General features: G+C 58.0%; 218 protein-coding genes, 5 tRNA genes, 2 other RNA genes, 3 pseudogenes and 1 other annotated feature (2 of these 229 running past the window's edge). Of the genes and pseudogenes, 99 read left to right on the forward strand and 129 right to left on the reverse strand.

The window, feature by feature from the left end; genetic code table 11:
* The 3 genes from C2U40_RS15885 to C2U40_RS15895 form a co-directional block, all read right to left on the reverse strand.
* Window positions 1–158, reverse strand: partial view of an NADH:ubiquinone reductase (Na(+)-transporting) subunit B gene (locus tag C2U40_RS15885; protein ID WP_011705062.1) — the start only. The gene continues 1,072 nt to the left of window position 1, outside the view; only the first 158 of its 1,230 coding nucleotides appear in the window; it begins with the start codon at window positions 156–158; the stop codon falls past the left edge of the window.
* A gap of 3 nt (window positions 159–161) precedes the next feature.
* Window positions 162–1,505: a Na(+)-translocating NADH-quinone reductase subunit A gene (locus C2U40_RS15890; protein WP_011705061.1), complete on the reverse strand. Its 1,344-nt coding sequence runs from the start codon at window positions 1,503–1,505 to the stop codon at window positions 162–164.
* A gap of 441 nt (window positions 1,506–1,946) precedes the next feature.
* Window positions 1,947–2,255: a BolA family protein gene (locus C2U40_RS15895; RefSeq protein WP_011705060.1), complete on the reverse strand. Its 309-nt coding sequence runs from the start codon at window positions 2,253–2,255 to the stop codon at window positions 1,947–1,949.
* Between the two features lie 206 nt (window positions 2,256–2,461).
* Between C2U40_RS15895 and C2U40_RS15900 the strand changes: the two genes are divergently transcribed.
* The 6 genes from C2U40_RS15900 to C2U40_RS15925 all read left to right on the forward strand — a co-directional run bounded on the left by C2U40_RS15900 (window position 2,462) and on the right by C2U40_RS15925 (window position 7,677).
* Window positions 2,462–3,604, forward strand: a complete 1,143-nt coding sequence (locus C2U40_RS15900; RefSeq protein WP_077095279.1) for a methyltransferase — start codon at window positions 2,462–2,464, stop codon at window positions 3,602–3,604.
* A gap of 24 nt (window positions 3,605–3,628) precedes the next feature.
* Window positions 3,629–4,201 carry a YajG family lipoprotein gene (locus C2U40_RS15905; RefSeq protein ID WP_011705058.1) on the forward strand — a complete coding sequence of 191 codons (573 nt, stop codon included), beginning with the start codon at window positions 3,629–3,631 and terminating at the stop codon, window positions 4,199–4,201.
* A gap of 15 nt (window positions 4,202–4,216) precedes the next feature.
* Window positions 4,217–4,768 (forward strand): peptidylprolyl isomerase, encoded by a 552-nt coding sequence (locus C2U40_RS15910; protein WP_077095280.1) that lies wholly within the window; start codon window positions 4,217–4,219, stop codon window positions 4,766–4,768.
* Between the two features lie 115 nt (window positions 4,769–4,883).
* Window positions 4,884–5,213 (forward strand): hypothetical protein, encoded by a 330-nt coding sequence (locus C2U40_RS15915; RefSeq protein WP_017408628.1) that lies wholly within the window; start codon window positions 4,884–4,886, stop codon window positions 5,211–5,213.
* Window positions 5,214–5,298: 85 nt separating this feature from the next.
* On the forward strand, window positions 5,299–6,678 hold the full coding sequence (locus tag C2U40_RS15920) for an AmpG family muropeptide MFS transporter (RefSeq protein ID WP_017408629.1): 1,380 nt from the start codon (window positions 5,299–5,301) through the stop codon (window positions 6,676–6,678).
* 156 nt (window positions 6,679–6,834) lie between these two features.
* Window positions 6,835–7,677 carry a nucleoside-specific channel-forming Tsx family protein gene (locus tag C2U40_RS15925; RefSeq protein ID WP_011705056.1) on the forward strand — a complete coding sequence of 281 codons (843 nt, stop codon included), beginning with the start codon at window positions 6,835–6,837 and terminating at the stop codon, window positions 7,675–7,677.
* A 102-nt stretch (window positions 7,678–7,779) separates the two neighbouring features.
* Here the strand turns inward: C2U40_RS15925 and C2U40_RS15930 are convergent, their stop codons facing one another.
* Entirely contained in the window at window positions 7,780–8,262 is a 483-nt protein-coding gene (locus C2U40_RS15930) for a YajQ family cyclic di-GMP-binding protein (RefSeq protein ID WP_016349839.1), read from the reverse strand.
* Window positions 8,263–8,619: 357 nt separating this feature from the next.
* Here C2U40_RS15930 and C2U40_RS15935 point away from each other — a divergent pair, with 357 nt between their 5' ends.
* Together C2U40_RS15935 and C2U40_RS15940 are read left to right on the forward strand one after the other, a co-directional pair.
* Window positions 8,620–9,567, forward strand: a complete 948-nt coding sequence (locus tag C2U40_RS15935) for a ketopantoate reductase family protein (protein WP_103827254.1) — start codon at window positions 8,620–8,622, stop codon at window positions 9,565–9,567.
* Between the two features lie 33 nt (window positions 9,568–9,600).
* Complete coding sequence (locus C2U40_RS15940; protein WP_103827255.1) at window positions 9,601–10,176, forward strand: DJ-1 family glyoxalase III; 576 nt, start codon at window positions 9,601–9,603, stop codon at window positions 10,174–10,176.
* Window positions 10,177–10,276: 100 nt separating this feature from the next.
* Here C2U40_RS15940 and alsS read toward each other — a convergent pair whose 3' ends face one another.
* Entirely contained in the window at window positions 10,277–11,947 is a 1,671-nt protein-coding gene (gene alsS / locus C2U40_RS15945) for an acetolactate synthase AlsS (protein ID WP_073349178.1), read from the reverse strand.
* A gap of 27 nt (window positions 11,948–11,974) precedes the next feature.
* Entirely contained in the window at window positions 11,975–12,754 is a 780-nt protein-coding gene (gene budA / locus C2U40_RS15950) for an acetolactate decarboxylase (RefSeq protein WP_103827256.1), read from the reverse strand.
* A 109-nt stretch (window positions 12,755–12,863) separates the two neighbouring features.
* Here budA and C2U40_RS15955 point away from each other — a divergent pair, with 109 nt between their 5' ends.
* The gene (locus tag C2U40_RS15955; protein ID WP_103827257.1) at window positions 12,864–13,745 is read left to right on the forward strand and encodes a LysR family transcriptional regulator; all 882 of its coding nucleotides are present in this window, start codon (window positions 12,864–12,866) and stop codon (window positions 13,743–13,745) included.
* Between the two features lie 281 nt (window positions 13,746–14,026).
* Here C2U40_RS15955 and C2U40_RS15960 read toward each other — a convergent pair whose 3' ends face one another.
* The 25 genes from C2U40_RS15960 to C2U40_RS16060 form a co-directional block, all read right to left on the reverse strand.
* Window positions 14,027–14,773 carry a hypothetical protein gene (locus C2U40_RS15960; RefSeq protein WP_103827258.1) on the reverse strand — a complete coding sequence of 249 codons (747 nt, stop codon included), beginning with the start codon at window positions 14,771–14,773 and terminating at the stop codon, window positions 14,027–14,029.
* Window positions 14,774–14,811: 38 nt separating this feature from the next.
* Window positions 14,812–15,147 carry a hypothetical protein gene (locus C2U40_RS26165; RefSeq protein WP_146054353.1) on the reverse strand — a complete coding sequence of 112 codons (336 nt, stop codon included), beginning with the start codon at window positions 15,145–15,147 and terminating at the stop codon, window positions 14,812–14,814.
* A gap of 211 nt (window positions 15,148–15,358) precedes the next feature.
* On the reverse strand, window positions 15,359–16,153 hold the full coding sequence (locus C2U40_RS15970; protein WP_103827260.1) for a hypothetical protein: 795 nt from the start codon (window positions 16,151–16,153) through the stop codon (window positions 15,359–15,361).
* Complete coding sequence (locus C2U40_RS15975) at window positions 16,153–19,323, reverse strand: T6SS effector BTH_I2691 family protein (protein WP_103827261.1); 3,171 nt, start codon at window positions 19,321–19,323, stop codon at window positions 16,153–16,155. The genes C2U40_RS15970 and C2U40_RS15975 overlap by 1 nt, the downstream gene beginning before the upstream one ends.
* Complete coding sequence (locus tag C2U40_RS15980; protein ID WP_103827262.1) at window positions 19,320–20,189, reverse strand: DUF4123 domain-containing protein; 870 nt, start codon at window positions 20,187–20,189, stop codon at window positions 19,320–19,322. The genes C2U40_RS15975 and C2U40_RS15980 overlap by 4 nt, the downstream gene beginning before the upstream one ends.
* Window positions 20,189–22,234 (reverse strand): type VI secretion system Vgr family protein, encoded by a 2,046-nt coding sequence (locus C2U40_RS15985; RefSeq protein ID WP_103827263.1) that lies wholly within the window; start codon window positions 22,232–22,234, stop codon window positions 20,189–20,191. Before C2U40_RS15985 ends, C2U40_RS15980 begins: the two co-directional genes overlap by 1 nt.
* A 10-nt stretch (window positions 22,235–22,244) precedes the next feature.
* Window positions 22,245–22,532: a hypothetical protein gene (locus tag C2U40_RS26740; protein WP_103827294.1), complete on the reverse strand. Its 288-nt coding sequence runs from the start codon at window positions 22,530–22,532 to the stop codon at window positions 22,245–22,247.
* 187 nt (window positions 22,533–22,719) lie between these two features.
* Window positions 22,720–23,238, reverse strand: coding sequence for a type VI secretion system effector Hcp1 (gene hcp1 / locus C2U40_RS15995; protein WP_005332563.1), 519 nt, complete (start codon window positions 23,236–23,238; stop codon window positions 22,720–22,722).
* Window positions 23,239–23,468: 230 nt separating this feature from the next.
* Window positions 23,469–24,239: a LuxR family transcriptional regulator gene (locus C2U40_RS16000; RefSeq protein ID WP_181014744.1), complete on the reverse strand. Its 771-nt coding sequence runs from the start codon at window positions 24,237–24,239 to the stop codon at window positions 23,469–23,471.
* A gap of 653 nt (window positions 24,240–24,892) precedes the next feature.
* Window positions 24,893–25,060 carry an Imm42 family immunity protein gene (locus C2U40_RS27015; RefSeq protein ID WP_146054354.1) on the reverse strand — a complete coding sequence of 56 codons (168 nt, stop codon included), beginning with the start codon at window positions 25,058–25,060 and terminating at the stop codon, window positions 24,893–24,895.
* Window positions 25,057–25,383 carry an Imm42 family immunity protein gene (locus tag C2U40_RS16010; RefSeq protein ID WP_103827265.1) on the reverse strand — a complete coding sequence of 109 codons (327 nt, stop codon included), beginning with the start codon at window positions 25,381–25,383 and terminating at the stop codon, window positions 25,057–25,059. The genes C2U40_RS27015 and C2U40_RS16010 overlap by 4 nt, the downstream gene beginning before the upstream one ends.
* Window positions 25,380–27,419: a VENN motif pre-toxin domain-containing protein gene (locus tag C2U40_RS16015; RefSeq protein WP_103827266.1), complete on the reverse strand. Its 2,040-nt coding sequence runs from the start codon at window positions 27,417–27,419 to the stop codon at window positions 25,380–25,382. Before C2U40_RS16015 ends, C2U40_RS16010 begins: the two co-directional genes overlap by 4 nt.
* Before the next feature lie 85 nt (window positions 27,420–27,504).
* Window positions 27,505–27,807, reverse strand: coding sequence for a hypothetical protein (locus tag C2U40_RS16020; protein WP_103827267.1), 303 nt, complete (start codon window positions 27,805–27,807; stop codon window positions 27,505–27,507).
* Between the two features lie 79 nt (window positions 27,808–27,886).
* Window positions 27,887–28,171, reverse strand: a complete 285-nt coding sequence (locus C2U40_RS26175; RefSeq protein WP_146054355.1) for a hypothetical protein — start codon at window positions 28,169–28,171, stop codon at window positions 27,887–27,889.
* A 91-nt stretch (window positions 28,172–28,262) separates the two neighbouring features.
* The gene (locus C2U40_RS16025; protein ID WP_181014745.1) at window positions 28,263–28,475 is read right to left on the reverse strand and encodes a hypothetical protein; all 213 of its coding nucleotides are present in this window, start codon (window positions 28,473–28,475) and stop codon (window positions 28,263–28,265) included.
* A 693-nt stretch (window positions 28,476–29,168) separates the two neighbouring features.
* The gene (locus tag C2U40_RS26180) at window positions 29,169–29,738 is read right to left on the reverse strand and encodes a hypothetical protein (protein WP_146054356.1); all 570 of its coding nucleotides are present in this window, start codon (window positions 29,736–29,738) and stop codon (window positions 29,169–29,171) included.
* A gap of 296 nt (window positions 29,739–30,034) precedes the next feature.
* Window positions 30,035–30,262 carry a hypothetical protein gene (locus C2U40_RS16030; RefSeq protein ID WP_103827268.1) on the reverse strand — a complete coding sequence of 76 codons (228 nt, stop codon included), beginning with the start codon at window positions 30,260–30,262 and terminating at the stop codon, window positions 30,035–30,037.
* A gap of 429 nt (window positions 30,263–30,691) precedes the next feature.
* The gene (locus C2U40_RS26185) at window positions 30,692–30,868 is read right to left on the reverse strand and encodes a hypothetical protein (protein WP_158656447.1); all 177 of its coding nucleotides are present in this window, start codon (window positions 30,866–30,868) and stop codon (window positions 30,692–30,694) included.
* Between the two features lie 573 nt (window positions 30,869–31,441).
* Entirely contained in the window at window positions 31,442–32,071 is a 630-nt protein-coding gene (locus C2U40_RS26190) for a hypothetical protein (RefSeq protein WP_158656448.1), read from the reverse strand.
* A 111-nt stretch (window positions 32,072–32,182) separates the two neighbouring features.
* Complete coding sequence (locus tag C2U40_RS16035) at window positions 32,183–32,470, reverse strand: DUF637 domain-containing protein (protein ID WP_103827269.1); 288 nt, start codon at window positions 32,468–32,470, stop codon at window positions 32,183–32,185.
* Window positions 32,380–32,871, reverse strand: coding sequence for a hypothetical protein (locus C2U40_RS27020; RefSeq protein WP_146054358.1), 492 nt, complete (start codon window positions 32,869–32,871; stop codon window positions 32,380–32,382). The genes C2U40_RS16035 and C2U40_RS27020 overlap by 91 nt, the downstream gene beginning before the upstream one ends.
* A 352-nt stretch (window positions 32,872–33,223) precedes the next feature.
* Complete coding sequence (locus C2U40_RS26905; protein WP_103827271.1) at window positions 33,224–33,682, reverse strand: hypothetical protein; 459 nt, start codon at window positions 33,680–33,682, stop codon at window positions 33,224–33,226.
* Entirely contained in the window at window positions 33,683–45,205 is an 11,523-nt protein-coding gene (locus C2U40_RS16050; RefSeq protein ID WP_103827272.1) for a two-partner secretion domain-containing protein, read from the reverse strand.
* Between the two features lie 13 nt (window positions 45,206–45,218).
* Window positions 45,219–46,661 carry a ShlB/FhaC/HecB family hemolysin secretion/activation protein gene (locus tag C2U40_RS16055; protein WP_158656449.1) on the reverse strand — a complete coding sequence of 481 codons (1,443 nt, stop codon included), beginning with the start codon at window positions 46,659–46,661 and terminating at the stop codon, window positions 45,219–45,221.
* 628 nt (window positions 46,662–47,289) lie between these two features.
* A tRNA-Ser gene (locus C2U40_RS16060) sits at window positions 47,290–47,377 on the reverse strand.
* 198 nt (window positions 47,378–47,575) lie between these two features.
* On the opposite strand from C2U40_RS16060, the gene C2U40_RS16070 reads away from it, so the two are divergent.
* Window positions 47,576–48,325, forward strand: a complete 750-nt coding sequence (locus tag C2U40_RS16070) for a DsbA family protein (protein WP_042065195.1) — start codon at window positions 47,576–47,578, stop codon at window positions 48,323–48,325.
* A 173-nt stretch (window positions 48,326–48,498) separates the two neighbouring features.
* On the opposite strand, the gene galE is transcribed toward C2U40_RS16070, so the two are convergent.
* The 18 genes and pseudogenes from galE to C2U40_RS16160 all read right to left on the reverse strand — a co-directional run bounded on the left by galE (window position 48,499) and on the right by C2U40_RS16160 (window position 64,378).
* Complete coding sequence (galE, locus tag C2U40_RS16075; protein ID WP_039216034.1) at window positions 48,499–49,524, reverse strand: UDP-glucose 4-epimerase GalE; 1,026 nt, start codon at window positions 49,522–49,524, stop codon at window positions 48,499–48,501.
* 84 nt (window positions 49,525–49,608) lie between these two features.
* On the reverse strand, window positions 49,609–50,628 hold the full coding sequence (locus tag C2U40_RS16080) for a hybrid-cluster NAD(P)-dependent oxidoreductase (RefSeq protein ID WP_103827274.1): 1,020 nt from the start codon (window positions 50,626–50,628) through the stop codon (window positions 49,609–49,611).
* A 113-nt stretch (window positions 50,629–50,741) separates the two neighbouring features.
* Entirely contained in the window at window positions 50,742–52,391 is a 1,650-nt protein-coding gene (hcp, locus tag C2U40_RS16085; RefSeq protein WP_103827275.1) for a hydroxylamine reductase, read from the reverse strand.
* A 287-nt stretch (window positions 52,392–52,678) separates the two neighbouring features.
* Window positions 52,679–53,146 (reverse strand): Dps family protein, encoded by a 468-nt coding sequence (locus C2U40_RS16090; RefSeq protein ID WP_011705037.1) that lies wholly within the window; start codon window positions 53,144–53,146, stop codon window positions 52,679–52,681.
* A gap of 124 nt (window positions 53,147–53,270) precedes the next feature.
* Entirely contained in the window at window positions 53,271–53,828 is a 558-nt protein-coding gene (locus C2U40_RS16095) for a DUF3833 domain-containing protein (RefSeq protein WP_103827276.1), read from the reverse strand.
* The gene (locus C2U40_RS16100) at window positions 53,828–54,379 is read right to left on the reverse strand and encodes a chalcone isomerase family protein (protein WP_233768779.1); all 552 of its coding nucleotides are present in this window, start codon (window positions 54,377–54,379) and stop codon (window positions 53,828–53,830) included. Before C2U40_RS16100 ends, C2U40_RS16095 begins: the two co-directional genes overlap by 1 nt.
* The gene (locus C2U40_RS16105; RefSeq protein ID WP_011705034.1) at window positions 54,336–54,554 is read right to left on the reverse strand and encodes a TIGR02450 family Trp-rich protein; all 219 of its coding nucleotides are present in this window, start codon (window positions 54,552–54,554) and stop codon (window positions 54,336–54,338) included. Before C2U40_RS16105 ends, C2U40_RS16100 begins: the two co-directional genes overlap by 44 nt.
* Window positions 54,551–55,027 carry a DUF2878 domain-containing protein gene (locus C2U40_RS16110; protein ID WP_103827278.1) on the reverse strand — a complete coding sequence of 159 codons (477 nt, stop codon included), beginning with the start codon at window positions 55,025–55,027 and terminating at the stop codon, window positions 54,551–54,553. Before C2U40_RS16110 ends, C2U40_RS16105 begins: the two co-directional genes overlap by 4 nt.
* 2 nt (window positions 55,028–55,029) lie before the next feature.
* Window positions 55,030–56,286 (reverse strand): SAM-dependent methyltransferase, encoded by a 1,257-nt coding sequence (locus C2U40_RS16115; RefSeq protein WP_103827279.1) that lies wholly within the window; start codon window positions 56,284–56,286, stop codon window positions 55,030–55,032.
* Window positions 56,286–57,068 (reverse strand): DUF1365 domain-containing protein, encoded by a 783-nt coding sequence (locus tag C2U40_RS16120; RefSeq protein ID WP_103827280.1) that lies wholly within the window; start codon window positions 57,066–57,068, stop codon window positions 56,286–56,288. Before C2U40_RS16120 ends, C2U40_RS16115 begins: the two co-directional genes overlap by 1 nt.
* Complete coding sequence (locus tag C2U40_RS16125) at window positions 57,065–58,324, reverse strand: NAD(P)/FAD-dependent oxidoreductase (RefSeq protein WP_103827281.1); 1,260 nt, start codon at window positions 58,322–58,324, stop codon at window positions 57,065–57,067. Before C2U40_RS16125 ends, C2U40_RS16120 begins: the two co-directional genes overlap by 4 nt.
* The gene (locus C2U40_RS16130; protein ID WP_103827282.1) at window positions 58,321–59,058 is read right to left on the reverse strand and encodes an SDR family NAD(P)-dependent oxidoreductase; all 738 of its coding nucleotides are present in this window, start codon (window positions 59,056–59,058) and stop codon (window positions 58,321–58,323) included. The genes C2U40_RS16125 and C2U40_RS16130 overlap by 4 nt, the downstream gene beginning before the upstream one ends.
* Window positions 59,055–59,483: a nuclear transport factor 2 family protein gene (locus C2U40_RS16135; RefSeq protein ID WP_103827283.1), complete on the reverse strand. Its 429-nt coding sequence runs from the start codon at window positions 59,481–59,483 to the stop codon at window positions 59,055–59,057. The genes C2U40_RS16130 and C2U40_RS16135 overlap by 4 nt, the downstream gene beginning before the upstream one ends.
* Window position 59,484: 1 nt before the next feature.
* A complete protein-coding gene (phrB, locus tag C2U40_RS16140; protein ID WP_103827284.1) occupies window positions 59,485–60,906 on the reverse strand; it encodes a deoxyribodipyrimidine photo-lyase in 1,422 nt (473 codons plus the stop codon).
* Window positions 60,903–61,112 (reverse strand): annotated as a pseudogene (locus C2U40_RS16145) (MerR family transcriptional regulator); the annotation flags it as partial. The pseudogene C2U40_RS16145 and the gene phrB, both read right to left, overlap by 4 nt.
* Window positions 61,113–61,209: 97 nt before the next feature.
* A complete protein-coding gene (locus C2U40_RS16150) occupies window positions 61,210–61,638 on the reverse strand; it encodes a tail fiber assembly protein (protein WP_103829339.1) in 429 nt (142 codons plus the stop codon).
* 17 nt (window positions 61,639–61,655) lie between these two features.
* Window positions 61,656–63,836 (reverse strand): phage tail-collar fiber domain-containing protein, encoded by a 2,181-nt coding sequence (locus C2U40_RS16155; RefSeq protein ID WP_104467491.1) that lies wholly within the window; start codon window positions 63,834–63,836, stop codon window positions 61,656–61,658.
* Window positions 63,833–64,378: a phage tail protein I gene (locus tag C2U40_RS16160; RefSeq protein ID WP_233768848.1), complete on the reverse strand. Its 546-nt coding sequence runs from the start codon at window positions 64,376–64,378 to the stop codon at window positions 63,833–63,835. The genes C2U40_RS16155 and C2U40_RS16160 overlap by 4 nt, the downstream gene beginning before the upstream one ends.
* Window positions 64,379–64,502: 124 nt before the next feature.
* Between C2U40_RS16160 and C2U40_RS16165 the strand changes: the two genes are divergently transcribed.
* From C2U40_RS16165 to C2U40_RS16175, 3 genes are all read left to right on the forward strand, one after another.
* The gene (locus C2U40_RS16165; protein ID WP_103828524.1) at window positions 64,503–64,925 is read left to right on the forward strand and encodes a hypothetical protein; all 423 of its coding nucleotides are present in this window, start codon (window positions 64,503–64,505) and stop codon (window positions 64,923–64,925) included.
* Window positions 64,926–65,012: 87 nt separating this feature from the next.
* A complete protein-coding gene (locus C2U40_RS16170; RefSeq protein WP_103828523.1) occupies window positions 65,013–67,328 on the forward strand; it encodes a phage tail tape measure protein in 2,316 nt (771 codons plus the stop codon).
* A 66-nt stretch (window positions 67,329–67,394) separates the two neighbouring features.
* Window positions 67,395–67,874: a hypothetical protein gene (locus tag C2U40_RS16175; protein ID WP_103828522.1), complete on the forward strand. Its 480-nt coding sequence runs from the start codon at window positions 67,395–67,397 to the stop codon at window positions 67,872–67,874.
* Window positions 67,875–67,904: 30 nt separating this feature from the next.
* On the opposite strand, the gene C2U40_RS16180 is transcribed toward C2U40_RS16175, so the two are convergent.
* The 12 genes from C2U40_RS16180 to C2U40_RS16230 all read right to left on the reverse strand — a co-directional run bounded on the left by C2U40_RS16180 (window position 67,905) and on the right by C2U40_RS16230 (window position 78,794).
* Window positions 67,905–69,188, reverse strand: a complete 1,284-nt coding sequence (locus C2U40_RS16180) for a phage head morphogenesis protein (protein ID WP_103828521.1) — start codon at window positions 69,186–69,188, stop codon at window positions 67,905–67,907.
* Window positions 69,179–70,276, reverse strand: coding sequence for a phage portal protein family protein (locus C2U40_RS16185; protein WP_158656450.1), 1,098 nt, complete (start codon window positions 70,274–70,276; stop codon window positions 69,179–69,181). Before C2U40_RS16185 ends, C2U40_RS16180 begins: the two co-directional genes overlap by 10 nt.
* Window positions 70,224–70,700, reverse strand: a complete 477-nt coding sequence (locus C2U40_RS26195) for a hypothetical protein (RefSeq protein ID WP_158656451.1) — start codon at window positions 70,698–70,700, stop codon at window positions 70,224–70,226. The genes C2U40_RS16185 and C2U40_RS26195 overlap by 53 nt, the downstream gene beginning before the upstream one ends.
* Before the next feature lie 9 nt (window positions 70,701–70,709).
* Window positions 70,710–71,702: a major capsid protein gene (locus tag C2U40_RS16190; RefSeq protein ID WP_103828519.1), complete on the reverse strand. Its 993-nt coding sequence runs from the start codon at window positions 71,700–71,702 to the stop codon at window positions 70,710–70,712.
* 54 nt (window positions 71,703–71,756) lie between these two features.
* Entirely contained in the window at window positions 71,757–72,152 is a 396-nt protein-coding gene (locus C2U40_RS16195; protein WP_103828518.1) for a hypothetical protein, read from the reverse strand.
* Between the two features lie 42 nt (window positions 72,153–72,194).
* Window positions 72,195–73,190, reverse strand: coding sequence for a hypothetical protein (locus C2U40_RS16200; protein ID WP_103828517.1), 996 nt, complete (start codon window positions 73,188–73,190; stop codon window positions 72,195–72,197).
* Window positions 73,191–73,199: 9 nt separating this feature from the next.
* Window positions 73,200–73,715: a phage major tail tube protein gene (locus tag C2U40_RS16205; protein WP_103828516.1), complete on the reverse strand. Its 516-nt coding sequence runs from the start codon at window positions 73,713–73,715 to the stop codon at window positions 73,200–73,202.
* Entirely contained in the window at window positions 73,715–75,454 is a 1,740-nt protein-coding gene (locus C2U40_RS16210) for an Ig-like domain-containing protein (RefSeq protein WP_103828515.1), read from the reverse strand. The genes C2U40_RS16205 and C2U40_RS16210 overlap by 1 nt, the downstream gene beginning before the upstream one ends.
* Window positions 75,455–75,553: 99 nt before the next feature.
* Complete coding sequence (locus tag C2U40_RS16215; protein WP_103828514.1) at window positions 75,554–75,907, reverse strand: GPW/gp25 family protein; 354 nt, start codon at window positions 75,905–75,907, stop codon at window positions 75,554–75,556.
* Window positions 75,908–76,018: 111 nt separating this feature from the next.
* Window positions 76,019–76,642 (reverse strand): phage baseplate assembly protein V, encoded by a 624-nt coding sequence (locus C2U40_RS16220; protein ID WP_103828513.1) that lies wholly within the window; start codon window positions 76,640–76,642, stop codon window positions 76,019–76,021.
* The gene (gene terL / locus C2U40_RS16225) at window positions 76,639–78,258 is read right to left on the reverse strand and encodes a phage terminase large subunit (RefSeq protein WP_103828512.1); all 1,620 of its coding nucleotides are present in this window, start codon (window positions 78,256–78,258) and stop codon (window positions 76,639–76,641) included. Before terL ends, C2U40_RS16220 begins: the two co-directional genes overlap by 4 nt.
* Complete coding sequence (locus C2U40_RS16230; RefSeq protein ID WP_103828511.1) at window positions 78,255–78,794, reverse strand: phage protein Gp27 family protein; 540 nt, start codon at window positions 78,792–78,794, stop codon at window positions 78,255–78,257. Before C2U40_RS16230 ends, terL begins: the two co-directional genes overlap by 4 nt.
* A gap of 122 nt (window positions 78,795–78,916) precedes the next feature.
* Between C2U40_RS16230 and C2U40_RS16235 the strand changes: the two genes are divergently transcribed.
* The 12 genes from C2U40_RS16235 (at window position 78,917) to C2U40_RS16285 (ending at window position 85,053) form a co-directional block, all read left to right on the forward strand.
* Window positions 78,917–79,555 (forward strand): hypothetical protein, encoded by a 639-nt coding sequence (locus tag C2U40_RS16235; RefSeq protein ID WP_103828510.1) that lies wholly within the window; start codon window positions 78,917–78,919, stop codon window positions 79,553–79,555.
* Window positions 79,552–80,160, forward strand: coding sequence for a hypothetical protein (locus tag C2U40_RS16240; RefSeq protein WP_103828509.1), 609 nt, complete (start codon window positions 79,552–79,554; stop codon window positions 80,158–80,160). The genes C2U40_RS16235 and C2U40_RS16240 overlap by 4 nt, the downstream gene beginning before the upstream one ends.
* Window positions 80,160–80,627 (forward strand): phage tail protein, encoded by a 468-nt coding sequence (locus C2U40_RS16245; RefSeq protein WP_103828508.1) that lies wholly within the window; start codon window positions 80,160–80,162, stop codon window positions 80,625–80,627. Before C2U40_RS16240 ends, C2U40_RS16245 begins: the two co-directional genes overlap by 1 nt.
* Window positions 80,624–80,848 carry a tail protein X gene (locus C2U40_RS16250; protein ID WP_103828507.1) on the forward strand — a complete coding sequence of 75 codons (225 nt, stop codon included), beginning with the start codon at window positions 80,624–80,626 and terminating at the stop codon, window positions 80,846–80,848. Before C2U40_RS16245 ends, C2U40_RS16250 begins: the two co-directional genes overlap by 4 nt.
* A complete protein-coding gene (locus C2U40_RS16255; RefSeq protein WP_103828506.1) occupies window positions 80,836–81,852 on the forward strand; it encodes a phage late control D family protein in 1,017 nt (338 codons plus the stop codon). Before C2U40_RS16250 ends, C2U40_RS16255 begins: the two co-directional genes overlap by 13 nt.
* Window positions 81,849–82,991: a baseplate J/gp47 family protein gene (locus C2U40_RS16260; RefSeq protein WP_103828505.1), complete on the forward strand. Its 1,143-nt coding sequence runs from the start codon at window positions 81,849–81,851 to the stop codon at window positions 82,989–82,991. The genes C2U40_RS16255 and C2U40_RS16260 overlap by 4 nt, the downstream gene beginning before the upstream one ends.
* On the forward strand, window positions 82,991–83,341 hold the full coding sequence (locus tag C2U40_RS16265; RefSeq protein ID WP_103828504.1) for a hypothetical protein: 351 nt from the start codon (window positions 82,991–82,993) through the stop codon (window positions 83,339–83,341). The genes C2U40_RS16260 and C2U40_RS16265 overlap by 1 nt, the downstream gene beginning before the upstream one ends.
* Entirely contained in the window at window positions 83,338–83,583 is a 246-nt protein-coding gene (locus C2U40_RS16270) for a hypothetical protein (protein ID WP_103828503.1), read from the forward strand. Before C2U40_RS16265 ends, C2U40_RS16270 begins: the two co-directional genes overlap by 4 nt.
* Entirely contained in the window at window positions 83,580–83,945 is a 366-nt protein-coding gene (locus C2U40_RS16275; protein WP_103828502.1) for a DUF2570 family protein, read from the forward strand. Before C2U40_RS16270 ends, C2U40_RS16275 begins: the two co-directional genes overlap by 4 nt.
* Entirely contained in the window at window positions 83,860–84,123 is a 264-nt protein-coding gene (gene lysC / locus C2U40_RS27025) for an Rz1-like lysis system protein LysC (RefSeq protein ID WP_146054457.1), read from the forward strand. Before C2U40_RS16275 ends, lysC begins: the two co-directional genes overlap by 86 nt.
* 3 nt (window positions 84,124–84,126) lie before the next feature.
* Window positions 84,127–84,609, forward strand: coding sequence for a hypothetical protein (locus C2U40_RS16280; protein ID WP_103828501.1), 483 nt, complete (start codon window positions 84,127–84,129; stop codon window positions 84,607–84,609).
* Window positions 84,610–84,747: 138 nt separating this feature from the next.
* Window positions 84,748–85,053 carry a hypothetical protein gene (locus C2U40_RS16285; protein WP_146054398.1) on the forward strand — a complete coding sequence of 102 codons (306 nt, stop codon included), beginning with the start codon at window positions 84,748–84,750 and terminating at the stop codon, window positions 85,051–85,053.
* A 41-nt stretch (window positions 85,054–85,094) separates the two neighbouring features.
* On the opposite strand, the gene C2U40_RS16290 is transcribed toward C2U40_RS16285, so the two are convergent.
* Entirely contained in the window at window positions 85,095–85,334 is a 240-nt protein-coding gene (locus tag C2U40_RS16290) for a DinI-like family protein (protein ID WP_103828499.1), read from the reverse strand.
* Between the two features lie 146 nt (window positions 85,335–85,480).
* Between C2U40_RS16290 and C2U40_RS16295 the strand changes: the two genes are divergently transcribed.
* The gene (locus tag C2U40_RS16295; RefSeq protein ID WP_103828498.1) at window positions 85,481–85,729 is read left to right on the forward strand and encodes a hypothetical protein; all 249 of its coding nucleotides are present in this window, start codon (window positions 85,481–85,483) and stop codon (window positions 85,727–85,729) included.
* 24 nt (window positions 85,730–85,753) lie between these two features.
* On the opposite strand, the gene C2U40_RS16300 is transcribed toward C2U40_RS16295, so the two are convergent.
* The 20 genes from C2U40_RS16300 to C2U40_RS16390 form a co-directional block, all read right to left on the reverse strand.
* Window positions 85,754–86,140 carry a hypothetical protein gene (locus C2U40_RS16300; RefSeq protein WP_103828497.1) on the reverse strand — a complete coding sequence of 129 codons (387 nt, stop codon included), beginning with the start codon at window positions 86,138–86,140 and terminating at the stop codon, window positions 85,754–85,756.
* Window positions 86,141–86,184: 44 nt separating this feature from the next.
* Entirely contained in the window at window positions 86,185–86,376 is a 192-nt protein-coding gene (locus tag C2U40_RS16305) for a hypothetical protein (RefSeq protein ID WP_103828496.1), read from the reverse strand.
* The gene (locus C2U40_RS16310; RefSeq protein WP_103828495.1) at window positions 86,360–86,608 is read right to left on the reverse strand and encodes a hypothetical protein; all 249 of its coding nucleotides are present in this window, start codon (window positions 86,606–86,608) and stop codon (window positions 86,360–86,362) included. Before C2U40_RS16310 ends, C2U40_RS16305 begins: the two co-directional genes overlap by 17 nt.
* Window positions 86,595–86,894 (reverse strand): phage protein GemA/Gp16 family protein, encoded by a 300-nt coding sequence (locus tag C2U40_RS16315; RefSeq protein WP_233768780.1) that lies wholly within the window; start codon window positions 86,892–86,894, stop codon window positions 86,595–86,597. Before C2U40_RS16315 ends, C2U40_RS16310 begins: the two co-directional genes overlap by 14 nt.
* A gap of 134 nt (window positions 86,895–87,028) precedes the next feature.
* Window positions 87,029–87,313, reverse strand: coding sequence for a hypothetical protein (locus C2U40_RS16320; RefSeq protein ID WP_103850996.1), 285 nt, complete (start codon window positions 87,311–87,313; stop codon window positions 87,029–87,031).
* Between the two features lie 108 nt (window positions 87,314–87,421).
* The gene (locus C2U40_RS16325; protein ID WP_103828492.1) at window positions 87,422–87,943 is read right to left on the reverse strand and encodes a hypothetical protein; all 522 of its coding nucleotides are present in this window, start codon (window positions 87,941–87,943) and stop codon (window positions 87,422–87,424) included.
* Window positions 87,940–88,431, reverse strand: coding sequence for a hypothetical protein (locus tag C2U40_RS16330; protein WP_103828491.1), 492 nt, complete (start codon window positions 88,429–88,431; stop codon window positions 87,940–87,942). The genes C2U40_RS16325 and C2U40_RS16330 overlap by 4 nt, the downstream gene beginning before the upstream one ends.
* 13 nt (window positions 88,432–88,444) lie before the next feature.
* On the reverse strand, window positions 88,445–88,699 hold the full coding sequence (locus tag C2U40_RS16335) for a hypothetical protein (RefSeq protein WP_103828490.1): 255 nt from the start codon (window positions 88,697–88,699) through the stop codon (window positions 88,445–88,447).
* The gene (locus tag C2U40_RS16340; protein WP_103828489.1) at window positions 88,696–88,902 is read right to left on the reverse strand and encodes a hypothetical protein; all 207 of its coding nucleotides are present in this window, start codon (window positions 88,900–88,902) and stop codon (window positions 88,696–88,698) included. Before C2U40_RS16340 ends, C2U40_RS16335 begins: the two co-directional genes overlap by 4 nt.
* Before the next feature lie 35 nt (window positions 88,903–88,937).
* Window positions 88,938–89,010: hammerhead ribozyme type II (locus tag C2U40_RS16345), an RNA gene on the reverse strand.
* Window positions 89,009–89,161, reverse strand: coding sequence for a hypothetical protein (locus C2U40_RS26200; protein ID WP_158656452.1), 153 nt, complete (start codon window positions 89,159–89,161; stop codon window positions 89,009–89,011). The genes C2U40_RS16345 and C2U40_RS26200 overlap by 2 nt, the downstream gene beginning before the upstream one ends.
* Before the next feature lie 75 nt (window positions 89,162–89,236).
* Entirely contained in the window at window positions 89,237–89,449 is a 213-nt protein-coding gene (locus C2U40_RS16350) for a hypothetical protein (protein ID WP_103828488.1), read from the reverse strand.
* On the reverse strand, window positions 89,446–89,913 hold the full coding sequence (locus C2U40_RS16355) for a hypothetical protein (protein ID WP_103828487.1): 468 nt from the start codon (window positions 89,911–89,913) through the stop codon (window positions 89,446–89,448). Before C2U40_RS16355 ends, C2U40_RS16350 begins: the two co-directional genes overlap by 4 nt.
* Window positions 89,910–90,134 carry an ANR family transcriptional regulator gene (locus tag C2U40_RS16360; protein WP_103828486.1) on the reverse strand — a complete coding sequence of 75 codons (225 nt, stop codon included), beginning with the start codon at window positions 90,132–90,134 and terminating at the stop codon, window positions 89,910–89,912. Before C2U40_RS16360 ends, C2U40_RS16355 begins: the two co-directional genes overlap by 4 nt.
* A gap of 8 nt (window positions 90,135–90,142) precedes the next feature.
* Window positions 90,143–90,214: hammerhead ribozyme type II (locus C2U40_RS16365), an RNA gene on the reverse strand.
* A 3-nt stretch (window positions 90,215–90,217) separates the two neighbouring features.
* Window positions 90,218–90,841, reverse strand: a complete 624-nt coding sequence (locus tag C2U40_RS16370; RefSeq protein ID WP_103828485.1) for a DUF3164 family protein — start codon at window positions 90,839–90,841, stop codon at window positions 90,218–90,220.
* 23 nt (window positions 90,842–90,864) lie between these two features.
* Window positions 90,865–91,122, reverse strand: coding sequence for a hypothetical protein (locus C2U40_RS16375; RefSeq protein ID WP_103828484.1), 258 nt, complete (start codon window positions 91,120–91,122; stop codon window positions 90,865–90,867).
* On the reverse strand, window positions 91,119–92,048 hold the full coding sequence (locus C2U40_RS16380; protein WP_103828483.1) for an AAA family ATPase: 930 nt from the start codon (window positions 92,046–92,048) through the stop codon (window positions 91,119–91,121). Before C2U40_RS16380 ends, C2U40_RS16375 begins: the two co-directional genes overlap by 4 nt.
* Window positions 92,049–92,052: 4 nt before the next feature.
* Complete coding sequence (locus C2U40_RS16385; protein ID WP_233768781.1) at window positions 92,053–94,038, reverse strand: transposase domain-containing protein; 1,986 nt, start codon at window positions 94,036–94,038, stop codon at window positions 92,053–92,055.
* A 65-nt stretch (window positions 94,039–94,103) separates the two neighbouring features.
* Entirely contained in the window at window positions 94,104–94,409 is a 306-nt protein-coding gene (locus tag C2U40_RS16390; RefSeq protein WP_103828526.1) for a helix-turn-helix domain-containing protein, read from the reverse strand.
* Between the two features lie 191 nt (window positions 94,410–94,600).
* Between C2U40_RS16390 and C2U40_RS16395 the strand changes: the two genes are divergently transcribed.
* Entirely contained in the window at window positions 94,601–95,374 is a 774-nt protein-coding gene (locus C2U40_RS16395) for a LexA family transcriptional regulator (protein WP_103828481.1), read from the forward strand.
* A 251-nt stretch (window positions 95,375–95,625) separates the two neighbouring features.
* Here C2U40_RS16395 and C2U40_RS16400 read toward each other — a convergent pair.
* The 7 genes and pseudogenes from C2U40_RS16400 to C2U40_RS16430 form a co-directional block, all read right to left on the reverse strand.
* Window positions 95,626–96,309, reverse strand: a pseudogene (locus C2U40_RS16400) (MerR family transcriptional regulator); the annotation flags it as partial.
* A 62-nt stretch (window positions 96,310–96,371) separates the two neighbouring features.
* The gene (locus C2U40_RS16405; RefSeq protein ID WP_016349814.1) at window positions 96,372–97,316 is read right to left on the reverse strand and encodes a YbgA family protein; all 945 of its coding nucleotides are present in this window, start codon (window positions 97,314–97,316) and stop codon (window positions 96,372–96,374) included.
* A gap of 172 nt (window positions 97,317–97,488) precedes the next feature.
* Window positions 97,489–98,118 carry an outer membrane beta-barrel protein gene (locus C2U40_RS16410; protein WP_016349813.1) on the reverse strand — a complete coding sequence of 210 codons (630 nt, stop codon included), beginning with the start codon at window positions 98,116–98,118 and terminating at the stop codon, window positions 97,489–97,491.
* Window positions 98,119–98,301: 183 nt separating this feature from the next.
* A complete protein-coding gene (locus tag C2U40_RS16415) occupies window positions 98,302–98,850 on the reverse strand; it encodes a DUF3157 family protein (protein WP_103827286.1) in 549 nt (182 codons plus the stop codon).
* A gap of 95 nt (window positions 98,851–98,945) precedes the next feature.
* Window positions 98,946–99,818, reverse strand: coding sequence for a hypothetical protein (locus C2U40_RS16420; protein ID WP_011705023.1), 873 nt, complete (start codon window positions 99,816–99,818; stop codon window positions 98,946–98,948).
* A 45-nt stretch (window positions 99,819–99,863) separates the two neighbouring features.
* Window positions 99,864–100,142 (reverse strand): DUF6482 family protein, encoded by a 279-nt coding sequence (locus tag C2U40_RS16425; protein ID WP_011705022.1) that lies wholly within the window; start codon window positions 100,140–100,142, stop codon window positions 99,864–99,866.
* Window positions 100,143–100,167: 25 nt separating this feature from the next.
* On the reverse strand, window positions 100,168–100,767 hold the full coding sequence (locus tag C2U40_RS16430; protein WP_077095310.1) for an HAD family hydrolase: 600 nt from the start codon (window positions 100,765–100,767) through the stop codon (window positions 100,168–100,170).
* A 169-nt stretch (window positions 100,768–100,936) separates the two neighbouring features.
* Window positions 100,937–101,071, forward strand: a sequence feature (Phe leader region).
* 38 nt (window positions 101,072–101,109) lie between these two features.
* On the opposite strand from C2U40_RS16430, the gene pheA reads away from it, so the two are divergent.
* On the forward strand, window positions 101,110–102,282 hold the full coding sequence (gene pheA, locus C2U40_RS16435; protein WP_011705019.1) for a prephenate dehydratase: 1,173 nt from the start codon (window positions 101,110–101,112) through the stop codon (window positions 102,280–102,282).
* A 101-nt stretch (window positions 102,283–102,383) separates the two neighbouring features.
* On the opposite strand, the gene C2U40_RS16440 is transcribed toward pheA, so the two are convergent.
* Window positions 102,384–102,815 (reverse strand): LPP20 family lipoprotein, encoded by a 432-nt coding sequence (locus C2U40_RS16440; RefSeq protein ID WP_011705018.1) that lies wholly within the window; start codon window positions 102,813–102,815, stop codon window positions 102,384–102,386.
* A gap of 15 nt (window positions 102,816–102,830) precedes the next feature.
* Window positions 102,831–103,451, reverse strand: coding sequence for a FlgO family outer membrane protein (locus tag C2U40_RS16445; RefSeq protein WP_039215697.1), 621 nt, complete (start codon window positions 103,449–103,451; stop codon window positions 102,831–102,833).
* Between the two features lie 194 nt (window positions 103,452–103,645).
* Here C2U40_RS16445 and C2U40_RS16450 point away from each other — a divergent pair, with 194 nt between their 5' ends.
* From C2U40_RS16450 to C2U40_RS26750, 18 genes are all read left to right on the forward strand, one after another.
* Complete coding sequence (locus tag C2U40_RS16450) at window positions 103,646–104,800, forward strand: flagellar assembly protein FlgT (RefSeq protein ID WP_103827287.1); 1,155 nt, start codon at window positions 103,646–103,648, stop codon at window positions 104,798–104,800.
* A 50-nt stretch (window positions 104,801–104,850) separates the two neighbouring features.
* Window positions 104,851–104,927 (forward strand) — tRNA-Arg (locus C2U40_RS16455).
* A gap of 209 nt (window positions 104,928–105,136) precedes the next feature.
* The gene (locus tag C2U40_RS16460; RefSeq protein ID WP_102989234.1) at window positions 105,137–106,087 is read left to right on the forward strand and encodes a DUF932 domain-containing protein; all 951 of its coding nucleotides are present in this window, start codon (window positions 105,137–105,139) and stop codon (window positions 106,085–106,087) included.
* A 94-nt stretch (window positions 106,088–106,181) separates the two neighbouring features.
* Window positions 106,182–107,171 carry a YqaJ viral recombinase family nuclease gene (locus C2U40_RS16465; RefSeq protein WP_102989235.1) on the forward strand — a complete coding sequence of 330 codons (990 nt, stop codon included), beginning with the start codon at window positions 106,182–106,184 and terminating at the stop codon, window positions 107,169–107,171.
* On the forward strand, window positions 107,168–108,136 hold the full coding sequence (locus C2U40_RS16470) for a recombination directionality factor (protein ID WP_102989236.1): 969 nt from the start codon (window positions 107,168–107,170) through the stop codon (window positions 108,134–108,136). The genes C2U40_RS16465 and C2U40_RS16470 overlap by 4 nt, the downstream gene beginning before the upstream one ends.
* A 262-nt stretch (window positions 108,137–108,398) precedes the next feature.
* Window positions 108,399–108,947 carry a recombinase family protein gene (locus C2U40_RS16475; protein WP_102989237.1) on the forward strand — a complete coding sequence of 183 codons (549 nt, stop codon included), beginning with the start codon at window positions 108,399–108,401 and terminating at the stop codon, window positions 108,945–108,947.
* Between the two features lie 76 nt (window positions 108,948–109,023).
* Entirely contained in the window at window positions 109,024–109,467 is a 444-nt protein-coding gene (locus tag C2U40_RS16480) for a hypothetical protein (protein ID WP_102989238.1), read from the forward strand.
* A gap of 42 nt (window positions 109,468–109,509) precedes the next feature.
* Window positions 109,510–109,953, forward strand: coding sequence for an IrmA family protein (locus tag C2U40_RS16485; protein ID WP_102989239.1), 444 nt, complete (start codon window positions 109,510–109,512; stop codon window positions 109,951–109,953).
* 87 nt (window positions 109,954–110,040) lie between these two features.
* Window positions 110,041–110,358 (forward strand): lecithin retinol acyltransferase family protein, encoded by a 318-nt coding sequence (locus C2U40_RS16490; RefSeq protein ID WP_233768782.1) that lies wholly within the window; start codon window positions 110,041–110,043, stop codon window positions 110,356–110,358.
* 111 nt (window positions 110,359–110,469) lie between these two features.
* Window positions 110,470–112,497, forward strand: a complete 2,028-nt coding sequence (locus tag C2U40_RS16495) for a type I restriction-modification system subunit M (protein WP_103827288.1) — start codon at window positions 110,470–110,472, stop codon at window positions 112,495–112,497.
* The gene (locus C2U40_RS16500; protein ID WP_103827289.1) at window positions 112,494–113,753 is read left to right on the forward strand and encodes a restriction endonuclease subunit S; all 1,260 of its coding nucleotides are present in this window, start codon (window positions 112,494–112,496) and stop codon (window positions 113,751–113,753) included. Before C2U40_RS16495 ends, C2U40_RS16500 begins: the two co-directional genes overlap by 4 nt.
* The gene (locus C2U40_RS16505) at window positions 113,754–117,011 is read left to right on the forward strand and encodes a type I restriction endonuclease subunit R (RefSeq protein ID WP_103827290.1); all 3,258 of its coding nucleotides are present in this window, start codon (window positions 113,754–113,756) and stop codon (window positions 117,009–117,011) included.
* Between the two features lie 4 nt (window positions 117,012–117,015).
* A complete protein-coding gene (locus C2U40_RS16510; protein ID WP_103827291.1) occupies window positions 117,016–118,284 on the forward strand; it encodes an ISL3 family transposase in 1,269 nt (422 codons plus the stop codon).
* Between the two features lie 499 nt (window positions 118,285–118,783).
* Window positions 118,784–119,209, forward strand: a complete 426-nt coding sequence (locus tag C2U40_RS16520) for a DUF2787 domain-containing protein (RefSeq protein ID WP_102989241.1) — start codon at window positions 118,784–118,786, stop codon at window positions 119,207–119,209.
* A gap of 9 nt (window positions 119,210–119,218) precedes the next feature.
* Window positions 119,219–119,629 (forward strand): hypothetical protein, encoded by a 411-nt coding sequence (locus C2U40_RS16525; protein ID WP_102989243.1) that lies wholly within the window; start codon window positions 119,219–119,221, stop codon window positions 119,627–119,629.
* Window positions 119,622–119,879 (forward strand): hypothetical protein, encoded by a 258-nt coding sequence (locus C2U40_RS16530; RefSeq protein ID WP_102989244.1) that lies wholly within the window; start codon window positions 119,622–119,624, stop codon window positions 119,877–119,879. The genes C2U40_RS16525 and C2U40_RS16530 overlap by 8 nt, the downstream gene beginning before the upstream one ends.
* A gap of 111 nt (window positions 119,880–119,990) precedes the next feature.
* Window positions 119,991–120,488 (forward strand): RadC family protein, encoded by a 498-nt coding sequence (gene radC / locus C2U40_RS16535; protein WP_102989245.1) that lies wholly within the window; start codon window positions 119,991–119,993, stop codon window positions 120,486–120,488.
* Between the two features lie 94 nt (window positions 120,489–120,582).
* Window positions 120,583–121,251, forward strand: a complete 669-nt coding sequence (locus C2U40_RS26750) for a hypothetical protein (RefSeq protein WP_233768783.1) — start codon at window positions 120,583–120,585, stop codon at window positions 121,249–121,251.
* A 3-nt stretch (window positions 121,252–121,254) separates the two neighbouring features.
* On the opposite strand, the gene C2U40_RS16545 is transcribed toward C2U40_RS26750, so the two are convergent.
* From C2U40_RS16545 to C2U40_RS16600, 12 genes and pseudogenes are all read right to left on the reverse strand, one after another.
* A protein-coding gene (locus C2U40_RS16545) for an IS3-like element ISKpn10 family transposase (protein ID WP_099368947.1) occupies window positions 121,255–122,342 on the reverse strand; the annotation gives its coding sequence in 2 pieces (ribosomal slippage) (window positions 121,255–122,090 and window positions 122,090–122,342; 1,089 coding nt in all).
* Between the two features lie 433 nt (window positions 122,343–122,775).
* On the reverse strand, window positions 122,776–124,845 hold the full coding sequence (gene brxL, locus C2U40_RS16550; protein WP_102989246.1) for a BREX system Lon protease-like protein BrxL: 2,070 nt from the start codon (window positions 124,843–124,845) through the stop codon (window positions 122,776–122,778).
* 14 nt (window positions 124,846–124,859) lie between these two features.
* Complete coding sequence (gene pglZ, locus C2U40_RS16555; RefSeq protein ID WP_102989247.1) at window positions 124,860–127,373, reverse strand: BREX-1 system phosphatase PglZ type A; 2,514 nt, start codon at window positions 127,371–127,373, stop codon at window positions 124,860–124,862.
* Window positions 127,370–129,253 carry a DUF262 domain-containing protein gene (locus C2U40_RS16560; RefSeq protein ID WP_102989249.1) on the reverse strand — a complete coding sequence of 628 codons (1,884 nt, stop codon included), beginning with the start codon at window positions 129,251–129,253 and terminating at the stop codon, window positions 127,370–127,372. The genes pglZ and C2U40_RS16560 overlap by 4 nt, the downstream gene beginning before the upstream one ends.
* A 2-nt stretch (window positions 129,254–129,255) precedes the next feature.
* A complete protein-coding gene (gene pglX, locus C2U40_RS16565; protein ID WP_102989251.1) occupies window positions 129,256–132,807 on the reverse strand; it encodes a BREX-1 system adenine-specific DNA-methyltransferase PglX in 3,552 nt (1,183 codons plus the stop codon).
* Window positions 132,808–132,811: 4 nt separating this feature from the next.
* Window positions 132,812–133,354: a hypothetical protein gene (locus C2U40_RS16570; RefSeq protein WP_102989253.1), complete on the reverse strand. Its 543-nt coding sequence runs from the start codon at window positions 133,352–133,354 to the stop codon at window positions 132,812–132,814.
* Window positions 133,351–134,412 (reverse strand): AAA family ATPase, encoded by a 1,062-nt coding sequence (locus C2U40_RS16575; RefSeq protein ID WP_102989255.1) that lies wholly within the window; start codon window positions 134,410–134,412, stop codon window positions 133,351–133,353. Before C2U40_RS16575 ends, C2U40_RS16570 begins: the two co-directional genes overlap by 4 nt.
* Window positions 134,409–137,957 (reverse strand): BREX system P-loop protein BrxC, encoded by a 3,549-nt coding sequence (gene brxC / locus C2U40_RS16580; protein ID WP_181014924.1) that lies wholly within the window; start codon window positions 137,955–137,957, stop codon window positions 134,409–134,411. Before brxC ends, C2U40_RS16575 begins: the two co-directional genes overlap by 4 nt.
* Window positions 137,958–137,986: 29 nt before the next feature.
* Window positions 137,987–138,580 (reverse strand): DUF1788 domain-containing protein, encoded by a 594-nt coding sequence (locus C2U40_RS16585; RefSeq protein ID WP_102989257.1) that lies wholly within the window; start codon window positions 138,578–138,580, stop codon window positions 137,987–137,989.
* The gene (locus C2U40_RS16590) at window positions 138,577–139,170 is read right to left on the reverse strand and encodes a DUF1819 family protein (protein ID WP_233768784.1); all 594 of its coding nucleotides are present in this window, start codon (window positions 139,168–139,170) and stop codon (window positions 138,577–138,579) included. Before C2U40_RS16590 ends, C2U40_RS16585 begins: the two co-directional genes overlap by 4 nt.
* Before the next feature lie 27 nt (window positions 139,171–139,197).
* Window positions 139,198–139,401: a helix-turn-helix domain-containing protein gene (locus C2U40_RS16595; RefSeq protein WP_102989261.1), complete on the reverse strand. Its 204-nt coding sequence runs from the start codon at window positions 139,399–139,401 to the stop codon at window positions 139,198–139,200.
* A 254-nt stretch (window positions 139,402–139,655) separates the two neighbouring features.
* A pseudogene (locus C2U40_RS16600) lies at window positions 139,656–139,850 on the reverse strand (IS3 family transposase); the annotation flags it as partial.
* Between the two features lie 94 nt (window positions 139,851–139,944).
* Here C2U40_RS16600 and C2U40_RS16605 point away from each other — a divergent pair.
* The gene (locus C2U40_RS16605; protein ID WP_233768785.1) at window positions 139,945–140,421 is read left to right on the forward strand and encodes a DUF4113 domain-containing protein; all 477 of its coding nucleotides are present in this window, start codon (window positions 139,945–139,947) and stop codon (window positions 140,419–140,421) included.
* 32 nt (window positions 140,422–140,453) lie between these two features.
* Here C2U40_RS16605 and C2U40_RS16610 read toward each other — a convergent pair whose 3' ends face one another.
* The 3 genes from C2U40_RS16610 to C2U40_RS16620 form a co-directional block, all read right to left on the reverse strand.
* Window positions 140,454–141,482 (reverse strand): Fic family protein, encoded by a 1,029-nt coding sequence (locus C2U40_RS16610; RefSeq protein ID WP_103828739.1) that lies wholly within the window; start codon window positions 141,480–141,482, stop codon window positions 140,454–140,456.
* A gap of 123 nt (window positions 141,483–141,605) precedes the next feature.
* Window positions 141,606–142,274, reverse strand: a complete 669-nt coding sequence (locus tag C2U40_RS16615; RefSeq protein WP_102989264.1) for an inovirus Gp2 family protein — start codon at window positions 142,272–142,274, stop codon at window positions 141,606–141,608.
* A gap of 428 nt (window positions 142,275–142,702) precedes the next feature.
* A complete protein-coding gene (locus tag C2U40_RS16620; protein WP_102989266.1) occupies window positions 142,703–142,879 on the reverse strand; it encodes a helix-turn-helix transcriptional regulator in 177 nt (58 codons plus the stop codon).
* 481 nt (window positions 142,880–143,360) lie between these two features.
* Between C2U40_RS16620 and C2U40_RS26205 the strand changes: the two genes are divergently transcribed.
* On the forward strand, window positions 143,361–144,284 hold the full coding sequence (locus C2U40_RS26205) for a hypothetical protein (RefSeq protein ID WP_043852025.1): 924 nt from the start codon (window positions 143,361–143,363) through the stop codon (window positions 144,282–144,284).
* Between the two features lie 9 nt (window positions 144,285–144,293).
* Here the strand turns inward: C2U40_RS26205 and C2U40_RS16625 are convergent, their stop codons facing one another.
* The gene (locus C2U40_RS16625) at window positions 144,294–145,628 is read right to left on the reverse strand and encodes a tyrosine-type recombinase/integrase (RefSeq protein WP_043852024.1); all 1,335 of its coding nucleotides are present in this window, start codon (window positions 145,626–145,628) and stop codon (window positions 144,294–144,296) included.
* 449 nt (window positions 145,629–146,077) lie between these two features.
* Here C2U40_RS16625 and ppk2 point away from each other — a divergent pair, with 449 nt between their 5' ends.
* On the forward strand, window positions 146,078–146,902 hold the full coding sequence (gene ppk2, locus C2U40_RS16630; RefSeq protein WP_016349758.1) for a polyphosphate kinase 2: 825 nt from the start codon (window positions 146,078–146,080) through the stop codon (window positions 146,900–146,902).
* A 24-nt stretch (window positions 146,903–146,926) separates the two neighbouring features.
* Here ppk2 and C2U40_RS16635 read toward each other — a convergent pair whose 3' ends face one another.
* A complete protein-coding gene (locus tag C2U40_RS16635) occupies window positions 146,927–148,567 on the reverse strand; it encodes a SulP family inorganic anion transporter (protein WP_103828738.1) in 1,641 nt (546 codons plus the stop codon).
* Between the two features lie 223 nt (window positions 148,568–148,790).
* Here C2U40_RS16635 and C2U40_RS16640 point away from each other — a divergent pair, with 223 nt between their 5' ends.
* The 5 genes from C2U40_RS16640 to C2U40_RS16660 all read left to right on the forward strand — a co-directional run bounded on the left by C2U40_RS16640 (window position 148,791) and on the right by C2U40_RS16660 (window position 155,856).
* The gene (locus tag C2U40_RS16640) at window positions 148,791–149,852 is read left to right on the forward strand and encodes a PQQ-dependent sugar dehydrogenase (RefSeq protein ID WP_103828737.1); all 1,062 of its coding nucleotides are present in this window, start codon (window positions 148,791–148,793) and stop codon (window positions 149,850–149,852) included.
* Between the two features lie 152 nt (window positions 149,853–150,004).
* The gene (locus C2U40_RS16645; protein ID WP_103828736.1) at window positions 150,005–150,901 is read left to right on the forward strand and encodes a DMT family transporter; all 897 of its coding nucleotides are present in this window, start codon (window positions 150,005–150,007) and stop codon (window positions 150,899–150,901) included.
* Between the two features lie 119 nt (window positions 150,902–151,020).
* Window positions 151,021–152,958, forward strand: a complete 1,938-nt coding sequence (locus C2U40_RS16650; protein ID WP_103828735.1) for a methyl-accepting chemotaxis protein — start codon at window positions 151,021–151,023, stop codon at window positions 152,956–152,958.
* A 506-nt stretch (window positions 152,959–153,464) separates the two neighbouring features.
* On the forward strand, window positions 153,465–154,910 hold the full coding sequence (locus C2U40_RS16655) for an OprD family outer membrane porin (RefSeq protein WP_011704981.1): 1,446 nt from the start codon (window positions 153,465–153,467) through the stop codon (window positions 154,908–154,910).
* 118 nt (window positions 154,911–155,028) lie between these two features.
* Window positions 155,029–155,856, forward strand: coding sequence for an SDR family oxidoreductase (locus C2U40_RS16660; RefSeq protein ID WP_103828734.1), 828 nt, complete (start codon window positions 155,029–155,031; stop codon window positions 155,854–155,856).
* A gap of 144 nt (window positions 155,857–156,000) precedes the next feature.
* On the opposite strand, the gene C2U40_RS16665 is transcribed toward C2U40_RS16660, so the two are convergent.
* Window positions 156,001–156,333, reverse strand: a complete 333-nt coding sequence (locus tag C2U40_RS16665) for a DUF1904 family protein (RefSeq protein ID WP_103828733.1) — start codon at window positions 156,331–156,333, stop codon at window positions 156,001–156,003.
* 87 nt (window positions 156,334–156,420) lie between these two features.
* Between C2U40_RS16665 and C2U40_RS16670 the strand changes: the two genes are divergently transcribed.
* The 4 genes from C2U40_RS16670 (at window position 156,421) to C2U40_RS16685 (ending at window position 159,979) form a co-directional block, all read left to right on the forward strand.
* Window positions 156,421–157,314 carry a TraB/GumN family protein gene (locus tag C2U40_RS16670; protein WP_085734589.1) on the forward strand — a complete coding sequence of 298 codons (894 nt, stop codon included), beginning with the start codon at window positions 156,421–156,423 and terminating at the stop codon, window positions 157,312–157,314.
* Window positions 157,315–157,446: 132 nt separating this feature from the next.
* Window positions 157,447–157,632: a DUF3149 domain-containing protein gene (locus C2U40_RS16675; protein WP_011704978.1), complete on the forward strand. Its 186-nt coding sequence runs from the start codon at window positions 157,447–157,449 to the stop codon at window positions 157,630–157,632.
* A gap of 153 nt (window positions 157,633–157,785) precedes the next feature.
* Window positions 157,786–158,367: a DNA endonuclease SmrA gene (smrA, locus tag C2U40_RS16680; protein WP_029301641.1), complete on the forward strand. Its 582-nt coding sequence runs from the start codon at window positions 157,786–157,788 to the stop codon at window positions 158,365–158,367.
* 133 nt (window positions 158,368–158,500) lie between these two features.
* The gene (locus C2U40_RS16685) at window positions 158,501–159,979 is read left to right on the forward strand and encodes a carboxypeptidase M32 (protein ID WP_180345357.1); all 1,479 of its coding nucleotides are present in this window, start codon (window positions 158,501–158,503) and stop codon (window positions 159,977–159,979) included.
* A 69-nt stretch (window positions 159,980–160,048) separates the two neighbouring features.
* On the opposite strand, the gene C2U40_RS16690 is transcribed toward C2U40_RS16685, so the two are convergent.
* Entirely contained in the window at window positions 160,049–160,450 is a 402-nt protein-coding gene (locus C2U40_RS16690) for a VOC family protein (RefSeq protein WP_103828731.1), read from the reverse strand.
* Window positions 160,451–160,659: 209 nt separating this feature from the next.
* Between C2U40_RS16690 and C2U40_RS16695 the strand changes: the two genes are divergently transcribed.
* From C2U40_RS16695 to C2U40_RS16710, 4 genes are all read left to right on the forward strand, one after another.
* Window positions 160,660–162,243 carry an AlkA N-terminal domain-containing protein gene (locus C2U40_RS16695; protein ID WP_103828730.1) on the forward strand — a complete coding sequence of 528 codons (1,584 nt, stop codon included), beginning with the start codon at window positions 160,660–160,662 and terminating at the stop codon, window positions 162,241–162,243.
* On the forward strand, window positions 162,240–162,713 hold the full coding sequence (locus tag C2U40_RS16700) for a methylated-DNA--[protein]-cysteine S-methyltransferase (protein ID WP_103828729.1): 474 nt from the start codon (window positions 162,240–162,242) through the stop codon (window positions 162,711–162,713). Before C2U40_RS16695 ends, C2U40_RS16700 begins: the two co-directional genes overlap by 4 nt.
* A 1-nt stretch (window position 162,714) precedes the next feature.
* Window positions 162,715–163,119, forward strand: coding sequence for a DUF6678 family protein (locus tag C2U40_RS16705; protein ID WP_199773219.1), 405 nt, complete (start codon window positions 162,715–162,717; stop codon window positions 163,117–163,119).
* Window positions 163,120–163,258: 139 nt separating this feature from the next.
* The gene (locus C2U40_RS16710) at window positions 163,259–163,657 is read left to right on the forward strand and encodes a hypothetical protein (RefSeq protein WP_104467493.1); all 399 of its coding nucleotides are present in this window, start codon (window positions 163,259–163,261) and stop codon (window positions 163,655–163,657) included.
* A gap of 190 nt (window positions 163,658–163,847) precedes the next feature.
* Here C2U40_RS16710 and C2U40_RS16715 read toward each other — a convergent pair whose 3' ends face one another.
* The 4 genes from C2U40_RS16715 to C2U40_RS16730 form a co-directional block, all read right to left on the reverse strand.
* Entirely contained in the window at window positions 163,848–165,116 is a 1,269-nt protein-coding gene (locus C2U40_RS16715) for an IS4-like element ISApu1 family transposase (RefSeq protein WP_011191342.1), read from the reverse strand.
* A gap of 110 nt (window positions 165,117–165,226) precedes the next feature.
* Window positions 165,227–167,086 (reverse strand): peptidase U32 family protein, encoded by a 1,860-nt coding sequence (locus tag C2U40_RS16720; RefSeq protein WP_103828695.1) that lies wholly within the window; start codon window positions 167,084–167,086, stop codon window positions 165,227–165,229.
* Between the two features lie 102 nt (window positions 167,087–167,188).
* Window positions 167,189–167,797 carry a LysE family translocator gene (locus C2U40_RS16725; protein ID WP_181014918.1) on the reverse strand — a complete coding sequence of 203 codons (609 nt, stop codon included), beginning with the start codon at window positions 167,795–167,797 and terminating at the stop codon, window positions 167,189–167,191.
* 128 nt (window positions 167,798–167,925) lie between these two features.
* On the reverse strand, window positions 167,926–168,867 hold the full coding sequence (locus C2U40_RS16730) for a LysR family transcriptional regulator (RefSeq protein ID WP_042049609.1): 942 nt from the start codon (window positions 168,865–168,867) through the stop codon (window positions 167,926–167,928).
* Between the two features lie 202 nt (window positions 168,868–169,069).
* Here C2U40_RS16730 and C2U40_RS16735 point away from each other — a divergent pair, with 202 nt between their 5' ends.
* The 11 genes from C2U40_RS16735 (at window position 169,070) to C2U40_RS16785 (ending at window position 181,815) form a co-directional block, all read left to right on the forward strand.
* Window positions 169,070–170,158 carry a ketoacyl-ACP synthase III gene (locus C2U40_RS16735; protein WP_103828697.1) on the forward strand — a complete coding sequence of 363 codons (1,089 nt, stop codon included), beginning with the start codon at window positions 169,070–169,072 and terminating at the stop codon, window positions 170,156–170,158.
* 807 nt (window positions 170,159–170,965) lie between these two features.
* Window positions 170,966–171,676, forward strand: a complete 711-nt coding sequence (locus C2U40_RS27030) for a methyl-accepting chemotaxis protein (RefSeq protein WP_226033577.1) — start codon at window positions 170,966–170,968, stop codon at window positions 171,674–171,676.
* 9 nt (window positions 171,677–171,685) lie between these two features.
* Window positions 171,686–172,054: a response regulator gene (locus C2U40_RS16745; RefSeq protein WP_011704967.1), complete on the forward strand. Its 369-nt coding sequence runs from the start codon at window positions 171,686–171,688 to the stop codon at window positions 172,052–172,054.
* 14 nt (window positions 172,055–172,068) lie between these two features.
* Window positions 172,069–172,395 (forward strand): STAS domain-containing protein, encoded by a 327-nt coding sequence (locus C2U40_RS16750; RefSeq protein WP_017408761.1) that lies wholly within the window; start codon window positions 172,069–172,071, stop codon window positions 172,393–172,395.
* 26 nt (window positions 172,396–172,421) lie between these two features.
* Entirely contained in the window at window positions 172,422–174,635 is a 2,214-nt protein-coding gene (locus C2U40_RS16755) for a chemotaxis protein CheA (protein WP_103828699.1), read from the forward strand.
* 15 nt (window positions 174,636–174,650) lie between these two features.
* The gene (locus C2U40_RS16760) at window positions 174,651–176,573 is read left to right on the forward strand and encodes a methyl-accepting chemotaxis protein (RefSeq protein ID WP_049048463.1); all 1,923 of its coding nucleotides are present in this window, start codon (window positions 174,651–174,653) and stop codon (window positions 176,571–176,573) included.
* A 12-nt stretch (window positions 176,574–176,585) separates the two neighbouring features.
* On the forward strand, window positions 176,586–177,158 hold the full coding sequence (locus C2U40_RS16765; RefSeq protein WP_016349735.1) for a chemotaxis protein CheW: 573 nt from the start codon (window positions 176,586–176,588) through the stop codon (window positions 177,156–177,158).
* Window positions 177,159–177,233: 75 nt separating this feature from the next.
* Window positions 177,234–179,402, forward strand: coding sequence for a methyl-accepting chemotaxis protein (locus tag C2U40_RS16770; RefSeq protein ID WP_103828700.1), 2,169 nt, complete (start codon window positions 177,234–177,236; stop codon window positions 179,400–179,402).
* 56 nt (window positions 179,403–179,458) lie between these two features.
* A complete protein-coding gene (locus C2U40_RS16775; protein ID WP_043124873.1) occupies window positions 179,459–180,262 on the forward strand; it encodes a CheR family methyltransferase in 804 nt (267 codons plus the stop codon).
* Between the two features lie 10 nt (window positions 180,263–180,272).
* Window positions 180,273–180,743, forward strand: coding sequence for a chemoreceptor glutamine deamidase CheD (cheD, locus tag C2U40_RS16780; RefSeq protein WP_103828701.1), 471 nt, complete (start codon window positions 180,273–180,275; stop codon window positions 180,741–180,743).
* Between the two features lie 10 nt (window positions 180,744–180,753).
* Window positions 180,754–181,815: a protein-glutamate methylesterase/protein-glutamine glutaminase gene (locus C2U40_RS16785; RefSeq protein ID WP_011704959.1), complete on the forward strand. Its 1,062-nt coding sequence runs from the start codon at window positions 180,754–180,756 to the stop codon at window positions 181,813–181,815.
* A 58-nt stretch (window positions 181,816–181,873) separates the two neighbouring features.
* On the opposite strand, the gene C2U40_RS16790 is transcribed toward C2U40_RS16785, so the two are convergent.
* Window positions 181,874–183,106, reverse strand: a complete 1,233-nt coding sequence (locus C2U40_RS16790; protein ID WP_181014919.1) for a cysteine desulfurase-like protein — start codon at window positions 183,104–183,106, stop codon at window positions 181,874–181,876.
* A 335-nt stretch (window positions 183,107–183,441) separates the two neighbouring features.
* Between C2U40_RS16790 and C2U40_RS16795 the strand changes: the two genes are divergently transcribed.
* The 4 genes from C2U40_RS16795 to C2U40_RS16810 all read left to right on the forward strand — a co-directional run bounded on the left by C2U40_RS16795 (window position 183,442) and on the right by C2U40_RS16810 (window position 184,186).
* Window positions 183,442–183,526: transfer RNA gene (locus C2U40_RS16795), tRNA-Tyr, on the forward strand.
* A 31-nt stretch (window positions 183,527–183,557) separates the two neighbouring features.
* A tRNA-Tyr gene (locus tag C2U40_RS16800) sits at window positions 183,558–183,642 on the forward strand.
* Window positions 183,643–183,673: 31 nt separating this feature from the next.
* Window positions 183,674–183,758 (forward strand) — tRNA-Tyr (locus C2U40_RS16805).
* Window positions 183,759–183,892: 134 nt separating this feature from the next.
* On the forward strand, window positions 183,893–184,186 hold the full coding sequence (locus tag C2U40_RS16810) for a hypothetical protein (RefSeq protein WP_233768786.1): 294 nt from the start codon (window positions 183,893–183,895) through the stop codon (window positions 184,184–184,186).
* Here C2U40_RS16810 and C2U40_RS16815 read toward each other — a convergent pair.
* Window positions 184,148–187,576, reverse strand: coding sequence for a transporter substrate-binding domain-containing protein (locus tag C2U40_RS16815; protein WP_103828703.1), 3,429 nt, complete (start codon window positions 187,574–187,576; stop codon window positions 184,148–184,150). The two genes, C2U40_RS16810 and C2U40_RS16815, sit on opposite strands and share 39 nt — an antisense overlap.
* Window positions 187,577–187,699: 123 nt before the next feature.
* On the opposite strand from C2U40_RS16815, the gene C2U40_RS16820 reads away from it, so the two are divergent.
* A complete protein-coding gene (locus tag C2U40_RS16820; RefSeq protein ID WP_029301659.1) occupies window positions 187,700–188,338 on the forward strand; it encodes a response regulator in 639 nt (212 codons plus the stop codon).
* A gap of 28 nt (window positions 188,339–188,366) precedes the next feature.
* Here C2U40_RS16820 and C2U40_RS26210 read toward each other — a convergent pair whose 3' ends face one another.
* From C2U40_RS26210 to C2U40_RS16840, 4 genes are all read right to left on the reverse strand, one after another.
* Window positions 188,367–189,566, reverse strand: coding sequence for a hypothetical protein (locus tag C2U40_RS26210; protein ID WP_146054396.1), 1,200 nt, complete (start codon window positions 189,564–189,566; stop codon window positions 188,367–188,369).
* Between the two features lie 21 nt (window positions 189,567–189,587).
* Window positions 189,588–192,029 (reverse strand): fimbrial biogenesis outer membrane usher protein, encoded by a 2,442-nt coding sequence (locus tag C2U40_RS16830; protein ID WP_103828704.1) that lies wholly within the window; start codon window positions 192,027–192,029, stop codon window positions 189,588–189,590.
* Between the two features lie 68 nt (window positions 192,030–192,097).
* Window positions 192,098–192,589: a CS1 type fimbrial major subunit gene (locus tag C2U40_RS16835; RefSeq protein WP_103828705.1), complete on the reverse strand. Its 492-nt coding sequence runs from the start codon at window positions 192,587–192,589 to the stop codon at window positions 192,098–192,100.
* A 30-nt stretch (window positions 192,590–192,619) separates the two neighbouring features.
* Window positions 192,620–193,342, reverse strand: coding sequence for a hypothetical protein (locus C2U40_RS16840; protein ID WP_103828706.1), 723 nt, complete (start codon window positions 193,340–193,342; stop codon window positions 192,620–192,622).
* A gap of 227 nt (window positions 193,343–193,569) precedes the next feature.
* Between C2U40_RS16840 and C2U40_RS16845 the strand changes: the two genes are divergently transcribed.
* The 3 genes from C2U40_RS16845 (at window position 193,570) to C2U40_RS16855 (ending at window position 196,149) form a co-directional block, all read left to right on the forward strand.
* Window positions 193,570–194,307 (forward strand): EAL domain-containing protein, encoded by a 738-nt coding sequence (locus tag C2U40_RS16845; protein ID WP_103828707.1) that lies wholly within the window; start codon window positions 193,570–193,572, stop codon window positions 194,305–194,307.
* A 230-nt stretch (window positions 194,308–194,537) separates the two neighbouring features.
* Window positions 194,538–195,899, forward strand: coding sequence for a prephenate-dependent tRNA uridine(34) hydroxylase TrhP (trhP, locus tag C2U40_RS16850; protein ID WP_103828708.1), 1,362 nt, complete (start codon window positions 194,538–194,540; stop codon window positions 195,897–195,899).
* 1 nt (window position 195,900) lies between these two features.
* Window positions 195,901–196,149, forward strand: a complete 249-nt coding sequence (locus C2U40_RS16855; protein ID WP_005334896.1) for a YfhL family 4Fe-4S dicluster ferredoxin — start codon at window positions 195,901–195,903, stop codon at window positions 196,147–196,149.
* A 195-nt stretch (window positions 196,150–196,344) separates the two neighbouring features.
* On the opposite strand, the gene alr is transcribed toward C2U40_RS16855, so the two are convergent.
* Both alr and dnaB read right to left on the reverse strand, forming a co-directional pair.
* A complete protein-coding gene (gene alr, locus C2U40_RS16865; protein ID WP_060388693.1) occupies window positions 196,345–197,418 on the reverse strand; it encodes an alanine racemase in 1,074 nt (357 codons plus the stop codon).
* Between the two features lie 151 nt (window positions 197,419–197,569).
* Window positions 197,570–198,964 (reverse strand): replicative DNA helicase, encoded by a 1,395-nt coding sequence (gene dnaB, locus C2U40_RS16870; RefSeq protein ID WP_103828709.1) that lies wholly within the window; start codon window positions 198,962–198,964, stop codon window positions 197,570–197,572.
* 432 nt (window positions 198,965–199,396) lie between these two features.
* Between dnaB and C2U40_RS16880 the strand changes: the two genes are divergently transcribed.
* From C2U40_RS16880 to C2U40_RS16905, 6 genes are all read left to right on the forward strand, one after another.
* Entirely contained in the window at window positions 199,397–200,251 is an 855-nt protein-coding gene (locus C2U40_RS16880) for a Tim44 domain-containing protein (RefSeq protein WP_011704944.1), read from the forward strand.
* A gap of 178 nt (window positions 200,252–200,429) precedes the next feature.
* On the forward strand, window positions 200,430–201,971 hold the full coding sequence (locus tag C2U40_RS16885; protein WP_024944386.1) for an EAL domain-containing protein: 1,542 nt from the start codon (window positions 200,430–200,432) through the stop codon (window positions 201,969–201,971).
* 232 nt (window positions 201,972–202,203) lie between these two features.
* Window positions 202,204–204,042 carry a bifunctional metallophosphatase/5'-nucleotidase gene (locus C2U40_RS16890; RefSeq protein WP_103828710.1) on the forward strand — a complete coding sequence of 613 codons (1,839 nt, stop codon included), beginning with the start codon at window positions 202,204–202,206 and terminating at the stop codon, window positions 204,040–204,042.
* A gap of 86 nt (window positions 204,043–204,128) precedes the next feature.
* Complete coding sequence (locus C2U40_RS16895) at window positions 204,129–204,470, forward strand: DUF2956 domain-containing protein (RefSeq protein WP_041216416.1); 342 nt, start codon at window positions 204,129–204,131, stop codon at window positions 204,468–204,470.
* A gap of 126 nt (window positions 204,471–204,596) precedes the next feature.
* On the forward strand, window positions 204,597–204,932 hold the full coding sequence (locus tag C2U40_RS16900) for a hypothetical protein (protein ID WP_005303968.1): 336 nt from the start codon (window positions 204,597–204,599) through the stop codon (window positions 204,930–204,932).
* Window positions 204,933–205,045: 113 nt separating this feature from the next.
* Window positions 205,046–205,915: a tetratricopeptide repeat protein gene (locus C2U40_RS16905; RefSeq protein ID WP_041216415.1), complete on the forward strand. Its 870-nt coding sequence runs from the start codon at window positions 205,046–205,048 to the stop codon at window positions 205,913–205,915.
* An 88-nt stretch (window positions 205,916–206,003) separates the two neighbouring features.
* Here the strand turns inward: C2U40_RS16905 and C2U40_RS16910 are convergent, their stop codons facing one another.
* The 3 genes from C2U40_RS16910 to fkpA form a co-directional block, all read right to left on the reverse strand.
* Window positions 206,004–207,410 (reverse strand): sigma-54-dependent transcriptional regulator, encoded by a 1,407-nt coding sequence (locus C2U40_RS16910; RefSeq protein WP_043159586.1) that lies wholly within the window; start codon window positions 207,408–207,410, stop codon window positions 206,004–206,006.
* Window positions 207,411–207,553: 143 nt separating this feature from the next.
* Window positions 207,554–208,882: an IS4 family transposase gene (locus C2U40_RS16915; RefSeq protein WP_052816382.1), complete on the reverse strand. Its 1,329-nt coding sequence runs from the start codon at window positions 208,880–208,882 to the stop codon at window positions 207,554–207,556.
* 118 nt (window positions 208,883–209,000) lie between these two features.
* Window positions 209,001–209,807, reverse strand: coding sequence for an FKBP-type peptidyl-prolyl cis-trans isomerase (gene fkpA / locus C2U40_RS16920; RefSeq protein ID WP_011704938.1), 807 nt, complete (start codon window positions 209,805–209,807; stop codon window positions 209,001–209,003).
* 119 nt (window positions 209,808–209,926) lie between these two features.
* Between fkpA and C2U40_RS16925 the strand changes: the two genes are divergently transcribed.
* The 3 genes from C2U40_RS16925 (at window position 209,927) to C2U40_RS16935 (ending at window position 212,573) form a co-directional block, all read left to right on the forward strand.
* Window positions 209,927–210,895: a WD40 repeat domain-containing protein gene (locus C2U40_RS16925; RefSeq protein WP_103829340.1), complete on the forward strand. Its 969-nt coding sequence runs from the start codon at window positions 209,927–209,929 to the stop codon at window positions 210,893–210,895.
* A gap of 14 nt (window positions 210,896–210,909) precedes the next feature.
* Complete coding sequence (locus tag C2U40_RS16930) at window positions 210,910–211,125, forward strand: SlyX family protein (RefSeq protein WP_011704936.1); 216 nt, start codon at window positions 210,910–210,912, stop codon at window positions 211,123–211,125.
* Between the two features lie 119 nt (window positions 211,126–211,244).
* Window positions 211,245–212,573, forward strand: a complete 1,329-nt coding sequence (locus tag C2U40_RS16935) for an IS4 family transposase (protein WP_052816382.1) — start codon at window positions 211,245–211,247, stop codon at window positions 212,571–212,573.
* A gap of 54 nt (window positions 212,574–212,627) precedes the next feature.
* Here the strand turns inward: C2U40_RS16935 and C2U40_RS16940 are convergent, their stop codons facing one another.
* Entirely contained in the window at window positions 212,628–213,266 is a 639-nt protein-coding gene (locus C2U40_RS16940) for an FKBP-type peptidyl-prolyl cis-trans isomerase (protein WP_011704935.1), read from the reverse strand.
* 145 nt (window positions 213,267–213,411) lie between these two features.
* Window positions 213,412–213,618, reverse strand: a complete 207-nt coding sequence (locus tag C2U40_RS16945) for a YheV family putative zinc ribbon protein (RefSeq protein ID WP_011704934.1) — start codon at window positions 213,616–213,618, stop codon at window positions 213,412–213,414.
* A gap of 39 nt (window positions 213,619–213,657) precedes the next feature.
* Between C2U40_RS16945 and C2U40_RS16950 the strand changes: the two genes are divergently transcribed.
* From C2U40_RS16950 to C2U40_RS16960, 3 genes are all read left to right on the forward strand, one after another.
* Window positions 213,658–214,344, forward strand: a complete 687-nt coding sequence (locus tag C2U40_RS16950) for a hypothetical protein (protein WP_103828241.1) — start codon at window positions 213,658–213,660, stop codon at window positions 214,342–214,344.
* Between the two features lie 181 nt (window positions 214,345–214,525).
* Window positions 214,526–215,425 (forward strand): chemotaxis protein, encoded by a 900-nt coding sequence (locus C2U40_RS16955; protein ID WP_011704932.1) that lies wholly within the window; start codon window positions 214,526–214,528, stop codon window positions 215,423–215,425.
* A gap of 67 nt (window positions 215,426–215,492) precedes the next feature.
* On the forward strand, window positions 215,493–216,476 hold the full coding sequence (locus tag C2U40_RS16960; RefSeq protein ID WP_043159594.1) for a hydrolase: 984 nt from the start codon (window positions 215,493–215,495) through the stop codon (window positions 216,474–216,476).
* Here C2U40_RS16960 and C2U40_RS16965 read toward each other — a convergent pair.
* A complete protein-coding gene (locus C2U40_RS16965) occupies window positions 216,458–217,618 on the reverse strand; it encodes a sensor domain-containing diguanylate cyclase (RefSeq protein ID WP_181014852.1) in 1,161 nt (386 codons plus the stop codon). The genes C2U40_RS16960 and C2U40_RS16965 overlap by 19 nt on opposite strands.
* An 83-nt stretch (window positions 217,619–217,701) precedes the next feature.
* Between C2U40_RS16965 and C2U40_RS16970 the strand changes: the two genes are divergently transcribed.
* Complete coding sequence (locus C2U40_RS16970) at window positions 217,702–217,944, forward strand: YheU family protein (RefSeq protein WP_011704929.1); 243 nt, start codon at window positions 217,702–217,704, stop codon at window positions 217,942–217,944.
* A 429-nt stretch (window positions 217,945–218,373) separates the two neighbouring features.
* Here C2U40_RS16970 and C2U40_RS16975 read toward each other — a convergent pair whose 3' ends face one another.
* Complete coding sequence (locus C2U40_RS16975) at window positions 218,374–219,720, reverse strand: UDP-glucose dehydrogenase family protein (protein WP_103828240.1); 1,347 nt, start codon at window positions 219,718–219,720, stop codon at window positions 218,374–218,376.
* A gap of 220 nt (window positions 219,721–219,940) precedes the next feature.
* Here C2U40_RS16975 and arnB point away from each other — a divergent pair, with 220 nt between their 5' ends.
* The 5 genes from arnB to arnT all read left to right on the forward strand — a co-directional run.
* Complete coding sequence (arnB, locus tag C2U40_RS16980; protein WP_016349715.1) at window positions 219,941–221,077, forward strand: UDP-4-amino-4-deoxy-L-arabinose aminotransferase; 1,137 nt, start codon at window positions 219,941–219,943, stop codon at window positions 221,075–221,077.
* A gap of 6 nt (window positions 221,078–221,083) precedes the next feature.
* Entirely contained in the window at window positions 221,084–222,064 is a 981-nt protein-coding gene (gene arnC, locus C2U40_RS16985; protein WP_024944375.1) for an undecaprenyl-phosphate 4-deoxy-4-formamido-L-arabinose transferase, read from the forward strand.
* Window positions 222,061–224,052: a bifunctional UDP-4-amino-4-deoxy-L-arabinose formyltransferase/UDP-glucuronic acid oxidase ArnA gene (gene arnA / locus C2U40_RS16990; protein ID WP_016349713.1), complete on the forward strand. Its 1,992-nt coding sequence runs from the start codon at window positions 222,061–222,063 to the stop codon at window positions 224,050–224,052. The genes arnC and arnA overlap by 4 nt, the downstream gene beginning before the upstream one ends.
* Window positions 224,045–224,944 carry a 4-deoxy-4-formamido-L-arabinose-phosphoundecaprenol deformylase gene (gene arnD / locus C2U40_RS16995; protein ID WP_103828239.1) on the forward strand — a complete coding sequence of 300 codons (900 nt, stop codon included), beginning with the start codon at window positions 224,045–224,047 and terminating at the stop codon, window positions 224,942–224,944. The genes arnA and arnD overlap by 8 nt, the downstream gene beginning before the upstream one ends.
* 69 nt (window positions 224,945–225,013) lie before the next feature.
* Window positions 225,014–226,516, forward strand: the 5' portion of a protein-coding gene (gene arnT / locus C2U40_RS17000) for a lipid IV(A) 4-amino-4-deoxy-L-arabinosyltransferase (protein WP_103828238.1). The gene runs 141 nt beyond the window's last position; the window shows 1,503 of its 1,644 coding nt (coding positions 1–1,503); it begins with the start codon at window positions 225,014–225,016; its stop codon lies off the right edge, out of view.

Below are 226,516 nucleotides of genomic sequence, written 5' to 3' on the forward strand. Positions count from 1 at the left end.
AGATCGATCGCATCACGGACGTGGGCGGCATTGCGGGTCACGGAACCCGGGGTATAAAACAGGGTGTACGCCGCTTCGAACAGGGCATAGTACTTGGCGTACTTGCCACCCGGCTCGAAGTGATGTTCCATATTTTCAAGAAGTTGCTTGAAACTCATCGCTTAACCTTCCAGTTCGATCTTGGTCAGGCACTCACGCAAGACTGGGCCGTACTCGGTCTTGCCGGGGCAGACGAAGGTACAGAGCGCCAGATCTTCCTCATCCAGCTCCAGACAGCCGAGTGCTTGCGCATTGTCGGTGTCGCCGGAGACCAGATCCCGCAGCAGCAGGGTCGGCAGGATGTCGAGCGGCATCACGCGCTCGTAGTTGCCGATAGGCACCATGGAGCGATCACTACCGTTGGTGGTGGTAGTGAAGTTGATGAGTTTGCCCTTCATCAGGTGAGAGAGGGTGGTACGGGTGATGGAGAACTTGCTGGCGCTGGGATTGACCCAACCCAGGAACTCTTTCTCGCGACCTTCACCCAGTACGCTGACCTGATTGTGGTAGCGACCCAGGTAGTCATGTACCCCTTCGGCCTTGGCACCGCTCAGCAGGGAACCGGAGATGATGCGATTCTCGTCCGCACGCAGCTCGTTGTTGGTCAACTGGCTGATGCAGGCGCCCATGCGGGTGCGCAGCAGACGCGGCTTGACCACGTTCGGGCCGGCCAGCGCGATCACCTTGTCGGTAAAGATCTGACCGGTGGTGAACAGCTTGCCGTAGGCGATCACATCCTGATAGTTGATGTGCCACTGCACCTTCTTGGCACCGACCGGGTCCAGGAAGTGGATGTGGGTACCGGGCAGACCGGCAGGGTGCGGGCCGACGAACACCTCTTCCTTGACTTGCGCCAGGGAAGCGTGCGGCAGGCTCGCCTCGCCCTTGCAGACGTAGACGGTGCCATCGGTCAGACGAGTCAGCACGGCCAGACCGTCGAGGAAAGCCTGGGCCTGTTCCTTGATGATCAGCTCCGCACTGGCAGCCAGCGGGTTGGTGTCCATGGCGGTGACGAAGATGGCGCGAGGGGTGGAACCCACGGCCGGCACCTTGCTGAACGGGCGGGTACGCAACGCGGTCCATTGGCCGGACGCGACCAGGATCTCCTGCACCTTGCTGCGCTCGAGCTTGGCCAGCTCGGCAGACGCAAAGTGCTCGAAGGTCACCTGCTCGTCGGACCCATCGATATCGATGACAACGGATTGCAGAATGCGCTTGGCACCCCGGTTGATCTCTGAAACCACACCGGTGGCGGGGGCCGTGAATTTAACGCCGGGATTCTTCTTATCTTCGAAGAGCTCCTGACCTTTAATGACGCGATCACCTACTTTGACAAACATAGTAGGACGCATCCCCACGAACTCTTCGCCGAGTGTAGCAACACGGGTGATGGCCGGGCCATCGTAGATTACTTGCTCCGGAGCACCCAGCACGGGGATGTCCAGTCCTCTTTTAATTGTAATCATACTCACTTGCACTACCGTTAAGGGAAGACAGGTTGGTTAGCGCCGAGAAATACATCACGACGAGTTGTTGAATGAGCCCGTTGATGTTGCGGGATGATGTCGAAGAAATAAACAAATCAGCAACATACAGGGTCATTCAAAAGCGCCTGAGTTTACCACTTATGGCGAGTTGCCTGCCATGCAAAATGGGGAAAATCCCCGCTCTATCACAAAATCATCGAAATTTAATCACGCGGCTTTTTTTCACGAAACCTCAGGCGCGGCTTCGAGTTAGCCATTATTACCCAAAAATGGGTAATGGTTTTTATGTTCAAAAAAGGATTAGAAATCTTGATGTCAGGGCGGGAGGTTGGCGTCCCGTTCCACAGCCAGGGACGCCACCGGAAAACGTTTATGAATTGTTAACTAGTCGCAGATTGAGTAATCAATTCGTCAATAGCCTTAGGAGAGACCGTTTTTGCTGACGCAGCTGGGGGTGGTTGGTGCCTGTTCCCGCTGTTGCCACTCCTGCTCGGTATAGGTATGCAGCGCCAATGCATGAATGGCTCCCGCCAACTCTTCAGCCAGCACTCCGTTGACCTGACGATGACGCCCCAGCAGCCGCTGTCCTTCAAACGCCTGGCTCACCACCACCACCTTGAAGTGGCTCTCGGAGCCCGGTGCCACCCGGTGCATGTAGCTTTCGTTGATCACTTCCAGATGGCTGGGGGACAAGGCGGCGGCCAGCTTGGCCTCGATCTGTTGTTGCATGGTCACGAGCAAAACTCCCAAAATGGATGTCCGGCCATTGTAGCCAGGGTTGGCCGGATGACGAAATCGTCCAGAACGGGAAAATGACACGCTTTTCCCCCGCTGCCGTGGCGGCCGGGACTGGTGAAATTCTCCGCCCCCGCTAGAATAGCGCCACTTTGCGCCCCGTCGGCGCCCGTTACATGAATCAGCTGGACACTTCGCCTATGCAAACCCTTCTCGACACGGCCCATTGTCGCCTGACCCTGTATCGCTATCCACGCCAGCTCCAGGATCCGTTGCAGGCCTGGGACGCCGCAGACGAGTACCTGATCAACACCCTGGCCGAGGAGCCTCTCGAGCGCGACGGCCCGGTCATCATCATGAATGACGGCTTCGGCGCCCTGGCTGCCTACCTGCACGGCCATGCTCCCGTCAGCGTGACCGACTCCCATATCAGCGAACGAGCCACCCTGGCCAATCTGGCCGAGAACGGCCTGGATCCCCATGCCATCCGCCTGCAGGATGCACTGGCCTCCCTGCCCGATACCCCCGCACTGGTAGTGATCAAGGTCTCCAAATATCAGGCGCTGCTGGAGCAACAACTGCTGGCCCTGCGCCAGGTGGCCACCCCCGCCACCCGCGTCATCGCCGCCGGCAAAGCCAAAGACATCCACAGCTCCACTCTGGCGCTGTTTGAAAAATACCTGGGGCCGACCCGCACCTCGCTGGCCTGGAAGAAGGCCCGCCTCATCCACTGCACCCCGGCCGCTACGCCTGCCGAACGGCCCGCGCTGGCCAATCCCTTTCCCACGATCTGGCCGCTGGAGGGCACCGACATGCTCATCCACAACCACGCCAACGTGTTTTCACGCACCAGTCTGGACATCGGTGCCCGCTTCATGCTCGACAACCTGCCGATCCACAGTGCCCGCAAGGTGATCGATCTGGGTTGCGGCAACGGCGTGCTGGGGCTCTCCCTGCTGGCACGGGACGCCGAGGTGGAGGTGACCTTCATCGACGAGTCCCACATGGCGGTCGCCTCGGCCCAGCTCAACGTCGAACACAATCTGCCGGCTGCCCTGCCCCGCGCCCACTTCCTGGTCAACAACTGTCTCGACGGCGTGGCGGTCGGCTCGGTGGACCGGATCCTCTGCAACCCGCCGTTCCACCAGTTGCAGGCGATCACCGACCATATCGCCTGGCAGATGTTCAGCGATGCCCATCGGGTGTTGCCCAAGGGCGGCGAACTCTGGATAGTAGGCAACCGTCACCTGGATTATCACAACAAGCTCAAGCGCCTGTTTGCCAACGCACAAGTCGTTGCGTCGAACAGCAAATTCGTTATTTTGAAAGCCATCAAACGCTAAACAGAAAGCTAAAGGAAACCCATGATGAAAAAGTCACTCTTGCTGCTGGCCGCCCTGATGCTGGGTGGTTGTGCGACTCACTGGCCGGAGACCGCCCTGCTTAACCCGCAGGTGATCCCCTCCAATCAGCAGTACTACTCCGGCAACCGCATCACCCTGGAAGGGGTGGACAAGCGTGAAGCCGCCTACGTTTTCTCCATCAAGAAGAAAGAGAAGGCCGCCGTGCTGGTCAACAGCGAACAGCCGCTCAACAACCTGCTGGCCGAAAAGCTGGCGGAAGGGCTGCGCAGCCAGGGGCTGGAAGTGGGCAACAGCGGTACCACCAACCTGACCCTGGCCATCTCCAGCGCTGCGGTCACGGTGGAAGAGAAGACCTTCACCTATGTCACCAAGTCCCGCGTCAGCCTGCAGGTGATCGCCGATTTCCAGGGCAGCAAGCTGACCAAGCAGTTCAACATGTCCTCCAGCAAGGAAGGCCCGGGTGAGCCGAGCATGGCCGAGCTGGAATCCATCCTGAACCAGCAGCTGGGCAGCCTGCTGCAGCAGATCATGGCGGACAACGCCCTGCGCGGGTATCTCAAGGGTCAGCCGAGCTGAGCGAGGAGCGGATAGATGAAAAAACTCTGGTTACTGGCCATGCTGATCTCCCCGCTGGCATTCGCCGGCCCCAAGGTCAGGATGGAGACCAACCACGGCAATATCGTGGTGGAACTGGCGTCCAAACAGGCGCCGCAGACGGTGAAGAACTTCCTGCGCTACGTGGCGGATGGCAGCTATGACGGCAGCATCTTCCACCGGGTGATCCAGGACTTCGTGGTGCAGGGGGGCGGCTACAACCAGCAGTTCCAGCAACTGCCGACCTTCGATCCCGTGGTCAACGAGTCCAAGGGCGGCCTGCCCAACAAGCGCGGCAGCATCGCCATGGCCCGCACCCAGGCGGTCGACAGTGCCACTCGCCAGTTCTACTTCAACCTGGTTGACAACAACAACCTCAACGCCAATGCCGGCGCCGGTTATACCGTGTTTGGCCAGGTGGTGCAGGGCATGGAGGTGCTGGACAAGCTGGCCCAGGTGCAGACCGGTTACAGCCCGATCCTGCGTGCCAATGACGTGCCCACCAGCCCCATCATCCTCAAGAAAGTGGTGCTGCTGGCAGACAAATAACGCGGAGCAGATCACATTCCGCCACCCCGCGCGCTGGGTCGCCGGCGCCCCTTTCTATACTCTGGCCTTGCCCCGCTGTTCGGGACTAGGCCCACAAGAGGAGAAGGAGGTTCCGGTGACCTGCAATGATTACATCGCCCAGCACGCCATCCCGCTGGCCCAGACGGTTCGTCACTTTCTGGCACGAGAGATCCCCTATCAACAGCTGGAAGATCTGAGCTGGCAGCTGTTGTCCCACTGGCAGGATCTGCCCCAGGTTCCCGCCGACAAGACTCCGGCCTCCGAGCAGGAGGGGGTATTCTGGCACCTGCTGCACAGCCTGCATCAATGGGATGAACAGCAGATCATCGCCGACGTCTGGCTGCGCCTGCAGCTGATGGAGTGCGCCAATTACCTGACCACGGACGGGCCGCTGCCGCGCCACTGCATCGGCCTGCGCCCCTGAATCGCGCAACGCCACCCCCGGCTTGCCTTGGCTATCCCTCTCGAACCTGACAAAATGGCGCAATTTTCCCAGAGGAGTCAGGTATTTGAACACTGTCCGTACACCGAGCTGGCGAGACTCGCTCGCCGTCTACCTTGAGACTCGGGTTCTCATCCTGTTTGCCATGGGATTCTCTTCCGGCCTGCCGCTGCTGCTGGTGTTCGGCACCCTGTCGTTCTGGCTGCGCGAAGCGGATGTCAGCCTGACCGACATCGGCTATATGAGCTGGGTGGCGCTGGCCTACGGCTTCAAGTGGCTGTGGTCACCACTGGTGGATCGGCTGCCGCTCCCGCTGCTCTCTCGCTGGCTGGGCCGGCGCCGCAGCTGGATGCTGTTCTCCCAGCTGCTGATCGCCGCCTCGCTGGTGGGCATGGCCTTCTGCGATCCCAAGACCCAGCTCGCCCAGCTAGCCCTGTTCGCCCTGCTGGTGGCGTTTGCCTCCGCCACCCAGGACATCGTCATCGACGCCTATCGCATCGAGTCGGCCCCCGAGCGGCTGCAGGCGGCCATGGCGGCCTCCTACATGACCGGTTACCGGCTGGCGATGATCATGGCCGGCGCCGGCGCACTGGCGCTGGCCGCCTGGCTCGGCAGCAACAGCGGTTATGACTACAACGGCTGGCGACTCACCTATCTGCTGATGGCGGGATTGATGTCCCTCGGCGTCATCACCACCCTCTGTTGTCATGAACCGGTGATCGACCTTGCCAGCCAGAATGAGCAGCAGGCGGCCCACAAGGCCTTGTTGCTCGCCCGTGGCTGGCCCGCTTCGCTGGCCGGGCTCGGCGCCTGGAGCCACGAAGCCATCTGGTGCCCGTTTGCCGACTTCTTCCGCCGTTACGGCGGCTCGGCCCTGCTGATCCTCGGGCTCATCGCCTGTTATCGCATCTCGGACGTGGTGATGGGGGTGATGTCCAACAGCTTCTACGTGGACATGCAGTTCAGCAAGACCGAGGTAGCCACCATCACCAAGGTGTACGGGGTCATCATGACTCTGGTGGGGGCCGCATTGGGCGGTGTGCTGGTGATGCGCTTTGGCACCCTGCGCATTCTGTTCCTCGGCGCCCTGCTCACCGCCAGCACCAACCTGCTATTCGCCCTGCTCAACGAGGTGGGCCACAACCTGGAGCTGCTGACCCTGATCATCTCGCTGGACAACCTCAGCGCCGGTATTGCCACGGCCGCCTTCGTGACCTATCTGTCGAGCCTGACCAACGTGGCCTTCTCCGCCACCCAGTACGCCCTGTTCAGCTCGGTGATGCTGCTGCTGCCCAAGCTGCTGGCGGGTTTTTCCGGCCGTTTCGTCGAACAGTTCGGCTACAGCAGCTTCTTCATCAGCACCAGCCTGCTCGGTATTCCGGTGCTGATCCTGATCGTGCTGGTTGCCAAACGAGGAAGATCCTTGCTATCTCAATCGGATAAATAGCAAGCGTTTGCGTAAAATTGGGGGTGATTAGATTCACACTTCCGAATAAAGTTCCCCAGTGCTGGTTTCTCCGATGAATTTATTTGGCTAGAATCCCTTCCGCTCCTTGTGGGCAGGCTACGGAAAACCTCAACTAACGCACAAGAGACCAATAAAATGGCCAAATTTACCAAGACTCTGATCGCTGCCGGTCTGCTGGCTGCAGCCGCTACCCCGGCCTTCGCTGCTGACTACAGCGGTGACATCCACAAGAATGACTACAAGTGGATGCAGTTCAACGTTATGCACACCATCGACCAACGTCCTTTCACCACCGGTGCTGAAGATTACAACGACACCTACTTCGAAATGGAATTCGGTGGTCGCTCCGGCCTGTTTGACCTGTACGGTTACGTCGACGTCTTCGATATCTTCGACTCCCGTCACAGCGACAAGCACAAGGGTCAGAACCTGTTCATGAAGTTTGCGCCGCGTATGTCTCTGGATGCGCTGACTGGTAAAGATCTCTCCTTTGGTCCGGTGCAAGAGGTCTACATCGCCTCCCTGAACAACATCGGCGACAACCAGATGGAGAACATGATCGGTCTGGGTGCTGATGTACAAGTGCCTTGGTTCGGCAAAGTGGGCATGAACCTGTATGCTCGTCACGCCACCGAAAACCAGTTCTTCACCGAAGAAGAGGGTGAGTGGAACGGTTACTGGTTCGCCATGAACTGGTTCAAGCCTTTCTACACCTTCAGCAACGGCAGCTTCGTCTCCTACCAGGGCTACCTGGACTACGCCTTCGATCTGGACACCCACAACCGTGCTGACCGTACCAGCGACAACCTGGCTACCTTCCACGGTATCTACTGGCACTCCGATCGCTACGCCGTCGGTTACGGCCTGAAGTACTTCATGGATGCCTACGGCACCAAAGATGGCTCCACTGCCTACGACGGTACCCCGTGGAAGAGCTCTGGCTTCAGCCACTACTTCTCCGTTACCTACAAGTTCTAATAGAACAGGTATCAGGGATACAAAAAACCGGAGCAGCTGCTCCGGTTTTTTTATGGCTTGCTGCCGGCAACAGGGGAGAGCCGCACCCTCCCCCGGCCATCATCAGTCGCGGAAATTCTGGAACTGCATCGGCTGACCCAGCTCGGCGCCGCGCACCAGGGCCATGGTCTCCTGCAGATCGTCACGCTTCTTGCCAGTGACGCGCACTTCGTCACCCTGAATGGCGGCCTGCACCTTGATCTTGGAATCCTTGATCAGCTTCACCAGCTTCTTGGCGATCTCTTTGTCGATCCCCTGCTTGAACTTCACGGTCAGGTGGAAGCGCTTGCCGGAGTGAACGCTGTCACCCACGTCCATGGAGCTGTTCTCGATGTTGCGCTTGAGCAGGGCAGCGCGCAGGATCTCGACCATCTGCTTGAGCTGGAAATCGGCATCGGCCTCCAGCTTGACCTCTTCCTTGTTCAATTCGAAGCTGGCTTCGACACCACGAAAATCGAAACGGGTCGCCAGTTCACGATTGGCGTTGTCGACGGCGTTCAACACCTCGTTCATTTTGACTTCAGAGACAATATCGAATGACGGCATAGTGGGCTCCTCATGTTGCGCTATAAGGGGGCAAATCTACCAGAATTACGGCAAATTTGCTGATTTCGATGGGACTGCTCTGCTAGAATCCCCTGCGCACAGGAATGGCGAGACCCGTTAGAACCTGTTCATGATCTGCCGCAAGAGGTCGTCCGCAAGGTAAGGCGCTGCGCAGGAGCCGGCATGTATATGAATATGTGAGCAACCGGTTCCCTATAAGCAAGTCTCATACAAGCCTTGATCACGACCTCGCAGCAAGATGATGAACTCGTTTCTGGTGTCCGCCAGGCGACATCTTCACTTATCCCCGGCAGGCGGTTGACTGGAATGCAGCCCCTACCTTGATTGAGTCTCTCCATGCCAAGCGGATCACGCGATTACAACCTGACACAAAGTCGACACACCTCCTCCCCCCAATGGACACTGCTGGGCTGCGGCGCCCTGGGCGGCGTCTTCGCCTCCCTGTTGACTCAAAGCGGCCAGGCCACTCGCGTCTTGCTGCGCGAGCGCCACCGTTCCACCCTGCACCCCGGCATCGACTTCACCTCGCTGGAGGGCCACACCCAGCTCATCAACATCGAGCGCGGTTTCATCAGCCAGCCCGGCCAAGTCAAACGGCTGCTGGTGATGACCAAGGCCGGCCAGGTCATCGAGGCGCTGACGCCGCTGGTGGGCCAGCTGGCGACCGACGTGCCCATCGTGCTGCTGCACAACGGCATGGGGATCGCCGAGCAGGTGGTCACCCTGTTCCCGCACAATCCGATCATCGCCGGCGTCACCAGCCACGGCGCCATGCAGAGCGGCCACTTCGTGTTCCGCCACACCGGCAAGGGCGAAACCTGGCTCGGCCCGGTCAACGAGGCGGCCAGAGCCCACGCCGCCCTGGCTGACGATCTGGCGGTGGCCCTAGGCCAAGCCGGCTGGGATGAACAGATCCAGGCGCGCCAGTGGCAGAAGCTGGCGGTCAACTGCGCCATCAACCCGCTCACCGCGCTCTACAAGCTCAAAAATGGCGAGCTGGCCGGTCCGCGTTTTGCCGATGCCCTGCAGCAAATCTGCGTGGAAGTGGCGGACGTGATGCAGGCCGAAGGCCAGCCCACCGGCAGCGACGAACTGCTGCGCCGAGTCATGACGGTGGTGGAGCTCACCGCCGACAATTACTCTTCCATGTATCAGGACATGGAGCAGGGGCGCGAAACCGAGATCGAGGCCATCACCGGCTTCCTGCTGGCCCGGGCTGCCTGCCACGGCATCGCGGTGCCGGTCAATCAGGGTCTCTATCAGGCCATCAAAGAGAAGCAGTGAGCCCGGCGGGCTCGCCAACGCAAGGAGCAACGGATGAGCGTACTGGTACTGGTGGCCCCCGGGTCGGAAGAGATCGAGACGGTCGCCATCGTCGATACCCTGGTGCGCGGGGCCATCGAGGTGGTGCTCGCCTCCTGCTGTCCGGCCGGGCAGCGCCAGATCCACGCCTCCCGCGGCGTACAGCTGGTGGCGGATTGCCACCTCGACGAGCTGGCTGACCAGGTGTTCGAGGCCATCGTCGTGCCGGGCGGCCTGCCCGGCAGCGAGGTTATCCGCGATACGCCGCGCGCCATCGCCCTGCTCAAGGCGCAGGCGGCAGCGCAGCGCTGGCGGGCAGCCATCTGCGCCGCCCCCGCCGTGGTGCTGCAGCACCACAATCTGCTGGGGAATGCCAGCGCCACCTGCCATCCCGCTTTTCAGGCCCGCCTGCCCACGGCGCAGCTCAGTACCGCGCGGTTAGTGACCGATCAGGCCCATCGCCTGATCACCAGCCAGGGGCCGGGCACCGCCATCGAGTTCGCCCTCGAGCTGGTGCGGGTGCTACGCGGTGACGAAGCCGCCCGTGCGGTGGCCGGCCCCATGGTGTTGCCCCCCTCGCTCATGCCCTGAGTGACTCTTCCTTTCGCAATGACAGAGCGCCCCTTGCCGATTGGCAAGGGGCGCTCTGCGTTGGGCGGACCGCTTCGCAGACCGCCGATTCAGACCCGGTTCAACTGAGCATTTCGGGCCTGAGCTGCTCCATCAGCAGGTGGTTGTCGCTGTAATCCACCGGGATGGCCACCACCGCCGGCCCGCTCACCGCCATGGCGGCGCGCAGGGTGGGTCGCAGATCCTCGGCGCAGGTGACGGCAAACCCGGCTGCCCCGAACGACTCGGCATAGGCCTTGAAGTTGATGGGGCCGAAACTCACCCCGGAGCTGCGGCAGTACTTCTTCTCCTCCTGCATCGCCACCATGTTGTAGCCGTTATCGACCCAGATGATGTGCACTATGTTGGACTTGAGCCGCACCGCGGTCTCCAGCTCCATGCTCGACTGCATGAAGCTGCCGTCACCGGACACCGAGATGATCTTCTCCCCCGGCCGCACCATGGCGGCCCCGATGGCCCAGGGCAGCGCCACCCCCATGGTCTGCTGGCCGTTGGAGATGAGCACCTGGCGGGCCCGGAAACTGTACAGATAGCGGGCAATCCAGATGTGGAAGCTGCCCATGTCCACGCACAGGGTCATGTCCTGCCCGATGATGTCCTGCAGCTCCTTGACGATGCGCAGCGGATGGATGGGGGTGCCCCCCAGCCGGCCGGCATGTTCGGCGAGCTGATGGCGCTGGGCACGGATCTCGCCGAGCAGCGCGGTAATGGCCGGATCCCGCGCCAGCGGCTGGTGCAGCATCCGGGTCAGCCGTGCCAGGTTGGCGCTGATGGAACCCACCAGCTCCACCGCCGGGCAGTAGCTGCTGTCGATCTCCGCCGGCAGCGCATCGATGTGCAGCAGCTGGCGCTCGCCGGTGCCATTCCACAGCACGGGGTCGTATTCGATGGGGCTGTAACCGATGCAGACCACCAGATCCGCATCCTGCAACAGCTTGTCCCCCGGCTGGTTGTTGAACAACCCCACCCGCCCGGCAAAGTCGTCGAAATGGTGGGTATCCACCACCCCGGCCGCCTGATAGGTCCCCGTCACCGGTAACCGGCTCTTGTCGAGGAAGGCGCGCACCGCGAGGGAGTTCTCCGGCCGGCTGGCCAGCAGACCGAGCAGCACCACCGGCTTGCGGGCCTGCGCCAGCAGACTCAGCGCCCGATCGATGCCACGCTCGTCGGCCGCTCCCGGCTCCGGGATAGCGCTCGGCACCAGAATGGCGCCGTCGGCCGGCTCATTGATGATGTCCATCGGCAGGCTGACGAAAGCCGCCCCGGGCCGCCCCAGCTCGGCGCTGCGAAAGGCGTTGGCCATCACCTCGGAGAGGGCGGAGCCGGTGCCCACCTGGGCACTGAACTTGGTGACCGGCCGACATAGGCTGACGGTATCCAGGCTCTGGTGGGTCAGCTTGAGGCCGTCAGCCCGCCGCACGGCACCGCCTAGCGCCACCATGGCATCCCCTTCCGAGGTGGCGGTGGCAAGGCCGGTGATGAGGTTGGCACAGCCCGGCCCCGAGGTCACCAGCGCCACCCCGGCCTTGCCGGTCAGCCGGCCGACGGCGGCGGCCATGAAGGCGGCATTCGCCTCGTGACGCACCACTATGGTCTCGATGGGGGAGTCTTCCAGCGCATCGAATACCCTGTCGATCTTGGCCCCGGGAATGCCGAATACCTGTTTGACCCCTTGCGCCTCCAGATGGCGCACCACCAGTTCGGCCCCACAGGCCCAGTGTTGATTTTCCATGATGTCACTCCTTGTTAAGCGAAGGGCTCAGCCTTCTGCGGCGCGGATGGCGCGGTCCAGATCGACGGGATTGAGGTCGGCCTGCTGAAAGGCCGGATTACGGGGCAGCTCGATGTTGAGATGTTGCACCACCGACAGCTGTAGCTGGCCGTGGCCCATGGCGTAGTCAAGGATGTGGCCGCCACCCCGGCGATCCTCGGTGATGAAGTGCTCGTGATAGCCGGCCACGTTGATCCCCTGCACGAAGGGCGGACAACGAAAGCCGACCAGGGTGCCGCGCCGCTGGCTGAACGAGAACAGCGGCTGGGCCTCGATGGCCTCCAGCATGGGCTTGTAGGGGGGACTCTGACAGGGGACGGTGCGCACCTGCGCCTGCTCGAACAGGCCGTCGAGTCGAAAGGCGACGAAGACGTTGTCGGTGCCCACCAACCGATCCACCCACTGGTGGATCTCCTCGCGGCTCAGGGGGTGCTCGAAGCGCCGCTGCAGGCAGGGGCGAAAGTGGGTCATCACCGCAAACGGGGTCTTCTGCTCGGCGCGGGCCGGGCGGGCCGAGCCGTCAGCCTTGAGCTGGTGGATCTGGCGCTCGAAGGCAATCAGCTCGCCGTCGAGCCGGTTGAAGGTCCCGAGGCCGAAGTCACCGTGGCGCAGCAGGTCGGCCATGGTGGTCTCCCCCTCGTAAACCCCCGCCAGCAGGGCACTCATCAGGGAGCTCTGGTAGACCTCGCCGCCCCCCTGGCGAGCCTGCCAGCGGGCAAACTGCTGGCTTATCTCGATGGCGCAGTCACATGATGAATTGGTTTCCATTTGGATTTCACCTCCAATCCTGTTAGGTTGGCAAATCAGGATTCAATAGTGACCAAGATCACAGTTTGATACCAATATCCAAACCCATCAGCTTCGAGACGTACCAGATATGGAATTCCGTTACCTGCGCTACCTGGTGGCCGTGGCAGACAAACAGAGCTTTACCCGCGCCGCCGAGGCGCTGGGCATGGCCCAGCCGCCGCTCAGCCAGCAGATCCGCAAATTCGAACAGGAGGTGGGCACGCCGCTGTTTCACCGGCTGACCCGCAGTGTGGAGCTGACCGAGGCGGGGCTGAGCCTCTATCGGGATGCCAAGGGGATACTGGCGCAGACCGAGCAGGCCATGCAGAAGGCCAAGCGTATCGCTCGTGGCCAGCTGGGTTCGCTGCGCCTCGGCTTTGCCGGCTCCACCGTGCTGCACCCGAGCGTGCTGCAGCTCATCCACGACTTTCGCCAGGCATGGCCGGAGGTCAGCCTGCACCTTATCGAGAACAGCATGCCCAATCTGGTGCGCGATCTGGTGAGCGAGGAGCTGGATGCCGCCATTCTGCGCCTGCCCTGCAGCAGCAGCTCGGCGCTGGCCCACCACCTGATCGACGAGGAGGAGATGCTGATCGCCCTGCCCCCGCACCATCCGCTGGCCGGCAGTGGTGCCATTCCTATCGAGGCGCTGGCGCAGGATCCCTTCATCCTGTTCCCCCGCGAGCTCGGGCCCGGGCTGCATGACGCCATCACCCAGCGCTGCCAGCGGGCCGGCTTCAGCCCCCGTCTCGGCAGCCAGAGCCCGCAGGTGATCTCCACCGTCGGCATGGTGCAGGCCGGCTTCGGGGTCGCCATCATCCCGCGCTCGGTCAGCGAGCTGCATCCCCACGGCGTCAGCTATCACCCCATCGTAGATGAGCCGCTCACCACTCGCATCAGCCTCGCCACCCGCCGCCATCCCCGCCAGAAAAGCCTGCAGCATCTGATTGGGCTGATCCCGCGCCAATAATCACCAGAATAAGACAGAGTGAATCTTGTAGACTTGTAGACTTGTAGACTTGTAGATAAGGGGGATATAGCTAAAAGCAGAAAAGATTGAACTTAGTGGCACGATGAGACGCTGAGTATCCGGCCTGCGCTGAAGGCAGAGCGCACCACAGTCAAGCTGACACCCGATTTATTGATCCGCATCTCAAGGCAAGTACGTTCATCCTCCACTGACAAATTTATAGATAGCTTGTCCCAGATTAATTGCTATAACGATCATATACAAATAGTTAGCGACTTACGTTACGCGGTCGGGTGGCCTTTTATATGTTTTATCTCGACACACCTAATTTGCGCCTTGATTAACTCGATAACTTTATAAAAGTCTGTATTATTGCAATACACATTATCACTATATGATATTTTAAAAGGCGTCAATTCGAATCTCAGTGCATTTTTTTTATTGGAGATAAGCAATATATAATCCCAATCTTTTTTAAACATAGTCTCATGCTCTGACACTTCACGTTTAAAGTCAGTAAAAAATATCGCAAAAAGAGCCATCCCGCCAGCACCGACCAAGGCTAATGGCCCCAACATGGAAACGGCCATCACACATATTGCCATTGCCAACCAAGCAAGACCACGCACTATGGTGTAAGCCATTTCCGGAATAGCCTCCTGATAAGTTACAATCAAGCCTTCTGTCGTTAGTCGGTAATGGTAATCCTTATCCGCCATCACCAAATAACGTAAATAAAATGTCATCACAATAGAAACACCAAGCGCTATATAAAAAAAACTCCAGTCATTACCACCTGTTGAATATACACTCCCGCCCCCAAAGAGAAGCACCATAGAACCGACTACTATTGATATCATTATCCAGGCATACGCCTCTGGCACTCGGATATCCCACTCGTGGAGCGTCGGTGCCTCACGCACCCTTTTTTGATTGGTATCGATAATGCGTTGTTGCTCCTGATGCGGTAGCAGATGGAAGGGGATTTCCTGCTCGCTCACCTCGATTGCCTCATTCACCTTGTCCATCAGTTATTCCCCAACTTACCGACCACCAACGCGGGCATTTAACCCAGATCGCCGCTGCTACTATTCAATATGACAGTACCGCCACTGCTACTACCACCATTGAAAATATACTCCCGCTGAATCATGCCCCCGAGATAGCCCAGTTCCAGCTTGATGGCCGAATTGGTATCCACACCCAGCGACCGGGAATAGACCATGTCATCCCAACGCCCTCGTAGCGTCTCTATCACCTTGGGTTTCATTGCAGCCAGATAACGGCCCAGCTCCTGTTTGGAGCGCGCGGAGATCATTTGGTCAGCACTGGCAAGTGGTTGCAAAGTGACATTTAACCCTATGGGTTGTCCTCGTAAATGGGCAGGGAGTGAGAGTTCCAACTGTCACTAGGAACGACCTGTGTCCATCCAGCCCTAAGGTGCGGTGCGTACCACAGTCAAACTGCCCCCTGGCTTATTGACCAGCATTTCAAAAGGAACCAGATCATCTACGATAGACTGATTGCACCAGAGTTGATTGAAATCACCACTTTTTTGACACCAATAATTTCTCTATAACTGTCACATCTGACAAAAGTATTACTCGAAGGATTTACTTATTGATCTCATCCAGCCTTCTTGGCGTGCCAACATCCAATACACCAACGGGAGCTCTGCGAAGAGATAATTCACTTTTAAACTCTCTATATTCATCACACCCAAGTTCTTTCATTAAACTTGATAAAACCCTATATAGTTCACCTTCATTGCAATATAAATATGAGAACTCGAACCAACTGAATGGAATGATATCAAAGCGAATAAGGCTTCTATTTTTCACAACTTTCACAACATATTTTTTATCTTTATTAAAAACCGTGTATTCAACTGACACTTTCTTTTCGAAGTTAGTAAAAAAAACAGCAAAAAGTGCCATACCACCTGCACCAACCAGTGCTAACGGTCCCAATACAGCCATAGCCATCACGCAAACCACCACCCCAAGCCAAGCCAAGCCACGCACTATGGTGTAGGCCATTTCGGGAATGGCATCTTGATAAGTGGTGATTAAACCTTCTGTCGTTAGCCGATAATGGTAATGCTTATCAGCCATAACCAAATATCGCAAATAGGGAAACATAATCACCCCCACTATAATAAAAACCCAGCCATTGGATGAACTATTCCATAACATTCCCGCACCGATAAGTATAGGTGTACCGATCAACAAAAATATAAAAACAGGAACAAAAGACTCTCTAACCCTTATTTCCCACTCATGTATCGTCGGTGCCTCGCGTACTCTTTTCTGATTGTTAGTGTTGATTTCATGCTGCTCTTCCTGCGATAGTTGATGAAGAGGGGTTTCCTGCTCACTTACCTCAGCCATTGCATTCACCTTATTCATTATTTATTTCCTTGATTGCCAACTACCAAAGCCGGCATTTTTTCCAGTTCACCACTACTTGTATCCAATGTGATGGGGCCGTTGTTATTTCCACTGCCCCTGAAGATAATTTCCCGCTGGACCATACCGCCCATATATCCCAGTTCCAACTTGATGGCACTATTGGTAGCGATACCCAAAGGTAGGGTATAGACCATGTCATCCCAGCAGCCTCGTTGTGTTTCCAGCGTCTTGGGCTGCATCGCAGCCTGATAGCGCGCCAGATCCTCTTTGGAGCGTACCGGCACCATCTGGCCAGCTCTGGCAAGTGGTTGAGAAGTGACATTTAACCCTATTGTGTGTCCTCGCAAATGGGCGGGGAGCGAGAGTTGCAACTGCCACTGGGGGCGACCGGTATCCATCCAGCCCTGAGGCCTGGAGCGCACTACAGTCAGGCTAGCTCCAGGCTTATTGACCAGCATTTCAAAGCGAGCCAGTTCGTCTTCCGAGGACCAATTGGCAGGCTGCTTACCCCAAGTAGATTGTAATAACCACTTCTCCAGATCCGAGCGTTTAAAAATATTGAGCAGCACGGTCAACACCAGATAAGCGGCACCTAGCACAAAGAGTCCAACCAGCATCCAGGGCGCAAAGATCGCTGCGATTGATGAGAAACCCAATCCATTCCCCAGCAGATAGAAGAGCTGTGCGCCAAAGATGATTCCTTGCCCCAGCAATACTCCTGCTTTCATCTGCAAGAGCGTCTTTTCCATATCACTTATCAGGGGATCCTTGCTGGCCTGGAAGGTGTCCCACATCTCTGCCCCGGCAGCCACCATTCCCAATCCAGCAAAAGCTAACATCCGCATAGAGAATGACTTAATCAAAGCTCCACTCTCACTTCCCAGCACATCACTAATAGGCAATGATGTCAGTGTTTTACCGTTAATTACTAGAGGTTTTAGCTTCTCCCATGCAGCCCCCTGATAGAGCGCGGCGATGGCATTGCCCGTCCAGGCGAAGGCAGAGCCCAACTGCATATTTGCCCGCTCCCGACCGATGGACTGGGCGTTTTGCGCCGTCCCTGCGATGACCACTGTCAGATTCCAGAGGTTGAGCAGGGCAACCAGCCCGCCAAAGGTCGCCAGATTGGGAATTCTCTCGTTCATGGCCGTGATGCGTTGATTCACGCCGCTACGCACGCTCGCCAGATAGTCACCAATATATTGTCTGGCTTGTTGCTGGTAGAGATCGCCTTTCAGTTTCACCAGCAGGGGCATTTCGCTGGCAATCAGGGTATCAAGCTGTTGCTGCAAGGTTTTTAGCTGACCGTTGATGGCCTTCACCGTGGTGCTGCGCCCGGGAGGGGGGGAGCTGATGGCCGACATCTCCTTCACAATGATCCAGACCTTCTGCTGGAAGCGGTTGTGGAGCATCCGATAGTCTCGGTTGACCTGCAGCGGCTGGTCGCCGAGCAGGGACTCCAGCAATACGAGCCTGAGGTTGCCCGCCAGGCTGTTCTTCCAGGCATGGGGCAAGATGGCCGCCATGATCTGGGCGTGAGCCCCCTTGGCCATGGATTTTCCAGCCACTTTCATGGCTTCAATGACGGCTTCGATCATCTGGAACCAGGACTTTTGCTTGAATCTCTCATCCCCCAGTAGCATCTCCAGATCAGCCGTTCTGCCAAAGAGGGCTGTCATATCGCCAGAGGAGGTGCTGAGCCAGGCATTGTCTACCGTCAGCTCGCTCAATCCCTTGTGCAACGCGGCATCAAAGCCATAAGGGGCTAGCGCCAGCAAGTTGTCGCGGCTCTTTTCGCCCAGCAGTTTCTCCAGCGCTTTCTTCCTCTCCTCCGTGCGGCAGCTAAGAGAGAGAACCGGCCCGGCCTCGGCAAACAGGGTCTGCAGATAGGCTTGTCCCTTGGGTGTTCTGTTGTCCAGACCAAAGGGCAGCGGATCGGCCTTGAGGCGGGTCACACCGTTGAACAGGTCTTCATGAGCCCGCGTCAGGGCCAGCTCCAGCTCATTGAGTGGCACCTGATACTGCTTGATAAAGGCATTGAGCCCGCTCCAGTTGACCTCATCCTGGAAGGCGGCGCGCTCTTTCCATTGGGAAACCTGTTTTTGGGATGGATTGAAACCATATTGTTCCCGCAAGATTTTCAGCTTCTCATCAGCCCGTTTCTCCATGGGGGAGTTGATCCGCACCATCCCGGGCTCTGCCGTCATGCTCTCCATGTCGGCGAGGTAGCGATCCCCAAGATAATCATCCAGCGCCTCTTCAAAGGCCTGGCTCCTGGCGACATTGCCCCTGACGGAGGCGGGTAACTCCTTCTCGTCGAGCCGCACCCTGGCCAGGTTGCGCGTGACTTCCGCCATCATCAGCTTGTGGCTGTTGACCTTGATGGTGGCATCATCTTTCCCCAGCAGTGCTTCGCGCTTGGCGAGCAGTTGATTGACCTTCATGGAAAGGTCGGCAAGGTCGGCCAGCGGGTCCTCCAGAGCGACCACCATGGCGCTCTTGGGATCCGGTATGCCCGCTTTGTAGGCAGTCGGTGAACTCGCCGGTTTGTGAGCCAGCAACTTGATCCCCTGCTTGTCCTCTTCGGCAGGCTTGGCAAGAGGGGTTGAAGAGAGCACAAATCCCTTGTTGGACATCCCCAGGTCCGCAACCTTGTCGAGCACATCTGGCAGACCGCAATGAGGGGCCTTCATGGTGCTGGCAAAACTGCCCAGTTTCACCTGCCGCATCCAGGTGGTGCGCAAACCGCCGCTTTTTTCCATCTCATGCTTGATGCGCCCCGTCCAGCGCTGGGGAGAATAAGCGAGGGAGAGGGTATGGCTCGCCGGGTAGAGCAGATGCCCCTTGCTTCCCTTGCTCTGGCTGATGAAGGTCGATCCTTTTATCTCGTACTCATCAAATGTCTTGGTCTTTTCGTCATACACATAGAGCCAGCCATCACGCAACTGGCGCAAGGCATAACCGCTCTCTTTCAACTTGAGAGGAACCACAAAGCCTGCTCCGGCGGGGACTGGGTGAGGCTGCTTTTGTGGCGGGGAGAACGGCTCATCCAGGGCATAACGCACCGGGATAATGGCAATCTTCTTGTTCTTGAGCGGACAGACTCCTGCCGGGCTCTTGCTGTCGGTCGTGTTTGCACACTGGGCGGCTTGATTGGGCGTACTCATGCGTCTTGATCCTTGTTGCTCAATGCTGCAGCAAGCTCGGCGGCCTGCTCGATACGTTGCGAAGGGGTCTGGGGCGAACGCTGGGTAATCAACGCCTTGATCCGGGGATGCTCATCTTCATCAAACCAGTCATTGCCGAGATACCCCATCACATTGAAAAACAGCAGCAGATCCCGCTCGCTCTCGAATCCCTGGGCATAGGCGTAATCAGCCCAATGGGCAATCCAGGCAATGGGTTCTGACAGCGTCTGCATGCGAGCCCCAAACCAGGTGTGCATGTGTGCTCTTACCCCATCGAGGGTGTGCAACCAGCTCACCTCTCCCAGACGGCGCCACTGTACGTCGGAAAGTCGCAGGCGATCCCCCGTGGGGGACCCCATTCCAGGCGCGGCAACCTTGTGCTGCCACACCTGCTCCTCCCCCTGCCGGGTCGGGATCCAGACTTGAGCCACCCCCTGCCAAAGCCAGGTTTCATCATCCATAAACAGCCGCCACATGGTCTCCGGCATGGCCAGCTTGAGCAAAATCCTGCTGCCATAGGGACTCTCCACCTCGATAAGCCCACGCAGTCGCTCGGCCAACGGCAACAGAGAAAGAGGGGACGATAACAGGTAACCCCATGATGCATCGCGGTTTTGCATAAACCAATCCAGCAGATTGGGCGTTGCACAGACCAGACAGGGGCTCACTTCTCGCAAGCTGTCCCAGGGGGCGTGAAGGTAAACGGGCTGATAGGAAGGCGATGGATCCTGCTCGAACAACGCGCGCTCCAGCGCGGGAATGCGCGCCCCATCGAGCAACAGATAGAGTTGCTCTCCGCTGTTCAGCTCGATGTCGGGACGCTCTGCGACGAAAGCCATGGCCATCAGCCACCACCCTCCTGTCTGGCCAGTTGCTCACAGATCTCGCACACAGGTTCGGCAGACTTGAGCGTCGCGATCTGACGTGCGGGGTCCATGGGAGGTGGTGGTGCCACCACCTCAACCGCCTCCGGTTGGATCGGCATCTGGCCACCCCAGCCAGAACCAGAACCCGGGCTGCCGCCGGAATTCATCTTGATGGAGCCACCGCTTAGGGTAACGCCACCGGCGTCGAGCTTCACAAAGCTGCCGCCCACCTTGAGGGTCAGCTCGGCACCGGCCTCCATCACGATCTTCATGCCCGCCTTGTGATGTACCTCGCTTCCCGCTTCCACCAGCAGGGATTGCCCCAACTTCTGGTGCAAACTGGCATCCACCGTCAGCGAGTAGTCGGCTTTTATCTGGTCGCGCTTCTCGCCCTCCACTGTCAGGTGGTCATTGGCCTTGATGCGGGTCACCCGCTCATTGTCGATGTCTCTGTGTTCGTCATGCTTGATGTGCCAGGCTGCATCATTTTCGATAAGCACGTTCAGGTCTTTCTGACCGTGGATGTAAATCTCTTCCTGCCCCGCCTGGTCTTCAAAGCGCAGCTCGTTGAAACCCTCCCCCTGATGAGTCTCGGTACGCAGCACGGTGCGGGTCTTGTTGGCTGGCAGCTCATACGGCGGCCGGTTGGTGGCGTGGTAGGTGCGACCGGTGATGATGGGCTGGTCGGGGTCCCCCTCCAGGAAGCTCACGATGACCTCGTGACCGATACGGGGTATCGCCATCATGCCGTACTGACCGCCGGCCCAGCCTTGCGAAACTCGCACCCAGCAGGAGCTCTGGTCGTTGCTCGAGCCGTAGCGGTCCCACGGGAACTGCAGCTTGACCCGGCCGTGCTCGTCGCAGTAAATCTCCTCCCCGTCGGGACCCACCACCATGGCGATTTGCGGGCCATCCACCATGGGCTTATGGGGTGCCTCCGGGCTGCCGATGCGGGCCCGCCAGGTGGTGCTCGCTTTCACTACGCCAAATTCATTGTGATAGACGGTGGGGCCGCTGCCGCCTTCTTCTTCCAAGGCCTGCGGCTGCAAGCCGGTGTGCTGGATACGCACGATTTGCCAGTCGGTGTTGAGGCTGCCGTTGGGGTGTTCGGTGAGCGAGAAGCTCTGCCCCGGCAGCAAGGCGGCGCAGTTGGACTTAGCCAGGCCCGCCACGGCATCGTTGCGCAGCGCATCGAGCCGATGTTGTGCAAAGGCCTTGCCGCTCGGGTCCTGCTTGTAGCGGCCCGGATAGTCGAAGTGCTGGTAGGTATCGCGCTGGTGCTCGAGCTCAGCGCCCTGCTTTTTGTGAGAGAGGCCGTAGGCAGGCGTCTTGAAGCTGTAGTCTTTGAGCTCCACATCCGATGGGCGCACCGCCTCGCGGTAGTGGAACTGGCGCACATAGGGGCCTTGCTCGAGGGAACGGTTGCCGAGGTTGAAGAAGAGCTCGGGGCCTTGAGTCAATGCTGCGGCATCGTCAGCAAACACGATGCGGTGCTTGCCCGCTTCAAACTCGTGGAAGTAGAACATCCCCTCTTCGGCGGCGAGGCGATTTACGAAATCGAGGTCGGTCTCGCGATACTGAACGCAGTATTCCCGCTTGGCATGCTCGTTTTTCAGGGCAAAGGCGTAGTCGGTGATGCCGTGTTCTTGCAAGAGGATACTGAGGATTTCATCGGGCTTCTGCGCCTGGAAGATGCGGGAGTTCTGGCGCAAAGAGAGCCGCCACAGGGCCGGCTGCACCAGCAGCTGATAGCGGGTGCGGCGAAAGCCGCTATCACCCTGCGCAAAGTCACTGACCACCCCGCACACCCGGCGCTGCAGCTCGCCGTTGTACCACACCAGCAGCTCGCAGGGCTGGTCCAGCACGGTGCCAAAGTCGATGTCGGGCTGGGGACTCGCCAACTCCAGGCGCAGGTTGAACGGCCGGTTTAGCCCTTCCTCCAGTGCAAACTCGGCCACCACGAAGGTGCTCTCGGGCAGGGCCCCTACCTTGACGGTAAATTGTAATCCTGTGCTGTCTGCCATGAAGCGCTCCTTAACCTGCCTGTCCGCTGCCTGAACCAATCACCACGCCGCCGCAGCCGACGGCGGTACCGGTCACAGTGATGGGTTGGCCGCCACACCGCAAAGTACGCTGGCGACCAGAGTTGCTGCGCGGGCGGAGGGGTTTGTCGGATTTATCGTAAGGGGCCAGCGGCTCGTCCTGCCGGGACGCCAATTTGCTACCGAGAAAACGCTCAGAGCTGACTGAAATCACGGGAGATGGGAAAAGCCCATCGCGCTCGATGGGCACGTCACCGGACGATGCAATGGTGGAACACATGACGACTGGCCTCTGTTGTGCTTTGCCATAAGGTCGCCTCGCAGCCATATGGCAAAACACAAAAGCTCCGACCGCATCCAGTTGAACAGGTCGGAGAAAACTTGCACGGGCCTGACGACAGCTGACACTGCCATCGTCAGGCCATGGGGTGCACTACAAGGAATAACGGCAAATAAGAGATCGAGAGTTAGGCCTCGATCGGTGCGCGCCAGTCATCTGCACCGGAAGTACCGGCAACGGTGTGCTCCCAATCGATCTTGCGGTAGGCCATGGAGACCTGGATCAGCTGGGTGAAGTCAGACTTCGCCGGATCCTGGCAGTGCGGCATCTGGCAGTCGATGTCAACGATGGTGGCATCGGTCAGCACGGTAGAGAAGAAGTGCTCCTGCTTGCCCTCGACAGAGGTGCGGTACCACTTCAGGGTCACTTTCGGCAGCATTTCGCCGGACGCCAGCGAGTTGTACATCAGCGGCACGGCCTTGTTCAGCGCAACGGTGAACTTGAACGGTTTGTGGACACGCTGACCCGCAGGCTGACCGGATTGCGGGTCAGTCGGCACGGTCACGACGTGCTGAAACTCTTGTACCAGCATCTCATCTTCGTGACCCTGCACGAAAATGTTGCCGACGGAATCGGAAGTGAAGGCACCAGCGGTGATATTGCCCTGGGTTTTACCTTCGATGCTGATATAACATGGAGTTGGCATGAGTTTGCTCCTGATTGGTTGCACGGTAATGACACTCGACCGAACCAGTTAGCAGCGACCATGCCACTCTTTTTTATATTTATTTTTCAAAGACTTAAGAAAAAAATAAGCAGTCCTGCCGGATACATGGCGCAAAAAGTTGCAACCAGCAGACTATTGCACCATTAGTTCTTGCACTCGCAGTGGAACATCTCGCCACCTACGCAACAAGTTGCTTGAAACAAACATAATCACTGCTTTTCATCCACATTGGCGACCAACGCCATCTCCACGTTCAACCTGACCATCCCCTGCTTCAATGCCCATGAAATGGCCTGGCTCTTGCTGCTGGCCCCCAGCTTGCTGACCACATTGTTCAGATGAAACGTCACGGTACGGGGAGTGATCCCCAGGATCTGGGCAATATCGCTCACCTGCTTGCCCTCCGCCGCCCAGCGACACACCTCCAGCTCCCGCAAACTCAACGCATCGTGCGGTGACAGACCCGCCAGACAGACCCGGGCCACCGCCTCGAAAATATGCATGGAGAGCCAGCTGATAAAAGGCACTGCAGAGAGCCATTGCTGGCGGCTACGAGGCGTACTGGTAATAAAAGAGAGCAGGCCGACATGACCGTTGGCACCGTGCCAGGGCAGGGTGATGCCATCACAAATGCCGTACTCGCTGGCCAGCTGCATCACCTCCCGGCCCTGCTCATCACAATGCTCCTCATTCTTCACCACATCGGCCCACAGAATAGGGGTGCTCCTGGTCATGGCGCACTTGACGATGGGGTCGATGGCAAAGAAGCCGCTGCTGGTGTAGGTATCCACCCAGGCCTGCGGACAGCCGTTGAAAATGATGACATCCGGGCGCTGGATGGTACTGGGAAAGATCAAGGCCAAGCGAAAATAGTCGAATCCCATGCGACCGCTAAGCTCGCGCAGCAGGGTCACTATGGTGCGCTCGTCAGCGGCCGTCTCGAACTGGCCGATGAGATCCAGCGCATGCAGAGTATTCATCTCTGGGGTATGAGGATTGTGCACAAGGTAAGCTAGCCAAACATGGAAACATGCTAAATGTTAACAAGCGTCAATAGATGACACACCCCGGCAGGTCTAAAAATCAGAACTCTCCCACACTTTATGCTAGTGAAGAGAAAAATTTGTAATAAAACACTACAAAAAAGTCAGAAGTCTCGTGGCATCCTAGCCTAAGGCACCGGTGGAGAGGCCGTTCTTGCTTCCCCCTCGCTACCGGCCAGTTGGGTGTGCAACCCCGGATATCAAGACCCTGCTGGCTGGCAAGACGCCGGTCTGTTGAACTACACGTTCATAGCCACAGTTGCTCTTCTGACGGCTGGTATTGACGTAGTCAGAAGCATTCATAGTGTCAAAGGTAAAGCTGCCGCCAGCCGAGATACCACTCTGCTGACTCTGGTAGCAATCTTTATTCTGCTACCTTGTCTCCTTTATCCATACTCTCTGCATGGTTCTATCCCGCCCCTCTTTGAGGGTCAGGATATCACCGGGTGTATTATTAGTTTCGATGTAGCACTCAGTGTTACCCAGATTCTTGCCTTTGGCGACATTAAGATTGGCTAACACGCTGAAACTGCCGCCTCTTTACTAACGCCGATTACGCTTCGCTAGTCGAGTCTACAGCCCAACATTGATTATTTGTATAGAAGTTCATCCAACACACGACTCACAGTACCCTTATTTAAAATTGTTTTTTTAGCTGTATTCCCATAATCAGAGCTATATATTAGAAATTCACTTTCATTACTTCCTAAATAATAAAAAAGATAAAATCCTGCATCAGCAACCTCAGGGGGACTCAAAAAACCCCAACCTTATTTGAATCAGGTAAATCCAGATCCTCAGGATCGCAATCAAGTAGGATTCCATGTGAATGAGCTAATAACTTTAATAAAGCATGATCAGTTATTGATATATCTAACCCTTCATCTTGACTATCAATCACTTCTTGATGAGTATCCTTCAAATAATTCACAGCCATAGATAATGTATAATTAGACCCTTTTGATGGATAAATTTCATCTTCGATAAAAAAAATGAAGATTCCAAATTCCCAGTGTCCATTATCTGTCTTTTCCAAAAGCTCATAAAAAACAGCAAACTCAAAAGGTTGACCGAAAATCATTCCTTCCCCTTTAACTCTTTAATTTCTTTATTGAAAGAGCCGAGCTCTCTATTCCCCAGTGCATTTTTTCCATCACCAGAGCTTCCACTCCAGTGGTAAGTGCCGGTACCATCTTTACTTGTATTAAAAAATCTATGTATATTCCCATCGTTATCAATAGACAGTCTTACTTTCGGATCCTTCGTTGCAATAGAATGCTCAAATAAATCCATGTAATTTTTCAGCTCAATACCTGCATTAGGTCTAAAACCTGGAGCTCCAGGTGTATGCTTAGTGTTAGACTCAACCTTGAACCCATTACTAGCAATGATTGGTTCTGGAATCGGCAGTCTATTATCTACTCGCTCAGATAAATATAAAAGATCATCCTTGCTGGTTGCTTCCGAGAGCGGTGTCACAGTCGTACTACTACCAACATCTGGTTTACTATCGGTATTTCCAGTGTTAGTTATACTATCTGCATTCGGTTTATCATTACCAGTGTGGGTCAACACCAAAGTTGAATCTACTTTTGGATCCCGTCCTGTGTGCTGAGGTAATTTAAATTCCCCATCAAGCTGATTACCTCCGGTATGTAAACCGTACTTATCTTGTAGGGAAATGATATATTTTTCTGTGATCTCATCATTTCCCATCATAGACAAAGTAATAAGATGATCCAACTCATCTGACGACATTTTGTCGGCAACATTTTTAATAGCGACACCGGCTAAACCAACAATCCCTGCCTTTATCGAAATCTCGATGATCTGCTCTGCAACCTTTGTACGACATGGTGATGCGATAGCACAACCTTCAACCAATTCTTTAGCCAGCAGATTGTTCTCCACCACCGTCTTGCCGGTCTGGGCACTACCCAAAGCACTGGCGGTGCTATCGCCGGTCAAACCACCCGCCAATCCAGCAGCCAAAGTCGCCAAGGTGGAGACGGTCTCCTTCTCTCCCTCTGTCAGCTGGCTGGCTTCTTTGTGGTAAAGCTCGGTCGCCATCATGCCGGCCAACTCACCAGTCGCGGCGCCGGTGGCACTGACCATGGCATTCTTGTTCTGGGCGGCGGCCAGCGCCCCCTGTACCAACGCGTGTGCCATCACACGGGACGGACCATCATCGGTTTGTTGCTTGACCATCTGGGCCAGGTAGGGGACGGCGGCACCAGCTGCGGCCTGAGTCAGGTCGCCCCCCGCCAAGCCTTGCAGTGCCGCCGTCGCTGCCTGCATACCGCGCTGGAAGTCGCTGCCCACGCCCCATTTCTCCTGCAGCGCCTTGTACTCCTTGCTGTTGGCGTACTCGGGATCATCCTTGGCCTTTTCATTGGCTGCAGCCAGATGGTGGCTGACCACCATCTGGGTCGCCTGCTTCCCGACCTCACCAATCAGCTGGGCCTCCTGCATCCTTGCCAGCTCTTTTTGCTTGTCAAAAATGGGAGAAAGCCTGTTGACCGCCAGGGTGGGATCACGATGCAAACTCACCAGATCCTGTTGCTGGCCAGCTGTATTGCGGATCTCGATATCACCCGCCCCGATTGAGGCGAAGGTAGTCGAGCTAGCGCTGCCGCTGCTGTTGCTGTTGCTGTTGCTGCCACCGAGCGAAGTCATAGCCGCAATGCTGGAGAAACCCTTGGTGCTATCACCACTGCCACTGATCCCCACGCTCTGGCTTTCAACCTTGTATTCGGCACGGTTGACCAGATCGTTCCAGCCCAGCGTACCGGTAGACAGATGGTTCTTGCCGGCATCCTCGCTACCCGCCAGCACGACGCCATTGAGCTGGGTATGTTCGCCCACCCGGACATCAAAACCCTGTTTGCCGGCAAAGACGCCGGTCTGCTCTACCACGCTCTCAAAGTCACTGTTGATCTTCTGACGGCTGGCATTGACGTAACCAGAAGCAGTCATGCTGCCAAAGGTAAAGCTGCCGCCCGCCGAAATGCTGCTCTGCTGGCTCTGGTAGTGATCGTTATCCTGTTGGCTGATCAGGGCCATGTTGTAGCCGATGTCGGAATCAACCTTGTTACCACTGACCTGATCGCCCAACAATTACGTGGCATCCCACACCCTCTTTGAAAACGCCCGATTACGCTTTGCTAGTCGAGCCTATATCCCAGCACTCATAATACATTCGTTATTGATTGAAATTTAATTTCACCTGTTCACCATGCCTATAGGATATGATTAATGTTCTCCAATTATCACCTCTAGAAATAGAGTTCCCTTTAAGCTTCATCATTATGCCAAGCACTTCAGCATTATTAATATCCCTCTTTGCATCAGTAGTTATCACCCCTTCATTCTCCACAGTTAAAACAGCATCTATATATCCATCACCAATATCAATTTTATAAGAGAAAAAATCATACCCATCAACAATCCCTTCATCAACAATTGCAAACAGCTTGTTAGCCAAAGTAAAGTCTTCAGTTATCATTTTGATGTCCCCGGCGATTTTCCGGCCTCATTTAAAAAGGTTCTTTCAGTAACAACACCATCGATTTTAAATGTCACGGTCAAAGCTGTCGGTCTAACTGACTCAGGTTATCTCTCACAAAAACCACCTTAGTCTGGCCCACAGTTTTACTTGGATCATCAAGTGCTCGTTTTATTTCATTTTCATAGAAAACCTTATATTCAGAATTGTTAAAATTCTTATCCTGAGGAAATAAATTATAACTATCGCATGTTCCACCCTGGCTACAGGCTTGAACATGTCCCCCGACATCGCACACAGCGGCCCACCACGTGGTAGTAAGGCGTATCTGCAGGCTGATTTGGCGTGAACGGGCGATGGTCATGGCGAGTTCCCTCTGCGTTGTCGCTTAAGCCAAGCAAACCACTACGCCCCGTCAAAATGGTGGGTGTCCCAGAATCTTAATCGAACCGGCCCTACATCTGTCGAATCTCTGATAGTAAGATCCAAAATTCTTTTTCTATCATTTCGAACTCTGGCCCATCCTCCATCGCGATCAGCGATAACAATACCATATCTAAATTCTCTGTGAGGGAGAGCTCTGGATCCTGATAAATACTAAATGCCTCTTTTGATATTTTAAAAACATCAAATCCACCGACAGCTGTTTTTTCAAGCCTATCGACCACTATGTATCCTAGAGTCATTGTTGTCCCCGACTCTTCAATTCAGCTCCCGTTGGAGGGTAATGCTGAGCGTCAACTGGCTGTCCATTAATACTCTTTGGGTGGACACGAATTACACTTCCTGAATGATGATCACTCTCCATCCATTGCCTCGTATTACCAGTTTTAGGGTTGAACTCCGCAAAAAGATAGGTTCTTCGGATAGCAACCTCTGCTCTGGCAGTAACTTCTAGCATAGAATATCTAACACAACCATTAGTCATTCTTTATTAATGGCTGTGCTTTTTAAGTTCTTATAGAAATCTAGAGCATCCATCAATTTTACTCCCCCCCCTTAAACAACTAACTTTATAAAAAGCATTAACAAAACATGTATAGTTGTAGCGACAACATACTAACAGCATGCTGATTAATTAGCATGAAGGTGCGAGCGACTTTTTCGCACCTTCAGTAAGAAGGGTCTAGGCTCTACTGCCCCTAAATAAAAGAATTATACAACCTGATATCCCAATAATCACACCGAGCGCAACGCCCTTGGATGCAAAAAATAAATACTCATTCAAAACATTAAAAGTGTGACCATATCTAAAATAGATATAAATATCAATAAGGATGCCAGCAAACCCTGCCAATATAGGTGTAAAAAACATCGAAGTGGCAATCACCCCTATACATCTTGCAACAAAAATGAAAATTCTACTTTTTAAATTCATCTTTAATTTTTTCCTCTCCTACCTTAGATGTCCATTCTGAAGGAACAGAGCTTACAACGTTCCCTGTAGTGCTGGGAGTAATATTGCTGGCAGGTTGCTTGGTTATTCCAAGCCCTATATCTATCCACTCGTAATTTTTATAACTTGGGTTCATCTTAATATCCAGCGGTATCTCTATTAACTTTCCTAAACCATATCCTAATCCAGCACCAACCCCACTTGAAACTCCACCATTTAAAGGATCTTCCCCTTTGAGGTAACTCATATAAGCGCCACCGGCTCCGTTCGCACCGACCGTTGACCAGAATCCCCAGCTAACAGTACCCGCGCTCAGGTAAGCAGAAAATACATCTTCTCTTGCATCGACTTTACTGATATCCCAATTATTGTCCCACAACTGGAAACCTGTACTTGCTGAGCCACCGATGCCTGCCGCGAGCAACAGCTCTGATGAAAGTCGTGGTAAGCCTACGAGGCCAAAACCCGCTATTGCTACATTTTTACACTCTGGTGATTCACCACAAGATTTAAACTCCTTTTGTTTCTCATCCATTAACTTGGCATATTCTCTGGATAACGAGCTTTGAGTGCAGCCAATGCATAGGCATGATTATTGTAACGTTCTGCTGTCTCCGCCCTGTCAGCCCCGGTATCAAACTGGTTTTAATCGCCTGTCACCGCCCCCGCCGCAAACTGCCGCCGGTAATCTCGGCGATGGCACAGCTAGTCACCCCATGGGCAGCGATTTTCCCTGCCTCTGCCAACGGGCTGTTGGCCATCTCAAATTTAACAAAAAGGTGGGCATCCCAGATTTCCTTCTGGGATTTCAAAATTCATATATACTTTATCTCACTCTTTTTTTTCACTTTTTTTAAAGAGAGATACAACAAAAACATATATTGATATCGATGTTCCCGCTATAAAACCAAATATAACCGCCCGTTCAACCTCTCCTTTAGGAACAAGAAACTCGCCTTCTTTAAAATAAAAAGAAATGGAGCTTGCCCCTCCAATTAAAAAACATAAAAGGACACAAAAAAAACATGAGTAAAGCCATAACCCAAGATAACACTTCATTTCATGACCTCTTTTTTTCAACTCTCTCTAAAAGCAACTTATTAGAGAGCCCAGTAAAAAACTCACCACCAAGACTGCCTGTTGTTTCAAAAAAAACCTGGTATTTTGTCTCTCTTTAGGATTTTATTAGAAAGCCCAGGCATATACTTTCCATATGCGCCCCCCCAAGGCAGCTCCGACCCCGGAAACACCAGCTTTATCAATACTAAAATCATCTAAAATAAGAGACACCCCAATAGCTACACCTATATTTTCCTTTATACCCCTACCAGGAGCCAACGCTCCTGCAAATACTGCATTAGCACTTCCCAAATAATCCCGAGATTTATTTTCATTGCCAGGCAGACTAAGGTCATACCACTGATATGCTGCATTAGCTATAGTTGATATTGATGATCCTGCGAAAACACTCTCGACTGCTGCTGCAGGTCAAAAATATGCGGCACCGACAATATAGGCACTTGTTTTAAGTGTTTCCTTTAGCGTTTCTTTCTTAGCCTCTTCATCAGCATTTTTAATTATGGTTTCAAGTCCTCTATTCACATCGGCCATCTTCGCTTCAGCAGCTAAGTTAAACATATGCTGAAGACTATTGTAACGATACACAGTCTCCGCCCGGTCTGCGCCGGTATTGACGATCCCCAGTGATGGCTACTGCAGCCAAACCACCCAATACCTTGTTCAAAGCAACCTGGTGCTCGGAATCAGAGAAAACCTGACTGCCCCCGCAGCAAACTTGCCACCGGTACCACTGACCATGGCGTTCTTATTCTAGGTATGGGCCATCACCCAAGATGGGCACCAACTGAGCCAGATAAAGGGTCACGACACTGATAAATGTATATACAACAATCTTCTCCAATAAATATCCACTACTAATAGCTACTATTTATTCCTCTCAACTCATCACCAACGACTTGAAAAAGAGAGCTCTAACGCCGCCATGATAAAAATTTCGACCTAACTATCGAACATATTAAAATCAGAAGAAAGACACCACTAAGCGATACTCCATACATTACACCTTTCTCTGCAAATGAAATTAACAACGACCATGACAGATTCAATTTACGTCCATAGAAGATGAATGTAAAAAAATTTACAGAAATATAAATAATACCGCCAATAATGGAAAATACAATTGGCGGAAATAGAAAAAAAACGCTCCAGAAAAATACCTCACCAGTCAGCCTCTTTTAATTCACTTTCAAAAAACTTGGTTGATAGTTCCGATGAAATGAAACCACCTGCATTTCCAAAAGAACTCGAAATAATACTTTCCGGCTTGTTCTTTTGTATAGTCAAACCTATGTCAATGAACTCATATTTTATACCATTTTGGTTCACGTTAAATAAATTTTTTGCCAATGGCTCAACGAATTTACCGGCCCAATATCCAGTACCAGCTCCCAAAGAACTCGCGAAACCACCGACAAGTGGATCTTCTCCTTTCAAATGGCTCGTATAAGCTCCACCTGCAGCATTGACAGCTACAGTTGGCCAGAAGCTCCAACCTGCTGTACCTGCACTTAAGTAAGTAGAAAATACAACCTCGCCCACATCAACTTTACTTAAGTCACCTTTATTATCCCACAGCTCAAACCCAAATTTGGCCCCTCCCCCTATTCCCCCCGCAGCTAGCAACTCTGATGGAAGCAGGGGCAAGCCCACTAATCCCAAACCAGCAATCATCATTTTTTTACATTCTGCCGATTCACCACAAGTCTTGTATTGATTTCTTTTAGCCTCCATCAACTTGGCAAATTGTTCAGGATCGCGCGCTTTCAGCGCGGCTAACGTATGTGCCATCGCATTGTACCGATGCACCGTCTCAGCCCGGTCTGCGCCAGTGTCGAAGTCGTTTTCATCCCCGGTGACGGCCACTGCCGCAAGTCCACCCAACACCTTGTTGAGGGCAACCTAATACTCCTCGTTGCCGCTAAAGGCCCCCAGGCTCCAGTTACTAGCCAGTTCCGACATGGCACCGCCGGCCGCTCCCGCCGCAAACTTGCCGCCAGTGATCTCGGCAATGGCACCGCTGGTCACCCCATGGGCAGCGATTTTCCCTGCCTCTGCCAACGGGCTGTTGGCGGCATCAAATTGAATGCCTTGATCCCCTATCCAGTTGGCCGTGGCTTTACCCACTTCCCTCTGAATATTGGATAACAGGCTGGCTTTGAAGCTATCAGCAAAGTTGGAACCATTGATGGTGTGCTATCTGTTCCGGCACTAATCCCGGCGTTGCTGGTGACCCGGTTGAAGGTATCCCAGGAGAACACTTTAATCGCCCCCGGCTGGGCATAGGGAGCGGGAGCATTGGGGGCACCGCTTGACAAGCCAGCCCATTCGTTAAAACCAGTCAAGGCCACCGAGGTGGCCAAATGCTTGATATTGGCGCTGCTGCCCAGTTCTTTGAGAACCGCTCCCAGATTTTGCTCTATTTCGGTAGATTTCGACTTCAGGAGGCCTTTGCTCTTGTTCTGCTCGAAGTGATAGACCTCGTTGTCTGCGGTGAGCAGTTGCAGTTCACCACCGGCCTGCAACGCAGCATTGCCCTTGGCATCCAGGGTGCTGGCTTGGGCAATCAGGTGATTGCCGGCCTCAAGCATCAGGTTGTGGCCGCTGAGCTCGACTCCCTGCTGGGTGGTGGTGCGATCAATGGGTGTTTACTGCCACCAACGACAGGTCTAACCCCGCCAGCAGGTTGCTGGCCCAGCGTTTTCTTAAGCCAATAAGCTGCCCCTATACCCAAATTGTGAAAGAACAACTAACTACAAAAAGGTGGGTGTCCCAGACAATTGATTCTTGTCAAAATGGGCCAAAAATTTCTAAACTGATTAGAGAGCGAGAAACGTTGCCAACGAGATTTATACGTGACTTTTTGGCAATCCCCCTGGCTAGGGGGATATCAGGTATTACTCTGAAACTGGTTAAAAACACGTCCACATAGGAGGCACGCTATCAAATCAACATAAGGCTAGCTCTACATAGTTGGTTGCTTTGATCAAATTGCAGATGTAATGCATATACTTCTTTTTCATACTTTATCCACCGATTTATATAACCAAGAAGCATATCTACTTTTCCACCACCACTTGCAGTAGGCTTACCTAACTTTTGGACTACGGCCTCTTCACTCCAACCGGGGCTTACACCAGATAAGAGCTCCCCCTTAAAAGCAGAGTACCCCTCATACCCATCGAAGTAAAAATGGATATGGTTTAATACATTTTTCCTAAAACCAATCTCAAGCCCCGAGTGCAGGTACTTATAGTGCTTAGTATGACCTAGAGGATCGTTATATTCAGCGGGCTCATCCAAGATCGCTGCCTTTTCCCCTATAGACAAACTAAGTTGAGAAAATTCTTTAGACATTTCAGTCATGCCAATAGCATTAGTAAACTCTCTCCAATCAATCATTTACTTAATTACTCCAGTTTGTCGATTTCGTTCAATTATTTTACTTATTGCCTCTTCGACTAATTTAGGATCATAGCCCTGCGCTACCATATTGACTCTTAAAATGTTGGTATCACGACACTCTGCCCCACAAAGATTGGCCGCATCTTGCTGAACCTGAGCAGCCGTATTTTTACCTTTATAGGTTTGGCTAGCTGCGTGAACATCCTTAGGAACCTCAACCACAGTTGCATTTTGATAAAGGCTCTTAGTTTCTGCATCTGTTAGTGGGCGTCCTAACTCATTTTCTTTATTTTTCTTAATTGCAGCAAATGATGGGATATGATCATGCTCCAGTCCATCACCAACCTTTTCCCGTGCTTTTAGCTCCTTATAAGAACCAACATCAAGTGCTTTGACCTTTTCAACCTCTTTTCCAACCGTGCTAATGATCTTGCCGGCGGTATCTACATCCCCTGCCTTTAGTGCTTCCTTGGCAACCTTCAGTGGTCCCTTAAACAGGTCACCACCGGGGATCACCGCTATCGTAGCCAGAGCATAATCGAGTGTGTCTTGTGCTTCAACAAAGCCTTTTACATCCCCAACTCCTGGCGTTAAATCTAGGGCAAGGCTAAAAAGAGTCTCTGCTAATTGTGCACGAGCTTCAATCCGAGCCTTAGCATCAATATTGCCAAGGTCAGCCATCACCTCGTCATATTTGGCTTGACCGACCATGACATCAAACTGATGTTGCGAAAAGTTATACCGATGCACAGTCTCAGCCCGGTCTGCGCCAGTATCGAAGTCGTTTTTATCCCCGGTGACGGCCACTGCCGCCAACCCACCCAACGCCTTGTTGAGCGCAACCTGATACTCCTCATTGCCGCCAAAGGCCCCCAGGCTCCAGTTACTGGCGAGTTCCGACATGGCACCGCCTGCCGCTCCTGCCGCAAACTTGCCGCCAGTGATCTCGGCAATGGCGCCGCTGGTCACCCCATGGGCAGCGATTTTCCCTGCCTCTGCCAACGGGCTGTTGGCAGCATCAAATTTAATGCCTTGATCCCCTATCCAGTTGGCCGTTGCTTTACCCACTTCCCCCTGAATATTGGATAACAGGCTGGCTTTAAAGGCATCCGAAAAGTGGGAGCCATTGATGGTGGTGTTAATCCCTGCAGTCACGACCGAGTGACTGGTCACCCGGTTGAAGGTGTCCCAGGAGAACAGATTGGAGGCCGCAGGCTGGCTGGCTGCATTGCTAGCCGCTGGCGCAGCACTTGCCCAACCCATCGCGTTGTCCAAGCCCTGCAGCGCCCCTGCCGTTGCCACCGAGGTCGCCAGTTGCTTAATGCTGGCACTGCTGCCCAGTTCTTTGAGTACCGCCCCCAAATTGCCGCCATTGTTGATGGTGGAGATTGTTGCCTGACTCACCAAAGTACTAAAAGCAGCGTTGGCCATGGCCGCTGACGTTGCACCGACGGCACTCACGCTGACCCCTTGTACTGCAGCCAACGCGGCCACCCCCCCTCCCATGGTGGCGACCGCCAAGGCAATGGCAATAATAGAAGACGCTACAGGGCTCAAGCTCTGCTGGCTGTAGTTCCACTGCTCATAAGCCTCTTGCACAGCTTCCATCTTCACACTTGGCATACTGCGGACCTGCTCCACCCAGGCCATGCCGGGTTGCGTCGCCAATGTATCCAACCGTGCCTGCAGACTTTCTCCTTCCTGCTGCCCCACTTGCAACAGCCCACCCTGACCCGCATTGATATTGATATCCGCACCGTCCAGCTGGTTCTGACGCTCGGCGGTACTGTTGGTACCATTGCCAAACATCTTCACCATGACACCGCTCTTCTTCTCATCCTTGCGGTAGAAATGCTCATCAGTGGCGGTCAATAACTTGAGCATGCCGTCCGTATCCACACTCAGGGTTTCGCCAGCCTGGATGTCACTGCCTTTGAGGGTCATGTCCCCCTGACTGGCCAGGCTCACGTTGCCACCGGCAGTGATGGTCGTCCCCTGCGCCGTCACATCCTTCTGCTCTATTTCGGTAGATTTCGACTTCAGGAAGCCTTTGCTCTTGCTCTGCTCGAAGTGATAGACCTCGTTGTCTGCTGTCAGTAACTGCAGTTCACCACCGGCCTGCAACGCAGCATTCCCTTTCGCATCCAGTGTACTGGCCTGAGCTAACAAGTTGTTGCCGGCCTCCAGCATCAGATTGTTGCCACTGAGTTCGACGCCCTGCTGGGTAGTGGTGCGATCGATGGTGTGTTTGTTGCCACGACGAATATCATCGCTGTTTTGATTGGCTTCACTGGCCAAGAGCAGGTTATTGCCCGCCAGCAGGTTGATATCCCCCTTCCCCTCGACCCGGGATGCGCTGAGCGTCAGGTCTTGGCCCGCCTGGATAGCAACGCGACCGCCAGCGTTCAGTTCGCTCATCAGCTGCTCAACCCGGGCGAAGCGGCTGTTGCCCTCCTCCCATTTACGGCGGTCTTCGACACTGCCGATGTTGATATTCCCCCCCGCCGACAATGACATGTCGAGCCCCGCCAGCAGGTTGCTGGCAGACAAAGAGATATCCTGCCCAGACTGCAGCAGCAGGTTGCCCGCCGACTCGATGCGGGCGATATCACCCACATCGGTGCGGCTGAAGCGGGTCTGCTCGGTCAGCTCGCTCGACAGCACACCGTTGACATCCACGTGACGCTGCGCCGTCTGGGTTTCATTGCGTACCGAGCCGTCTCGCGAGGCAATAACAACGTCTCCCCCTTTAATGAGGTTCTGGTTGAGAATATCCCCCTTGGCAAGCAGCTCAAGCCGCCCACCCGTCTGGATCTGCCCCTGGTTGACCAACGTACTGTCGCTCTTGAGCGACAGGGTGCCATCGGCCAGCAAGGTGCCGCTGTTATTGATACCGCCAGCCGTGAGATCGATGTTGGTGGCAGTGATGACGCTGCCAGAGAGGTGGCGTTTGTCGGCCTCGGTCAGGTAGAGCTTGGGCGCCAGCACAATCTTGCCCTGATACCAGACCGGCTCCCACCACACCATGCTGCGGCCCAGCTGCGCTACCTGATCGGCGCTCAGCGCCACCCCGGCGGTCAGTCCCAGCTCGCGCTGGTTTTGCACCGCGCTGTCGATGAGCGTGCGCATCTGCGCCAGATCCGAGCCCATCTCGTTATTGATAAAGCGGCGGCCGGTCTGGGCCAACACCGCATCCCGGATGACCCGGGTATCGAAGGCGGCATCACCCAGCAGCTTGATGTCTTTCTCCGGCGCATAGTTCATCTGCGAGAAGAAGTAGCTGGAGCCGAGGAACTGGTTGACCTGGGTCAGGGTCGGACTGGTTTCAAGCGGTGGCTGGGTCGTCAGCGCCGGCACGGCTTGCAAGCCGGTCTGCACCGAGTCCGGCGCCGGTACCGCCACGGCCGTGACCACGGGGGCTTGCCAACCCGGCTGCAGGCTCTGTTGCCACTGACCTGATGTGACGACATGGCCACTGTTTGACAGTGCCATACCGCTTAACGACTGCAACTCAGGGGAGTTGCCCCCGCTGCTTGCTCGTCCCGGCAGTGCCCAGTCAGCATGTTGACCTGCCACCTGGGCAATGCCTCCATTGCCAGAGACAGCATCGAAGGAGAGTTGTCCCGCGCCCTGCAACTGCTGCTGGAGCGCAGCATCGATGCGATCCAGCATGCCGCTGCCGGCCTGACCCAGATTGGCCAGCAAGGGGTTTACTTCGATCAGATAGGGACTGTCGCTATTACCGTTGACGGTAAAGAGCCCCTTGTCACCGCTGGGCAACTGGAAGTCAGGCAACGGCACGCCGTTATCGGGACCGACTGGTTTTAGCTGCTGGGCCAGGTATTGGGCATCCCCCTGTAAATCGGGAGCGGCTCCCGATCCCTGGGCCTGCGGCAGAGAGAGGGAAGGGCGTTGAGTAGTGGAACTAACGGGACCTGCATTGACCTTGATCGTAACGTTGTCGATCATGTTATTGAATGAGCCGGTAATATTTCCTCTGGCAGAAATAACGCCTGAGAATATTTTTTCATTTTCGTATTTTGTTTTGAGCTCAGTTAAGTCAAGCCGATACCCATACCGGCTATCAGTTCGTTTTCCTTGGTAGGTATACAAGGCCTCGACTATTGAATCCCCGAGCCGATAGCTCTTGTTAATCAACTCATTACCCGTCATGTTAATATTATTGACAGCACTCATGTATGACGCATCGTTTATTATGCTATTTGCAGACACAAAAATATTGCCTGCGCTTAACACAACCGCCTCAACACCATTCGTTGATTTAACAGATAGCCTTTTATGCTCAACTAAACGTGTTTTAGGTTCTGCGGGGTTTCCATTATATATGGGCGTATATACTGGACGACACGCACTGCCCCCTCCTCCATTATTTCCGAAGTTGCAGTTTTGGTCTACTTCAACCCTCGTGGGCAATACATCTATTGTTGGAGGTACGTCTGCATGATATATAGTTTCCTCTATAACAGAAAACTCATCCCTTTCATTTTTAAATGTCTGCGCATTGAGATAAATATCCCCCATGCTTTCTATACGGCCAGAGCGATTTACTACAGCCGAAGCATTAGTTCCATCCAGCCCCCCACGAATAATCAGATCTGACTCTGAGAATAAAATACCTTTATTATTTTCCAACACTCCATGAGTGCCAAGCATCATTCGTTGCCCAGAATAGAATGATCCTTGGTTCAACAGCGACTCACCCTGCCACCCCAGGTCGCCCTGGCTCGCCAGCATACCGGTATTGCGAAGCTCACCCTGCGTATTGAGCGTCAGCCCTTGCCCGCTCTGCACACTGCCGCTGTTCTCCAGCCGCTGGGCTCCCAACTGCATGACACCATTGCTCACCAGAGCCCCGCTATTGATTAGCTGGCCGGTGACGCCCGCATTGAAACGCTGTCCTGCACCCCACTGTCCCTGATGTTGCCAGTCCCCTTGCACCTGCAGGTCCAACGTACCCTTGGCGCTGAGGGTGCCCTGGCTGGTCAGCGATGACCCCGTCTTGAGTGCCAAGTCACCACCCGACAGCCATTCACCGATACCCGTTACCCGGCCCGCATCCAGCGTCACCTTCTGCCCCGCCAGTATCTTGCCCGGTGCATACACCTCGCCGCTGCGCAGGGTCAGCTGTTGCCCAAACAGGGTGCCGCTGTTGGCCAGCCGAGCCAGTGGCGAGGCCTCCAGTAAATTGGCGCTGATGAGGCCACTGTTGTCGAGCTGGTTTCCCTTGAGTAAAAGTTGGCCGGCCGAGGAGAGCTCACCGGCGTTGGTCAGCGTTGTGGCAGTGATGTCCCCCACATGCTGGCCGCGCAGAACGGCCCCCAGGCTGTTATCCAGTTGCTGGGTCGTCAGGTTCAGCGTACCGCCCTGTACCCGCCCCCGGTTGATCAGGGTGTCATGGGTCAGTGTCAGGGTATTGCCCAGCAAGGCACCACGATTGTCGAGCTGGCGACTGCTGATGGCGAGGCCATCCCCCTGCAGGGTACCCCGGTTATCCAGCCGCGCACCGCTGATGCTGCCTTGGCCAGTAACCAACATCACCCCATCATTTTGCAGCGCACCGCCGCTTTGCAGGCGAGTCGTTTCAACGCGGCCCAGCTGCTCGATGCGAGCAGCATTCATGGCCAGCTCGCCGCCGCTCAGCAGATTGCCGAGCTGGCTTATCAGGGTATTGGCACTAAGCGCAACATTGCCTTTGGCGGCCAGGGTCCCCTTGAGGGTGAGCGCGGGCGCCGAGAGGGTTGCATTGCCATCGGTCTGCACTGTGCCTGCAAGGGTCGCCCCTTCGGTCAGCTCGGCGTTCAGTCCCCCGTTTGCCCGGGTCTTGCCACCTTGTTGCCAATAGCCACTGCGCAAGAGCAGGTCACCGCCAGCCAGCAAGTCACCCTGCTGCTCGAACCGCGAACCCTTGAGGCTCATGCCGCGCGCCGACTGCCACAGCCCTTGTTGCGTCAGGGTACCGCCATCAAGTGACAGCGCTCCTCCCGACACCAGTTGGCTGCCCGCCTGGCTGGTCAATGCCCCCCGACTGGTAAGCGTCAGGTTGCCGCCACTCACCAGCGAGCCCCCCAGCGTCATGGTATCGGCCTGAATATCTGTCTCGCCACGAATACGCCACGGGCCGGCCAGTTGCAGCTGGCCGGTACGCAGCTCAAGCGCGCCGCCACTACCGACGCCACCGCTTCCCTGCCAGCTGGCACTGCGCAGCACAACCTGATTGCCTTGCAGTTGGCCATGGTGCTGCACCGCCCCCCGGGCATTGACAGCCAGGTCGCCACGGCTGGTCAGCTTGCCGTGACTGGTCAGTGTACCGGTATCCAGCAACACCCGCTCCCCTTGCAGGTCACCGTCCAGGGTGACGGACTCACCCTGCAGCGTCAGTGCGCCATTGGTCACGGCACTGCCGCTGTGCGCTAAATTCGCACCTTGCCAGCTCAGATCCCCCGCCGATGACAGCGTCCCCTGGCTGGTCAATGTGTCCGCATGGAGTTGCAACTGGCCATTGCTGGCCGTGGTGCTACCACTGCCCAGCGTGGCTTCGTTGGTGGTCAAAACAAGGTCTTTATTGGCCAGCAGCTTGCCGCTGCTGCTCAGCTGGGGAGCGTTGATGGTGAGGTCCGCGCCGGCAAGCAACGTTCCGCTGTTATCCAGTGCATCCAGTGTCAATGCCTGACCCAGGCCGCTGATCCACTGACCGCTGTTGAGCAGCCGGTTGGCCGTCAAGGCGATGCCCTGGTCCGATTGCCAGTGGCCCCGGTTAGTCAGGGTGCCAGTCTTCAGGTTCAATGCGTCCTTGCTGACCAGCGCACCACCGTTGTCAATGTGTGCCGCCGTCAGCTTTATCGCTTGCGCCGACACCTTGCCATCATTGCGCAGGGTATCGGCGACCTGCAGTGACAGTGAGCCACCGCTGGCCAATGTCCCCTGTTGTGACAACTGGGTAGCTTCGATGCGCTGAGCCCCTCCCGCTACCGCACTGCCCTGTAGCGTCATCTGGCCAGCCGTCAGCTGTTGCCCTGCTTTGGCCAATAATTGACTCTGCTGACCGGTAGTGAGGGTGGTCGCAGTCACCTGCTGATGGTCCCCTTTGAGGGTGCCATCCAACGTTACTTGTTCACCATTCAAGGTGGTATCGCGCACGGCCGCCGTGCCAGACATCACCAGCGTCTTGCCGCGCCACTGCAGTTGGTCGGCTGCCAGGTTGCCAGCCAGCGTTGCCTGCTCCGCCGTTACAATCAGCTCACCGTTGGCCTGGGTCAGACCATTCAAACTCAGGAGTGAGGCCCCCAACTGCATGGAACCATTGCTCAGCATGTCCCCCTGCGAGTCCAGGGTCGCCGCCGTCAGGTTTATCCCCTCCTTGCCAACCAATACACCGCGGTTGTCCAGACGGGTGGCCGCCGTCATGGTCAGTTGACGGGTACCCACATCCCCGCTGTTGAGCAAGGTATCGCCCGTCAACGTGGCATGCCCTGCCAACAGCGCGCCCAGATTGCGCCACTGCGTCCCCTGCCAGTTAAGCTCCCCGCCGCTCTCCATCCGGCTTCGGTTTTCAAGCTCATGCACGGTCAGGTCAAGACCGGCGGCCCGCAACGTGCCGCTGTTGACCAACTTACTCCCTTTCACCTGCAAGGCACCGTCACCCAGCCACTGACCTTGCTGGGTTATCTCGTCGACCATCAGGGTTTGGCTGCCATTACCCAGCCAGCTCCCTTGTTGCAGCAAGCGCTGGCCGGTCAGGCTCAACGGTCCCGCGGCAACCAGGGTCGCGCCCTGCTCGTTGTGCCATTCAGTTACCTTAAAATTGGCCGCCTGTTCGCTGGCTAGTCGCCCCTTGTTGGTGAGCGTATCAGCCTGTAATTGCCACTGACCCGCCTGCCAGTCACCAGCCAACGTCAGTTGTTTACCGGTGCTTTGCAGCAACCCGCCAACCCGCCAGACGCCGGCCAGCTGCTGCGTATCCCCCTGCAGGGTGAGAGCACCACCGATGTTTGCATTGCCGCCCAGCGCCAGCAGTTTTGCGCCTAGCTGGGCCGCCCCCTGGCTGACCAAGCGCCCGGTCAAAGTGGCCTCTTCTGCCTGCAGCGTAATACCCTGTTTACCCTGCAACAGCCCGCCGTTTTGCAGCACTTTGGTCGTCAGAGAAAGTGTTTTGCCTGCCAGGTTGCCCTGATTGGTGAGGCGCTCCGTGGCATTGAGCCGATGGTCGCCACCGGCGATGACCGTGCCTTCGTTATCAAGCACACGTCCTGTCAGCGCGAGACTCTCCCCCGCTTGCAGCCACCCCTGGTTGGCCAGGGTGTCGCTCTGCCAGTTGAGCTGCTGGCCTATCAAATGCTGGCCACGGCTGCTTCCCACCTGACTATGTAGCTGCGCCGTCTTCGCCTGGGTAGTGCCATCCAGTTGTAGCCTGGTCGCATCGATACGCAGCCCCTGGGCCGCATTCATGGTCCCCTGTTGCTGGTACGCATTGGCCACCACTGCCACATCCCCTTTGGCTGCCACATCCCCGGCCAGGGTGATGTCATCACCACTCAGCTTCAGCACGCCACCGGCGCGCAAGGCGCCGCCAGCCTCTTGAGTCAGTTTGTCGCCACGCCAGACCAGCGCATTGTCGGTGCTCAATTCGCCACGCTGTTGCCAGTTGACTGCCGCAATATCAGCCTGGTTTGCCAGTAGCTTGCCACTGCTGGCCAGCGTCTTGGCATCCAGCTTGAGCAGCTTGCCGACTTCCAGCTCTCCGCTCACCTCGGCCTGCTCGGCCTGCAGTTGCAGGTTGCCACCAACATGCTGACTCCCGGACAGCGTCAACAAGGTCGCCCCCAGCGCCAAGTCAGCCCCGGTGCGCAGCTCCCCCCCCAGTTGCAACTCGTCGGCCGTTATCTGCGCGGATGACTTGCTTTCCAGCGCCCCCTTCAACAGAAGGCGGGACCCCGTTACCGCCACTTCATTGGCAAACAGGCCACCCGTGCTGTTCAGTTCTGCAAAAGTGAGTGCCAGCTTACCGGCCGTCACAGCCGTACCACTGTTGGTCAGCCGCTCCCCGTTCAAATTCAGGGCCTGGCCGGCCTGCAGCCAGCCATTACCATCCAGCTGCTTGCTGTGCCAGTTCAGCGTATCGGTGGCCAAGATGCGCCCCTGCTGGGTCGCACGCTCACTGGTCAGGTTAATCGAGCCCCCTTGCACCAGCCCGGCCAACGCCAGCTCATCGGCATCGACCTTCATCACCTGGCCACTGGCAAGCTGACCATGTTGCGTGACCTGCTTGCCCTTGATGGCCATATCCTGGCCCGCACCAACCGTACCACTCAGTGCCAGCTGGTCGCCGTTCAGACTCACGCCCTGGTTAGCCAGCAGCTCGCTCGCACTCCCCGTCGCAAGCCGTTGTCCTTCCCACACAATATCTTCCCGACTGTGCAGCTTGCCCTCGCTCGTCGCCTCCTTGACTGCCAGCACCAACGACTGCGCCTTCAGCACACCATCGAAATTGCCTTTCTCGGCTGTCACCCGGGCCTGGCCACCGACCAGACTTTGGCCGCTCAACTGCAGCAACCGGCTGCCCAGTTCCAGTTCACCGTCGGTCAGTTGCTGCCCTGTCAGCGCCAGCTCATCCCCTTTGATAGTCAGCCGGGAGACCCCAAGCAAGGTGCCACTGCTGCGCAGCTGACGACCAGTCAGCGTCGCCAGCTGACTGGCGATACGCCCCTCGTTGTCGAGGGTATCGGCCTGCAACGTCAGGCTGTTGCCTCCTGCAAGAGTGCCCCGGTTCTGCAAGGCATCCCCCTTGAGCACCAGTTGTAGGTCCCCTTGCAGGGTGCCGCTGTTGGCCAGTCGGCTACCCTGCCAGTTCAGGGTCTGCCCTGCCTGCACCTCGCCCCGGTTGGTCAGCACACCCGCCTGCAACTGCACCGCGTTGCCCTTCACCTTGCCCGCCACGGTCAGCTCATTGCCGTTGATATCCAGCGTCGGAGCACCGACGTCGCCCGCCAAGCTCACCTGTTGCGCCTGCAGCTGCATGCGCTGACCTGCGTTGCTCTTGCCCTGCTCTCCTTGCTCCCAGCGCGTACCGGCACGTATTGCCAGGTCGTCGCCCGCACTCAGCTCACCAGCGTTATGGCCTCGCTCTCCGAGCGCGATACTCATCGCTTGCCCGCTCTTCAACGTTCCCTGGTTATCCAGCGTCGTCGCATCGATAGTCAGGTTCTGTGCTGCCTGGGTCGTGCCCTCATGGCGCAGCGCGCCCGCAGCCAACCGCACCGAGGTGCCCTTCACATGGCCCGCCTGACGCAACTGTTCGGCCTGCAGTGTCACGTCCTTTGCCGTCAGTGCCGACTGGGTATCCAACTGTTGTGCCGTGGCATGGAGCGTCTCACCCTGCAACTCGCCTTCTCTTACCACCAGCGCATCGCTCGCCTGCAGCGCCAAGGTGCCACCGCTGCTGACCCTGGTCCGTTGCAACTGCTGTGCACGTGCCTGCAACGTGGCATCGCCTTTTGCCGCAACATCTGCATCTTGCGCCGTCAACTCGCCGCCGGCGGCCAGCTTCACTGCACCACCGCTGTGGATAGCCCCCGCCACCGCCAGCTCACCCTGGCTGCTGACTTGCAGGTTGCCGGCACTGCTGCTGTCACGCAGCCGGATCTTGCCGTTGGCATCCAGGGTCAAATCCCCCTGCGTTGCCACCGCATTGGCCAGATTGACCCCTACCCCTTGCTCGGTCGACACCAGCCGGATCTTGCCGGCATACATGCCTCCCATGGCTGCCGTGTCGATGGCCACTTCCGGCACAACACCGTCACCCTGCTGAGCACGGATCTCCCCCGTCTGCCGGTTAACCGTGTTTGCCCCGGCGATCACGTTGACCTCCTTGCCATGCAAGGCGCCGTTGAGCTGCACCACGCGGGCAATCAAGTCGACCGACGCCTGACGGCTGCCATCCAATCCCTTGCCCCCCACCGTCAACGCCCCTTGTTTCACATCCAGCATCTGCAGCTGGCCATGGGCATCCAGCACCGGCTTGCCGGTGGACAACGTGACATTGGGGGTATTGATAAAGCCACAACCATCACAGGTCAGGCCGTTGGGGTTGGCCACCACCACGCCAGCCTGCTGACCCGCCACTTCCAGATAGCCTTGTAACTGAGAGGGATTAGCACCCACCACTTCGTTGATGATGACGTTGGCTGGCGCACCGGTAAGATGAGGGTTGTTCTGGATAAGCCCACCAAGCTGGGTTTGGGTCAGCTGGCCAGTGGCGTTGTTGAGGATGACGCCAGGCTGCGCCACATTGAAATCTTGGTAGAGGTTGTGTGATACCCCGGCCCCGTTGGGCGTTGCTATGTCGACAACCGGTACGCCATTGCCCGCCTGATTGAGCGTGGTGCTGCCCGTTGCCACCGCAATCCCCTCGGCGAAGGCAGGGTGTGCAGGTTGCAAGGCCAGCAATGCACTCAGGTGGTAAGCAAGCAGACGAAGGGTCAGGGGCAACTTGGGTGTCGACATCACTGTGTTTCCGTTAAAAATTGATGCTCAGGCGGTAGTTCACAACATAGGGATCGGCATTGAGCCAGGCCGGGGCACTGATCGGGAACCCCACACTGAGGTTGCCGGCCACATGGCGATAGCGCTGCTCCCAGCCAAGGGCCGTGCCCACCATCCCGCGCCAGCGGTCACCTTGGTTGCCAAGGTCAACGCGCCCCATGTCGAGAGCCAGCCACCCTCGCCACTGACCGAGCCAGGCTGGCGTCTGGGCCTGCCAGCTCAGCTCGTTGCGCAGGTAGCCACCGACATCGCCACTGAGGCTCTGCTCTTTAAAACCTCGCACCGAGGCATCCCCCCCCAACGAGACCCGCTCCACGCTGTAAAGCGTGTCAGGGCTCCATTGGCCATAGAGGGTGGAAAGCCAGCCCAGCTGCTGCCAGGCCGTGCTGTAACTGCCAAACAGCCCCCACTTCTCAAACTGGGCCCGAGGAGCTGCGACTGGCCGGCCGCGGTCACTGTCGGCGCCAAACCAATCCGTACCCAGAGTGAGCGTTGGATTGAGCGTGAAGAAATGACGATCGACTCGGGTCGCCAGGTTAAGCCCGCTGCGCAGTGAAGAGAGGCGGTAGCTGCTGCTCTCCAGCAACTGCTCCATGATGAAGTTGCGGCTTTGCCGGTGGGTGATCCCCAGCACGGCGGACACCTTGCTCTGGCCATCACGATAAAGGGTGTGCGACAACGTACCGGTGCTGGTGCGTGTGTTGCCGCGACTGTCATACACATAGCCACGCGACAGCAGATCGTTGCGATAGTCGCTGTACTGATAGCCTGCATCAAACAGCCAATAGCCATACGGCAGGCTCAAGCCGGCCTGCCAGCTGGTCGTATCATGGGCAGCCCGCCCATCCGTGCTGCGTGAACCTCCCAGGCTCCATTGCTCGGCCAGTGACCACAGGTTGTCAGCACTCAGCGACATCCGCCCCTGCTCTTCTCCCGTGCTCTGCTGTCCGCTGTTGTCAAACTCGAGGCTGCCCTGCAAGGGAAGTCTGCGCGACCCTTTCAGGTTGACGATGGATTGGCCTGCCGCCGTCCCCGGCTGAATGTCCAGTTGATAAGAGAGGGTGCGCAGGCGGGAGAGCTGATCCACCCCTTGCTCAAGGTCCCGCAGGTTGAGCACCTCCCCCACCAGGCCCGGGAAAAGGGTGTGGGTGATCCGGTCAGGCTGGCCGTCGACGACGATGCGCTCCACCCGCCCTTCCAGTACGGCAATCGTCAGCGTACCGCTGGCCAGGTCTTGCTCGGGCAGGAACGCTCGGCTGGTGATAAAGCCCTGTGCCAGGTACCACTGGCTGACATCGCGGATCAAGGCATTGATATGGGGCAACCCCATACAGGTGTGCAAGAACGGGCTGGTCAGCGTGGTGCGGGCATCCGCATCAAGCTGGCCTGCCCCCTCGAAGCGGATGGCAGTCACCACAAAGCAGGGACCTGCGGCTTCGGGAGTGGGAGTTGCTGCCGCCGCAGGTAGCTGGGTTTGCCGGGCGACGTCGTCGCGCTGGCGTGCAGCCTCTTCCAGCAAGCTACGCTGGCGCTGCTCGACATCATTCTGATCCAGCGGTGAGGACAGTGGTCCAGCGGCATTAGCGCACTGGATGCATAGCAAAAAAGAGACGGCAGTGCGCAAGCACCAACGCAGACGAAGGCGACAACCCATTGTTATTGAATCTTTTAGTTATTTTTACTACTACCTTGCCGACCAACAACTGCATCCTACAGGGCAGCTTAAACAGCGGTGACAAGACCTGAACGGTCGCGAATTATACAGCAAAGGCCTCGCATGCGACACAGATTGTCGCAAAAATGTGCGCTGTACCGCGGAGAATAGGCGTATCTCCATATTAATGATGAGGTTAGCTCTTCGATAAAGCGTCTTATCAGACCTTCAAGATGCCATTAGGTCGCTCGTGAAAAACCAGCAGCGCTGGATGACGGTTAGCAAGAGGGCTAAATAAAGAGAAAAGCAGTGGGCAATGCAGAAAAAACAAGAGGCTGGGTGTAGATAGCAAAAAGGCCACCCTTTCGGATGGCCTTCTTGACTGAATAAATGGCGGAGGAGGTGGGATTTGAACCCACGGATGGTCGCCCATCGCCGGTTTTCAAGACCGGTGCATTCAGCCGCTCTGCCACCCCTCCGCGACAGTGCGGCGAATATTACCCATGGCGATCGCCCTTGTAAATCCCCTCGCCGCTCGTTTGCCGATTTATTGGGCTAAATGACGCACAAAGCCGCCAATTTGAGCATAACCAGCGCTTTTTCAACCAGATAACTTGACTTGAAAACAGACTCACCCACTATAGTCAGCATCACGAAATCCCCAGCAAGATGGACTTATGAAAATCAAACATGCCCTGCTTTGCGCCCTGACGGGTGCCACCCTGCTTGCGGCGCCGGTTCAGGCGAGCGAACTGACCAAGAGCGACGTGGAACAGATAGTGCGCGACTATCTGGTCAAGAACCCGGAAATCCTGGTCGAAATGTCCAACGCCCTGCGCGCCAAGCAGGAGAGCCAGCAGGCCGAGAGCGACAAGACCTTGATCAAGGCACACGCCAAGCAGCTCTATAGCAACCAGGATCCGGAGAGCGGCAATCCCAAGGGCAGCCTGACCGTGGTCGAGTTCTTCGACTACAACTGCGGCTACTGCAAACGCGCCCACCCGCTGATCAAGCAGCTGCTGGCAGAAGACAAGGACATTCGCTACATCTACAAGCAGTTCCCGATCCTGAGCGAGACCTCCTACTTCGCCGCCCGCGCCGCCCTGGCGGTACAGCTGGGTCAGCCCGACAAGTACCAGGCCTTCCACGAGAAGCTGTACGCCCATCAGGGCCCGCTGGCCGACGAGGCACAGGTGAAGCAGCTGGCGGAAGCAGCCGGCGTCAACTGGAGCAAGGTTGAAGCCAAGATCAAGGATGGCGGCATCGATCAGAATCTCGGCACCAACCGGGCGCTGGCCGAAGCCATGAGTATCTCGGGCACACCGGCCTTCATCATCGGCGATCAGATCCTGCGCGGCGCCCCCCGTGATCTGGCCAGCCTGAAAGGCTTCATCAAGGATGTGCGCGCCGGCAAGAGCATTCAGTAATCCCGCTCCGGCACATAAAAAACGCCCCGGCATGCCGGGGCGTTTTGCTATTCATGCTGCAAACCATCAGGCCTGATGGGCCGTCGCGAGAAGCTGTCAGCAAGGCGAAGAGCAGCGCAGGGACCCGAGTTTATATGAATAAATGAGGTTCCCGAGCAGTGCATGACCCTTGATCACGGCTTCGCAGCAGGGCCATAACCGTTCGGGTTCTGGCTTTGCCAGCGCCAGGTATCCACCATCATCCGCTCCAGACCGCGCTCGGCCTGCCAGCCCAGCTCGGCACGGGCCTTGTGCGGTTCGGCCCAGCACTCGGCGATGTCGCCGGGGCGACGGGGCTTGATCTGGTAGGGAATGGTGCGACCGCTGGCCGCTTCAAATGCCTTGATCATCTCCAGCACCGAATAGCCCTGACCGGTACCCAGGTTGTAGGTAAAGACGCCGGTATCCGACGCGATGCGAGCCAGCGCTTTGAGGTGACCGATGGCGAGATCCACCACGTGGATGTAATCGCGCACCCCGGTACCGTCCGGCGTCGGGTAGTCGTTGCCAAACACCCCCAGCTCCTTGAGCTTGCCCACACCGACCTGACTGATATAGGGCAGCAGGTTGTTGGGAATGCCGTTGGGATCTTCCCCGATGAGGCCGCTCTCGTGGGCACCGACCGGGTTGAAGTAGCGCAACAGCACGATGGCCCAGCGGGGATCGGATTTGGCGAGATCGCGCAGGATCTCTTCGACCATCAGCTTGGAGCGACCATAAGGGTTGGTGGCGCTGGTGGGGAAATCTTCCCGCAGCGGTACCGAGGCAGGATCGCCGTAGACGGTGGCCGAGGAGCTGAATACCAGCCGGAACACGCCGGCCCTAGCCATCTCTTCGCACAGCACCAGGGTGCCGGTGATGTTGTTCTGGTAGTAGGTGAGCGGGATCTGGCTCGACTCGCCGACGGCCTTGAGCCCGGCAAAATGGATCACCGACTCGATCTGGTGGGCGGCAAACAGCTGCTGCAGGCAGACCCGGTCCAGCACATCCCCTTCGACGAAGATGACCGGCTTGCCGGTGATCCGCTCGACCCGTTTGAGCGATTCGGGGGAGGAGTTGGAGAGGTTGTCCAGCACCACGACCTGCTGCCCGACGTTCAAGAGTTCAACCAGGGTATGGGAGCCGATATAGCCGGCGCCCCCTGTGACCAAAATTGTCATTATGTATCCCGCGTTCGACTGAAACTGAAGCTGAGTCTACCCGCCCGGCCCCGCTGCGAAAAGAGCGGGATGCTCATGGCCCCCTCAATAGTCGACGCTGACATCCCCGCTGGCTGTGCAGGAACAGGCCAGTGCCACCCCGCTCTCGAGATCCTGTGCACTCAGGGTCATCACGCTCTGGCGCTCGATTTCACCTTCCGTGGTACAGCGACAGGCCCCACACACACCGGCACGGCAGGCAGCCATCATGGTCTCCCCCGCCCCCTCCAGCGCCGCCAGCAGGGTCTGACCCGGCAGGATCTTCACCTTCTTGCCGCTCTTTTTCAGGGTCAGCCAGAAGTGGTCGCTACCGGCCGCAACTGGCTCCGCACTCGATGTAGCTGCAGGCAGACCGAATGACTCCTGGTGCAACTGCGCTGCCGGCAGTCCCAGCTCCGCCAGCATGGTGCAGACTGCGGTCATGTAGGGGGCAGGCCCGCACAGATAGACGTGGCGCGCGAGCAGGTCTGGCACCAGTTCCCTCAGCATCTCCGGCGTGAGCCGGCCAACCCAGGGATAAGCCGTCGGTGCCTCTTCCCGTACTTTCTCCAGCACTAACGCGTGGCGCACGCCGGAATGAGCAGCGGCCAGCGCAGCCAGGTCGTCTGCGAAGATCACATCCTCCGGCGAGCGGGCGCTGTGAATGAAGCGAATGTCGGCATCCGGCCGTTTGGCCAGCTCGTCCCGCAGCATGGCCCACATGGGGGTGATGCCGGAGCCGGCACTCAAGAGCAGCGGCCGCTCGCAGGGCAAGGCAGTCAGGTTGAAGTCGCCGAAGGGGCCATCGACCCGGATCTCATCCCCTACTTGCAGGGTCTGGTGCAGATGGTGGGAGACCAGTCCGACATCCTTGATGGTGACCTGCCAGTAGGCATCCTGCGGGCTGGAGGAGAGGGTATAGGCACGGCATTGGGGCTTGCCGTCAATCTCGGTGTGCAGCGTCACGCACTGGCCAGCCAGCACGGCAGGCAGGCTGCCCGTCTGCGGCACGAACTGCCAGCTCGCCACGTCGTGGGTATCCGCCCGGCGGCCGATGCACCTGAGGGTGAGAGAGGTGGAGGTCATCGCAAGGCTCCTCTTGTTGAGAAATGTTGGAAAGGGGTCGTTAAAAAAGGCGAGCCATCAGGCTCGCCAAAGGCTTACAACATGCTGAGCGTGTAAGGCGGATGTGGCGCCGCTCAGGCCGCCAGGATCTCGGCGAGATCGGCTTCGGCCGTGGTGGTTCCTTTCAGGCCAAATTGCTCTTCCAGCACCTTGAGTAGAGCCGGGGTGAGGAAGGCCGGGGCAGTCGGGCCGGTACGGATGTCCTTCACACCCAGCGCCAGCAGGGTGAGCAGGATGACGATGGCCTTTTGCTCGAACCAGGAGAGCACCAGGGTCAGCGGCAGATCGTTGACGCCGCACTTGAACGCCTCGGAGAGCGCCAGCGCCAGCTGGATGGCGGAGTAGGCATCGTTGCACTGACCCACGTCCAGCAGACGTGGAATGCCGCCGATGTCGCCGAAGTCGAGCTTGTTGAACTTGTACTTACCGCAACCCAGGGTCAGCAGCAGGCTGTCCTGCGGGATCGCCTTGGCAAACTCGGTGTAGTAGGCGCGCTCGGCACGGTCGCCGTCACAGCCACCGACCAGGAAGAAGTGGCTGATTTCGCCGGCCTTGACCTTGTCGATCACCGCCGGGGCGGCCTGCATCAGGGCGTTGCGGGCAAAGCCGATGGTGATGAAGTGTTCCAGCTCAACGTGCTTGAAGCCTTCCAGCGCTTGCGCCTTGGCGATCACGGCGGAGAAATCTTCCCCTTCCAGGTGGGTCACACCCGGCCAGCCGACGATGGAGCGGGTGAAGATGCGATCCGAGTAGTTGCCCACGTTCGGGTCGATGATGCAATTGGAAGTCATCACCACGGCGCCCGGGAAGTTGGCAAACTCCTTCTGCTGGTTCTGCCAGGCGGAGCCGTAGTTGCCCACCAGGTGCGGGTACTGTTTGAAGAAGGGGTAGGCCAGCGCCGGCAGCATCTCGCCATGGGTGTAGACCTTGATGTCGGTGCCCTTGGTCTGCTCCAGGATGAGCTTGAGATCCACCATGTCGTGACCGGAGACCAGAATGCACTTGCCCGGAACCGGAGTGACGCGAACCTGGGTCGGCTCGGGGTGGCCGAAGGCGGTGGTTTCACCGAGATCCAGCATCTCCATGATCTTGAAGTTGAGCAGGCCAATGTCCATGGCGCACTTGAACAGCGGATCCAGATCGCTCGGATCCGTGCCGAGCCAGCTCATGATGCGATGGAATTCGGCGGCAACCCCGGCATCCTGCTGATCCAGCACCCGGGCGTGCTCCATGTAGGCGGCGGCGCCCTTGAGGCCGTAGAGGCAGAGCAGGCGCAGCCCCATGATGTCTTCGTTGACCTCGTTCTTGCCGCGGTTGACCGCGGTCTGCGGCGCCTGGGCAAGCTGGGCCAGCAGATCGGCACCCGGCTCGAAACGGGCGGCAGCGGGCAGTGGATCGGCCTGCACCGCCAGCGGAGCCAGCTTGGCAGCCAGTTGCTGACGATAGCTCAGCGCCTGGTTGACATAGGCCACGATGCGGGCGGAGTCGAAGTTGACGTTGGTGAGGGTGGCGAAGAAGGCCTTGGGCACGAAGGCGTCGATCTCGCTGTCGACGATGCCGTGCTCGCGGGCGGCCAGCGCCCAGGCGCTGAGCCCCTGCAGGGTATAGATCAGCACATCCTGCAGATCAGAAGTTTCAGCCGTCTTGCCGCACATACCTTGTGCATAGGCGCAGCCGTTGCCTGCCGGGGTACGAATTGTCTGTTCACATTGCACACAAAACATCATGCCTCTCCTAATTGGACATTTCAGTTGTTTGTTTTGTGGCGATTCTATTCCTACAGCTCAGAACTTAATAGGCATTCAATTTGCCAATTCAATTTTCATTGATGCAGATCAAAAACAAAAAAGCCGCCCAAACAGGGCGGCAAGCGGGTGGATAAAAGGAGAGACAACTCAGGTTTGCAACAGAACACGATAATGGAACTGGCTAGGCTGGCGTCTGGTTAGGCAGGTCCAGCCCTTCACTTCATCAAACCGGCATACTTCGCAGCGTCCGGCTTGGTTGGCTATCAGGCTAAATAAGCTCGCAGCATCCAGACCAGTTTCTCCTGCTGCTGCACATAGTCGGAGAGAATGGACGCAGTCCCTTCATCACCGGCATCGGCGGCCTGCCCCAGGATACGACGCTGGGCTACCAGCAGTTCGCGGAAACTCTCCAGCAGGGATTCGACGCAGGCACGACCGTCGTGCAACCCCTTCTGCTCGGGAATGGCGGAAACTTTCAGGTAGTCGCTGAAGCTGTGCAGCGGCACGCCATCCAGGGTCAGGATCCGCTCGGCCAGCGCATCGACCTTCAGCAGCAGGTCGTTGTAAATCTCTTCGAACTTCAGGTGCAGCTCGAAAAACTGGTTGCCGCGGATGTTCCAGTGGAAGCCGCGAACGTTCATGTAAAGGATCTGGTAGCTGGCCAGCAACTTGTTCAGCTCGGCGGCCAGCGCTTGTGATTGAACGGTATCAAGGCCAATCGGACTCTTCATGTTTCACCTCCAGATTTGACGACCTGGTCATCTTAGAACTCATCAGACTCAAAAGGTAATAGTTAAGATCTAACTGATTGATAGCGTGCGGCTATCATCCCAGCAGTCGGCCGTGCGAGGTAGCTCATTCAGGCTGCCGCTCGATGTAGAGAAGCACCTCCCCCAGCTGGATGCCGAACTTGCTGATGGCAGCCCGGTTGAGCAGGCGATTTTCATCCAGCAGATACATCCAGTCATCGAAACTCACCCGCACCACGCTGCCGTCAGGCAGCGCCAGATCGAGCTGATAGCGCCAGTTGAGGGCAAAGCCTGCCGTCTTGCCTACCGCCTCCCCCACCACATCCGCCGCCGTGCCGCGCCAGTGACCATCCGCCCCCTTGCTCAAAAACCAGGTGCGGGTCTGCTGGCGCCCGTCATCAAAATAGAACTGCTCGAACATCTCCCCTTTGTCACCCTGCCAGTGCCCGCGCATCTCCACCCGAAAACGGCTGGTCACCTCACCGCTGCGATCGGTCACCAGACCGTGCGCCGTCAGCTTGCCACTGAAGAAGCGAGCGAGATCCCACTCGGGGCCCTGGCCGCGATAATCCTCCAGACTGCTGCCGCAACCAGCCAGCAGCAGCAGTGGCAACAACAGCAGGTAGCGCCAGGTGCGGGTGTATTTCATGAATCCCTTTTGCATCAGCGCTCTCCCCGCAAGCGGCGGGTAAGCGCCGGATCGCGGCTCCCTTGTGCCAGCCAGATGGCAAGAAAGGCCGCCGAAAATTGCGGATCGGCGAGGGTGCCGAGCGGCTTGTCCCGCCACCAGAAATGGCCGGCGCCGCCCCTGTCGACATAGAAGGTAAGCCGGTCACCCGCCTGGACATCGGGCCAGAGCGCGGCGAGCTGACCAAGCCAGCCCTGACGCTGCTGCTCGCTGCCAAGCCCCAGTCGCTGCCACTCGGCGGCGGTGGCACTCAACAGATCGTCCCGCTCGATGGCTCTGGCGTAGGTGAGGCTCAGTGCCTGAGGATAGTGACCCGGCCGATAGCGGCCGTTCTCGCTGTAGAGGGTGGCGTCATAGAGCTTGAACCAGAGCCAGCTCATCTCGCCGCGCCCAACCGGCTGCAGCTGCTGCCAGGGAGTGACCAAGGATTGCCCGGTCTGGGCGAAAGGGGTCAGCGGTAGGCTCAAGCCTGCCAGCAGCAGACTAATTCCACCCCATGTGCCAATGGGCGGGATCTTCGAGTTCATGCCAGTCCATCTCCTGTTCCAGCAGCGTGTTGATATCCTGCATCACCACCTGCTGCAGCTGCCCCTGCGCATCGCGCTGACAGGCCACCACCAGATAGAAACGCTCAGTCAGCTCGTGCCGGCTCTCTTTGGTCCATTTGGAAAACAACAAGGTGTCGGTCGAAAAGGTGTTCATCTCGCTTCACCCTCCAGCTTGACCGTTACCCACAGGAGTACGGGTAACCACCACATCCAGATCACTGCCAGCAGTGCCGCACTGATCCCGATGCCCCAAGGTAAGTGTACTGCCCCCATGGCGGCTCCCGCCACATAGAAGGAGGCCCCCCCAACCATGCCGAACAGCCCCTGCTGCCAGCGCGGCAAGGGCCGCAGCCAGCGCAGACCGTGGCAGAGGGTCAGGGCAAAGCCGCACCAGAGCAGCACCAGCCAGAGCGGAAAACCGGTGTTGAAATAAAACAGCCCGAGTTGCCAGAGCAAAGCATCGAGCAGGCTGCCGGCAAGGGCGACCGGGATGAGCCGCCAGTCGTGCCAGCGGCGAGGAGAGAAGAGAAAATGAAGCAGCAGTGCCAGCAGCGGGCCCGGCTGCTGCCACTTCACCGCCAGCAACCAGTAGAGGTTGAACCCCAGCAGATGGGCCCACTGCCACATGATCAGTGCCCGCCGACAGGCAGATCCCCACTCCAGCCGAGTGGGCCCGGTTTGGCCGCTTCCAGCTGCACCAGGCTGATGGTGCGCTCCCAGAAGCCCCCTTCGCAGTAGGCGAAATAGAAGTGCCACAAGCGGATGAAGTCCTGGCTGTAGCCGAGAGCGGGCAGCTCGGGCGCCAGCGCCAGGAAGCGCGCGCACCAATCAGCCAGCGTGCGGGCGTAGTGGTGGCCGTGATCGTGCAGCCGCACCAGCTGCATGTCTGTCTCGCGCGCCAGCAACCCCGCCATCTTGGAGACGCTCGGCAGGCAGCCACCGGGGAAGATGTAGCGCTGGATGAAATCAACCCCGCGCAGATACTGGGCATGGCGCTGATCGGCAATGGTAATGGCCTGAATGAGCAGGCGACCACCGGGTTTGAGCAGCCGCGACAGCTGGCGGAAATAATCGGGCAGGAAGGCGTGGCCCACCGCTTCGATCATCTCGATGGAGACCAGCTTGTCGTAACTGCCCTCCAGCTTGCGGTAGTCCTCCAGCAGCAAGGTGATGCGATCCCCCAGCCCCTCCCGCGCAATCCACTCCTTGGCGTAATCGTGCTGGGCCCGGGAGATGGTGGTGGTGGTCACCCGGCAGCCATAGTGGCGGGCGGCATAGACGGCGAGGCCGCCCCAACCAGTGCCGATCTCCAGCAGATGATCATCGGGGCCAAGTGCCAGCCGCTCGCAGATGGTGCGCAGCTTGGCCTGCTGCCCCTCTTCCAGGCTGGCCTCGGCATGGGGATAGATGGCACTCGAGTACTGCATGTGGCTGTCGAGAAAACCCTGATAGAGGGTGTTGCCGAGATCGTAGTGGGCGGCGATGTTGGAGCGCGAGCCGGTCAGGGTATTGCGATTGAGCCAGTGACGCACCTTGTTGAACGGGAAGCTGAGCCAGCCGAGGCGCCGCTCAAGGGAATCGAGCAGGGTTAGATTGCGGGCCAGCAGCCGCACCAGAGCCACCGGATCCGGGCTGGTCCAGAGCCCCTCCACCCAGGTTTCCCCGGCGGCTATGCTGCCCCCCAGCAGCAGGCGGCGGTAGAAGGCCGGATCCTGCACCACCAGCTCGGCGTGCAAATCGGTGCCCGCCACGCCAAAGCTGTGACGCTCAGCACCATCCCGCAGCAGCAGCTGGCCGTGTTCGAGGTGCCCCAGCAGATTGAGCAGCAGTTGCCTGGCCCCCTTGTCGATGAAAGAGGCAGAGAGGGTTGATTGCACAAGTTCCATTAGCGGCTCTCCGGATGGCTAAAAATGGGTGTTCGTTTGATATAAAGACGCAGGGCCTGCCAGTAGATCCCGAGCAGCACCTTCATGGTCATCCAGGGCCAGCGGGCCAGCAGGGCCACCAGCCCCTTGCGCGACAGCGGCGCCCGGCGCAGTGCCAGGGTGGCGTCAAACAGCTTGGCCTCTCCGGATACGGGATGACTTTCGATGTGGATCAGTGTCTCCTGCGCGGGCGGACGAATGTGCCAGTGGTAGCGCATCGCCAGCCCCATGAAGGGAGAGACGTGAAAATCCTTGTCGTGGGGGGCCAGCGCCGCCAGATCCAGCAGGTAGTAGTGGCGCTCGTTCCAGGGAGTGTTCGACACCTCCGCCAGCAGATAGCGCGCCTCGCCCTGCCGGTAGCAGAAGTAGAAATTGACCGGGCTGAAGTAGAAGCCCAGACAGCGCACGTTGCCGAGCAGCAGCACCCGCCCCCCGGGCTCGGCATCGCCACCCAGTTCGCTCACCTTCTGCCACACCGCCTGCTTGAGCGGCCCCTCGCTGCCGCGCAGGTAGTCGTCACGACGAAACGAGAGCAGCCCTGCCCGCTCCACCCCGAACCAGCGCCCCTTACCGAGCGTGGCCAACTCGTCGAGATCCAGCCCCAGCATGAAGAGGTTGTAGGAAAAGGCATGGGCGCGCGGTGCGAAGCGGCGGTGGCGCACCGAGCCCTGCCAGATGGCGCTGAGGGTGCCGGTCATGGCCTCGGCACTCGCCTCCTGGCCGCTCAGGACTGCCCCCTTCATAGCTCGGCCCCGAACCGTCTGGCCACGTCCAGCGCGCTGCGCACCCCGTCTTCGTGAAAACCGTTGTACCAGTAGGCGCCGCAGAAGTGGGTGTGCTGCTGGCCGCAGATCTCGGCCCGCCGCTGCTGGGCGGCGATGGAGGCCTGATTGAACACCGGATGGTGATAGACGAAACGGCGCAGCACCTTGCTCTCGTCCACCTTGCCCTCGGGATTGAGGCTCACGCAGAAGGGCTGCGGCGAGCTCACCCCCTGCAATATATTCATGTTGTAGCTCACCAGCGGCCGTGCCCCGTCATCCTCGCCCAGCTGATAGTTCCAGCTGGCCCACGCCTTGCGGCGCACCGGCAGGCAGCGCACATCGGTGTGCAGCCAGACATCGTTGGCCTGATAAGGCATGGCGCCCAGAATGGCCAGTTCCCGCTCGCCCGGATCCGCCAGTAATGCCAGCGCCTGATCGCTTTGACAGGCGAGGATCACCTCGTCAAACCGCTCCTCGCCGTAGCTGCTCTGGATCAGCACCCCGTCCGCCTGACGCCGGATCCCCTGCACCGGGCAGGCGAGGCGAATGTGAGCCTGCCAGCCGGCCGTCAGCGGGCCAATATATTCCCGCGAGCCGCCAGGGATCACATACCACTGCGGCCGGTTGGCCACCTCGAGCAGCCCGTGGTTGGCAAAAAAACGCAGGAAGAAGCCGAGCGGAAAGGCGCGCATATCGGCCAGCGTCGATGACCAGATGGCAGCCCCCATCGGCAAGATGTAGTGGCGGGCGAAGTAGTCGCTGAACTCCCCTACCTGCAGAAAATCCCCCAGGGTCAGCTCGGGGCCGACCCCCTGATGCTGCCCATCGGCCAGCCAGGCCCGCGCCTCCCGGTTGAAGCGCAGGATCTCGGCAACGAAACCGTAGAAACGGGGACTCAGCAGGTTGCTGCGCTGGGCAAACAGGGTGTCGAGGTTGTGGCCGTTGTACTCCAGCCCCTGCGGGCTTTTCACCGAGAAGCTCATCTCGGCCGGCTGCCGCGCCACCCCGATCCGCTCGAGCAGCCGCAGGAAGTTGGGGTAGGTGCGGTCATTGAAAACGATGAAGCCGGTGTCGATGGCATAGCTGCGCCCCGCCTGGTGGACGTCGACGGTGGCGGTGTGGCCGCCCAGGGTCGGCGCCGCCTCGAACAGGGTGATGTCGTGCAGCTTGTGGAGCAGAAAACCGGCGGTCAGACCTGAAATACCGGAGCCGACGATGGCGATCCTTTTCTTCATGAAGGGCGTCCTTTCGAAACGAGTGTGCGGCCAAGACGCAGCCAGAGCCCCGTCGGCAGCGCGCCAAGCAGGCGCAGCAGCCAGATGAAGCGGCGGGGAAAGTGGATCTGGTGACGACCGGCAGTGAGCCCCGCCATGATGGTGCGGGAAGCCTCTTCCACCGTCACCAGACAAGGCATGGGAAAATCATTTTTGGCGGTGAGCGGGGTCTGCACAAAGCCGGGGCGGATCAGGGTCACGCCGATCCCTTTGCCGGCCAAATCGAGGCGCAGGGTATCCGCCAGATAATCGAGGGCCGCCTTGGAGGCACCATATGCTTCGGCCCTGGGCAGCGGCAACCAGCTTACCGACGAGCTGACGATGGCAAGGCGTCCGCCTGCCCCGAGCAGCGGCAAAAAGGCGGCCAGGGCATGACCGGTGGCAATGAGGTTGGTCTCGATCACCCGGGCAAACAGGGCGCCGTCAAACCCCTCGGCGACATCCATGTACTCGCAGTTGCCGGCATTGAGGATCACCAGATCGACCCGCGGCAAGCAGGCGGCCGCCTCGCTCACGGCGCTTGCATCGCGCCCGTCAAACTGCAGCGGTGTGATGCCGTGGCGACCCAGTGCCAGCAGCCGATCGCCATCGCGACCGCAGCCCCACACCCGCCAGCCCGCCTGCCGGTAATCGAGCGCCAGCTGAAAGCCGATGCCGGAGGTGGCACCGGTGATCAGCACCCGGCCGCCGTTCATGCGCCGAGCCTCCCCTTGATGGTGCGCACCAGGGGGCCTATCAGCGGCAACTGCTCGTAGAGCATGGCGCCCAGATCGAAGTAGTCGCGATGCAGGCACACCTTGCCCGCCTCGTCGAATTCGAGGCGGGTGGCCCCCTCCACCGTCACCGTCGCACCGCCGCGCAATCTGGGATGGGAGAAGGTCATGGTCCAGCCGAGCCAGGCCTGGCGCCCCTGCAGCAGCTGGCTGGTGATGACGAAACGGCAGTAGGCCAGGCGCTGATAGAGGACGGCAAAATAGTCGCTGAGCGCCGCCAACCCCTCGATGCGGTGAGCAGGATCGGTAAAGACCACCTCGTTTGCGTAGACCTCGGGCAAACGGTGCAGCTCGTCTCTGCTTAGCTGCTGATAGAGGGCCACAAAGCGGGCCAGCGACTCATCCATGCTATTTCTCCAGGGCGCGAAACATCTCGATGGCTCTCACCCGGGCAACGGCGTGGTCCACCATGGGGGCCGGATAATCCTGTCTCCCCTTGAGCCGCAACCAGTCGTGGGGCTGGTGCAGATAGGCGGCAGGCAGATCAGCCAGCTCAGAGACCCAGGTACGAATGAACTCCCCTTGCGGATCAAATCGTTGCCCCTGAGTGGTGGGGTTGAACACCCGGAAATAGGGCGCCGCATCGGCCCCGGTCCCCGCCGCCCATTGCCAGCCACCGTTATTGGCCGCCAGGTCGCCGTCGATGAGTCGGCTCATGAAGTAATCCTCCCCGAGCCGCCAATGGATGTGCAGATCCTTGGTGAGAAAGCTCGCCACTATCATCCGCAGCCGGTTGTGCATCCAGCCGGTGGCGTTGAGACAGCGCATCGCCGCATCGACGATGGGGTAGCCGGTACGTCCCTCACACCAGGCGGCGAAGGCATCCGGATCCCAGCTCCACGGCAGTGCCGCCGTCTCCGGCTTGAAGGGCCGATTCATGGAGAGAGTCGGGATCAGCACCAGCAGGTGGCGATAGAACTCGCGCCAGATGAGCTCATTGAGCCAGACAAAGCCGGGCTGAGCCTTGGACTGGGGCCGGTAGCCGAGCCGCTGCTGGAGCGCCGCCACGCACTGGCGCGGGCTGATGATGCCGGCCGCCAGATAGGGGGAGAGCACGGAGGTGCCTGCGATGGCAGGGAAATCGCGGGCCTCGCCATAGTCGAGCACCGCCTGCTCCAGAAAGTCATTCAGACGGCGGCTGGCCTCGGCCTCCCCCACCGGCCAGCGGGGCTCTGCCGTCAGTTCGCCAAGGGCGGCATCGACGAAGTTCCGCTCGGCCAGCGGCGGCCACGGCAGCGGCTCGCCACGGGCTGTAGGCGCGCGATGAATGACGAAACCATCCTCATCGAGGGCCTTGAGCCAAGCGCGGCTGAAGGGAGTGAAAACCTTGAACATCTCGCCAGAGCCGGTCAGCACCCGCCCCGGCGGCAGCACGCAGCAGCCGTTAAGCCAGTGGCAACCCACCGCCTGCTCCGCCAGCGCGGCGGTGACGGCCTGATCCCGGCGCAGCTCGTCGATCTCGATGGCCTGATTGGCGTAGAGCTGGGTCACGCTCAGCTCGCGGCAAAGATCTGCCAGCGCCGCCGGCACTTCGCTAAAAGTCTCTACCCGCAGCAGATGAAGCGGGATGCCGAGCGCCGCCAGCTCGCGGCCCAGCACATCGACCTGGGCCAACATAAAGCGTTGACGAACCGGGGCCAGCTTGTGCTGCTGCCACTGGGTCGGGGAGAGGATAAAGAGCGCGGCCACCGGCTCATCATCGGCGCAGGCATGGCGCAAGGCGGGGTTGTCGGCCAAGCGCAGATCATTGCGAAACCAGACCAGCTTCATGATTTTTTCCTCCCGCGTCCGCCGGCGCCAGCCACCGCAGGCCTACCCGCCATCGCCTCGGCAAGGCTCGCCTGCCAGCCGTGGGCTTGCAGCCACTCACCATCGTAGAGGCGCCCCAGCTCACCAAAGAAGCGGGTACCGGCCGGCCAGTCGGCAGCCAGCTCCTGCTTGCCAAGGCCGGCTCCCAGCAACACCAGCCAGGGGGTTGACGGCGCGCGGCTGTTTTGAACCTATCGAGAATTTGATTTGAACCCGCCAAAATACCGAATCTAACCGTGCCTAATCGTGCTGTAACGAGACAGACTAAGCTGATGGAACATCAGGCCAAGTCACCTTGGTTGGCCATCCGTCGCTTTGTGGCAAACGATAGAGAGTGACCCGGTAGTGCTGCCAGGCGGTCAGCTGAACACGTTCCTCATCGCTGAGAATGCCAAGCTTCTCGGCATCTTCCAGCGGGGCCATGGCAGTGGCGGCCTGCTTAAGAAGGGTATTGAGGCGAGCCTGCTGCTCGGCCTCCGTCGGCGGCGGCAACGGGATCACCTCTATGTCGCCAAACTCGCCGAACGCTGCCCGGCTGTAGAGTTCTCGGCCGTGCTCCATCGGGTCATCCTTGCGGGCGGTGAACTGGACTGGCTCAGGTAGGTGGGAAAACCTCACATCCAAGGTAATGCTATCGGGATCCGCCGCATAATGGCGAGGATGCACGGCGCTGAGTACTTCAATACGTTCCATCAGGTTCTCCTATCTTCTCAGGCGACCCGAACCCACAGGGTCGCTCGGTCATCATAGCGGTCATCATCGTTCGCATTCATGATGTCGCCCATACATTGCCAAGTACCCGGCAGGCTGTAACCGGCGTAACCATACTCATAACAGGAGCAAGGTCGTAGATTAGCGCCTGACACTCGCTGGCCGTGGCTAGTTTTTCCGGCGGTATGGATCAGCGCGGCAAACACGTAAGCGCCAATAGCTTGGTATGTGCCGGCCACCACATCAGCGTTACCGCTGGCGGCCTGCTTAACGGCAAAGCTGTCCATGGCCCAATCAACCACATTCTTGCCGCTAAGGCGTGGGCTGAACAGGTCACCATTGGGGGCGATCCGCCATCCGCCCGGTGACTCCAGCTGGCCGCCGTTGCGCAGGGTCCACACTTGGGTGTAGCTACCGCCATCAATAGCCGCGAAGGTGTGACCACAATCAGATGCATTACCAAGCGTCTGGTAGCCATAGAACATCTCGATGTCATAGGCCTCGGCCATGTTGAACGACTGACCCAGCACACCAAACAGCGCGCCGGAATGCGTGGCAATTCCGGGGGCGTTATACGAGAGATGTCCCTTGGCGGGCCATGTCCGGTTATTGTTCAGCTCCGCCTTAAACTTGGTCAGCGACTTGACGCCGAACGCCCCAATCTCAGCGTAACCCTGAGCCTCACCGCCAGCTCCATTACTCTGGCAGAAACGGACGTTTGCGGTGCCCATGGGTTTATACATCATCACCGCATGTTTGCCGGGCTCGTGCAGCTCAAGAGACGGGTTCGTGCTGCTCCGCACTTGGTGGTATTTACTCTCACTGCCGCCATCCACCACCAAGCTATTCATCTTGACGACGCCGTCAGAGCTCACCCCGAAATCTTGCCCTACCCAAGTCCCATCCTGATAGCGGTGGAGGCCCCACATCCCATTCGCAGGATCCATGCCAGCACCCCAAGTGCGGCCCCGGAAATCTTCATATGGGCTGAATTTCAGGCCGCCATTTGCCCCCACTCGCACAGAATCAGCAGCTAGGCGCTTGAGGGCGGTGATCTCATGGCGGCCGAAGCTGATCACCTTGGATGGGGCGTTCTCGGCGCTCACCTTGGCGCTGATATACGGATCGACATCCTCGGGCGCTTCCATACCGAGCCAAGTGCCGCCATTACTGCCTGCGCGTGAACGCGCTATCAGCCCAACTCGGCCGTAGATGGCGCCTTGCGCATCGACGCCACCGTCTAGGGGGCCGCCTGTTTTAGGATATGCCCCAAGCTCATCGGGGGTGGGCTTGTTCAGTGTGTTGTAGTCCCTGGCCCAAGGGGTGAACGCTCCGGTGTCGAACTGGGCTCGGGTATAGACCCGGCTGGTGTTGTAGACGTGATAACGATGCTGCACCCCGGCCCCAGCTGTCACAATGAGGGAACCGGATTTCGCCTCTGGGTAGTTGAGAGCCAACGTCGCATTGCCATCATTGTCCTGGCGGTATGCTCCCGGCTTGGTAATCGTATTCAGGTCCTCCTTGACCAGCGAGAACGGGTTGGTCAACGTGCCTGGGTGGGTGTGGTTTGAAGGCGACTTACTATCAAGCGCTTGCTGCAATCCGTCCACATTGTCGATGGTATGAGAGTGGCTGTCGTCTTTCACCGTTACTTCAAGCGTCGCGCCGTCCTTACCGAGCGTAACCGAGCCGGTTGCATCCCCAGACAGAGTGAGCTTGTGGGTGTGATTGTGGAACTCTTCCTGAGTGACGGTGCCTTCGGGGTTAACCTGGACCTCAATCGCCTCAATGTTCATGACTGGCACCATCATGCCAATAATGAACTGGGCTGCCATGTTCGGGTTTTCGGGGATTTGAGAAGGGCTATACGCCGCATACACGATCAGGTTGCCGCTGGCATCCAGCAGACCAAATTCGCGCAGCCATTTACCACGATGGTCTGCCTGGGGGATGTAGTTGATACTCCCGCCCAAAATGGCATCCTCGGCCACCCCGTTATCCAGCAGTTGGCGATGGAACTCCCGCACCAGCTTGGTCACAGATGGCTTGATCTCAACGGGGTTGCCGCCTCCGTCGCCCAAGGCCATTTTGGTGATTACGACGGTCTTGCCTGCCTGGTACGCCTCTTCGATAAGTTGAGCGCCGACATCCGTCAGCACTCCCGCCAAATTAGTTGTCATACATCCTCACCCAAGACCATCATTTTCATGCAAACATTCACCACAACAGGCAGATACATGCCTGCTTTCATCGCTATCTTCGGGCGCAAGGTCCAGTGCTGGGAACCGCGTTTGTTACTCTCAACCAACGCATACACCTGGTTATAAAACGTGGCATCAATGGCTCGCCCGGTGTCGGTGGCCACATCGACCACAAACGTGCCGCGTGGACCCTCTGGCGTTTGCTGGTGCCACTCCCTGACATCTCCCTGGTAACCCGTCAGGGCCAACGCCCTTTTTACTGCCCAAGGGGTGCCTTTGTAGCGAAACAGCAACAGCGCCTCTTTCACCACGGCCCGTTTCTGGGACTCCGGCCAGGCGTCATCCCATACGTCCACCCGCCACTGCCAGGCAAGCCAGGGTAAAAAGCTTGGGTGACAGTTGTCGATATCACGAACATGCAACCCCGGCAGTGCCTGGCGCAGGGAGCCCAGTTCGTCGGCGGTCAGCTGGCTCAGGGTGCGCAGCTCCAGTGACTGGCGCAAAACAGACGGGATCAACATCAGCAATCGTCTCCTCAATAACATGGAGCCATTGTGGCTATCTGTTCGCGGGTGCGATGCCCAAGGGCATGGGCCGTCGGCGCAGTGCATTACCATCCAGTCAACAACAACGCCTGGAGGCACCATGAAACAACCACTGACCGATATCACAATTGCCAAAATGATTCAAAAGCACGACATCTGCCCGTTGCCCTACGACATCAACTACCAGGGTCGCAAGCTCAATGCCGCCCGTCGCCTGCGTATACCCAAGGTGCGTGATCGCATCGAGGCCGTCCGCTTCGCCAAAGACAGCTTCGGGTTTGAGGCATCCGATGCCGTCCTTGCCGGGGTGGCGGCCAGCGTCCTGGTTTTCGGCACCCTGGTGGAGACCACCACGGATGAGGGCGATCAGGTCACGCTGGAAGATGAACTGCCCGTACCGGTGGATGTACTCATCGACCAGCTCGAATATGGCGATTTCCAAAACCTGAGCTACTTGATGGGAAAGCCTCGCCCCTCCTCCGAATCACCGAGCGACACCTCAAAAACGCAATCCGAGTCCTGACGGACGGGCGGCAAGGTCGCGCCACCTATCGCGAAGTCCTCGACATGACTTGGCCTGAACTCATCTTTCTCCTTGAGGTAATGCTTGATGAACGGAAATAACTTTGCCCTTGCGCTGACGGTCGGCATTGAAGACCTGTTCACCCAGCACAAGAAGCGGATCGAGAAAGAGGCCAAGAAACTCGAACAGGATTTTAAGGGGCTTCAAAAAACCGCAGGGGACGTGACCGAGTTCCGCCGTATGCAGGAGGGGTTGGAGCAGCTGGGACGTGAGTCAGGCACCACCAGCCGGGAATTCCAACAACAGGAGCAGCAGCTTCAACAATACGCCTCGGCCTTGCGGCGGGCCGAGGTCAACATCAGCAACTTGACCCAGGAGCAACGGCGACTCAACACCCAGCTCAAAGAGACCGAAGAGGCCGCCAAAAGCATCAAGTCCCTGGGGGAAGGGATGGATCAACTGGTTGGCAATGTGGTGGCAGGAGGTGTCGCCTATGCCGCCGCCCAGCGAGGACTCAGCACGGCGCAGCTGGAGCATCAGGCAAACTTTCGCACCGGCAAACCTGCCGGGTTCTTTTCCAGCAGTGCTGAGCGTGATTGGAAGAATCAGGCCGTCAGGAATATTGGGGTCACAGAAGCTGAAGCGCTGGCCGCTCGGGAGGAAACCATCCGCCTGGGTGTCGATGACAAGACCGGGCGAGATATGGCCAGCAGAGCGTTAGCCTTAAACAGAGCCATGCCTAACTCCGATGTGCAGGAGATCCTTCGTGCAACCTATCAAACACAGCAAGCGTTCGGAGTAAAACCGGAGGAGGCCTCTGATCTGATCTATGGGGTCTACACCCAAGCGGGTGATCGATCCAATGACCTGCTTGATACCTTCAACGAATACGCCCCCCTTGTTGCAGAACTGGGGCTCAGTGCCAAACAGTTCAGTGCACTATTAGCCGAAGGGATGAAGGGGGGAGCGTTCAACTACGACAAAATTGCCGACGGTATAAAGGAGGCCATTAAAGCTCGTTTCTCTGATGCAGGTGAATTGAGCAAAGTTTTAGGGAGTGGAAAAACCCCCGGTTTGATTGAAACGATAGATGACCCAAAGGTACGTCAACAGTTCAAGTCTTTCCTTGGTCAATATCGTCAAGCGAATGAAAATGGCGGTGATAAAGTCACGCCATTTTTGAATGCGTTACAAGCTGGCGTAGAGCTATATTCGAGCGATCCAAACAAAGCAAAACCAATCTTAGAAGCTCTTTTTGGCACCATGTTTACTGAAGATGTCTCGCTAAAATCAGTGCAAGGAGTCATCAATGGGATAAAGAACCCGGATGCCACTCTGGGCAACTATGATGGCCAGTTGGATAAAGGCCTGAAAGAGAGCTTCAGCCCGTTTGAAGATCTGACATCGAGCTGGGAGGCATCCACCACCCGGTTCTATGAAAGCGTGGCAGACTTCTCCAGTGCCATTAGCCCACTGACCGGTCTATTGGCAAAGGGGCTGGATAAGGGCGGTAATTTTATTGCCGAGAACCCTGGTACAACCTTGGCCGGAACTGCCGCCGCCATGCTGCTTGGCAAAGGCCTTGTGGTCGGTGCATCCCGTAAAGCTCGAACCACGATTACAGGATGGTTCTCGGGCAAAGAGGGCGCTGCCACAAAAGAGGCTGTAGAGGCAATGGCCAAAGGAGCCCCTGCCGCAACCGCCACCAGTAATAAGATGCCAAGCTGGATGGATCACCGCTTATCTGGTGCCCCGGTGCCACCTCCGGCCACCAGCGGGGGATGGTTGCAATCCCTTAAAGAGGGAGCAGGTAAAGCCCTGGGTGGCAAGGGGGGTAAGATGCTGGGGTGGTTGCCCGCCCTGCTGTTTGGTGGAGCACAGATCTACGATGCTGCCCAGAACGGAGACAGCGACCAGTTGATCACCACCACTGCCGGAGTCGGCGGATCACTTGCGGGTGGTGCAGCGGGGGCTTATGGCGGGGCAGCCTTGGGCACAATGATCTTGCCTGGGATCGGCACCGGGATTGGTAGCATCGGTGGCGGCATCCTCGGTGCCATCTTGGGGGAAGAAGGCGTCAAGGCAATCACCGAGGGAGTGATGGGGTGGTTTAGTGACGGTAAGAACGGCACCCAAAACGACGCAGACAAGGAGATGGAGCGCCTCTTGCAACCCATGGCCAAGAGTGCGACCACCAGCACCCCGACCACGCCGCCCCCGGTGCAGATTGCCCTGAGTCATCAGTTGGCCATCTCGGTCACCCCCGACTTTACCAATGCCGCCGATATTGAGGCCGCCATCATCCAGGCGATGCGCAACAGTACCCCGGAACTGGTACAGGAGTTGAAGGATACGCTGGAGCGAGTGATGCAAAGCATGGATTACGCTCAACCATCCTCGTGATGGATTCCTGAGCAGCACACGGACGTGCTACCATCCATGAATTCAAATGAATCATGGGAGCGTGAGATGCGTAAGATAGCTATCAGCCTGTTTGGTATCGCTATAGCCTTTCAGACAATGGCTATTGATGGTTACAACTCTTCTCTTCGAATCGGAATGAGCAAGCAAGAGTTAATCGACTCCAACATCTGTAACTTTAGAGATAAAGAGTTCAGAACGTTAAGGTGTAATGATTTCCGGCTCAAAGGCGAAAAGGCCAATCTAGAGACGTACTTCCTCAAGGGGGGCGTAGGATTGGACTACGTTAGTGTCATTATCCCTAGTGGTGTAACCGTTGATGATGTTTACCAAGATTTGGTAACGAAATATGGTAAGCCGAACAAAATAAAAACGGTCGAAGAACATGGCGGCAAATACGAAAAATTCATCTTTGATGATTACCATGCAGCACTAAGAAAAATAACGCAGGATAATGGAGATATATCAGGCACTCTTTACTTTAGAAGTGACTATTATTTAAAGCAGATTAACCCTGACAAAGAATAATAAAGAAAACCCCGATTATCGGGGCTTTCTTTATTCTCGCGTCAACGCTTGAGAGGCCGCCTGTAACGCCGTTCGCTCTGCATCGGTGATCCGGCTCACCGCAAACACGTTCCCGCTGTCATAGGCCAGTGCCCGGCCCCAGAGCCACCCTCCTGTCACGGCCTCAAAAAACCACACCTCCGCTTGCCAGTCATCGCCCACTTGCCCCAAGCCGAACGCCACATCGCTACTCTGGGCGAGCGTCGTGGCCACGGCCTGTTCTGCCTTGCCAAGGTCTGCTGCCGTCAGTACCGAGGCCGATACCTTCTGGGCACTCAAGGCCCCCAACCGCTCCACCAGCAACGCCTGGCTTTGCGCCTTCGAGTAGGCGGTGATGGCGGGCACCAGGTCAAAGGCTTGCGCCTGGCTCATCAGACTGCCTGGCAGACGGTGCAGGGTCTGGGTCGGTGAGCTGGTGAACTGATGCTCGGCGGCCATGGTCGGGGTGGCTGATACCCGTTCATCCGTGACCTGGGCTGACCGGCGTTTTACCTGCTCAGGCAGGCGTTGGTATTGGCTTTGCCCCAGGGGGCTGACCGTGGCCCGGCACTTGTGATGGTTGGGGGGCCAGTATTTGCGCCAGAATGGATCGCCCTTTGGCTTCACCGTCCGGTCCAGGTGGCGACACAGCTTGGTGGTGCCGCTGTCCATCACCGAGAGGTAAATCAGGTACTCCACCAGATCGTTGTTCTCAACCTGTGACCAACGTCCGGCGCTATAGGCCGCCATCATGTTGTTGCGATAGTGCAGCTCCAGATACCAGGGATTGACCGGGCTCACCCCGGCTTGCTCCAGGTACTGGCCGACCTGCTGCATGGTCTCGCTGGCCGACTGCCCCTGGGCAAGGGCAGTGGCATAACGGGCCTGCACATCAGCTACCGCTTGTTCCGAACTGACGCTGGCGACGGTAAAGGCCCGCAGGCGCATCTGGGCATCGAGATCCCGATATGCCTTGCTGGTGAGCGGCACCTTACTCTCCAGATAGGCCAGCGCCTCTTTGAACGGCACCTGGGCGGGGGCCTCTGCCAGTTCCACCGTCTCGTTGATGAGCTGCTGCACATGCCAATGGCCATAGAGCCAGGCAAAGCGCATCGCATCGGTATAGGCCATGGCATAGCGCTGCTGGCTCTTGTCGGTCACCACCTCCGGCTTGGTCAGGCGAGTGGTGATCTCTTCACTGAGTGCGCTGGCCGTCACCGTCAGCAGTTGCTGCTCAATCTTCTCCAGGCGAGTGAGCGCCTGTTGCTCCTTGCGTTCCTGCTGGCTTAAAGACATAGCAAGGGCCCTGCACCAGGGTTGGAGAGGGTCATCCCTGCCCCGTTCCCACCGCTTTGCTGTGCCTTCACACGTTCTTCAAAGGCCTTTTCATCAAACACCAGGCGCACCTGCCCATCCTTACCGTTAAGCGAGAAGATCCAGCGCAGCAGGGTGGCATTGAGACAGCCAAACACCATCTTGAGATCCCCGATGGCGATACGCAGCGCCGCCCGTTCGTGCACCTCCCCGAGAGACCTGGAGCCATATTGCTGGGTGTTCGAGGTCAGGGTCTGGCCGGTGATCCGCTTGCTCATCTTGGTGTCATAGTGACGAATGACCTCCAGCAGCTCCTGGGCCTTGCCGCTGGCAGTCAGCTGGATCACCTGGTCAACGTTAGACAGAGCCACCCCTTCGCCGGATTCGAGACCCGCCAGGGCGGCGCTGACAACATCCAGCTCGGTGACGTTGTTAGCTTTGGCCAACGCAATGACCGAGGGCACCGAATATTTCTGCCCCAAGCGCTCCAGCTGGGCGACGTGGGTCCACTTGACCTGCCAGATAGGCCAAACACTCTCCAGGATAGAGATGCCATAGGGGCGCTCCTTGGTGGCCTTACGGCGCACCGGGATCACTTTCCCTTCAGCGACCAGGGCAAAGCCGCTGCCACCGCGAGGGGCGTAATAGACCTGACCCCGATCATCAATACGAAACAGCCTGGAATGGCGGCGCTCGATGCGCACCGGACGCCAGGGGCCGGTGCTCTGGTCCCACTCCACCTCCAGCGGGTTGAAACCCCACTCGGCAGCGCACAGGGCATCTTCCAGCAGGGTCTCCATATCCAGGCGCTCTAGGAGCTGCTCGGCAAAGGCCACATCGTCAGGCAACCCTTCCAGATACCAGGGCAGGGTCATGGCGGCGGCGTGGCGCAGTTCGACATCAGAATCCACCTCCTCATCAAGGAGCATGGCATCAATGGCACCCCAATAGGGGTCGAAGGCGTGGGAGGCCTGTGCCCCCATGGACAGGGGGGCAGGATAGTAATCGGTGAACAGGTTACCGGAAGCGGTTAAAGGGGTAACCAGGGATGATGTAACTCGCTTTTGCATCTTTGGTACTCCTGGCACTGGTGATGCTGGCGCTCGCGCTATCACCCGAGCCGTTGAGGCCGAGCAGGGCATTGATAAGCGCCTGCGCATCCTCCTTGTTTTTGAAGAAATTCGCGTCGAACTCAGACTGACGGCCCAGCTCATAGATAGCGCGCTGCACCATCGCCTCGGACAACACCGCTTGCTCATCCGTGGAATAAGGCCGTGCTAGTGCATCGGCCTTGGAGAGAGTGATGAAGGCCCAGCGGGCAGCAGACTGGCAGGCGGTCAGGGCAGCCTTCTGGCTATCGTTACCGGCTGGGCGGGGTTGAATACCGCCGCTGGCGCTGCCGTTCTCCCCGGTCAGGGAACGATAAATCTGATCGTCCAGCGCATCCCGGATAAGGGCCGGGCTCACCAGTGCTCGCAGCTGTGCCAGTTGCATGGGGGCTCCTTACTTGGCCGGGGCCAGCACCGAGGACCAGCAGATGGCCTGCACCACCGGGGCGGGCAGCGGTTTGGAACGACCGACCACCTCCATCCCAGACGGGTTCTTTTTCACTTCCTGAGAGGGATAGAAGGGCATCGGCAGCAGGCCGTTTTCCATATCATCCAGCGCCAGGTAGTAGAGACTGTGCCCCGCGTTCTTGTCCACCATGCACAGCTTGTGCTCATCCACAGTGCGGGTCATGGTGCGCCCTTTGCCGCGATAGACGCTGCTTTCCAGCTGTACCGAATAGCCGCCGACCGAGACTTCGTTCTCCGATACGATCTTGACCTGGACGATGTTGGACTTGGATTCATCGGCCAGGGCCACCAGCTTGCTAAATGCTTTGCGGCCCGCCAGCGACACCGTGCTGTCACCGTAACCCTTGGCCTGAAGTTGGGAGTGCATTTCAGTCAGGGTATCGTACACATGCACGATCTTGGCACTGGCCGCATCCCACAGGGTATCCGGGGTGTAGATCTGGGTTTGACCAAACTCCACTTCGTATTCATCAAAGCCCTGGTCAGTCTTCATCGGGTAGCTGATCTCCCCGGTCAGCCCCTGGGCACACAGGGCCTCGGTCGAGCGTTGGATCGCGTCCAGCATCTGGTTGATGCGCCCTTCAATAAAGGCCTGCACCGACTGGTTGCTGACCATCTTGAGGTTGTTGATTTCGCTTGCGGTGAAAAAGTCCGAGACCTCGAAACCCTGCACATCAATGGAGGTCAGGGTGCCGCGCCCCTGGTCCAGGGCAAACGCCTGGCTACCACGGCGCACCACCGGTACGTTGGTGAGGGTACGTTGCAGGTCGGCCAGGGTGATGGCGGCAAACGGGTGTTGCTTGCCCTCTTCGCCATAGACCAGCTTGCGGATGCGCTGGGGCACCGGTTGGCGCTTGGCCATCTGCCCGGCAATGGCTTGTGGGGTCATAAAGCTGCGGATGAGGTCGATAATTTCCATGATGGTGTTCCTATCAAAAAGAGGTAATGAAGCGTTGAGTGGGCAAGCCGGGGGTTAACCCCCCCAGCTGTCCTCGGGATAGAGGCCTGCGGCCATCAGGGTCAGCGCTTGCGCCTGGGTAAGCCCTTGGCCGCCGACGGTGACGGCATCGGCGCGGTAGCAGCCATGCAGCAACGCCAGCACACTGCCATCCCCAGCCTGCGGGGTGTTGAGCGCAATGCCCATCATCGGCAGCGCCACGGTGGCGGGGGCAGGATCTGCGCCAGGGGTGACCGGCACACTGGCTTCACCATCCCACAGGTCGGCCCCGTCGGTGGTGATGTGCAGCGGCTTGCCCGCTTCAATGTCAGCCCATCCGGCCTTCAGGGCGATGGAGTGAATGATCGGCGGGTGTCCTGCCGCCACGATGCTGCTCAGGCGCAGCTCGGCCTTACGGGAAAACTGGGTCATGATGATGTCCTTAATCGATAACTACGTGGTCTTAGCCGAGCCTTAGAACTTGGAGACGCGAGCCACATCATTGAGGTTCAGTTGCTGTTTGTTGCCCTTGTCATCGGCAAACTCCAGCGGCTGCCCCAGCGGCGATGGCTTGTTCGGGGCCACTGTGCGGGCATTGATGGTGGCCTTGACCGTGGCAAACAGGCCATCTTCGGCGTTGTTGCACAGCTCGACCGGCTCGGCCTTTTGCAGCATGGTCAAGAGCGGCTTGAACTCGGCTTCACCCCAGCCTTTGGCGTTGGCCAGCTCGGTGGCCTGGGCAATGCGATCCGACTTCACGGTCTCTTGCATGGTCTTGAGCTGGTCACGGGCTTGCGAGTCCACCAGCGGCTTGTTCTTGTCCTGCTCACCCGGCTTTTTGTCCTTGTTCGGGTCATCGGTCTGGTCATCTTTATTGCCATCGTCTTTGCCGCCCTTCTCCAGCTTGTCCAGGCGTTCGGTCAGGGGCTTCATCTGTTCGGCCAGCACCTCTTTCATGGCGGCGGCCAGCTCTTCTTTGGTCATCTCAATGTCCTCTGTTTGACTATCTGAAAAGGTCAGCACTCCCGAGAGCACCACCATCTGTTCCATGCCATCGCAGGAGAGCTCCACCAGCTCCCGCGTTTCGGTCTCAGCTGCCGGGGGCAGTTGCCCCAGGGCGGCGACGTGGTGCAGGTAATAGCCCTTGCCATCCACGGTTGGGTAAATTCCAGCGCTGAAGCCCTCAAACTTGCCCGCGTCTTCGAGCTTTTCGAGTTCGGGGGTGTAATGGAGCTCCACCACCAATTCGGTTTTCCCTGGTACCCGGCGACTGGGCTCGGTGCGGGGGTTGTCTACCCGCCCGAGTGCTGCCACCTTGTCCGCCCCTTGAGCAGGGTGCCCCAGGGTGATGGGGGGACGGCCATCACCGGACCAGCGTTTCACGATGTCCCCCAGCATGGCCTTGGTGACGGTCTTGCCGTTTTTCTGCACCCCGTCACCGACCAGGCTTAACGTTCTTACTCGGGCCATGGGGGCTCCTTAAATCGTGATGGTGACGCCATAGCTGCCGCTGTCGCCGCTCGGCTCGATGATCCCGTTCGGGATGTCGATGAGCAGCGCGGTGCCACTTTGGTCAGCCACCTCGATAAACAGCACCGAGATCTCGATGTTGTAGGGCTGCGGGTCATCGCTGTAGGTCGGGGTGGGCGGGTTGAGCACCCATCCTTTGATACGGGTGCTGGCCCCACCCACGGTGCGGGTGCCGGTGTCGGTATCGAGAACCCGCACCGTGCCGGTCATGCGCAGCTCCACATAGCCATCGTTGCGGGTCAGTTGGCGAATATCGGCCACCGACAGGCTGTTGAAGTTGAGCTGGGCCTTGATGGGCTCCACCTTGCCGGTGGGCACCTCGACGTTGCCAACGCCCCCGAGCCCGCCCACGTTGGTGGTCTTGCGGCGGATATCGCAGGACGCCTGCGAGACTCGCCCGATATACATGGTGTTATTGAGGAACACCGACTGGTCACGCCAGACAACGGACTTTTCGGTAGCCATCAGTTACCCCCTACCAGTTTCTTGAAGGCCTCTTCCAGCCCCTGCACGTAGATCTCGGCATCCATCATGATGTGCTCGGTGACCATCGGCGGGGTGAAGCGGTATTTGAAGCGGATGATCCCCTGGGCCAGGTTCGCCAGCGGGTTGGCGCTTACCTCAATCCAGCACTTGCCATCGATAAGGGCGCTGCCAATCTTGGAGCGCAGGAAGTCGTTCACGCTGTCCTGTACCCGGCCCAGCAGCGTGCTTTGCAACTGGTCAGGACGGGTGAACATCGGACGGTCCAGGAACTGCATCACGAAATACTCGATAGACTCTTCAATCACGTCAGCGGTACGCCGCCAGCACAGAAAGGTCATCGGGTCGGTCTTGTCCGGGAACGCAGTAGAACGGTTACCGAACGCGAGCCAGCCACCATAGTTGATGAGGGTGGCAATGCCGTTGGCGTTGAGGTAGTTCACCGGGGTATCCCGCTCGTTGATGATGAACTCCAACTCATGCTCGGTGCCGACCACATCCCCGAGTTTGAGGTTGGACGGTGAACACCAGTAACCAGAGCCGCCTTGAATACCGGCCAGGTCTTTGTCTACCTGGGCAATCAGGCCTGCCCAGGAGGGGGCAGCCCAAGCGACCGTGGCGGCGGCATCGGCATCCAGCACCTTGGGACGTGGCCACAAGCAGAAGATCCGCTCATCACTCATCGCTTGTTTGGCCAGACGAGCGGCCTCCGGGGTGCTGACCCCGGCAGGCACGTCCGCCAACCAGGTCATGCGCAGCTTGCGCGCCACCGGCAACACCGCGCCGCTGGCACCAGGTTTGTGCATGATGCCGGGGGCCAGGCCAATCTTGGGGTTAAACCCAAACTTGGTACGGGCCTTGAGCAGCATCGGCACCGCCTCGATAAAGGCGGCCAGTAGCGCATCGGACGGCTTGGCCACGGTCAGGGTGCAGGTCAAGGTCACGGGCGCCCAGGTGGCATCCCCGGCCAGTTCAGCAGTGAGCTGGGCCGTCCCCTCCTTGACAGGGGTGACTAGGCCCGTGGCATCCACGGTCGCAATGGCCGGGTTGCTGCTGCGCCAGACCACCGGCAGTCCCTGGCTGCCCACTACCATCAGGGCCAGCACGCTGCCAAGATAGGCGGTCTGGACTGAGCTGGTCAGTGCGGCCCCGGTGGCGGTTTTGCCTGCATTCGGGTTGGTCTGCGCCACGGTAACGGTGCAGGTCAGGGTATCTCCTTCAAAGAAGTCGTTACCGGTGACGGTCAGGGTAATGGCCACCTCACCTGCAGTGAGGGGGGTCAGCACGCCGGTAGCTGCATCAATGGTGGCCACAGCTTCGTCATCGACCGCCCAGGCCAGCCCCAACCCATTGGGGTTGTGCATGACCACCGGCAGCCCTGCGCCGTCATCAATGAAGGCCTTGACCGTGCTGGAGCCCAGGATGACCCCACTTGGGCCTTTACCATCGGGGGTCTGGAAATCAGCGTCTTTGCCAAGGGGGACGCCAATCACCGTGTTGTACGGGGTGTAATAGGTGTGTACCCGGCGCAGGGTCTCCAGGATGGAGCCTGCCCCATAGGCGACCTTGGCCTCGTCCAGGGTACGGGTCAGGACCATCTGTTTGGGCGCCGCCAGGTCGCTCGTGCCAAACACTGCGATGATCGAGCTGGCAATCTCGTTAACAGGGACCGGGCCACTGACGGTTTCCACCGTCTCGACTCCGTGAAGAAATGTCGCCATGGGTTCCTCCTTATAGCGTCAGGAGGAGAATACGCCGCAAAAAAAATGGCCGGTGCCCAAGGGCAGCGGCCAACACATCAGGGAAACGCTATTCAGTATTCAGGCAACCAGCAGCATGTTTTCCAGGGTGCCCGTACTGCGCAGGCGATAGACCAGTTGCAAGGTCACCACGCCCTCGGCGGATTGCTCCACGGTCTGGGCCTGTCGGTGTACGTTGACGCGCAGCAGCTGCACCCTCGGCTCATAGCGGGTGACGGACTCCAGGATCGCCACGATGGCCAGTTGCAAGTGCCAGTTGGTGCGATCCAGGTACGTGACCAGATCGCAGCCGTAGTTCGGGTCCCAAATCTTCTCCCCCTTGCGGGTGCGCAGCAAGACCCCGAGGGACTGCTCCACATCCTCCTTGAGGGTCAGGTTGCGCCGCCCCCAACTCTTCAGGTGTAACCCGTACATCTCCACCCCCTTCAAAACGCTTCAAATCGCGTTCAAATTCATTCAAGAAAAAATTTGTGTGCCGTCGCACCGTATCCGCTTAGCCTCGCTCAAAACGCGATACAGACCGCCTCACGACATGGGCACATTAGGCTTGCCAGCCCCGTTATCGGGATGGCCATGTTGGTTGTACTGCGAACGTATGGTGGCCATGCTGCCGGTCTCGTCATTGACCGCCTTCGCCTGGACGGTTTCGGTGACCTTCAGGCTCTTGCTGATGGTCACCTCGCCATCGATGTCCAGATTGGAGACCAGGCGGGCCCCCTCGGGGGTCATCTCAAAGAGCTGGCTACCACCGGGCATCGAAAACCGGAATGTGTGGCTCTCTTGGTCATAGGTACACCGGGCCCCATCATCGAACTCGACCCCGAACACCTCCGGATTATCCTGGAACGGCGTATCGGTGGCGTTATAGAGCGCCCCCAGCACGTAGCCAGTGCGCATGTCCCCAAGCGGGGGAAACAGGCACAGCACCTGCTCCCCCTCCTTCAGGTTGCAGCTAGTGCGCACCCCAAGGGAGCGGCGGGCCAGTACCCGCAACCAGTCACTTTCCATCTTGTCGTGGGAAGGCAACACCACCTTGACCCGCTGGCCAGCACCTTCGACCTCGGTCACTTCCCCCACGCAGATGACGCGCATCAACCGTGATAGCAGGTCGGCCCCAACCTCTTTGGCCTTCATCAACTGCTCGATCATCTAAACCGCCCTCCCAGCCGCTGAGCAAGCCCCGCTAGGCGCTGCGCCGCACTGACCACTTGCCGCTTCCCAATCACTACCCCGGCAGTGAAGGTGCTCTCCAATCCGCTGATGCACATCTCCAGCGCATCCGGGCAGTCATCGTGCCCTCTGGGGTAGTTCACCAGCATCTCCTTGAGCAGGGTCTGATCTTCTTGTAGCAGCAGGAGGCCGTTCTCAAACAGCGGCGCCAAGGATTTGATCCGTACATGCTTGTTGCCCCCCTTGAAGGGGCGCAGCGGCAGACGCAGGCCCTGACGGCTGCCTTCACGGGCCACCTCCCGTTTGTAGATGGCCTGGAACTGGACAGTTTCAAAGTCGATGAAGTCCGGGCGAAACAGCCGGTACACCTCACAGATACGTTTGGCCAAGGCCAAGTCGCTCTCTTTGAACCCCCGACAATAGAGCACGTAATAGAGCCCGGTGGGCCGGTGCTTGGCCACCACAGCAATGGCCGAATAGTCCCCCGTGGTCTTGCCTGTCGCCGGATCTACCGCCATCCCGATGGTGCAATCGCGCAGGGCAACGTCCCGTGGTTGGAAGTATTCAAACCAGGCTTCGTTGAAGACACGTTCTTCATCCGAGATGGGTTGGTTCATCCACTCGGTGTACCAGAGCGCACCTAGTTGGCGGCGCTTGGTCTCCAGCAACGGCAACGGCCAACGGTCTGGCCACAGCGACTCGCCCGCCGGGGTGATGGCTCCAAAGCGCAAGCCAATCCAGTTGGTCAGGCGACCCTCTTTGATCTCGCCGAGCAGGCGGCTGGGCAAGTCTTCCGGGTGCATGATGGTGTTGGCCACGATGGTGAGCGCACCTTGACCCAGGTTCAGGATGACCCGCTTGAACCAGGTATAGAGCTTCTTGCGCACGGTGGCCGACTCCACCTCATCATCCTTGAGCAGGTCATCACAGATGATGTGGGTCGGGCGCTGGAACTTGTTCTTGATCCCGCGCAGCGCCTGCCCGGCCCCCACGGCCACAATGGCACTGCCATTGGCCAGCTGGAGCTTGGTCTTGGACCAGGTAGATCCCTTTTTCTGCTGGCGGCCATAGTCCGCCAGGATCTGTTCGTCCTCCTGCAGGGTGGTTTTGATGGCGTCCACCATGCCGATGGCGCTCTCTTTACTGGCGGCGCACACCACGATGAAACTGCCGGGGAAGTTGAGCGCCAGCCACAACGGCAGGGCCTGGGTATTGCGGGTGGTCTTGCCGTGGTCGCGGGGCTCGATGTCGAGGATCCCCTCATAGCAATCGCTCTCCCCGTTGATGTAGGGATGATCTGCCTCGGGGATGAGGGACTTGAACAGCTGCTCATCACGGCGCGCCAGGGTGCGCTGGGAGACCAGGCGGGTCAGCGCCAGCTGGTAGTCGGCGAAGGGCACCGGGAAGGCTTGGTGCATGTAGGTCTGACAGAACCAGGCAAAGCCGTCATCACTGCGGGCTCGTTGCCGACGTGCCTCCAACGCCTTGGCATCGAGCTTGGCCTTCTCGGCGACGACGGGCGCAGCGGCCTGCTCGGCAATCCGCTGTTTGGCCTGCTGGCGCAGTGTCTCCCGTTCGGCGGCGCTGCCAATCATGCACGCCCCCTCGGAGCCTTCACGTCAATGCGTTCAATGGCATCCAGCACCGCCAGCAAGGTGGCGGGATCTTCTTCCATCAGGATCCGTTTTAGCTCGGCTTCCAACGCCTTTTTGGCGGCCTTCACCCCCGCCTGGAACTCCATTTTAAGGCGGCCCACGTTGACCTGGGCACGGGAGATACTGGCGACGGATTCGATGAGTTCGCCCGCGTTCTTGAACTCCAGTTCATCAATCGAACGGACATACTCCGAGAGCTTCTGGCCCAGCATCTGCTGGGTCAGCTCCAGGATGTCGGTGCCCGGATTGTCCTGGATTTCCTGTAACAGCATCCGCGACTCATCCAGTGCCCGTTTGTAATTCAGCGCCACCTCTTCGTTCTTTTTCAGTGACCGCTGGATTGCCGCCCGAGAAATATCGAACCCCTCTTCGCGCAGCACCAGTTCGATGTCACGGATGGGCATCTTCTCGCGCTCGAACATCTCGATGATGCGCTCCAGCAGCCCGTATAAATCCACCTTTGACCGGCGTGCCATGTGTACCTCTTCACGTTGTCTTTCAGGGCATTGTGGCGAGATACGTGCGCGTGCGATGCCCGTGGGCAACAAGGCCTGGAAGGGATGGGGATACTGGTGCCATTCCAAGAGGAGGTGCGCCGATGGCAGCCAGTACAGACCGTTTCAATGCCCGCTTACAGCAGATGAGCCAGACCTTGGCCAAGCTCCCGGCATTGCTGGCACCCCTGGCGGTCACCTGTGTGCAGACCAACATGGATGGCCCGTTTACCGCCAATGCTGCCTTGACCCAATCACTCAAGAACCGGGGCGCCAAACCGCTGTTTGACACGGGTGAAACCCGCGCCTCGCTCACCTATACCACCGAGCCGGGGCGCTTCACGGTGGGCTCTCCGTTACCCCACACCCCGCTTATCAACAACGGCGGCACCCTGGTGGCCAAAAAAGCCAAGAGCCTGATGGTGCCCTCCACCCGAGGCCTCAAGCGCAAGGCCAAGGCGATGGGCATCAAGGGGCTGCTCGGGAGTCTGGAGAGCACGGGATGGCGCATCGTCTGGCGGCCCAAGGCGGTGCTGGGTGTGCCACCTGACGGCGCCAGCGTGCAAGGGCTGCCCCTCAAACCCAAGAAGCAGGACGGCAAGCAGAAAGCCCGCCGCCTGTGCCTGCTGTTTTACCGACTGGAGAAGATCGACGTGCCCAAACGGGAATTCATGGTGCTGCACAAGGAGCAACAAGCCCTGCTGCTCAAAGAGGCACAGCACGCCCTGGAGCGTGCCCGATGATCGTGCTGGACAAGCTGGAACAGCGGCTGGAGGCCCACTTTGCGGGGCCCGATGCCATGCACGTGGTCACCGAGCCCTCCAACGCGATGTCGCGGCGCGAGATCCGCCTCATGCCGATTGATCAGCGTCTGAATGAAGCGGACCGGATGAGTGAGTGGACCCCCTATGTGCCTTATGAGCTGGTGCTCGACCTGCTGCTTTCGGTACGCCTCTCTGGCGGTAACAGCAACAAGAGCCTTACTGCGGATGCGTTGCTTCATGCCATCGCCCTCAATGAGCTGCTGACCCAACGTCTGGTGGTGCTGGAGGGGGTGGATGAGGAGCTGACTGACATGCGCATCGATGCCGCCCCAGGCTGGCAGCTCAAGGTGGTGGGTGACGCCGAATTGGTGAATGCCAAGCGCCTGCGCAGCGGGTTTGCAGGCAACCAGGAGGGAGAAGAATTCGAGCAGCGCAAGGATGAACTCTACACCTGGCGTGAGGATTGGCAGATCAGTTTGGTGATGACCGTTCATCGCGTTTTCCCCAACCCGCCCTTGCGCCAAATCATCTTGACCAACGACATGACCGGGGAGGAGATCATCGTGCCTCCCGAGGAGGAGTAATGGACCTGAATCACGCAGCCGGCACCTTGTTTGCCCTCTCGGGCGACAGCCTATTCCAGGCGCGCCAGGTGAGCCATGCCCAATGGGGGGCTCTGGGCGAAGTGTTGTTCAAATCCTTTTTTGCCCCCAAAGACTTCCAGGACAGCCGCCGTTGGCGGGTGCAACCCCAGCAGCTGGTACAGGGCTACCCCTCGCACCAGGTAACGGGGGAGGATGAACGCATCGTGCGCATGACCATCGAGCTGCACAACGAGTTCACCGACCTGACTCGTGCCCACATCGATCTCACTGACCTAGCGGAGAAGCAGATCCCCAGAGGGCTGGTGGTGGGCACCGAAACGCTCGGGATGTTCACCGTTCGCGAGATGCCCCGCACTATCCTGGAGACCCTGCCAAACGGCACCATCATCGCCGTCAACTACCAGCTGACCCTGGTAGAAGTACGCAACGAGGAGGCCGGGCGATGAACACGCTGACCTCACTGCAGGGCGAGCGTTGGGATGCGCTGTGCGTGCGGGCCTATGGCTCACTCACCCAACCGGCGCTCAATGGCCTACGGGCAGCCAATCCCGATGCGGCCCGCCGTTCGGCAGGTTTCGTCCTGCCTGCTGGCCTCATCCTCAACGTGCCGCCCATCAGTGAGCAAGAGGCGATCACCCCCGTGGAGTTGGCACCATGGCAGCGCTAGGCCTCATTGCATACGCCGCTTCACTGACCTGGGCAAATCGCCGGGTCAGTGAAGATCTGGCCCCTTACGTCAAATCACTGAGCTACACCGACAGCTTGCGCCAGGGCAAGAGCGAACGCGACCAGGTGAGCCTGGTGCTCAACAACCGGGACGGGCTCTTCTCCGAGCAATGGTTCCCCAAAGAGGGTGACATCCTGAACCCTGGTGTGGTCTGGGAACACAAACAGGCCACACCGGGTAGCCAGGCCGCCAGCTGGGCCTGGGGCCGGTTTGAAATTGACAGCATCCGGTTTCGTTTCAGCCCCGATGAGGTGGTGATTGGCGCCCTGGCGGCAACGGCCAAGCGCGATGCCATGGAGAAGGCCCAAACCCGCGCCTTCAACAACATCCGGCTATCAGCCCTGATCGCCCAGTTGGCCGCCGAGGCCAACATGCAGGGCGTGTTCAACGGGGAAGACATGTTGCTGGATCGGGTAGAGCAGCGGGCCGAGAGCAGTCGGGATTTCTTGGCTCGCCTGGCGGGGCGTTATGGACTACCCGTGGCCAGCAAGAACCAGACCCTGTATGTCGGCGCGCCGGAGCTGCCCAAGCTCACGCTGTCCCTCAAACGCCGTGATGTGGTGGCACAGGCCGATTTCCCGATCACCAAGCGCGACACCTATGGGGCCGTCATCATCGACTACTACGACGCCGAGCAGCGTAAGCAGATCACCTATCAGGCGGGCAACCCCAACGCACCGGAGGGACGCACTATGCGCCTCTATGACGTGCCTGTGCGCAGCCTCGAAGAGGCCAAGCGCTACGCCGACAGCCAACTCTCGGCCACCGGCACCAAACAAACGGCCTTTGGCCAACTGCAACTGATTAACACTCCCCTGGCCGCTGGCCAGCTGATTGAACTGACCGACGCAGGCAAGTTACCCCCCGTGTGGAAGGTGGTCACCCAGACCACCAGCCTCGGGGGCCGCTGGATCTGCAATGCCAAACTGGAGCGCGCATCATGACCCAGATCCCGTTATCTGATCTGCCCGAGCCGCAGGTGATCCCGAACGACTACACCGGCACCCTGACCCGACTCAAGAAAAACTACGAGGCCAAAACAGGCCATTATCCGCTGGTCTCCGATCCCGAGACCTTTGTCCTGGAGCAAACCGCCTACGAGCGGGAATTGCTGGTGGACGACATCAACCGGGAGGCCAGGCAGAACCTGCTGGCCTTTGCTGGGGACGCCATGCTCGATCACCTGGGGGCCAGCGTGGATTGCCCGCGTCTGCCCGCCAGCGCAGCCCTGACCACCCTGCTCCTGACGCTCAAAGCAGGTCATGGCGCCTTTGTGCTGGAGCCGGGGTTCACCGTCCGTGCCGTGGATGGCCAGAGCCTCTTTGCAACAACAGAAGCCGTGGCAGTAACCGCGTTGCAGAGCACCGTTGCCGTGGTGGCCACGTGCCTGACCCCAGGGGCTGCGGCCAATGGCTTCTTGCCTGGTGAGATCCAGGAGGTGGTGGTAGGACACCCCAACGTGGTGACGGCCAGCAACACCGAGGTGAGCCAGGGTGGTAGCGAGATTGAAAGCAATGACCGTTACCGCCAGCGCATCTACTTAGCCCCCAGCAAGTTTTCGGTAGCCGGTCCCTATGATGCCTATGAGTACTTTGCCCTGACGGCGAACGGCGCCATCTCCAGCGTCAAGGTCTGGAGCCCAACCCCCAATGACATCTCTATTTGCGCCCTGATGACCGGGGGCGAATCCACCACCGAGGCCATCAAGGACGCCATTGAAGAGGTGGTCAGTGATGACAAGGTGCGCCCCCTGGGGGATCGCGTCACCGTCGAAGATGCCGAGCAAGTGCACAGCACGGGCACCTTCACCCTCGAGATTTTCAATGACTACAAGGCACAAGCCAACGCCATTGAAGCCCAGTTTGATGCCGCCCTGACCAGTACCCTGGCCCGTTGGAAAGCGCTACTGGGCCGCGACATCGTGCCGGAAGCACTGACGGGACTCGGTCAGAGGCTCCAGGGGGTCTATCGCTGCACCACCACGCTGCCCTGGCGGACCTTGGAGCGTCACCAGAACCCGGTGGTGACCGTCACGGCCATCAACGTGGTGGTGGTTGCAGAGAACTCGGAAGGGGGGCGGTGATGCGGGAGTGGTTTATCGCCTTCAAGGATGCCGTGGACGGCATGGGGATGACGGCAGCCCTAGCGGGGCTCGCCCTGTTTGCCGCCCTGGCGCAGGCCGCCAGCTCGGATCGCCTCTCGGTCAGGGACTTCCTGATTGGGGCCCCGATGAGCGGGTTTGTTATCTGGATGGCCTGGCTGGGCCTCAGTTACTGGGACTTGTCAGAGCCGATGCGGGTGTTTTGGTCGGGTGTTGCCGCGTTCGGGGCGCAGTGGATCCTGCGCGGCATGAACACGGTGCTGCGCGGGTTTTCAGAAGACCCGCTGGGCACCTTGATGAAGCTCAAGTCGCTTTGGAGGAAACCATCATGATGGAGCACTTGAACCTGTTGTTTGCCGCCCTCGATGTGGTGGCCGGGCTGGTGGTGATGGGGCGGGCAGTCCGCTTTCGCAACTGGGGGGTGGCGGGCTTGATGTTGGCCTATGTCCTGCTCAAGGCCCCTTACACCATCGGGCAAACCGAGTTTGAACGGGCGTTCTTCTTCTGGCTGGCTTATGACCTGGCCATGCTGGCGGCCATCTGGTTTGAGATGGGTAAGCGGAGGCACGCATGAGCGCTTTGTTGTGGCGGGCCCTGCCGTGGATGGGGTGCCTGCTGCTGGTGTGGTTATGGCACCAGCAGGGGGTCAACCAGGCTGCGGCCACCGAGCGCCTGGCCCTCACCCTGTCCCAGCAAAACGAGACCCTGACGGCCCAGGGCACCAGTATCAACCGTCTGCAGGAGGAGCTGACCCGCAATAACCAGCTCACCTTGCAGGTACAACGCCAGGCAAACCAGCTGCTCACCGAGCAGGGGCAGGCCCAGACCGACATCAAGGAAACCCTCATCCATGAACCGTGCCGCACTACTGAGTTGCCTGGCGCTGCTGCTGTGCGCCTGCGCCAGCTCGCCACCGCCGCCCTTGATAAAGAGTGAGGTGGTCAGGCTGGTCCCTCCGGCCAGTCTGACCGCCCCTTGTCCAGTACCGCCGCTAAACCTCGCTACCTGGGGCGCGGCGGTGGAAGAAGACATGCCCGCCCTGATAGCGGCACTGCGCGCCTGCGATATTCGCATGACCGCGCTGCGTCAGTGGGCTGATCATCAACAGGAGTGAACCATGAAATTAGAAGACGTATTAAACACCGCTATTCAGCCAGCATTACAGGTACTGCCGGCAAGTATGAACTCGCCAGGTGCATTGACCATACTGCTGGCTATCGGTCTGCAAGAAAGCCGTTTTGAGCACCGCCGTCAAATAGGGGGGCCCGCCCGTGGGTTCTGGCAATTCGAATGCGGGGGCGGCGTCAAAGGGGTGATGAACCACGATATGTCTCATGCTCATGCCATTAAGCTGTGTGAGTTGCGCGGTGTGAAGTTCGAGGCCCAGGCTATTTATGATGCGTTGGAGCATGACGATGTATTGGCAGCCGGGTTTGCCCGTCTTCTGCTGTGGACAGACCGACAAGCCATGCCAAAGGTCGGTGATGCCGAGGCCGCATGGGCTCTCTATTACCGGACGTGGCGCCCTGGTAAGCCGCATCGCAGCACCTGGGACGCGTTGTACGCACAAGCACTTGAGAAGATAAAAATGGCGGCATGACGCCACCCATTCGAAGTGAATAAAGGCCCGCAATCGCGGGCCTTTTCATTAGCCAAATGATACCCATTGGGTACGATTTCATAGCGTTACAAAGAGCGGTAAGCTAGGCGTCCCTTATGTCAGATAATGCAGGTAATCATGAAGAAGATAATCCTATCGCTGGTATGTCTCACGAGCATGTGGGCACCGTTGACTCACGCCGGAACCGAAGTCGCCACAGTTACAGAAAACAGAGTATTGCTGACACATTTCGATAATAAAGGTGTTACTTGGGCTGAGTGCCAACCGTTGAAGGGAGAACGCGTGGTGATCCTGCATAGAGAAGTAACGAACGCGTTAGGGATTGCAGGGATTGAGATGGCGCGGGTGAGAGTATTGGAGGGAAAATGCCAGGGGGCAGAGGGTTGGATGGGAACCCAAAACCTACTCATTTCCCGTCAATAAGAAAAGGCCCTCGTGAGGGCCTTTTCTTTGAGCACACCAGATTAGCTGGCAGGCATCCAGGAATCAGGGTCTTCCCAGACCTCTTGCACCACCTCCAGAATGGCATTCTTCTCTTCATCAGTGGTGCGCTTGACTTCAACGTCATTACGCTGGCCACGTATCACGTCAATGGCCAGCGCGGGCCAACGTGTAAGTAGACGGCGGGATGCCTCTTTCTGCAAAGCCTCCAGAGTGCCATTGGGCAACTTTTGTTTCTTGTCGATGATGATACGAAGGATCATTGTGTGGGGCTCCCATTGCTGTATATCTATACAGATTTAACTGTATATAAAAACAGTGCTTTTGCCAACCAAGATTGTTCAGCACCCAAGTGCAGAGGTAGTATGGATGTGCAACTGAGACTGTGTTGCCACAACTGGAGACAGATATGACGATTGAAGAAGCACTGGAGCCCTGGCTCTCTAGGCCTACCTGGTTCAGCTCTCACCCCTCCGATCAGAAGCAGTTCAGCTTGGCCATGAGGCAACTGAAACAACTCCCGGTAACCCCGAGCGTCGAAGAACTGGAGCAAGTGATCACTCAGCGAGCCGAAAATATGCCCGCCATGCTCGGGACTCCGAATGATATCCCTGCCGCTGCCAGGCAGTTTGCCGTCAAGATCCACGCAAAATTGTAAGTGTGGCAGATGAAACAAGGCCCGCTATTGCGGGCCTTGTTTATTGCGTTTTTGTCTTATCGGTCGCGCATTCCACCATGCTTCAAAATCAGGGATCGTGCTTCGGAAACTGGGGTCTGAAATAAGCAACGCGGTATAAATTTTATTTAGGTCATATTTTTCCATGGTCATGGGGTAGTAATCCAAATATGCCGAATCACTTTGCTCGACCCGAGAGACTATATCCTTGGTGAATATCTCCTTACACGGCTCTTGCATCTGATAAGTGATCGACCCTATTTGGCTATCGGTCATACATAGTATGTTTCTGGTGAACATCTCTTGGGGGCGTGCCACCTCTTTGACGAAGAAAGGTATTCCAAACCAAGCCACCGCACATAGCGCCAGAAACCCCAATACAACTCGGATCATATTGCCCTCATATTCATTCGGAAATGCAATAACATACGTCGGCCTTAGAAAAGACTCAACTGCTCACCAGAACGAGGGCCATTATCCGGCACCTCACGCACAAACATAAACCAACCGGAGAGGCGAAAGGCAAAGAACTCTGTGCCTTTGATGGCCCCATGGGTAGCCCGCTTTTTCAGGGTCAGTACCTCTCGGCACGGCTTGATGCGCAGATGTGGATCATTCGTCGTCATCATAATAATTGCTCCTTTTCCAAAGCCATTCGGCCAGCTCGTGGGTGTTGTACCAAGCTCGGTTACAGCCCAGATGGCTTTTCAAAATACTCATATCCAGGGTGTTCATCTGGATAAGCTGGTGGAACTCATGGGCAGGAACGCGACGATCCGGCCACTTCTCCTCAAGCAGCGCCTGTAACTCTTCTTGAGAGTTGGGCGATACCACTTCATAACGGGGGTCAATACGGCTCATTGGGGGCCCCTCCTGCAATCCATTTTTCCAATCCGGTGATGATCTGGCTGATGAGGCCCTTGGTCAGGAACCTGGCTTTACTGACGTGGGCGGTACGCTGGCAGAATCGATCCAGTGCAGGATCATGCAGTCCACCTTGCCAGTTCAGCTCCTTGCAAAGGGCTGCCAGCTTGCGCCACTGGGCATCGGTTGGCCGGTCCGGTGCGCTTCCACCAGGGCGATAGTCCGCTAGGTTGCCATCCCGTTTCAGCTCGCGTACCAGGGCGGCCAGTTGTAGTTCGGTCAACCCCTTGCATGACCGTTGCCCGGTGCGCATGGCCAACCAATCACGATAGGCGATTTCTCGCTCATCCTAGGGCAGGCAACCGAACTTCATCCCGGCACCTTTGTGCACTAGGCCATACAGGGTCTTGCGTGCAGTCATGGTTCATCCTTCTCGATAGGGAGTGTGAACGCGGGCCCCAACCAATCGCGGCCTGCCACCTTGAGCAACATGGCCGCAAAAAACTCCGACTGCTCCCGTTGACCAAAGCCGCTTTGTTCGCGCAGGGCATGGAAAAGGTCAGCAGTCTTGGCATCGACCACCAGGCGCAGTTCCTTGGTGCCATCTTCCGCCCGCTTGGCTCGCAAGCGCTTGCTACGGGTGGCTCCGTCCAGGGTCTTCTCTTTACGGGGGCGGCCAGGTCGGCGTTTTGCTTCAATCAATTTACGTTCCTCCGCCACATAAATTAATTATACAAAAGTGGCGGCGAATTTACGAACAGAAAAGGCGCCGAAAGGCGCCTCATTTGAAGGTGAAAAAAGGGAAGTGGTTTATCTGGAAGGGGCGGTGGCTTGACTCAGTTGCAGCGCCTGCTTGAACTCCTGCTCATCAATCACCGTCGCGTTCGGGGCACGCAGCAGGGTGGTGAAGTAAAACTGACCATCATAGCCAAAGAAGGTCGAACCGGCTTTGGCCACCGCTGGCATATCAACGACCAAGGTTTCCCATAAGGGAGCGAGCCTGGCACGGTCAACCTCCACGGCGGGGCGACCATCAGGGAAGCGCTCACGCAGCTGGGCTCCGGCCCGTAACTGGCCCTTGGGCACATATCGCCGTGGCACCCTGATCCCACCATAACCGGGCTCAGTCCATAGCGCCTTATCTTCCCGGTCATCAAAATGGCGGGGGGCAACCCCCACCAGAATCTGGCCATAAACCGAGGCCCCATAGACCGGTTCAGCATCCAGCGATTCAGCAAAGGCACGGGCTGCCTGCTGCATCGCCTTCAGTTCCTTCTGGTACTGGCACCATGCTTGCCAAACCGGCACATCATCACAGCGATAGTGCATCATTGGGCGCCTCCTTGAAGGGCATTCAAACGGGATGTTAACTGGCGGTTTTCCTGATCCAGTGCCACCACCTGCGACCCCAGATTGACGATCTCCTGGTAAAACAGTCCGGTGCCGACCTCCAGTGCAGTCAGGTGTTCGAGATTGCGTTGCTTGTTGCAGCTGTTACCGCAGCATTGCTCGATGTCATGACGGCCTGAATGCTCGATAGCCTGTTTAACCAGAACCATAAGCGGGCTCTGCGCTGGGGTGCCTTGCGCATGGATCTCCTCCAGTAATCGTTTCAGTTCGTGATAGGCGTGGGCATTGTTGGGCAGACTCATCACCAGGTCGGTCAGCTTGTTCTCGGCAATGCTGGCCTTGCGAGCGGCCATCGAGGCGAACGACAGCACATCGGTGATCACCTCATACAGCTGCTGCCCTAGCGGGGTGATATAGCCAGCCAGGGCAGGAAACTCCCGCTTGCCCAGCCATGTTACGATCTCGCTCACTTCTCTCTCTTGCTCAGTCATGATGGACTCCGCGAATACGATAGACATTGACCCAACCACGACGCGGGCTGCGGCCTTGATACAGATGGGTTTCAGGGGCTTTGACGGCACTCACCGGGCAGGTGTCGCTTTTGCACATCTCGCACAGGCAGGTCACCAGGTTCTCCCGGCCCGAGATGGCCAATTCGTCAAGCACACACTCCTCGATCATCTGGCTGGCGGTCATCGGTGGGCGCATTGCCATCCAGGCCAGCAGCTCTCCCCTCATGGCAGCACCTTTTGAATGTCGCGGCCCAGTTGGCCAGCGGCCATCAGTGCTTCACTGGCCAGCTGGTGTTGGTTGAAACGGTGGGCCCGATGGGCAAAACGCACCAGGCGTACGCGAACCCGCACCATGTCCCGCAAGGACAGGGCGATACAGTAGGCCTCAAACAGCTTGGTCAGCTGCATAGACAGGTTGTGATTGGTCATTGTCCTCTCCTTGTTGTGGGAGATGACAACCGGGATCCAGGCTGCTCATCAGTACCCGATCACCACATCGGGTAGACCATCCCGCCAGGTGGCGGGGTGGTTTCGCTTACAGGCTAATATTGAATGACTCGTCACAGTGCTGGCATTGGCAATAACCCCCGTCCAATTCGTCTTGCAGCACTTCCGTTTCCTCATCGCAATAAGGGCAACGAGCAGTGACCTGGAAGCGCATGATTTCCCCGTACAGCTCTTCACTCATACAACCCCCTTCATCCAGCCAGCAGCGCAATGCTAATCACCAAAGCCAGTAGGTTGGCGGCCATCCATACCTTGCTCATTTCACCTCCTGCTGCGCCTTATTGGCCTTATTGATGATGCTTTTAAGCATCTTGCGGCGGCTCGGTTGGTTATATCCGAATGCCTCCATGGCCTTCAGTACCGCCTCTGCATCTTCAAGCGCTTGCTTGGGGTCATGGATGAGCGTGCATTCCAGCGTTGATTTCGTATCCTGGACGCTGGTAAACACCAGATCGTTAATGCGTTTCATAACACCCCCACCTCTTTCAGTTCGCTGACCAGCTCTAGCCCTTCGATCTTCTTGAACTGGCGAATCAGTAATGCGCTGCTGCCGAAGTAGGGGACAAGGTATGTCCAGCCTGCTTTTTCAGGGGCATCTCCGAATACCTCCTTCATTCTTTTGGCCCCGGACCGGCGCTTGTACTTGGCGATCTCTTCCAGCTGTTTTTTGTTGTACATCGCCTTGAACTTGTGAAAGCAAACCTGCTTGACCACCTTGCTCATAAACTCGTCGGAAGCGTCGATGTCTTTCAGTTCTTTAAACCAGTCAGATTTCATGACGCCATCGATATACACACCCAACACCGTGGTGCTTTCGCTCTTGCGGCAGCGGGTAATGTCGATCTCATGTCCATGCAGCTTGAACTTCATCTGCACCCAGCCACCTTTCAGCTCGGCCTCAATGGTCTTCCACTGCTCCTTGCTTATGCTCATGCCGCCACCTTCCAGTTGCGCTGGAGAGCCATCACGCAGTAATCGATACGGCACTGCGCCCAATGCTTGTTTTGACTGTTCTTGGCTGCAGTGTGGGCGACTGCCCACATGTCACTGGCCTGGGTATACAACCCTTGCCGTTCAAACTCGGCGGCACGGCTGGCAAGTGCCTGGTACCCGTTCGGGCGTTCCCCGTTGAACTTGATGTTTTGAATACTCAATTTTCTTCTCCTGGCTGCTCATCAGTACCCGATCACCACATCGGGCAGACCGGCTCCATCCCTGGAGCGCGGTTTCGCATGGGTTACAGGGCAGCCAGGTCCAGCGGGATAGAGGCCATCCGACCTTCATCGTCCTTGACCAGGAACCGGACGTAAGCCTTGGTGCCAGAAACGATGATCGAGTCAGCAATGGCCTGCATGGCGCGGGTCCAACGTTCGTCATCGATCTTGAGCTTGCGCAGGGAGAGGATGCGGCCAGTATTGACCTTGCCCTCCCGGTCTACCTCAAAGGCGTCCTGGATGATGGCCACCAGATTCTGGTTGGCCCCGGCAGACCACTCCTTCAGGCACTCGTCGATGATGTCTTTGGCCACTTGCAGCTCTGGGCCAAAACGCAGCTGGTCAGCCATCTGAATGCGGATCTGCTCAGACCCGTCAAAGGTGCCAAACGTCACGTTGCCCTTCTGGCCACCAGGCTGGCGGTCATACTTTTCGGCCACCAGATCCAGCCAAGCGTGGCAGTTGCCAAAGGTGGTCTTCTTGAAGCGCTTCATCAGGTCGTGCAGTTCGCGGGCTCCCTGGCACTGCTCTTTCACGAAGGCATCCATTTCCAGGTCGTAGGCATCGACCATGCTTTGGGGCACCAGACGGCCCTTGCGGTCTTTCAGGTAGCCTGCGGGGATGATCATCTCTTGTTGTACGGTCATGGGGTTGTCCTCTTACTCGTTTGTTACTGTTTGTTCAGGCTGATGGTGCGCCAGATAACCCGGCAACCATCCACGTTGGCCACATAGGCCATGTTCACTTGGCTACCGATGATCTCCTTGATCTCGAAGGCCTTGTCCCGCAGGCCTGGCGGTGGTTTATCAACTTCCAGCATCGGGCTGGCAAACCCCAGCTTGGCGCTCAGTACCCTGCATTGGCTGCGGGCCATCTGGCGGCTGACCTGCTCTGCCAGGCGCACCTTGTCACTCAGTTCCATCTTCATCTCGCAACAACTCCTATGTGGTTCCAGGCGGCCTTGATGTGCTCCAGTGAGAGCGTCTGGCTGGCGCTGGTGGCGATGGAGGTGGCAACTTGCAGCAAGCGATAAAGCGAGCGCAGCGCCCCCACGGATTGCGGGATCTTGTCGTAGGCAAAGCGAATGACCTCCTTGTCCTCGATCCCCCAGACACTCATATAACTGGCGATGTCGTCCCGGCTCACGGTGGGCAGTTCCAGGCAACTGATGACCCGTGACCACACCGGGTTCATGTCCACGGCAGTGCGGGGGGCGCTCATCCGGGTTTTCACTACGTCATTGCCCAGTAACACCACCCCGATGCGGTCATCGGTCAACACCCGGATACCGTTGAGAATGCGTTCTGACAGGTATTGCGCTTCATCGATAAGCAGCAGGCCGTTGGTGCCGCTGATGCGCTGGGCAATGGCTTCACTCATCCGAGCGCGGGTCATGCCGTGGCTGGCGATCTTCAGCTGGTCACACAGCCCTTGCAGCACGGCCATCTCGTTGTTGCGAAAGGGGTCTGCGGTGAAGATCCACACATTGCTGTTCTCGGACTGGTAGTGGCGAGCGGTAGTGGTCTTGCCGACACCGGCCCCTTTGTAAACCAGCCCCCATGCACGTAGGGCCTGTGCGGTCTTCATCACATTCTGGATGCGCACCGCCGTTGGCAACGGCAGCCATTCATCCTTGGGACCACGCGCCAGGTCTTGGGTTTTGGCGCTCTCTTCACGGGTCTTGAGCCACTTCTCCAGCTTGGCGAGATTGCGCTCGACATTGCCCTTGTAAGTGCCCGTCATCAGGGCGCTCAGGACCGCTTCGCTCATCCCGGCCTGTTTGGAAACCTGCACCTGGGTCAATTCGCTATCTGTTGCCAATGCGGCATTTACTCGGTCAATCACAGTGGTCATGGCGTCAGTCCTTCTTCCCAAATAGGTCAATCAATGTGTCGGTGAAATCGATGCTGTCTGCGGTGCTTGCCGGTGTGCTGTCACACCCTACGGCCCGCTTGAAGGCTATCTGTTCTGGCAACCTAGGCAGCCCTGGCATCATCTGCACTAGTCCAGGGGCCACGCCTTGCGCGGCGCTCTCATCTTCATCTTTTTGCCGCTTCAAGGCGGCATTGCGCAGTTGGTCGGCAACCTCTGCCGGTGTCATCATCTCGGCGGTGCTTTGCATCAGCTCGACTCTGCCCATCACCTCTTCTTGTGCCAGCCGTTGCAGGCGGGCCCCGCGCTGGTCGTTGTAGCCAACGTCCTCCAGGATGGGGATAAGGCCGATAAGCGACCCCTTTTCGTCGTAGGCATATACCCCCGAGTGCAAGTTGAAGGGGTCAAACCGCAAGGACACCTGGGTGCCGATATATGGATAGAGCAGCGAGCTGTGATAACGGTTGCGCTCGCCCAGGGGCGTTTGACCTGCTTTGAGCTCAATCAACCCGCCTTCGTTAACCCGGCACTGCTCGGTGCGCATCAGGCAGAGCAACAGCTGCTGTTCGGTGGCCTTGCGCACGCTGACCTGGCTGTAACTCTCTTCGAACACCTGGCGATAACTGAGCCCGCGAGCCCTGGCCATTTCACTGCGCCGACCGGTGCGGCTGTTCCAGGCTTCGATCTCCTCTGCCAATACCGCCAGAAAGGTCTCCAGCGGGATGGCATTCTTCTGTGAGTCTGCATAGTGGGCGGGTTTCTTCTCTACCGAGTCGCCCACGGTCGCCAGGTTGAAGGCCGGGTGCTTGTCCACGTATTCACCCAGGCCGCTCTTGCCGTTAAAGGCCCGTTCAATCGGCTTGGCCCGTGCGTTACCCTTGTTACCAGCGGTATCCGCCTCCACGCGTGTCCAGGTCACATCTACCCCCAGCGCCTTCATCGCCCCTTCGACCTCTGCCGAGTCAAACTTCTTGTGCTTGCGATCCCGACCACTGGGGCGGCACATCCGTCCAGTCATCGCTTGACTCAGTGCCGCACTGCCTCGGTCAAGGGTGCAGGCATCAGGTACGCCGTAACGGCTGACCATCTGGTGCAGGGCGAGCCCCAGCATGTCGGTGTTTTCACTCACATCGACGCAGTAAGAGAGCAGCATCGAGCTGTAAACGTCCTGGAAGAACCAGGTGGTGGGGCGCACGATCTCGCCGTTGGGTAGTGCCACCCACAGGTTGTGGGTGTAGCCGTCGCCGTTGACGTGAGCCAGGGCGTGCAATCCAACGCGGGTCCGCCGCTGGGCAGGCGCCAGGGTCTGCTTGGCCTTGAACACCCCGCCACGCATCGCCACCCGCAACTCCAGCGGGATATGGGTTTTAATGCGATTCTTGATGGTGTCGATACTGGGTACAGCCCAACCGTTGAGGGCTGCCGCCCGTGTCAGTCGCTCATAACAGGCCTGAACGCTGGGAGCATCACTACGCAGCCAATCCCCTTGAAAGAAGGACCAGGCTTCCGGGCTTAATTCGGCACGCCGCTTGGTATTTAGGCCGTTCTCATCAATCAAGGCAGCCAACCAATCACCTTTATCAATCCGCTTCAGACCCGGTTTGACATAGAACCAGCGGGTCAGGTTGGAGGCGGCAACGCCTGTCTTTTCGGCAACATCGGCCATGGCCTTCTTGATACCCATGCCATGACGTTCAACCAGATCCGCCACCATCAGGCACACCTCAAACCGGCGACTGGCTTCCTGACGCTTCTTCTCGCTCGATTCCTGATAGGTGAGCCACAGCTCCTCACTGCCGGTCTCGATACGGGTCTTCACTTCACCTTTCTTAAGATCCTTCACCTGCTGGTGGAGTAGGTGGGCTCGGGTCTCCGGTGGCAGACAATCAATGTGGTACTCGAAGCCTTTGCCCTTTGCCCGCTTCTGGCGCCATTCGGCTTTTTGCTCGGATAACTTGTTGAGTTTCGTCAACGTGTTCCGTTCAGTGCCAGGCATACCGGGTAAACCAATAAGCTCTTTAACGGTAAGGAACATATTCATGCTGCCCGTTGATTTCTGATGTCTTGGGCTCTCTGTTTGGCTCTTGCTTTCAATTCCGCACGTGCACGACGTTTTGCCCATCGCTCAGGCCATATTTCATCCGCCTGAAGACTAAGAAATTGGGCGATGTACGTTTCATGAGCAGGATAAGAAGCTGAGTGCAATGCGCGAGTGAGAGCAGCTTTACTTCTTCCTTCGGTATAAATCTCGGATAGCGCTTGCATAGAAAGGCCCTTGGCCTTGACGGCGGCAACGACCTGATCGCTGCTCCAATCCTTAATGGGTGATCCAATTTGAGTCATTTTGCGGTACTCTCCCGAATGCACATTTTTACGGTAAACCTTTAGGGGAAACTCTCACCCTAAGACCTTGAGGAAATTATTGATCGCAAAAAGCATCAAGTAAAGGGAAATTGAGATCTTTTTCTCTGATTGAGGTTTTTTCGGGGTGAGACAAAACTTTCACAGTAAAATCACTCACTTAGGCAAAAAAGATGAACGAGGAAGGAAAAGCCACCGAAGATCTTTTTCTCAATGAGAGAAACGGATCCGAAAACAAGATTCAAACCAGACTGAAAGAGCTCAAAGGAAAACGGACATTGCGCGAGCTGGCGGATTTTTGGGGTATTCCACTCTCAACCATAAACGGTTGGATCATTAGAGGATCGCAGCCACCATTAGAAGCCGCCGCAAAAGTAGCGAAAGCAGAAGGAATAAGCCTGGAGTGGCTTGCTACTGGAGAAGGGCAGATGTATGAAGCTCCAGAGGCACACCACTATGGTGACCGAGTTCATAACGTCTGTAGCACCAGAGATATGGATCACCTCACCAAAGTGCCTACATTCGATGTAGAGGCATCTGCGGGGGCAGGAACTTGGATTAATGCCGAAAACATCCGTGATTACTGGTATGTGCCAAGAACCTGGCTGCGTCAGGAACGCCTGGAGCACGCCGAGCTATGCATGATCAACACCATTGGTGACAGCATGACACCATATATCAACCATGGTGACCGTCTGCTCGTTAAAACCAACATAGACCGCGAGAAGGCACTGGACGGCGTATTCGTTATCAATCTGGATGGCAACCTACGTGTAAAACGTCTGGAGGCAACTCTGTTCCCTGCGGGATATAGAGTGAAAAGCGACAACGAACTGTACCCGCCAGAGTTCGTTCCGGCAGCAGAGCTGACCCAGCGCCTGTACGTTATAGGTGAAGTCGTGCGTGTATTCGGTCAACCAGCCAAACCTACACCGCCTGTTCAGTGAAGATGTGCTCTGGATATAATGGTGAGAGATAACGATGGCGGCAGAAATCTAATGGTGTAGCAGAAGTGGGGCTCGGCCCCATTATCTTTATCTGATTCAGGTTCATAGCTGTTCCATGCACAACCTGAATTTCATGGATCACGAGAAAAGGATCCATCCCCTCTCAAACCTCGCTTAAACCCTTATTCAACGGGGCTTCAAGAGAGGTTCACCATATTGATCTCATAGGTTCATATCTAGATCCCCCCCTCAGGGGTGACGGCACGCCCCTCCAACAGGCTGGCATGGCGCGGCTCCACCGCCCCCAGCAGCTGCACCTCATGGCCCTGGCCGATCAGCTCGTAAGCGGCCCAGACCAGATCGAGCGGGCCCACCTGTCCCCAACTCGCCAAGGTGACTGGCACCCCCTTCTCCTGCTCGATGAGGTGGCGGGCAAAGCGGGTATGCAGCCAGCCCAGCCACACCTGTTGCAGCAGCTCGCCATCGGGTCGCTCGCGCCACAGCCCCAGCAGCCGTTCCACCAGCGGCTGCAGCACCCTGCTGCGCACCAGCTCGAACGGGTAGCTCGCCAACAGGTCGTTCAGCTCGGCCTCCGCCTTGCGCTGATTGAAGGCGAGCAGCGCCTGACTGAACTGCTCCAGGGTCTGCTGCCAGTGATCGCTCACCGGCTGGGCCTGGGGTTCACTCAGGAGCCCCTTCACCTGTCCGATGCTCACTCCCCGCTCCAGCCAGCTCAGGATCTCGCCGATCTGGCGAATGTCCTGCTCGCTGTAGAGGCGGTGGCCCTTCTCGGTGCGGGCCGGCTGCACCAGCCCGTAGCGGCGCTGCCAGGCGCGCAGGGTCACGGCGTTGACGCCGGTGAGGCGGGAGACCTCGCGAATGGGGTAGATCCCCTCCTCCGGCGAAGGAGAAGCGGCGTGCGGTAGATCAGACATAACGGCATCCAGTAAAGGTTGAGGGAGAGGCCCGGCCATCCGCCGGGGCCTGCACAGAACATTCAGAGCCCGTAGCGCAGTTTCAGCGTGTCGGGATGGGGATTGAGGTACACCTGCTCGGCGAGATAGGGGTTGGGGTACTCGCGCAGGTAGTGACGGATCAGGGTGAGCGGCACCAGCAAGGGGAAGACACCGGTGCGGTACTTATCGATGGTGTCGCACAGTTCCTGCTTCTGGGCCGGGGTCAGCACCCGCTTGAAGTAGCCCTGCAGGTGCATCAGCACATTGGTGTGACTGCGCCGGTTGGCCCGCAGGGTCAGCGCCGCCATCAACCCCTTGATGTAGCTGTCGGCCACCTGCTGCAGGTCGGCCTTGGCCAGGTTGCCGAGCAGCTTGCCGAGTGCCCGGTAGTGGGTAGTGGCGTGGGAGAGCACCAGATACTTGTAGCGGGAGTGGAAACGGATCAGCGCAGAGGCGGTGATGCCGCGCGCGCAGAGCTGCTGCCAGTCGTGGTAGGCAAAGACCCGCAGCACAAAGTTTTCCCGCAGGATGGGATCGCACAGGCGGCCATCTTCCTCCACCGGCAGCAGGGGATTGGCCTCCATCAGCGCCTTGGCAAACAGGCCAACCCCCTCCTTGGCACTCCCCTCGTTGTTGGCGCCATAGATCCGCACCCGCTCCATGCCACAGCTGGGGGATTTGGCGCAGAGGATGTAGCCGGAGATGAAGTCGAGCTGGCGCGCCTTCTGCTCGCTGAAGGCGATGAGCTGGTCGGTGACATCGAAGCTGCCGTTGCTCGCCTCGGCGCGGATCTCGCCGTGGCGCTTGACCAGCCGGATGGCGGCGCGGGGCGCCCCGAGGCCAATGGCCATCTCGGGACAGACGGGGTGATAGTCAAAGTGGGCACCGAGATCCCGCTCGCAGAAGCTGGAACGCTTGTGGCCCCCGTCGAACCGTACCTCCTGCCCCAGCAGGCAGGCGCTGATACCAACCTTGATCTTGTACATATCATCACTCCTTGTATAAGTCTGAATCAGTTATAGCAGTTATACAAAAAATTGGAAGTTGTATAACTATTGCGGACTGATACGGCGCAAGGGTGAAGGGTGGATCAACCGGAAATGAAAAAACCCATGACCGAAGTCATGGGTAAAAATGAAGACACTACAGGAAGAATGATTAGAAGCTGTACTTCACACCCAGGCTGGTGATGGAGCCCTGTTGCAGGTCCCACTTGCGATAGGTGTAGTCGGCGGTGAGGGCCAGGTTCTGGCTCACCTTGTAGGCGGCGCCCACTTTGAAATCGTGCATGTCGTCGGTCATGTTGGCGTAGCGGTAGCCGGTGGAGAGCTCGACCGCGCCGATGTCGTAGCGCAGGCCGGCCTCACCGTACATGCTGCCGCTGTTTTTGCGGGTGATCACATCCCAGCCGCTGTCTTTGACGTTGGCAGCCACCTGACGCTCCATGGTGTAACCCATCAGACCTGCTTCCCCATACAGGTTCAGACCTGTGCTGAGCGGGGTGTAGACACCCAGACCCAGGCTGGAGATGCCCATGCTGTCGTTGCCATCGTTGCGGGAGGTGTACTCGCTGCCCAGACGACCGTAGAAGTTGGAACCGAAGCTCTTGGAGAGGTCCAGGTTCAGACCGCCGAAATCGCGGTTGTTGCTATCCTTGCCGCCGATGTAATCGGACTTGGTGTGCGCCCAGGTCAGGCCGCCTTTGGCGTAGCTGAAGGCATCCTCAGCCAGAGCAGAAGTTGAAGCGAAACCGGCCAGAACCAGAACTGAAAGTGCAGCTTTTTTCATTTTGATGACTCCATCGTTGAGCTAGTTGGGACCTAGCTGGAATGGGGTCATTGTGCAGAGGCCGGGGAGAAATGCCGAGCGGCAAGCTGTTGCCAAACCATGTCAGATGTAAGCAACTGTTGCTGGTGGTTACCGGGTTAACAATCAAGACAGGCTCCACGAAGGAGCCTGTTGCATGAGGGATCAGCGGAACTCCACTTCCTCAATCTCGACCCGCACCAGGGGCTTGCCGGTGAGGCCGGCCGGGCGCGGCACCTCCAGCACCATGGAGGGGCGCTGCTGTCCCTTGCGCAGATAGGACTCCGACAGGCGGTTCTCGCCGACCCAGAAGCGGGCCTCCTGCTTGACCAGCTGGGCCCCCTGCTCGCTGAACAGGGTGACGCTGCCACGCACCCGCACCACGTTGCGGCTGCCGGTGTTGCTCACCATGAATTGCAGTTGCAGAGGATCCGAGCCCTCCACCTTGGCCAGCTTGACGCCGATCCCGTCCTTGACGGCCTGAGCCAGCAGCTCGGGGTTGCTCATCGCCTGCTCGGTCAGCACCGGCACGGCCACCGTGCCCTGCACCGCGCTGCCGTCGGCGGCGGGTTTGAGCAGCAGGTATTCCCAGGTGAAGTCATCGTTGAGCTGCACCTGGCGGCCATCCGGCAGGGTCACCTGGGTGAGCGGAGCGGCCTGCACCAGCAGGGGCGAGAGGCAGAGGGCAACCAGCAGACGGGACAAGGGTTTCATAGGGTGATGACTCGGCGTCGATGGAAAAGGGCGTCAGTATAAAGAGTCCGTCCCGGCTTGCCTATGACCGCACTCACGTTCCTGCCCTCGGTTGCCTAGACCACCAGCTCCTGCCGCTCCTCTTCCGCCGCCATGTCCAGCGTCACCAGATCGAAGGCCGTGCTCTTGAGGGCGGTGAGGATATCCGGCTGCAGATCGAAGGCCTGGGCCCGCAGCCGCGCCGGCACCCGCACCCGGGCCAGGGTGGTGGCCCGATCGGCGAGGGTATGAAAGAACACCTGGGCCTCCTCCAGCCCCATGTCGGCCAGCATCTGCTCCGCCATGTCCACCATCCGCAGATGACGGCGCTCCACCAGCTCGGGGTCGGAGAAACGGTAGCTCAGGCAGCCGTGGGCACTCTTGCCCCAGCGCCCAAGCTGGCGCTTGTTGAAACCGTAGCGAAAGTCCCTGTGGGTCATGCCCTGCTTGGCAAACAGCCAGAGGGTATTGGTCGGCAGGCTGCCGAAACGGCGCAGATACTCCTGCAGCTCCTCCACCGGCGCCGGCAGCAGCATGGGCAGGTGGCTCCAGTCGGTTTCCAGCGCGGTGAGGTGGCAGATGTAGCGCACCGGGTCGATCACCTCGTTGAGGTGGCGCAGGTGGTCACAGAAGATCATCTCATCGGTCTTGATCACCCGCTGCTCGATGCCGTAACGCTGGCAGTAGCGCTTGGCGCGCGCCACCTCCTTGCGGCTGCGGGTCGGGCTGTCCAGGGTGATGGCCCGGATCCGGATACCGCTGGCGCGGCACAGATCCATGCTGTAGCAGGATTCCAGTCGACCGGAGAAGGAGACCGCCAGTTCGCCATAGCCAGCCAGGGTCTCGATAAGTGACTGTTCCCTGGTCTGAAAGGTCTGATCGTATCCCCGATTCAGCACAACGATATTGGCATCCATAACGACGGCACCGGATGATGAATTGGGCGCCATTGTGCTGCAACAATCCTGAATAAACCCTTAAAGGGCAGGGATAAATCAGAATTTAATGATAATTTCATGCCAATTAGTTTCATTTTCATCCAACTGGGCATCATAAATCCGAAGTTTCGCCTGATGAACCTGATGCATGCGCAGAAATCCCTCCGCCTGTTCGAGGGAGGCAAAGGTCAGCCGGCCCCCTCCGCTGTCGGTGAGACACTGCATCTCGCCGTCGGCCTCGACACAGAGCTGATACCCGCTGCCATCCAGACAGGCGATCAGCAGCCCCGCGTCCGGATAGTGACTGAGCCAATTGCGAAACCGGCCATGCTCCATACCCTCTCCCTCTACATCCTGCCATTCAGGCGGGCAGGTAACCCTGCGCCACCAGTTGCTGGCGACAACTGTATGCATCGGTAAACACCAGGCCGCCGATCCCCAGTGCCTGTGCGGCAGTCACGTTGGCCGGGCTGTCATCGATGAACAGGCACTGCTCGGCCTGCAAGTCGAACGACACCAGCAGATAGCGGTAGATATCCGGCTCCGGCTTCATCATCCGTACCCTTGCCGACACCACCTTGCCACTGAAGAAACGCCAGAAGGGCTGATGCTGCTCCAGCCAGTCGATACTGGCATGACCCATGTTGGAGAGTGCGTAGAGGGTATGACCCGCCCCATGCAGGCTCTCTATCAGGCTCAGCATAGCGGGATCCGGCACCAGCGAGGCGGGCACCGCCTGCAAAATCGCCAGGTTTTCGGCGGCGCTCAGCCCGGTGCGATGCTCGGCCTGACGGGCCATGGTGTGCAGTGAGAGAGTGCCACGGTCCACCTCCAGCCAGTCCGGGTGGTTGAACAGCCGCTCCGCCAGCAGCTCCGCTCCCTGCTCCCCACGTACCGAGCGCACGATACCGACCGGATCCCAGCTCACCACCACCCGTCCCAGATCGAAAATAATCGCCATCTTCACCTCCAGCTATCTGCATCATTACGACAGCAAGCGGGTCCGTTTTACCCGGTTTTGCCCCCGCAGGCTCACGCCCCTACCCTGCCCCGTTCGCCTCCCCCGGACAAGTTTTACTTGCATCGCACGGTCAAATCCCTTAATGGTTATGGCGTTACCTCAAGGACACACTCATGCACGCACCATTCTTTTTTGCTTTCTCGTTTATCCGGCCCTCATGAGGGAAGGCCCGTCGTCACGTGAAGCACTCGCGTAAACAGAAAGCAAAGACGAATCGAGCCTCCCCTAGCGGAGGTTTTTTTTTGCAGCCACCACAATCGATTACTTGGATAGGGAACCATCATGGCAACGCTCGACGAGATCAGACAAGACATCACCCAGTTGGATCAGGAGCTGCTCGCCCTGCTGGCCAAACGCAAGACCCTCAGCATCGAGGTCGCCCGCGCCAAGCAGGCCAACCCGCGCCCGATCCGCGATCCCCAGCGCGAGCAGGATCTGCTGGTCGCCCTGATCCAGAAAGGGCGTGTGCTGGGGCTGGACGCCCAGTACATCACCCGCATCTACCACACCATCATCGAAGACTCGGTGCTCTCCCAGCAGGCCTATCTGCAGAGCCTGCTCAACCCGGAGCAGCAGGAGCCGATGACCAGCGTCGCCTACCTGGGACCGCGCGGTTCCTACTCCAGCCTCGCCGCCCGCAAGTACCTGGCCCGCTACAAGGATCAGGTGATCGAGGTGAACTGTCAGAATTTCCGCGAGGTGCTGGATGCGGTGGAATCGGGCCGGGCCGCCTTCGGGGTGCTGCCTATCGAGAACACCAGCTCGGGCTCCATCAACGAGGTGTACGATGTGATGCAGCACACCAGCCTCTCCATCGTCGGTGAGCTGACCTACCCCATCGAGCACTGCATCCTCACCGCCGTGCCGACCGAGCTGGGTCGCATCAAGACCTTCTACGCCCACCCCCAGGTGTTCCAGCAGTGCTCCCATTACCTCAGCAAGCTGGAAGGGGCGCGCCACGAGATCTGCGACTCCTCCTCCAGCGCCATGATGAAGGTGAAGGAACTGGCAAGCCCGGAGGCGGCGGCCATCGGCAGCGCGGCCGGCGGCGAGCTGTACGGGCTGGACGTGCTGGCCGAGCAGCTGGCCAACCAGAAGGAGAACTACAGCCGCTTCATCGTGGTGGCGCGCAAGCCCATCGACGTCGCACCGCAGATCCCGGCCAAGACCACCCTCATCATGTCCACCTCCCAGAAACCGGGCTCGTTGGTGGAGGCGCTGCTGGTGCTGCGCAGCAACGAGATCAACATGACCAAGCTCGAGTCCCGCCCGGTGCAGGGCAACCCGTGGGAGGAGATGTTCTATCTGGATGTCTCCGCCAACCTGCAGACCCCGGCCATGCAGGCCGCACTGATGGAGCTGACCAAGATCACCCGCTACATCAAGGTGCTGGGCTGCTACCCGAGCGAAGACGTCAAGCCGACCGCCGTGCCGCCGGTGCTGCTGGGCAACTAGCCAGCGCTGCAATCCGCCAGGCTTGGGCGGCCGACACCGCCAATGAAAAAGGCGACCCTACGGGGTCGCCTTTTTGTCGTCCATTCGCCTGAGATATGCCGTCAGAACTGGCCCGCCATCAACTGGTTGATGTTGTAGAGGGCGCGGGTATCGAGCTCCATCTCGGTGGCATAGGTGTTGCCGCGGGGATAGGAGGCCACCACCCTGGCGCCGCGCACCATGCCGGCTACCGACACGTCCAGCGAGTTGGAGGTCTGGGTCAAGTCCTTGTAGCTGCTCTGGCCGCGTACCTGCTGGCCGTTGAGCTGTTCCGCCAGCTCGCGATAGGCATCCATCTTGGAGGCGCGAATGGCCTGCAGCATCTTCTCGGACTGGGACGGCCCCGGCTGTATGTCGATCACCGCGTAGCCGACCGCCTTGAGCACCGGGAAGTCATCCGGCTTGTTGTTGCCGCCGCCATAGTTGACCACCCGATTGCCGCCGCTGCACGCCGTCAACAGCAGCGCCAGCAGGCATCCGAACAGGATTTTCATTGCATCTACTCCTTGTCAGGGCGTCAGATTGACCAGATGGCCGCCGGGACGCGCCTGGCTGTCACGCATCAGGTAACCGCGGTTGATCGAGGCCCGGCCAAACGAATTGTTGGCACCGAACAGGTATTGTTGCGGGATCAGGCTCTGGGCCGTGGTCTCCACCATCTTGGTACGCAGGTCGATGATGCGGGCATTGACCAGGATCCCCTGCTTGTTGCGGCTGAAGGTACCGGTCAGGATGCGGGAGATGGGCAACCGGGGGGAGAGGTCCCGATAGTTGCGGCTCATCACGAAGTCCCCCTGCGGGGTGACCTTGATGCTGCCGGTCAGCTTGAAATCCACCACCACTTCCCCGCGCCGGTTAAGCTCGTAAATAAAGCTCTCCTCGATCTGCTGCCCCATCCAGTTGGTGTCCTGCAGGGTATCGAGATCGACGAAAGAGGAGACCGCGATGGGTTCGGTCAGGGTGGAGAGCGACTTGCGCTCCATCAGCTGATCGGTCATGCGCGCCACCAACCAGTTGAGTTCCATCCCCTGCGCCGCCTGACGAGGATCACCCTGCTCCCGGTTGATGGGGTCGGAGCCGCAGCCGGCCAATGCCAGGGCGAGCGCCAACGCCGTGATGAGTTTGTTCATGGATACCTTTCCTGTATCTGCACCTGATTTGTTATCGGTTCGACCGGCCAAAGCTTGAGCCGGGAATGAGGCATGGATCTTGCTAAATATTCGCGTGTGCTGTGCAACCGGCACGGTTCTGTGATCTGTATCGGCCGGCGACCTCGCTTCGACAGGGGTGAATCGCGCCGACCCGCATATTCAAGGTGCTTGTCATGAAATTACCGCTGCTGTTAACCCTGCTGCTGGCCAGTCTGTCGGCCCGGGCCGAGATCATCGAGGCGCAGGGCAGTGCCGCCATCCTGGGCGGAGACGAGGTCTACGCCCGCGAGCAGGCGACCCGCGATGCCCTGCGGCAGGCTCTGCTGGCCAGCGGCGCCGCCGTCTCCAGCATCCAGCGCCTGGAAAACGGCAGCCTGCGCTCCGAGCAGATCCAGATCCGCTCCGGCGGCGACATTCGCCAGTATCGGCTCAAGCGGGAAGAGGTGCGCAACGGCCGCATGTACATCACGGTGCAGGCCGACATCCAGGCCGAGCGCCAGATCTGCCAGACCCAGCACTACGCCAAGGATTTGACGCTGGTGCGGCTGCGGCTGCGCTACCCCGAGCAGGCGAGCTACGGCGCCCTCGACGACATGCCCGCCAACCTGTCACGCCGCATGTTCGAGGCCCTGGCCAACGCACCGCAAGGGGTGGCCGTGCGCCAGTGGCTGGACGAGAACCTGCGCATCGACCCGCTCCACCTGCAACAGGGGGATCGCAGCGCCCTCGAGGAGATCAAGGCGCTCAGCCTGCGCACCGACAGCCAGTATCTGGTGCTCGGCAGCATCGACGATCTCTCCCTCGAGCCGCAGGGCAACCAGCTGACCAGCTGGTATGAAGACCCCATCCGCAACTTTCGCATGCAGCTCTATCTGTTCGACGGCATCAACGGCAGCCTGCTCGGCCGCAAGGAGTACCAGGGCCGGGCCAACTGGACCTTCGCCAAGCGGGATCAGGTGGGCAGCAGCAGCGGCCAGTTCTGGCAGTCGAGCTATGGCCAGGAGGTCAACTACCTGTTGCAGGAAGCGGTGCAGGATCTGGTGGCCCAGCTCAGCTGCGCCCCGGTCACCGCCCGGGTGGTCGGCCAGAACGAGCGCGGCCCCCACATCAATCTGGGCCGCCGCAACGGCGTCCGGCTCGGGGATCAGTTCCGCATCCAGCACGATGCCGATTTCATCGACCCCTACGGCAAGTCGCGCATGATGCGCAACCCCGCCGACGGCTTGTTCGAAGTGGTGCAGGTGTTCGAGGATGGCGCCATCATCAGCAGCCAGAACAAATATTCGCCGTTTAACATCCAGATCGGGGATCTGGCAGTATTGGAATAAGAATCAAGGGTTTAAAAGGGAGCGGCTTCTTGTATAATGCCCGCCACAATGCTCCCGTAGCTCAGTAGGATAGAGCGGTCCCCTCCTAAGGGACAGGCCACTGGTTCGACTCCAGTCGGGAGCGCCATATAAAACAAGGGGTTGGCATCATCACGATGCCAACCCCTTGGTCGTTTTTGGCCTGGGGTACCACACGGGGTACCACAGCGTGCATTCCATAGCTAGAAACCAGAGAGACAAATAAGTCTCATTTGAATTGATTTCAGATATATATTATCTCCATGAACCTACCCAAGGGACTGCTCTGTGCAGTCCCTTTTTCATTGGAGATTTCTCATGGCTCACCTGATCGATACGATGGCCTACACCGGTCAAACGCCCTGGCATAGCCTTGGCAATGTTTTGCCCCCGCAACAATCCCTCGATATCTGGCTACAGGCAGCCGGCATGGATTGGACCATCGAGCAGAGCGACGTGATGTTTAACGTCGCCTCCGATGCGCTGCATATTCGCCCCTACAGCGATAGCAAGGTGCTTTATCGCTCCGATACCCTCGCCCCCCTATCGGTGGTCTCAAGTCGTTACAACGTGGTACAGCCTCACGAGGTGCTGCACTTCTATCAAGACCTGGTGGAAGCCGGTGGCTTTGAGCTGGAAACCGCAGGCTCGCTCAAAGGTGGCCGCAAACTGTGGGCACTGGCTAAGACCGGCCAGGATCTAAAACTCAAAGGCAATGACTTGGTAAAATCCTATCTGCTGCTGGCAACTAGCTGCGATGGCACGCTCTGTACCACGGCGCAGTTCACCTCGCTGCGAGTGGTCTGCAATAACACCCTGCAGATGGCACTGCGTGGCTCTACCGGCGCCATCAAGGTGCCCCACTCCACTCAGTTCGATGCGGCGACCGTCAAAGAGTCGCTCGGACTGGGGCTCTCCCATTGGGATGAGTTCAAGGCACAGACCAAGGCGCTGGCACAACGGCTAGTCGCCCCTGAAGAGGCGCTACGCTTTTTCAGCGACTTGCTGGCGCAACCGCTGGATGAGGAGAGCATCATTCTCACCAAGCCGGTACAACGGCTGCATGAGCTCTATCAGGGCGCGGGGATGGGCTCAGAGCTTGCCAGCTCTCGCAATACCGCCTGGGGGCTGGTCAATGCGGTCACCGAATACGTGGATCACCACCGCCGTGCCCGCAGCCAAGATCACCGGCTTGATTCCGCCTGGTTCGGTCAGGGCGCCCAACTCAAATCCCAAGCCCTGAATCAGGCACTTACTCTGCTGCAGTAATTCCTCTTCCCCATTCAAACCGCATAACGAACTCACCCGGACTGGCGTAAGCCAATCCGGGCGTCGCCATTTATGCCGTCAACAAGGAGTCGTCATGAAAGCAAAAGCCAAGTATGGCCAAGCCCTGCGGCTGGCCTCCACTCCCCAGTTAACCCGCGAGCAGTGGCTCGCTATCCGTAAACTCGGCATTGGTTCCTCCGATGCTGCCGTCGCAGTGGGGCTCTCCCCCTACAAATGCCCGCTCAGCCTCTGGCTGGAGAAGACCGGTCGCAAGGAGCCGGAGGATATATCCCACAAGGAAGCGGTGCTGTGGGGCATTGAGCTGGAGCCGGTGTTGGCGCAGGTCTATGCCAAACGCACTGGCTACAAGGTGCGCCGGGTCAATGCGGTGCTGCAACACCCCGATCAACCCTTCATGCTCGCCAACCTCGACCGAGAGGTAGTCGGCCATCCCGATGGGCCGGGCATTCTGGAGATCAAGACCGCCAGCTATCACAGCGCCCCCCAGTGGGAGGAAGGGGTGCCGGTGGCGTACCAGTGTCAGGTACTCCATCAGTTGGCCGTCACCGGCCATGCCTGGGCTGAGGTGGCAGTGCTGATCGGCGGCCAGGATTTTCGGATTTACCGCATCGAGCGCGATGAGGAGAAGATCCAGGATCTCACCGAGCGGGAAGCGCAGTTCTGGCAGATGGTGCAACAAGACCACCAGCCAGAGCCTGACGGCTCCAGTGATGCAGCCAATGCCCTGAGCTGGCTGTTCCCGCGTGACGATGGTCAGACGCTGGATCTCTCCGATTCCCCCGAGTTCAACCTGCTGTTTGGCGAACTACTGCGCTTGCGTCAGCAAAAGGAGGCTGTCGAGCAGCAGGAGTCACAACTCAAGCAGCGGCTGCAAGCCACCTTGGGTGAAGCGACAGCCGGGTTGTTTGCCGATGGCAAGATCACCTGGAAGCGCAGTAAAGACCGGCTAGCGCCGGATCTCGATAAGCTCGGTCAGGATCATCCCGACTTGCTCACCCGTTATGTCAAACCGGTGCCCGGCGTGCGCCGTTTTACCATTCAACCCTTGAGGCAAACACCATGATCAAAGGACTGGCGATCACCCCGCCCGTGATCGGGCGGATCTGCATCGGCAAGCTGGTGCAAAAACAGGATAAGTGGGTGCCGGAGAAGGACGACAGTTTCACCCTCACCACCCAGATACAACAAAAAGGGGGATGGTTGCTCCATCCCCTGCATCAACACTACTCATCGCAAAAAAGTGGCCAAGGGCAAGAGCAAACCAAGATCCGCGCCATTCCAGTGAGGGTGCTGTTCAACGATAGCGACTTGAATCTGCGGGCGGAATACAGCGCGTTTGACCGGCAAACCGGCAGGCCGCTCTGTGTCGGGAATGGGGAGGTGGCGAGACGTGTGGGGGCGCAAGGCATGGAGGAGGTCAGCTGCCCAGGACCAGAGCGCTGCGCCTTTGCAGGGCAACAGGGCTGCAAGCTGTACGGACGACTGAACCTGTTTGTGGAGGGGCAAGGGGATGAGCTGGGTAGCTTTATCTTCCGCACCACCGGCTACAACTCGGTACGCACCCTGGCGGCGCGACTGAAGTACCTGGAGGCTGTGAGCGGGGGCCATACACGCTATCTGCCGCTCACCCTGCGGTTGCGGGCCAAGAGCACCACCCAGTCCTACCGCACACCGGTCTACTACGTGGATTTGACGCTACGGGAAGAGACCAACCTGACTGAGGCAGTTAGGCTGGCACAGGAGGCGGCCCAACGTGACCAAGAAGCAGGCTTGGCCATCGAGCAGATGGAGCAAGCTGCTCGTGACTTGCTGCGTAATGGCCAGTTTGAGGATATTGATGAAGAGGTACCGATGCTGCTGGAGGAGTTCTATCCTGAGCCAGAAATGATAGCGTCATCTTCCACCTCACAGCCTTTGGCAACCGTAACAGCACCAAAACGCCTCAGCCCTCGTTCCTCGCCCCTGACCAGTAAACTGGGTAAAAACGCGGCCCCTTCACCGCCTACGCCTGAGCCACAAAGCCAATAACTTACATTGGCATCTTGTTACATCCAATCAAATCAATCAGTAGCACAATATTCTGCTACCCATCACGACGGGACGTTTATCACAAAGCGTCCCGTTATTTCTCTCCATCGCTGGTTTGGGGTCAATAGATCAAGCCCTAGTGACACTCACGAAATCGGCACTCATTTCATCTATTTCCCTCCATTTTCAGGTCAAGAAGGTCTCTTCGAGACTTTTGACCATGGGGGTCAGTGTACCTTGCCCTATTGACCGGGAGGAGACCATGGCACTGGTAGGTTACGCACGTGTTAGTACGGGAGGTCAGAGCCTTGAAGTCCAGCTTCGAGCACTGGCTGAATGCAATAAAGTTTTCCAGGAGAAGGTTAGCGGTGCCAGTGATGATAGGCCACAGCTTGCTCTCCTCTTGGATTATGTGAAGGAGGGAGACGTGGTGATGGTTACCAAGCTGGATCGTCTGGCTCGTAATACTCGTCACCTATTGGAAATATCAGAATTTCTACAACATAAGCAAGTTGCATTACGGATATTGAATCTGGGGATAGATACCTCAACACCTACTGGCAAGTTAATGCTCACCATGATCGGTGCTATCGCAACATTCGAACGAGAGTTGATGTTGGAGCGGCAAGCTGAAGGAATTGAGTTAGCCAAGCGACGAGGTGTTTATAAAGGCCGTAAGCCTACCGCAATGGCAAAAGGTAATGAAGTTCTGGCATTGGTTGCCAAGGGGTTACCCAGAGCTGAAATTGCCAAACGCACGGGGATCAGTATCTCCAGTGTGCAACGCATTCTCAGATCTCAGAGCAACTGAAAAAATAGTGTGGTTTACCGTTTCTGACTATAGCCATACACATCTATTTTATCATAGTTATTCAGTGAGATAAAAAATGAAAAAGCTGACATTCTGCTTACTACTAACGCTTATGTCTGGAAGTCAATCAATACAGGCGGCGGAGCCATTCACAGGCTTTCTGCCTGCACTAGTGCAGGACAAAACAGGAAAGCCATTTTGGTGCAACGCACATTTAAATTTAAACAGAAAATGCATCGCAACTGAAATAAGTAATCTTTCTATGGTCATTGTGCGCAGTCAACCATTTGGTGACTGTGAAGCTGGTATGTGGGGGTGGATCGCCACAGCAGGCTCCCCACAGAAAATTGCCATAGGCTACACAATTACACCCGATGAAAAATTCAATATTTCACTGAAAGATATGTGTCGACCTGGCACTGTTGTCAAATTTCAACCAAACAAGAAGTATAAAAATGAGGAAGATCTAGTTGGTTTTTACAATGGCAAAGAAATATTCAGATATCTGGGGCGTAAATAACCAGGTGCTTTTAAGATATGAGTAAATGCTACGAGGATTTTTATGAAAGACATACATCGATATTTATTGGCCTCGACTCTGATATTTTCGGCCCTAGCCTGCAATGCGCAAGAACAACGCTACCTCGCGATCCAACACACCGACACCGTCTACGCCAACCAAGGCGTCTGTGCGTATCACTTCTCTTTAGATAGTGGTGGTGCAGACGAGTTTGGTCATTTGTATATCACGCTGCAGTTTAATGACAAGAAGGGCAAAGCACTGGCCGAATCAACTCTGGAGGTTGAACCCTTCGGCGGGAGCTCCGCTACTCGTTATGGTGGCGGCTCTACGGAGGTTGATTGCGGACAGGTTGAGCAAGCCAAGTCCATCGCCATTATTCAGGCAACCGAGGTGTTTGCTCACAATCAGGTCACCCGGCTACCAATATCAACCTTCACCCCCGAGTTTCATCAACCACTGAAGATCACCGTGGGCGGCAAGTAGCCCACTTAAGAAAAACAAAGCCAAAGGGCGTCACCATCACGGTGACGCCCTTTTTCATTTCCAACCCTTGATGAGGATCATCACCCCATGTCACGACATTTCATTATCGGCGATCACTTGGTAACACCACAGCCTGAAGGCCACCATCACGGCCTCTTTGTTGGCCATGACCAGGTCATTCACTGTCGACCATCCCCTTCCGGAGAGCACTCAGGCCAACTGGCGCTGGCCTCGCTGGCGCAATTCAGTCAGCACTGCACCATTGAGGTCCAGCCCCATGCCCAACGTCTGTTCAGTCGAGAGGAAAGCCTGACACGGGCTTACGCCCGATTGAGTGAAGGTGAGCAAGGTCAACCATTTGCCAGTGGCGAGCAATTTGTTACGGCTATTTGCATTCTGAGGTAGGATCGCAGATTTAGCCCAGAATTGGAATTCGGCCCCTGTTGTGCAAAACATGGTTGACACTCGCTGTTTGACCATAGTACTGTTTTGTGCAAAAAGTGGTTGGAGGCCAGAATGAACGAATTTACGGGATCGGCAGCTTCACAGGCTGACTTTATTTGGAAGAACGCGGAAGACCTTTGGGGGGACTTCAAACATACGGACTTTGGCAAGATCATCTTGCCGTTTACCTTGCTGCGCCGCCTGGAGTGTGCTCTGGAGCCGACCCGCGAGGCGGTGAGAGAGGCATACGCCGCTTTCAAGGATGCCGATGTTGAGCTGGACACCATTCTGCGCTCAACCGCTGATTACCCATTTTACAACACCTCCGAATACTCCCTTGGCACCTTGGGTAGCACCAAGACGCGCCGCAATCTGGAAGACTACATCGCCCTGTTTTCAGATAACGCCCGCGCTATCTTCGAGGAGTTCGAGTTCGGCAATACCGTGATCCGACTGGAGAAGGCTGGCTTGCTATACAAGATATGCCAGAACTTCGCCAAGATCGACCTGCACCCTGAAGTGGTGCCGGATCGGGTGATGAGCAACATCTACGAACATCTGATTCGCCGCTTTGGTGCTGAGGTCAATGAAGGAGCCGAGGACTTCATGACGCCGCGTGACATCGTTCACCTGGCGACCGCGCTTTTGCTTGACCCGGATGACGCCCTGTTTGAGGCCAGCCCCGGTTTGATTCGTACCCTGTATGACCCGACCTGCGGCACGGGTGGGTTCCTCACTGATGCCATGAACCATGCGGGCGATTACGGTGGCCGCGACAAGGTACCGCCGGTTCTGGTGCCGTACGGGCAGGAGTTGGAGCCGGAAACCCATGCGGTTTGTGTGGCCGGTATGCTGATCCGCCGTCTGGAATCCGACCCTGGCCGCGATCTGTCGAAGAACATTCGTCAGGGCAGTACGCTGTCCAACGACCAGTTTGCCGGTGAGCGTTTCCACTACTGCCTGTCCAATCCGCCTTTTGGCAAGAAATGGGAGAAGGACAAAAACGCCGTCGAAGCGGAACACAAAAAAGGCGAATTGGGCCGCTTTGGGCCGGGCCTGCCGAAAATCAGCGATGGCTCCATGCTGTTTTTGATGCACCTGGCGAGCAAGCTAGAACTGCCGAGCAATGGCGGTGGCCGCGCCGCTATCGTGCTGTCCGGATCGCCACTATTCAACGGTGGTGCCGCGTCTGGCGAATCGGAAATCCGCCGTTGGTTGCTGGAAGACGACCTGATTGAAGCCATTGTAGCTCTGCCTACGGATCTGTTCTTCCGCACCAATATCGCCACCTACCTGTGGATTCTGTCCAACAAAAAGCCGCAGGAGCGCAAAGGCAAGGTGCAGTTGATCAACGCCACCGATCTGTGGACTTCAATCCGCAACGAGGGCAACAAACGCCGTATTGTCAGCGATGATCAGCGCCGCCAGATTTTGGACATCTACGCCGCTGGGGAAACCGATGTGCTTTCCCGGATGCTCGACTACCGCACCTTTGGCTACCGCCGTATCAAGGTACTGCGCCCGCTGCGCATGATCCTAGAACTGGATAAGGCGGGCATGGAGCGCCTGGAAGCCGACCCCGCTTGGGAAAAGCTCCCTGACGCGCATCAGGCATTCTGGCGCGACGCCCTCAAGCCGCTGATCGGGCAAGCGCAGACCTATGGCTGGGCAGAAAACTTTGCCAAGGACGCGATCAAGTCCGACGAAGCCAAGCAGCTCAAGGTCAAATCCAACAAGACATTGATCACCGCGCTGATCAACGCCTTTGGTCACAAAGACCCGAAAGCCGAGCCAGTCACGGATTCCAACGGCGAGCTGGTGCCAGACACAGATTTAACTGATTACGAGAACGTCCCCTATCTGGAGGACATCGACGACTACTTTGCCCGCGAAGTGCTTCCTCATGTCCCGGATGCTTGGCTGGATGAGAGCTTTACCGATGCAAGGGATGGTCAATTGGGCCGCGTTGGCTACGAGATCAACTTCAACCGCTTCTTCTACCAGTACCAGCCGCCGCGCAAGCTGCATGATATTGATGAAGACCTGAATCAGGTAGAAGCCGAGATTGCCGCGCTACTGGCGGAGGTGGCCAGCGAATGAGCCAGTACAAAGCGTATCCCGCGTACAAGGATTCCGGCGTTGAGTGGATTGGGCAGGTGCCGGAGCATTGGCAGGTAAAAAGGCTGAAGCACTTAATATCCCAATGCCAGAATGGCGTTTGGGGTGATGACCCACTGGAAGATGGCTCGGATACATTATGTATTCGGGTTGCAGATTTCGATAGGGATAACAACGTTGTCATTTATAACCCCTCAACGTATCGGCAGATTACCAAGGAACACCAAGATAGCCGGTTAGTTTCCAAAGGAGACATTCTCCTTGAGAAATCAGGAGGCGGTGTACAAACATTAGTGGGTGCAAATGTGCGCTATCTGGGAGAAGAGCCTGCCGTTTGCTCCAACTTTGTAGCAGTTATAAAGCCGTCAAAAAAGGCCGAGTCCGCATGGCTAAATTATCTAATGGCATCTATGTATGCGCTCAAGATAAATCTACGTTCCATTAAGCAATCTACAGGGATTCAAAATCTGGATTCTGAGCAATATCTTGATGAGGGTGTCGCTGCTCCTTCTCTTGACGAACAAGCCACCATCGCAACCGCCCTCGACCGCGAAACTGCCCGTATTGATGCGCTGATCGAGAAGAAAACCCGCTTTATCGAGCTACTGAAGGAAAAAGTGATTGCAACTGCAATGACCGAGCAAATGTACGGGGATGGGGAGCATATACGTTTAAGGCATTTGGTTCAGATAATTTCCAGGCCAGTCCAGCTAATTAGTGAAGATGAATATATTGCCTTGGGACTATACAACAGGGGCCGTGGCCTGTTTCACAAGCCTCCAACGCTGGGTAAGGATATTGGTGATTCAGACTTCTTCTATGTGGAAGAAGGCGATCTAATCCTTAGTGGGCAGTTTGCTTGGGAGGGTGCTGTAACCATGGCATCAAGCACAGAAAGTGGGTGTGTTGTGTCTCATCGTTACCCTATTGTGCGCGGGGGGGCGGTCGCTACAGAATATTTGTTCGCACTTCTGATGACAAATTTCGGCGATTTCTTATTGAATGAGTCTTCCCGTGGTTCAGCAGGAAGAAACCGCCCTCTGAACATCAATTTGCTCCTTAACGAAAAGATAAGGATGCCATCTGTAAAGACTCAAGAGGAAATCAAGGGCTTAATCAAGCTAAAGGCAACGCTTGAAGAAAAAGTCAAACATAGCATCGATCTACTTAAAGAACGCCGCGCTGCCTTTATCACCGCCGCTGTCACCGGCCAGATTGATTTGCGAGGAAAACAATAAATGCAATCAGCAGCACATCAGGAAAAACACTTCCAGCAATACATCATCGACCGGTTGGTAGAACAGGGCTGGAAGCTGGGTGATTCCAAGTTCTACGACACCGAACGAGCGGTGTACCCAGAAGACCTGGAAAGCTGGATTAAAACCAGCGGCCAGCAGGAAAAATGGGACAAGCTGGAACGGCTCAACGGGGCCAAAACCCTTGAAGTGCTGATGGATCGCCTGGATAAAGCACTGGAGAAACAAGGCACCATGCAGGTGTTGCGCCAGGGCTTTTCCATTGCCGGTTGTGGCCTGATCGAGATGACCGAGGCCGCACCGGAAGACAAGCGCAATGCAGCAGTCATTGAGCGCTACCAGGCCAATATCCTGCGCGTGGTGCCGGAGCTGAAGTATCACCCAGCCCGTGAATTTGCCATTGATCTGGTGCTGTTTATCAACGGCCTACCCGTGGCGACGGTGGAGCTTAAAACCGACTTCACCCAGTCGGCTGAAGCGGCGATGGATCAATACCGAAATGACCGTTTGCCCTACGATCCCAAGACCAAGCGCAGAGAACCACTGCTGACCTTCAAGCGTGGCGCGGTGGTGCATTTCGCCATGTCCGATTCCGTAATCATGATGGCAACCAAGCTGGACGGGGAAAATACCTTCTTCCTGCCGTTCAACAAGGGTCGCAAGGATGAAAGCGGCGCGGTACATGCGGGTAACCCGCCCGGTGAGATCAAGGCCGATGGCACCCAGGAATACCCGGTAGCCTACTTCTGGGAGGCGGTCTGCCAGCCGGATGCCTGGCTGCGGATTTTCCATAGCTTTGTCTACGTCGAGAAAAAGGACGTGGTGGATATTCAGGGCAACTGGTCGAAGAAAGAAACCCTGATTTTCCCGCGCTTTCACCAATGGACGGCAGTGAACCAGATGCTGGCCGATGCCCGCGAAAACGGCGCAGGCATGACCTACCTGTGTGACCACAGCGCCGGTTCCGGCAAGACCAGCACCATTTCCTGGACGGCCCATGACTTGGTGAAACTGCGCGAAGATAACGGCGATTCGGTATTTAACAGCGTGATCATTGTCACCGACCGCAATGTGCTGGACGGCCAGCTTCAGGACGCGGTGAAGCAGATTGACCATCAGTTTGGGGTGATCGCCGCCATTGACCGGCAGAAGTCATCCAAGTCCAAGAGCAAGCAACTCTCGGAGGCCTTGTTGTCTGGCACGCCGATTGTGGTGGTCACGATCCAGACCTTCCCCTACGCGATGGAAGCCATCATCACTGACAAGGCCCTGAAAGGGAAAAACTTTGCAGTAATCATTGATGAGGCACATAACTCGCAGACCGGCTCTACCGCCGCCAAGCTGCAAGCCGCACTGGGGATGAGCGGACAAGGCAAGATGTCCACCATGACGGTGGATGAGTTGCTGGAACAACTGCAAAAGTCTCGCGCTCGCCCGGACAATATCAGCTATTTCGCCTTTACCGGTACGCCAAAGCACTCCACGTTGATGCTGTTCGGTCGCCCAACAGATCCAAGCCAACCAGCCTCGGACGATAATCCGCCACAAGCCTTCCACCTGTACACCATGCGCCAGGCCATTGAGGAGAAGTTCATTCTCGATGTGCTGAAAGGCTATGTGCCCTACAAAACGGCGTTCAACCTCTCCAAGCAGCTTGAAGACAGCAAGCGGGTGAGCGGCAAGGCTGCCAAACGCGCCCTGGCACAGTGGATGTCATTGCACCCCACCAATGTGACCCAAAAGGTGCAGTTTATCGTTGAGCACTTCACCAAGAACGTCGCGCACCGGCTCGATGGCAAGGCCAAGGCGATGGTGGTCACTAGCTCCCGTGCCGCCGCCATTCGCTACAAGAAGGCGTTTGACCGCTATATCGAGCAGCACAGCGAGTACGGCTTTATTCATTCACTGGTGGCCTTCTCCGGCAAGATGACCGGCAAGCAGGTGATGCATCAGGATGACGGTGAGTTTAAGGACGATGTGTTTATCGTCGATGAGAGCGAGGAGTTTACCGAGCAGAGCATGAACCCGGATGTCCAAGGGCAGGATTTGCGCTTTGCCTTTGACCGACCTGAATACCGGGTGATGTTGGTGGCCGACAAGTTCCAGACCGGCTTTGACCAGCCCAAACTGGTCGCCATGTATGTGGACAAGAAAATCGCCAACCATGTGGAGATTGTGCAGACCTTCGCCCGCCTCAACCGGACGGCCCCCGGTAAGGATGAGGTCTTTATCATCGACTTTGTGAACGACCCGGAGAACGTGCGTCAGGCCTTTACCACCTATGACAAGGGTGCTCACATCGACGAAGTGCAAGACCTCAATGTGGTCTACGAGATCAAGGAGCGTTTGGACGAGCACGGCCTGTACGACGAGAAGGTCTTGGCTGCGTTCAAGGAAGCACGCTTCAAGACCATCCGCGACATCACCCATACCAAATCGCCACAGCACAAGGCGCTGTATGCCGCCACTGCTGGAGCGTCGGCCTTGTATAACGACAAGATGAAGATGCTGCGCGATGGCATGGCGACCTGGGAGGCGGCTTTTGAGAAGGCCCGCGCCAAGGGTGATGAGGCGGGCATGAAGTCTGCTGATCACCATCAGGAAGAGTACGCCGAGCAAATCAAGGCACTGATTGGCTTCAAGTCGGATTTGGGGCGTTTTTGTCGTACCTACTCTTATATCGCCCAACTGATTGATTTTGGCGACCCGGAGCTGGAGAACTTCGCCGCGTTCGCCAAGCTGCTGCAAAAGCGTCTATTGCACGAAGCACCGGAAACTGTGGACTTGACCGGCCTGGTGCTCACCGGCTTTGACATCAATGCTCGTCCAGATAACGCGGAAGACGAAGGCGAAACCCCGGTACTGCAACCGATCGGTGCAGGCGGTGGTGGCGCCGCAGGCGACAAGCCAAAATTCGTCAAAGAGATTATCGCGAGGCTCAACAGCCTGTTTGGTGAGGCGACGCCGATCCAGGATCAGGTGGCTTTCGTGAATCAGATTTCAGCGATTACCGGTGAAAGCGATGTCGTCATGGCTCAGGTGGAAAGCAACACCCGTGAGCAGGCTATGAAAGGCAACCTCCCCGGAGCTGTTCAGCAAGCGGTTGTTCGTGCTTTGTCCAGTCATCAGAAGCTGGCAACCCAGGTGCTCAAGTCTGACCGTCAGGGCATGACTGTATTGGTTGATATGGTGTATGACTTGCTGCGCCAAGGCAAAGACATCGACCTGGATATGGATTAAGCCAATGCTTGATCTGCTGAATCTTCCAGGCATCAAGCCGGTCGATATGCGCCACGAAAGTAAGTGCCTTGTGATAGTTGCTGAGTCGGTAACGGTCGAAGTGCCGTTATGTGGTGACTGCAACACCCCTATGCACAAACACGGCACGCGCAAAAACAAGTTCATGGACACGCCGCTGTACATGGAGCCCGTCCGCCTTGAAGTTCAGCGCCCGCGCTTTCGCTGTGAGTCGTGCGGCAAAATGTCCATGCCGGAGTTGAGTTTTCTGGATGACAAACGCCGAGCTACCAAACGGCTGGTCGATGTTATTCGGCAACAGTGCCTGGGAACCACCTTCCATGCTTTAGCCGAGCAAACCGGTGTGGCGGTGAACACCGTCAAGAACATCGCTCACGATCTCATTGAGGAACTCTCCCAAACCGTTCGTTACGAAACCCCGGTCATCATGGGTATCGACGAAGTGAACCTTGCCGGCGGGTATCGCTGTGTAATCACCAATCTGGCAACCAACAACGTCTTTGATATGTTAGAGCACCGGACCCAGGAGCATCTGAAGCCATTCTTCAAGGCGCTGCCGGACGCTGACAAGGTGGAATGGGTCTGTACCGATATGTGGCGGCCCTTCAAGCGTTCTTTTGCTCAATACCTGCCCAACGCCAAACTGGTGATCGACAAGTTCCATGTCGTTAAAATGGCCTCCGAAGCGCTGGAAGTTGAGCGCAAGAACTATCAGGCTCAGTTAAGCAAAGAAGACCGGATTTACGTCAAAAAATCCATTCGCTGGCTCACCCTGAAGCGGCCCGGTAACCTGACGCCCGCAGAACAAAAGGCGCTGGAAGTCGTGAAGCAGGCGATCCCTGAGCTTGCCGTAGCCTATGATTTCAAGGAAGCCTTCTTCCGCATCTACGATGAACTCGACAAGCAGAATGCTCAGAATGCCTTTGAAGCCTGGGAGAATAGCTTGCCAGACCAAGGGCTAGTGGCATTCAAGAAGCTGGCTAAAACGGTTCACAACCATTACGACGACATCTTTGCCTACTGGGATGCGCCGTTCTCAATCACCAATGGCTATACCGAAGGGCTCAACGGTCTGATCAAGATGTCCAACCGGTTAGGTCGGGGTTATAGCTACCCCATCATTCGGGCAAAGACGCTGTACTCCAAAGAAGCCCGAAAGGTCGGTAGTGGTATTCGAGCAGGTCACGGCAAGGTGGAATATGGGCCGCACATTCCGACGTTGTTGAAGCAGGCAGAGAGCGGGGAGCTGGATTAGCGCGAGAGAGTTGCATCAGAGAATCCAACCAATGTTAGATTCTGGTGAGGCAATGAAAACAGAGCAATCCAACCAAAGGCTGCATTTGACCTGACCAAGAATCCAGGGTCAGAATGGGCGAATTCCAACCCTAGAATGCAAATAGCCTTTGTTACTTGGTGCATAGAAGGGGTTAGGCATCCTCCCAAGCTGCTGCAGACCGCTGTAGCAACAGTGGTAGCTACCGAAGTGGCTCGTCACACGTTGGGTAAGGCGGCCACCAGTGCAACGGCTGGGCTTGCTGCCAGCACTCTGGCCACGACTGCTGGTGGTAGTGCCGCCTCTGCAACGGTAGCGTCGGTGACCGGTATTGCCACAGTCCCATTGTTAGCCCCCCTTGCCGTGGGCGTTGTCGCTGCCTATGGCGTCAGCAAACTATGGGATTGGTTAAACGACTGATCCATCACTTCAAAGCAAAACGCAGGGGTGCTCTCCTGCTGGAACTCAATGAGGAAACACCATGACCATTCCCTTTTTCCGGGACGGCTTTGCCTTGCCCGTAGCCCAAGCATTACTGGTTCTTCTCAACCAGGAAATCGCTAAAACCGAGCTCAATCTTGAGTGCTTAACCCAACTGACCTTCAACTTTCGCAACCCTGGCTACAGCGCCGAGCAAGGCGGCGTGCACCCGGTCGAGATCCGCTTGATCCGTGGGCTTGATGGTTGGCTATTCGATTACGTCACCGACTTTAGCTACCAAGGGCTTGGCCAGGATGCCGAGCTCTGCAAGGAGCTCGACTTCAACTTCCTCGATGGGGAACACACCATGTTGGGCTGGGGACCGTTGCGGCTGGCCGAAGCGCGGGAATTGTTCGACATCTGGCAAAGCAACTTTATTGCCTACTGCCGGTTGGAATGCTTCAGCGTCACGGTCGCAGGAGATTAGGAGGTTACGATGAGCCAAGAATTAGCGCTCTCCCACTACTCACGCCAGTGGCTGGGACGAGTCGCCACCAGCGCCAAGCTAACCCCCACTCGCAGTGGTCAGCGTTGGCTGCTGCACCTGACACCGGATAGCCCACAAGCCCGCACAGTCACCCTGCAAGTGCGCTGGTCTGGCGTGCAGTGGCAACTGCTCTCCCTCACCAATGCTGACGACTGGCGCACCATGAGCCAGCCGAGGGATGAGATCTGCATTGACCCCAAACGTCGCTGTTTCTGGCGTTGCCAAGCAGGGCCGGTGCCGCTCACCGAACAACCCCGGGTGCTGGCAAGCTTCTTGGCTGACCTGCAACGCATCTGCATCCATCGCGGCTATGCCGTGGAGAGTGACCCCATCCCTGACAAGGAGACCGAAGATGATTAACTCCGTGATCGCCATCGAGCTGGAGGCTTATCTTGAACACGATGGTCAGATTGAAACAGTGCATGACCAAGGCCTGCCGGTGGCCGGTTACGCCCTCTACCTGCGCTATGAAAACGAACGGGGCGACGCACTGGCGCAATGGCTGTGCGATCACCCGGATCACTGCTGGCTAACCCAGTTCGGCATCCTACTAGCCACCAGTGACTACATTCCGCTGCACGACTTCACCCCGCACACCTTGGCGGCCTGAACACAGCCAACCAAGCATGCGGTCACACCCCATTCAGTAACCAATTAACCAACTACTTCGCCTACCCTGCCGCATCTAACGTGGTGGGGCGATGGCGTATGGAGCCTAATCATGTTGCATCAAAAACTCACCGCCGGGGAGCAACCCGGCACCTACCGGGTGACTGACCTTGTCACCGACGATGACCTGCTCACCATCGCCCAAGCTGTTGCCCGGCAGAAACTGGCCAAGGGAGAAGCTATTACCGATAAACACGTGGCCCATCAAGCCCTGCAAGGGCTGCTGCAAACACGGGATCGCGAAGTTTTTGCGGCACTGTTCCTCGATAACCAACACCGGATCCTGGCCTACGAAGAGCTGTTCCTTGGCACCCTGTCCGCTGCGACCGTCTACCCCCGCGATGTCGTCAAGCGGGCACTGCACCACAATGCTGCCGCCCTGATGCTGGTGCATAACCACCCGTCGGGATACCCGGAACCCAGCCGGGCAGATATAGAAATAATCCAGCGCCTACAGGATGCCCTGGCACTGGTGGATATCCGGATTTTGGATCATCTGGTGGTCGGTACTGAGGGAGTGGTGTCGCTGGTCGAACGGGGCGTGTTGTAACGCTCTTTACCCCTGTCACACCTGTAAATCTCTCACCTTCCTCCGCACATTTAGAATCAAAGGAGAACGCCATGATTGAGTTCACCGACAGCTTTTGCGTATTCCGGTGAAGTTGAACAGTGATTCCGGAATCTGTGAACACCATTTCCGGAAAGTATGCGGACAGGGATTCTTCGAGCAGAAGCTGAGCTTTGAGGGGAGGCATCTTTTCGACTCACCGAACAAGCCAGCAGCCAAGCGCAGCGCGGCAGTTGTGGACCCAAGACGTTGGAACAGGACGGTTCATCTGACATCAGAGTACGTGCTCTGCGGTGTCTGGAATCGGTGTACACGCAAGCCGGAATCAGCGTTCATTTTAAACCGGAATAGGTGTTCATTTTCGACCGGAATATGCAGCTTTAGCCAGGCCGCCGTAGCGGAGGCCATGTGTGCCCACTCAGGACTCGCCAAGCTGGTCAGTCAGCTGTTAATGCTGCCGGGCTTTGCCTATGCCCACGATGTGGAGGGGCGACGTATTGGCGGGCCACTGGTAGCGCCCAACCCGGTGCTGCACAAGACAACGTTCTTTGTCAGTCCCCGCGATATGCGTGAACACCTGCCACGTGAGATTAACTTCGCCCGCTTTCGCAGTGCCTGTAATGCATCAGGTCAACCGGTCGGTGAGTGGCAACGGGTGATTGTCGGAGCCTACGTCAACCACGGCAGCAATAATGCACCGGATTGGGGTGGTAATCCCCCCATTTTTAGGGGCATTCAAAAGTAGAGGTCATGCGGCCTGTGCCAGACGCTGTTTCGGCGTGTAGCCACCCAGCGCCATATTGGGCCGCTCATGGTTATAAACCCACAGCCAGTTCGTGGCAAACTCCTGTAGTTCATTCAGTGACTCAAACAGGTAATGGCCCAGCCAGTCGTAGCGCACCGTGCGGTTAAACCGTTCGATGTAGGCATTCTGCTGCGGATTTCCTGGCTGGATATAGCCCAGGGTTATCCCCTCCTGTTTCGCCCATCGCTTGAGCTCTTCGCTGATGTATTCCGGGCCATTGTCACATCGGATAATGGCGGGCTTACCTCGCCACGTGATCACCTGCTCCAGCGCCCGTTTGACTCGTGAGGCGGGTAAGGAGAAATCCACCTCGATGCACAGCGCTTCACGATTGAAGTCATCGATCACATTAAACAGCCGCACCGAGCGGCCATCGCTGAGCTGGTCATGCATAAAGTCCATCGACCAGCACTGATTAGGCTGGTCGGGAACCGCCAACGGCTCTGGCTTAGCCCGAACCAACCGTTTCCTGGGTTTTATCCGCAGATTGAGCTCCAGCGCCCGATAGATCCGGTATACCCGTTTGTGATTCCAGCCAAAGCCTTGGACGTTGCGCAGGTACAAAAAGCATAACCCGAAGCCCCAGTTGCGCTGGCTGGCCGTGATACGTAGCAGCCAATCGGCAATTTCCTGGTTTTCATCGACCAGCACGGGCTGATAGCGATAGCAGCTTTCACTGACCTTGAAGATCCGGCAAGCCAGACGGATGGATATGGCGTAGTGAGTCACGGCTTTGGTCGCCATCTCCCGGCGGGCAGATGGCGTTACCACTTTTTTGCCATGGCCTCGGTGATGATCTCTGCCTTGAGGCGCTCCTCGGCGTACATCTTCTTGAGGCGGCGGTTTTCGTCCTCCAGCTCCTTGAGTCGAGCCATGAGGGAGGCATCCATCCCCCCGAATTTGGAACGCCACTTGTAGAAGGTGGTCGTGCTTATGCCATGCTCGCGGCAGAGCTCCGGGACGGGAGCTCCAGCCTCAGCTTGTTTGAGGATGGCGATGATCTGGGTATCGCTAAAGCGTGATGTTTTCATGTAGAACCTCCTGCGTTCAAGGTACGGGAAAATTCTACTTATGAGCACCCTGGTTTTTCGGGGGGATTACCGGGTAGCCATACCTGAGCCATGATAACCTGCGCATGCCCCACAGCCAGCCCCTCGGTATGAGGGGCTATTTCCGTTGGAAGGAAGCACAACGACACTGATGAGAAGATAGCAGCGGTGTGGTATCTCCATCCCGGCGAGATCATCGACAAAATGAACGATGCCTACCGATTCAAACAAAGTATGAAATCAGCCAGCTAACCCTGTTCATTTTTTGATGCTGATTGATAGGTATGAGTAGAAGCAGCTTGTGACTACTTGATTTCCGATTTAGTTGAGCAAAATTAAACCTAAAATGTCTCAATTTCGCGAATTTATTGCTTTTGGTGGTTGTAAAAAAAAGCTTTAAATGTTGTTTATCTACTCAATGACCATAGTCAAGTTCTCCGGCTTTAATAAACGTCACTTCAAACGCCTTACAAGGCCTGAATTGCTGCAAACGATTGACGAAGCTGAACGCATCGTTCATCTCGTAGTGCTGGAAGATGTCTAGGCCGCGATCCAGGGAGATTTTCCAGCCATGGTCGGTCACGATGTGGCGGGCATGGATCGTGCCGGTGCCGTCGAACGCCCAGGTGAAGTTGATACCTACCGCACTGGCGGACGCCTCCATCTTCTCGAAGTTCTCCTTCTGCTGTTCGCCTTTGAACTCGTCTTCCGTCGTCACCAGATGCACTGAGACCTCCTCATCCGGAGCCTTGTGCTTGACCACGGTCTCCAGAAACTCCATGAAGTTACGCACCTGGTAGAACAAGCGGATATACGGATCGGTGACAGTGATTGCTGTCGCGCACTTGAGATAAGGGCCGAGCAGCGTATCGAATGAGAGGCCCTTCTGGTTCTCCTGGAATGTGAGGTGTTTTTCCTTGAGAACTGGCTCGGTCAGAACAAGGGGCTCAGATGGACTTTTTGGCAAATCCGGTTGCGCGGCCTCTACGATTTCTCCGTCTTTACCCTCGGCGATGGTCTTGTGGTAGTAGCCGGGGTATTCCTCCTCTTCGAGCGTGGTGACAGGCTTGGCTTGGCCATCGCTGTCGTGATAGGTAAAGCGGACCTTGCCGTAGGTGGAGTCGATGCGCATCAGTTGGTCTTTGACGCGCTTGCGACCTTCAATCGCAAACCGCAGCAGTTCTTCGACCTCTTCTTCAGTCGCCTCCCCCTGCGGGAAAAGAATCTTCATCAAGCCGGAAAATGTCTTGTTGATACCATCGCGGTCCCGCGTCGAAATATCGGAAGAGAGAGAGAAGTGTTCCTTGTAACGGTCCGAGTAATCGTGATTGCGCAGCGAGCGAAGGATTTCAGCCAGATAGTCCACCACGAAGCCGTAACCACTGGAGAACATCTCACCCCGGATGATGTCGACCTCCCAGCCAGGGATGTAGAAGTGGATGCGGTCCAGAAACGCGGAATCGTAGAACTTGTCGGGTAGCTCGCAAAACAGATCAGAGTGCTTGAGCATGTAGGGCACGGTGTGCTGGGTGTTGCCCACGAACACCATGGAAGCCTCCGCGCCCAGGGTCTCGACGCCTCGCGAGAAAGACTTGTTGGCCATGTAGTTCTTCATGATGTCAACCAAGGCCTTGTCCACGCGCTTTTGCTTTCCGGCAAACTCATCGAAGGCGACGCAATCCCAGTAGCCGACCAAGCCAATCTTTCCGGAAGAGTTGTTCACGAACAGCTTGGGAACCGTGACCTCACCGCCCGAGATCAGGATGCCATGCGGCGAGAACTCCGAGTAGATGTGCGATTTTCCGGTCCCTTTGGGGCCAAGTTCAATCAGGTTGTAGTTGCGCTCACAAAACGGGATCAGACGGACCAATTGGGTTAGCTTGCTGCGCTTGCCAAACATCTGCGGGTTAAAGCCGATACTTTGCACCAGCAGGTCGATCCATTCATCAGTAGTAAATTGTTTGCGGGCCTTAACGTAACCGTCGAAATCGAAATGGGAGAGCTGGATCGGCTTGAGAGTCGACAAAATCCAGGGGCTGATGCTTGTGTCATCGGTAAACTCATATTCCAGATCAGCAATACACCACACGCCACCAACCAGGAGCTTGGGGTGCTTTTTCACCGTTACGGAATCAACAAGGACCTCTTTGATGCCCAGATTGGAGAACTGCGCCTGATAGACATCCTTCTTGTCGTTCAGATCGACACTGATCTTGTCGATGATCTTGTATCGCCCCTTTTCCTTGATGTTCGAGCGGACCAACCCGGCTTCATTCCGGTGAACATAGTGCTTGGCAAGGATCTCCTTGACCGTCTCAATTCCGGTCTGAATGGTCGGCTCATCGCTGGTGGCGCAATACTGGCCCAGCAGGTATTCCAGCACATAGGAGGGAACGATGGCGTTACCCTTGACCGTCTTGACGAGATCCTTACGGACAACGAGCCCCGGGAAGTGTGTGTTGATTTTTTGGTCAAGTTCGTTCATCGATCACCCGTCCTTTAAAAGTCGAAGTCGCTGGTAAATGAGCGCCGCATCAAGTACCGGAGCGACTTGTATTCTTTGTAATGTGAAGTCCCGGTGTGTTTTTCCTCCAGCCGAAGAATAACCTCCTGGCCATTGGCCTCATCGGCCTTGCGGGTCAGCACAAAGCGCACCTGTAGCTCCCGCTCCCGTGGATTGTCCGAGTGGAGATCAAAGATCAGGTCGTGCCTGTCGGAGATCAGCTCGCCTGCCTCGGTGTAGATGCCCGCTCGCAGCACACGTGGCTGTATCTTGTCCGTCACCGGTCCGGCCTGGTACAGGGTCACCGCCAGTTGTCCGGAGGTGATCACCGAGCTGGCTCCGCGCAGAATGTCCACCTCGACGGCGGTAACATCGCTCTGGCGCTTCTTGTTGATTTTTAGCACCGGGATTACCACCTCCTGCAACGACGCGCCGCCATGCACAAAGCGGCTGCCGGAGCCCTTCAGGCGCAGACGGTTAATCGATTTGGGGGTCTGTACCGCCACCTCACCGGTAAGTCCCAGTTGTTCAGACGAAAAGCTGTGCAGACTGGGCGACTCAGCAAGCCCCTTGCCGAGCACGAAACGCCTGTCACGGTACAGAATCACCTCACCCTTAACCTCATCACTGGCAAAATCGCTCTCGTCCAGCGGTCTATGCTGGTAGATGAAACCATGATCGGCGGTGACCAGAATATTGTTCGCATTCGCCGCGGTCAGTTTCTTCACCAGCCTGACGATATCGCCCAGCGTTTCTTCTACTGCCTCAAACGCTTGTCCCTCGGAATGCATCTTGTCGCCGGTATGGTCGATTCGGTTGTGATAGATGTAGAGCACATCATTATTTTTCAATAACTCTCTGCTGCCATCGCGATCCAGCTGCATAAAGTCTTCAGCCGTGATCGCTTCACCTCTGTCATGCAAGGCTGCACGTAAAATCTTGGTCCGGTTGGTCGTTCCCAGAGAGCTTTGCCCATCCACTAGCACGGTGCCGGTTTCATTGTCGGCAATCGCCAATGCCTTGTTGGGCAGAAGCGCCGCCATGCCAAGTTGGGTGTAGCTGGGTAGCATCGAAAGCATCGGTTCTAATTCGGCTTTGTAGCGGTCTTCCTGGCGGATCAGGCCCAGCAGTTCATCGCCGATCTCAAAGCGCATGGCATCGGAGATGATAACGCAGACCTTGTTGTCCTTGCGCAGGTATGGCCGGACCCAGTGCTCGAAAAACGCCTTCTGCTGGCGCACTGGAAAGGCTTCCCACTTCGATGCTGAATCCACGAAGCTCTGGAAACGGTCGCCCAGCTTCAGAAGGTAGTTGTTGGAGTAGAGGTTTTCGATCTGCTCGGTCAGGCTGCCCATCAGCGACGTCTGTCCCGACATACGTACATGGTAGGTGAACTTGCGGTAGAGCTGATCGAGCTGATACCAAAAGCGGCTGTAGCGCTGCACACCGTCAGCTAAGCTGTCCATATCGAGCTTGGCCTCGCCCAGAGCGTGGGTGAACCGGGCGGCGTAATCGATCGCCTCGTACATATGCCGGTATTCGCGATACCAGTGGCCTTGCCGCCGCTGGCGAACCCAGATCGCCACATCACCGCTGGAGGCCGTGCGAGCTGCCACCGCCCGCACCAGGTCGCTGATGATCTTCTGGTCGATCAGGTGGAAATAATCCAACTCGATCAACTCGCGGAAATCCCGTTTGGCCAAATCCTGCTCAATCCCGAGCACCTCGGCGCACTCCCCCGAGAGGATCTCAAAGCCCTCTTCGAACTGGCGGCTGTCCTTCCAGCGCTTGAGGAATACCAGGGCATCGCCGGTCAGTTTCACCCGGCCGTCAGTACCCCCTCCACCCACGGTCATCGCGTAGCAGGACTTAAACAGCTCAATGGCAAAATCACGGATGCCCGGCTCGTCGGACTTGTAGCCATAGCAGCGGGTCATCTGCTCCCAGAGGAAATCGTCCAGGCTGCAGCGGCCGACCAGCTTGATCTTTTCATCCCGGCCGTCTGCCAGCTCCTGCAGCAGGTTTTCTACCACCGCGTCCATACGCGGTTCGCTGCCGGTGCATACCGCCAGCATCTTCAGGCGAATCTGTCCGGCACTATCGTCAGGCTTAAGCTGCTTTTTGAGGGCATCCTTACGCTTGGCCGCCAGGAAAAACTCTGCGTGGGCCTGCACCACGTCTGTGAACTCTAGGCCAAGCTCAAGTTCGGACAGCCAGATGGCTACCTGGTCGGTGCGGAACTCGCCGTGGGCCAGCTGCACATCCAGTAGCCAGTTATCCAGATCGGCAGGCTGAGGGCCTTCACGGTAGAGCAGGAATTTCTGTTCCGGTTGCTCACGGAGCAGTTTGTATTTGATGCCGTATTCGTTGTTAGCAAGCGTAAGCTTCTCGACGCCCGGTAGCTGCAGCGCCTCGAAGTCACCACGCAACTCCTGCTTGGCGTCGTACCAAAAGACGATCCTGTGCCGGTCGAAGAGCTTCACCAGCGCACGCTCAATCTGACTAATCATGCCAAAACATCCTCAACCACTTCCTCATCCTGATCTTCAGGCTCCGGCTCAGCCGGGATAGACTGCGAAATATACACACGACTTTTCAGCCGTTCTTTAAGCGCGGCCCTGCGCGCGGCAAAAAATTCCGGAAAAGCCTCAAAGCCCAGATCGACACCCTCTACCAGCAGGTTTGCAGCTGTCAGATGAACAGAAGAGTCCTCAAGCCACTCCTTCAGTGGCCGATCAGACTTACTCAGGTTCTGGGAGTCATTCAGCAGATGAAGATTGGCAATAGTGTTCCAATGGCTGGAATCCGCATAAAACTCCATTAGCTCAGAATTATTGAGAAGGGCATCAACTTTAGCCAAACGCTTCTTGTCAAAGTGACTACGTGGGTGCAAGTGATCAATATGAAATACTTCCGTTGCATTCATTTCCGGGAACAACAAATGCAGCAGTGCACGGCAGCGCCCTTCGCCATGCTCAATATTCAGCACGCTCTCCATGTATTCATCATCAAACCGCAAATCCTTGTTGGTTGCCGTGTATCGCTCCACCACCTGCTGCAATGGGAAGTACTGCTCGTCCATATGCTGATCCAACACATCACGCATCGATTTCAGGATGGTATCTGCTTGCCCACCAAATACCCCTTTAAGCAGCGCCATATAAAACCAGCGACTGATCAGGTCTCGCTGCTCATTATGCTTGGAAAGATTGTTTATGCTCTTGAAGAGAGATCCATTGCCAACCTGCTTTTTGTACAGGTAGTAACAAATCGGGATCACCGCATTTTTGGATGTCAGCGATTGGGAGTTAATGCCCATGCGGCGGATCAGCCGCAGTGTTTCCAGTATGCAGTCACGTATTTCAGACCATGCGTCCTGGATCTGGCGAACCTGCTCGGCACTGAAATTTTTCACTTTAAACCGCACGTCCGCACCGATAAGCACCAGGCAGGCTTTGAGCACCCAGTCGCGATCCATGTAGAAACCAATATCGGCGCTTTGATGAATCTGACGAATCAGCCCATCCACATCCTGACGGAAGTCACCATCCCAGTTTGCTACCGCAATCGACATCAACAGATCAGAAAAGTCCAGCTTGGTACCACCACTGTTGGTGCGGATAAACACATCCAGCACGTGGTCTATTTCCTGACTGCTCTCATTGAAGTAATGAACAATACGCTGCGAACGGATGACGTCATACAACTGACCCAAGGTGTCAGCAGCAAACTCATTCGCCTGCAAGTTATGGGCTTCCAGGTAAGGCTTGGTCACCTTGTTCCAGATATGGTTGCCACCATCAACCTGCGGCATCTTGAGGATGTCATGCAGGCAAAACCAGTGATGCTTACTATCCGATGCCGCCAAGGCGCTCTTGTACTGGGCGTCGGTCAGAAATTTAAAGTTGTAATGCATCAGTGATTCGTTGTCTTGCGAGTCGACAGCCTGTGCCAAGTCGAGGTACAACTTGCGTGGCGGCAGCAGCTTGTCATCCCGAGTTGTCGGCCACCACACCCGTGGTTGCTTGTAAGCATAAGTGCCACATAAGCCAATATACAATGAGGTAAGGCGCTGCTGGCCGTCGATGATGGCCTTGAAGTTTTTATAACTGGCAGTGGTCGGCTTATGCGGATTCTCCTCACTGAAGCGCTGGCAGTAGCACTTCAGGAACTCATAAAACTTGTAGTCGTTCTTGATTTCAGCGCTGTTCACCTCCCACATCATGAAGGAGTTAATCGGATATCCCCGCATGATGGAATCGAACAGCACACAGATCTGGTGACTGCTCCAGACAAACTTGCGCTGAATGGCGGGCAACAGATAGTCCCCACCATTAATGGCCGCAATCGCCTCCTGGATAGTAATCGCCTTTTCGTATTCGCCAGCCATGCTCAGTCCTCTTTCGCATCCAGGCCGACTATCTTCTTCAAGGCCGCGCCGAGTTTGGGGTAGTTGACCTTGACGCCGTCGTCGAGGTTGATCTCCACCTGCGCGGTGGCCAGCGGGTACAGCACCTCGCGCTCGTAGTCCTCCATCTCGGCGATCATCTTGGTGATCTTCTCGATCTCCTTCAGGGCCTTGGTCTTCTCGCCCTGGCTGCTGCTGGCGCTGATGCTGACCGCCTCCAGATGATTCTTGTGCGAGGTGAGTTTGGTGCGGAACTCACGCAGATAGTCGTTGAGCACCACGCTGACGGTATCTGGGCGGTAACGGTGCAGGTAGATCAGTGCGTTGAAGCTCCCCTTGGGGCTACTGAACAGCCAGTAGATAGGGCGCTTCTTGTAGCGCTTTACATGGTCGGTGTAGAACTCGCCGAGGAAGTAGTCGCGAATGCCGTAGTTACGCTTGCCCTTGATATTCAGCCCCTGCTCGACGAACCGAAGGTTGTCCTCGTAGTGCTCCTCGCCAAAAGCCACGCGCAGGAATTTGCGGAAGCGCTCGGCTATGTCGTCGGTGAACCAGTCGCCATCGAGCATGGGGATGACGTTGTCGCCATCGGCCGGGAAGCTCGGCTCAGGAACCCGCTTCAGGTAGTCCTCGATGGTCTCACCCTGGTTGGCTAGGATCAGCCCCGGCTTGTCCAGCGCATAGCGGCCAAACATGCAACCCACGGCGTAAGAAACCAGCTCGCGTAGAGTATCAGCCAGCAACAACGCCTCCAGCTCGTCCTCGCTCTTGTCGCCACCGTAGCGGTAGTGCGGGTTGCAGGTCAGGGTGATTTCGTTGAGCGGCACTTCGGGTGTCAACTCATCCTGCAGTCCATAAGCCTCAATAAAAATACGGTTGTTTTCTTCTTCCAACCGCTTCATCTCCAACGTCATCTCCCGCCAGTGAGAGCGGAGCGTCTGGTAGGTGGCATTTAGGGTTGGCTGGCGGAAACCGAAATCTAACAACGGTAGCCCAATGAAGTTCCAAGAAATTTCATAAGCGTCCCAATCTGCTTTTGAGACATTAACAATTGAATGCAAGTGATCCGTTGACAGCTCAGCAAACGGTAGTCGAGCAATATTTCCTTGCTCATAATTCATTGTTTCTGAGAATGCTGATAGAAAAAATGTCGCAATCTTAGAGTTAAGAAGTCCCAAAATAGGAAGGGGTGTAGCATTTTCTTTAAGAGTGAAAGCCTTCATGCCAGCATCACTAAAAATAGATCCTTGCGGTGAAAATCTGGCACTAAAAGAACCACTTGTAATCTTTCCCCACGTGATGCCGGGTTGGAAATATCTACTGGGGTTTTTTGCTACAAAGTCAGGGTTTCCTTTTAAGTATGGATATTTACGAATTATGTTGTCCCGTATTTCCTTTCCATCATACTGCCAGTTAACAACTGCAAAATTGTTCCCAAACCATCGCCGATAATCCCCGCCTTTATCCATTGGAAACCATTTCTTCCCTGATGCAGCCGCTGCCTTACAATCAGATATTTCAAAGCCACACTGTTCAAAGCTAACCTCATGCCAGTCACGGACAAATCTACCATTGTCCGTGGTAGACAAACCTTGGCACGCCACGGCCTTATCTGAAAAACTTGGAAACTTATCGAAACAACTTTTTGCCGCATCACTAAGCCAATAGGATATGGGCATTGATGGAAGCTTCTTAAAGTCTTCTGAAGATACTTTCGAAAGACGTTCGTTATTTACCGGGAAAGAATACGGAACGCCCGCCTCATCCGTTTCGAAATATCGAACGCATGAAAAATGTCCTTTAAACTGTGAGTCAGGCGAATTCTTAATAACAAATGCAGCAGTTCCGAAATTTATCCCCATGCTCGTACCACCTTTTCCAAGGTAAGGCATATGTACAAATGACAAAAAAGTCGTGTCATTAAGGAGGTTTTCCCGAAGAGATCTATATGTATCCAAAAACATCCAGCTTTCCATTGTTACCATCGACGAGAACCCATTTCGATGAATCATTGAAAATGCTCTGGAAATGAACAAAGCGAAGGTATCAGATCGACCTTTCCCCCAACAATCAGGGAATTGCATTTTACTCCAAGCTTTTAACCGTTCATTCATTCCACCACTGCCCATATACGGAGGGTTGGCAATCACCACATGGTATTTGGGGCTTAAGAACTCGGCCTGATGCAGGGCTTGCAACACCTTGTCATGGGTGGCTCTTAGGAACAACTGGCCCGAAACATCCTTGGCCTGCAGTGCTTGCATCATGCCCGCCACATCGGCGAGTTCTGGCCGGATCAAGGAGCCAAAGTTGTCGGCTTCTTCGAACTGACGCAACGTGGTTTGCAGCGGAGCGGTAAACAGATCGCGCCCGACAAAGTCCATATACTCTTCGATTTCCCCTTCCTCGAAGTGGACATTCACCAGCACGCAGATATTGGGCTTGACGGTTTTGTTAAAGAAGCGCCGCTGCTTGGCGCGCGCCTTCATGGTCAGGGCAAAGGCGGCCAACTCCCCGGCGCGTTCGTCGATTTCGATGCCGTACAGGTTATGGGTGAGGATCATCGAAGGGATGTCGGCTGGCTCATATCCTTCCTCCTCATAGATGGCGTAGAGCAGGTCAAAGGCATAGGTGAGCATGTGGCCGGAGCCGCAGGCTGGGTCGCAGATCTTGATCTCCTCCGGCTTGCTGATGCGCAGAAAGTCGGTCTCCGCCTGTTCTGGCTTGATGTAGTAGTCCATCTTCTCAACCAGCTTCGAGCCGGGACGGTTGAGCAGCCACAGGCGGCCGAGAGAGTTCTCCACCAGATAGCGGACAATCCAGTGCGGGGTGAACAGCTGGGTGGCGGCGGGAATGTTCTCGGGGGTGATCTTCTTGTTCTTCTTCAGGCCGTCGAACACCTCGTCCTTCTTCTCGGAGATGTAGAACTGGTAGAGCCAGCCGATTACCTCGACATCTTCGCAGGCATCCGGCGTCATCGCCTCACGGGTATAGGCGAGGATGGAGTTGCCCGAGAGCAGATCGTCGGGCATCAGCAGTTCGGTGTAGTCGTCGATGCGCTGGAACAGGAACGGCATGGCCTTGTTCCAGTAGTTGCAGGCCGCCACCACAAGTAGGCGGTAGGCCTCCCCCTGCGGGTCGCGGCTAGGCGCACGGCCATCGAGCAGGGCGAAGATCTGCTGGCGTGTCTTTTCCGGAACCATCTCGTCGTCGATATGACCCATCTTAGCCTCGGCCAGGATCTCAGGCTGGAACTGACCGGGGTCGGCTGGAGAGACAATACTGACCCGGTTGTAGCGGTTCACATCCATGAAGCGCAGGGCGCAGAAGCGGTTAAACCAGATGTAAGCCACCCGGTCGATAACCTGGTCTTTGCCTTGGTCTTTGATCGCTTCTTCAAGCTTTCTCACTGCAGCCGCATGTTCACGGCGTGCTGCGCTTTCTGCATCCAGCACTAGCGTGAACTTGGCGAAAACCTGTTCCATCAGAGCTCGCCTAGCATGTTGCGCGAATCGTTTTAATTTTTGTGTTTCCATCTCTTTAGGCTCCTCCGGTTGCAGCTGCTAAGCGGGTGACCGGCCATTTGGGGAAATTTTCATTCCATGTCTGGATATTAAAAACTTGGCAATTCTGAACTGGGTGTCTTTGCCAACGAGGCGAACCTTTGCCCACCGGCGATAACTTCTTGGCGATTTCATCTGATAAATTTGGCAATACCTCACCCTCAAGGGTGACCAAGCTGAGGTAATAAACGTCTTTTGAAAGCCGGCCTTCGGCCCAGCGATAGAAAAAACTGTCAATAAATTTTGAAGCAAATGTCGAGCTTAACGTTCCGTTGTTGAGCTCTTCCATGAACTTTTGAAGTCCCTTTTCCTGGGCTTTGGGATTACCCGGGTCTTTCACTTCAACAAACAGAATGGCCCTATCAAGCTCGACGATAAAATCCACACGATGCATTTCGCCAATACCGTGATAGTTGGGCTGATCGGACCTCATTTGATCGAATACGAGTGTGTCAATCGCATCGGTGAAGTCGATTTCGATGTCGCGTTCTCTGAGTTTCGTGTTAATTCTTGCGCTCATTTGCCCAAGCTACCCATTTTTTTAGTTACCTGCGCTTTGGTTATTTCGTTAAATGTGTCGGCAATAGCATTAGGGGTGATTGCACGGTAATCGTCGACGCTATCTACTTGGATATGGCCTTTCTCATCACGAAAGAGCACGTGGAAACGCACGTGGTCTTCTTTACCTTGATCCATCAGCAGATCAAACCACTTGAGCAGCGCATAGTCGTGGGTTGCCAGAATGATTTGTTGGCCATTGCGCGCCAGCTCCAGCAGGATCTCCACCAACAGCCTCATCAGCTTGGGATTCAAGTTAGTTTCAGGTTCATCCCAAAACAAAGGCCCACTGGTGCCGGGTTGAATAGCGCCCGTTTCTAGAAGGCGTGCGAGCATGCCCGCCTTGCGAAATCCTTCTGCCATGGCATTCGAGGAATACTCAGCATGTGTTGTACGGAAGGTAACCTTGCCGCCGCCATAGAAAATAAATTTCCCGCCACATACTTGTTCAATCTGCTCCATCGCCCATTTCGACTTTTCGTGCAGATTTTCGGTGCGGATCTCCGGCAGATCGAGCAATAGGCAAACATCTTGATATGACTGATCAAAGGACAGTCCGTATTTTTCATACAGGCTGTTGAACCCCTTCATGAATGAGAGGACTTCTTTGGTCGGGATGAATACCGCCTCAGCCAGATACTGCTCGTAGTTGGCTCGTTCCTGGATAGCCAGTGCCTTGGAGTTGTTGAAGAAGGTTGCGGCGATTTTCTGCCCCCCAGCGAACGTCGCCGCCAAATAGGCCTGATCGGTCGCGCCCTGGCGATGCATCTTGCCAAGTTTTTCGTCCAGAGGCATGTGGAGACGCAGCAGCTTAGCGGTCAGCGCCATTTCGAGCTCATCGTCGCCGATATCAGGTTTGTTCTTAAACAGGGGCGCACCGGTGCAAAGCCCATAGGCCGCTTTAAGCAGATGGCTTTTGCCAGTCCCGTTTTCACCAATAATCACATTGATTTTGGCGGAAAAGTCGATAGACAGGTCGTTGAAGAGGGTGAAGTTCTTCAGCGTCAGGTTGGTAATCATATCTGAACCCTTTTCCCTTTACGGATTTCATCCAACAGTGCCTTGCGCATGGACTCCAGGTAGTGCATTACGTCGGCCTCATCAGCCAACCAGGCTTTGTCGTAACTTGCCCGCACCTGGCGGACATTGACGTATTCGACCTTAGGTTTCGGTGGAGGCGGCGGAGTATCGTCATCTTGGTCGTCTGATGGCACTGCTGGGGTGGGCGCTGGTCGCGGGGTGGCAAGATCGACCATCCGAGAGAGGAGCTTTTGGTAACCCTGCTCTTCAAAGCATCTTAACCGGTCGTTGATAACGGCAATCAAGCGCTGTTGGTTGATATCGGCGATCAAATCCCCATAGGGCTGGTCCAGCTCGGCTTGTCGCGCTTGTGGGAGCTTCTGATATTCCTCCATACTCTGCATACGGGTCTGCATAGTGTGCAGAGTGTCTATGGCATGTGAGCGCGTTTGCTGTACAGCTTGATCTATTTTCGCCGCCAGCGAATCGACTAGTGCCTTGACCTGCTGAATACGGTTGCCTGTAAAGCAACGCTGATCTTTCAGCTTATCGGTTATCTCCGCTACCTCATCTCCTGGCACGTAGGTAAAGTTAGCTTCTTGGGCCTGCACAAACTGACGCGCGTGGTCAAAGATCGCTTTCTGTGGGCCGCTCATGAATTTGCGGATGGGGTCGATGGTGTCGTCCTTCATATCCAGCAACCCATCTTCCTGCCGGCCAAGTTCAGTCAGGTACCAAGTGTAGGGTTTCCCCACCTGCTCTTTGAGCTTCTCTATCACTGGCATCAACGCATTGAGAAAAGGATATTGGGCGAGCTGTGCAATCAACGGGTTAAGCTGATGGATCAAGTCCTGAAAAGCTGTGCCCACCTCTTTGCCGAGGGCCTTGGCTTCGCTGGCTGCTGGCGGAGCATCAAAGAACTCTTCATAGAACGCTTTCAGGGCTCGTACCTGAGACTGGGTAAATTCGACTTGGGGTTCCAGCACCACATTGCTATGACCATGAGTATTACGTAGCGCCCGTTCCAGCGCATCCTCTTCCAGCAAGTTGCCGTCGGTACGGACTTCAACCTTACCGCGAGCGCAGAGGTTGGCCAGGGTACAAAGCACGGCCGCGTAGTACCAGCCATAGGGTTTGCGCTCGAATTTTTCCAGCAGGCTCTTCAGTGTGGTACGCACCCCTCCTCGATTGTTGCTCTGAATAAACGCCAACAGCTCCTGTTCGGACTCGGCCAGAGAGGTAGCGTCGTTACCGAACAACCCTTCCTGTGAGGCTTTAAGACATTGAGCAATATCGTTCTCGGTATAGGTGATGCCGCGCAGCATGCGAAGGTTCGGATAGGCACGGGAGATGAGTTCGTGGAATCCACGCAGCACCCGGGTTTGCGCATCTTCTGAACCAATTTCGATGTCAGCACCCGCCACAAACAACTTTGCCTTTCCCATCAGGATTTGAACGCGCTGCTGCAATTCGGCATACCGTTCCCGGTTCTGGAAGCCCTTGTCGGTCAGGATGCGCTTCACCGCCTCATGTTGGGTGATCGACATATTCTGTCGAATGTATTTCTCCGTCCGCTTGTACATGAGGAGATCACGCATCAACCGCTCATCTGTCGGTAGAACCATGAACAACTCGTCAGATTTATAGGTTGAGCTTGTGCGCAGCATTTGCTCGTTTTCTGCATGCTCATGGAATGAGCTGATGACATGGATAGCTAGCTCGTATTCTCGCCCATGTAGTCGATCATCGAGCTTCCTGGAAAACGGGTAGTCCTGCCCCCCTGTTTTATTGTCAGAAGCGTCGTAACGGATCTTTCGATGTTTGATGACGTAGTCGAACACGATCTTCTCAAGTTCGGCGGCAACGTCTGACGATTCTACCTCGGTGTTCTTGATCTCCTGCTCGACGTCTTTTTCCTCGTCGGTCAGGTATTCGTAAAGCTCGCCATTGCGCTGCACATAGGTCTGCAGCTCGAGAAGACTGAGAGCTTCTTCAATCCGTTTGCGAAGAGCGGGCAGGTCCTGATTAAAGCTGTCCAGCATCAGGACGCAGAGGTTACGGACGGTTGGTTTGAACTCCTTAACGTACTTAACCAAGAACAACGTCTTGAGCAGTTTGACGGCAAAAAGATTGTCGAGATGGCTCTCCGCCTGAATAACCGCTTTCTGGATCTGTGATTTCAGCGCGGTACGAATACCTTCGAACATCAGATCGAAGGTCGCTAATTGGCCAATTTCGTGGTCACCAATCTGGATCGCGACCTGTTGGAATACGCCCAACATCGAGCGCTCGCCCACTGAGCGGTGCTTACCTTCAAAGGCGTTATGCTGCGAAAGATTTTGAATGGCCGACTGGAAAAGTGCGAACTGGTACGGAATGAATGGATAGCTGTGGATGAAGTGATCCCGATTCTGATAGTTCCGGTAAGTTTGCGAGCCGTCGGCAAAGTCGAACAGGGTCTTAAAATTGTTGGACTGTGCGTGATAAATGTCCGAGAGCAGGCCAATGCCTTCTTCGGTTTTCATAAGCAGACGCTTCTGGATAACCTCTGCCACGTCGGCGCTGGTCAGTTTCATGCGGTTGGCAAACCGCGCCTGGATCTTCGAGAAGTCGTTGCCTTGCTGCTTGCCCATCTCGCCGACAACCGCGCCCATGTCCTCCTGGGCGGTCACGATGACCCATGCACGGCCCCGGCACTTGGTGGCCATGCTCTCGGCGATAGTCTGGAGGTTGGTCATCAGCTTAACATTGTCAGCAATGTACTGGCCGACCTCATCAACAAAGAAGTTCAGACGGAAATCAGGCAATTGCCGCTCGATATACGCATTCACCTGTTCGGCAAAATCTTCGATTGAGACACGGTATTGGCTACGGTATTTATCGAGTATCCCCATGGCGGATACCTCGTCACCACCATTTACCTGGGCATACGCTTTAGCAATATTTTTTGCCTCGAGTAACGCCTGTTCACGTCCCCGTTGCCACGTTCTGCCCGCAATGGATTCATAGGCCGATTTGAACTGGTCATAGAGACCACGGCTGTCGAGGTCACGCTCAAATTGGGCAATGTGTCCGTGTTTGCCGTAATAACCGCACATCTCGTCAAAGACCTTGACGAAGACCGCGAGGAGCGCATCGATCTGGGTCTTGCTAATGACATCCGCTTTCTGGTCGATGTTGAACAGAATGCTTTTCGATGGAATGGCAACAGCTCGCTTAAGATCACCGCGAAGGATTTCGTTGTCGCCACACTTGGGCAGAAACAGATCAAGAGCCGAGGCACCGTCGATCTGACGGTTTTCGAGCAAGAGCGCCAGCATCTTCAACAGGTGGGACTTACCTGACCCGAAGAAACCGGACACCCAAACGCCATTGGCACCTTGATAGTTGTTGTAGGCATCGAGAAAGGACTCAAGCCGCTTCTCGACTTCGTTGGTCAGAACGTATTCTTCAATCTCGAGGCGAAGGCTGGCTTCATCGTCAGCTTTGATGACTCCTTCAATCGGGCGGTCAACTGGCTTGTTAAAAATTGTCTTAAGAGTCATCACGCTTCCCTCGTATCTCATTATTAAAATCAGGCTTCGCAGTGAAAGATGTTAAATGCCCGGTAGTACTTGTCGTCATGCAGCCTTCCGAAGAGATCGAGCGAAGCGCCAGACTCGAGGGTGTGGGTGTAGGCACCCGGGAAAAACATGACAGTTGGCTTTTCTTTCGCCGTGCTCTGCAAATTGTTCAACACGTTGTGCGAGCGGATGTAAGGGAACACCTCGCCAACGCCGGATAAAAAAAGAACCTCGAAATCGGTGCTTGCCAACTTGGCTGCCATGGCCGGAACGAGATGCGCTTCGGGGTCCAGTACGCCCTGCAACAGTTCTTTGAGCTGCTCTTTAGAGACGGAATCCTCCATCTCGACAATCTGGTCCCAGATGTCGCGTTCTTTGAGGATTTCTATCGAAAGATCATACAAATTGATCTCCATAATCCGAATGCCGACCTGTTCAAGACGATTGATCAGCTGACGTTGGAGCCGCTCCATTTCGACAGACTCTTCCGGCTTATAGGGACAGATAAAGAACGGGACCTCGTTGCCGAGCCCTTGCTTATTGAGAAAACGTTGGCCCGAGATCACAGCAAAGAGATGCTGAAATCTGGCTATATCCGCTGTCACTGTTTCATCCCCTTCACATCGGATTCAAATACAGGGAAGTGCAAAATATCCCTGTGGCTGCCTCGTTGGATCAGACTCAGCAGTTTTGGACTGAGCATTGCTGTGTGTATCATGCTGTTGGCCGTTAAGAGATCTGCCTCGCGAAGCATCTTGAACAAAACCTGCCGCAATTTGCCTCGTGTCGCCGGGGTGATCTCACCAAGCTCCAAATGCCACTCATATTTCCGGTTGAAAAAGGAATCAAAATCCTCGTGGGTCAGGTCGCTTTTCAGTGTGATGTAGCGCTCTCGAAGCACTTCGACGGCAAAATCAGCAATAAATCTGTACCGACGGCAAACGGCGAGCCACAGGAGATAAGCCTGCTCTTGGTGACTGCCCTCAACAAGGAATTCAAGTTCGTCTGAGCTCAACGTTCTGAGTCGAGAGATGATTTCACGACAGACTCGTTTGAGCGTATTCAGTGTTCGGGTCTGTAGTAGATTTTCTGCGATGACCTTGTCTCGAACAGAGCTCCAATCGCCAAGATCAAGATACAGCGCGGTCAGTTCCACCGATTCACGGTGAAATAGACTGCCCGTTGTAAATGACATGCTGTATCTATCGTTACTCATTCTTGGTTAGGATTCCTTTTTATATTGGTCTGCAGCGCCACCGGCCTTTACCCATTTGTCCACCTCATCCTTCTTGAACTTCCAGAGGCGGCCCATACGATGCGCGGGCATTTCGTGTTTATCAATCCACTTGTACACACTGTCATTGCTGACCCCGAGGTACTTGCAGATCTCACTTATCGATAACCAACGGTCTTCCATCTCAGCCATTTATCAAGCTCCTCATAGGGGCGACTGTGGGGTTCATCCATGTGCTCGTCAGAGGCAAGTAAGTGAAAACAGACGGATCTATCCCGATTAAATCATTTGGTGATGATATAAACCCATCACCTGATGTCAAACGGTCTTTGCCGATTTAAGCCGATTTTTTGCTAATAAGGTCGATATGAGTGCTGAACAGTGCGCAAAAATGGCCAGGTTTCCGAGAGCTGCGTTTTTCAAGATAGTTGTCGCGTAAACCAGTATTAAGCCGCCTGTTTTTGTTCTGGTTCCGCTCGCTCAGGATTCAGCATCACTGCGCCACTCGGTGTCCAACCTCGCGTCTTACCACCCCATCTAGCTGGATACTTCGCTTTGGCTGCTTGATACACAGTATCTCGTTTCGCCAGCAGCCCTTTATCGTCAACCCGATGTCGTTCGCTCGGCATGACGAAGCGAATTGTCAACGCTGACCGAAAACTGATCCACTCTGGCTAATTTCGCCGATTGAAAAGTGACCGTTCCTTTGGTGAGCGCGTGACTGACCGTGGAGAAATGGCCCAAGCGTTGTCAGGCTTTATGGCTCGCGCAGCCGAGAAGCTGCGGGCCGAGGGGATGTGTTGCCAGCGGGTGCACCTGTTCGTGCGAACCAGCCCCTTTGATGAACGAGCGCCTTACTACAGTGAGCAGGCTGGCGTTCGGCTAGTTTGCCCTAGCGATGACACCCGGTTGTTGCTGCAGCAAGTGAACGTGCTGCTAGCGCAGATTTGGCGCGATGGTTACCGCTATCAGAAAGGCGGGGTCATGCTGAGTGAGTTCACCCCCAAGGGGCAGCAACAGGCTGACCTGTTTGCCCCGTCCTCCGCTCAATCGGACGCGCTGATGACAGTGATGGACCAGATCAAAGCCAAGGGATTGGGGCGCGTAGGCTTTGCCAGCCAAGGCACGGGGTCGCCTGAGTGGATGATGCGACAAGATCACCTGAGCCCCTGTTACACTACACGCTGGGAGGACCTGCCGGTGGCGATGTAGTCCTGAGTCGGTTAGTTGCGGGGCTGGATGGTTTACGCGTCAGGATCCAGTACCTCCCAACGTCCGCTCTTACGCGGTCCAACAAAGCGTAATCGTCCATCTTTGACCAGCACGGCAACAGCTCTCTCCACTGTACTGGTCGACTTGCCAATCCGCTCTGCAACTTGCTTGAGCGTTATGGTCGGCTCAGCCGCCAGTTCCGCCAAGATGGCCTGGGGTGTTTTGACCCGCTTTTCTACCTGCGTTTCAACCTTCATTTCTACCCGCATTTTCTCCTGATGAGGTGATACTGCTGCTGGTTGAATCGCAATCGCCTGGGCCAGCGCATCGCGCAGCGCTTCCAGTAAAAAGAGGATAAACTCGGTACAATCACTGCGACTATCAGCCTGACTTAGCTGCTGATAGTAGTGATCTTGCCGAGCTTTGATCACCGTCTCCACTGGTAAGAAGGCCATTACTGGCTGCCAGCGACTCAATATCACCGTCTGCCATAAACGTCCCATCCGACCATTTCCATCCGCAAAGGGATGAATAAACTCCAACTCATAATGCAAGGCACAGGAAGCGATCAGCGGATGAGCCTCGGTCTCAGCCAGCCAAGTCAATAGCTGTCCCATTAGACGAGGGACCTGGTTCGCAGGGGGAGCCATATGCACTAACTGCTCGCCTCGATAGATACCTACGCCACCGCTACGCCAGTGACCCGCATCATCACAGAGTCCACGCATCAGGAGTCCATGAGCACCAAGTAAGTCTTCCGCTGAAGCCGGATCCCAATCAGGCATTGCTTCATAGGCCGCAAACGCATTATGGACCTCTTGGATTTCCCGTGGAAGCCCAAGCACCGTCTTCCCCTCAATCACTGCCGTCACCTGCTCGACACTCAGGGTATTGTGCTCTATAGCCAAGGAGGCTTGGATAGTGCGGATCCGGTTCTCTCGACGCAGCATCGGCACCTGGGAGCTCTGAGCAAACCGCCACTGCCCCACCAACTCGGCGATCTCCGCCACCCGACTCAACATGGCGTGGGTCAGGGTGAAGGGAGGGGAATAAGCTGCCATGGGTTACTCCAACTGATGCGATAACAAATGAGGGTTAGCTTAACAGATCCGGGAGCAGAAACTCCCGGATCTGATGCCATCTAAAACTGCAGTAAAAGTCTTTTTATCAACACCAATAAGCCTTCAAATGTTACTCCCCCCGAAACAGCGGTATCCTTCTCCGCGTCTCTTTGTCTCGTTTTTAGCCAAATAGGCTGCCCGCACAAACATCTTCTTGAGTGACTCGGTATCATTCCGCTCAATGAGATACTCAGCATTCTTGGGGAAATGCACCAATCCCATTTTTTTACAATCTTGCAGAGAGATATTTTCATCACTCACAGCGCTGTGCCACGCTACTCTTACTTTATTAGCAAGGTTCATTCTTTCAGATTCATAGTTCCCTAATTTGTAGTAAGCATCCCTATTTAAAAAAAACATCATGTGATAGTGAGGACAGGGAGCATCGGCTGTTTGCTCCTTAGCCCAAACGTATCTAATCTCAGTCGAATGAACCCTCTTTCCTTCATAACGTCGTTCTGACTCATCGCACTCAATGAGCCATTTAAGCCTTGAAAAGAACTCCTTAAGTATCCTTGAGCCCGACTCAGGCTTTAATGCTAAATACATTCCAAAAGCAGGGTCCTGTTGAAAACGGAGATCAACTCGAAAGGCAAATACTCTGGAGTAATGCTTAAGAGCGTTCTCCAATACAGAGAGGATTTTCTCTAAATTATCCACATTAAAGCTATAGTTCCGACCTTCGTAGAACTGCTGAGCAAGCAGGACATACTCTTCTATAGAAATAGACATTTGAACTCTCCCAATAGATTGTTGATAGACATTGAAGGTTTAAATCGTGATGGATGTATTTTGCGGATAGTGCCGTAGTATGTTTCAAACACGGTCTATTAACTGGTGTAATCACCAGGATAGTTTGTGTATAGATGCGATTAACACTTTCTTTGAATACGGAATAGAGCAATTAAACTACCATGATAAACGATGGCTATTGCTTAGCATGGTTCAAGCAGGCAGCTTCATAAGCTTTCAATATACCACCAATGAAGATGTCATTGAGTTTAAATATACACATTCATTCAACTTAAAACATATATTACTATTACCTACACAAATGCATTGAATATCAAACCAGCTTGAAAACTCTTATCCCAGATAGGACAAGACTTGTAGCATGAGCAACAAGCTAATTTGTTCAAATTATTATTCAGAAATTAGCCCTAGCGAAGATTTATTTTCTCTTCAATCCATGACTCTATTTCAAAGCTAACCCAAGCAACAGATCTTGGGCCGATCTTGACTGATGCGGGAAATTTCCCGTCATTCATCTGACGGTAAACAGATGCCTTAGAGAGTGATGTCATTGCCATGACATCTTTCAATTTAATTAGTTTCATGATGAGCTCCTTTGTCGTACATAGGAGAATGCCCACATGTAAAAAACATGCCTCACCAGAGCACCAGCAAAAACAACTACAGGACACACCGCACTATAATTCCTGCAACATACATAAAAGCATTACTTGTACAGCATATGACATTTATGGTCATACATAAGAGTAACGCTTTATTATTCAAAATGGATATCTAGATAACAGCTCAACCCCTTCATTACTGTTACAAGACCAAGCGGATGAGTGATGCACTCTTGTTCCAGGTAGACACAATGACTGCAGCACAAAGCCATAAGCACTTTACGTAGTATTGAGCCTTAAACAACATAAATCCAGCATAGATAGAACATCTAACTTAAGTGATCTGATTCAAAAATATGACACAATTAAATTGAAAATCACGCAATAAAAAGTCATAAAATAACGACAAAATGACAACAAAAGTTCATTGAATTACTAAGTAATAACAGGGTGGGATATTAAGATGGCTCAAATAATAAATTCAATTGGCCTTACAAATAGACAAATAAACTATCTGTCAAAAGTGATACCTAATGTAGACTTCAACCATATTTATGATGAAAATACCTTTTTAAATGCAATTCAAAAAAACGCCAGCGCTATATTAAACCGTTCTGCATATAAGATTTTTAGTTTCGAACAAGATATTAACAAGGTTAAATTGATTGATTACATCAATTTTGAATGCATGGAAATAAACAACTTTGACTGGATTGATACAGAAAATGAAAGGCTATGCGATTATATTTGGTCTTATATTAGAGTTTTAAAATCATCAACACCACACAACAATATCTATATAGATAAGGCAGATATTTTTAATACAGGAAAAGGTCAAAATTCAACTGATGGCTATCTTTTTGAGATAATGAAAATTCCACTCCTGCCAAAAGATAGTAAAGCAAAGAAAGCATCTATTATTTGTTTTTTTGATTTGTTGGATCATGAACCAAAAATAAAAAGCGCCATTCTTAATACTTTAAAAGAAAAGTGGATATTCGTAAGTAAGATACGTGATGTTGTCCAATGGGCAGACTCAAATAATAAAGAGTGGGCTTGGAACTACCTTTACAAAGGTAGCAATCCGATATGGTTTGTCGAAAATGGGCATCCAAAAAATCACATAAATGGAATAATAACAACCTTCGACTTACTAAACGACTCTGAAGATAGAAGAGAGTTATTGCTAGCAAAAATGAAATCAGCTTGGTCACAAAAGGCATATCGTGATAAAAACAATGGCAAAAAGGCGGTAAGCATTGTTCTATCTGAAGATATTATTAAAAAACTAGACTTTGTATGTGAAAACACAGATAGAAGAAAAAATGAGGTAGTCACAAGACTGATTCGAGAAGAATACGAAAAAATAAAGAAAGGCGGACACTAGTCCGCCTTTTTATTTTACTTTTTTGATGAATTCAATAACATTTCCATGATTGTTATTTTTTTGCGGCTCATTTGCTATCTCAAGTTCAACCAATTCGCCCCAGCGTTGCCATAGCATTTTTTTCTTATCATCATGTCGCGAACGATGATAGGTTCTAACCAACTTATTGAGTGGGAGATGATTCAAACATAATTCGATCACTCTCTCTTCTGCATCTAATCTCTCAGCCCAATTGGTTGCAGCACTACGTCGTAAGTCATGTACGGTAAATGGCTCCATATCAGATAGTGAACGAGAAATGAAACGCCTTAAAGCTCTAGTTATCGAGTCAACTAAAATTGGCTCAATAACATCACTTTTAGGTCTGTCTGATTCAAAAACAAAGTCACCGTTTACATATAGTGCCTGTTCATCAATCAACGCTTTAGCCTGTCGAGATAAGAATACCGAATGTGGCTTCCCATTCTTAGTATCAGGGATTGTCCAAATATCATCTCTAATATGTGAAAAACGCATATTAGCGACTTCGCCTCTACGACATCCGGTCAGTATCAATAGCTTGATCGCATTCGCTGCAGGCAGAGAAATAGTGGCATGGCGAGAAACGCCACGCCCTCCAGCCGCCAAGCTACCACCACTTCCAAGATCCTCATCAATCGCCTTCCATAGCCTGCGCAATTCGGGGACTGTCAGCCAACGCTCTCTTGGCGAACCGGCACTGGCACCAAAATCCTTGGGTCGCAACAGTCTCGCAGGGTTGGCCTCGATCAGGCAGTGAACCACCGCATAATCCAACATCTGGTTCAGCGTTCCCAACCCCTTACGGGTTTCGTCTTTTGTTGCACGCCGAGTGATCTCTAACGCTTGCGCCAAATGGGCGCGTGTAAGATCGATTAGACGAATATTACCCAAGCTCTTCTTAAGGTGACGATTCCAACGCTCCTGATGGCACTGGAGAGTCTTTGGCTTGACGGCCTGAGCAACATGCTGCGCTTCGAGCCATCGCCCAAGTAGCTCATCCATCGTCAGGGCCGTTTCATTTTTAGCCTTTTCACTAGCAACATGCTTGCGTGGATCAATCCCTTTCTTTACCAGGGCAGCCAGCTCTGCATGTTCAAGCCTGGCTCGTGCCAACGACAACGCAGGGTAATTACCCAGAACAACTGTCGCCTGAGTACCAGCAATCCGATAACGATAGACAAACCGCTTGCTCTTCCCAGCCCTAACTTCAATGGCTAATCCACCGCCATGGGGAGATTTCACCGCATAGCGGGTAATCGAAGCCTCCCCTTGCAAAATCAATGAGGGGATCTCTCGATCCTGCGTTACCGGTTTTCTTGCCATAGCATTCTCTCCCCCCTGTTTGGGGTACCACTTGGGGTACCACTTGGGGTACCACAGCAAACATGATATAGGGTGAGACTTCATGAAACTAGCTGAAACCCACAACAAGAAAAATAAACATTAAAAACAATAGGTTATCATATGAAACTCAACTTTATAAAACCTTCTGAAACACTACCTACCTTGGCTCCTAAGGGACAGGCCACTGGTTCGACTCCAGTCGGGAGCGCCATACAAAACAAGGGGTTGGCATCATCACGATGCCAACCCCTTGCTCGTTTCAGGCCAAGGCCGCCATTCGGCCGGACTTTCCCCTACGCCCTGCGCCAGATGATGGCCTCCCTTTGTCTTCTCTATCCCCATGCCCGAAAAACCCTCATCTACGCTTGAAATGCGCCGTCCGGGATGACGGTCGCACTCTAATCCGTTTGGGACAAAAGAAGGGCATCATGGGTAACAACAAAAAAAGCAAAATAGAACAGCCGGCCGTGGCCGACGCACAGCAGCCCCTTGGCAACAAAGCATACGAGAAGGAGCTGCGTCGCCTGCACGTGGAACTGGTGAAACTGCAACAGTGGGTGGTGCACAAGGGGCTCAAGGTCTGCATCGTGTTCGAGGGGCGCGACGGCGCCGGCAAGGGGGGCACCATCAAGGCGATCACCGAGCGGGTCAGTCCTCGGGTGTTCCGGGTCATAGCGCTGCCGGCCCCCACCGAGCGGGAGAAGAGCCAGCTCTACTTCCAGCGCTATATCCCGCATCTGCCCGCAGCGGGCGAAATCGTCATCTTCGATCGCAGCTGGTACAACCGGGCCGGCGTGGAGCGCGTCATGGGCTTTTGCAGCGAGGAGGCGAGCGACAAGTTTCTGGCCGGGGTTCCCATGGTGGAGCAGGCCATGGTCGACTCCGGCATCATTTTGCTGAAGTACTGGCTGGAGGTAACCCCCGACGAGCAGGAGCGGCGACTACGGGATCGCATCGACGATGGCCGCAAGATCTGGAAGCTCTCCCCCATGGACATCAAGTCATTCGATCGCTGGGATGACTACACCCGGGCGCGGGACGCCATGTTCACCGCCACCGACACCGCCTGGGCCCCCTGGTTCGTGGCCCGCTCCGAGGACAAGAAGAAGGTGCGGCTCAACATCATCTCCCACCTGCTGGCCCACGTTCCCTATCAGGATCTCCCGGCCGAGCCCATCAAGCTGCCCAAACGCAAGATAGGCAAGGTCAAACCCTCTGAGCACCCGTTCCGCTTTATCCCGGAACCCTTCTAGACAGCGGCAGGGGTGAGTCTGTGCTCACCCCTGATTCTGCTGGTATTGACGGATGGCGGCCCTGGCATTGAACAGCATGCGGCTCTCCCCCAGCTGGGCAGCCAAGCCACTGCGGCGCACATTCTCGAGCACCCCGGGATTGAGTCCGGCCAGCCATAGCGTAACCCCCTTGGATCTGGCCAGTTGCTCCCCTTCCATCAGCATCATCAATGCCGAATACTCCACATCCTGTACCCGGCTCATATCGAGCACCACCACCCGGGGTTGATGACGCGCGATCAATTCGCGCATCCCGGCCGCCACATGCTGCACATTGATGAAGAAGAGGCGCCCCTCTGGTCGCAGGATCAGCAGGCCCGGAATGGTCTCGTCATCCGGGTGGCGGGCCGCCAGCGGGCGCAGCACATCCTCACCGGGCTTGCGGCCAATCACATGGAGCGGCGGCTGCGCCGTCTGGCTGGCCAGCCCCAGCAAGGAGGCCAGGATCGCCACCACTATGCCTTCCAGGGTACCGAACAGCAGCACCCCCAAGCAGGCGATCACGGCCCAGCGAAACTCCATCATCCGGATCTGCCCTATCTTGCGAAACTCTCCCGGCTGAATGAGCCCCACCGAATAGACGATGACCACCACCGCCAAAGTGGCGCTCGGCAGCCAGGAGAGCAGCGGAGCGAGAAAAATCATGGTCGCCAGCGCCATCGCGGCGGTGACCACGGAGGCCCGCTGGCTCATGCCGCCAACGGAACGTACCACTGCCGTCTGGGAGGTGCCGCCCCCTGCCGGCATGCTGCCACACAGGGAGCCTCCCAGGTTGGCCAACCCGGTGGCCACCAGCTCGCGGTTCGGGTTGATCTCGGGCTCTTCCTTCCCGACGAAGGCCCGGCCGGCGGCGATGGTCTCGGTGAAACTCATCAGCGCAATGCCCGCCGCCCCCGGCAACAGCTGCAGTACCAGGGTCAAGTCCGGCATGGTCACACTGGGCAGGCCGGTGGGAATGGCGCCGACGATGGCAACCCCAGCCTCGTTCAGACCCCAGCCCCATACCAGCGCTATACCGAGACTCACTCCCAGCAGGGGTGCGGGCGAATGGGGAAAACGCCACTCCATGACCACCAGCACCACCAGGGTAACGAGGGCGACCCCCAGCGTCAGCCAGGAGGTATGGGGCAGAGCCTGCCCCAGATGGTAGAGATCCAGAAAGAAGTTCTCCTTCTGGATATGTACCCCGAACAGCTTGGGCAACTGATCGAGGATGATGACCAGCCCGATGCCGCTCTTGAACCCCACCAGCACCGGCAGCGAGATGAAGTTGGCCACGAAGCCGAGCCGCAGCACAGCCGCCAGCAGCAGCATGGCGCCGACCAGCAGGGTCAGGGTGGCCGTCACCGTGATCAACCTGCCGGGATCGCCATCCGGCACCACCAGCCCGAGCTGGGTAGCGGTCAGGATCGCCAGGGTGCTGGTGGAGCTGACGCTGAGCACCCGGGAGGAGCCCAGCAGCGCGTAGATCAGCATGGGCACGAACGCAGTGTAAAGACCGATCGCCACCGGCAGCCCGGCCACTGTGGCGTAGGCCATGGCCTTGGGCAGCACCACCGCCGCCGCGGTGATGCCGGCCAGCAAATCGGGAAGAAGGCGCCTGGGCGCCGATGCGAATGATGACATGTGACTCCTCCATGCTCCCTGGGAGAGCGAATTGCCGCGGTGCGCCGACCTGGACTGTGGTTTGCCAACCCTGCCAATGCTGCGCAGACAGCATGAAGTGTATGCACACCGATGACGCAGCAGCTTGTTGTGCCTCAGGTTTTTCTTGCCCCTATACTTCAGCGGCGTTTTGGCGACGCACCGACCCGATTTGGACACTGGCCTGATTTGAGAGAGGGACACCATGTTGCGACTGCTCACCCTGCTGCTGATCTGTCTGGTAACTCCGCTGCGGGCTCTGACCCTGACCCCGCTGGCAGAGGGGCTGAGCCACCCCTGGGGACTGGTTATCCTGCCCGATGGCGAATGGCTAGTCGGCGAGCGGCCCGGCCGGCTGCTGCGCATAGACGCAACTGGCGAGCGCCACCCTATCCGGGGACTGCCGGCGATTGCCGCTACAGGGCAGGGTGGCCTGCTCGATCTCGCCCTGGATGACGATGGCTGGGTTTATCTCAGCTACAGCGAGCCAGGCAACGGAGGGGCCGGAACCGCCGTGGGCCGGGCACGGCTGCAAAAGGATGTGCTCGTCGACTGGCAACGGCTGTTTAGTCAGCAGCCCAAGGTCGCCGGGGGCGCTCACTTCGGATCGAGGCTGCTGCTGACGGAGGATGGCTACCTCTTCATCACCCTGGGTGATCGCTTCAGCGAGCGGGAGCAGGCCCAGTCCCTCGACAACCACCTCGGCAAGACGGTACGCCTGCACAAGGATGGCCGGATCCCCGCCGACAACCCCTTCGTCAAGACACCCGGCGCCCTGCCGGAGATCTGGAGCCTGGGCCATCGCAACATGCAGGGGGCCGCCCTGCGCCCCGGCAGCCAGCAGTTCTGGGCCCACGAGCACGGCCCCCAGGGCGGGGACGAGGTCAATCTCATCCTGCCCGGTCACAACTATGGCTGGCCCAGAGTGACCTTCGGCGAGGACTATGGCGGCGGCAAGATCGGTTCTGGCAGCGAAGCTCCCGGGATGACGCCCCCCAAGTGGGTCTGGGTGCCCTCCATCGCCCCATCAGGCATGATCTTCTATCAGGGCGAGCTGTTTCGAGGCTGGCAGGGCAATCTGCTGATCGGCGCCCTGCGTGGCCAGGCTCTGGTACGACTGCAGCTGGCGGGGAACAAGATCATCGGGGAAGAGCGGCTGCTCACCGAGCAGGGAGAGCGGATCCGCACCATCAAGGAGGGACCCGACGGCGTGCTTTATCTGCTGACGGACTCAGGTCAGGGACACCTGCTCAAACTGAGTCCCTGATGACCATGGTGGTCCGCAATCTTGCAATACTCCGTGGCATGAAAACAGGCATCCCCGCCACCGGTAAATGAAGGGCAACACTTTATGCCCAGGGAGGGCCGGTCTGCTAGACTGGCCCTCCTTTTGTTCATTCATCTGCAAAGGAGTGTTGGATGTCTGCTGCTTCGTGGTGGGACAAGTCCACCGGGCTGGCGCTGCTCACCATAGTGCTGTGGGCCTCGCTGGCGGCGCTCACCTCCCGGGTGACCAGCGTGTCACCGCTGGTACTGGTGGGGCTGGTGCTGTTTTTCTGCGGGGTGGGAGCCCTGCCGTTCTGGCGTCAGTGGCGGGCTCGTCCGGTCAACTGGCTGGTGACCATCAGCGCCCTGCTGCTCTACCACCTGCTGCTGTTCATGAGCTTTCGCCACGCCCCTGTGCTGGAAGCGAACCTCATCAACTACCTGTGGCCACTGTGCATCATCTTGTTTACCCCATTGCTGCTGCCGGGTCACCCGCTGCACGGTCGTCATCTGCTGGCCGGCGCCCTGGGTCTGGCCGGCTCGGTGCTGGTGATGGTGAACGGCGATCTGCAGCTGCAACAGGCCTATCTGCCGGGCTATCTGCTGGCGCTTGGAGCCGCCATCGTCTGGGGCGCCTACTCGGTGCTGTCGCGCCGGCTGCCGCCGGCCCCGGCGGTGATGACGGCGGCGGCCTGTCTGCCCGCCGGGTTGCTGGCACTGCTGCTGGCCTGGCTGCTGGAGGGACCGCTGCCGGTGGCCCGCATCCCGGCCGGTGACTGGGGCCTCATCATCGGGCTGGCGCTCGGCCCCATGGGGGCGGCTTTCGTCACCTGGTATCTGGCGCTGCGAGACGGGGATCCGCGCCGGATCGGGGCGCTGGCCTATCTGACGCCGCTGCTGAGCACGCTGCTGCTGGTGCTGCTCAATGGCGAGCAGCTCACCCCCCGTCACCTGCTGGCCGGCGCCCTCATCATGGGTGGCGCCCTGCTCGGCATGCTGGGCAAGCCCCCTGCCCGCAACCAGCAGGAAGCCCCTGCCCCGCAGCCGTAAGCCAGTCCCCCTCGACAGTCAGTCCGGGCCGCCGGGCTGACTGTCATAAAAGCGCCATCTCTGCTGCTTAAGCTCACGCCGACGCCCATCGCCGTGGTTCAACAAGCAGGAATGCTGCCGTGAAAATTGCCCATTACGCCTCCCTTTCTTCTCTCGCTCTGCTGCTGGTCGCCGCCGTGCAGGTCGGTGCCCTCTGGCACGGCTGGCAACAGCTGAACCAGGCCGAGCAGGCCCAGTACCAGCACGAACGGCTGCAGCAGCGGCTCACCGGCACCCTGCAGGGCACCCTGCGCGACTACCTCGCCAGCGGCGATCCGCTGCGGCTGACCGAGGCCGAAGGGGTGCGCAAGCAGGCGCTTGCCCAGCTCGCTCAGCAGGATGTGGCGCTCACGGCCCCGCTGCACACCCTGCTCGAACAGATGGGAACGCGCATCGACAGCGACTATCTGGCGGCCGGAAAGCTCTCCGGCAACAGCCAGTGGCTGCTGCAAAATGCCGAGAACGAGCTGACCGATCAGGCCAGGGCGCTGCTGCGTTACGGCCAGCAAGGGGCAACGGGGAGCGACCCGGCCAGCGCCGAGCGCTATCGCCAACTGGCCGGCGACCTGCTGGCGGCCCTGCCGGGGCTCGCTCACCTGCGCCAGAACTACATGGAGCAGGCCAGCCCCAAGCTGCTGGAAGGGTTGCAGTTCGAGCTGGCAGCCCTGCAAAAACAGGCTGAGCAGCTGGCGGCCCTGCCGCCGCTCGGCCTGTTCGAGGCGCCCCCCGCCGACGAATTCACTCTGGGTGAACCGGAGCGCAAGGAGCTCGGGGATCTGCCCAAAGCCGAACTGCTCTCGCTGCTCAAGCGCTACCCGCAGGAGCTGGAGAACAGCCGCAAGGCGCTGCAACAGCAGCAGGCGGGCCGTCTCGCGGTGCAACAAGACATAGGCCAGATGCTGCAGGCCACCGGCCAGATGGGCAGCGAACTGGCCTATGCCCGCCAGGCGGTCAACCAGCGGCTGGCCGCCATCCTCGGCAGTCTGGCGCTCTGTCTGGTGCTGGTCGCCCTGCTGTTTGCGCTGGTGCAGCGCCGCTGGCTGGTCAGGCCGCTGCTGCGCCTGCGCACGGCCTTTCAGCAGCTCGACGAGACCGGGCAGGCCGAAACCCTGCCAGAGGGGCGCGAGCGCAACGAGCTGGCCGACATCGTTGCCAGCTACAACCGCCTCATCCTGCGGCTACAGCAGGATCAGCAGCAGAAAGAGGGCCAGCTGTCGGCGGTGTCGCAAAGTCTGCAGGGAATGGTCAACCAGGTGCAGGAGATCCATCACAGCACCCGCACCACGGAGCAGGCGGTGGACGAGAGCGATCTGATGATGAGCGAGCTGAACCAGCTGGCCGGCGAGGTACATCAGGTGGCCGCCGAGATAGCACAGCACGCCCAGCACAACGAGCACTCCATGAGCCAGAGCGAGCAGCTGGTGGGTGGCATGTTGCAGGCCACCGCCCAGACCGGGCTCGCCATCGACGAGAGTGGCGGCGCCCTGAACCAGCTCAAGCGCTCGGTGGAAGATGTGACCGCCATCGTTGACGTGATCGGCCACATCTCCCAGCAGACCAACCTGCTGGCGCTCAACGCGGCCATCGAGGCAGCGCGGGCGGGGGAACAGGGGCGCGGCTTTGCGGTGGTGGCCGACGAGGTGCGCCACCTCTCCGCCGATACCCAGCGCTCCCTCGGCCAGATCACCGAGATCCTGAGCAGGCTGACCCTGGCGGGGGAGCAGCTCGGCACCGTGCTGGCGCGGATCACCGCAGAAGCCGCCGCCCAGCGCCAGCAGGCGGAGCAACTGCGCCAGACCACCCAGGCGGTGCGGGAGATGGCGCGCAGCACGGCGGTCATCGCCCTGCAGGGGGCCGACAACGCCAAGAGCCAGGAGCACAAGCTGGCCAGTTTTGCCGATCTCATCGGCCGCATCAGCCAGCACGCCCGCCAGGGCAGCCGCCTCTCGGTGCAGGTGTCGGAGCACATCCACCACCAGGCCAGCCAGATCCCGCGCATCCTCGGTCACCAGGCCTGAGCCGTGCCGGTTTAGCCGGCGTCCCCTACCCGGCCCCTGCCATCGCGCAGGGGTTTATCTTTTTTTGTGGCACAAAATTATCTGTTATCCGCTGGTTAACGAAGAAAGATCCCTCTGCAGTGTGCGATCCGTCCGGATCGGCCGGCAATTTCATCTGAAAACGTTGTCATCACCGATATCAGCGGGCTGGGAGTGTCCACAGCAAGCGTCATGATTATTTGCACTCGGTCATATTTTTGAAACTTGGTGGGAACTTTCCATTGATATTTCGCACCGCGAACGTACTCTTGGATTGTCCGATAGCCAAGGATCGGAACACAAAAAAACAAACTATGTGATGAACAGAACTGCACCACCGCAGATGTGCCAAGACGTCGCGGCCGCAGCCGACATACTCGAACTTTTTGCCCTTCGGGGTCTTGATTGCAATGCCAATACCGAGCGGCGGGCGCTTGCCTGACTGCCGGACAAAAAAGCTAAGTCCATAAAATCAGGAGCAATACAAAATGGAAAAAGTGATCTTCAAACGTGCCGCATTGAGCGCAGCCATCGTTGCTGCCATGCTCGCCCCCGGTATGGTGTTGGCTGCCGACGAAGCCGGCCCCACCTATGCAGCCGCCGCCAGCAAATTCTATGAAGAAGGCAAACTCAACGGTGGCCTCTTCTACTTCCAGCGTGACCGTCAGCGTATCGATGGCGACCCCACTGCCAAGAACAAAGAAGGCAAGTACCAGTCCAACCTGAGCCACGCCACCACCCAGGCCTCCCTGAACTTCAACTCCGGCTACGCGTGGGACGTGGTGGGTATCGATGTGGGCGGTTTCGGTGCCTATGATCTGGCCGTGACCGAGAACCACCCGGTCAACCAGGAGAACGAGTTCTCCTTCGCCGGCAACAAATGGGGCGAAAACTACAAGGACGGCTCCCCGGAAGGCGGCTTCAGCCTGGCCAACGCCTCGCTGAAATTCAAGGCGCTGGACGGTGCCCTCACCGCCAAGGGTGGTCTGACCCAGCTCTACGTACCAGGCGTGATCGGCGTGAACTGGTCCTATCAGCCGGGTACCTACCGTGGTGGCCAGATCGAGGGTAATTTCGGTGGCCTCTACCTGACCTACGCCATCGCCGACGAGTACAAATCTCCCTGGTACAAAGAGACCCAGAAGTTCTCCCGTGCCAAAGCATGGATGGATCCGTTCGCCGATGAAAACGTCATCGACTACATCCAGGGTGTCGCCGCCCGTTACACCTTCGAGAACGGCACCGCCATCACAGGTTCCTACGGTAACTCCGAAAACTACATGGACAGCTACCACTTCAAGCTGGCCCATAAATTCGACGTGCTGAACGGCCTCTCCACCAGCTACCAGTTCTACGGTTCCGACACCAAGACCTATCAGAAGGGTGGTGCCGACATCGAGACTTACGATGGTCTGGCATGGCAGCAAGCGCTGACCGCCGCCTGGGGCATGGGCCCGTACGGCTTCCGTCTGGAAGGTCTGTGGACCAAGGCCGAGGGTAACGAAGGCAACTACCTGCCCCGTCTGACCCGTGGCTACGGCAACTCCCAGGGCGCAAACGAAATCTGGTGGGACTCCCGCTCCGACTGGAACGCCAACAACGAGAAAGCGCTGTACTTCGGCGTGACCCGTTCCCTGGATGACCTGGTGGGTGCACCTGGCTGGTCCGTCGGTGTCTCCGGTGCCTACGGCTGGGATATCCAGAAAGGCGACGGCACCAAGGCCACCAACGGTGAAGATACCGAATGGGCAGCCAACTTCGACGTCATGTACACAGTGCAGGATGGCAAGCTGAAGGGCACCCTGTTCAAGCTGCACTACACCGATTACAACAACGACATCAGCCAGAGCGGCGGTTGGACCGAATACCCCAACATCTTCGCCTCCGAGAAAGACGTCAAGTTCCACATCATCATGCCGTTCACCATCCTGTAAGCAGGTGGTTGAAGTTAGCAAACCGGGCCGATTGGCCCGGTTTTCTTTTTTCTGATCAGCGGGTTAACATGCAAAGCCGCAGGCGCTGCTGCCTGCCTCGTCACACAAGGATGCGCCCATGTCCCGCTTCGTTCTGATCACCGGCTGCTCCAGCGGCATCGGCCTGGCCGCCGCCAAGGCGCTCGGCCAGCACGGCTATACCGTCATCGCCTCCGCCCGCAAGGCCGAGGATGTGGCGCAGCTGCGTCAGCTGGGTTTGCTGGCGGTCGAGCTGGATCTGGCCAACGAGGCCAGCATAGAACGGGGCGCGGCCGAGGCGCAGACACTGGCCGGCGGTCGCCTCTATGGCCTGTTCAACAACGGCGCCTACGGCCAGCCCGGCGCGCTGGAGGATTTGCCCACCCAGGCGCTGCGCGAGCAGTTCGACACTAATCTGTTCGGCTGGCACCACCTGATCCGCCAGCTGCTGCCCGCCATGCTGGCGGCCGGCGAGGGGCGCATCGTGCAGAACAGCTCGGTGCTGGGGCTGGTGGCCATGAAGTATCGCGGCGCCTACAACGCCAGCAAGTTCGCGCTGGAAGGGTACACCGATACCCTGCGCCTGGAGCTGGCCGGCAGCGGCGTGCAGGTTAGCCTGATCGAGCCGGGCCCCATCGACACCCACTTTCGGGCCAATGCCCGCGCCGCCTTCCTGCGCCACATAGAGCCCGCCACCAGCCGCCATCAGGCCGCCTACCAGCAGACCCTGAGCCGACTGGAGCGTGAAGGGGGGGCCCGCGGCTTTACCCTGCCAAGCGAGGCCTGCATCGCGCCGCTGCTGCACGCACTCGGCAGCCCGCGCCCCAAACACCGCTACCCGGTCACCTTCCCGACCCGGCTGTTCGGGGTGCTGCGCCGCCTGTTGCCCAGTCGCCTGCTCGACCGGATCCTCGCCAAGTCGGCCTGACGGCGACCGCTTCGCCACCCGGCACGCCCGCAAGTAGCCTGCTGCAAGGGGCGACGACGAGCATCGTCGCCTTTCGTCTCATCCCCACCAACCGGCACCAGAGTGGCTTGAATCTGCCAAGCCGCCATCCCTGGCAGTCCCCGCTCAGTAGTGCTGGCCGTTGCTGTAATAGCAGCTCTTGACGATGGGCAGCACCTGCACCACCACATAGGTCTGCTCCCCCAGCACCGCTTTCAGATGGCGGGTGATCAACGCCGCCGCCGCGTCCTGCAGCTCCTGCGGGCGTTCGAACCAGACCAGCTCGACGAACGGAAAACCGGCCTCGACCTCCCCCTCGCGCACCCAGTGGCTGTCGATGATCTCCAGGGTGACGAACTCCGGTTTGCCCCCGGTGAGGGCACAGAGATCCGCCAGCAGGGGGGCGCTTATCTGCTTGAGGGTGTCGACGGAGACGGCCCGAAAACGAAGGTGGGGCATGGGAAAACCTCTTGGCTGTGACAAATGAGGACTTATCATAGGGGTTATTGTGACGAAGAGAAGCCATCCGCTGACATAAGGTGCCCCATGAGACTCCATCGCCTGCTGCTCCCCTTCCTGCTCTGCCTGCTGCTGCCGCTGAGCGCCTTTGCCGACCCCGCCTTCTATAAGGTCAGCAAGGGCGATCAGCAGCACTGGCTGCTGGGCTCCATCCACGCGGGCAAGCCCTCGCTCTATCCGCTGCCCGACCCCATCGAGCGAGCCTGGCTGCAAAGCCGCGCCCTGGTGCTGGAGGTCGACCTGACCCACATCAGCCAGCAGCAGTGGCAGGAGATGGGGGCCATCACCCGGCTGGTGGACGGCAAGACCCTCAAGGAGCACGTGCCGCTCGATCTCTACCGGCGCACCATCATCGCCGCCGGCCAGAACGGCCTGACCGAGAACATGCTGGCCCCGCTGCGCCCCTGGTTCGCCGCCATCACCCTCACCCAGGCGGCGCTGGAGCGCACCGATTTTCGCAGCGCGCTCGGGGTGGATCAGCACTTTGCCAAGCAGGCCGGTGACAGCGGCAAACCCATCATCGGCTTCGAGACCCTGCTCGAGCAGCTCGGCTACCTCGCCAGCGTAGGTGACAACCAGACCCTGATGCTGGAGAGCACCCTGGACGAGCTACCCGAGCTCGAGCGTGGCTTTCGCGAGGTGATGAAGGCCTGGGAAGAGGGGGACGAGGCGACCCTCATCAACCTGCTCAAATCGGAAATGGCGCCGCCCAAGCTGCAGGCCTGGCTGGAGCAGACCCTGCTGGCGGAGCGCAACCACAACTGGCTGAAGAAATGGTCCACCCTGCCAAACGAGAGCTTCATCGTGGTAGGGGCGCTGCATCTTTACGGCGACCAGGGCTTGCTCGCGTTGCTGGAGCAGCAGGGCTGGCACATCACCCCACTCACCGAGCCGGGTCCGCGCAAGCAGGCCCGCCAGTAGGGCGCAGGCGGGGCCACATCGGCCCCGTCAGGGTCTTTATGTGGGAGGGCGCTCACAGATCCGACTGCCGATTTAATAACCACAAGAGGACTTGATCGAGATCATCTCTTTGCTCCCAAAGAGGTATCTATCATGCCTGTCATCAATGGGATGACTGGAGTGCATGAGATGGAATTTTGGATGAACCTGATGTTCGGCAACAGCGTGGGACTGATGTCCATGTTGGTGATTATCGGTACCTTCCTGCTGATCAGTTCCTACGCGGCCTATTTCATCTACAAGGTGATGAACGCCAAGCCGCCGAAAGAGGGCCAATAAGCCTGCGTCAGGCGATCCCCGATCGCCTGATCCCGCCCTCGCCTCCCCTTTGCTCACGGGCTGAGCAACCCAGCGCCACCAGCGCGCCCGCCACTTTCAGATCCGCCCCCGCCCGCTATAATGGCCGCTCATTCCACCTGCGGGGAGCCTGCCGTGTCTCATAACGACGAACTCTCACTGTTTCGCAATGAAGTGGCCGATGTGCGCCCCATTCGCAACGACCATATCCGCCTCCAGACGGCGGGCAGCAGCCCGACCGACGCCCAGCTGGCGCGGCGCCAGGCCGCCACCGCCGAACAACTCGCCCTGGATCACCTCAGCATGGAAGCGGTCGAGATGCTCGACCCCCACGCCATTGTCGGCTTCAAGCGCGACGGGGTGCAGGAGGGGGTCTACAAGAAGCTGCGACTCGGCAAATACGAGCTGCAGGCGAGCCTGGACCTGCACCAGAAGACCCTGAACGAAGCGCGCCAGAGCCTGGTGCAGTTCATTGCGGATTGCGAACTGCGCGACATCCGCTGCCTGCTGATCCTGCACGGCAAGGGGGAGCGCAGCACGCCGCGCGCCCTGCTCAAAAGCTATGTCAGCGCCTGGCTGCCGCAACTGCCGGCGGTAATGGCCATGCACAGCGCCGAGCGTCGCCACGGTGGCGGCGGGGCGCTCTACGTGCTGCTGCGCAAGAGCGAACGCAAGAAGGCAGAAAACCGCGAACGCCATCAGAAACGGCTCGGCTAGCCAGCGCCCGTCATCTGGTCAGTCATCCTAAGCCAGGGTGGTAAAACGCACGAGGGCAGTGCTAGCATCGATCGGCCCCGAGCATGCCAGGTACGGGGTGTACGCCATCAGGGACGATAACAAGGACAATCCCATGTCATATCAAAAACTTGAACAACATCAGCAACAGCTGCACCGGCTCTCCCACCTCTCGGCCATCTGTGGCTGGGATCAGGCAGCCATGATGCCGGAGGGAGGCAACGAAGCCCGCGCCGAGGCCATGGCCGAACTGGGGCTACTGATCCACCACAAGCGCACCGCCCCCGAGCTGGGCGACTGGATTGCCAAGGCCGAGAGCGAGCCGCTGGATGAGCTCCAGCGCGCCAACCTGCGCGAGATCAAGCGCCACTGGCAGGATGCCAGCCTGCTGCCCGGGGATCTCGTGGAGGCGCTGTCGCTCGCCGGCAGCAAGTGCGAGCACGCCTGGCGCCGCCAGCGCAAGGAGAACGACTGGGCGGGCTTTGCACCCAACCTCACCGAGGTGGTGACACTCTCGCGCGAGGTGGCTCGCCTGCGTGCCGATGCGCTGGGAGTACGCCCCTACGATGCTATGCTGGCGCTCTATGAGCCGGGCATGACCAGCGCCCGGCTCGACGAGATTTTCGGCGATCTGACCGGCTGGCTGCCAAACCTGATCCAGACCGTGAGCGAGCAGCAAAAGCGCGAGTCGGTGCAGATCCCGCAAGGCCCCTTCCCCATCACCGCCCAGCAGGCGCTCGGCCAGCAGGTGATGGGGCTGCTCGGCTTCGATTTTGCCCACGGCCGGCTCGATGTGAGCAGCCACCCATTCTGCGGCGGGGTGCCGACCGACGTGCGCATCACCACCCGCTACAACGAACAGGAGTTCGTCTCCAGCCTGATGGGCATAGTCCACGAAACCGGTCACGCCCGTTACGAGCAGGGCTTGCCACGTCAGTTGCTGGGCCAGCCAGTGGCCGAGGCGCGCTCCATGGGCATTCATGAGAGCCAGAGCCTGTTCTGCGAGATGCAGCTCGGCCATGATCCCGCCTTCCTCACACTGCTGGCGCCGCACATTCGCGCCCACTTCGGCGAGCAGGCGGCGTTGGCGCCGGCGAACCTGGTCAAGCTCTACAATCGGGTCGAGCCCGGCTTTATCCGGGTCGATGCGGACGAGGTGACCTACCCGGCCCACGTCATCCTGCGCTACGAGCTGGAGCGCGACCTTATCGAGGGGCGCATCGAGGTGGCGGACATCCCCGCGCTGTGGGACGCCAAAATGCAGCAGTGGCTGGGGCTCTCCACCCAGGGCAACTACCAGAATGGCTGCATGCAGGACATTCACTGGACCGACGGCTCGTTCGGCTACTTCCCGAGCTACACGCTCGGCGCCATGTACGCGGCGCAGCTGCGCTTCGCGCTCGAGCGGGAGCTCGGCAACATGGGCGAGCTGATCGCGGCGGGCCGCCTGCCGGAGATCTTCGCCTGGCTGGGTCGCCACATCTGGTCCCAGGGCAGTCGCTACGGCACCGACGAGCTGGTCAGCCGCGCCACCGGCGAGGCGCTGAACCCGCACTGGCTGCGCCGCCATCTGGAACAGCGCTATCTGAAGTAGGGCCAGCGCGCCCGCCAGCAGATAACAAACGGGGCCTCGCGGCCCCGTTTTTCATGGTAACGCAGCGCGTCAGCGCCCGTCCGGCACACCGACAAACTCGCGCAGCTGCAGGATGTTGCCCTCGGGGTCGAACGCATTGCGCACCACGAAACCGGGGCCGGACCATTGCTGCGACAGCAAGCCGCCACCGAGATCGGCCGCCTTCGCCTCCGCCCAGGCGAGGCTCGGCACGGTAAAGAACAGCTTGATGGCCCCCTGCTCGCGCAGCTGCGGCGGCGTGGTGATGACCACCTGCTCGGCATAGGGAGCGGGGATTGCGTGCAGCAACAGCTGGATGTCAGCGTTTTCCTGCACGATCAGCTCGTCACTCTGGCTGCGGATCTCCATCTGCAGCAGGGTGCGATAAAAGTGGCTCAGCAGGCCGGGATCCCTGGCATAGATCAGGGCGCCGGCACGTGCGGGTCCTGGCATGGCTCTCTCCTCCTTGGATGTTGTCACCCCAGATTCGCACACTTGCCACGCCAAACCGATCTGTTTTTCACGCCCTGCGATCGCGGGCGCGGCCTCGGTTTTATTTCAATTGCTGTCCGTTTCTGGCTAGTCATCGCCTTCGTTCCTGCTTAGTCTCTCACTCATCCGGGCCGCCGCGCCCACCCCGTTTTCGGCGCAAGGAGCCACCGATGCCAACAGATCACGCCATGACGATGCCGCCGGCCACAGAGGATGAGCCAAGCCTGCCGCTCAGCCCCGAGCAGTGCCATGCCGCCCGCCTGGCCCGCGATGCGCGCTTCGACGGCCGCTTCTTTACCGGCGTGCTCTCTACCGGCATCTACTGCCGGCCTGTCTGTCCGGCGCGGCCACCGCACGAGCACAACGTGCGCTACTTCCAAAGCGCCGCCGCAGCGGAACAGCACGGCCTGCGCCCCTGCCTGCGCTGCCGGCCGGAACTCGCGCCCGCCGCCCCCGGCGATCTGCCGCCGACGCTGGCGCGCCTGCTGGCCCGGATCGATCGCGGCGAGCTGGCGGAAGGCTCGCTCACCACGCTGGCGGAACAGGCCGGCATCAGTGAGCGCACGCTGCGCCGCCAGTTCGAGCAGCACCTCGGCGCCTCACCGAAACAGGTAGAGCAGACGCGCCGGCTGCTGCTCGCCAAGCGGCTGCTGACCGAAACCCGGCTGCCCATCACCGACATCGCGTTTGCGGCCGGCTTTACCAGCATTCGCCGCTTCAACGATGCCTGGCAACAGGCATACGGCTTGGCGCCGCGGGCCCTGCGCCGTCAGAGCGAGCCAACCGGCGCCGACGCCGCCCTGACGCAGGCTGAACCACAGACCGAGGAGGGGGCAATGCTCACGCTGCAACTGCCCTACCGCCCCCCTTACGACGTGGCGGCCATGCTGGCGTTCTACCGGCTGCGCGCCATTCCGGGGCTGGAGCGGGTAGATGGCGAGGTCTATGAACGCTGGCACCGGGTCGGCGATCAGGTCGCGCGGGTGCGCATCAGCCAGGGCAAGGGGCACAGCCTGCTGCTCAGCGTCCATGATCTGCCGCCCGCCGCGCTGCCGGATCTGCTGTATCGGGTGCGCCGGATGTGGGATCTCGATGCCGACATGCAGCGCATCGGCGCGCGGCTCGGGCAGGATCCGCTGCTGGCGTGCCTGCAGGCGCGCTGGCCGGGAGTTCGGCTGCCCGCCGGCTGGGATGAGTACGAGGTGATGCTGCGCGCCATCGTCGGCCAGCAGGTGTCGGTCAAGGGGGCCATCACCATACTCGGGCGGCTGGTGGCACGCACCGAGGCGCAATTCGGGGTAGCGCAGTTGCCCACCCCTGCCCAGCTGTGCGAGCTCAATCTGGACGGTATCGGCATGCCCGGCAGCCGGATAAGAACGCTGCAGGGGCTGGCACAGGCGCTGGCCAGCGGCGAGTTGAGCTTGCTCAGCGTCAGCGATGAACAGCTGCTGGCACTGCCCGGCATCGGCCCCTGGACGGTCGCCTACTGGCGGCTGCGCTGCGGACTGGACCCGGATGCCTTCCCCGCCTCGGATCTGGTGCTACTGAAGGCGCTGGGGGGCGGCACCAAGTTGCCGGTAAAAGCGGTATTGGCCCACAGCGAAAGGTGGCGGCCCTGGCGCGGCTACGCGGCGAGCTGGCTGTGGCATGCCATGAGCGAGGAGCCGGCACTGTTGACCGAATCGGCACTGCTGACCAAGCCGACACCAGGCGGCGCAGCAAGCGACAACCAAGCAGAGGAGACAACCCCATGATCCGCTACGATATCTTGCCCAGCTGCTGCGGCGATCTGCTGGTAGCCATCAACGAGCGCGGCCTGCTGCACGTGGACTTCGTGGCGGGACTGCGCGCGCTGCCCGACATGAGTGGCTGGCTACAAGACAAGGTGGTGCTGGCCCCTTTTCTCGCGCAATTTGAGGCCTATTTTGCCGGCCGCCTGCAACGCTTCACCCTGCCGCTCGCACCAAGAGGCACGGCGTTTCAGCAAGCGGTCTGGCAGGCGCTGTGCGACATTCCCTACGGCGAGACCCGCAGCTACAGCGACATCGCCCGCGCCATCGGCAAGCCCAATGCGGTGCGGGCGGTGGGCGCCGCCAACGGCCGCAACCCGCTCTCGATCATCATCCCCTGCCATCGGGTGATCGGCCAGAACGGCAGCCTGACCGGCTATGCGGGGGGCTTGGGAATTAAAAAGATGCTGCTTAAACTGGAAGGAAACCAATAACATGCGTGAGATCCAAGAAAAACGCCGTGCCATCATGGCCGCACGCCAACTCTCATCCGTTATGAATCAGACCAAATGGGCCAAGTTATTCCAAGAATTGGCCGCACTACATTCGCTCACAATCTGCGTGCGTTATAAACAGATCGACTCGGATGAGTTGTTTGGTTTCAGCCCGGTATGGTGGGATCAGCTTCTCGAGCAATCCGCTTGGATAGAGTGGCTCGATATTGATCCTATAATACGAGAAAAACGAGGACGACTAATGCCAGACTATAAGACCGACAGAAGCGAAGATATTATCACCATACTAAAGCGACACAATATTCACTTTTCGCTTGAGTCATCCTATTTTCGCGTCTGGGGATATATAGTTCCAGACTCACACCCTTTATGGGTAAATTTATAAAGTGAATAAATCCTGAATTAAATACACACCAAGTCTATGCCGGTACAAAACAGACCGAAATAATCATTCTAAGATCTTGCGCCCCACCAACAAGATCCATATTGTGACTGCTCTGTATCATCGTTAGGCGGAGTCGCCCTTGAATCAAGTAAAAGTGGTCTATGACTATGTTGTTGAAGGTGGCGAGCTGAGCATACATGAAATGTACATCACCTCTCACGAAACCCTGTGCGAGCTTATCGATAGCTATCCTTGGCAATCAGCACTCACCTTGTTCGAGCAATATGGTGTCGGTGGTGGCTTTCACTTCTCTATAGGAGATGATCACACCTATGCCTGCTTCCAGTATGTTCCGATCGACATCAATAGTGGCGTACTGGATCTCGACATTGTGCTTAAATCAGGTTTGTTAAACTTATTCGGCCGTAAAGCCTTATCAAAACACTTTGATGTCGTTTCTATTCCAGATGTAAAAGTGCAAGTAAAAGAGTTATTCCAATACTCTCTTAGTGACCTGTATAAAAAACACCACGATTAGAAATCATAACCCCCTGTAGCACTTGCATAGTATTCTAATATTATATAAAGAGCCTATCTTGTTAAAAGAGAACCATATTTATGGTTGGTGTGACCCAATCATAAATATGATTCTTTGAGATTAGCCTCTTCTTAACCACCTTTACGAAACCATGTTAACAAAGGAGCTGAAGCGGCTCATGTACAGGACCTTAAGCGGCGAGTCCATTTAAAACGCCTTCCAAGGTCCTGTTCTGTATCGACTTTCTCTGCTTGGTTCGGCAGGCGTTCTTGGCCAAATAATCGGCAGCCCATTCCAATCTTTCCCTTATTTCTGTCAGCGCCCTATGGGCCACTGCTTCCAATAGCGGTAGCCACCACGTCGCACTGTTCTTCGACGCTTTCAGCATCGATAGCGCCCCACTCATCACACTCTGCGCGACCCGTCTCTTCATCACCAGCGACAGCAGGCTCGTCCACACCAACCCCTCGGCAATCGCTTTCTCGCCCGTCACAAACCCCTTGAGCCGGTTGTGCGATTTCCACTCTTTAAATAACAACTCCACCTGCCAACGGCAGCGATACAGGCTCATCACCTGCTCTGCTGACCATGCTGCTCGCGGTAGGTTCGTCATCCACAGACAGAACCGCTTTTCCTCAGCAAACCAGCGCCGGATCAACCGGTACTCGACCTGGCCGGACTTCACCACCATATCCAGTACCTCGGCCCGACAGCGTCGCCGTCCGGCCTCTCTCAGAGATAGTCCCGCCAGCTTGGGTACTTCCCGTCCATCACCGCGCCAGGCTTGGATTATCTTGGGGTTCAGGCTTTTCGTGCCGCGCACCAGATAAAATCCGCCAGCGTCGTTCACCTGCTCAAACCAAGCCCTGTCAATGTAACCTGCGTCAGCCAGCAGCAGGCAGTTGGTCAGCGTGTGGGCTTCAGGCAGAAATTGCCGTTCCCCTGCGGTATCGGCAGACACACTCATGCACAACGGGCTCTGCTCCGACAGTGACATGGTCATATGGCACTCGATAGCTGCCGGACTGATGGTCTTGAACCGGCCGGGAAAATCAGCAGCAAGGCGCCGATGCACCGCAAAGGAGGTGCCATCGTGCAGTAACACCTGCTTGAACGCGCCGAGGGAGGCTGCTTTGAGTTGATGGTCGATACGCAAGGCGATGGCCCGCTCGACCAGGGCTTTCATAAACAGGGCAAAGCTCTCTTTGCGCAGCTGATTGTGAAACGGTTTGTAAGAAACCTGATGGGTGTTTACCAGTTGCAAGGCATTGAAATGGCGGTGTAAACCGGCAATGTCATTGACCTGGTCGCCTCCCATGGCCCGCAGCAGTGCAGGTACGAGCATGGCTGGGGTAATGGCACGCTGACGCAGACAAAACTTGCAGAGCCGAGCAATGCGCTCGAGTGCGGCGGGAGCCAAGAGTTGCTCCAGATAGTAATTAGCGTTGATAATAGTCATAGGCTTCGCGCGTGTTGATTTTGTTTGGCGATAAAATCAGATCACAAACGAAGCCTTTTTTATATCTATTTCAATTGGTTGCCGCTAAAGATCCTGTACATGTGAAGCGGCTAGCGCTTCAAACTCCCCATCACATGCATTTCGCAGCGGTGGCAATCAAACCGCAGGCGGAAGGTGTCCTTGCCCATCTTGAGCTCCAGCGGCTCGGCCTTGAGGCCGGGCACCTCGTTCGGGCAGAGGTTCTGGCTGTAGCGGATGCAGTGTTTGGTGATCATCAGCACCACTTCCCGCTCCTCCTTGTTCGCCTCATAAGCGGGCGCGATGCGCTCCACTCCGTGCTCGCGGAAGAACTGTTCGGCCGCACTGTTCAGCACGTTGCCAAGGTAGGAGAGACGGTGCAGGGGATAGTGGATATCCCGCAGCGCGATGCGTCGCTCGGGGCGCTGGTAGCTGGCCAGACGGGCCGCCTCCAGCGCGGCGATACCCTCCCGGCGCAAGCCGTTGAGCATGGATGCGGCGATGAATAGCGGGTGAGTAAACGCCAACTCAACCTTGCGCGCCACAAACAGGGTATTGCCGAGTTTACCAAGCTGGTCGCGCGCCTGTTGCAGCGCCCGCTCCGGGTTGTCGGCTGGCTGCTTGTCGCAGGGGAGTGCGACGGCGGCGCTGATGCCCTGCTCGTCGGTAAGCGTGAGGCGCAAGCCCTCATCGCACTCTGCCAGCACCATATCGACCCGGATGCGGCGATCCGCGCTGGCCTTCTCCAGCACCTTGCTGAACGCCTGATCGTGGTTACGGTAGATTTCGGTGCCTACCTTCAAGCCCGGCATGCGCTCTGACAGGAGTAACTGCTTACCTTCCATCTTGTTCAGACGCATCCCCACCAGCTCGTTGCTCGGCTTGAAAAAGCCGAGGCCATCGCCGTTGTTGAGGCTCACAGGCTTGCCGTCGATCTCGATGCCATCCTTGGTGACTCTGGTGACCCGGCCCAGCGGCTCGCCCACGTATTTCGGGCTCTTGGTGGAGTCGATCCCCTGCTGGCGACCATGGAGGAAGTAATCGGTGCTGCCACGGTTGAAGCTCTTTTTGGGATCAGGCGTGAAGCTGTAGCTGCAACGGCCGGCCGAGGAGGCTACCAGATCGCTGCGGCTATCCAGAATGGCATCGAGTTTCTGCCGATACCAGGCGGTGACGTTCTTGACGTAATCGAGCCCCTTAAGGCGCCCTTCAATCTTGAAGGAGCGGATCCCCGCCTCGATCAGCGCCTCCAGGTTGTCGGTCTGATCCATGTCCTTGAGGGAGAGCAGGTGGCTGTCAGCCACCAGCACCTCGCCATCCGGCTTTTGCAGCGAGCAGGGCAGGCGACAGAGCTGGGCACATTCGCCACGGTTGGCGCTGCGGCCGGTCCGGGCATGGCTGATGTTGCACTGACCGCTGTAGGAGACGCAGAGCGCGCCGTGGATAAAGAACTCCAGCTGCACGTTGGTCGCGGCGCTTATCTCGCGGATCTGCGCCAGCGACAGTTCGCGCGCCAGCACGACCTGAGAGAAGCCCACATCCTGCAGAAATTTCACCTTCTCCGGCGTGCGGTTGTCGGTCTGGGTACTGGCATGGAGCGCAATGGGGGGCAAGTCGAGCGCCAGCAACCCCATGTCCTGCACGATCAGCGCATCGGCCCCCGCTTCGTAGATCTGGTGAGTCAGCCGCCGGGCCTGCTCCAGTTCGTGATCGTGCAGCAGGGTGTTGAAGGCGACAAAGACCTGGGCACCGAAGCGATGGGCATGGCGCGCCAGCGCTTCGATATCCTCGAGGGAGTTGCCCGCCGCGCTGCGGGCGCCAAAGGCGGGGCCGCCCATGTAGACTGCATCGGCGCCGTGGTTGATGGCTTCGATGCCGTAGGCGAGGTTCTTGGCCGGAGCCAGCAGCTCCAACCGGTTGTTGTGGCTTAACGGGTGCTTGTTCTGGTACATGGTCTCGGGATCAGGGCCGACAGCAAATGGGCGCCACTCTAGGGCATTGCCACCCTCCCCGCCTTGATCCCGCTTAAGATCACCGCAAAATACAGGATTGGATCAGAGCACCACCTTCAAGGCCAGCCCCAGCAGCACCAGACCGCTCACCTTGTCGATGACGAAGGACTTGGCCTTGAGCCAAGCCAATACGGGGCCACGAGAGAGCACCAGTGCCACCAGCACGTACCAGACCACGTCGATCCCGCCGGCGGTCAGCATCATGATGCCACCTTCGCGCCAACCGGTGTCGGCATGCACAAACTGGCTGAACAGAGCGATAAAGAAGACCGCGAGCTGGGGGTTGAGAAAGGCCACCATAAAGCCTTCAAAGGCGCCTTGCCGACCGCGCAGCTGGTGCACCTCTTCGCTCGCCTCACCCTTGGCGGGCTTGGCCAGCAGCGCCTTGACTCCGAGCCAGGCGAGAAACGCGGCGCCGCCGTAGCGGATAACGTCAAACAGCAGCGGGGTCTGGGTGATCAGGATGGCGAGGCCCAAAGCCGTGATCAGCGCATAGATGCCAACCCCGAAGCCGTGGCCAAGTGCAGTGGCCACACCGTGCCCCTGCCCTCCCTGCACCGTGTTGCGGATGATCAGTGCCAGGCTCGGCCCCGGGCTGATGGCCCCCATCACGCAGATTGCGGCCAGTGCCAGCCAACTCGTCAGTTCCATGGTGTTCCTTATCTCAAGCGGAATATGAATGTCTGCGCTCAGGGTAAAGGGCCCCTGGTTATGCCAGAAGTGAAAGTTGAGAATAGAACCCATAGCCAATGGCTATAGGCCAACACAAGCGTCTGTTGCTAGCGGGGCGGGTTCAACACCTTCCGACTCGCAGCCACCGTGCGCTGCAGGTGCTCGCGCAGGAAGGGATAGGCCAGTTCGCGAAACCACTTGTGGGCCGGATCCTGATGATGGCGCTGGTGCCACAGCAGATGATACTGCTGGGTGCGGCTGGCAAACGGCAGATCACAAAAGTGCAGGGCGTGCTCGCAGGAGAGCTGCCAGGCGATGTGGGCCGGGGTGGTCAGCAGGCAGTCGGTGCGCAGCAACACCTCCACCGCCGCCTGAAAGAAGGGCACCCGGGCAAACCAGCGCCGGGACAGCCCCTGCGGTGCCAATACCTGTTCTACCGGGCTGTCCTTGTCACCCCCGCCGCTCACCTGCAGGTGAGGCCAGGCGAGGTAGTCATCCAGACTGAGCGAGCGCCCTGCCAACGGATGGTGGCTACCCATCAACACCACCAGCCGATCTTCCCCCTGATGCAGGCCGCGGATCTGATCCGGCACCAGTTCGGTGATGGTGGAGACCATGTCCAGCTCGGATTGCCACAGCTGCGGCAGCAGGCGCTTGTCCCACAGGCTGTACTCCAGTGCCGCCAGTGGCGCCTCCCTGGCCAGCGCCGCGCAGATATCCGGCAGGATGTGCTGGGCCACGTAATCGGAGGAGGCGAGCCGGAACACTCGCTCGCAGCGGCTCGGGTCAAAACCGGGGGCCTCGTAGAGCCGCTCCAGCGCACCGAGGGAGTCCGCCAGCTGGGCAGCCAGCGCCTCGGCCCGTGGCGTCAGCAGCCAGCGCTGCCCCTCCCGCACCAGCAACTCGTCGCCAAACTCGCTGCGCAGCTGGCCGAGCTGCTTGCTGATGGAGGGTTGGCTCAGGTGCAGCAGCTCCGCCGCCCGGCTGATGTTGCGGGTCTCCAGCAGCACCTTGAGGGTGGGCAGCAGGTTGAGATTGGCTTTGTGCAAGGAGTGGTTCCATCCAGTGGCGAAAGCCCTATCTTAGGGCAGCCAAGCCCTGTGGTTTAAGCGAAATTTCCCGTCGCCCCCCGCAACCTGGCGTGTCCCTGCTGCCAGATAACCATGACCACAAGATGACAGTGGTTGCCCCGTGCGGCATAATTGCGCGATTTTCCGCCCGCGGGCGATCCACTTGAGAAGCGGTAACAAGATGAAATACGCCAATATCACAGGCTGGGGCAAATGCCTGCCTCCCTCCGTACTGACCAACGACGACCTCAGCACCATCATGGATACGTCGGATGAGTGGATCTACCCGCGCACCGGCATCAAGGCTCGCCGCATCTCCCACGTCAGCACGTCCGATCTGGCCACCCTGGCCGGGCGTCGTGCACTGGCCTGCGCCGGGCTGGAAGCCAGCGACCTCGACGGCATCATCCTGGCCACCGCCACGCCGGACAACCTGCTGCCGAGCGCCGCCTCCGCGGTGCAAAAGAAGCTGGGCGCCGTCAATGCCGCCGTGTTCGACCTCAACGCCGCCTGCACCGGTTTCGTCTACTCCCTCTCGGTCGCCACCTCGCTGGTACAGACCGGCATGATGAAAAAGGTGCTGGTGATCGGCGCCGAACGCCTCACCTATCTGCTGGACTGGGCCCGTCGCGATACCGCCGTGCTGTTTGGCGACGGCGCCGGCGCCGTGGTGATCGAGGCGAGCGAGCAGGAGAGCGGCCTGATCGCCAACAAGCTGGGCTGTGACAGCGAGGCGCGCGAGATCCTGCACGTGCCGAACTTCGGCACCGACCGGGTACGCTTTGCCGACATCGACGGCCTCTTTACCTTCAACTTTGAAGGCCAGGAGATCTTCAAGCGGGCCGTACGCGGCATGGGCGAAGCCACCAACACGGTACTGGCACAGGCCGGCATCGCTCCGGAGCAGATCGATCTGATCGTGCCGCACCAGGCCAACATCCGCATCATCGAGACCCTCGCCAAGCGCATGAACGCGCCGATGGAGAAGGTGATGGTCAACATCGAGCACTACGGCAACACCTCCGCCGCCACCGTGCCCATCGCCCTGTGCGAGGCACTGGAGCAGGGCCGCGTCCAGCCGAACAGCTATCTGCTGACCGCCGCCTTCGGCGCCGGCCTGACCTGGGGCGCAGCCATCATCAAGTGGGGCGATCGCGTGACGCCCATCAAGGCGTGCGAGGCCGAGCTGCCGCCGTGCGACAAGAGCGCGCTCGAGCTTATCGCCCATGCCGTGGAAGGGTGCAAGAAGGCCCATGCCGACGAAGCGTAAATCGACACATACAGCACCAAGAGCCTGCCAATGCAGGCTCTTTTTATTGCCGCGCCCAGCACTTCTCCCTTCCTCCCAGGCTCCGCCCCTCTCACCGCAGTGACTCCCGACGATGGCCCTGTGACAGTCGCCATATTCCAGTTTTCTCAGTAGCGCCCCCCGAATAGGACCAATTTGTAACCAGCCCATTTTTTTGCGCTAACCTTACTGAGCTATTGATAACTAGCAAGTTGGCGCTTGGGTCCCTACCTGAGGGGACGGCGGTTCACCTTCTTCCATCCATATGCAGGGGCAAGTTCGCGTATGACAGACAACACAAGGGCACACTCCTCCCCTTTCTGGGAGCCTGTCAGCTGGGCCTGCGGCCTTGGCCTGGGGCTGTTCAGCACCCTGCTGCTGGTACTTGCAGGCAGCCCCTTGCCGTATCTGCTGGCCAACCTGGTGCTGGCCGTGGCTGCCGCCCTGTGGAGTGCCCGCCACTACCACGCCAAACCTGCCGGTCAGCCCGATCAACAAGAAAAGACTCCGTCATGGTCCGCAGCCGGACTCAACCACTCCATCATCGGGCTCGAGCAGGTATGCGAAAAGGCCGTGCCCATCTGGTCGCAACAGATTGAAAACTCTCGCCAGCAAACCGAAGGGGCCATGATTGACCTCACCCAGCGTTTTGCCGGGCTGACCACCAAGCTGGAAGAGGCGGTCGCCGCCTCCCACAACGCTGCCGGGGATCTGGGCGGCGAGAAATCCGCCGGCATGGCCGCCGTGCTGGCCGAGAGCCAGGCCCAGCTCAACCAGGTCGTCGCCATCATGCACTCCACCCAGGCCAACCGTGACGCCATGCTGGCAGAGATAAAAACCCTCACCGCCTACACCATCGAACTCAACACCATGGCGCTCGACGTGGCCAAGATAGCCTCCCAGACCAACCTGCTTGCCCTCAACGCCGCCATCGAGGCGGCCAGGGCCGGTGAAGCTGGTCGTGGCTTCGCGGTGGTAGCGGACGAGGTGCGCACCCTGTCGCGCCTCTCCAGCGAGACCGCCCAGAAGATGACCGACAAGGTCGATACCATCAACACCGGCATCGGCCGGGCCTTCCAGATTGCCGAGAGCGCGGCAGGGCGGGATCAGGCCGCCGTCAGCGACGCCGAGCACGCCATCGAACAGGTGCTGGAGCGCTTTCGGATGGCCACCACCAGCCTGGCCGAGTCGGCTGCCCTGCTGCAGAGCGAGAGTACCGGGATCCACCGTGAGATTTCCGATGTCATCGTGTCGTTACAGTTCCAGGATAGAGTCAGTCAAATCCTTGGCCATGTTCGTCAAAACATGGACAGCCTCAACGATCACCTGATCTCGTCGCGCACCAGAACGCACCAGTCCGGCCCCATCCAAATCGATGCAGAGAGCTGGCTGGCAGACATGGAACTCTCATATGCCACCGATGAGCAGCGCAATATCCATCACGGTCGCAAAACCCCGACGGCAACCCCATCCAGCAACGCTGATGTCACTTTTTTCTAGGAGAGAGATATGGCCAAAACAGTCCTGATCGTGGATGACTCGGCAACCATACGCCAGGTCGTCGGCATGACGCTCAAGGGCGCCGGTTACGAGGTGATGGAGGCTTGTGACGGCAAGGACGCCCTCAAGAAACTCGACGGCAAGAAGATCAACCTCATCATCAGCGACGTCAACATGCCGAACATGGACGGCATCAGCTTCGTCAAGGAGGCCAAGAAGCTGGCCAGCTACAAGTTCACCCCGGTGATCATGCTGACCACCGAGTCCCAGGACAGCAAGAAGCAGGAAGGACAGGCTGCGGGAGCCAAGGCCTGGGTGGTCAAGCCGTTCCAGCCGGACCAGATGCTGGCAGCCGTCGCCAAGCTCATCATGCCCTGAGTCAGGAGGCATTCATGCCGCTGCATATCGAAACGGGCGAAGAGAAGACAGTTGTGGCCATTGCGGGTGAGATGACCATCTATACCGCAGCCGAGCTCAAACAGGCGCTCACTCCCCTGCTCTATCGCCAGCAAGAGCTGGAGCTGGATCTTTCCCAGGTCAGCGAAATGGACAGTGCCGGTCTGCAACTGCTGCTGGCCGCCAAGAAGACGGCGCTGCAGGGCGGCTATCCACTGCATCTGGTGATGCACAGCCATGCGGTACTCGATGCCCTTGAGCTGTGCCAACTGGCAACCTTCTTCGGCGATCCCACCCTCATCCCCCACCCCGATCACGCCTAGCTGGTTCCGCGGACAAGGAGTCATTCGTGAGCATCAATCTTGATCAGGCCCTGCAAACCTACATCGCCGAGGCGCGTGAGCTGCTCGAGGAGATGGAGTCCGCACTGCTGACGCTGGAAAACGAGCCGGACAATAGCGAGCTCATCGGCGCCATCTTCCGGGCAGCCCACACCATCAAGGGCTCTGCCGGCCTGTTTGGCCTGCAACCCATCGTCAGCTTTACCCACATCGTCGAAGATCTGCTCGATCAGGTGCGCAACCAGCAGCTGGCGATCAGTGAAGCACTCATCAAGGATCTGCTGGAGAGCCGGGATCACATCGAACGCCTGGTCAGCCTGGTGGCCGAGCAAGGGGAAGCACTCGGTGCAGATGAGCAGGCTCAGGATGTACAACTGAGAAGCAACCTGGCACGCCATCAAACCACCAGCCAAGCCGGCCTGCCGGAACGCAACCCGCCAGCCGAGACCAGCCCGGTCAGCAAGGAGGAGGGTCATGTCAGCGCCACGTCTCTGTGGCACATCTCCCTGCGCTTTGGCCCGGATGTGCTGCGCAACGGCATGGATCCCACCTCTTTTCTGCGCTACCTCGGCACCATGGGTACCCTCTGCGCCATCGAGACCATTCACCATGCTCTGCCCGACTGGGAACATTTCGATCCGGAGAGCTGCTACTTGGGCTACGAACTCGATCTGGATACCCAGGCCGACAAGAATGCCCTGAGCGATGTGTTCGAATTTGTCCGCGATGACTGTCGTATCACCATTATCCCGCCCCACAGCAAGCTGGCCGAGTACATCGACCTCATCAACGCCCTGCCGGAAGACAACGAGATGCTGGGGCAGCTGCTGGTCAAGACCGGCGCCCTGACGGCCAGCGAGCTGGTACTCGGGCTGCAAGCCCAGCATGAACAGCCGCAGACCGACGCCGGCAAACTGGGAGAGATCCTGATTGCCCAAGGTGCCGTCAGCGAGGTGGTGGTGGATGCCGCGCTCAAGAAGCAGAGCCAGAACAAGGAGAGCAAAAACAAGGAGGGACGCTATGTCCGGGTCCATGCCGACAAGCTGGATGACCTGATCAATCTGGTGGGCGAACTGGTAGTCGCCAGCTCGGGAGCCAACCTGCTGGCCCAGCGTTCACGGGACAGCCAGCTACAGGAGGCCAACTCCACCATTGCCATGCTGGTCGAAGAGATCCGGGATGGGGCGCTGCGCCTGCGCATGGTGCCCATCGGCGATACCTTCAACCGCTTCCAGCGGGTAGTGCGGGATGTCAGCCATGAACTGGACAAAGACATCGCCCTGGTCATCACCGGCGGCGATACCGAACTGGACAAATCGGTGGTGGAGAAGATCGGCGACCCCTTGATGCACCTGGTACGCAACGCCATGGACCACGGCATCGAATCGGCTGAAAGAAGAGTGGCCGCCGGCAAGCCGGCACGAGGCACCCTGACTCTCAACGCCTATCACGACTCCGGCAGCATCGTCATCGAAATCCAGGACGATGGCGCCGGCCTCAACAAGGCCAGGATCCTGCAAAAGGCGCAAGAACGCGGCCTGGTGACCACCAATACCACCCTGACGGATCAGGAGATCTACCAGCTCATCTTCGAACCCGGCTTCTCCACGGCAGAGGCCATCACCAATCTCTCCGGCCGCGGGGTGGGCATGGATGTGGTCAAACGCAACATCCAGGCCCTGCGCGGCAGTGTCGAACTCGACAGCAAACCCGGCCTCGGCACCCGGGTCCAGATCCGGCTGCCGCTCACTCTGGCCATCATCGATGGTTTTCTGGTGCGCGTCAGTACGACCCACTACGTCATCCCTCTCGACATGGTGATCGAATGTGTGGAGCTGACCCAGAGCGCGCTGGCCGATACCCAGGGTCGCAACTACATCAATCTGCGCGGGGAAGTGCTGCCTTTTGTCCGGCTGCAGCACTATTTCGATGTCGAGGGCACCAGAGGCCGCCGGGAAAACATCGTGGTCGTCAGCCACGGCGGCAAGAAATCCGGCCTGGTGGTCGACGAGCTGCTGGGTGAATTCCAGACCGTCATCAAGCCGCTTGGCAAGCTGTTCCAGCGCCTGCAGGGGATCAGCGGCTCCACCATCCTGGGAGGCGGTGAAGTTGCCCTCATTCTGGATATCCCCTCTCTCATTCAGCACGCCATCGAGCAGGAGCTGGGCCAGCTGAGCCAGTACGCCATTCCACGTCTGCAAACCCAACCTAGAGTCAATTAACGCCAGGAGCCTGTCATGTTCAAAAACTCCACCATCAAGCTGCGACTCACCATTTTACTCTGCCTGCTCTGCGCACTGCTGCTGGGAGTGGGTGCCTTGGGGCTCTACAACATGCAGAGCAGCAACAAGGGTCTGCAGCGGGTCTACAACGATCGGGTGGTACCGCTCAAACAGCTCAAGACCATCTCAGACAATTATGCCGTCGCCATCATCGACAACGTCAACAAGGCCAATGCGGGCCTCATCAGTGCCGAAGAGGCGCGGCAGCAGATCCAGCATGCCCAGCAGCAGATCAAGCTGGAGTGGCAGCATTACCAGGCCACCAAGCTGACCGAAGCCGAGCAGAAGCTGTCAGCCGAGGCCAACAGCCTGTTCAGCGCAGCGGACCGGGATATCACCCGGCTGGAAGCGTTTCTCTCGACCCAGCGCGGTGTCGTCACCGGCATGCTCAACGAATTTGACGGCAAGCTTTACAGCTCCATCGACCCCATCGGCGGCAAGATAACCGAGCTGGTCAGCCTGCAGCTCGACGTCGCCAAATCCGAGTACGAGCAGGCGCAGGCCTGGTACGACGTCATGCTGCTCACCATGCTGGCGGTCGTTGCCGCAGGCATGGTGGCTGCCGCCTGGTTTGGCATCGTCCTTATCCGCAGCATCATCTCTCCCATCAACCAGGCACTGCAGGTAGCCAACCACCTGGCCGAAGGCAACCTCGACGTGACCATCGACATCGGAGCCCACGACGAAGCCGGACAACTGCTGCTGGCCATGCAGAACATGGTCAACAAGCTGACCGCACTCATCAACGACATCGAGACCCTGGTGACTGCCGCCGTCGAGCAGGGAAACTTCAGTTACAAGATCGAACTGGACGGACGCCAAGGCTACATCAAGCGGCTGTCCGAACTGCTCAACCGCCTATCCAACGTCACCGACACCAGCCTCAACGATGTGATGCGCATCGCCACAGCCCTGTCGCGAGGTGATCTGACCCAGAAGATAGAACAACCCTATCCGGGCATTTTTGGCCAGACCAAGGATGGCCTCAACAGCACCATAGAGGCGCTGACCGCCATCATCGAAGAAGTGCGCAACGCCGCCGACAACCTGACCAATGCCTCCAATCAGGTCAGTACCACGGCCCAGTCCCTGAGCCAGGCCACCAGCGAACAGGCCGCCAGCGTGGAAGAGACCAGCGCCTCCATCGAACAGATGAGCGCCAGCATCAACCAGAACACCGACAACGCCAAGGTCACCGACAACATGGCCAGCAGTGCCGTGCTTGAAGCCACCGAAGGTGGCCGCTCGGTCCAGCAGACGGTGGCAGCGATGCAGCAGATCGCCCGCAAGGTCAGCATCATCGACGACATTGCCTACCAGACCAATCTGCTGGCACTCAACGCCGCCATCGAAGCAGCAAGGGCCGGTGAACACGGCAAGGGGTTCGCGGTGGTGGCCGCCGAGGTCCGCAAACTGGCCGAACGCAGCCAGATAGCGGCTCAGGAGATAGGCGAGCTCTCATCGAGCAGCGTCGATACAGCCGAGAAGGCGGGCAGCCTGCTCGACAAGATAGTGCCCTCCATTCGCAAGACTTCCGATCTGGTGCAGGAGATCAATGCCGCCTCCGGTGAGCAGGCCAGCGCAGCCAACCAGATAAGCCTCGCCATGAGCCAGCTCAATCAGGTAACCCAGCAAAACGCCGCCAGCAGCGAGGAGCTGGCAGCCACGGCCGAAGAGATGAGCTCTCAGGCCAACGAGCTGCAGCAAACCATGGATTTTTTCTCGCTGGAGAACCTGAATAAACCGGCAAGGACTCACGAGAGCGGACATAAAGGATTGCCCCCCAGAGGCAAATTTGTCATGCCGACCCAGCACCCACTGCACGGCAATACGGCGGCGCAACCTCAGGTTGACGAGGCCGATTTTGTCCGTTTTTAACCGGAGAGCCCCATGAGCATGTCTACCGAAGTGGCCGTCCAGCCTGGCACGCTGGCCCCTGATAACCAGGGCGATGCCCAGTACCTGACCTTTCTCATCAACGGCGAGATGTTTGCCATCAACATTCTCGGGGTCAAGGAGATCATCGAATACGGCAACATCACCCCCATCCCCATGATGCCGAGCTTCATCCGCGGCGTGATCAACCTCAGGGGAGCCGTGGTCTCGGTGGTGGATCTCAATGCCCGCTTTGGCAATGCCCCTTCCAGCATCACCCGCCGCAGCTGCATCGTCATTATCGAGGGAGTGCATCCGGACGATCCGGAACACGGCAATCAGGACATCGGCGTGGTGGTGGATTCCGTCTCCGAAGTGCTGACCATTCCCTGCAATGAGATAGAGCCGCCACCGAGCTTCGGGGCGCGCATCCGGGCGGACTTTATCAGCGGCATGGGCAAGGTAAATGGCAAATTCGTCATCCTCATCAATACCGAGAAGGTGCTCTCCATCGACGAAATGGCACAGCTCAGCGAACTGACCCAGCAGCAGGAGCGGTTGCTGGAACAGAAGCCACAGACACCGTGATTCAGGCGTAACAAGCAACAAGAGTCTCGCTCACCACACCACACAGCAATGACATGTCGCACAAGGATAAGGCTCATGACTCAATCATTTTTTGGCAATCTGTTCGGCAACGGCAGCGCTCATGCCTTGCTGCAGGAACAACTGCTCCAGCTCATTGGTGCAACCCGATCGCTCCAGCAGGGGATCAAACAAGGCGACCAATCAGCCCAGCTGGAGCTGGGTTCGCTCAGCGGTCCGCTGCGGGAACTCTGTCAGGAGTTCAATACCGTGCTGTCACTGCTGGGGGAGCGCCTTAGCAACACCCTCGCCACCATCAGTGCCAACCAGACCCTGTATGACGAAAACCTGCGAGTCCGCAAGGCGCTGGATGGGGCCTCGACCAATGTGATGATCGCCGATACCAATCTCGACATCGTCTATATGAATGAAGCCGTGCTCGCCATGCTGGGCCAGGCCGAATCGGACATTCGCAAGGATCTGCCCAATTTTGATGTCAGACAGCTGATGGGCAAGAACATTGATACCTTCCACAAAGATCCTTCCCATCAGCGCAGCATGCTGGCCAAGCTGAACAGCACCTATCGCGCCCAGATAACCGTCGGGGGGCGCATCTTCTCGCTGATCGCCAATCCGGTCTTCAACGATGGCGGTGAACGGCTTGGCTCCGTTGTCGAGTGGGCCGATCGGACCAAGGAGATCGCCATCGAGAACGAGATGAAGGCAGCCAGCGCAGCGGCCAAGATCGCCGCCGCAGAGAGTTTGCGCGTCAAGAAGGCGCTTGATGGCGCCAGCACCAACGTGATGATCGCCGACACCGATCTCAACATCATCTACATGAATGAATCCGTCAAAGAGATGCTGAGCCTGGCTGAAGCGGATATTCGCAAAGAACTCTACAACTTCAATTCAGCCACCCTGATGGGGGCCAACATCGACAGCTTCCACAAGAATCCGGGCCATCAGCGCAGCATGCTGGCCAAGCTGAACAATACCTATCGCACCCAGATCCTGCTCGGCGGGCGCACCTTCTCGCTCATCGCCAATCCGGTATTTGGTGACGATGGCGAACGACTGGGCTCCGTGGTCGAGTGGTCGGATCGCACCAAAGAAGTCGCCATCGAGCGGGAGATGTCGGAAATCGTGCAGGCGGTGATCAACGGCGAACTGCACCGCCGCATGGATCTGACCGGCAAGAATGGCTTCTTCCAGACCCTGGGAGAGGGCATCAATCGCATCGCGGAGGTGATCGACACCAGCCTCAACGACGTGATCCGGGTGGTGCAATCCCTGGCCAGAGGCGACTTGACCCAGCAGGTCGAGGCCGACTACCCCGGTGTATTTGGCACCACCAAGGACTCCCTCAACCAGACCATCGTCTCGCTGACCAATATCGTCACCGAAGTGCGGGGCGCATCTGACAATCTCTCCAGCGCGGCCGAACAGGTCAGCGCCACCGCCCAATCCATCAGCCAGTCAAGCAGCGAACAGGCTTCCAGCATGGAAGAGACCAGCGCCTCCATCGAGCAGATGAGCGCCAGCATCAACCAGAACACCGATAATGCCCAGGTCACCGATGGCATGGCCAGCAAGGCCGCCAAGGAGGCCGTGGAAGGCGGTGAGGCCGTCAAGCTCACGGTCGATGCCATGAAGCAGATCGCCAAGCGGATCGGCATCATCGACGACATCGCCTACCAGACCAATCTGCTGGCCCTCAATGCCGCCATCGAAGCTGCCCGGGCCGGGGATCACGGCAAGGGCTTCGCCGTGGTGGCTGCCGAAGTGCGCAAACTGGCGGAGCGCAGTCAGGTCGCGGCCCAGGAGATCGGCGAGCTGGCCTCTAGCAGTGTCGACATGGCGGAGAAGGCGGGCCGTCTGCTCGATCAGATGGTGCCCTCCATCAACAAGACCTCGGATCTGGTGCAGGAGATCAGCGCCGCCTCCGCCGAACAGTCCACCGGCGTCAGCCAGATCAACATCGCCATGAATCAGTTGAGCCAGGTCACTCAACAAAATGCCTCCTGCAGTGAGGAGCTTGCCGCCACAGCCGAGGAGATGAGCAGCCAGGCCGAACAGCTGCAATTGGCGATGGAGTTCTTCACGCTGGAACAGCACAAGCACGGCGCCAACCAGAAGGCACCGGCCCGTGGTGGCCCACGGGGGCGTTTCATGCACGAGGGCAATGGCCAGGAAGGTGTAGGCACCACGCCACGCCCTCACAATGACGCCGACTTTATCCGCTTCTAGCCTGATGCGGGTGGGCCAAGCTCACCCGCATCCCGCTCACCGCAGGGAGTTTGCGCGTGTATCAGACCCAGTTGCATGATGATGAATTTGCGCAGTTTCAACGCTGGATCCACCAGACGGCGGGTATCGACTTGTCACCGGCCAAGAAGGCCCTGGTCGCCAGCCGCCTGTCAAAGCGGCTCTGCCACTACGAGCTGGAGAGCTACGGCGACTATTTCAGCCTGATCATGAATAACCGGGGGGCAGAGCTGCAGGTCGCACTCGATCTGCTCACCACCAACGAGACCTATTTTTTCCGCGAACCCAAGCACTTTGAATTTCTTGGCAACAAGGTATTGGCACAACTGCCAAAAGAACGGGCGGTGCGGATCTGGAGCGCGGCCAGCTCTTCCGGTGAAGAGCCCTACAGCCTGGCCATGACCCTGGCCGACAATCTGAACCATGGCAGTTGGGAGGTCATCGCCTCGGATATCTCGACCCGGGTGCTGGAGCAGGCCAGAGCCGGGCAATATCCCATCGAGCGGGCCCACAACATCCCGCTGCCATTTTTGATGAAGTACTGCCTGAAAGGGGTCGGTTTTCAGGAGGGCACCTTCATCATCGATCGCAAGCTGCGCGAGAAGGTGCAGTTTCATCACATCAATCTGAATCAGGAACTGCCCGACATCGGGCAGTTCGACGTCATCCTGATCCGCAACGTGATGATCTATTTCAACCGGGAGACCAAGGCCCAGGTACTGCAACGGTTGGTGCCGCGCCTGCGCAAAGGGGGCTATCTCATCGTCAGTCATGCCGAGAGCCTGAACGGTCTGCCTCATGGCCTGCAACTGGTATCGCCTTCCATCTATCTGAAACCATAAGGGTTTCAATATGAGAGAGGTCTCGCTGCAACCCGGAGAATTCTATTTTGGGCAGGATGACACCATCATCCGCACCCATCTTGGTTCCTGTGTGGCCATTACCATGTGGCACCCGGAACAGAAGCGAGGCGGCATGTGCCACTACATGCTGCCCAGCCGCGGTCACAACACCATGAGTCTGGACGGTCGCTATGCCGATGAAGCAATTCAGCTATTTATCAATGAGATAAGCAAATATCCCGCCCCCATCCACGAATACGAGGTCAAGCTCTTTGGCGGCGGCAACATGTTTATCGAACAACAAACGCTCAACACCATGAATGTGGCCATCAGAAACATCAAGGCCGCCTGGCAACTGACCCAGCATCTGGGCCTCACCATCAAGGCCCACCATCTTGGCCATGCGGGACACAGAAGCCTGATTTTTGAGCTGGCCAACGGCAATGTCTGGGTGCGTCATCACCGCTTGCCACATCGCTAAGGGGACGGGAATGAAACAGATCAAGGTCATGCTGGTGGATGATTCCGCCGTGGTCAGGCAGGTATTGCAGGCCATTCTCGAGCAGGAGCCGGATATCAAGGTCATCGCCACCGCGTCTGACCCGCTGTTTGCACTGGAGAAGCTGAAGAAGGAGTGGCCGGACGTGATCGTGCTGGACGTGGAGATGCCGCGCATGGATGGCATCACCTTCCTCACCAAGATCATGGCCGAACACCCTACCCCTGTGGTCATCTGCTCCTCCCTGACCGAGAAGGGAGCAGAGACCACGCTGCAGGCCATGGCCGCCGGCGCCGTGGACATCATCACCAAGCCCACCGTCGGCCTGAAAAGCTTTCTGCAGGAGTCGGCGCAAGAGCTGGCCATGGCGGTACGCGCCGCCGCCCAGGCCAATGTCAGACGACTGGCCAAAGTGCCCGCCCCCAGCGTCGCCCCCAAGCTCAACGCCGACGCCATCATGCCCGCCGCCAGCCAGCATGCCATGGCCCAGACCACCGAGCGGATCGTGGCAATCGGTACCTCCACCGGCGGCACCCAGGCGCTGGAAGCTGTGTTGACCACCCTGCCCCGAGTCTGCCCCGGCATTGTCATCGTGCAGCACATGCCGGAGAAGTTCACCGCTTCGTTTGCCGAGCGGCTCAACAGCCTGTGTCAGATAGAAGTGCGGGAAGCCAAGAGCAATGACAGGGTGATCCCCGGGCTGGCGCTGATCGCCCCCGGCGGCAAGCACATGCTGCTCAAACGCAGCGGCGCCTACTATCACGTCGACGTGATGGACGGCCCCCTCATCAACCGCCACCGCCCTTCGGTGGACGTGCTGTTTCGCTCGGTGGCCAAGTTTGCCGGCGGCAATGCTACCGGCATCATCATGACCGGGATGGGGGATGACGGCGCCCGCGGCTTGCGGGAAATGCTGGAGGCGGGCGCCAATACCTTCGCTCAGGATGAGGCCTCCTGCGTGGTCTTCGGCATGCCCAAGGAGGCCATCAAGCTTGGCGCCGCCCGCCATGTCTTGCCGCTGCAGGATATCCATCACGCCATCGTGGGCCGCTAGCAGGCAACAGAGAGATAAGATGAGACGACACAGCCCGGCATGACCGGGCTGTTTTCTGTCAATGCGGCATATCGTCGAGCAGGGCAAACAGGCGGTCAATCTCGGCCGAGGTGTTGTAGTGCATGCAGCCTATGCGCAGCACCCCATCGCTCACACCCAGTTGCTCAACCAGTGCCAAGGCATAGAAATGGCCGGCCCAGCTGCATACCTGATGCTGCCCCAAAAACTCGGCCATCTCGGCCGAGGTATGGCGGTTTGACGTCAGGGCGAAGGTCGGGGTGCGCCCCTGGCTGTCGTGAATGCCGTGCAGGGTGAACCAGGGCCGCTCGGCCAGCTTGGCCAGCAGATGCTCGCTGAGCTGGCGTTCATGGGCCTGGCTGCGGACAAACGCCAGATCGAGGCGCTCCTCCAGCTCATGCTCTGCGCCGTCCAACCCGGACAAGGAGGCCAGGTATTCGACGGTAGCCTCCACCCCGGCCAGTGCTTCCCAGCTCTGGGTGCCGGTCTCCCACTTGTAGGGCGCCACGTTTTTGGCCGGTTCGACCTTGTAGGGGGTGAAATGCGTCAGGTGGCGATGCTTGCCGTAGAGAATGCCGAGGTGCGGGCCGAAGAACTTGTAGGCGGAACACCCCAGAAAATCGCAATCCCAGGCTTGCACATCGATACGCTCGTGGGGCGCAAAGTGAACCGCATCCACATAAAGCAAAGCCCCTACCCCGTGCACCGCATCGGCGATGCGAGGGATATCGACCAGAGTGCCGGTAGTATTGGAGGCCGCCGTCACCGCCACCAACCGGGTCTTGGGCCCCAGCAGGCTGCACAGATGCTCATAGTCCAGCCCGCCGGTGGCCACGTCCACTCTTGCCTGATGCACCACCACGCCACGATCCGCCACCGCTTGCTGCCAGCTGGAAACGTTGGAGTAGTGATCGAGCGCGCTGACGATGATCTCGTCACCGGCCTGCCACTCCCGCGCCAGCGCTCGGCTGAGCGCAAAGGTCAGGGTGGTAAAGTTGGCGCCGAACACTATCTCCTCTGCCCGCTCAGCCCCCAGCAACGCAGCCACCGCCTGCCTGGCCCGCAGCGCCTGCTGCTCGGTCACCCTGGCCGAGAAAAAGGGGCCGCCCAGATTGGCGTTGAAGTGACCGAGGTAATCGGTCATGGCGGTGAGTACGGCATGTGGCACCTGAGCGCCGCCGGGGCCATCGAAGAAGATGGGGGCTTTGCCCTCAACCAGCTGATTGAGAGCGGGAAACTGGCCGCGCAACACGGCGATATCGAGAGCCTGCATAGGGAGAGTCCACAATCCATGTTAACAGTTGAATAACATGGCGAGAGTAAAATGCGGCAGCAGCAATGTCCATCAAGGAAGCGGTCAGCCATCACACTTAGAAGAGAAGGTGATTTTTTCAGTACAAAACGCTACTCGGTGCATGTTGTCTGATGATGTTTCACACCCGCGATGAGTCCTGGATCCGGTCTGACAGCGACAGGGAAGTCGTTGATAAGCGTGAAAAATGAGCGACAAATATCAAAAAATGACCGAATGGCACTTTTTTATCGCCAGATAGGCCCACCAGGGGTTCACAAAGAGCGAAGATCTGATAGTATGCGCCTCGCACTTGGGGAGGGGTTCCCGAGCGGCCAAAGGGATCAGACTGTAAATCTGACGGCTCTGCCTTCGAAGGTTCGAATCCTTCTCCCTCCACCATTCAAGTGCAACAATCAGGAAAATACCCCGTGGAGGGGTTCCCGAGCGGCCAAAGGGATCAGACTGTAAATCTGACGGCTCTGCCTTCGAAGGTTCGAATCCTTCTCCCTCCACCATCTTCCTGAACACAATATGCAAGGCCCCTGTGGAGGGGTTCCCGAGCGGCCAAAGGGATCAGACTGTAAATCTGACGGCTCTGCCTTCGAAGGTTCGAATCCTTCTCCCTCCACCATCATTCAAGAAAACCCGGCCCAGTGCCGGGTTTTCGCTTTTCACGCTTCTATCCATTTGACACTGTCAGATCTGACAATTGCCTGCCGGCCCGCTTTTGGAAACAGTATTGCCATCACATCAAGAGACATGACCATGTTCGAGATCTGGGATGAAGAGGGACAGGCAACCGGGCTGAGTCTGCCGCAGTTGCAACAACGGCTGAGCTCCTATCACGGCGAGGTGATGGTGCGCTACATCAACCGCATCGGCCTGCCGACCACCCTGTTTCTGACCGTCAACCAGGGCCTTGCCTATCAGCGCTTCAAGGCCGATACCCCCCTGCTCGATTGGGCCTGGCTGGCACAGGCCGTACAGCCCGTCCCCTCCTCCGGTCATCCTGCGTTGTCATCAGAGAGCCACAGCAGGCTGACGACAGTCTCGGGATAGAGTCGCTAGCTCATCGACAAGTTGTTGCAAAACATCGCGAAATTTCATCAACTCCCCCTCGCATCCTGCACGCCCATCTTTGCGGATTTGCTCTTCCAGATGCCATGCCTGCTCTGCTACTCCGTCAACCCTCATCATGGCTATCGTTCCCGCCTGTCGATGCACCCAATTTGCAAGCGCCTTGTCATCCTTATGGCTCAAGCCAAGGGACTGTTCCAGCTCCTGACGAAACGACACCAGCATTGTCTCAAAGGAAGAACCAAATGCTGCCTGTAACAGGTTGATGTCGAGCAACCTGGGTACCGGCAATATCTGCCACTTCATCAGCATCTGGCGCAGTCCGTCCATGAGTACGGGCTTGCCCAGCACATCATTCATGCCGGCCGCCAGACAACGCTGCGCCTGCTCCGGCAACACATTGGCCGTCATGGCAATGATGGGAAGTTGTGCCAGCCCCTCTGTGGCCCGCACCCGACGGGTAAACTCATAACCATCCATCACCGGCATCTGGCAATCGCACAGGATCAGGTCATAGCGATGAAAAGTCAGCATGGCGAGCGCCTGTCGACCATTCTCAGCCAGATCGCACTGCAGATTGAGCTGTTTGAGCTGGCGCTGCACCAAAACCTGATTCAGGTGGTGATCCTCGACGACCAGCAATCGCTGTGGCAACAATGGTTCATCTGCTCCAACTGACGAAAAATCGGACGACAGTTGCTCGGCCAGGCCCAGCTGGCGATAACAGACATCCCTCACGGCCTGCCAGATCAGGGGATTACTGTTGAGGCAATAATGACCATCATCACGAAGCTGATAACCCAGCACGTTGCCAAGCGGCGCGACCCGGATGGCGGTCGGCTCATTCAGGTCGCCAAACAACAAGTGCGCGCCCTGTGGGGCCTCACACAGCCGCAACCCCAGCGACAGCAGATGCAACCGTAGCGTGTGGTGCAGTTTGCCATCCGGCAATGCCATAAAGACGTTCAGCCCCGCCAGCTTGGGATCCGGCTCATAGCGCGCTTCCAGTGCCAGGGGGATAGACAAGCCAATATGGGTACCCAGCCCTGGGGCACTCTCTAGCCTCAATCTCCCCCCCATCAAGGTCGCCAGTGTCTGACTGATACTGAGACCAAGTCCGGTACCCCCATAGCTGCGGGTCGTGGCACCATCCGCCTGCTCGAAGGCATTGAAAACACGGGCCTGCACATCTTCGCTCATGCCGATGCCGGTATCCTGCACCCCAAGCAACAGCCACTGCTCTTCATCCGTTTCTCCCTCTACTCTGATCGACAGTTCGATGAAGCCGCGCTCGGTGAACTTGATCGCATTGCTGGCCAGGTTGAACAGCACCTGCTTGAGCCTCAGCACATCACCATAGAAACGGGCCCCCACTTCATCATCAACACGCAGATAGAGTTGCAACCCTTTGCGCTGCAATTCGCTACTGGTCATTGTCAGCACGCTGTCGATGAGCTCACGCAGCAGAAAGCTGGTGGGTGCTAACTCCATCTTGCCGGCATCCAGCTTGGAGTAATCCAGCACATTGCCGATCAGCTGGAGCAGTCCTTCCGCCCCCTGATTGATGATGCCCACCATCTGGCGCTGCTCCGGATCGAGCGAGGTAAAACGCAGCTGTTCCGCCATCCCGATGATGCCGTTCATGGGGGTCCGGATTTCGTGGCTCATGGTGGCGAGGAAGTCAGCCTTCTGCCTGGCGGCTAGCTCAGCCTCCTCCTTCGCAAAGGCCAGATCGGCCTCCACCTGACGCCGGCGAGTTATCTCCTGGCGCAGGTGAAAGTACGCGATAGAGAGTGAAAGAATAAACAGGGTGATACCGGCGCCGACAGGGATCAAAGTGCTGACCAGCTTGTGCCACGAGATCCCTTCGTTGTAGTTCACCGCCAACCAGGTATTGCGGATCTGCCGCTTTTCCTTGTCACTCATACTGGCCAATACGCGGTTGATGAGCGGTAGCAGCGGGGCATAGGCATCTCTCACCGCGACCGCCAGCTCATCTCTGAAAGGAGTGGGCGCCACTATGTGCAGCGAGTCATCAAACCGCTCATTGATAAGCCGTGATATCACCGCCAGATTGCCCATGTAAGCATCCCCCTTGCCAGCCGCCACCATGGCCAGCCCCTCTTCCGGACCAGGTACTACCGTGATCCGGATATCCGGGATACGCGCCTTAAGCCCGGCGGTCAGCATACTGTCGGTCACGATAAGGTGCTTGCCAGTCAGCTCGGCAAAACCACCGATCGTGTTGCTACCACGAGACATGGCAATGACCACGGGAAAGGACGCAATAGGTTGGCTCACCTGCCAACCCGCAACCCTCTGGCTGATTCGAATAGGAATGACTGCAATATCAGCGTCTTGATGGAGCAATGCCTGCAGCAACTCTGGCCAACTCTGATCAACACGGTATTGATAGGCCAAGCCCAGCTTGTCCTTGAACACATCCAGATAGTCGCCTATCAACCCCGTCAATTTACCCTCGTGATCCGCATAGGAAAACGGCACCCACCCAGGAATAAAACCCAGCCTAAGGGGAGGTAGACGGGAGAGCCACTCACGCTCATCAGGGCGCAGTAAAAAACCGCTGTGCCCCTGAAAACTCAAACTGCTGTCACCCAGCCAGCTTTGCTCCAGAGCGCTGCGCTCCTCTACCGTCAGCGCCTGAATCGCGGTATCAAACCGGACTCCCAGTCTGGATTTATGTTTGCTGATACCAAGGTGAAGGCTCTCCATCAACAAGGGGGCCTGAGCGACCACGGCCAGTTCTGGATGTTGGGCAATAAACTGATTCGTGACATGCAAATTGCCAATATAGGCATCGGCTCGTTTATCCAGCACCGCCTGCAAAGCAGAACTGGAGTCCCGAAATAGAATACGAGACACATCGGGATAATGGATCCTAACCAGCTTTTCGGTCAGAAAACCAGCTTCGATAGCGATACGAGATTGATTCAAACCACTGACATCACGGAAGAAAGGAGAGTCATGGCGCACCACGACCACAGTCGATGACGAATAATAAGGGCGCGTGTATGAAATGCATTCCCGCTCTTCCGCGCGAAAAGCATCCAGTAGAATATCGACCTCACCACGACAACTGGCCGCATATAGGCGAGTCCAGTCCGGATATACTTTCCACTCAATCCGGTAATCAAGGTTCTTGGCCAATATGCTGATCAGGGCGACGCTGAAACCACTGGCATTATGGCCATCCCACTGCTGAAATGGCCCCCACCCCCCCACTAGTAACCCGACACTTACTGTTGGTAATAACGCGTTTTTTTTCGCAAAGAGTGGTTGACTGAATATACTGATATTAAATACCAGTATAACGATTATGCATCGGGATATAGCCACATGAGAACACCTCATCGTGCCAATCCTGAAAAAGATGACATCATATAAACGCTCGAAAAAATGCGGTGCGCAAAGTAGTATAGAAATGAGATGTTTGGTAGTTTAAATATTATTCGCTGTTTTATATGGGGCTCACCTATGTCTTTCAAGATCATTCTTGCCGACGACCATCCACTGATACTGGCAGGTATCCGCAGCCTTATTGCACACAATCAACCTGGTTGCGAAGTTGTTGCCGAAGCACATCAAGTCTCCGAACTTTTAAATACATTAAAGAAACATCCCTGTAATCTATTGATCACTGACTTCAGTATGCCAGGGGATGAACGCAGCGATGGGCTGACCATGATCCAGCAATTGAAACGAGATTATCCTACCCTACCTATTCTGGTGCTGACCCAGATCCACAATGCCGGCATCTTGCAGTCATTGCTCCAATTGGGGGTAAGCGGTGTCCTGCTCAAAAAAGCTGTGATCAGCGAACTATCCGAAGCCATTCGTCAAATATTATCTGGCCACAACTATATCGGCAGATCAGTGAAAACCCTGCTGGCCGAAGCGGGCCTGGATCACCAGACCAGCCTGGGTCAACTTACCCCCAAGGAGAGCGAAGTCGTGCGTTTATTAGCCAGTGGAATGTCTGTCACCCAGGTGGCCGAGTACCTGCACCGCAGCGTCAAGACCATCAGCACCCAGAAAAAGAGTGCCATGGTACGCCTCGGCCTGCAAAGCGATAGCGACCTGTTTCACTATGCCAAAGAGCAAGGGCTGGCCTGAATCTTGACCTTGGTGAATCACCCGAGCCTTAAATAGCGGCATCATAAATAAGGGTTACATTACCTTTATAAGTGCTGCCCGGATATTCCATCATCAAGGCCAGGACTGGTTCCTGAACTTTAAATATGATGCTTCGCTCTTCATTTATGAAATATGGGCCTCGTAAACTTGCTGAGAATAATTTCTTGACGCCATGTTTCAAGGGAATCTCTTCTTTGGATTTATTTACATAAATAACATCAAGTCTGACTTGCATCCCGAGCCTTTCATTATTCAGCATACAGACTTCACCAATGGCATACTGGCAGTTCAGCCAGACATTAAAATCTGAACTACTCCATAGTCGATATGGTAACTCCGCAATCAAATAGGGAGGAATACGTGATTTCCCACGATAAATCCAGTCATGCCATCCACCAGGAGGTTGCAACACGACTTTGTCACCACCAGGAGGAAACTCTATCTTTATTTGATGTTGAACTTTTAATGTCAATTCTATTATCAGTTGATTATCTTCATATACCCCATTACCAAGATCGATATCTTTATTTTGGCCTACAGAGAGAATTATTGACCCGGTATAAATTCCATTTGGCATTTTCAGCGGAGAAGGAGGTGTTATTTTAAACCCAAAAAACATCGCTTGTATATCAGATGTACCATCCACAGACAGGCCTGTATAACAAGATTTCCCCCCAACATCTCCCCATAATACGATCCAAGATGTTAGATTAATATAGCCTGCGACCTGCCGCTCAAGATAGCGACATCCACCTCTAGGATTTGTAAAGGATGTGTTGTATATCTTCCAGCCATCATTTGGATTGACAACAGAATCAAAATGCACTCCTAACTTATCAGGCTTAAATAAAACCGAGAACTGTTGCCCTTTATCAGATGTAATAATCATGGTTTTGTTTCCCAACGAACTTAGAGAAACAAAGGAATCTCTTGTATTTGAAAAATCCCTTTTCACATTTCGCTTTACTTTAGTTTTTAATGAAAATAACAAGCTATCAAGTGACATTACACCGCCACTACAGGATGAAAGCCACATTCCCTCACTGGTTTTTACACATTTTGTAGTGCTAACAAAGGTTCCATTATCAGCCTCATAGACTGCTGGCTTATATTCAGCGGTCACTTTAACGACTGCGGCCTGACATGGAAATCCAAAGAGCAAGCCTGCTATTAACCACCAATATCCGTACATCGCACCAGCTCTCATTATCTCTTCCTGCTCAAGCACTTATTGACTGGCCCAGGCCTGGGCACTGCAGACTAGATCACCCAGTAACAACACAGCCTGTTGGTGTTCGGCTCGGGCCGTGTCCAGCGCCAGATCGCACTGCTGTGCTCCCTGATATTCCACCTGCAAGCTGGGATTGCGTTCGCTCATCTCCACCGCAAAGAAGCCATCGGCCTCGCTGACGGTGCGGCCCGCGTGGTTGACCACCATGGCGCCTCTCAAGGGATCGCCCTTCTCATCCAACAATCGACCGATGACGGTGACTGTCTGCATGACCCTGACTTTGTGATAGGCCACCCCCCCCTTGTTGAGATGATAGGGCAGCACGTTGGGGCGAATGCTCACCGAGAGCGCATCGTGCTCTGCCAGATCCAGCTGCACGGCGCCACTGCGATAGGCGGCAACGGGTATCAGGTTGCGACCGGGCCGCAACTTGATATTGCTGCCTTGATCGTCATCGGCGCGCAGGGTCAGCTCGGGCTTATCGGACTCCAGGTCCACTATCATGCCCGCCTCGTACCCTTGCGATTGACCTGTCATGGTCAGGCTGCCCTCATCGCCAAACGCCAGGGTACTGTCGAGGTTGAGCCCCCCGCTCAGCGCACGGTTATAGGAGGATGATTGCAGGTGGGCATCACCACTGACCAACTCCCCCTGAAACCTGGCGTAGCCTGCCGTGCCGACGCCGTAACTGTCGGTAGTCAAGTTGGCCCCCACGCTCTGCAGTGCGCCCCACTCCAACTGTTGCTGGTACCCGAGGGAGGCGTTGCGCTCCTGCCCACCGGAGCGAGAGGTTCGACTGCCGATACCGATGGCCAGTAGGCTACGCTCTCCTCCCAGGTTCATGCTTAGGGAGAGCATGCCACCCCTATCCCTCGCATGATCGGTACTGATGCTACCTGGCCGGTCAAACACTGTCAGGTTCCAGCTCACTGTTTGACCCAGCAACTCTCCGTTGTAACGCCAGCCCAGATCGGCCCCCAGCCCCCGCCCCACCTGGTGTGCCAGATAAAAGTTGGCGGAGTGGCGCTCATCGAGCCGCTGCTGCAACGACAGGTTGCTCTGCTTGAGGTCACGGCTCTCCTCCCCCATTTGCCCCTGCTGGCGCTGCTGCTGGTGGCTCAGCACCAGGCTGCCTTCGCCATAGTGATACAAGACCTGCAGATCGAAGCCGCTGCCGAGCGCCTGGGTCGCCATCAGGTTGCCAAACAACCGCCACTGTTTATCCAAGCTCCAGTCGGCAGAGAGACCATGCTGCCAGCGCTGGTCGATATACTGGCTGGAGGCCCCGACTACCACCGAAGGGGTGAGCAGATGGTTGAGCATGACGCCGCTGCTCAGAGGCCGGGCCGTGTCCTCCTCCCAGTTGCTGAACAAGCGGGTCTGCTGGCCCACAAACAGGTTGAAGCGCCAGCTTTCATCCGGGTTTTGCCAGTTCATCGGCTTGTAGATCATCTCTCTGCGCCGCTCGGTCACCTGACCATCTTCCAGCACACGCAGCTCCACCTCGTAGATGCCGGTGGGCAGCACTTTGGTATCCAGCGCCTGCAAGCCGGAGAGCACCTGCTGCGAGTTGATGAGCTGCCCATCTCGATAGATCTCGACCATGCCGGGTCGGCTCGGGGTGACATAGACAGGTGTGGTACTGGCCTGGCCCTGCTCTATCAACAGGGTGTCGGAGTCACCCAGCATGACCCCCAGCACGGTCGGAGTGCCGCCGCCAAACAGGGTGGGCTGACGCACCAGCCCCTGGGCATAGGGCGAGAAGTAGCCCAGCCGATAGAAATGTCCTGTACCTTCGTGTTCGGCATAAAGTTGCTGCACATGGTGCTGCGCCGCCTGCCCGCTGCCGGACTGGCTCACTTCGCCCTCCAGCAGTGGGGTCCACTGACCTATGCTGCCCTGTGCCATCAGGTTGTAACGGCCACTGCGCTGATCCCCTTCCCCCTGGGTCAGGTTCAATTGGTTACGCAACAGGGCGCCATAACTGCCCCCACTGGGCAGGTTGTAATAACGGGTCAGCACCTGCCCCTTCTCGGCACCTGCCGTCAGCACCGACAATTGGGAATTCTCCAGGCTGTACTCCAGCGCCAGCACCTCGTCCGCACACAGATTCTGACATGGGCCCAGTCGATGGGATGCCGCCAGCACCTTGCTCCAGCGCTGGCGAGTACGTTCATCCAGCTCACTCTCGTGGCCATCGGTCAGAGCCAGCAGTTGCACGCTGGTGTCTTTGCTCAGCACTATCTCGCCTTCTCCCAACAACTGCCCATCCACCAAGATACGCACCGCCAGCGGGACGCCGAAGAAGTGATCGGCAAAACCATCAGGCAACTCTTCTGCTTGTTGCAGCAAATCAAGGGGTTGTACGACGCCTCCCCCCGTGGCCCAGGCCGGTACGCACAGCACAACCAGGATCAACAGGAAAGAGAAATACGACACGACCTATCTCACTCTTCTAAGCGCAGACAAAAAGGCTCCCCCGATACAGGGAGCCTCCATCAATCGGCTTATGCACCGCCCTTGGGGGCTTCCGATTCAAAAATCATGTTGACCACCCCCTGGTAGTTACCTGGCTTGTAACCAGCGATCGGGGCATCCGCCGGGATCACTTCCAGCCCCAGTAACTTGCCAGTCCTGGCATCATCAGCCTTCATTACTTCAGCCGAGGTGGTGCCCAGGATGACGCCACCGATTTTGACGGTCAGTGCGATGTTGTCATTGCCGCTGGCCATCACCGCCGGGTTGGTCAGATAACCGGTGATGGCGCCAATGGTGCTCTTGGCATCCAGCTGCTTGCTCAGCTTGTCCAACTTCTTGGTATAAGGGTTGTAGGCCAGCTTCTGCGGCGTGCTCATCCAGTTGTCCCCGCCGGTCGGCTGTACATAGAACGCTTCGGTCGGGATCTGGGCGGTCACAGTGACCTGATGCTCAATACGTTCGGCAGCCATCAGATTGGCCGACACCAGCATGGCCAGGGGCGCAGCTATCCATACTTTCATTACTCTCTCCTCTCTCGGATATCAGAAACATCAGTGACCAATCACCATGTTTCTGCTCTTGTCACCCTCAATCAGTTCAAACCGGTAAAGGTGATCGCTCTTTTTCATCAGTTGCTTCTGCATGTTTGGCAACAGATGGGTCTTGCTTGGGGGGGAACAGTTTTTCTTCCGCCCATCACACTCTTCAAAGAAATCCAGTACTATGGTGGCGTTGCCCTTATTCACGACTGTCGTCATGGTGTCCGTCTTTATAAACTTGGTATCAAATCGACTCTCTTTCGGCATTACAAAAATAATGGCGCCAAAGCCAGTCAATATATTTACCCCGGCCGAGACTTGCTGCTGTTCCTTCTGGACCGAATTGGCATCCAGACCGAAGCCATCCTCCTGCCTTGGCAACACAGGAATAAAACGGACCCTGAAATAACGCTCCTTGTCCCGCTCTCCCATAAACAGCAGCCGGGTCGCCTGCACTCCATTGGCCGGAATAATCATGCGGGAGGGGCTAGCAATCAGTGTTCTACGCCCCTCGGTTAACTCTGCCGACTCCTGCGGCTGGCCAGCAGCATCGTAGGTGATCTCGTGAATGGCGACCTTTACAAAGGCGGTAGCATCACCCTGATTACGAATACGTTTTAAATAAGTACTCTGCTGGCCAGACATATAGTCATAGAGCGTACCGATACTGATTTCAGCTGATGCCAGCGCATTGCCACTGCATATCAGCGACAAGATAAAAAACATTTTCTTCATGACAGTTCCAGACTGGGCTTCACAATGCAGGACTTTATTTATTTATCAAAAAATACGAACTAGCTGCATATCACTGAAGCCAGTGTATTTAGAACCTAGGGGGAAGTTAATCAGAAAAGTCCTATATTGACTTTGCAAACTCAGCCGTATTATCAGAGGATTCCTACAGAGCATTATCCCATCTCTCCTGTATTATCCGCAGCCATATCCGTCAACAGGTGAGTGCCATGTTTGCATTTCAAGAAGAGTACCCAATAAGTGACATGGCAAGCATCGCGGCCGCCGAGCTTGCGGTGCCGTTTTATCAGCCGATCATCGGTCAGGATCATCAGGTCAAGGGTTATGAGGTGCTGGCCAGACGCTGGGAGCCGGCCCAGCAGAGCTATCAGGGCATCGACTTTGCTTCCCTCAGTGAGGAGCAATCCCTGCATCTGGACATCGTCATGCTGCGGGCCATCATGCGGGATCTGCCGACCCTGGCGCAGGCCGGCCCCTATCTGCTCTCCATCAACCTCAATCCGGCCTTGTGCAGCCCGACCTATCAGAACCTGTTGCTGCTGGTGCTGATGCAAGCGCGCAAGCTGGGGATCGAGGTCTGGTTCGAGGTGCTGGAACAGGCCCCGCTGCAGCGGCGGCACAGGGCGCTGATCGAGGTACTGCGCAGCCACGGTGCCCATATTGCCTGCGATGACTTCGGTACCCTGGAGTGCAACTTCCAGCGCATGCTGGCGCTGCCCTACGAGGTCATCAAGCTGGATCGCTCCCTGCTGCTGCAAGCCAGCAAGACGCCCCATGCCCTGCGCATGCTGACCGGTCTGGTGGAGTACCTGCAGCGGCTCGGCATGAAGGTGGTGTGCGAAGGGGTCGAGACCTTGCAACACATCGAAATCGCCAACCGGCTCGGTTGTGACTATCAGCAAGGCTACGCCTACGCCATGCCCTCCCCCCTCTCTCGCTGGGCCTGACGCCCTTTTTTGACCGCCGACTCGCGCCGGGGACATTCCCCTGCCAAATTGCATGATGCGGTGAGGGCGAGTACAATCTCGCACCCCGTTTATCCAGTGCATGCTGCTGCAGCCCGGATATGCCGTTATCGGGTCGCGCCGAGCCAGTACCCACTCCCGGCGCAGCTCAACCCATACGGCGCCATCAGGTGGCGCCGTCCTGATTTGCAATCAGATACGAAGAGTCCGCCATGTTTAAACCAGAATTGCTCTCCCCCGCAGGTTCCCTCAAGAACATGCGTTACGCCTACGCCTATGGCGCCGATGCCGTCTATGCCGGCCAGCCCCGTTACAGCCTGCGGGTGCGCAACAACGAATTCGATCACGAGAATCTGCAGCTCGGCATCAACGAAGCCCATGCCCTCGGCAAACAGTTCTACGTGGTGGCCAACATCCAGCCCCACAACTCCAAGCTCAAGACCTTCATCCGCGACATGCGTCCGGTGGTGGAGATGAAGCCGGATGCGCTGATCATGTCCGACCCTGGTCTCATCATGATGATGCGCGAAGCCTTCCCTGACATGCCTATTCACCTGTCGGTGCAGGCCAACGCGGTCAACTGGGCCACGGTGAAGTTCTGGCATCAGATGGGCCTGACCCGGGTCATCCTCTCCCGCGAACTGTCGCTGGACGAAATCGAGGAGATCCGCATGCAGGTGCCGGAGATGGAGCTGGAAGTGTTCGTCCACGGCGCCCTGTGCATGGCCTACTCCGGCCGCTGCCTGCTCTCCGGCTACATCAACAAGCGTGACCCCAACCAGGGCACCTGCACCAACTCCTGCCGCTGGGAGTACAAGGTGCACGAAGGCAAGGAAGATGACGTGGGCCAGATCGTCCACCGTCAGGAGCCCATCGCCATCCGCCCGGACAACACCCTGGGCCTGGGCAAACCGACCGATGCGCTGGTGCTGCTGGAAGAGTCCAACCGCCCGGGCGAGTACATGAGCGCGTTCGAAGACGAACACGGCACCTACATCATGAACTCCAAGGACTTGCGCGCGGTCGAGCACGTCGAACGACTGACCAAGATGGGCGTGCACTCGCTGAAAATCGAAGGCCGCACCAAGTCCTTCTACTACTGTGCCCGCACCGCCCAGGTCTATCGCAAGGCGATCGACGATGCGGTAGCCGGCCGGCCGTTTGACCGCAGTCTGATGGGCACCCTCGAAAATCTGGCCCACCGCGGCTATACCGAGGGCTTCCTGCGCCGTCACAACCACAGCGAATACCAGAACTACGACTACGGCTACTCGGTCTCCGACACCCAGCAGTTCGTTGGCGAGATCACCGGTCGCAACGGTGACATGGTAGAAGTCGAGGTGAAGAACAAGTTCCTGGTGGGCAACAGCCTGGAACTGATGACCCCGCAGGGCAACCTCAGCTTCAATCTGGGGCAGATGCAAAATCGCAAGGGCGAGCTCATCGACACCGCGCCGGGCAACGGCCACGTGGTCTATGTGCCGGTGCCGAAGGAAGTGGACGTTGACTACGGCATCCTGCTGCGCAACCTCGGTGAGCGCCAGGATACCCGTCAGCCGCACTCGGCCGCCTGAGATGGCACTGCTCATCACCGACAAGTGCATCAACTGTGACATGTGCGATCCCGAGTGTCCGAACCAGGCAATCAGCCTGGGCGAGGAGATCTACGAGATCGACCCCAGTCGCTGCACCGAGTGCGTCGGTCACTACGAGAAGCCGACCTGCATCAGCGTCTGCCCCATCGACTGCATCATCTGGGATCCCGCTCACGTGGAGACCGAAGATCAACTGATGGAAAAGTTCGTGCGGATGCACAGGCAGTAACACTGGCATCAGCGTCTGCTCTACATGGACTGCATCCTCCGGGATCCCGTCCATATGGTGGAGACCGAAGATCAGCTGATGGAAGAGTTTGTGCGGATGCACAGGTAGTAAAACATCGGTAATCCGTAGGTCGCTGACGACACATAAAAAAAGCCCCGCTATGCGGGGCTTTTTGACGTTTTGCGCTCACGGTACCTAGATGTATTCCATAAAGACCCGGGAGGTGAGCTTGGTGATGAGCTCGTAGGGGATGGTGCCGATCTGGTCGGCCACCCGCTCTACCGGCAGCCCTTCACCCCACAGTACCGCCTCGTCACCGGCCTTGTCGGTGGCGCCGGGGCCCAAGTCCACCGTGGTCATGTCCATGGAGACCCTACCCACCAGCGGCACGATGCGGCCGTTGACCAGCACCGGCGTGCCGTTGGGAGCCATGCGTGGATAGCCGTCGCCATAGCCGATGGCGATGACACCGAGCCGGGTATCGCGATCCGACACCCAGTTGGCGCCATAGCCCACCGGCTCGCCCGCCTTGTGATCCCGCACCGCGATCAGTTGTGTCTTGAGGGTCATCACCGGCTGCAGGTCGTAATCGGCCGCCACCGTATTGGGGAAGGGGGAGACGCCGTAGAGGATGACGCCCGGGCGGATCCAGTCGCAGTGAGAATCCGGCCAGGCCAGGATGCCCGCCGAGTTGGCCATGGCCCGCTCGCCCAACAGCGGCGCGGTCAGCTGGCTGAACAAGTCGATCTGCTCGCGGGTGGTGGGCTGCTCCAGCTCATCGGATCGGCTGAAGTGGGTCATGATGTTGAACGGTTGAACCACGTTCTTGCACCTGGCGAGCCGCTCGATAAAGGCGGGCATCTCGTCGGCCCGCACGCCGAGGCGGTGCATGCCGGTGTCGAGCTTGAGCCAGGCCACCACGGGGGCAGGCAGATCCGCCTGCTCCAGCGCTTCGAGCTGCTCCCAGGTGTGCACCGCGGTCTGCAGATTGTTGGCCGCCAGCACCGGCAGGTCGGCCGCGCTGAAGAAGCCTTCCAGCAGCACGATGGGCTTGACCACGGCGCAGGAGCGCAGCATCAGCGCCTCTTCGATGCGGGCCACCGCATAGGCATCCGCATCCACCAGGGTGCGGGCGACCGGCAGCAGCCCATGGCCATAGGCGTTGGCCTTGACCACGGCAATGATCTTGCATTGGGGGGCGTGGCGTTTCACCACGGCGAGGTTGTGGCGCAGGGCCGCGGTATTGATTTGGGCGATAGCCGCTTTCATCTGTTTTCCCTTACGAGGGCATGATAACGCGCGAACGCGCCAGGCACCGGGGGGGTGTCAGCCCTTAATTGTCATCGTCTAAGGCCGGACCGGCAGAATTGTCGAACCGGGAAAACTGTTTCTGGATACCGGGAGCAGGCTCCCGGCTTACTTAGTAGTCATCATCAAACGCCGGACCCGCGTAGTTGTCAAAGCGCGAGAACTGGCCCTGGAAGGTGAGGCGAACCCGCCCGATGGGGCCGTTACGCTGCTTGCCGATGATGATCTCGGCGATCCCCTTGTCGGGGCTGTCGTCGTGATAGACCTCGTCGCGGTAGATGAACATGATCAAGTCCGCATCCTGCTCGATGGAGCCCGATTCCCGCAGATCCGAGTTGACCGGGCGCTTGTCGGCCCGCTGTTCCAGGCTTCGGTTGAGCTGGGAGAGCGCCACCACCGGGCACTGCAACTCTTTCGCCAAGGCCTTGAGGGAGCGGGAGATCTCGCCGATCTCCAGGGTCCGGTTGTCAGACAGCGCCGGCACCCGCATCAGCTGCAGGTAGTCAATCATGATCATCGAGAGGCCGCCGTGCTCACGGGCGATACGACGGGCGCGAGAACGTACGTCGGTCGGGGTGAGGCCGGAGGCGTCATCGATGTACATCTTGCCCTTCTCGAGCAGCAATCCCATGGTGGAGGAGAGCCGCGCCCAGTCCTCGTCGTCGAGCTGACCGGTTCGCACCTTGGTCTGGTCGATGCGCCCCACCGAGGCGAGCATACGCATGATGATCTGCTCGGAGGGCATCTCCAGCGAGAAGATCAGTACCGGCTTGTCAGCGGTGAGCGCCGCATGCTCGCACAGGTTCATGGCAAACGTCGTCTTGCCCATGGAGGGACGGGCCGCGACGATCACCAGATCCGAGCGCTGCAGGCCGGCGGTCATCTTGTCGAGATCACCGTAACCGCTCGATACCCCGGTCACCCCGTTGTGGGGCGTCTTGAACAGCTCTTCAATCTTGTCGACGGTCTGCTCGAGAATCAGCTTGAGCGGCTGGGGCCCCTCGTTGGCGCTGCTGCGCTGCTCGGCAATCTTGAATACCTTGCTCTCGGCCAGGTCCAGCAGATCACCGGAGGTGCGCCCCTGCGGCTCATAGCCTGCTCCGACTATCTCGTTGGCGACCGAGATCATCTCCCGCACGACCGCCCGCTCACGCACGATCTCGGCGTAGGCACTGATGTTGGCGGCACTCGGGGTGTTCTTGGCGATCTCCACCAGATAGGCGAAGCCACCGGCCTCTTCCAGCTGTTCGGAGCGCTCCAGCTCTTCCTGCAGGGTGATGAGATCGATGGGGTTGCCCGCATTGGAGAGGCGGGTCATGGCCTGGAAGATCAGGCGGTGCGGGCGGCTGTAGAAATCCTTGTCGATCACCCGTTCGGCGACCCGATCCCAGGCCTCGTTGTCCAGCATCAGGCCGCCCAGTACGGACTGTTCGGCCTCAAAAGAGTGGGGAGGTACTTTCAGCTGTTGTGTCTTGGCGTCTTTTTTCGCCGTCACTTGCTCTGCCATACACATAAAAACCGCAGCGGGAAGGGGACGGGAATTTTACAAAAGAAACCCCGTCATCGCGAGTGCAAATGCACGCTATTCACTTCTGTCAGCCACAACCGCCCTCCTGATGGTTGTTGACGCCGCCTGTCGATGAAATCCGTCTCGCATTCATACAATCATGAAAGGCCAGACCAGGGTCTGATCCTGCGGTTTGGCTCTCGCCTTGTTGCGCAGTTTGCGCTCCTTGCGGCTCGGTCGTCGACTTTTCATGGCCTGTCTCCTCGCAACGCCCCCGATCGGGGCAATCTGTTCATGAATAATTCATGCCAACCATGTTAATCATAGTCGCAAGCTGCAATACAACGAGGGACAGGCAGCCTGCCATGCGCCTCGCTGAGCTTGCCAAAGCAGAGCATGCCCCACCCACTGATGAGAGTGAAAAGAGTCAAAATGAAAAAGATGCTGACCCTGTTTGCCGTGATCCTGGCCATTGGCCTGGGGGCACCCATTGCCGAGGCCAAGAAATTTGGCGGCGGCAAATCCTTTGGCAAGAGCTATAAAACGGCTCCGGCCCAACCGGCCGCCAAACCCGTCGACACCAAGAACCCCACCGTGGGCGCCCAGGCACCCAAGAAGGGCGGCATGATGGGCGGCCTGCTCGGCGGCCTGCTGGCCGGTGGTCTGTTCGCCTACCTGCTGGGCAGCGGCGCCTTCGAAGGTCTGCAAGGGATGGACTTCCTGCTGATCGCCCTGCTGGCACTGGGGGCCGTGTTCCTGATCCGCACCCTGCGCAAGGGCAAGATGGCGGCGCCACAGCAGCAGACGGCCTATGCCGGCTATCAGCCGCCCCAGAGCGCGGCGCCCCAGCAGTTCGAGCAGAACCACAGCGCCCCGCAGGCCACCGGTTTTGCCGACAGCGACGTGCCGTTCCGCCTGCCGCCAGGTTTTGACATGAACGGTTTCCTGGCCGGGGCCCGCGATCACTACCGCACCCTGCAGGAAGCCTGGAACAAAAACGATCTGGAAAAGGTACGCGAGTACGTGAGTCCTGAGCTGTTTGAACAGCTCAAGGCCGAGCGGGCCGAGCTCACTGGTGAGCAGCATACCGAAGTGATGTATGTGGACACCCAGCTGGTGCGTGCCGACTACGGCAGCGACTGGGCACAGGTCAGCGTGCGCTTCAGCGGCCGCTACATGGATCGCCAGGAGCAGGTCGAGGAGGACATCAAGGAGGTGTGGCACCTCGAGCGCAACCTCGCCAAGGACAATGCCCCCTGGCATATCGTCGGCATCGAGCAGCTGTAAACGCGCTTTCCCTGCGATGACAAACAAAGGCGGCCTGCGGGCCGTCTTTGCTTTTTGGCATTTCCAACCCCCTGCACCCGCCCATGCCACCCCTTGTACCGGCTATGAGATTGAGGTGTGATTGTGTAGTATGACCGACCTTTTTTTGTTCAATTGACTCTTCATCGAGGCGTGGCCCATGGCTCTTCCCTTTCTGCGTCGCAGCAACATGCCTCGTCTCCTGGCCAGCCTGCTGTGCTGCGCCACCCTGATCCTCATCTCCCTCGTCACCCTCTACTGGCAGACCTGGTCGATGACGCGCCAGCAGGCCCAGACCGCCGCCGAACGCGCCATGACGCAGATCGACAGCGCGCTGCACCACTCGACCTTGGCGGCCAAGGCGGCGCTGCCGCTGGCCAGCCGTCCCTGCCGCGAGGTGGCCCGCGAGCTGCGGGTGCTGGTCGCCACCTCCCCCTATGTGCGCTCGGTCAACCTCTCCCGCAACGGGCGCCTCTACTGCTCCTCCATCTTCGACGAGATCGATCTGAAAGACCGGCTGCAGAACAGCCAGCACGAGCTGCTCAGACTGGAGGCGGTCACCCAGCTCGGACGCAAACCGTCGCTGCTGTTCTACCACCTGAGCGAGGGGGATCATGCGGTGGTGGTCGCCATCAACCCCTATCATCTGAGCAAGCCGTTGCAGTGGCACCTCGCCGGGCCCCACAGCTGGGTGCAAATCGGTGAGCAGTGGCTCGACCTGCAGGGCAAGGTACACGATGGCCAACCGCCCAGGCTTCGAGGCTTCAACTACCGGCTCGACTCGACTACGTTCGGCTACAGCCTGAACCAGGGGTTCCCGCTGAGTGCCGTGCTGGCCATGACCCTGCAAAAGCAGGGCAGCATGGTGCTGCTGATCCTGGCCCTCGGGGGGCTGGCCGGCCTTGCCACCTACCGCTGGTGGAGCCATATCTCAACCCCGACCCAGGAGCTCAGGCGCGCCATCATCAAGCAGGAGTTCGTGCCCTATCTGCAGCCCATCGTCGTCAGCCAGAACGGCCAACTGCATGGCTGCGAGGTGTTGATGCGCTGGCAGCACCACCGCCAGGGGCTGATCCGGCCGGATCTCTTCATTCCGCTGGCGGAGGAGAGCGGCCTCATCATCCTGATGACCCAGACCCTGATGCAGCAGGTGCGGCTGCAGTTTGCCCCCCACGCGGCGGCGCTGCCGCCCCGCTTTCACTTCAGCTTCAACATCTGTGCCCGCCACTGCCAGCAGCTGAGCCTGCTGGATGACTGCCGCAGCTTTCTCGCCGCCTTCACCGCCAACCCGATCACCCTGGTGCTGGAGCTGACCGAGCGCGAGCTCATCACCCCCAACCACCTCACCGAGCGGCTGTTTGAGGAGTTGCGGCAGATGGGGGTCAGGATCGGGCTGGACGACTTTGGTACCGGCCACTCCAGCCTCACCTATCTGCAGCAGTTTCACGTGGACTATCTCAAGATCGATCAGAGCTTCGTCGCCATGATCGGCACCAACGCCCTCTCCCGCCATATTCTTGACAGCACCATCAGCCTGGCGACCCGGCTGGGGCTGCAAACCATCGCCGAAGGGGTCGAGACCCAGGAGCAGGCCGACTTTCTGGTCGAGCGGCAGGTCGATTACCTGCAGGGCTACCTGTATGGCCGCCCGCTCACTCCGCAGCAATTTCTGCAGCAGCTGAGCCCCACGCCTGCGCCTTGAAGCTCCTCTGACGCCAATGGGGTTGCATTGACACCCATGCTGGCGGAAAATCCCCGCCGCGCCTTCCTCTGCTCTGCCAAATAGAGCAAACGTTTATTTGCTTTATTAATGTGCAGTAGCTCAAAGGAATCAGCTCTGTTTATTTCCAATTATTACTTTTTGCCTAGAATCGCCACACTCCTGTCATGCAGGAACGATATACAGGACTATAACAACAAGAGGAATATTACCGATGAAGAAGACGCTACTGGCCGTCACCGTCTCTATTACCCTGTTCGGGCTGACCGCCTGCAATTCAGAAAACAGCAGCAAGGAACATATTCCGCTGGATCTGACCATTGCCCACATCAATGATACCCACGCCCACCTCGACCCGACCGAAAATGCGCTGGCGATCCAGCCCACCGGCCAGGAGCTGTTCAAGTTCAACGCCAAGCTGGGCGGCTATCCGCGCCTGAAGTTCAAGCTGGACGAGCTGCGCAGCCAGGCCGCCAACGAGGGCCGCAACTTCATGGTGCTCAACGGTGGCGACGCCTTCCAGGGCACCCTCTATTTCACCCAGTTCAAGGGTGAAGAGGAGTCCCGGCTGCTCTCCGACATGGGTATCGATGCCATGGTGCTCGGCAACCACGAATTCGATCTGGGCAACCAGGCTATTAAAGACTTTGTCTCACGGGTGAATTTCCCGGTATTGGCTTCCAATATGGTGAAATCCAGTAGCGCCACCCTGAAGGACAGTGAAAATATTCACGAATATGTCATTAAGGAAGTCAATGGCGAGAGCGTGGGTATTTTCGGGCTGGTGCTGGAAAATATGCATGACATCTCCTCGCCGGATACCGACACCAAATTCCTGCCGATGATTGAGACCGCCCAGAAAATGGTCGATACCCTCAAATCCAAGGGTGCCAACAAGATCATCATGGTCACCCATATCGGCCTGCAAAATGACCAGGCGGTCGCCAAGGCCGTCAACGGCATCGACCTGATCGTCGGCGGTCACTCCCAGACCTTCCTCGGCGACATCACCGAGCTCAACAGCATCGGCTATACCGCCCACAACCAGAACCCGGCCGACGACAATACCTACGCCCAGATCGTCAGCAACCCGGACGGTGGCAAGACCTGTATCGTGCAGGCCGGCGAATGGGCCAAGGGCTACGGCCTGGTCAACGTCTCCCTCAGCAAGGAAGGCCAGCTCACCAAGTGTGAGGGCCGCAACACCCTGATGACCGGCGATAACTTCACCAAGGAAGTGGCCAAGAAGAAAGTGCCGCTCAGCGGCACCGAGCAGACCAACGTAGTCGACTTCATCAACAAGTCCCCGGTCATCGAGATCGTGCCGGAAAATACCGCCATGCGCGATGTGATCGACACCGAGTACAAGCCGGCCGTGGCCGAGCTCGAAGCCAAGATCATCGCCGACGTGCCTACCAAGCTGACCCACGTGCGCGTGCCGACCACCCCGGACGGCGCCGGCCTCATCGATCCCCTGGTGGCCGAGTCGCTCTACTGGAAACTCAACAAGCTCAACACCAAGGTCGACTTCACCATCCAGAACGCCGGTGGCGTGCGCGCCGACGTGAACGCGGGCCCGCTCTCGGTCGGTTACGTGATGGGTACCCTGCTGCCGTTTGGCAACAAGATCGCCGCCTTCAACCTCAAGGGCAAGGACGTTCGTGCCACCCTGGAGTACGCCGTTGACTACTCCATCGGCCTGGAGACCGGGATCGCCGCTTCCAGCGGTGCCTTCCCCTACGTCGGCCACCTGAGCTACACCTACGACGGCAAGCTGGCCAAGGGCTCCCGCATCACCAAGCTGGAACTGCTGGACGCCAACGGTCAGTGGCAGCCGCTGGATGACGAGAAGGTGTACCGGGTCGGTGCCAACACCTACATCGCTTCCGGCAAGGATGGCTACAACGGCCTGCTCAAGCGTGAAGAGCTGCCCAACAAGGGTGACTACGTCGACTCCGGTGTCGGTGAGAACGAAATGTTCATGGAGTACGCCGAGTCCCAAGGCACCCTCAACCCGCTGCCCTACGCGACCGTGACCTACTACAAGCCCTGATCCGGCTCACAAGCTGTTGCAACGGCGCCTGAGGGCGCCGTTTTTATGGCATACTCCCCGCCAATCGATGCCGAGGAGACCCTTTGATGGCGAAGTACGACAAGATTTCCCCCGAGACCCAGCAGGAGGCGATGAAAATTGCCCGTGCCAACCAGAAGCCGGGGCAGACCAAGGAGCAAACCCAGCTGATCGCGCAGGGGATCCAGAAAGGCATAGACGAATACAAGAAACAGATGAAGGTGCGGGCCCGCGAGGCCAGCCGTCAGAAAAAACTGCAGGCCAAGGCCAAACAGTCCCACACAGCGCCGCAGGATGAGGAACCGGACGACATCGTCGAGCTGGTCGAAGTCTCCCGCCAGCATCCGCTGCCATGGCTGCTGCTGGCCATCAGCTGGCTGGGCTTTGCCGCCTGGTTCTGGCTGCGCTGAAGCCCAGGCCGACAAACCTTTGCCCGGGATCTGCTTCACAGCCCGGGCCCTTGTGGCTGGTCATCCCCGCCTCGGGCTGATTAAATCCCGCCACTGCTGCTCACGCCTTTTTTCAGGACACCCGTTATGAACCCGGCTCCACTCTACCTGCTGGCACCCCTGGTGCTGTTTATCGTGACCCTGCTGCTCTATCGCATCTCGCCGCTGCGCGCCGTTGCGGCTGGCAGCGCTCGCTGGTTTATTCTGCCGGCCTTCACCCTCTTCATTCTGCTCATCATCATCAATGGTGCGGCAGACCCGAGCCTGCGCAACCCGGCCTTTCACTGGCTGATGCCGGGGCTCGGCTTCGCCCTCAGCCTGTTCCCGGCCCTGCCCAAGGCGCTGGTGCCGCGCCTGGCCATCAAGGAGGGAGCCTTCGCCGCCCTCGGCCTGATGTTGATGAGCCTGGCCATGGTCTACTGACCGGCTCGCCATTGATGCGAACATGACTCAAGGGGCACTCTGTGACGGGGGCCCCTTGTACAAACAATGGCCTGCAGGCATCTTGGGGGGAGGATAGCCAGCAAGGAGGCCAAATGGACAATCCGCCCGATTTCATGGCGCAGTGGGATTATCGGGATCCCGCCGCCAGCGCCCTGCGTTTTCATGCCCTGTTGCCCGAGGCGCGCGCCGCCGCCGATCTGCAGTACGAGCTGGAGCTGCTCACCCAGATAGCCCGCACCCATTCGCTGCAACGCCAGTTTGCCGAGGCGCACCAGCTGCTCGACGAGATAGAACCCCGCCTCACCGACGCCACCCCCCGAGCCCGCCTGCGCGCCCTGCTGGAGCGAGGCCGTACCTTCAACTCCGCCGGCGACAAGGCCAGCGCCAAGACGCTGTTTGAACAGGCGTGGCAGCTGGGGCTCAAGCACAAGGAACTCTATCTCGCCATCGACGCCGCCCACATGATCGCCATCGCCGCGCCGCTGGAAGAGCAGAGCCGCTGGCATCAGCTGGCGATGGAGCTGGCCGAACGCAGTACCGATCACAAGGTGCGCGGCTGGCTCGCCACCCTCTACAACAACCAGGGCTGGACCCTGTTCGAGCTGGGTCGTTTCGATGAGGCCAGGGGCTTCCAGCAAAAATGTCTGGCCTGGCACGAGCAGCACAACAACCAGGCCAAGGCCTTTATCGCCCGCTGGAGTCTGGCCCGTCTGCTGCGGGCCCAGGGGCAGCATGAACAGGCGCTGGCCGACCTGATGCAGCTGAAGGGTGATATGGCGGCCGCCGGGGTGGCTGAGGATGGCTATCTGTTCGAGGAGCTGGGGGAGAACGCGCTGGTACTGGATGATCCGGCTGCAGCCGAATACTTCTCCCGCGCCTGGTTCCTGCTCTCGCAGGATCGCTGGCTCAAGGCCAACGAGGCCGAGCGGCTGGCCCGCCTCAAGCTCTTGGCCAAGCTCTAGCCAGCAACCGCCACAAACGCAGCGGGGCGGCCCATTGGCCGCCCCGCACATTTATCCCGGGGAAGGTGAGCCCCTCCCGACGCCGGCCTCACGCCAGACTCGCCTCTTCCCAGCCCTGTTTCTTGCGATAGATGGTGGAAGGGCTTATCTCCAGCAACGCCGCCGCCTTGGGGATGTTGCCGTCACAGCTGGCGATGGCCTGCTCTATGGTCTCTTTTTCCACCAGCCAGAGCGGGCGGATCGGGGCATTGGCCACCACCACGGCACCGCTGCCGGTCGCGGCCGCAGCGGGGATCGCCGCCAGCAGGCTGGCACGGCTGCCGTTGAGCGGGGGTGGCAAGATGTCGGGGCTCACCAGCTCGCGATCGTTGAGCACCACTATGTTGCGCACCACGTTCTGCAGCTCGCGCACGTTGCCGGGCCAGGGGTAATCGAGCAGCACCCGCGCCGCCTCGGCATCGAAATCCTTGAAGCGCTTGTTCTCTTCCTTGGCATAGCTTTGCAGCAGGGTTCGCGCCAGCAGCAGTATGTCCTCGCCCCGCTCGCGCAGCGGCGGCAGGCTGAGGGGGATGACGTGCAACCGGTAGTAGAGATCCTCGCGAAAACGCCCCGCCTTCACCTCCAGCAGGGGATCGCGGTTGGTGGCGCAAACGAAGCGCACGTCGACCGTCTCCAGCTTGCCGCTGCCGACCCGCTGCAGGGTGCCGGTCTGGATGAAGCGCAGCAGCTTGCTCTGCAGGTCCAGATCCATCTCGCAGATCTCGTCCAGAAACAGGGTGCCGCCATCCGCCAGGCTGGCCGCCCCCTTGCGATCCCCCTGCGCGCCGGTGAACGACCCCTTCACGTGGCCGAAGATTTCGCTCTCCATCAGGTCGTGGGGAATGGCGGCACAGTTGAGGGCGATGAAGGGCTGCTCGCGACGGGGGCTGCACTGGTGGATGGCCTCGGCGCACACCTCCTTGCCGGTGCCGCTCTCGCCGGTGATGAACACGGTCGCCTTGCTCGGTGCCGCACTCTCGATGATGCGATAGACCGCCTGCATCGGCATGGAGGCACCGATGAAACCGGCAAACGAGCTGCGCTCGAAGTTCTCCCGGTACTGGGCCACCAGCGAGCTGAGTTGCTGGTGCTTGAGGGCATTGCGCGCGGTGGCGCACAGCCGCTTGCCGTCGAACGGTTTGGTCAGAAAGTCGAAGGCGCCAAGCCGCATCGCCTCCACCGCCACGTCCACCGAGCCGTGGGCGGTGATCACCACCACCGAGCAGGGCAGCTGCTGTTCGGTGATCTGCTGCAGGATGTCCATGCCGGACATGTCGGGCAGCTCGAGATCCAGCAGCACCACCGGCGGCGGGCTGCTCAGCAGCTGCGCCAATGCCTGCTGGCCGCAATCGGCTCGCAGCACCTCGTAGCCATCCTGGGCCAGATACTGTTCATAGACCACCGCCAGACTGCGGGTATCTTCCACCAACAGGACTCGAGGTTTGCTTTCAGCCACGGGAGCCATCCTTGCAATTGATTTTGTTGTCTATTTCGGGTGTCGTTCGCCATGTTAGCACAGTTGGCGATACTCTCTTTTATCCCGCCATTCGGGCGGAGTTACAAGTAAAAACGGCTCCCTAAGGAGCTAATGCCAGTCAGTTAAGCCTGACTGGCATTGTTTTTACTAGGTTTTCTCGTCGCATACTTCTGTGGTTTGGCTTTGATGCACCTTGGGTAACTTCGTTCTCGGCGGGCGGGTAACTTGAACTGCTCTGCCTGTTTGTCCAACTCAGCGACACGCCCTGGAACCATGCCCGGTGACACAAACGGCAGGCAACTGAGTTCATGCAGCAGATACACCGATGCCATGTGAAAGCTCAACTGGCTGGCCGTATAGCCCTTTAAGCTCGCCGCCATCCTAACCATCTGATATCTCAGTAGGTTATAGGCCAATACCAAGCCCCATAGCTCCTGCCTTACTCCATCGGGTTTCTTGCTGCGCAGCGTCAGCCGGTGCTGTTGCAGGCTATGTTTCATCTCCCGATAGCCCAGCTCGATTTCCCAGCGATTCTGGTATAGCTCCATCAACTCGCTGGCCGGGAAGCGCAGCGGGTCGGTGAGCGAGGTCAGCACCTGCCGCTCCTTGCCGTTTACCGTCCGGGTCAGCAGCCGGGCTTCGAACTGCTCCGGCAACTCGCTCCACTTCTTCTTGGCCTGCGGACTGGCTCTGAGGCGTACCAGCACATCCTGCCGCCCCAGCTTGCGGATGACCTCGTATTGAGCCCCCTTTTTCAGCGGAATAAGCCAGTGACGCGCTACGCCCTGGCGTTGCCAGGCATGGAGTAACCCCAGTGAGTAGAAGCCCTTATCGAACAGGGTCAGGCTATTATCGGGTGTTTTTTCAATCAGTTGCTCTGCCAACACCATCTCGTTTACCGCACAGGAGTCCATCACTGTCTGGGTCAGCAGATGACTGGTCAGCTCCATCTGACACAACATGCGGACCTGGGGATATTGCGTCTCCCCCTGGACGGTTTTCGACTTGGCAAAGGCGCCGGCATTGTCCGGAGTATCGGGCGTGCGCCAGACCACCCCGTCCACGGCCAGCAGCTGCAAGCCGGCCCAGGTGGGGTGCTGACACTGCTGATGCCAGAGTGTGGCGGTCTGCTGGAACACCTGTCGAACGGCTTGGTCAGCCAGTTTTTGGCGCGCCTGGATGAAGGCGCTGGGGACGACAAACGGCCGGTCGCCGGGTAACAGGATATCGAGCTGGTTGGCCAGCTGGGCCATAGGGACATGACGAAACAAGGACATCCCGATAATGGCCCATAGCACCCGCTCCATGGGCATGCGCCGTCGGCGCAAGGAGACGGAGCCCGTCTCGGCCAAGCAAGCCTGCACCAGTTCAGGTGACAGCAGGTCAGACAGGGACTCAAACTTTCCGGGAGGACAGGCGTGAATGAAGTCGAGAGCTTGGTCGATACGCATAAAAAAATCCGAAACCCAACAAGGAGTTTCGGATTCTTACACAGCCTGAGGATCGGTCAATGGATCCTTAACTGATCGGCATTACTCCCTAAGGAGCCGTTTTTTCAACGTTTTCCGCTTACTTCTTGGCGTTGTCGCCATCGGCAGCAGGCTTCTCGATAGCCAGCAGCTCAACGTCGAATACCAGCACGGCATTGGCCGGGATGGAACCCGCACCGTGTTCGCCATAGGCCAGCTTGGACGGCAGGAAGAACTTGAACTTGGAACCGACCGGCATCAGCTGCACGCCTTCGGTCCAGCCCGGGATCACCTGGTTGAGCGGGAAGGTGGCCGGCTCGCCGCGATCGACGGAGCTGTCGAACTTGGTGCCGTCGGTCAGGGTACCGGTGTAGTGGACCTTGACGATGTCGGTGGCCTTCGGCTTGGCGCCGGTACCCATCTTCTCGACCTGGTATTGCAGGCCGGATTCGGTGCTCTTCACGCCCTCTTTCTTGGCGTTGGCAGCCAGGTACTCTTCACCCTTCTTCTGGTTTTCCACGGCATCCTTGTCAGCCTTGGCCTTGGTCAACTCGTTGATCTTGGCGTCGTACTGCTGCAGAACCTTCTGGATCTCCTCGTCGGTCATCTTGGCTTCTTTGCCCAGACCGTCGGTCACACCCTTGAGGATGACACTGTTGTCCAGCTTGATGCCGAGTTCCTGCTGACGTTCCAGGGTATTGGCGATATAACGACCCATGGAGAGGCCAATTGCATAGCCGGATTGCTCTTCAAAGCTCTTGGCTTCAGCCTTGGGGGCCTCTGCCGGCTTGCTGGCTTCTGCCTTGACCTCTGCGGTATTCGCAGCAGTCTTCTCGTCTTTTTGGCAAGCAGTCAGACTCACGGCAACTGCCGCGGCCAACAGGGACACCTTCAGAAAATTGTTCATCAGTTTCTCCAAAACTCTAAATACCGCTCTCGGTTCCTTCGTGAAATGAGAGGTTTATCGTGATAAGCGCCTTATACTAACGCCGTGATCGCAGGTAACGAAAGCATGAGACAGGAAAAATGATAAAAAGTGCCATTTATCTCGTCGCGATTTGCCTGATACTGACAGGCTGCGAACAGAGCTCATCGCCGGACCGACAACTGACCCTCGCCAACCAGGGGCTGCTGAGCGCCGATCTGGCCAGCAACGGCAAGCAGGCCATCGTCTCCAGCCTGAGCCAGGGCACTGTGGTGTGGGATCTGGAACAGGGCAAGGAGCGCTGGCGCTGGCGCCAGTCCGACAATCCGGACAACTTCATCATCATCACCCGTTTCTCGGCGGACGACAGCCACGCCGTGACGGCCACCCCCGACAGTTTCGGGATCTGGCGCCTGCAGGATGGCCAGTCGCAAGGCTACTATTCGCTTCCTGAATCCAGGCTGAGGGACATCGCCCTGTCGGCCGACGGTCGCCAGGTGCTGATCGGCCGGGAAGACGGCAAGGCGGAAGTGGTGGATACCCGCAGCGGCCGCCGGCTGCAGTTTCTCGGCCACACCGAGCAGGTCAACACGGTGGATCTCTCCCCCAATGGCCGTTACGCCCTCACCGGCGGCAACGACTACAGCGCCTACCTGTGGGATACCCGCTCAGGCCAGGTAGTGTGGCGCTTCAACCACGCCGGTCGGGTGGTGCTGGCCCGGCTCGACCCGAGCGGACGGCTCGCCTTCACCGCCGACAGCCGCCAGGCCAGCATCTGGGATCTGACAACCGGCAAGGAGCTGAGCCGGTTGCAGTTCGATCACCGCTTCGAGGTCTACACCGCGGCGCGCTTTGCCAACGACGGCAAGTGGCTCATCACCGGCGCCCCCTCCCGCCAGCTCTCCCTGTGGCAGGTGAGCGACGGCAGACTGCTGCAGAGCTGGCGCGTCTCGCCCCATCCCAGGGTGAAACCGCCGAGCGCAGTGGTCTACGGCGTGGCTTTGCGCGACAATAGCCACCTTGTCAGCGCCAGCTCCAGCGGCCTGGCCGAAATCTGGACTATCAAGTAAGGACCAAAAGGCCCATGAGTCAGCAATTAAACGATCGCCTCGAAACCCTGGAAAGCCGCCTCGCCTTCGCCGAATACACGGTGGAGCAGCTCAACGACGAGGTCACCACCCAGGGCCGCGAGCTGGATCGGCTCAAGCATCAGATCCAGCTGCTGGTGGACAAGCTGCAGAGCGTGCAGCCGAGCCAGATCGCCAGCATGGCCGAAGAGACCCCGCCACCGCACTACTGATGAGTGCCAGCCATAAAAAAACCCGCGCCAGGCGCTAATGCCGATCAGTTAAGGATCCATTGACCGATCCTCAGGCTGTGTAAGAATCCGAAACTCCTTGTTGGGTTTCGGATTTTTTTATGCGTATCGACCAAGCTCTCGACTTCATTCACGCCTGTCCTCCCGGAAAGTTTGAGTCCCTGTCTGACCTGCTGTCACCTGAACTGGTGCAGGCTTGCTTGGCCGAGACGGGCTCCGTCTCCTTGCGCCGACGGCGCATGCCCATGGAGCGGGTGCTATGGGCCATTATCGGGATGTCCTTGTTTCGTCATGTCCCTATGGCCCAGCTGGCCAACCAGCTCGATATCCTGTTACCCGGCGACCGGCCGTTTGTCGTCCCCAGCGCCTTCATCCAGGCGCGCCAAAAACTGGCTGACCAAGCCGTTCGACAGGTGTTCCAGCAGACCGCCACACTCTGGCATCAGCAGTGTCAGCACCCCACCTGGGCCGGCTTGCAGCTGCTGGCCGTGGACGGGGTGGTCTGGCGCACGCCCGATACTCCGGACAATGCCGGCGCCTTTGCCAAGTCGAAAACCGTCCAGGGGGAGACGCAATATCCCCAGGTCCGCATGTTGTGTCAGATGGAGCTGACCAGTCATCTGCTGACCCAGACAGTGATGGACTCCTGTGCGGTAAACGAGATGGTGTTGGCAGAGCAACTGATTGAAAAAACACCCGATAATAGCCTGACCCTGTTCGATAAGGGCTTCTACTCACTGGGGTTACTCCATGCCTGGCAACGCCAGGGCGTAGCGCGTCACTGGCTTATTCCGCTGAAAAAGGGGGCTCAATACGAGGTCATCCGCAAGCTGGGGCGGCAGGATGTGCTGGTACGCCTCAGAGCCAGTCCGCAGGCCAAGAAGAAGTGGAGCGAGTTGCCGGAGCAGTTCGAAGCCCGGCTGCTGACCCGGACGGTAAACGGCAAGGAGCGGCAGGTGCTGACCTCGCTCACCGACCCGCTGCGCTTCCCGGCCAGCGAGTTGATGGAGCTATACCAGAATCGCTGGGAAATCGAGCTGGGCTATCGGGAGATGAAACATAGCCTGCAACAGCACCGGCTGACGCTGCGCAGCAAGAAACCCGATGGAGTAAGGCAGGAGCTATGGGGCTTGGTATTGGCCTATAACCTACTGAGATATCAGATGGTTAGGATGGCGGCGAGCTTAAAGGGCTATACGGCCAGCCAGTTGAGCTTTCACATGGCATCGGTGTATCTGCTGCATGAACTCAGTTGCCTGCCGTTTGTGTCACCGGGCATGGTTCCAGGGCGTGTCGCTGAGTTGGACAAACAGGCAGAGCAGTTCAAGTTACCCGCCCGCCGAGAACGAAGTTACCCAAGGTGCATCAAAGCCAAACCACAGAAGTATGCGACGAGAAAACCTAGTAAAAACAATGCCAGTCAGGCTTAACTGACTGGCATTAGCGCCAGGCGCGGGTTTTTTTTATCATCGGCAATGCCGTGATCAGTGCTGATGGCCCTTGCCACCGCAACCGCCACCACCGCAGCAGCCACCGTGACCGTGGTCGTCGCCGTGGTCATGACCGTGATCGTGGCCGTGATGGCCACCACCGCAGCAACCACCGTGCTCATGACCGTGGTCGTGATCATGGTCGTGGCCATGATCGTGACCGCAACCACCGGCACCGTGAACGTGGCCGTGGGCCAGCTCTTCGGCAGTGGCGGCGCGCACGTCCTTGATCTCGACCTTGAAGCCCAGGGTCACGCCAGCTAGCGGATGGTTGCCATCCACCTTGACGAACTCTTCGGACACTTCGATCACGGTCACCGGGCGGTGGCCGTCGTCAGTCTCGGCCACAAAAGTATCCCCTTCAGACACTTCCATGCCGTCGAACAGCTCGCCGGGCACTTCCTGCACCAGGTTCTCGTCGTACTGGCCATAGGCCTGCTCCGGCGTCAGGGTGACGTCGAATGCCTCGCCCACGCTGCGACCTTCCAGCTCGGCTTCGAGGCCGGAGACCAGATAACGGGTACCGTGCAGATACACCAGAGGCTCTTTACCGACAGTGGTGTCGATGACTTCACCGTGTTCGTCGGTGACCGTGTATTCCAGCGTAACCACGCTCAGGGGAGCTACTTTCATGTCAGGGATCCTGCGGATAGAAAAAAACGGGCCCAGAATACCTCAAAAAGGCAGACAAGCATATGGTCGGTCCGGCTTCAGCGTGATGAAAAAGCAATCAACAGCGGCCAGCCTGACCGGCGTGCCATCACCTTGAGGCCGGCACTCACTCGGGACGAAACACGCCGATTACCTGTTCCGTCTCCCGGGTCACCTTGTCCACCTCGGCCTGGGTCTGTACCTGGGTATCCCCGCACTCGACACAGGTCACCTTCTCGACTCCATGCTCCATATACAGCATCATGGTGTCCATTTTGCCGCACGCCGGACAGACCGCACCGGCAATGAAGCGTTTTTTACGTCTGGTTTCCATTTTTGTTACCTCCAGGCAGCATCATATCAGGGTTTTTACATGCATCACGCCATCGAATATCAGCATTTTTCCACTTCGCATCTGCAAGTCGGTGCCCGCAAGCGCGTGCCGGTGGGCCAGCTGCTGCGGATCACCCGGGGCGCGGCGCTGCTGCGACTCGGCGCCCATGAGTGGCTGATGCCGACGGGAAGCCACTTCTGGCTCTGTGCCGATGCCCTGGCCGCATTCACCCCGTTGGCGGGCTGCCAGCATGATCTGCTGACCTGCTCGGTACGCGTGGAGCAGCCAGAGCGGGCGGGCTGGCTGCAGCCCACCCCGCTGCTGGCGGCGCTGCTCGACGGCCTGGCCCAGTGGCAGCGCCCCCGCGACTGGCAAGGTGCCTATGGCCACCGCTTGCAGGTGATACTCGACGAGCTGCCGGCCTGCCCCATTGCCCCCCAGCCAGACAATGCCCTGCAGGCCGCCTGGCTGGCGCTGGCAAACGGTCAGGAGGGCAGCGATGCGGCATGGCAGCAATGTCTGGCGCAGCGTGGCCTCAGCGACCCGGCGCTGGCGGGCGACGCGCTGCGCGCCCAGTGGCAGCTGCTGCAGGCAGTGCGGCTGCTCAAGAGCGGCAGCCAACGCGCCCAGGTGGTGAGCAAGCTGGGTTATGGGGATGAAGCCGCGCTCGCCCACGCCTGCCAGCAGTGGCTCGGCACCCCGCTGGAGGCGTTGCAGGCGCGCTGAACACCACGCCCATGAGGGCCCCAGGCAGTGCGCACAAGCGCGGATTGCGGCAATAAATGGATGAAATGAGTCCAGTTTTGCGGCCAATGGTCGTTAATAACCACAAGGCCATTTCTTCTATAATCCTTTATGCTAGGGGCCTGAATTGACTGATACCGTTTTGACTCACAGGACATCTGCCATGAAAAGCAAGGCCAACCAATCCCAGGGCATGTTGCTGTTTCATCTCTCGGCCAAGCAATCCTTCGCCATCGGCACCCTCAAGGTGAAAGAGATAGTGCCCTACACCCAGCTGACGGCCATGCCGCACTCGCACCCGACCGTGCTCGGCGCCGCCAGCATGCGTGGCACCACCATCCCGGTGATCGACATGGCCATGGCGGTGGGTTATCGCCCGATCAGCAAGGAAGAGATGCCGCACTGCTTCATCATCATCACCGACTGCCGCCGTACCCTGGTGGGCTTTCTGGTGCGCGGCATCGACAAGATCACCGAGTGCAACTGGCGCGACATCGAGCCGCCGCCCGCCACTCTCGGCCACAACGTGTTCGTCACCGGTGTGACCCGGGTCAATGACCAGCTGATCCAGCTGCTGGACGTGGAGCTGATCCTCTCCCGGGTCTATCCGGACGATCCCAGCCACCTCTATCCGGTGCTGACCGACGTGCAGCGGGAGCGGATCAAGCCGATGCGGATCCTGCTGGTGGATGACTCCTCGGTCGCCCGTCGCCAGCTGATGGCGGCACTGGACTATATCAACATCCCCTACGAGGTGTGCACCAACGGCAAGGATGCGCTGACCCTGATGCAGACCCGCGCCAGCCAGAAGACCCCCATCGACATTCTGGTGAGCGACATCGAGATGCCGGGGCTCGACGGCTATGAGCTGGCCTTCGAGGTGCAGAGTGACGCCAAACTGGCGGGCGCCTACATCATCCTGCACACCTCGCTCTCCAGCGAGATCAGCGTAGAGCGGGCCCATCAGGTGGGTGCTCACGAGGCGCTGACCAAGTTTGAAGCCAACGAACTGATCCAGGCCATGCTGCGCGGTGCCGAGCACCACGACAGCCTGCCGGCCTGATCCCGACGGCGAGAAGCCCGGCTTCTCGCCATTGCCTTTTCTGTCCCTGTCACCCCGCGGACCCAGCATGCTGATCGAAAGCCACTTCCACGCCCCCTGGTGGGCGCGCAATCCCCATCTGCAAACCATTTTGCCCAAGTGGCTGCGCCGGCAACCGGCCCATTTCGTGGCGGAGCGCTTCGAGCTGGCGGATGGCGATTTTGTCGATCTCGCCTGGAGCGGCGAGATCAGCCGGGATGAGCGGCCGCTCATCGTGCTGTTTCACGGGCTGGAGGGGAGCATTCACTCCCACTATGCCAAGGGACTGTTCGCCCACCTGCAACATCAGGGCAACGAGGCGGTGCTGATGCACTTTCGCGGCTGCAGCGGCGAGCCGAACCGGCTGCTGCAGGCTTATCACTCCGGCGCCATCGAGGATGCCCAGGCACTGATCGCCGAGCTGGGCCGCCGCTTTCCCGGCAAACCGCTCATCGCCATCGGCTATTCACTGGGGGGCAACATGCTGGTCAATCTGCTGGCGCGCGCCTGCCCGAGCGAGCTGACGGCGGCGGTGGTGATCTCGGCGCCGCTGCGGCTGGACAGCTGCGCCGATCGGGTCAATCAGGGCTTCTCGCGGGTCTATCAGAGCTATCTGCTGCGCACCATGCGCCACAACCTGCAGCAGAAGATCCAGCGGCAGGCGGCGGCCGGTGCCCGCTGGCAGCCGCAGCAGGTGCGCGCCATCGCCACCCTGCGCGACTTCGATGAGCAGGTCACGGCGCCGCTGCACGGTTTTGACAGTGCCGATCACTACTATCAGCGCTGCTCGGGCCTGGGGATGCTGGCACGGATCCCCATCCCCACCCTGGTGATCCACGCCGCCGACGATCCCTTCATGACCGAGGCGGTGATCCCGCAGGCCGAGCAGCTCTCCCCCATGGTGCGCTACGAGCTGAGCCGCCAGGGTGGCCACGTGGGCTTCCTGCACGGTACCCCCTGGCGACCGCGGTTCTGGCTGGAAGAGCGGATCAGCCAGTGGCTGCGGGAGCAGACTCAGGGGGCGAGCCGGTAGCCGTTGCGGCCAGCCTCCTTGACCTGATAGAGCGCCTCGTCGGCACGCACCAGCATGTCGGCGATGCCATCCTGCCCCCCGTGCCACAGGGCGATGCCCTGGCTCACGGTGACCCGATCCGACACCTCCGACTGCGCATGAAGGATGCCTCGTCCGGCCAGCGCGGCGGCAATGCGTTTGGCGATGGCGCTGGCGGCCAGCGCATCGGCACCGGGCAGCAACAGCACGAACTCCTCCCCGCCATAGCGGGCCACCACGTCGGCCGGCTGGCGAATGGCCTCGCGCAGGCAGTCGGCCACCGCGATCAGGCAGTTGTCCCCCTGCAGATGGCCGTAGTGATCGTTGAAGCGTTTGAAGAAGTCCACGTCCAGCAGCAGGATGGCAAACTCGCCGTGCTGCTCTCTCGCCTCCTGCAGAATCTGCTCGCCGACGTTGTCGAAGTGGCGCCGGTTGGCCAGCCCGGTCAGCGGATCCCGCTTGGCCATGGCATCGAGCTGGCGGGCCAGGGTCAGGTTCTCGTGCTCACGGGATACCGCCAGCTCGAACCAGCCGTTGAGCATCCGCCTGCCCGTCTCCAGCATGATGATGAGACAGCCCACCGCCATCCAGTGCACCGCCGGAAACGGCACCTTGACCAGCAGCGCCTCCAGCAGCAGAAACAGCAGCGGCGGGGTGCTGAAGCAGTAGAACAGCCGCACCTCGCAATAGAGCGCCACCAGCGCCGTCATCAGCAGCATGCTGATGAGATCGAATGCCAGGCTGAAACCACCTCTCAGCTCCACCAAGGCGATGGCGTAACCGAGCAGCGCCCAGCCGATCCCCCACAGCAGGGCACCGGCACGCAGGCAGGGTTGCCAGATGGTGGGGGGCTGACGGGAGAGCCAGTGCCAGAACAGCGGAAACGACAGGCAGGCCAGCGTCATCAGCACCAGCTGCACCTCGTAGCTCCAGGGCAATACCCGGGCCACCACCAGATGGGCGTCCTGATAGACATAGAAGCGCGCCAGCAGGAATAGGATCGCCAGCTGGTTGACGGCCCAGAACCAGCGCAACCCCTTGCTCAGGGCGTGGCGGCGAGACTCGTACAGATGGTGATCGAGGTGGCTGGAGAGACGACGTTGTTCATCAGAGAGCATGTTCATACCTGCTTGCTGCCATATAAATCCCTTGCGCTTGCTGCCGACAGATAGACAATACCCGCTCTCTGGTAACGGAAGATGAAACCATGATTATCCCCTGGCAAGAGCTGGATGCAGACACCCTCAACAACCTGCTCGAGCACTTCGTGCTGCAAGAGGGCACCGAGTACGGCGAACATGATGTCAGTCTGGCCGACAAGGTCGCCGATGTCAGGACACAGCTGCAGCAGGGGCTGGCCGTGATCGTTTACAGCGAGCTGCACGAAAGCGTGAACATAGTGCCCAAGGCGACCCTCGACCGGGCTCAGGTGGACGATATACCGGAATAGCCGGCCCATTGCCATCCCGATCTGGGTCTTGCCAGCCGGGCAGACACGATGGCGGCACCAACCCGACAGTTCCCGCCGGGCTGGCGGCTCCTTTTCAGAAAATAAAAATGGCCCTCCGCACTGGCGGAGGGCCATTTTTATTGTGAGCAGAGTGCGCTCTGCCGGATGTTATGCATTGATTGGTGCCCCGCGGCAATATGCTGCGGGAAAATAGGCCATATCAATACCGGTTTAATTAATAGTGGCGAGCCATGCAGAGAACCTGGCCATAGCGGCAATATAAAATTAATAAAGTGAATCAGCTCACAATATTAAATAAATATGACAACAACGCTCACCGACAATAGTGACGAAAATAGTCTTGTTCAGCGTGAAGAGATGCCGCACTGCCATGGCACTGAAACATGGTGGCAGCGTGGCATGGTCTTTTTATTTCATTACCGATTCGCCCCGCCCGATGGCGTAGTAATGAAAACCATGATCTTTCATCCGGCCCGGATCAAACAGGTTGCGGCCATCGACGATCAGCGGATAACGCAACGCCTGCTTGATGGCGGCAAAATTGGGGGCCTTGAAATGGTTCCACTCGGTGCAGATCACCAGGGCATCCGCACCAAACAGCGCCGCCTCCTTGGTGCCCATCAGCCGTAGCTTGTCACAGTTGCCGTAGATCTGCTGGGCCTCTTGCATCGCCTCGGGATCGTAGGCCTGCACGGTCGCCCCGGCCTGCCACAACGCCTCCATCAAGGCCCGGCTCGGCGCCTCGCGCATGTCGTCGGTGTTGGGCTTGAACGCCAGCCCCCACAGGGCGATGGTCTTGCCGGCCAGGCTCTCCCCTTCGGCGCAGAAGAACGCTGACAACAGCTGAAACAGCCGCGATTTTTGCAATTCGTTGACTCGCTCCACCGCCCGGATCAGCGGCGTGTCGTACTCCAGCTCCTGGGCCGTGGCCAGCAAGGCTTTGACATCCTTGGGAAAACAGGAGCCGCCATAGCCACAACCCGGGTAGATGAACTGATAGCCGATGCGCTGATCCGAGCCTATCCCCTGGCGCACCATCTCGATGTCGGCGCCGACCCGCTCGGCCAGCCCGGCTATCTCGTTGATGAAGCTTATCTTGGTGGCCAGCATGCAGTTGGCGGCGTACTTGGTCAGCTCGGCGCTGCGCACATCCATGAACAGGATGCGGTCGTGGTTGCGGTTGAACGGCTCGTAGAGCTCGCGCATCAGCTGGCGGGAGGCCTCGTTGGCGGTGCCCACCACGATGCGATCCGGCCGCAGGCAATCCTGGATGGCGGAGCCCTCTTTCAGAAATTCGGGGTTGGAAACCACGTCGAAGGTGAACGACTGATCTCGCTGCTGCAGGATGGCGTTGACCCTGGCGGTCACCTTGTCGGCGGTGCCCACCGGCACGGTCGACTTGTTGACGATGATGACAGGCCGATCGCGATACTGGGCGATGGTCTCGGCCACCGTCAGCACGTGGCTCAGATCGGCGGAACCATCTTCCCCCGGTGGCGTGCCTACTGCCAGAAACTGCACATCGCCGTGTTTGACGGCCAGCACGGCGTCCGTGGTGAACACCAGGGCGCCGCTCTTGATGTTGCGCTGCAGCAGGGATTCGAGACCGGGTTCATAGATGGGCACCTGGCCATCCATCAGGGCTGCCACCTTCTGTTCATCGACATCGACACAGATCACCTGATGACCGACGTCGGCCAGTACGGTGGCCTGAACCAGGCCCACGTAGCCACTTCCAAATACAGTAATGTTCATATTGATACAACCAAAATGTCAGAGAAAATGTAATTTGGAAAAACAAGAGTTGGGGGGGTTATAAATATTTATCACATTACCTAAGATGACCGCACCAGTTAATTGTTACCAGCTGTTTCTGGACCATTGCAGGCCCGCTTTTATATACGTTATGTTGAGTGCAATTTTTGGGGCGGCCCGCTTTTACGGGCACTGATTAATATTCTTCGTTGGATCTCTTATGCAAGATTTTCTGCCATTTTCGAGGCCCGCCATCGGTGATGCCGAGATAAGTGCTGTCTGTGACGTATTGAAATCGGGCTGGATCACCACGGGCCCGAAGAATCATGAACTGGAACAGCAATTCTGCGACACATTCGGCTGCCAGCACGCGGTCGCACTCTGCTCCGCCACCGCCGGCATGCACGTCACCCTGCTGGCGCTGGGCATAGGCCCGGGAGATGAGGTGATCACCCCCTCCCAGACCTGGGTCTCCACCATCAACATCATCACCCTGCTGGGGGCCGAGCCGGTCTTCGTCGACGTGGACCCGGATACCCTGATGACCAGCGCCGAGCTGATCGCGCCGCTCATCACCGCCAGGACCAAAGCCATCATCCCGGTCCACTACGCCGGCGCCCCGGTCGATCTGGATCCGATCCTGGCGCTGGCCGGCCAGCACGGCATACCGGTCATCGAGGATGCCGCCCACGCGGTCGGCACCCGCTACCGGGAGCGCTGGATCGGCGCCAGCGGCACCGCCATCTTCTCCTTCCACGCCATCAAGAACCTGACCTGCGCCGAAGGGGGCATGCTGGTGACCGACGACAAGGCACTGGCGGACAAAGTTCGGATGCTCAAATTCCACGGCCTGGGGGTGGATGCCTTTGATCGCATGAGCCTGGGCCGCAAGCCGCAGGCGGAGGTGATCACCCCGGGCTTCAAATACAACCTGGCCGACATCAACGCCGCCATCGCCCTGGTGCAACTGGCGCGCCTGCCCGAGCTCAACGCCAAGCGAGCCGAACTGGTGGCCCGCTACCAGGAGCGGCTGACCGGTCTGCCGCTGGCGCCCCTCGCCGTGCCGGGCTACCCCCACCTGCACGCCTGGCACCTGTTCATGGTACGGGTCGACCCGGATCGCTGCGGGCTCGACCGGGATCAGCTGATGCAGGCACTGCAGGAGCGCGGCATCGGTACCGGTCTGCACTTTCGGGCAGCCCATACCCAGAAGTACTACCGCGAACGCTACCCGACCCTCAGCCTGCCTCATACCGAGTGGAACTCGTCACGCCTGTGCACCCTGCCACTCTTCCCGGACATGACGCTGGCCGACGTCGACCGCGTGGTCGCGGCCCTTATCGACATATTGGAGTAATGCAACGTGAACAACACTGACATCAAGCTGGTTTCGGTGGTCATCCCCGTCTACAACGAGGAGGCCAGCCTGCCCGCGCTGCTGAGCCGGGTCACCGCCGCCTGCGATCAGCTGTCACAGGATTACGAGGTGATCCTGATCGATGACGGCAGCCACGACGGCTCCACCGAGCTCATCAGAGACGCCGCCGCCGTTGAGGGCAGCAAGCTGGTCGGGGTGCTGCTCAACCGCAACTACGGTCAGCACGCCGCCATCATGGCCGGCTTCGAGACCGCCAAGGGGGATCTGGTGATCACCCTGGATGCGGATCTGCAGAACCCACCCGAGGAGATCCCTCGCCTGGTCGAAGCCGCCATGCAGGGCTACGACGTGGTGGGCACCATGCGCCGCAATCGGCAGGACTCCTGGTTTCGCAAGACCGCCTCCAAGCTCATCAACAAGTCGGTGCAAAAGGCCACCGGCGTGCACATGAGCGACTACGGCTGCATGCTGCGCGCCTACCGCCGTCACATCATCGACGCCATGCTCTGCTGCCAGGAGCGCAGCACCTTCATCCCCATCCTGGCCAACAGCTTCGCCCGCCGCACCATAGAGCTGGAAGTGGGCCACGCCGAGCGGGCCCACGGCGAGTCCAAATACGGGCTGATGCACCTCATCAATCTGATGTATGACCTGGTCACCTGCATGACCACCACCCCGCTGCGGCTGCTCAGCATCGTCGGCAGCGTGGTGGCAGGCATCGGCTTTACCTTCTCCATCCTGCTGATCCTGATGCGCCTCATTCTGGGCGCCGACTGGGCCGCCGATGGCGTCTTCACCCTCTTTGCCATTCTCTTCACCTTTGTCGGCGTGCAGCTGCTGGGCATGGGGCTGCTGGGAGAATACATAGGCCGCATGTACACCGACGTGCGCGCCCGTCCCCGCTACTTCATCCACCAGATCGTGCGCAGCGCCACCACCCCTTCGCAACAGGAAGCTGAACAATGAAAGTCGTCGTCTTTGCTTATCACGATATCGGTTGCACCGGTATCGAGGCCCTGCTCGAGGCAGGCTACGAGATCCAGGCCGTCTTCACCCACGCCGACGATCCGGGCGAGAACCGCTTCTTCGGCTCGGTCGCCCAGCTCTGCGCCGAGCACAACCTGCCGGTCTACTCCCCCGAGGACGTGAACCACCCGCTCTGGATTGAGCGCATTCGCGAGCTGGCACCCCAGGCCCTCTTCTCCTTCTACTACCGCAACATGCTCAAGCAGGCGATCCTCGACATCCCGACCGTCGGCGCCTTCAACCTGCACGGCTCCCTGCTGCCCGCCTACCGCGGTCGCGCCCCCATCAACTGGTGCCTGGTCAACGGCGAGGCCGAGACCGGCATCACCCTGCACCAGATGACCGCCAAGCCCGATGCCGGCGCCATCGTCGCCCAGCAGGCGGTGACCATTGCCGACGACGACACCGCGCTGACCCTGCACGGCAAGGTGCGCCTCGCCGCCCGGGCACTGCTGGAGCAGGAGCTGCCCAAGTTGCGCGCCGGCGACATCCGCCTCACCCCGCAGGATGAGAGCAAGGCCAGCTACTATGGCCGCCGCACCCCGGCCGATGGCGAACTGCACTGGCACCGCCCGGCCCGCGAACTGCACAACCTGGTGCGCGCCGTCACCCAGCCCTACCCGGGCGCCTTCAGCTTCGCCGGCGATCGCAAGCTGACGGTGTGGAAGAGCCACTGGCTGGCCCAGCAGAGCGACAAGCAGCCGGGCACCATCCTGAGCCAGGAGCCGCTGCGCATCGCCTGCGGTGAAGGGGTGCTGGAGATCGTGGCCGGTCAGGCCGAAGGCGGACTCTATGTGCGCGGCGCCCAGCTGGCCCGCGAACTGGGGCTGGTCGAAGGGATGAAGATCGGCGCCAAGGCGAGCAATGCCCTGCGCAAGGCGCGGCTGACCCGGGTGCTGATCCTCGGCGTCAACGGCTTCATCGGCAACCACCTGACCGAGCGCCTGCTCCAGGATGGCGGCTACGAGGTGTATGGCCTCGACATCGGCTCCAGCGCGGTGGACCGCTTCATCGGTCACCCCAACTTCCACTTCGTGGAAGGGGACATCAGCATCCACACCGAGTGGATCGAGTATCACATCAAGAAGTGCGACGTGATCCTGCCACTGGTGGCCATCGCCACCCCCATCGAGTACACCCGCAACCCGCTGCGCGTGTTCGAGCTCGACTTCGAGGAAAACCTCAAGATCGTCCGCTACTGCGTGAAATACCACAAGCGCATCATCTTCCCCTCCACCTCCGAGGTGTACGGGATGTGCGACGATCACAGCTTCGATGAAGACAGCTCCCGCCTCATCGTCGGCCCCATCAACAAGCAGCGCTGGATCTACTCGGTCTCCAAGCAGCTGCTGGATCGGGTGATCTGGGCCTACGGCAAGAAAGAGGGGCTCAACTTCACACTGTTCCGCCCCTTCAACTGGATGGGGCCGCGTCTGGACAGCCTGGACTCCGCCCGCATCGGCAGCTCCCGCGCCATCACCCAGCTGATCCTCAACCTGGTGGACGGCACCCCGATCCAGCTGGTGGACGGCGGCGCCCAGAAACGCTGCTTCACCGACATCGAGGACGGCATCGAGGCCCTGTTCCGCATCATCGAGAACAAGGAGAACCGCTGCGACGGCCAGATCATCAACATCGGCAACCCGGACAACGAGGCCAGCATCCAGCAGATGGCCGAGATCCTGCTCGCCAAGTTCGAGGCTCACCCGCTGCGCGACCAGTTCCCGCCGTTTGCCGGCTTCAAGCTGGTGGAGAGCAAATCCTTCTACGGCGACGGCTATCAGGACGTCTCCCACCGTCGGCCGAGCATCGCCAATGCCCGCCGCCTGCTGGACTGGGAACCGACCATCGAGATGGAAGAGACCATCGGCAACACCCTCGACTTCTTCCTGCAAGGGGCGGTCACGACGGGAGTCGAGCATGACTGAGGTAGGTCTGCGGATCGACGTCGATACCTTCAGGGGGACCCGTGACGGGGTGCCCCGCCTGCTGCAACTGCTCGACAAGCATCAGGTCAAGGGGAGCTTCTTCTTCTCGGTCGGACCGGACAACATGGGGCGCCACTTGTGGCGCCTGCTAAAACCCCGCTTTCTGCTCAAGATGCTGCGCTCCAACGCAGCATCCCTCTATGGGCTGGACATCCTGCTGGCCGGCACCGCCTGGCCCGGCAAGTCCATCGGCAAGCAGCTCGGCTCCCTGATGCGCGACACCGACAGCGCCCGTCACGAGGTGGGGCTGCACGCCTGGGATCACCACGGCTGGCAGGCCAACACCGGCCGCTGGGACGAAGCCGAGCTCACACGTCAGACCCGGCTCGGGGTGGATGCGCTCAACCAGATCCTGGGGCGCGAAGTGGACTGCTCCGCCGCCGCCGGCTGGCGGGCTGACCCGCTCACCACCCAGGCCAAGGAGCCGTTCGGCTTTCGCTACAACAGCGACTGTCGCGGCAGCGGCCTGTTTCGGCCCCTGCTGCAGGATGGCCGCCCCGGCACCCCGCAGATCCCGGTCAACCTGCCCACCTTCGACGAGGTGGTGGGCCATCAGGTCACGGTCGACGGTTTCAACCGTTTCCTGCTGGAGCAGCTGGCGACCCCGCCGGCGCAGGGCCCCCACGTCTACACCATCCACGCCGAAGTGGAAGGGATCGTGATGGCCGAGCAGTTCGATGCCCTGCTCGGCGAAGCCAGGGCGCGCGGCATCCGCTTCGTGCCGCTCGGGGATCTGTTACCATCCGACCCGACCACGCTGCCGACCGGCCGGCTGGTCCGCGGCACCCTGCCCGGACGGGAGGGCTGGCTCGGCTGCAAGGCCGAGGCCTGAGATGAATGACGCCACCTCGGGTGGCAGGACTAACCATCGCGCTAATCACACCATGCAACAGAGGATGTCATGACGTTGACCAAGTGGGCCCTGCCCCTGTTCTTTCTCTTCTTTTACCTGCTGCCGCTCGACCAGCGGCCGCTCTGGAGCCCGGACGAAAACCGCTACGCCGAGATCAGCCGGGAGATGGTGAGCACCGGCGACTGGGTGGTGCCCCACTTCCTGGGTTTGCGCTACTTCGAGAAACCCATCGCCGGCTACTGGTTCAACAGCATCAGCCAGCAGCTGTTCGGTGATACCAACTTCGCCGTGCGCTTCGCCTCGGCCGCCGCCACCGGTCTGAGCGCCCTGCTGATCTGCTGGTTTGCCCTGCAGTTGTGGCAGTGCCGGCGCAAGGCCTTCCTGACCGGGCTCATCTATCTGTCGCTGTTGATTGTCTACGGCATCGGCACCTACAGCGTGCTGGACGCCATGGTGACCCTCTGGCTCAACGCCGCTATGGTGAGCTTCTACATCATCCGCAAGGAGGGCTCCCTTGGCAGCCGGGTCGGCGGCTACCTGCTGTTCGGCCTCGCCTGCGGCATGGGTTTTCTCACCAAGGGCTTCATCGCCCTGGCGGTGCCCGTGGTGGTCATCGTGCCCTACGTCATCTATCAGCGCCGCCTGCTCGAGCTGGTGCGCTTCGGGCCGCTGGCCATCCTGAGCGCGGTCCTGCTGGCCGCCCCCTGGGCCATCGCCGTGCACCTGCGCGAACCGGACTACTGGCACTACTTCTTCTGGGTTGAACACATCCAGCGCTTCGCCGCCGACAACGCCCAGCACAAGGCGCCGTTCTGGTACTACCTGCCCATGGGGCTGCTCGGCACCCTGCCCTGGCTCGGCCTGCTGCCCGGCGCCCTGCGCAAGGGCTGGCAGGAGCGCAAGATAAGCCCGGAAACCCTCTACCTGCTGGCCTGGGTGATCCTGCCCCTGCTGTTCTTCAGCATTGCCAAGGGCAAGCTGCTCACCTACATCCTGCCCTGCTTCGCCCCGCTGGCCATGCTGATGGCCGCCAGCGCCGTCGACCTGCTCAAGGAGGGCAAAGAGCGGGCCTTGCGGGTCAATGCCTGGCTCAACGGCCTGTTCGGCCTCATCTGCCTGGTGGTGCTGGCCGTGCTGGCGTTCGCCCCCAGCCACGCCGTCTATGGCGAGGAGGATCACGGTGCGCTGGCGGTGGCCATGGTCATCTTCGCCGGCTGGAGTCTGCTCGGCTTCATCCAGTTGAAGGAAGTCAGCCGCCGCTGGACCCTGAGCGCGCTCTGCCCCATGGTGCTGGCCATCGGCCTGCCCTGGGCGCTGCCGCAATCGCTGATCGACTCCAAGCTGCCGGAGCGCTTCATCGAAGCCAATCAGGCCGTGCTGATGAAGTCGGGAACCCTGCTGGCCAACGACGTCGGACTGGCCTCCTCCCTCGCCTGGGGCACCCAGCGCAGCGAGATCAACCTGTTCGACAGCAAGGGCGAGGTGCATTACGGCCTCGGCTACCCGGATGCGGCGGGGCGCTACGTGGCCCGTGCAGACTTCCCAGCCTGG

Source organism: Aeromonas sp. ASNIH4, assembly GCF_002934425.1.
Lineage (GTDB): Bacteria > Pseudomonadota > Gammaproteobacteria > Enterobacterales > Aeromonadaceae > Aeromonas > Aeromonas hydrophila.

Excerpts from the sequence above, each read along its gene's own strand:
- C2U40_RS16815 (WP_103828703.1), bottom strand. The coding sequence starts at position 187,576 with ATGAGGTGTTCTCATGTGGCTATATCCCGATGCATAATCGTTATACTG.
- C2U40_RS16655 (WP_011704981.1), top strand. The coding sequence starts at position 153,465 with ATGGAAAAAGTGATCTTCAAACGTGCCGCATTGAGCGCAGCCATCGTT.
- C2U40_RS16080 (WP_103827274.1), bottom strand. The coding sequence starts at position 50,628 with ATGACCTCCACCTCTCTCACCCTCAGGTGCATCGGCCGCCGGGCGGAT.
- C2U40_RS16685 (WP_180345357.1), top strand. The coding sequence starts at position 158,501 with ATGTCATATCAAAAACTTGAACAACATCAGCAACAGCTGCACCGGCTC.
- brxL (WP_102989246.1), bottom strand. The coding sequence starts at position 124,845 with ATGAACGAACTTGACCAAAAAATCAACACACACTTCCCGGGGCTCGTT.
- C2U40_RS16505 (WP_103827290.1), top strand. The coding sequence starts at position 113,754 with ATGCAATCAGCAGCACATCAGGAAAAACACTTCCAGCAATACATCATC.
- C2U40_RS15895 (WP_011705060.1), bottom strand. The coding sequence starts at position 2,255 with ATGCAACAACAGATCGAGGCCAAGCTGGCCGCCGCCTTGTCCCCCAGC.
- C2U40_RS16885 (WP_024944386.1), top strand. The coding sequence starts at position 200,430 with ATGGCTCTTCCCTTTCTGCGTCGCAGCAACATGCCTCGTCTCCTGGCC.
- C2U40_RS16375 (WP_103828484.1), bottom strand. The coding sequence starts at position 91,122 with ATGAAGATGGAACTGAGTGACAAGGTGCGCCTGGCAGAGCAGGTCAGC.
- C2U40_RS16480 (WP_102989238.1), top strand. The coding sequence starts at position 109,024 with ATGAAAAAGCTGACATTCTGCTTACTACTAACGCTTATGTCTGGAAGT.
- C2U40_RS15930 (WP_016349839.1), bottom strand. The coding sequence starts at position 8,262 with ATGCCGTCATTCGATATTGTCTCTGAAGTCAAAATGAACGAGGTGTTG.
- C2U40_RS16120 (WP_103827280.1), bottom strand. The coding sequence starts at position 57,068 with ATGAAGGGGGCAGTCCTGAGCGGCCAGGAGGCGAGTGCCGAGGCCATG.
- C2U40_RS16275 (WP_103828502.1), top strand. The coding sequence starts at position 83,580 with ATGAGCGCTTTGTTGTGGCGGGCCCTGCCGTGGATGGGGTGCCTGCTG.
- C2U40_RS16765 (WP_016349735.1), top strand. The coding sequence starts at position 176,586 with ATGAGCATGTCTACCGAAGTGGCCGTCCAGCCTGGCACGCTGGCCCCT.
- C2U40_RS16970 (WP_011704929.1), top strand. The coding sequence starts at position 217,702 with ATGATTATCCCCTGGCAAGAGCTGGATGCAGACACCCTCAACAACCTG.
- C2U40_RS16220 (WP_103828513.1), bottom strand. The coding sequence starts at position 76,642 with ATGATCGAGCAGTTGATGAAGGCCAAAGAGGTTGGGGCCGACCTGCTA.
- C2U40_RS16855 (WP_005334896.1), top strand. The coding sequence starts at position 195,901 with ATGGCACTGCTCATCACCGACAAGTGCATCAACTGTGACATGTGCGAT.
- C2U40_RS16160 (WP_233768848.1), bottom strand. The coding sequence starts at position 64,378 with ATGTTGATCCCGTCTGTTTTGCGCCAGTCACTGGAGCTGCGCACCCTG.
- C2U40_RS16690 (WP_103828731.1), bottom strand. The coding sequence starts at position 160,450 with ATGCCAGGACCCGCACGTGCCGGCGCCCTGATCTATGCCAGGGATCCC.
- C2U40_RS16405 (WP_016349814.1), bottom strand. The coding sequence starts at position 97,316 with ATGTACAAGATCAAGGTTGGTATCAGCGCCTGCCTGCTGGGGCAGGAG.
- C2U40_RS16735 (WP_103828697.1), top strand. The coding sequence starts at position 169,070 with ATGAAATACGCCAATATCACAGGCTGGGGCAAATGCCTGCCTCCCTCC.
- C2U40_RS16240 (WP_103828509.1), top strand. The coding sequence starts at position 79,552 with ATGATCGTGCTGGACAAGCTGGAACAGCGGCTGGAGGCCCACTTTGCG.
- hcp (WP_103827275.1), bottom strand. The coding sequence starts at position 52,391 with ATGTTTTGTGTGCAATGTGAACAGACAATTCGTACCCCGGCAGGCAAC.
- C2U40_RS15940 (WP_103827255.1), top strand. The coding sequence starts at position 9,601 with ATGAGCGTACTGGTACTGGTGGCCCCCGGGTCGGAAGAGATCGAGACG.
- C2U40_RS15910 (WP_077095280.1), top strand. The coding sequence starts at position 4,217 with ATGAAAAAACTCTGGTTACTGGCCATGCTGATCTCCCCGCTGGCATTC.
- C2U40_RS16790 (WP_181014919.1), bottom strand. The coding sequence starts at position 183,106 with ATGCAGGCTCTCGATATCGCCGTGTTGCGCGGCCAGTTTCCCGCTCTC.
- brxC (WP_181014924.1), bottom strand. The coding sequence starts at position 137,957 with ATGACTCTTAAGACAATTTTTAACAAGCCAGTTGACCGCCCGATTGAA.
- C2U40_RS16290 (WP_103828499.1), bottom strand. The coding sequence starts at position 85,334 with ATGATCCTTCGTATCATCATCGACAAGAAACAAAAGTTGCCCAATGGC.
- C2U40_RS16675 (WP_011704978.1), top strand. The coding sequence starts at position 157,447 with ATGCCTGTCATCAATGGGATGACTGGAGTGCATGAGATGGAATTTTGG.
- C2U40_RS15960 (WP_103827258.1), bottom strand. The coding sequence starts at position 14,773 with ATGGACAAGGTGAATGAGGCAATCGAGGTGAGCGAGCAGGAAATCCCC.
- C2U40_RS16465 (WP_102989235.1), top strand. The coding sequence starts at position 106,182 with ATGAAAGCAAAAGCCAAGTATGGCCAAGCCCTGCGGCTGGCCTCCACT.
- C2U40_RS16845 (WP_103828707.1), top strand. The coding sequence starts at position 193,570 with ATGTTTGCATTTCAAGAAGAGTACCCAATAAGTGACATGGCAAGCATC.
- C2U40_RS16460 (WP_102989234.1), top strand. The coding sequence starts at position 105,137 with ATGGCTCACCTGATCGATACGATGGCCTACACCGGTCAAACGCCCTGG.
- C2U40_RS16575 (WP_102989255.1), bottom strand. The coding sequence starts at position 134,412 with ATGATTACCAACCTGACGCTGAAGAACTTCACCCTCTTCAACGACCTG.
- C2U40_RS16175 (WP_103828522.1), top strand. The coding sequence starts at position 67,395 with ATGCGTAAGATAGCTATCAGCCTGTTTGGTATCGCTATAGCCTTTCAG.
- C2U40_RS26175 (WP_146054355.1), bottom strand. The coding sequence starts at position 28,171 with ATGACCATCGCCCGTTCACGCCAAATCAGCCTGCAGATACGCCTTACT.
- C2U40_RS16785 (WP_011704959.1), top strand. The coding sequence starts at position 180,754 with ATGAAACAGATCAAGGTCATGCTGGTGGATGATTCCGCCGTGGTCAGG.
- pglX (WP_102989251.1), bottom strand. The coding sequence starts at position 132,807 with ATGGAAACACAAAAATTAAAACGATTCGCGCAACATGCTAGGCGAGCT.
- C2U40_RS16525 (WP_102989243.1), top strand. The coding sequence starts at position 119,219 with ATGAGCCAAGAATTAGCGCTCTCCCACTACTCACGCCAGTGGCTGGGA.
- C2U40_RS16200 (WP_103828517.1), bottom strand. The coding sequence starts at position 73,190 with ATGGCCCGAGTAAGAACGTTAAGCCTGGTCGGTGACGGGGTGCAGAAA.
- C2U40_RS16955 (WP_011704932.1), top strand. The coding sequence starts at position 214,526 with ATGAAAAGCAAGGCCAACCAATCCCAGGGCATGTTGCTGTTTCATCTC.
- C2U40_RS26740 (WP_103827294.1), bottom strand. The coding sequence starts at position 22,532 with ATGTGTTCCACCATTGCATCGTCCGGTGACGTGCCCATCGAGCGCGAT.
- C2U40_RS16475 (WP_102989237.1), top strand. The coding sequence starts at position 108,399 with ATGGCACTGGTAGGTTACGCACGTGTTAGTACGGGAGGTCAGAGCCTT.
- C2U40_RS16180 (WP_103828521.1), bottom strand. The coding sequence starts at position 69,188 with ATGTCTTTAAGCCAGCAGGAACGCAAGGAGCAACAGGCGCTCACTCGC.
- C2U40_RS16895 (WP_041216416.1), top strand. The coding sequence starts at position 204,129 with ATGGCGAAGTACGACAAGATTTCCCCCGAGACCCAGCAGGAGGCGATG.
- C2U40_RS16260 (WP_103828505.1), top strand. The coding sequence starts at position 81,849 with ATGACCCAGATCCCGTTATCTGATCTGCCCGAGCCGCAGGTGATCCCG.
- C2U40_RS16245 (WP_103828508.1), top strand. The coding sequence starts at position 80,160 with ATGGACCTGAATCACGCAGCCGGCACCTTGTTTGCCCTCTCGGGCGAC.
- C2U40_RS16450 (WP_103827287.1), top strand. The coding sequence starts at position 103,646 with ATGAAATTACCGCTGCTGTTAACCCTGCTGCTGGCCAGTCTGTCGGCC.
- C2U40_RS16305 (WP_103828496.1), bottom strand. The coding sequence starts at position 86,376 with ATGATGACGACGAATGATCCACATCTGCGCATCAAGCCGTGCCGAGAG.
- C2U40_RS16890 (WP_103828710.1), top strand. The coding sequence starts at position 202,204 with ATGAAGAAGACGCTACTGGCCGTCACCGTCTCTATTACCCTGTTCGGG.
- C2U40_RS16485 (WP_102989239.1), top strand. The coding sequence starts at position 109,510 with ATGAAAGACATACATCGATATTTATTGGCCTCGACTCTGATATTTTCG.
- C2U40_RS16295 (WP_103828498.1), top strand. The coding sequence starts at position 85,481 with ATGACGATTGAAGAAGCACTGGAGCCCTGGCTCTCTAGGCCTACCTGG.
- C2U40_RS15935 (WP_103827254.1), top strand. The coding sequence starts at position 8,620 with ATGCCAAGCGGATCACGCGATTACAACCTGACACAAAGTCGACACACC.
- arnA (WP_016349713.1), top strand. The coding sequence starts at position 222,061 with ATGAAAGTCGTCGTCTTTGCTTATCACGATATCGGTTGCACCGGTATC.
- hcp1 (WP_005332563.1), bottom strand. The coding sequence starts at position 23,238 with ATGCCAACTCCATGTTATATCAGCATCGAAGGTAAAACCCAGGGCAAT.
- C2U40_RS15890 (WP_011705061.1), bottom strand. The coding sequence starts at position 1,505 with ATGATTACAATTAAAAGAGGACTGGACATCCCCGTGCTGGGTGCTCCG.
- C2U40_RS16070 (WP_042065195.1), top strand. The coding sequence starts at position 47,576 with ATGAAAATCAAACATGCCCTGCTTTGCGCCCTGACGGGTGCCACCCTG.
- C2U40_RS16670 (WP_085734589.1), top strand. The coding sequence starts at position 156,421 with ATGAGACTCCATCGCCTGCTGCTCCCCTTCCTGCTCTGCCTGCTGCTG.
- lysC (WP_146054457.1), top strand. The coding sequence starts at position 83,860 with ATGAACCGTGCCGCACTACTGAGTTGCCTGGCGCTGCTGCTGTGCGCC.
- C2U40_RS16810 (WP_233768786.1), top strand. The coding sequence starts at position 183,893 with ATGTTCGAGATCTGGGATGAAGAGGGACAGGCAACCGGGCTGAGTCTG.
- C2U40_RS16170 (WP_103828523.1), top strand. The coding sequence starts at position 65,013 with ATGAACGGAAATAACTTTGCCCTTGCGCTGACGGTCGGCATTGAAGAC.
- C2U40_RS16115 (WP_103827279.1), bottom strand. The coding sequence starts at position 56,286 with ATGGAACTTGTGCAATCAACCCTCTCTGCCTCTTTCATCGACAAGGGG.
- C2U40_RS16230 (WP_103828511.1), bottom strand. The coding sequence starts at position 78,794 with ATGGCACGCCGGTCAAAGGTGGATTTATACGGGCTGCTGGAGCGCATC.
- C2U40_RS16030 (WP_103827268.1), bottom strand. The coding sequence starts at position 30,262 with ATGAAGTGTTATCTTGGGTTATGGCTTTACTCATGTTTTTTTTGTGTC.
- C2U40_RS16590 (WP_233768784.1), bottom strand. The coding sequence starts at position 139,170 with ATGTCATTTACAACGGGCAGTCTATTTCACCGTGAATCGGTGGAACTG.
- pglZ (WP_102989247.1), bottom strand. The coding sequence starts at position 127,373 with ATGATTAGTCAGATTGAGCGTGCGCTGGTGAAGCTCTTCGACCGGCAC.
- C2U40_RS16745 (WP_011704967.1), top strand. The coding sequence starts at position 171,686 with ATGGCCAAAACAGTCCTGATCGTGGATGACTCGGCAACCATACGCCAG.
- C2U40_RS16965 (WP_181014852.1), bottom strand. The coding sequence starts at position 217,618 with ATGAACATGCTCTCTGATGAACAACGTCGTCTCTCCAGCCACCTCGAT.
- C2U40_RS16050 (WP_103827272.1), bottom strand. The coding sequence starts at position 45,205 with ATGTCGACACCCAAGTTGCCCCTGACCCTTCGTCTGCTTGCTTACCAC.
- C2U40_RS16150 (WP_103829339.1), bottom strand. The coding sequence starts at position 61,638 with ATGGAACGTATTGAAGTACTCAGCGCCGTGCATCCTCGCCATTATGCG.
- C2U40_RS16820 (WP_029301659.1), top strand. The coding sequence starts at position 187,700 with ATGTCTTTCAAGATCATTCTTGCCGACGACCATCCACTGATACTGGCA.
- arnD (WP_103828239.1), top strand. The coding sequence starts at position 224,045 with ATGACTGAGGTAGGTCTGCGGATCGACGTCGATACCTTCAGGGGGACC.
- C2U40_RS16665 (WP_103828733.1), bottom strand. The coding sequence starts at position 156,333 with ATGCCCCACCTTCGTTTTCGGGCCGTCTCCGTCGACACCCTCAAGCAG.
- C2U40_RS16105 (WP_011705034.1), bottom strand. The coding sequence starts at position 54,554 with ATGAACACCTTTTCGACCGACACCTTGTTGTTTTCCAAATGGACCAAA.
- fkpA (WP_011704938.1), bottom strand. The coding sequence starts at position 209,807 with ATGAACAATTTTCTGAAGGTGTCCCTGTTGGCCGCGGCAGTTGCCGTG.
- C2U40_RS16620 (WP_102989266.1), bottom strand. The coding sequence starts at position 142,879 with ATGAAACTAATTAAATTGAAAGATGTCATGGCAATGACATCACTCTCT.
- C2U40_RS16915 (WP_052816382.1), bottom strand. The coding sequence starts at position 208,882 with ATGCGTATCGACCAAGCTCTCGACTTCATTCACGCCTGTCCTCCCGGA.
- pheA (WP_011705019.1), top strand. The coding sequence starts at position 101,110 with ATGGCAACGCTCGACGAGATCAGACAAGACATCACCCAGTTGGATCAG.
- arnB (WP_016349715.1), top strand. The coding sequence starts at position 219,941 with ATGCAAGATTTTCTGCCATTTTCGAGGCCCGCCATCGGTGATGCCGAG.
- ppk2 (WP_016349758.1), top strand. The coding sequence starts at position 146,078 with ATGGGTAACAACAAAAAAAGCAAAATAGAACAGCCGGCCGTGGCCGAC.
- C2U40_RS16380 (WP_103828483.1), bottom strand. The coding sequence starts at position 92,048 with ATGACCACTGTGATTGACCGAGTAAATGCCGCATTGGCAACAGATAGC.
- C2U40_RS16110 (WP_103827278.1), bottom strand. The coding sequence starts at position 55,027 with ATGTGGCAGTGGGCCCATCTGCTGGGGTTCAACCTCTACTGGTTGCTG.
- C2U40_RS16530 (WP_102989244.1), top strand. The coding sequence starts at position 119,622 with ATGATTAACTCCGTGATCGCCATCGAGCTGGAGGCTTATCTTGAACAC.
- C2U40_RS16470 (WP_102989236.1), top strand. The coding sequence starts at position 107,168 with ATGATCAAAGGACTGGCGATCACCCCGCCCGTGATCGGGCGGATCTGC.
- C2U40_RS16395 (WP_103828481.1), top strand. The coding sequence starts at position 94,601 with ATGAACGAGGAAGGAAAAGCCACCGAAGATCTTTTTCTCAATGAGAGA.
- C2U40_RS26190 (WP_158656448.1), bottom strand. The coding sequence starts at position 32,071 with ATGGCACATACGTTAGCCGCGCTGAAAGCGCGCGATCCTGAACAATTT.
- C2U40_RS16940 (WP_011704935.1), bottom strand. The coding sequence starts at position 213,266 with ATGAAAGTAGCTCCCCTGAGCGTGGTTACGCTGGAATACACGGTCACC.
- C2U40_RS16615 (WP_102989264.1), bottom strand. The coding sequence starts at position 142,274 with ATGTCTATTTCTATAGAAGAGTATGTCCTGCTTGCTCAGCAGTTCTAC.
- C2U40_RS16645 (WP_103828736.1), top strand. The coding sequence starts at position 150,005 with ATGTCTGCTGCTTCGTGGTGGGACAAGTCCACCGGGCTGGCGCTGCTC.
- C2U40_RS16500 (WP_103827289.1), top strand. The coding sequence starts at position 112,494 with ATGAGCCAGTACAAAGCGTATCCCGCGTACAAGGATTCCGGCGTTGAG.
- C2U40_RS16430 (WP_077095310.1), bottom strand. The coding sequence starts at position 100,767 with ATGGCGATTATTTTCGATCTGGGACGGGTGGTGGTGAGCTGGGATCCG.
- C2U40_RS16495 (WP_103827288.1), top strand. The coding sequence starts at position 110,470 with ATGAACGAATTTACGGGATCGGCAGCTTCACAGGCTGACTTTATTTGG.
- C2U40_RS16770 (WP_103828700.1), top strand. The coding sequence starts at position 177,234 with ATGACTCAATCATTTTTTGGCAATCTGTTCGGCAACGGCAGCGCTCAT.
- C2U40_RS16510 (WP_103827291.1), top strand. The coding sequence starts at position 117,016 with ATGCTTGATCTGCTGAATCTTCCAGGCATCAAGCCGGTCGATATGCGC.
- C2U40_RS16715 (WP_011191342.1), bottom strand. The coding sequence starts at position 165,116 with ATGACTATTATCAACGCTAATTACTATCTGGAGCAACTCTTGGCTCCC.
- C2U40_RS16355 (WP_103828487.1), bottom strand. The coding sequence starts at position 89,913 with ATGAGCATAAGCAAGGAGCAGTGGAAGACCATTGAGGCCGAGCTGAAA.
- C2U40_RS16215 (WP_103828514.1), bottom strand. The coding sequence starts at position 75,907 with ATGTACGGGTTACACCTGAAGAGTTGGGGGCGGCGCAACCTGACCCTC.
- C2U40_RS16945 (WP_011704934.1), bottom strand. The coding sequence starts at position 213,618 with ATGGAAACCAGACGTAAAAAACGCTTCATTGCCGGTGCGGTCTGTCCG.
- C2U40_RS16205 (WP_103828516.1), bottom strand. The coding sequence starts at position 73,715 with ATGGCTACCGAAAAGTCCGTTGTCTGGCGTGACCAGTCGGTGTTCCTC.
- C2U40_RS16725 (WP_181014918.1), bottom strand. The coding sequence starts at position 167,797 with ATGGAACTGACGAGTTGGCTGGCACTGGCCGCAATCTGCGTGATGGGG.
- alr (WP_060388693.1), bottom strand. The coding sequence starts at position 197,418 with ATGAAAGCGGCTATCGCCCAAATCAATACCGCGGCCCTGCGCCACAAC.
- phrB (WP_103827284.1), bottom strand. The coding sequence starts at position 60,906 with ATGAAGCTGGTCTGGTTTCGCAATGATCTGCGCTTGGCCGACAACCCC.
- C2U40_RS16950 (WP_103828241.1), top strand. The coding sequence starts at position 213,658 with ATGCATCACGCCATCGAATATCAGCATTTTTCCACTTCGCATCTGCAA.
- C2U40_RS15905 (WP_011705058.1), top strand. The coding sequence starts at position 3,629 with ATGAAAAAGTCACTCTTGCTGCTGGCCGCCCTGATGCTGGGTGGTTGT.
- C2U40_RS16900 (WP_005303968.1), top strand. The coding sequence starts at position 204,597 with ATGAACCCGGCTCCACTCTACCTGCTGGCACCCCTGGTGCTGTTTATC.
- C2U40_RS16255 (WP_103828506.1), top strand. The coding sequence starts at position 80,836 with ATGGCAGCGCTAGGCCTCATTGCATACGCCGCTTCACTGACCTGGGCA.
- C2U40_RS16960 (WP_043159594.1), top strand. The coding sequence starts at position 215,493 with ATGCTGATCGAAAGCCACTTCCACGCCCCCTGGTGGGCGCGCAATCCC.
- trhP (WP_103828708.1), top strand. The coding sequence starts at position 194,538 with ATGTTTAAACCAGAATTGCTCTCCCCCGCAGGTTCCCTCAAGAACATG.
- C2U40_RS16520 (WP_102989241.1), top strand. The coding sequence starts at position 118,784 with ATGACCATTCCCTTTTTCCGGGACGGCTTTGCCTTGCCCGTAGCCCAA.
- C2U40_RS16835 (WP_103828705.1), bottom strand. The coding sequence starts at position 192,589 with ATGAAAGTATGGATAGCTGCGCCCCTGGCCATGCTGGTGTCGGCCAAT.
- C2U40_RS15900 (WP_077095279.1), top strand. The coding sequence starts at position 2,462 with ATGCAAACCCTTCTCGACACGGCCCATTGTCGCCTGACCCTGTATCGC.
- C2U40_RS16610 (WP_103828739.1), bottom strand. The coding sequence starts at position 141,482 with ATGGCAGCTTATTCCCCTCCCTTCACCCTGACCCACGCCATGTTGAGT.
- C2U40_RS26200 (WP_158656452.1), bottom strand. The coding sequence starts at position 89,161 with ATGAGTGAAGAGCTGTACGGGGAAATCATGCGCTTCCAGGTCACTGCT.
- C2U40_RS16560 (WP_102989249.1), bottom strand. The coding sequence starts at position 129,253 with ATGGCTGGCGAATACGAAAAGGCGATTACTATCCAGGAGGCGATTGCG.
- C2U40_RS16700 (WP_103828729.1), top strand. The coding sequence starts at position 162,240 with ATGATCCGCTACGATATCTTGCCCAGCTGCTGCGGCGATCTGCTGGTA.
- C2U40_RS16490 (WP_233768782.1), top strand. The coding sequence starts at position 110,041 with ATGTCACGACATTTCATTATCGGCGATCACTTGGTAACACCACAGCCT.
- C2U40_RS16095 (WP_103827276.1), bottom strand. The coding sequence starts at position 53,828 with ATGCAAAAGGGATTCATGAAATACACCCGCACCTGGCGCTACCTGCTG.
- C2U40_RS16100 (WP_233768779.1), bottom strand. The coding sequence starts at position 54,379 with ATGAACTCGAAGATCCCGCCCATTGGCACATGGGGTGGAATTAGTCTG.
- C2U40_RS26180 (WP_146054356.1), bottom strand. The coding sequence starts at position 29,738 with ATGGATGAGAAACAAAAGGAGTTTAAATCTTGTGGTGAATCACCAGAG.
- C2U40_RS16310 (WP_103828495.1), bottom strand. The coding sequence starts at position 86,608 with ATGAGCCGTATTGACCCCCGTTATGAAGTGGTATCGCCCAACTCTCAA.
- C2U40_RS16165 (WP_103828524.1), top strand. The coding sequence starts at position 64,503 with ATGAAACAACCACTGACCGATATCACAATTGCCAAAATGATTCAAAAG.
- C2U40_RS16370 (WP_103828485.1), bottom strand. The coding sequence starts at position 90,841 with ATGACCGTACAACAAGAGATGATCATCCCCGCAGGCTACCTGAAAGAC.
- C2U40_RS15975 (WP_103827261.1), bottom strand. The coding sequence starts at position 19,323 with ATGAGTACGCCCAATCAAGCCGCCCAGTGTGCAAACACGACCGACAGC.
- C2U40_RS27020 (WP_146054358.1), bottom strand. The coding sequence starts at position 32,871 with ATGCTTGAGGCCGGCAATCACCTGATTGCCCAAGCCAGCACCCTGGAT.
- C2U40_RS16280 (WP_103828501.1), top strand. The coding sequence starts at position 84,127 with ATGAAATTAGAAGACGTATTAAACACCGCTATTCAGCCAGCATTACAG.
- C2U40_RS16300 (WP_103828497.1), bottom strand. The coding sequence starts at position 86,140 with ATGATCCGAGTTGTATTGGGGTTTCTGGCGCTATGTGCGGTGGCTTGG.
- C2U40_RS16425 (WP_011705022.1), bottom strand. The coding sequence starts at position 100,142 with ATGGAGCATGGCCGGTTTCGCAATTGGCTCAGTCACTATCCGGACGCG.
- C2U40_RS16445 (WP_039215697.1), bottom strand. The coding sequence starts at position 103,451 with ATGAACAAACTCATCACGGCGTTGGCGCTCGCCCTGGCATTGGCCGGC.
- C2U40_RS15970 (WP_103827260.1), bottom strand. The coding sequence starts at position 16,153 with ATGAATAAGGTGAATGCAATGGCTGAGGTAAGTGAGCAGGAAACCCCT.
- C2U40_RS16390 (WP_103828526.1), bottom strand. The coding sequence starts at position 94,409 with ATGACTCAAATTGGATCACCCATTAAGGATTGGAGCAGCGATCAGGTC.
- C2U40_RS16235 (WP_103828510.1), top strand. The coding sequence starts at position 78,917 with ATGGCAGCCAGTACAGACCGTTTCAATGCCCGCTTACAGCAGATGAGC.
- C2U40_RS16410 (WP_016349813.1), bottom strand. The coding sequence starts at position 98,118 with ATGAAAAAAGCTGCACTTTCAGTTCTGGTTCTGGCCGGTTTCGCTTCA.
- C2U40_RS16930 (WP_011704936.1), top strand. The coding sequence starts at position 210,910 with ATGAGTCAGCAATTAAACGATCGCCTCGAAACCCTGGAAAGCCGCCTC.
- C2U40_RS16155 (WP_104467491.1), bottom strand. The coding sequence starts at position 63,836 with ATGACAACTAATTTGGCGGGAGTGCTGACGGATGTCGGCGCTCAACTT.
- terL (WP_103828512.1), bottom strand. The coding sequence starts at position 78,258 with ATGATTGGCAGCGCCGCCGAACGGGAGACACTGCGCCAGCAGGCCAAA.
- budA (WP_103827256.1), bottom strand. The coding sequence starts at position 12,754 with ATGGAAACCAATTCATCATGTGACTGCGCCATCGAGATAAGCCAGCAG.
- C2U40_RS16935 (WP_052816382.1), top strand. The coding sequence starts at position 211,245 with ATGCGTATCGACCAAGCTCTCGACTTCATTCACGCCTGTCCTCCCGGA.
- galE (WP_039216034.1), bottom strand. The coding sequence starts at position 49,524 with ATGACAATTTTGGTCACAGGGGGCGCCGGCTATATCGGCTCCCATACC.
- C2U40_RS16420 (WP_011705023.1), bottom strand. The coding sequence starts at position 99,818 with ATGGCGCCCAATTCATCATCCGGTGCCGTCGTTATGGATGCCAATATC.
- C2U40_RS15925 (WP_011705056.1), top strand. The coding sequence starts at position 6,835 with ATGGCCAAATTTACCAAGACTCTGATCGCTGCCGGTCTGCTGGCTGCA.
- C2U40_RS16020 (WP_103827267.1), bottom strand. The coding sequence starts at position 27,807 with ATGATAACTGAAGACTTTACTTTGGCTAACAAGCTGTTTGCAATTGTT.
- C2U40_RS16190 (WP_103828519.1), bottom strand. The coding sequence starts at position 71,702 with ATGGAAATTATCGACCTCATCCGCAGCTTTATGACCCCACAAGCCATT.
- C2U40_RS16640 (WP_103828737.1), top strand. The coding sequence starts at position 148,791 with ATGTTGCGACTGCTCACCCTGCTGCTGATCTGTCTGGTAACTCCGCTG.
- C2U40_RS16135 (WP_103827283.1), bottom strand. The coding sequence starts at position 59,483 with ATGGATGAGTCGCTGGCCCGCTTTGTGGCCCTCTATCAGCAGCTAAGC.
- C2U40_RS16125 (WP_103827281.1), bottom strand. The coding sequence starts at position 58,324 with ATGAAGAAAAGGATCGCCATCGTCGGCTCCGGTATTTCAGGTCTGACC.
- C2U40_RS16635 (WP_103828738.1), bottom strand. The coding sequence starts at position 148,567 with ATGTCATCATTCGCATCGGCGCCCAGGCGCCTTCTTCCCGATTTGCTG.
- C2U40_RS15985 (WP_103827263.1), bottom strand. The coding sequence starts at position 22,234 with ATGGCAGACAGCACAGGATTACAATTTACCGTCAAGGTAGGGGCCCTG.
- C2U40_RS16210 (WP_103828515.1), bottom strand. The coding sequence starts at position 75,454 with ATGGCGACATTTCTTCACGGAGTCGAGACGGTGGAAACCGTCAGTGGC.
- C2U40_RS16605 (WP_233768785.1), top strand. The coding sequence starts at position 139,945 with ATGGCCCAAGCGTTGTCAGGCTTTATGGCTCGCGCAGCCGAGAAGCTG.
- C2U40_RS16880 (WP_011704944.1), top strand. The coding sequence starts at position 199,397 with ATGAAAAAGATGCTGACCCTGTTTGCCGTGATCCTGGCCATTGGCCTG.
- C2U40_RS16905 (WP_041216415.1), top strand. The coding sequence starts at position 205,046 with ATGGACAATCCGCCCGATTTCATGGCGCAGTGGGATTATCGGGATCCC.
- C2U40_RS16130 (WP_103827282.1), bottom strand. The coding sequence starts at position 59,058 with ATGAACGGCGGCCGGGTGCTGATCACCGGTGCCACCTCCGGCATCGGC.
- C2U40_RS16335 (WP_103828490.1), bottom strand. The coding sequence starts at position 88,699 with ATGAGGGGAGAGCTGCTGGCCTGGATGGCAATGCGCCCACCGATGACC.
- C2U40_RS15980 (WP_103827262.1), bottom strand. The coding sequence starts at position 20,189 with ATGGCCATGGCTTTCGTCGCAGAGCGTCCCGACATCGAGCTGAACAGC.
- C2U40_RS16595 (WP_102989261.1), bottom strand. The coding sequence starts at position 139,401 with ATGGCTGAGATGGAAGACCGTTGGTTATCGATAAGTGAGATCTGCAAG.
- C2U40_RS16440 (WP_011705018.1), bottom strand. The coding sequence starts at position 102,815 with ATGAAAATCCTGTTCGGATGCCTGCTGGCGCTGCTGTTGACGGCGTGC.
- C2U40_RS26195 (WP_158656451.1), bottom strand. The coding sequence starts at position 70,700 with ATGCAACTGGCACAGCTGCGAGCACTGGTGAGCCCGGCCCTTATCCGG.
- C2U40_RS16695 (WP_103828730.1), top strand. The coding sequence starts at position 160,660 with ATGCCAACAGATCACGCCATGACGATGCCGCCGGCCACAGAGGATGAG.
- C2U40_RS16975 (WP_103828240.1), bottom strand. The coding sequence starts at position 219,720 with ATGAACATTACTGTATTTGGAAGTGGCTACGTGGGCCTGGTTCAGGCC.
- C2U40_RS16705 (WP_199773219.1), top strand. The coding sequence starts at position 162,715 with ATGCGTGAGATCCAAGAAAAACGCCGTGCCATCATGGCCGCACGCCAA.
- C2U40_RS16350 (WP_103828488.1), bottom strand. The coding sequence starts at position 89,449 with ATGAAACGCATTAACGATCTGGTGTTTACCAGCGTCCAGGATACGAAA.
- C2U40_RS16570 (WP_102989253.1), bottom strand. The coding sequence starts at position 133,354 with ATGAGCGCAAGAATTAACACGAAACTCAGAGAACGCGACATCGAAATC.
- C2U40_RS16750 (WP_017408761.1), top strand. The coding sequence starts at position 172,069 with ATGCCGCTGCATATCGAAACGGGCGAAGAGAAGACAGTTGTGGCCATT.
- C2U40_RS16925 (WP_103829340.1), top strand. The coding sequence starts at position 209,927 with ATGATAAAAAGTGCCATTTATCTCGTCGCGATTTGCCTGATACTGACA.
- dnaB (WP_103828709.1), bottom strand. The coding sequence starts at position 198,964 with ATGGCAGAGCAAGTGACGGCGAAAAAAGACGCCAAGACACAACAGCTG.
- cheD (WP_103828701.1), top strand. The coding sequence starts at position 180,273 with ATGAGAGAGGTCTCGCTGCAACCCGGAGAATTCTATTTTGGGCAGGAT.
- C2U40_RS15955 (WP_103827257.1), top strand. The coding sequence starts at position 12,864 with ATGGAATTCCGTTACCTGCGCTACCTGGTGGCCGTGGCAGACAAACAG.
- C2U40_RS27030 (WP_226033577.1), top strand. The coding sequence starts at position 170,966 with ATGCACTCCACCCAGGCCAACCGTGACGCCATGCTGGCAGAGATAAAA.
- C2U40_RS16270 (WP_103828503.1), top strand. The coding sequence starts at position 83,338 with ATGATGGAGCACTTGAACCTGTTGTTTGCCGCCCTCGATGTGGTGGCC.
- C2U40_RS16195 (WP_103828518.1), bottom strand. The coding sequence starts at position 72,152 with ATGACCCAGTTTTCCCGTAAGGCCGAGCTGCGCCTGAGCAGCATCGTG.
- C2U40_RS26905 (WP_103827271.1), bottom strand. The coding sequence starts at position 33,682 with ATGATTGATTGGAGAGAGTTTACTAATGCTATTGGCATGACTGAAATG.
- C2U40_RS16000 (WP_181014744.1), bottom strand. The coding sequence starts at position 24,239 with ATGAATACTCTGCATGCGCTGGATCTCATCGGCCAGTTCGAGACGGCC.
- C2U40_RS16625 (WP_043852024.1), bottom strand. The coding sequence starts at position 145,628 with ATGGCAAGAAAACCGGTAACGCAGGATCGAGAGATCCCCTCATTGATT.
- radC (WP_102989245.1), top strand. The coding sequence starts at position 119,991 with ATGTTGCATCAAAAACTCACCGCCGGGGAGCAACCCGGCACCTACCGG.
- C2U40_RS16720 (WP_103828695.1), bottom strand. The coding sequence starts at position 167,086 with ATGTACCAGAACAAGCACCCGTTAAGCCACAACAACCGGTTGGAGCTG.
- C2U40_RS16760 (WP_049048463.1), top strand. The coding sequence starts at position 174,651 with ATGTTCAAAAACTCCACCATCAAGCTGCGACTCACCATTTTACTCTGC.
- C2U40_RS26210 (WP_146054396.1), bottom strand. The coding sequence starts at position 189,566 with ATGAGAGCTGGTGCGATGTACGGATATTGGTGGTTAATAGCAGGCTTG.
- C2U40_RS16840 (WP_103828706.1), bottom strand. The coding sequence starts at position 193,342 with ATGAAGAAAATGTTTTTTATCTTGTCGCTGATATGCAGTGGCAATGCG.
- C2U40_RS16285 (WP_146054398.1), top strand. The coding sequence starts at position 84,748 with ATGAAGAAGATAATCCTATCGCTGGTATGTCTCACGAGCATGTGGGCA.
- C2U40_RS16660 (WP_103828734.1), top strand. The coding sequence starts at position 155,029 with ATGTCCCGCTTCGTTCTGATCACCGGCTGCTCCAGCGGCATCGGCCTG.
- C2U40_RS16325 (WP_103828492.1), bottom strand. The coding sequence starts at position 87,943 with ATGATGCACTATCGCTGTGATGATGTGCCGGTTTGGCAAGCATGGTGC.
- alsS (WP_073349178.1), bottom strand. The coding sequence starts at position 11,947 with ATGGAAAATCAACACTGGGCCTGTGGGGCCGAACTGGTGGTGCGCCAT.
- C2U40_RS16415 (WP_103827286.1), bottom strand. The coding sequence starts at position 98,850 with ATGAAACCCTTGTCCCGTCTGCTGGTTGCCCTCTGCCTCTCGCCCCTG.
- C2U40_RS16010 (WP_103827265.1), bottom strand. The coding sequence starts at position 25,383 with ATGATTTTCGGTCAACCTTTTGAGTTTGCTGTTTTTTATGAGCTTTTG.
- C2U40_RS16185 (WP_158656450.1), bottom strand. The coding sequence starts at position 70,276 with ATGCAAAAGCGAGTTACATCATCCCTGGTTACCCCTTTAACCGCTTCC.
- C2U40_RS16265 (WP_103828504.1), top strand. The coding sequence starts at position 82,991 with ATGCGGGAGTGGTTTATCGCCTTCAAGGATGCCGTGGACGGCATGGGG.
- C2U40_RS16250 (WP_103828507.1), top strand. The coding sequence starts at position 80,624 with ATGAACACGCTGACCTCACTGCAGGGCGAGCGTTGGGATGCGCTGTGC.
- C2U40_RS26205 (WP_043852025.1), top strand. The coding sequence starts at position 143,361 with ATGGCTCAAATAATAAATTCAATTGGCCTTACAAATAGACAAATAAAC.
- C2U40_RS16340 (WP_103828489.1), bottom strand. The coding sequence starts at position 88,902 with ATGACCAATCACAACCTGTCTATGCAGCTGACCAAGCTGTTTGAGGCC.
- C2U40_RS16090 (WP_011705037.1), bottom strand. The coding sequence starts at position 53,146 with ATGAAGAGTCCGATTGGCCTTGATACCGTTCAATCACAAGCGCTGGCC.